General features: G+C 58.2%; 203 protein-coding genes, 4 tRNA genes and 1 pseudogene (2 of these 208 only partly in view). 118 read left to right on the forward strand and 90 right to left on the reverse strand.

The window, feature by feature from the left end; genetic code table 11:
* Positions 1-118: the end of a pyridoxamine 5'-phosphate oxidase family protein gene (locus Z945_RS0111825; RefSeq protein WP_025052319.1), read on the forward strand. It extends 437 nt beyond the left edge of the window; only the last 118 of its 555 coding nucleotides appear in the window; its start codon lies beyond the left edge, outside the window; the stop codon is at positions 116-118.
* 63 nt (positions 119-181) lie between these two features.
* Here Z945_RS0111825 and katG read toward each other — a convergent pair whose 3' ends face one another.
* Positions 182-2,410, reverse strand: coding sequence for a catalase/peroxidase HPI (gene katG / locus Z945_RS0111830; protein ID WP_025052320.1), 2,229 nt, complete (start codon positions 2,408-2,410; stop codon positions 182-184).
* Between the two features lie 95 nt (positions 2,411-2,505).
* Between katG and Z945_RS0111835 the strand changes: the two genes are divergently transcribed.
* Complete coding sequence (locus tag Z945_RS0111835; RefSeq protein ID WP_025052321.1) at positions 2,506-3,420, forward strand: hydrogen peroxide-inducible genes activator; 915 nt, start codon at positions 2,506-2,508, stop codon at positions 3,418-3,420.
* Between the two features lie 78 nt (positions 3,421-3,498).
* The gene (locus tag Z945_RS0111840; protein WP_025052322.1) at positions 3,499-6,084 is read left to right on the forward strand and encodes a methyl-accepting chemotaxis protein; all 2,586 of its coding nucleotides are present in this window, start codon (positions 3,499-3,501) and stop codon (positions 6,082-6,084) included.
* A gap of 36 nt (positions 6,085-6,120) precedes the next feature.
* Here the strand turns inward: Z945_RS0111840 and metG are convergent, their stop codons facing one another.
* The 3 genes from metG to Z945_RS0111855 form a co-directional block, all read right to left on the reverse strand.
* Complete coding sequence (metG, locus tag Z945_RS0111845) at positions 6,121-7,833, reverse strand: methionine--tRNA ligase (protein ID WP_025052323.1); 1,713 nt, start codon at positions 7,831-7,833, stop codon at positions 6,121-6,123.
* A gap of 51 nt (positions 7,834-7,884) precedes the next feature.
* A complete protein-coding gene (locus tag Z945_RS0111850; RefSeq protein WP_025052324.1) occupies positions 7,885-9,048 on the reverse strand; it encodes a serine hydrolase domain-containing protein in 1,164 nt (387 codons plus the stop codon).
* A gap of 66 nt (positions 9,049-9,114) precedes the next feature.
* Positions 9,115-10,356, reverse strand: coding sequence for an MFS transporter (locus tag Z945_RS0111855; protein ID WP_025052325.1), 1,242 nt, complete (start codon positions 10,354-10,356; stop codon positions 9,115-9,117).
* A gap of 181 nt (positions 10,357-10,537) precedes the next feature.
* Between Z945_RS0111855 and Z945_RS0111860 the strand changes: the two genes are divergently transcribed.
* From Z945_RS0111860 to Z945_RS0111875, 4 genes are all read left to right on the forward strand, one after another.
* On the forward strand, positions 10,538-11,581 hold the full coding sequence (locus Z945_RS0111860) for an aldo/keto reductase (protein ID WP_025052326.1): 1,044 nt from the start codon (positions 10,538-10,540) through the stop codon (positions 11,579-11,581).
* A 133-nt stretch (positions 11,582-11,714) separates the two neighbouring features.
* Complete coding sequence (gene bcoG / locus Z945_RS0111865; protein WP_025052327.1) at positions 11,715-12,623, forward strand: 3-dehydrocarnitine:acetyl-CoA trimethylamine transferase BcoG; 909 nt, start codon at positions 11,715-11,717, stop codon at positions 12,621-12,623.
* On the forward strand, positions 12,620-13,171 hold the full coding sequence (locus tag Z945_RS0111870; RefSeq protein ID WP_025052328.1) for a lipocalin/fatty-acid binding family protein: 552 nt from the start codon (positions 12,620-12,622) through the stop codon (positions 13,169-13,171). Before bcoG ends, Z945_RS0111870 begins: the two co-directional genes overlap by 4 nt.
* The gene (locus Z945_RS0111875) at positions 13,168-14,640 is read left to right on the forward strand and encodes a carnitine 3-dehydrogenase (protein WP_025052329.1); all 1,473 of its coding nucleotides are present in this window, start codon (positions 13,168-13,170) and stop codon (positions 14,638-14,640) included. The genes Z945_RS0111870 and Z945_RS0111875 overlap by 4 nt, the downstream gene beginning before the upstream one ends.
* An 80-nt stretch (positions 14,641-14,720) precedes the next feature.
* Here the strand turns inward: Z945_RS0111875 and Z945_RS0111880 are convergent, their stop codons facing one another.
* Positions 14,721-15,581 carry a helix-turn-helix domain-containing protein gene (locus tag Z945_RS0111880; RefSeq protein ID WP_025052330.1) on the reverse strand — a complete coding sequence of 287 codons (861 nt, stop codon included), beginning with the start codon at positions 15,579-15,581 and terminating at the stop codon, positions 14,721-14,723.
* An 84-nt stretch (positions 15,582-15,665) separates the two neighbouring features.
* Between Z945_RS0111880 and Z945_RS0111885 the strand changes: the two genes are divergently transcribed.
* Positions 15,666-16,637, forward strand: coding sequence for a fatty acid desaturase (locus tag Z945_RS0111885; RefSeq protein ID WP_025052331.1), 972 nt, complete (start codon positions 15,666-15,668; stop codon positions 16,635-16,637).
* Between the two features lie 15 nt (positions 16,638-16,652).
* On the forward strand, positions 16,653-17,570 hold the full coding sequence (locus Z945_RS0111890) for a DMT family transporter (protein WP_037971037.1): 918 nt from the start codon (positions 16,653-16,655) through the stop codon (positions 17,568-17,570).
* 379 nt (positions 17,571-17,949) lie between these two features.
* Here Z945_RS0111890 and Z945_RS0111895 read toward each other — a convergent pair whose 3' ends face one another.
* Genes Z945_RS0111895 through Z945_RS0111910 form a run of 4 tightly spaced genes read right to left on the reverse strand, consistent with a single transcriptional unit; the run spans position 17,950 to position 22,102 of the window.
* Positions 17,950-18,942 carry a glycosyltransferase gene (locus Z945_RS0111895; protein ID WP_025052333.1) on the reverse strand — a complete coding sequence of 331 codons (993 nt, stop codon included), beginning with the start codon at positions 18,940-18,942 and terminating at the stop codon, positions 17,950-17,952.
* Positions 18,939-19,919 (reverse strand): glycosyltransferase family 2 protein, encoded by a 981-nt coding sequence (locus tag Z945_RS0111900; protein WP_025052334.1) that lies wholly within the window; start codon positions 19,917-19,919, stop codon positions 18,939-18,941. The genes Z945_RS0111895 and Z945_RS0111900 overlap by 4 nt, the downstream gene beginning before the upstream one ends.
* Positions 19,920-19,940: 21 nt before the next feature.
* Positions 19,941-20,864 carry a glycosyltransferase family 2 protein gene (locus tag Z945_RS0111905; RefSeq protein ID WP_025052335.1) on the reverse strand — a complete coding sequence of 308 codons (924 nt, stop codon included), beginning with the start codon at positions 20,862-20,864 and terminating at the stop codon, positions 19,941-19,943.
* Entirely contained in the window at positions 20,861-22,102 is a 1,242-nt protein-coding gene (locus tag Z945_RS0111910) for an oligosaccharide flippase family protein (RefSeq protein ID WP_025052336.1), read from the reverse strand. Before Z945_RS0111910 ends, Z945_RS0111905 begins: the two co-directional genes overlap by 4 nt.
* Positions 22,103-22,291: 189 nt before the next feature.
* On the opposite strand from Z945_RS0111910, the gene Z945_RS0111915 reads away from it, so the two are divergent.
* Positions 22,292-23,491, forward strand: coding sequence for a polysaccharide biosynthesis/export family protein (locus tag Z945_RS0111915; RefSeq protein ID WP_025052337.1), 1,200 nt, complete (start codon positions 22,292-22,294; stop codon positions 23,489-23,491).
* Here the strand turns inward: Z945_RS0111915 and Z945_RS0111920 are convergent.
* From Z945_RS0111920 to Z945_RS0111935, 4 genes are all read right to left on the reverse strand, one after another.
* Entirely contained in the window at positions 23,481-25,982 is a 2,502-nt protein-coding gene (locus tag Z945_RS0111920; protein WP_152541116.1) for an ATP-binding protein, read from the reverse strand. The genes Z945_RS0111915 and Z945_RS0111920 overlap by 11 nt on opposite strands.
* A 33-nt stretch (positions 25,983-26,015) precedes the next feature.
* Complete coding sequence (locus Z945_RS0111925) at positions 26,016-26,492, reverse strand: putative pterin-binding protein (RefSeq protein WP_025052339.1); 477 nt, start codon at positions 26,490-26,492, stop codon at positions 26,016-26,018.
* Between the two features lie 103 nt (positions 26,493-26,595).
* Positions 26,596-27,483: a UTP--glucose-1-phosphate uridylyltransferase gene (locus tag Z945_RS0111930; protein WP_025052340.1), complete on the reverse strand. Its 888-nt coding sequence runs from the start codon at positions 27,481-27,483 to the stop codon at positions 26,596-26,598.
* 28 nt (positions 27,484-27,511) lie between these two features.
* Positions 27,512-28,891: a WecB/TagA/CpsF family glycosyltransferase gene (locus Z945_RS0111935; protein WP_025052341.1), complete on the reverse strand. Its 1,380-nt coding sequence runs from the start codon at positions 28,889-28,891 to the stop codon at positions 27,512-27,514.
* A gap of 253 nt (positions 28,892-29,144) precedes the next feature.
* Between Z945_RS0111935 and Z945_RS0111940 the strand changes: the two genes are divergently transcribed.
* The 4 genes and pseudogenes from Z945_RS0111940 to Z945_RS20875 form a co-directional block, all read left to right on the forward strand.
* A complete protein-coding gene (locus Z945_RS0111940) occupies positions 29,145-29,759 on the forward strand; it encodes a response regulator (protein ID WP_025052342.1) in 615 nt (204 codons plus the stop codon).
* Between the two features lie 107 nt (positions 29,760-29,866).
* Entirely contained in the window at positions 29,867-31,306 is a 1,440-nt protein-coding gene (locus Z945_RS0111945) for a GumC family protein (RefSeq protein ID WP_025052343.1), read from the forward strand.
* Complete coding sequence (locus Z945_RS0111950) at positions 31,303-32,574, forward strand: capsular biosynthesis protein (protein ID WP_025052344.1); 1,272 nt, start codon at positions 31,303-31,305, stop codon at positions 32,572-32,574. The genes Z945_RS0111945 and Z945_RS0111950 overlap by 4 nt, the downstream gene beginning before the upstream one ends.
* 120 nt (positions 32,575-32,694) lie before the next feature.
* A pseudogene (locus Z945_RS20875) lies at positions 32,695-33,106 on the forward strand (integrase core domain-containing protein); the annotation flags it as partial.
* Positions 33,107-33,187: 81 nt separating this feature from the next.
* On the opposite strand, the gene Z945_RS0111960 reads toward Z945_RS20875, so the two are convergent.
* The 3 genes from Z945_RS0111960 to Z945_RS0111970 form a co-directional block, all read right to left on the reverse strand.
* On the reverse strand, positions 33,188-35,710 hold the full coding sequence (locus Z945_RS0111960) for a cation:proton antiporter (RefSeq protein WP_025052345.1): 2,523 nt from the start codon (positions 35,708-35,710) through the stop codon (positions 33,188-33,190).
* 648 nt (positions 35,711-36,358) lie between these two features.
* Positions 36,359-37,054 (reverse strand): NUDIX hydrolase, encoded by a 696-nt coding sequence (locus Z945_RS0111965; protein WP_025052346.1) that lies wholly within the window; start codon positions 37,052-37,054, stop codon positions 36,359-36,361.
* Positions 37,055-37,093: 39 nt separating this feature from the next.
* Positions 37,094-37,435, reverse strand: a complete 342-nt coding sequence (locus tag Z945_RS0111970) for a DUF983 domain-containing protein (protein ID WP_420911463.1) — start codon at positions 37,433-37,435, stop codon at positions 37,094-37,096.
* 272 nt (positions 37,436-37,707) lie between these two features.
* Here Z945_RS0111970 and Z945_RS0111975 point away from each other — a divergent pair, with 272 nt between their 5' ends.
* The 5 genes from Z945_RS0111975 to Z945_RS0111995 all read left to right on the forward strand — a co-directional run bounded on the left by Z945_RS0111975 (position 37,708) and on the right by Z945_RS0111995 (position 40,431).
* On the forward strand, positions 37,708-38,358 hold the full coding sequence (locus tag Z945_RS0111975; protein WP_025052348.1) for an EF-hand domain-containing protein: 651 nt from the start codon (positions 37,708-37,710) through the stop codon (positions 38,356-38,358).
* Positions 38,359-38,414: 56 nt separating this feature from the next.
* A complete protein-coding gene (locus tag Z945_RS0111980; protein WP_025052349.1) occupies positions 38,415-39,002 on the forward strand; it encodes an RNA polymerase sigma factor in 588 nt (195 codons plus the stop codon).
* Positions 38,986-39,366, forward strand: a complete 381-nt coding sequence (locus Z945_RS0111985; protein WP_025052350.1) for a hypothetical protein — start codon at positions 38,986-38,988, stop codon at positions 39,364-39,366. Before Z945_RS0111980 ends, Z945_RS0111985 begins: the two co-directional genes overlap by 17 nt.
* A gap of 4 nt (positions 39,367-39,370) precedes the next feature.
* Complete coding sequence (locus Z945_RS0111990; RefSeq protein WP_025052351.1) at positions 39,371-39,874, forward strand: periplasmic heavy metal sensor; 504 nt, start codon at positions 39,371-39,373, stop codon at positions 39,872-39,874.
* A 113-nt stretch (positions 39,875-39,987) separates the two neighbouring features.
* Entirely contained in the window at positions 39,988-40,431 is a 444-nt protein-coding gene (locus Z945_RS0111995) for a hypothetical protein (protein ID WP_052862699.1), read from the forward strand.
* Positions 40,432-40,513: 82 nt separating this feature from the next.
* Here the strand turns inward: Z945_RS0111995 and Z945_RS0112000 are convergent, their stop codons facing one another.
* The 3 genes from Z945_RS0112000 to Z945_RS0112010 are packed head-to-tail and all read right to left on the reverse strand — an operon-like array spanning position 40,514 to position 43,058.
* Positions 40,514-41,071, reverse strand: coding sequence for a TadE/TadG family type IV pilus assembly protein (locus tag Z945_RS0112000; RefSeq protein ID WP_025052353.1), 558 nt, complete (start codon positions 41,069-41,071; stop codon positions 40,514-40,516).
* Positions 41,071-41,613: a TadE/TadG family type IV pilus assembly protein gene (locus tag Z945_RS0112005; protein WP_025052354.1), complete on the reverse strand. Its 543-nt coding sequence runs from the start codon at positions 41,611-41,613 to the stop codon at positions 41,071-41,073. Before Z945_RS0112005 ends, Z945_RS0112000 begins: the two co-directional genes overlap by 1 nt.
* Positions 41,610-43,058 carry a Tad domain-containing protein gene (locus Z945_RS0112010; RefSeq protein WP_025052355.1) on the reverse strand — a complete coding sequence of 483 codons (1,449 nt, stop codon included), beginning with the start codon at positions 43,056-43,058 and terminating at the stop codon, positions 41,610-41,612. The genes Z945_RS0112005 and Z945_RS0112010 overlap by 4 nt, the downstream gene beginning before the upstream one ends.
* A gap of 345 nt (positions 43,059-43,403) precedes the next feature.
* Here Z945_RS0112010 and Z945_RS0112015 point away from each other — a divergent pair, with 345 nt between their 5' ends.
* The 11 genes from Z945_RS0112015 (at position 43,404) to Z945_RS0112065 (ending at position 56,010) form a co-directional block, all read left to right on the forward strand.
* Positions 43,404-44,834: a Glu/Leu/Phe/Val family dehydrogenase gene (locus Z945_RS0112015; RefSeq protein WP_025052356.1), complete on the forward strand. Its 1,431-nt coding sequence runs from the start codon at positions 43,404-43,406 to the stop codon at positions 44,832-44,834.
* 153 nt (positions 44,835-44,987) lie between these two features.
* Positions 44,988-46,241, forward strand: coding sequence for a sarcosine oxidase subunit beta family protein (locus Z945_RS0112020; protein WP_025052357.1), 1,254 nt, complete (start codon positions 44,988-44,990; stop codon positions 46,239-46,241).
* 74 nt (positions 46,242-46,315) lie between these two features.
* Complete coding sequence (locus Z945_RS0112025) at positions 46,316-46,597, forward strand: sarcosine oxidase subunit delta (RefSeq protein ID WP_025052358.1); 282 nt, start codon at positions 46,316-46,318, stop codon at positions 46,595-46,597.
* Complete coding sequence (locus tag Z945_RS0112030) at positions 46,594-49,530, forward strand: sarcosine oxidase subunit alpha family protein (protein WP_025052359.1); 2,937 nt, start codon at positions 46,594-46,596, stop codon at positions 49,528-49,530. The genes Z945_RS0112025 and Z945_RS0112030 overlap by 4 nt, the downstream gene beginning before the upstream one ends.
* Positions 49,523-50,065 carry a sarcosine oxidase subunit gamma gene (locus tag Z945_RS0112035; protein WP_025052360.1) on the forward strand — a complete coding sequence of 181 codons (543 nt, stop codon included), beginning with the start codon at positions 49,523-49,525 and terminating at the stop codon, positions 50,063-50,065. Before Z945_RS0112030 ends, Z945_RS0112035 begins: the two co-directional genes overlap by 8 nt.
* A gap of 33 nt (positions 50,066-50,098) precedes the next feature.
* Complete coding sequence (locus Z945_RS0112040) at positions 50,099-50,410, forward strand: hypothetical protein (RefSeq protein ID WP_025052361.1); 312 nt, start codon at positions 50,099-50,101, stop codon at positions 50,408-50,410.
* Between the two features lie 90 nt (positions 50,411-50,500).
* On the forward strand, positions 50,501-52,465 hold the full coding sequence (gene dnaG / locus Z945_RS0112045) for a DNA primase (protein WP_025052362.1): 1,965 nt from the start codon (positions 50,501-50,503) through the stop codon (positions 52,463-52,465).
* Between the two features lie 145 nt (positions 52,466-52,610).
* Positions 52,611-54,596 carry an RNA polymerase sigma factor RpoD gene (rpoD, locus tag Z945_RS0112050; RefSeq protein ID WP_025052363.1) on the forward strand — a complete coding sequence of 662 codons (1,986 nt, stop codon included), beginning with the start codon at positions 52,611-52,613 and terminating at the stop codon, positions 54,594-54,596.
* Between the two features lie 131 nt (positions 54,597-54,727).
* Positions 54,728-55,174 carry a hypothetical protein gene (locus Z945_RS0112055; RefSeq protein ID WP_025052364.1) on the forward strand — a complete coding sequence of 149 codons (447 nt, stop codon included), beginning with the start codon at positions 54,728-54,730 and terminating at the stop codon, positions 55,172-55,174.
* 50 nt (positions 55,175-55,224) lie between these two features.
* Entirely contained in the window at positions 55,225-55,584 is a 360-nt protein-coding gene (locus tag Z945_RS20100) for a hypothetical protein (RefSeq protein WP_152541117.1), read from the forward strand.
* Positions 55,585-55,596: 12 nt separating this feature from the next.
* The gene (locus Z945_RS0112065; RefSeq protein WP_025052366.1) at positions 55,597-56,010 is read left to right on the forward strand and encodes a secondary thiamine-phosphate synthase enzyme YjbQ; all 414 of its coding nucleotides are present in this window, start codon (positions 55,597-55,599) and stop codon (positions 56,008-56,010) included.
* 6 nt (positions 56,011-56,016) lie between these two features.
* Here the strand turns inward: Z945_RS0112065 and Z945_RS0112070 are convergent, their stop codons facing one another.
* Positions 56,017-56,688, reverse strand: coding sequence for an SDR family oxidoreductase (locus Z945_RS0112070; RefSeq protein WP_025052367.1), 672 nt, complete (start codon positions 56,686-56,688; stop codon positions 56,017-56,019).
* Between the two features lie 191 nt (positions 56,689-56,879).
* Here Z945_RS0112070 and nrdR point away from each other — a divergent pair, with 191 nt between their 5' ends.
* On the forward strand, positions 56,880-57,347 hold the full coding sequence (nrdR, locus tag Z945_RS0112075; RefSeq protein ID WP_025052368.1) for a transcriptional regulator NrdR: 468 nt from the start codon (positions 56,880-56,882) through the stop codon (positions 57,345-57,347).
* Positions 57,344-58,435, forward strand: a complete 1,092-nt coding sequence (gene ribD / locus Z945_RS0112080) for a bifunctional diaminohydroxyphosphoribosylaminopyrimidine deaminase/5-amino-6-(5-phosphoribosylamino)uracil reductase RibD (RefSeq protein ID WP_025052369.1) — start codon at positions 57,344-57,346, stop codon at positions 58,433-58,435. Before nrdR ends, ribD begins: the two co-directional genes overlap by 4 nt.
* Here the strand turns inward: ribD and Z945_RS0112085 are convergent.
* From Z945_RS0112085 to Z945_RS0112095, 3 genes are all read right to left on the reverse strand, one after another.
* A complete protein-coding gene (locus tag Z945_RS0112085) occupies positions 58,432-60,468 on the reverse strand; it encodes a capsular polysaccharide biosynthesis protein (RefSeq protein ID WP_025052370.1) in 2,037 nt (678 codons plus the stop codon). The two genes, ribD and Z945_RS0112085, sit on opposite strands and share 4 nt — an antisense overlap.
* Before the next feature lie 5 nt (positions 60,469-60,473).
* Positions 60,474-61,607 (reverse strand): polysaccharide biosynthesis/export family protein, encoded by a 1,134-nt coding sequence (locus Z945_RS0112090; RefSeq protein ID WP_025052371.1) that lies wholly within the window; start codon positions 61,605-61,607, stop codon positions 60,474-60,476.
* A gap of 115 nt (positions 61,608-61,722) precedes the next feature.
* A complete protein-coding gene (locus Z945_RS0112095) occupies positions 61,723-63,015 on the reverse strand; it encodes a capsule biosynthesis protein (RefSeq protein WP_025052372.1) in 1,293 nt (430 codons plus the stop codon).
* 132 nt (positions 63,016-63,147) lie between these two features.
* Here Z945_RS0112095 and Z945_RS0112100 point away from each other — a divergent pair, with 132 nt between their 5' ends.
* The 6 genes from Z945_RS0112100 to Z945_RS0112125 all read left to right on the forward strand — a co-directional run bounded on the left by Z945_RS0112100 (position 63,148) and on the right by Z945_RS0112125 (position 66,918).
* Positions 63,148-63,735, forward strand: coding sequence for a riboflavin synthase (locus tag Z945_RS0112100; protein ID WP_025052373.1), 588 nt, complete (start codon positions 63,148-63,150; stop codon positions 63,733-63,735).
* A complete protein-coding gene (locus Z945_RS0112105) occupies positions 63,732-64,304 on the forward strand; it encodes a hypothetical protein (protein WP_025052374.1) in 573 nt (190 codons plus the stop codon). Before Z945_RS0112100 ends, Z945_RS0112105 begins: the two co-directional genes overlap by 4 nt.
* 104 nt (positions 64,305-64,408) lie before the next feature.
* Positions 64,409-65,530, forward strand: coding sequence for a 3,4-dihydroxy-2-butanone-4-phosphate synthase (ribB, locus tag Z945_RS0112110; protein ID WP_025052375.1), 1,122 nt, complete (start codon positions 64,409-64,411; stop codon positions 65,528-65,530).
* A gap of 3 nt (positions 65,531-65,533) precedes the next feature.
* Positions 65,534-66,085 (forward strand): 6,7-dimethyl-8-ribityllumazine synthase, encoded by a 552-nt coding sequence (locus Z945_RS0112115; RefSeq protein WP_025052376.1) that lies wholly within the window; start codon positions 65,534-65,536, stop codon positions 66,083-66,085.
* Positions 66,082-66,564, forward strand: a complete 483-nt coding sequence (nusB, locus tag Z945_RS0112120; RefSeq protein ID WP_025052377.1) for a transcription antitermination factor NusB — start codon at positions 66,082-66,084, stop codon at positions 66,562-66,564. The genes Z945_RS0112115 and nusB overlap by 4 nt, the downstream gene beginning before the upstream one ends.
* 54 nt (positions 66,565-66,618) lie before the next feature.
* Positions 66,619-66,918 carry a hypothetical protein gene (locus Z945_RS0112125; RefSeq protein ID WP_025052378.1) on the forward strand — a complete coding sequence of 100 codons (300 nt, stop codon included), beginning with the start codon at positions 66,619-66,621 and terminating at the stop codon, positions 66,916-66,918.
* A 227-nt stretch (positions 66,919-67,145) separates the two neighbouring features.
* Here the strand turns inward: Z945_RS0112125 and Z945_RS0112130 are convergent, their stop codons facing one another.
* A complete protein-coding gene (locus Z945_RS0112130) occupies positions 67,146-67,913 on the reverse strand; it encodes a COG3904 family protein (protein ID WP_025052379.1) in 768 nt (255 codons plus the stop codon).
* On the reverse strand, positions 67,910-69,193 hold the full coding sequence (locus Z945_RS0112135) for a hypothetical protein (protein ID WP_025052380.1): 1,284 nt from the start codon (positions 69,191-69,193) through the stop codon (positions 67,910-67,912). Before Z945_RS0112135 ends, Z945_RS0112130 begins: the two co-directional genes overlap by 4 nt.
* A 110-nt stretch (positions 69,194-69,303) precedes the next feature.
* Between Z945_RS0112135 and Z945_RS0112140 the strand changes: the two genes are divergently transcribed.
* Entirely contained in the window at positions 69,304-69,774 is a 471-nt protein-coding gene (locus Z945_RS0112140; RefSeq protein ID WP_025052381.1) for an MmcB family DNA repair protein, read from the forward strand.
* Between the two features lie 7 nt (positions 69,775-69,781).
* Here Z945_RS0112140 and Z945_RS0112145 read toward each other — a convergent pair whose 3' ends face one another.
* On the reverse strand, positions 69,782-69,976 hold the full coding sequence (locus tag Z945_RS0112145) for a DUF6324 family protein (RefSeq protein ID WP_025052382.1): 195 nt from the start codon (positions 69,974-69,976) through the stop codon (positions 69,782-69,784).
* A gap of 80 nt (positions 69,977-70,056) precedes the next feature.
* On the opposite strand from Z945_RS0112145, the gene Z945_RS0112150 reads away from it, so the two are divergent.
* Both Z945_RS0112150 and Z945_RS0112155 read left to right on the forward strand, forming a co-directional pair.
* Positions 70,057-70,539, forward strand: a complete 483-nt coding sequence (locus Z945_RS0112150) for a GNAT family N-acetyltransferase (protein ID WP_025052383.1) — start codon at positions 70,057-70,059, stop codon at positions 70,537-70,539.
* 66 nt (positions 70,540-70,605) lie between these two features.
* A tRNA-His gene (locus Z945_RS0112155) sits at positions 70,606-70,682 on the forward strand.
* Between the two features lie 176 nt (positions 70,683-70,858).
* On the opposite strand, the gene Z945_RS0112160 is transcribed toward Z945_RS0112155, so the two are convergent.
* Positions 70,859-71,143, reverse strand: a complete 285-nt coding sequence (locus tag Z945_RS0112160; protein WP_025052384.1) for a DUF6476 family protein — start codon at positions 71,141-71,143, stop codon at positions 70,859-70,861.
* On the opposite strand from Z945_RS0112160, the gene Z945_RS0112165 reads away from it, so the two are divergent.
* The 4 genes from Z945_RS0112165 (at position 71,142) to Z945_RS0112180 (ending at position 74,689) form a co-directional block, all read left to right on the forward strand.
* A complete protein-coding gene (locus tag Z945_RS0112165) occupies positions 71,142-72,176 on the forward strand; it encodes an RluA family pseudouridine synthase (protein ID WP_025052385.1) in 1,035 nt (344 codons plus the stop codon). The two genes, Z945_RS0112160 and Z945_RS0112165, sit on opposite strands and share 2 nt — an antisense overlap.
* 164 nt (positions 72,177-72,340) lie before the next feature.
* Positions 72,341-73,237: an RNA polymerase sigma factor RpoH gene (gene rpoH / locus Z945_RS0112170; RefSeq protein ID WP_025052386.1), complete on the forward strand. Its 897-nt coding sequence runs from the start codon at positions 72,341-72,343 to the stop codon at positions 73,235-73,237.
* 74 nt (positions 73,238-73,311) lie between these two features.
* Complete coding sequence (locus Z945_RS0112175) at positions 73,312-73,581, forward strand: DksA/TraR family C4-type zinc finger protein (RefSeq protein WP_025052387.1); 270 nt, start codon at positions 73,312-73,314, stop codon at positions 73,579-73,581.
* 79 nt (positions 73,582-73,660) lie between these two features.
* On the forward strand, positions 73,661-74,689 hold the full coding sequence (locus Z945_RS0112180; protein ID WP_025052388.1) for a glycoside hydrolase domain-containing protein: 1,029 nt from the start codon (positions 73,661-73,663) through the stop codon (positions 74,687-74,689).
* On the opposite strand, the gene Z945_RS0112185 is transcribed toward Z945_RS0112180, so the two are convergent.
* The 5 genes from Z945_RS0112185 to Z945_RS0112205 all read right to left on the reverse strand — a co-directional run bounded on the left by Z945_RS0112185 (position 74,686) and on the right by Z945_RS0112205 (position 80,465).
* Positions 74,686-76,506 carry a M3 family oligoendopeptidase gene (locus Z945_RS0112185; RefSeq protein ID WP_025052389.1) on the reverse strand — a complete coding sequence of 607 codons (1,821 nt, stop codon included), beginning with the start codon at positions 76,504-76,506 and terminating at the stop codon, positions 74,686-74,688. The genes Z945_RS0112180 and Z945_RS0112185 overlap by 4 nt on opposite strands.
* Before the next feature lie 62 nt (positions 76,507-76,568).
* Positions 76,569-78,167, reverse strand: coding sequence for an ATP-dependent DNA ligase (locus Z945_RS0112190; protein ID WP_025052390.1), 1,599 nt, complete (start codon positions 78,165-78,167; stop codon positions 76,569-76,571).
* Complete coding sequence (locus tag Z945_RS0112195; RefSeq protein ID WP_025052391.1) at positions 78,164-79,177, reverse strand: ligase-associated DNA damage response exonuclease; 1,014 nt, start codon at positions 79,175-79,177, stop codon at positions 78,164-78,166. The genes Z945_RS0112190 and Z945_RS0112195 overlap by 4 nt, the downstream gene beginning before the upstream one ends.
* 50 nt (positions 79,178-79,227) lie before the next feature.
* Complete coding sequence (locus Z945_RS0112200) at positions 79,228-80,175, reverse strand: alpha/beta fold hydrolase (protein WP_025052392.1); 948 nt, start codon at positions 80,173-80,175, stop codon at positions 79,228-79,230.
* Positions 80,175-80,465, reverse strand: a complete 291-nt coding sequence (locus tag Z945_RS0112205) for an SCP2 sterol-binding domain-containing protein (RefSeq protein ID WP_025052393.1) — start codon at positions 80,463-80,465, stop codon at positions 80,175-80,177. The genes Z945_RS0112200 and Z945_RS0112205 overlap by 1 nt, the downstream gene beginning before the upstream one ends.
* 75 nt (positions 80,466-80,540) lie before the next feature.
* On the opposite strand from Z945_RS0112205, the gene Z945_RS0112210 reads away from it, so the two are divergent.
* The 5 genes from Z945_RS0112210 (at position 80,541) to Z945_RS0112230 (ending at position 85,696) form a co-directional block, all read left to right on the forward strand.
* Positions 80,541-81,098: a tetratricopeptide repeat protein gene (locus Z945_RS0112210; protein ID WP_025052394.1), complete on the forward strand. Its 558-nt coding sequence runs from the start codon at positions 80,541-80,543 to the stop codon at positions 81,096-81,098.
* Between the two features lie 12 nt (positions 81,099-81,110).
* On the forward strand, positions 81,111-84,089 hold the full coding sequence (locus Z945_RS0112215; RefSeq protein WP_025052395.1) for a helicase-related protein: 2,979 nt from the start codon (positions 81,111-81,113) through the stop codon (positions 84,087-84,089).
* On the forward strand, positions 84,090-84,476 hold the full coding sequence (locus tag Z945_RS0112220) for an RNA-binding S4 domain-containing protein (protein WP_025052396.1): 387 nt from the start codon (positions 84,090-84,092) through the stop codon (positions 84,474-84,476).
* Positions 84,477-84,528: 52 nt separating this feature from the next.
* The gene (gene fdxA / locus Z945_RS0112225) at positions 84,529-84,867 is read left to right on the forward strand and encodes a ferredoxin FdxA (RefSeq protein WP_025052397.1); all 339 of its coding nucleotides are present in this window, start codon (positions 84,529-84,531) and stop codon (positions 84,865-84,867) included.
* A gap of 316 nt (positions 84,868-85,183) precedes the next feature.
* The gene (locus Z945_RS0112230; RefSeq protein WP_025052398.1) at positions 85,184-85,696 is read left to right on the forward strand and encodes a CarD family transcriptional regulator; all 513 of its coding nucleotides are present in this window, start codon (positions 85,184-85,186) and stop codon (positions 85,694-85,696) included.
* Between the two features lie 55 nt (positions 85,697-85,751).
* On the opposite strand, the gene cobS is transcribed toward Z945_RS0112230, so the two are convergent.
* A complete protein-coding gene (gene cobS, locus Z945_RS0112235) occupies positions 85,752-86,531 on the reverse strand; it encodes an adenosylcobinamide-GDP ribazoletransferase (protein WP_025052399.1) in 780 nt (259 codons plus the stop codon).
* 80 nt (positions 86,532-86,611) lie between these two features.
* Here cobS and cobT point away from each other — a divergent pair, with 80 nt between their 5' ends.
* Positions 86,612-87,625: a nicotinate-nucleotide--dimethylbenzimidazole phosphoribosyltransferase gene (cobT, locus tag Z945_RS0112240; RefSeq protein WP_025052400.1), complete on the forward strand. Its 1,014-nt coding sequence runs from the start codon at positions 86,612-86,614 to the stop codon at positions 87,623-87,625.
* Between the two features lie 22 nt (positions 87,626-87,647).
* On the opposite strand, the gene Z945_RS0112245 is transcribed toward cobT, so the two are convergent.
* From Z945_RS0112245 to Z945_RS0112260, 4 genes are all read right to left on the reverse strand, one after another.
* Positions 87,648-89,564: a cation:proton antiporter domain-containing protein gene (locus Z945_RS0112245; protein WP_025052401.1), complete on the reverse strand. Its 1,917-nt coding sequence runs from the start codon at positions 89,562-89,564 to the stop codon at positions 87,648-87,650.
* Positions 89,565-89,594: 30 nt separating this feature from the next.
* Positions 89,595-90,050: an Lrp/AsnC family transcriptional regulator gene (locus tag Z945_RS0112250; RefSeq protein ID WP_025052402.1), complete on the reverse strand. Its 456-nt coding sequence runs from the start codon at positions 90,048-90,050 to the stop codon at positions 89,595-89,597.
* Positions 90,051-90,165: 115 nt separating this feature from the next.
* Positions 90,166-92,658: a hypothetical protein gene (locus Z945_RS0112255; protein ID WP_025052403.1), complete on the reverse strand. Its 2,493-nt coding sequence runs from the start codon at positions 92,656-92,658 to the stop codon at positions 90,166-90,168.
* A gap of 155 nt (positions 92,659-92,813) precedes the next feature.
* Positions 92,814-94,103, reverse strand: a complete 1,290-nt coding sequence (locus Z945_RS0112260) for an O-acetylhomoserine aminocarboxypropyltransferase/cysteine synthase family protein (RefSeq protein ID WP_025052404.1) — start codon at positions 94,101-94,103, stop codon at positions 92,814-92,816.
* 272 nt (positions 94,104-94,375) lie between these two features.
* Here Z945_RS0112260 and Z945_RS0112270 point away from each other — a divergent pair, with 272 nt between their 5' ends.
* On the forward strand, positions 94,376-94,963 hold the full coding sequence (locus Z945_RS0112270; RefSeq protein WP_025052405.1) for a hypothetical protein: 588 nt from the start codon (positions 94,376-94,378) through the stop codon (positions 94,961-94,963).
* 7 nt (positions 94,964-94,970) lie between these two features.
* On the opposite strand, the gene Z945_RS0112275 is transcribed toward Z945_RS0112270, so the two are convergent.
* A complete protein-coding gene (locus tag Z945_RS0112275) occupies positions 94,971-95,975 on the reverse strand; it encodes a hypothetical protein (RefSeq protein WP_025052406.1) in 1,005 nt (334 codons plus the stop codon).
* A 358-nt stretch (positions 95,976-96,333) separates the two neighbouring features.
* Here Z945_RS0112275 and Z945_RS0112280 point away from each other — a divergent pair, with 358 nt between their 5' ends.
* Entirely contained in the window at positions 96,334-98,523 is a 2,190-nt protein-coding gene (locus tag Z945_RS0112280; protein WP_025052407.1) for a hypothetical protein, read from the forward strand.
* A gap of 637 nt (positions 98,524-99,160) precedes the next feature.
* Here Z945_RS0112280 and Z945_RS0112285 read toward each other — a convergent pair.
* The 3 genes from Z945_RS0112285 to Z945_RS0112295 all read right to left on the reverse strand — a co-directional run bounded on the left by Z945_RS0112285 (position 99,161) and on the right by Z945_RS0112295 (position 105,637).
* On the reverse strand, positions 99,161-101,929 hold the full coding sequence (locus Z945_RS0112285) for an AAA family ATPase (protein ID WP_161634092.1): 2,769 nt from the start codon (positions 101,927-101,929) through the stop codon (positions 99,161-99,163).
* A 207-nt stretch (positions 101,930-102,136) separates the two neighbouring features.
* Positions 102,137-103,963, reverse strand: coding sequence for a DUF4365 domain-containing protein (locus Z945_RS0112290; RefSeq protein ID WP_081781001.1), 1,827 nt, complete (start codon positions 103,961-103,963; stop codon positions 102,137-102,139).
* A gap of 525 nt (positions 103,964-104,488) precedes the next feature.
* Positions 104,489-105,637: an FAD-dependent monooxygenase gene (locus tag Z945_RS0112295; RefSeq protein WP_161634093.1), complete on the reverse strand. Its 1,149-nt coding sequence runs from the start codon at positions 105,635-105,637 to the stop codon at positions 104,489-104,491.
* Between the two features lie 488 nt (positions 105,638-106,125).
* On the opposite strand from Z945_RS0112295, the gene Z945_RS0112300 reads away from it, so the two are divergent.
* Together Z945_RS0112300 and Z945_RS0112305 are read left to right on the forward strand one after the other, a co-directional pair.
* A complete protein-coding gene (locus tag Z945_RS0112300) occupies positions 106,126-107,130 on the forward strand; it encodes a TAXI family TRAP transporter solute-binding subunit (RefSeq protein ID WP_161634094.1) in 1,005 nt (334 codons plus the stop codon).
* Positions 107,131-107,167: 37 nt separating this feature from the next.
* Complete coding sequence (locus tag Z945_RS0112305) at positions 107,168-109,063, forward strand: TRAP transporter permease (RefSeq protein ID WP_025052412.1); 1,896 nt, start codon at positions 107,168-107,170, stop codon at positions 109,061-109,063.
* A gap of 48 nt (positions 109,064-109,111) precedes the next feature.
* Here Z945_RS0112305 and Z945_RS20105 read toward each other — a convergent pair whose 3' ends face one another.
* Together Z945_RS20105 and Z945_RS20490 are read right to left on the reverse strand one after the other, a co-directional pair.
* Positions 109,112-110,158, reverse strand: coding sequence for an AraC family transcriptional regulator (locus Z945_RS20105; protein ID WP_025052413.1), 1,047 nt, complete (start codon positions 110,156-110,158; stop codon positions 109,112-109,114).
* A 490-nt stretch (positions 110,159-110,648) separates the two neighbouring features.
* Positions 110,649-110,840, reverse strand: coding sequence for a hypothetical protein (locus Z945_RS20490; RefSeq protein ID WP_025052414.1), 192 nt, complete (start codon positions 110,838-110,840; stop codon positions 110,649-110,651).
* Positions 110,841-112,064: 1,224 nt separating this feature from the next.
* On the opposite strand from Z945_RS20490, the gene Z945_RS20110 reads away from it, so the two are divergent.
* The 5 genes from Z945_RS20110 (at position 112,065) to Z945_RS0112345 (ending at position 115,977) form a co-directional block, all read left to right on the forward strand.
* Positions 112,065-112,685 (forward strand): DUF6634 family protein, encoded by a 621-nt coding sequence (locus Z945_RS20110; RefSeq protein ID WP_152541118.1) that lies wholly within the window; start codon positions 112,065-112,067, stop codon positions 112,683-112,685.
* A gap of 30 nt (positions 112,686-112,715) precedes the next feature.
* Entirely contained in the window at positions 112,716-113,519 is an 804-nt protein-coding gene (locus Z945_RS0112330; RefSeq protein ID WP_025052416.1) for a metallophosphoesterase, read from the forward strand.
* Positions 113,516-114,052, forward strand: a complete 537-nt coding sequence (locus Z945_RS0112335) for a 3'-5' exonuclease (RefSeq protein WP_025052417.1) — start codon at positions 113,516-113,518, stop codon at positions 114,050-114,052. The genes Z945_RS0112330 and Z945_RS0112335 overlap by 4 nt, the downstream gene beginning before the upstream one ends.
* 51 nt (positions 114,053-114,103) lie before the next feature.
* On the forward strand, positions 114,104-115,015 hold the full coding sequence (locus Z945_RS0112340; protein ID WP_025052418.1) for a metallophosphoesterase: 912 nt from the start codon (positions 114,104-114,106) through the stop codon (positions 115,013-115,015).
* 242 nt (positions 115,016-115,257) lie between these two features.
* Positions 115,258-115,977, forward strand: coding sequence for a hypothetical protein (locus Z945_RS0112345; protein ID WP_025052419.1), 720 nt, complete (start codon positions 115,258-115,260; stop codon positions 115,975-115,977).
* A 1,069-nt stretch (positions 115,978-117,046) separates the two neighbouring features.
* Here Z945_RS0112345 and Z945_RS0112355 read toward each other — a convergent pair.
* Both Z945_RS0112355 and Z945_RS0112360 read right to left on the reverse strand, forming a co-directional pair.
* On the reverse strand, positions 117,047-118,318 hold the full coding sequence (locus Z945_RS0112355) for a Y-family DNA polymerase (RefSeq protein WP_025052420.1): 1,272 nt from the start codon (positions 118,316-118,318) through the stop codon (positions 117,047-117,049).
* Entirely contained in the window at positions 118,315-118,749 is a 435-nt protein-coding gene (locus Z945_RS0112360) for a LexA family protein (RefSeq protein WP_025052421.1), read from the reverse strand. Before Z945_RS0112360 ends, Z945_RS0112355 begins: the two co-directional genes overlap by 4 nt.
* A gap of 153 nt (positions 118,750-118,902) precedes the next feature.
* Here Z945_RS0112360 and Z945_RS20495 point away from each other — a divergent pair, with 153 nt between their 5' ends.
* Positions 118,903-119,208, forward strand: a complete 306-nt coding sequence (locus tag Z945_RS20495; protein WP_152541119.1) for a hypothetical protein — start codon at positions 118,903-118,905, stop codon at positions 119,206-119,208.
* Here the strand turns inward: Z945_RS20495 and Z945_RS21040 are convergent.
* Positions 119,205-119,651 carry a MarR family transcriptional regulator gene (locus tag Z945_RS21040; RefSeq protein ID WP_025052422.1) on the reverse strand — a complete coding sequence of 149 codons (447 nt, stop codon included), beginning with the start codon at positions 119,649-119,651 and terminating at the stop codon, positions 119,205-119,207. The genes Z945_RS20495 and Z945_RS21040 overlap by 4 nt on opposite strands.
* A gap of 86 nt (positions 119,652-119,737) precedes the next feature.
* Between Z945_RS21040 and Z945_RS0112370 the strand changes: the two genes are divergently transcribed.
* Complete coding sequence (locus tag Z945_RS0112370; RefSeq protein WP_025052423.1) at positions 119,738-120,160, forward strand: ABA4-like family protein; 423 nt, start codon at positions 119,738-119,740, stop codon at positions 120,158-120,160.
* Positions 120,161-120,190: 30 nt separating this feature from the next.
* Positions 120,191-120,712 carry a P-loop nucleotide/nucleoside kinase family protein gene (locus Z945_RS0112375; protein ID WP_025052424.1) on the forward strand — a complete coding sequence of 174 codons (522 nt, stop codon included), beginning with the start codon at positions 120,191-120,193 and terminating at the stop codon, positions 120,710-120,712.
* A gap of 401 nt (positions 120,713-121,113) precedes the next feature.
* Here the strand turns inward: Z945_RS0112375 and Z945_RS0112380 are convergent, their stop codons facing one another.
* Positions 121,114-121,995: a LysR family transcriptional regulator gene (locus Z945_RS0112380; RefSeq protein WP_025052425.1), complete on the reverse strand. Its 882-nt coding sequence runs from the start codon at positions 121,993-121,995 to the stop codon at positions 121,114-121,116.
* Between the two features lie 97 nt (positions 121,996-122,092).
* Here Z945_RS0112380 and Z945_RS0112385 point away from each other — a divergent pair, with 97 nt between their 5' ends.
* From Z945_RS0112385 to Z945_RS0112410, 5 genes are all read left to right on the forward strand, one after another.
* A complete protein-coding gene (locus Z945_RS0112385) occupies positions 122,093-123,073 on the forward strand; it encodes an NAD(P)-dependent alcohol dehydrogenase (protein ID WP_025052426.1) in 981 nt (326 codons plus the stop codon).
* A gap of 49 nt (positions 123,074-123,122) precedes the next feature.
* On the forward strand, positions 123,123-123,479 hold the full coding sequence (locus Z945_RS0112390) for a VOC family protein (protein ID WP_025052427.1): 357 nt from the start codon (positions 123,123-123,125) through the stop codon (positions 123,477-123,479).
* Positions 123,480-123,528: 49 nt separating this feature from the next.
* Positions 123,529-124,329 (forward strand): GNAT family N-acetyltransferase, encoded by an 801-nt coding sequence (locus Z945_RS0112395; RefSeq protein WP_025052428.1) that lies wholly within the window; start codon positions 123,529-123,531, stop codon positions 124,327-124,329.
* Positions 124,330-124,774: 445 nt separating this feature from the next.
* Complete coding sequence (gene trpS / locus Z945_RS0112400) at positions 124,775-125,776, forward strand: tryptophan--tRNA ligase (protein ID WP_025052429.1); 1,002 nt, start codon at positions 124,775-124,777, stop codon at positions 125,774-125,776.
* 536 nt (positions 125,777-126,312) lie between these two features.
* Positions 126,313-127,515 carry an aminopeptidase P family protein gene (locus Z945_RS0112410; protein WP_025052431.1) on the forward strand — a complete coding sequence of 401 codons (1,203 nt, stop codon included), beginning with the start codon at positions 126,313-126,315 and terminating at the stop codon, positions 127,513-127,515.
* A 311-nt stretch (positions 127,516-127,826) separates the two neighbouring features.
* On the opposite strand, the gene Z945_RS0112415 is transcribed toward Z945_RS0112410, so the two are convergent.
* Together Z945_RS0112415 and Z945_RS0112420 are read right to left on the reverse strand one after the other, a co-directional pair.
* Positions 127,827-128,108, reverse strand: a complete 282-nt coding sequence (locus Z945_RS0112415; RefSeq protein WP_025052432.1) for a hypothetical protein — start codon at positions 128,106-128,108, stop codon at positions 127,827-127,829.
* A gap of 219 nt (positions 128,109-128,327) precedes the next feature.
* Positions 128,328-129,047, reverse strand: a complete 720-nt coding sequence (locus Z945_RS0112420) for a hypothetical protein (protein ID WP_025052433.1) — start codon at positions 129,045-129,047, stop codon at positions 128,328-128,330.
* A gap of 426 nt (positions 129,048-129,473) precedes the next feature.
* Between Z945_RS0112420 and Z945_RS20500 the strand changes: the two genes are divergently transcribed.
* Both Z945_RS20500 and Z945_RS0112430 read left to right on the forward strand, forming a co-directional pair.
* Positions 129,474-130,124, forward strand: a complete 651-nt coding sequence (locus tag Z945_RS20500; RefSeq protein ID WP_152541120.1) for a hypothetical protein — start codon at positions 129,474-129,476, stop codon at positions 130,122-130,124.
* On the forward strand, positions 130,121-130,516 hold the full coding sequence (locus Z945_RS0112430) for a tyrosine-type recombinase/integrase (RefSeq protein ID WP_025052435.1): 396 nt from the start codon (positions 130,121-130,123) through the stop codon (positions 130,514-130,516). The genes Z945_RS20500 and Z945_RS0112430 overlap by 4 nt, the downstream gene beginning before the upstream one ends.
* A 100-nt stretch (positions 130,517-130,616) precedes the next feature.
* Here Z945_RS0112430 and Z945_RS20505 read toward each other — a convergent pair.
* Positions 130,617-130,700, reverse strand: a tRNA-Tyr gene (locus tag Z945_RS20505).
* A gap of 110 nt (positions 130,701-130,810) precedes the next feature.
* Here Z945_RS20505 and rlmB point away from each other — a divergent pair.
* From rlmB to Z945_RS0112445, 3 genes are all read left to right on the forward strand, one after another.
* A complete protein-coding gene (rlmB, locus tag Z945_RS0112435; protein ID WP_025052436.1) occupies positions 130,811-131,587 on the forward strand; it encodes a 23S rRNA (guanosine(2251)-2'-O)-methyltransferase RlmB in 777 nt (258 codons plus the stop codon).
* A 10-nt stretch (positions 131,588-131,597) separates the two neighbouring features.
* Positions 131,598-131,909 (forward strand): hypothetical protein, encoded by a 312-nt coding sequence (locus Z945_RS0112440; RefSeq protein ID WP_025052437.1) that lies wholly within the window; start codon positions 131,598-131,600, stop codon positions 131,907-131,909.
* Between the two features lie 217 nt (positions 131,910-132,126).
* Positions 132,127-132,594, forward strand: a complete 468-nt coding sequence (locus Z945_RS0112445) for a CoA-binding protein (protein ID WP_025052438.1) — start codon at positions 132,127-132,129, stop codon at positions 132,592-132,594.
* Between the two features lie 107 nt (positions 132,595-132,701).
* On the opposite strand, the gene Z945_RS0112450 is transcribed toward Z945_RS0112445, so the two are convergent.
* The 3 genes from Z945_RS0112450 to hisA are packed head-to-tail and all read right to left on the reverse strand — an operon-like array spanning position 132,702 to position 134,481.
* Positions 132,702-133,007 (reverse strand): phosphoribosyl-ATP diphosphatase, encoded by a 306-nt coding sequence (locus Z945_RS0112450; RefSeq protein ID WP_025052439.1) that lies wholly within the window; start codon positions 133,005-133,007, stop codon positions 132,702-132,704.
* Positions 133,004-133,765, reverse strand: a complete 762-nt coding sequence (gene hisF, locus Z945_RS0112455) for an imidazole glycerol phosphate synthase subunit HisF (RefSeq protein ID WP_025052440.1) — start codon at positions 133,763-133,765, stop codon at positions 133,004-133,006. The genes Z945_RS0112450 and hisF overlap by 4 nt, the downstream gene beginning before the upstream one ends.
* A complete protein-coding gene (hisA, locus tag Z945_RS0112460; protein WP_025052441.1) occupies positions 133,765-134,481 on the reverse strand; it encodes a 1-(5-phosphoribosyl)-5-[(5-phosphoribosylamino)methylideneamino]imidazole-4-carboxamide isomerase in 717 nt (238 codons plus the stop codon). The genes hisF and hisA overlap by 1 nt, the downstream gene beginning before the upstream one ends.
* Before the next feature lie 130 nt (positions 134,482-134,611).
* On the opposite strand from hisA, the gene Z945_RS0112465 reads away from it, so the two are divergent.
* The 3 genes from Z945_RS0112465 (at position 134,612) to Z945_RS0112475 (ending at position 136,024) form a co-directional block, all read left to right on the forward strand.
* Positions 134,612-135,007, forward strand: coding sequence for a DUF2147 domain-containing protein (locus Z945_RS0112465; RefSeq protein ID WP_025052442.1), 396 nt, complete (start codon positions 134,612-134,614; stop codon positions 135,005-135,007).
* A 78-nt stretch (positions 135,008-135,085) separates the two neighbouring features.
* Positions 135,086-135,502 (forward strand): DUF2147 domain-containing protein, encoded by a 417-nt coding sequence (locus Z945_RS0112470; protein WP_152541121.1) that lies wholly within the window; start codon positions 135,086-135,088, stop codon positions 135,500-135,502.
* Positions 135,503-135,631: 129 nt separating this feature from the next.
* The gene (locus Z945_RS0112475) at positions 135,632-136,024 is read left to right on the forward strand and encodes a DUF2147 domain-containing protein (protein ID WP_037971268.1); all 393 of its coding nucleotides are present in this window, start codon (positions 135,632-135,634) and stop codon (positions 136,022-136,024) included.
* Here the strand turns inward: Z945_RS0112475 and hisH are convergent.
* Positions 136,021-136,659 (reverse strand): imidazole glycerol phosphate synthase subunit HisH, encoded by a 639-nt coding sequence (hisH, locus tag Z945_RS0112480; RefSeq protein ID WP_025052445.1) that lies wholly within the window; start codon positions 136,657-136,659, stop codon positions 136,021-136,023. The two genes, Z945_RS0112475 and hisH, sit on opposite strands and share 4 nt — an antisense overlap.
* Positions 136,660-136,663: 4 nt before the next feature.
* Positions 136,664-137,251, reverse strand: coding sequence for an imidazoleglycerol-phosphate dehydratase HisB (gene hisB, locus Z945_RS0112485; protein ID WP_025052446.1), 588 nt, complete (start codon positions 137,249-137,251; stop codon positions 136,664-136,666).
* A gap of 137 nt (positions 137,252-137,388) precedes the next feature.
* Here hisB and Z945_RS0112490 point away from each other — a divergent pair, with 137 nt between their 5' ends.
* On the forward strand, positions 137,389-137,628 hold the full coding sequence (locus Z945_RS0112490) for an Lrp/AsnC ligand binding domain-containing protein (RefSeq protein WP_025052447.1): 240 nt from the start codon (positions 137,389-137,391) through the stop codon (positions 137,626-137,628).
* Entirely contained in the window at positions 137,628-137,969 is a 342-nt protein-coding gene (locus tag Z945_RS0112495) for a hypothetical protein (protein WP_025052448.1), read from the forward strand. The genes Z945_RS0112490 and Z945_RS0112495 overlap by 1 nt, the downstream gene beginning before the upstream one ends.
* A 48-nt stretch (positions 137,970-138,017) precedes the next feature.
* On the opposite strand, the gene Z945_RS0112500 is transcribed toward Z945_RS0112495, so the two are convergent.
* From Z945_RS0112500 to ctaD, 4 genes are all read right to left on the reverse strand, one after another.
* A complete protein-coding gene (locus Z945_RS0112500; RefSeq protein WP_025052449.1) occupies positions 138,018-138,965 on the reverse strand; it encodes a response regulator in 948 nt (315 codons plus the stop codon).
* 242 nt (positions 138,966-139,207) lie between these two features.
* Positions 139,208-139,282: transfer RNA gene (locus Z945_RS0112505), tRNA-Gly, on the reverse strand.
* Positions 139,283-139,400: 118 nt separating this feature from the next.
* Entirely contained in the window at positions 139,401-139,817 is a 417-nt protein-coding gene (locus tag Z945_RS0112510) for an MAPEG family protein (RefSeq protein WP_338152111.1), read from the reverse strand.
* A 174-nt stretch (positions 139,818-139,991) separates the two neighbouring features.
* On the reverse strand, positions 139,992-141,665 hold the full coding sequence (gene ctaD / locus Z945_RS0112515) for a cytochrome c oxidase subunit I (RefSeq protein WP_025052451.1): 1,674 nt from the start codon (positions 141,663-141,665) through the stop codon (positions 139,992-139,994).
* A 374-nt stretch (positions 141,666-142,039) separates the two neighbouring features.
* Between ctaD and Z945_RS0112520 the strand changes: the two genes are divergently transcribed.
* The gene (locus Z945_RS0112520; protein ID WP_025052452.1) at positions 142,040-143,659 is read left to right on the forward strand and encodes a thiamine pyrophosphate-binding protein; all 1,620 of its coding nucleotides are present in this window, start codon (positions 142,040-142,042) and stop codon (positions 143,657-143,659) included.
* On the opposite strand, the gene lipB is transcribed toward Z945_RS0112520, so the two are convergent.
* From lipB to Z945_RS0112535, 3 genes are all read right to left on the reverse strand, one after another.
* Positions 143,660-144,340 (reverse strand): lipoyl(octanoyl) transferase LipB, encoded by a 681-nt coding sequence (gene lipB / locus Z945_RS0112525; protein WP_025052453.1) that lies wholly within the window; start codon positions 144,338-144,340, stop codon positions 143,660-143,662.
* A gap of 52 nt (positions 144,341-144,392) precedes the next feature.
* Entirely contained in the window at positions 144,393-144,776 is a 384-nt protein-coding gene (locus Z945_RS0112530) for a hypothetical protein (protein WP_025052454.1), read from the reverse strand.
* A gap of 70 nt (positions 144,777-144,846) precedes the next feature.
* Positions 144,847-145,518 carry a DsbA family oxidoreductase gene (locus tag Z945_RS0112535; RefSeq protein WP_025052455.1) on the reverse strand — a complete coding sequence of 224 codons (672 nt, stop codon included), beginning with the start codon at positions 145,516-145,518 and terminating at the stop codon, positions 144,847-144,849.
* A gap of 158 nt (positions 145,519-145,676) precedes the next feature.
* On the opposite strand from Z945_RS0112535, the gene Z945_RS0112540 reads away from it, so the two are divergent.
* The 4 genes from Z945_RS0112540 (at position 145,677) to Z945_RS0112555 (ending at position 153,563) form a co-directional block, all read left to right on the forward strand.
* Positions 145,677-147,038, forward strand: coding sequence for a peptidoglycan-binding domain-containing protein (locus Z945_RS0112540; RefSeq protein ID WP_025052456.1), 1,362 nt, complete (start codon positions 145,677-145,679; stop codon positions 147,036-147,038).
* A gap of 121 nt (positions 147,039-147,159) precedes the next feature.
* Positions 147,160-147,245 (forward strand) — tRNA-Leu (locus Z945_RS0112545).
* Positions 147,246-147,669: 424 nt separating this feature from the next.
* Positions 147,670-149,406, forward strand: coding sequence for an autotransporter assembly complex protein TamA (locus Z945_RS0112550; RefSeq protein WP_241434504.1), 1,737 nt, complete (start codon positions 147,670-147,672; stop codon positions 149,404-149,406).
* Positions 149,406-153,563 carry a translocation/assembly module TamB domain-containing protein gene (locus tag Z945_RS0112555; RefSeq protein WP_152541122.1) on the forward strand — a complete coding sequence of 1,386 codons (4,158 nt, stop codon included), beginning with the start codon at positions 149,406-149,408 and terminating at the stop codon, positions 153,561-153,563. The genes Z945_RS0112550 and Z945_RS0112555 overlap by 1 nt, the downstream gene beginning before the upstream one ends.
* Here Z945_RS0112555 and Z945_RS0112560 read toward each other — a convergent pair.
* Together Z945_RS0112560 and acs are read right to left on the reverse strand one after the other, a co-directional pair.
* A complete protein-coding gene (locus Z945_RS0112560; RefSeq protein ID WP_338152104.1) occupies positions 153,560-154,123 on the reverse strand; it encodes a flavin reductase family protein in 564 nt (187 codons plus the stop codon). The genes Z945_RS0112555 and Z945_RS0112560 overlap by 4 nt on opposite strands.
* Positions 154,124-154,267: 144 nt before the next feature.
* Positions 154,268-156,226, reverse strand: coding sequence for an acetate--CoA ligase (acs, locus tag Z945_RS0112565; RefSeq protein WP_025052460.1), 1,959 nt, complete (start codon positions 156,224-156,226; stop codon positions 154,268-154,270).
* 226 nt (positions 156,227-156,452) lie between these two features.
* On the opposite strand from acs, the gene Z945_RS0112570 reads away from it, so the two are divergent.
* The 4 genes from Z945_RS0112570 to Z945_RS0112585 all read left to right on the forward strand — a co-directional run bounded on the left by Z945_RS0112570 (position 156,453) and on the right by Z945_RS0112585 (position 160,024).
* Entirely contained in the window at positions 156,453-156,797 is a 345-nt protein-coding gene (locus Z945_RS0112570) for a cupin domain-containing protein (RefSeq protein WP_420911460.1), read from the forward strand.
* Positions 156,798-156,884: 87 nt separating this feature from the next.
* Positions 156,885-157,901 (forward strand): C4-dicarboxylate TRAP transporter substrate-binding protein, encoded by a 1,017-nt coding sequence (locus Z945_RS0112575; RefSeq protein WP_025052462.1) that lies wholly within the window; start codon positions 156,885-156,887, stop codon positions 157,899-157,901.
* Positions 157,902-157,995: 94 nt separating this feature from the next.
* Positions 157,996-158,637: a TRAP transporter small permease subunit gene (locus tag Z945_RS0112580; RefSeq protein ID WP_025052463.1), complete on the forward strand. Its 642-nt coding sequence runs from the start codon at positions 157,996-157,998 to the stop codon at positions 158,635-158,637.
* Positions 158,624-160,024: a TRAP transporter large permease gene (locus Z945_RS0112585; protein ID WP_025052464.1), complete on the forward strand. Its 1,401-nt coding sequence runs from the start codon at positions 158,624-158,626 to the stop codon at positions 160,022-160,024. The genes Z945_RS0112580 and Z945_RS0112585 overlap by 14 nt, the downstream gene beginning before the upstream one ends.
* Here the strand turns inward: Z945_RS0112585 and Z945_RS0112590 are convergent.
* Positions 160,010-161,122: an AI-2E family transporter gene (locus Z945_RS0112590; RefSeq protein ID WP_052862702.1), complete on the reverse strand. Its 1,113-nt coding sequence runs from the start codon at positions 161,120-161,122 to the stop codon at positions 160,010-160,012. The two genes, Z945_RS0112585 and Z945_RS0112590, sit on opposite strands and share 15 nt — an antisense overlap.
* Before the next feature lie 192 nt (positions 161,123-161,314).
* Here Z945_RS0112590 and Z945_RS0112595 point away from each other — a divergent pair, with 192 nt between their 5' ends.
* Positions 161,315-162,640 (forward strand): ArgE/DapE family deacylase, encoded by a 1,326-nt coding sequence (locus Z945_RS0112595; protein ID WP_025052466.1) that lies wholly within the window; start codon positions 161,315-161,317, stop codon positions 162,638-162,640.
* On the opposite strand, the gene Z945_RS0112600 is transcribed toward Z945_RS0112595, so the two are convergent.
* Positions 162,627-164,951 carry a penicillin acylase family protein gene (locus Z945_RS0112600; RefSeq protein WP_037971044.1) on the reverse strand — a complete coding sequence of 775 codons (2,325 nt, stop codon included), beginning with the start codon at positions 164,949-164,951 and terminating at the stop codon, positions 162,627-162,629. The genes Z945_RS0112595 and Z945_RS0112600 overlap by 14 nt on opposite strands.
* A 13-nt stretch (positions 164,952-164,964) precedes the next feature.
* Positions 164,965-165,777 carry an IclR family transcriptional regulator gene (locus Z945_RS0112605; protein ID WP_025052468.1) on the reverse strand — a complete coding sequence of 271 codons (813 nt, stop codon included), beginning with the start codon at positions 165,775-165,777 and terminating at the stop codon, positions 164,965-164,967.
* A gap of 161 nt (positions 165,778-165,938) precedes the next feature.
* Here Z945_RS0112605 and Z945_RS0112610 point away from each other — a divergent pair, with 161 nt between their 5' ends.
* From Z945_RS0112610 to Z945_RS0112640, 7 genes are all read left to right on the forward strand, one after another.
* Positions 165,939-167,468, forward strand: a complete 1,530-nt coding sequence (locus tag Z945_RS0112610) for a M81 family metallopeptidase (protein ID WP_025052469.1) — start codon at positions 165,939-165,941, stop codon at positions 167,466-167,468.
* A 97-nt stretch (positions 167,469-167,565) separates the two neighbouring features.
* Positions 167,566-169,185, forward strand: a complete 1,620-nt coding sequence (locus Z945_RS0112615; RefSeq protein ID WP_241434505.1) for an ABC transporter substrate-binding protein — start codon at positions 167,566-167,568, stop codon at positions 169,183-169,185.
* Between the two features lie 98 nt (positions 169,186-169,283).
* Positions 169,284-170,228 (forward strand): ABC transporter permease, encoded by a 945-nt coding sequence (locus Z945_RS0112620; RefSeq protein ID WP_025052471.1) that lies wholly within the window; start codon positions 169,284-169,286, stop codon positions 170,226-170,228.
* A complete protein-coding gene (locus tag Z945_RS0112625) occupies positions 170,225-171,115 on the forward strand; it encodes an ABC transporter permease (RefSeq protein WP_025052472.1) in 891 nt (296 codons plus the stop codon). The genes Z945_RS0112620 and Z945_RS0112625 overlap by 4 nt, the downstream gene beginning before the upstream one ends.
* Complete coding sequence (locus Z945_RS0112630; protein WP_025052473.1) at positions 171,112-172,746, forward strand: ABC transporter ATP-binding protein; 1,635 nt, start codon at positions 171,112-171,114, stop codon at positions 172,744-172,746. The genes Z945_RS0112625 and Z945_RS0112630 overlap by 4 nt, the downstream gene beginning before the upstream one ends.
* A gap of 24 nt (positions 172,747-172,770) precedes the next feature.
* A complete protein-coding gene (locus Z945_RS0112635; RefSeq protein ID WP_025052474.1) occupies positions 172,771-173,934 on the forward strand; it encodes a M20 aminoacylase family protein in 1,164 nt (387 codons plus the stop codon).
* A gap of 12 nt (positions 173,935-173,946) precedes the next feature.
* The gene (locus Z945_RS0112640; protein WP_025052475.1) at positions 173,947-175,080 is read left to right on the forward strand and encodes a M20/M25/M40 family metallo-hydrolase; all 1,134 of its coding nucleotides are present in this window, start codon (positions 173,947-173,949) and stop codon (positions 175,078-175,080) included.
* A gap of 8 nt (positions 175,081-175,088) precedes the next feature.
* On the opposite strand, the gene Z945_RS0112645 is transcribed toward Z945_RS0112640, so the two are convergent.
* Complete coding sequence (locus tag Z945_RS0112645; RefSeq protein ID WP_025052476.1) at positions 175,089-175,745, reverse strand: GntR family transcriptional regulator; 657 nt, start codon at positions 175,743-175,745, stop codon at positions 175,089-175,091.
* Positions 175,746-175,879: 134 nt separating this feature from the next.
* Between Z945_RS0112645 and dctP the strand changes: the two genes are divergently transcribed.
* The 5 genes from dctP (at position 175,880) to Z945_RS0112670 (ending at position 181,571) form a co-directional block, all read left to right on the forward strand.
* Positions 175,880-176,866, forward strand: coding sequence for a TRAP transporter substrate-binding protein DctP (dctP, locus tag Z945_RS0112650; RefSeq protein ID WP_025052477.1), 987 nt, complete (start codon positions 175,880-175,882; stop codon positions 176,864-176,866).
* Between the two features lie 66 nt (positions 176,867-176,932).
* Positions 176,933-177,481: a TRAP transporter small permease gene (locus Z945_RS0112655; RefSeq protein ID WP_025052478.1), complete on the forward strand. Its 549-nt coding sequence runs from the start codon at positions 176,933-176,935 to the stop codon at positions 177,479-177,481.
* A gap of 3 nt (positions 177,482-177,484) precedes the next feature.
* Complete coding sequence (locus tag Z945_RS0112660; protein ID WP_025052479.1) at positions 177,485-178,801, forward strand: TRAP transporter large permease; 1,317 nt, start codon at positions 177,485-177,487, stop codon at positions 178,799-178,801.
* Positions 178,798-180,045 carry a malonyl-CoA decarboxylase gene (locus Z945_RS0112665; protein WP_025052480.1) on the forward strand — a complete coding sequence of 416 codons (1,248 nt, stop codon included), beginning with the start codon at positions 178,798-178,800 and terminating at the stop codon, positions 180,043-180,045. Before Z945_RS0112660 ends, Z945_RS0112665 begins: the two co-directional genes overlap by 4 nt.
* Positions 180,046-180,056: 11 nt before the next feature.
* Positions 180,057-181,571 (forward strand): malonate--CoA ligase, encoded by a 1,515-nt coding sequence (locus Z945_RS0112670; RefSeq protein ID WP_025052481.1) that lies wholly within the window; start codon positions 180,057-180,059, stop codon positions 181,569-181,571.
* A 9-nt stretch (positions 181,572-181,580) separates the two neighbouring features.
* Here the strand turns inward: Z945_RS0112670 and Z945_RS0112675 are convergent, their stop codons facing one another.
* On the reverse strand, positions 181,581-182,339 hold the full coding sequence (locus Z945_RS0112675) for a DeoR/GlpR family DNA-binding transcription regulator (protein ID WP_025052482.1): 759 nt from the start codon (positions 182,337-182,339) through the stop codon (positions 181,581-181,583).
* 235 nt (positions 182,340-182,574) lie between these two features.
* Between Z945_RS0112675 and glpD the strand changes: the two genes are divergently transcribed.
* From glpD to Z945_RS0112720, 9 genes are all read left to right on the forward strand, one after another.
* On the forward strand, positions 182,575-184,191 hold the full coding sequence (gene glpD, locus Z945_RS0112680; RefSeq protein ID WP_052862660.1) for a glycerol-3-phosphate dehydrogenase: 1,617 nt from the start codon (positions 182,575-182,577) through the stop codon (positions 184,189-184,191).
* Between the two features lie 22 nt (positions 184,192-184,213).
* The gene (locus Z945_RS0112685) at positions 184,214-185,302 is read left to right on the forward strand and encodes an ABC transporter ATP-binding protein (protein ID WP_025052484.1); all 1,089 of its coding nucleotides are present in this window, start codon (positions 184,214-184,216) and stop codon (positions 185,300-185,302) included.
* Between the two features lie 9 nt (positions 185,303-185,311).
* Positions 185,312-186,397 carry an ABC transporter ATP-binding protein gene (locus Z945_RS0112690; protein WP_025052485.1) on the forward strand — a complete coding sequence of 362 codons (1,086 nt, stop codon included), beginning with the start codon at positions 185,312-185,314 and terminating at the stop codon, positions 186,395-186,397.
* On the forward strand, positions 186,394-187,266 hold the full coding sequence (locus Z945_RS0112695; RefSeq protein WP_025052486.1) for a carbohydrate ABC transporter permease: 873 nt from the start codon (positions 186,394-186,396) through the stop codon (positions 187,264-187,266). The genes Z945_RS0112690 and Z945_RS0112695 overlap by 4 nt, the downstream gene beginning before the upstream one ends.
* A complete protein-coding gene (locus tag Z945_RS0112700; protein ID WP_025052487.1) occupies positions 187,266-188,102 on the forward strand; it encodes a carbohydrate ABC transporter permease in 837 nt (278 codons plus the stop codon). The genes Z945_RS0112695 and Z945_RS0112700 overlap by 1 nt, the downstream gene beginning before the upstream one ends.
* A 16-nt stretch (positions 188,103-188,118) precedes the next feature.
* The gene (locus Z945_RS0112705; RefSeq protein WP_025052488.1) at positions 188,119-188,391 is read left to right on the forward strand and encodes a DUF2160 domain-containing protein; all 273 of its coding nucleotides are present in this window, start codon (positions 188,119-188,121) and stop codon (positions 188,389-188,391) included.
* Positions 188,392-188,460: 69 nt separating this feature from the next.
* Positions 188,461-190,182, forward strand: coding sequence for an ABC transporter substrate-binding protein (locus Z945_RS0112710; RefSeq protein ID WP_025052489.1), 1,722 nt, complete (start codon positions 188,461-188,463; stop codon positions 190,180-190,182).
* 75 nt (positions 190,183-190,257) lie between these two features.
* Positions 190,258-191,757 carry a glycerol kinase GlpK gene (gene glpK / locus Z945_RS0112715; RefSeq protein ID WP_025052490.1) on the forward strand — a complete coding sequence of 500 codons (1,500 nt, stop codon included), beginning with the start codon at positions 190,258-190,260 and terminating at the stop codon, positions 191,755-191,757.
* A 17-nt stretch (positions 191,758-191,774) separates the two neighbouring features.
* Positions 191,775-192,911 (forward strand): iron-containing alcohol dehydrogenase, encoded by a 1,137-nt coding sequence (locus Z945_RS0112720; protein WP_025052491.1) that lies wholly within the window; start codon positions 191,775-191,777, stop codon positions 192,909-192,911.
* Between the two features lie 7 nt (positions 192,912-192,918).
* On the opposite strand, the gene Z945_RS0112725 is transcribed toward Z945_RS0112720, so the two are convergent.
* Both Z945_RS0112725 and Z945_RS0112730 read right to left on the reverse strand, forming a co-directional pair.
* Complete coding sequence (locus Z945_RS0112725; protein WP_025052492.1) at positions 192,919-193,608, reverse strand: GntR family transcriptional regulator; 690 nt, start codon at positions 193,606-193,608, stop codon at positions 192,919-192,921.
* Positions 193,605-196,517, reverse strand: coding sequence for an FAD-binding and (Fe-S)-binding domain-containing protein (locus Z945_RS0112730; protein WP_025052493.1), 2,913 nt, complete (start codon positions 196,515-196,517; stop codon positions 193,605-193,607). The genes Z945_RS0112725 and Z945_RS0112730 overlap by 4 nt, the downstream gene beginning before the upstream one ends.
* Before the next feature lie 153 nt (positions 196,518-196,670).
* On the opposite strand from Z945_RS0112730, the gene Z945_RS0112735 reads away from it, so the two are divergent.
* The 8 genes from Z945_RS0112735 to Z945_RS0112770 all read left to right on the forward strand — a co-directional run bounded on the left by Z945_RS0112735 (position 196,671) and on the right by Z945_RS0112770 (position 204,748).
* The gene (locus Z945_RS0112735) at positions 196,671-197,828 is read left to right on the forward strand and encodes a pyridoxal-phosphate-dependent aminotransferase family protein (RefSeq protein WP_025052494.1); all 1,158 of its coding nucleotides are present in this window, start codon (positions 196,671-196,673) and stop codon (positions 197,826-197,828) included.
* 70 nt (positions 197,829-197,898) lie between these two features.
* Positions 197,899-198,879: a TRAP transporter substrate-binding protein gene (locus Z945_RS0112740; protein ID WP_025052495.1), complete on the forward strand. Its 981-nt coding sequence runs from the start codon at positions 197,899-197,901 to the stop codon at positions 198,877-198,879.
* Positions 198,880-198,994: 115 nt separating this feature from the next.
* Positions 198,995-199,561 carry a TRAP transporter small permease gene (locus Z945_RS0112745; RefSeq protein WP_025052496.1) on the forward strand — a complete coding sequence of 189 codons (567 nt, stop codon included), beginning with the start codon at positions 198,995-198,997 and terminating at the stop codon, positions 199,559-199,561.
* Positions 199,561-200,841, forward strand: a complete 1,281-nt coding sequence (locus tag Z945_RS0112750; RefSeq protein WP_025052497.1) for a TRAP transporter large permease — start codon at positions 199,561-199,563, stop codon at positions 200,839-200,841. Before Z945_RS0112745 ends, Z945_RS0112750 begins: the two co-directional genes overlap by 1 nt.
* Positions 200,838-201,620, forward strand: coding sequence for an enoyl-CoA hydratase/isomerase family protein (locus Z945_RS0112755; RefSeq protein ID WP_025052498.1), 783 nt, complete (start codon positions 200,838-200,840; stop codon positions 201,618-201,620). The genes Z945_RS0112750 and Z945_RS0112755 overlap by 4 nt, the downstream gene beginning before the upstream one ends.
* Positions 201,617-202,831 (forward strand): CaiB/BaiF CoA transferase family protein, encoded by a 1,215-nt coding sequence (locus Z945_RS0112760; protein ID WP_025052499.1) that lies wholly within the window; start codon positions 201,617-201,619, stop codon positions 202,829-202,831. The genes Z945_RS0112755 and Z945_RS0112760 overlap by 4 nt, the downstream gene beginning before the upstream one ends.
* A 23-nt stretch (positions 202,832-202,854) precedes the next feature.
* Positions 202,855-203,280: a GlcG/HbpS family heme-binding protein gene (locus Z945_RS0112765; protein ID WP_025052500.1), complete on the forward strand. Its 426-nt coding sequence runs from the start codon at positions 202,855-202,857 to the stop codon at positions 203,278-203,280.
* Between the two features lie 70 nt (positions 203,281-203,350).
* Positions 203,351-204,748, forward strand: a complete 1,398-nt coding sequence (locus Z945_RS0112770; RefSeq protein WP_025052501.1) for a M20 family metallopeptidase — start codon at positions 203,351-203,353, stop codon at positions 204,746-204,748.
* On the opposite strand, the gene Z945_RS0112775 is transcribed toward Z945_RS0112770, so the two are convergent.
* The 16 genes from Z945_RS0112775 to Z945_RS0112850 form a co-directional block, all read right to left on the reverse strand.
* Complete coding sequence (locus Z945_RS0112775; RefSeq protein ID WP_025052502.1) at positions 204,745-205,419, reverse strand: DUF1045 domain-containing protein; 675 nt, start codon at positions 205,417-205,419, stop codon at positions 204,745-204,747. The genes Z945_RS0112770 and Z945_RS0112775 overlap by 4 nt on opposite strands.
* A gap of 237 nt (positions 205,420-205,656) precedes the next feature.
* A complete protein-coding gene (gene pcaG / locus Z945_RS0112780; RefSeq protein ID WP_025052503.1) occupies positions 205,657-206,214 on the reverse strand; it encodes a protocatechuate 3,4-dioxygenase subunit alpha in 558 nt (185 codons plus the stop codon).
* Positions 206,211-206,936, reverse strand: a complete 726-nt coding sequence (gene pcaH, locus Z945_RS0112785; RefSeq protein WP_025052504.1) for a protocatechuate 3,4-dioxygenase subunit beta — start codon at positions 206,934-206,936, stop codon at positions 206,211-206,213. The genes pcaG and pcaH overlap by 4 nt, the downstream gene beginning before the upstream one ends.
* A 36-nt stretch (positions 206,937-206,972) precedes the next feature.
* Complete coding sequence (gene pobA, locus Z945_RS0112790; protein ID WP_081781003.1) at positions 206,973-208,157, reverse strand: 4-hydroxybenzoate 3-monooxygenase; 1,185 nt, start codon at positions 208,155-208,157, stop codon at positions 206,973-206,975.
* Between the two features lie 219 nt (positions 208,158-208,376).
* Positions 208,377-209,816 carry an aldehyde dehydrogenase family protein gene (locus Z945_RS0112795; protein WP_025052506.1) on the reverse strand — a complete coding sequence of 480 codons (1,440 nt, stop codon included), beginning with the start codon at positions 209,814-209,816 and terminating at the stop codon, positions 208,377-208,379.
* A gap of 155 nt (positions 209,817-209,971) precedes the next feature.
* Complete coding sequence (gene ccoS, locus Z945_RS0112800) at positions 209,972-210,118, reverse strand: cbb3-type cytochrome oxidase assembly protein CcoS (RefSeq protein WP_025052507.1); 147 nt, start codon at positions 210,116-210,118, stop codon at positions 209,972-209,974.
* Positions 210,115-212,232: a heavy metal translocating P-type ATPase gene (locus Z945_RS0112805; protein ID WP_025052508.1), complete on the reverse strand. Its 2,118-nt coding sequence runs from the start codon at positions 212,230-212,232 to the stop codon at positions 210,115-210,117. Before Z945_RS0112805 ends, ccoS begins: the two co-directional genes overlap by 4 nt.
* On the reverse strand, positions 212,229-212,678 hold the full coding sequence (locus Z945_RS0112810) for a FixH family protein (protein ID WP_025052509.1): 450 nt from the start codon (positions 212,676-212,678) through the stop codon (positions 212,229-212,231). The genes Z945_RS0112805 and Z945_RS0112810 overlap by 4 nt, the downstream gene beginning before the upstream one ends.
* Positions 212,675-214,228 carry a cytochrome c oxidase accessory protein CcoG gene (ccoG, locus tag Z945_RS0112815; protein ID WP_025052510.1) on the reverse strand — a complete coding sequence of 518 codons (1,554 nt, stop codon included), beginning with the start codon at positions 214,226-214,228 and terminating at the stop codon, positions 212,675-212,677. Before ccoG ends, Z945_RS0112810 begins: the two co-directional genes overlap by 4 nt.
* Positions 214,229-214,377: 149 nt before the next feature.
* Positions 214,378-215,241: a cytochrome-c oxidase, cbb3-type subunit III gene (gene ccoP, locus Z945_RS0112820; protein WP_025052511.1), complete on the reverse strand. Its 864-nt coding sequence runs from the start codon at positions 215,239-215,241 to the stop codon at positions 214,378-214,380.
* Positions 215,234-215,464, reverse strand: coding sequence for a CcoQ/FixQ family Cbb3-type cytochrome c oxidase assembly chaperone (locus tag Z945_RS20340; protein ID WP_025052512.1), 231 nt, complete (start codon positions 215,462-215,464; stop codon positions 215,234-215,236). Before Z945_RS20340 ends, ccoP begins: the two co-directional genes overlap by 8 nt.
* A 9-nt stretch (positions 215,465-215,473) precedes the next feature.
* The gene (gene ccoO, locus Z945_RS0112830; protein WP_025052513.1) at positions 215,474-216,304 is read right to left on the reverse strand and encodes a cytochrome-c oxidase, cbb3-type subunit II; all 831 of its coding nucleotides are present in this window, start codon (positions 216,302-216,304) and stop codon (positions 215,474-215,476) included.
* 12 nt (positions 216,305-216,316) lie between these two features.
* Positions 216,317-217,918, reverse strand: a complete 1,602-nt coding sequence (gene ccoN / locus Z945_RS0112835; protein WP_025052514.1) for a cytochrome-c oxidase, cbb3-type subunit I — start codon at positions 217,916-217,918, stop codon at positions 216,317-216,319.
* A gap of 121 nt (positions 217,919-218,039) precedes the next feature.
* Positions 218,040-218,768: a transcriptional regulator FnrL gene (fnrL, locus tag Z945_RS0112840; RefSeq protein WP_025052515.1), complete on the reverse strand. Its 729-nt coding sequence runs from the start codon at positions 218,766-218,768 to the stop codon at positions 218,040-218,042.
* Between the two features lie 169 nt (positions 218,769-218,937).
* Positions 218,938-219,777 carry a universal stress protein gene (locus Z945_RS0112845; RefSeq protein WP_025052516.1) on the reverse strand — a complete coding sequence of 280 codons (840 nt, stop codon included), beginning with the start codon at positions 219,775-219,777 and terminating at the stop codon, positions 218,938-218,940.
* Positions 219,778-219,888: 111 nt separating this feature from the next.
* Positions 219,889-222,324 carry a GcvT family protein gene (locus tag Z945_RS0112850; protein WP_025052517.1) on the reverse strand — a complete coding sequence of 812 codons (2,436 nt, stop codon included), beginning with the start codon at positions 222,322-222,324 and terminating at the stop codon, positions 219,889-219,891.
* A gap of 220 nt (positions 222,325-222,544) precedes the next feature.
* On the opposite strand from Z945_RS0112850, the gene Z945_RS0112855 reads away from it, so the two are divergent.
* Complete coding sequence (locus tag Z945_RS0112855) at positions 222,545-224,773, forward strand: NADP-dependent isocitrate dehydrogenase (protein WP_025052518.1); 2,229 nt, start codon at positions 222,545-222,547, stop codon at positions 224,771-224,773.
* Positions 224,774-225,172: 399 nt separating this feature from the next.
* Here Z945_RS0112855 and Z945_RS19670 read toward each other — a convergent pair whose 3' ends face one another.
* The 3 genes from Z945_RS19670 to Z945_RS0112870 form a co-directional block, all read right to left on the reverse strand.
* Positions 225,173-225,919, reverse strand: a complete 747-nt coding sequence (locus tag Z945_RS19670; protein WP_161634095.1) for a GntR family transcriptional regulator — start codon at positions 225,917-225,919, stop codon at positions 225,173-225,175.
* Positions 225,920-226,027: 108 nt separating this feature from the next.
* The gene (locus Z945_RS0112865) at positions 226,028-229,312 is read right to left on the reverse strand and encodes a carboxyl transferase domain-containing protein (protein ID WP_037971050.1); all 3,285 of its coding nucleotides are present in this window, start codon (positions 229,310-229,312) and stop codon (positions 226,028-226,030) included.
* Position 229,313: 1 nt separating this feature from the next.
* Positions 229,314-230,686 carry the 3' portion of an AMP-binding protein gene (locus tag Z945_RS0112870; protein WP_025052521.1) on the reverse strand. Its footprint extends 343 nt past the window's final position, so the window shows 1,373 of its 1,716 coding nt (coding positions 344-1,716); the start codon falls outside the window, past its right edge — the gene reads right to left on this strand; it ends in the stop codon at positions 229,314-229,316.

Genomic DNA, 230,686 nt, shown 5'->3' on the forward strand with positions numbered 1-230,686 from the left:
TTTTGCCGTGCTGGTATGCCATTTGACGCATATGGATCTAGTGCATTTAGGCGAACGCCATCGCCGTGCGGTCTTCACCAAGGACGACGGATGGCAGGGGAGTTGGGTGGCACCCTGATGAACGGAAAGGGCCCCCCGCAGCTGCGGAGGGCCTCTAACACTTCTTAGTCAGATCGAAGTCTTATGCGGCCAGATCGAAACGGTCCGCGTTCATGACTTTGGTCCATGCCTTGACGAAGTCGGGAACAAACGTGTCGGTTGCATCATCGCTTCCATAAGCTTCGGCTAAAGCACGCAACTGCGAGTTTGAGCCAAAGATCAGATCGGTGCGCGTACCGGTCCGCACAGGCTTGCCGCTCTGACGATCGCGGGCCTCGAAGACTTCTTCACTGTCATCAATTGCATGCCAGGTGACACCCATATCGAGGATGGTCCGGAAGAAATCGTTGCTCAGGGCACCTTCGTTCTCGGTAAAGACGCCATGCTTGCGCCCGCCGTGGTTGGCACCAATGACCCGAAGGCCACCGACCAGAACCGTCATTTCTGGTGCTGTCAACGTCAGCAATTGCGCGCGGTCCACCAGCAGCTTCTCTGTGGGTACGGCAAAGTCGACCGCCAGATAGTTGCGGAAACCGTCTGCTTTCGGCTCCAGCACGTCAAAGCTTTCTGCGTCGGTATCTTCGGCACTTGCGTCCATGCGACCTGGTGCGAAAGGCACCGTTACATCATGGCCACCTGCTTTGGCCGCCTGTTCGACACCGACATTCCCCGCCAGCACGATCAGATCAGCCAAGGATACTTTCTTGCCGCCTGCCGCTGAGCCATTAAATTCTGTCTGCACGCCTTCCAGCGCTTCCAGAACCTTGGCGAGTTTCGCAGGTTCGTTGACCTCCCAATCCTTTTGGGGCGCCAGACGGATGCGCGCGCCATTAGCACCGCCCCGCTTGTCAGAGCCGCGGAAGGTTGATGCTGAGGCCCAAGCCGTCGAAACCATTTCGGAAACAGACAAGCCGGTTGCCGCGATCTTTTCTTTCAATGTGGCGATGTCACCATCGTCGACCAGCGGGTGATCAACCTCTGGGATCGGATCCTGCCAGATCAGATCTTCGGCAGGGACTTCCTTACCCAGATAGCGAACCTTCGGCCCCATGTCGCGGTGCGTCAGCTTGAACCATGCACGGGCGTAAGCATCGGCAAAGATATCCGGGTTGGCGTGAAAGTGCTTGGAAATACGCAGGTATTCCGGGTCTGTGCGCAGCGCGATATCCGCTGTGGTCATCATCGGCTGGTATTTACCTTCTCCTGTCTCGGCGTCGGGCACGGTATTGGCCATCGCATCGCCCTTGGGCTTCCACTGGTTGGCACCGGCGGGGCTTTTCGTCAGTTCCCACTCGTTGTTCAACAGTGTGTCGAAGTATGACATGTCCCACTGGATCGGGGTCGGGGTCCAAGCGCCTTCGATGCCGGATGTTGTCACGTGAACGCCAATGCCGGTTTCGAATTTGTTGGTCCAGCCCATGCCCATCTCTTCGATGGAAGCGCCTTCCGGCTCGGCACCGACAAGCGTCGGATCACCGGCACCATGTGCCTTGCCGAAAGTATGACCGCCAGCAACCAAGGCAACTGTCTCTTCGTCGTTCATCGCCATGCGCGCGAATGTGTCACGAATATCATGCGCCGATCCAACAGGATCAGGGTTGCCATCAGGACCTTCCGGATTGACGTAAATCAGACCCATCTGCACAGCAGCCAGTGGGTTTTCCAGAACACGTTCGCCGGAATAGCGGCTACCGGGCTTGTCGGAGGTGGCCAACCACTCTTCTTCCGTACCCCAATAGATATCTTCTTCCGGCTCCCAAATATCCTTGCGGCCACCGGCAAAACCGAATGTCTCGAAGCCCATCGTTTCCATCGCGACGTTGCCTGTCAGGACAAACAGATCGGCCCATGAAATCTGGCGGCCGTACTTTTGCTTGATGGGCCAAAGCAGGCGGCGCGCTTTGTCGAGGTTGCCGTTATCGGGCCAGGAGTTCAGCGGCGCAAAGCGCTGTGAGCCGGAACCGGACCCGCCACGACCATCGCCGGTGCGATAGGTGCCCGCAGAGTGCCATGCCATCCGCACAAAGAACGGACCGTAGTGACCGTAGTCCGCAGGCCACCAAGGCTGCGAATCCGTCATCAGATCAGCAAGGTCTTTTTTCAGCGCATCCAGATCGAGCTTTTTGAACTCTTCGGCGTAGTTGAATTCTTCACCCATCGGATCGCCCAAGGGCGTATTCTGGTGCAAAATCTTGAGGTTGAGTTGATTGGGCCACCAGTCTTTGTTGCTGCGGGCGTCATGTGTCACATGCTTGGTACTGCCATGCATGACGGGGCATTTGCCACCGTTTTCATAATCGTTGCCGTCCATTGGAGTCTCCCGTTTTTGTGAATTTGGAATCGTTATAACAAGGAAGATCAGTAGTTATAAGTTGGAATATCTGATTGTTGTGATAACCTGAAGTTATGGCAAATTTCACGTTGAAGCAGTTACGCTATTTTGAAGCCTTAGCTCAGCATCGCCACTTTGGCCATGCGGCGGAAGCTTGCGCAATATCGCAACCGGCCCTCTCGGTTCAGATCAAGGAGCTTGAGGAAACGCTTGGGGCCCAATTGGTAGAACGCGCGGCGCGGCAGGTCAGGCTGACGCCCTTCGGTGAAGAGTTGCTGATCCGTGTGCATAGTATTCTGCGGCAGGTGGATGAACTCGGAGAATTTGCGCGTGCTGCACAGGGGCAATTAACGGGGCGCTTCAGGTTGGGAATCATTCCCACGATCGCGCCCTATCTTTTGCCGCAAATCATTGGTGAACTGGGTAAAAGCCACCCACGTCTTGACCTTCACGTGCGCGAAACGCTGACACCGCGTTTAGTGCAAGAACTGGTGCAAGGGCGCCTGGATGCCGCTATCGTGGCCTTGCCGGTAGAGGAAACGGCGCTGGTTGAAACACCGCTTTTTGATGAAACCTTCGTATTGGTGCGACCCGAAGCGGATGCCGCCAAACCCGTCCCGCGCAGCGAAGATCTGCGCGATATGCGCCTGTTGTTGCTGGAGGAAGGGCACTGCTTTCGCGAACAGGCGTTGAATTTCTGCCATGCCCCATCTGCGGTGCCACGCGACGGGCTGGATGGCAGTTCGCTTTCGACACTGGTGCAGATGGTCGGCGCAGGGATCGGCGTGACCCTCATCCCTCAGATGGCAATAGGGGTCGAAACACGCTCCGCCCAGGTAAGTTGCGCAGCCTTTCCACCCCCGCAGCCCGGACGCACCATCGGTATGGTCTGGCGTAAATCCAACCCATTGGCACAGGCATTCGCGGAAATAGCGCAGGTCGTTCGGGAAGCGGGCGAACAGGGCGCAAAGCTGCCGGAGAGCGATTAACGGGCTGGAAAGACATGCGGGTTTAGAAGGCTGATGTCAGACCCCTGCGGGTCACCAGATCAGGCAAAGGAACCCCAGATGCACAGTGACACCGCCCAGACACGCCGCGTTCACCCGCTTCAATCGCTGTTTTTCAAATGTATGCTCATGACTGTGGTTTGCGTGATAACAGTTGTGGCTGTGATCGAATATCAAAGCCTGTCTGCCGCAACGAAAGCTGCCGAGAAAGCGATCAAACTGCGCGGTGCTGAAGTCACGGAACTCCTTGCCATGCAGATGGGGGGATCGATCAAATTCGCGAATATCGAAGCCATTGACCGGACTGTGACCGATGTCATTGATGCGGCAGGTGAAGATGCGAAAGGGGCGATGGTATTCGACAGCGAAGGCAGGATTTTGTTCGAAACTTCTGTCAGACTGCCCGAGGAAACGCGGGCTGATATCCGTGCTCTCATACAACAAAGTCTCGACGCCGGTGAACCTGTCGTTTCTGCGGACGGAATGATCTCCGCAGATGTCAGCAGATATGGCGCAACTGCAACGACGGTTGGTGGTGTGGTCACGGTCTGGACCCCGGAATATGCAGTTGCCACAGCATTCCAGTCGCATATGCAGACATTGCTTTTGGGCCTTGGCGTGCTTGTCTTGGGCCTGATCTCTTCGGGCATTTATTTGCGCATGCGGATGTCACAGCCCTTGGTCCAGTTAGAAGGTGCCATGACAAGTGTTGCCGAAGGCAAATTCGACATCGATATCCCTCATATCAACCGCCGCGATGAGGTTGGCCAGATGGCCCAACGATTGCATGAATTTCGCCTGTCGCTCGATGCAGCCCAAACCGCGCAAATCGAAGCAGGATTCAAAGGCGCAGCATTCGAAGGTTCCTCCGCCGCGATGATGATGGTGAACGAAGGCCTCGAGATCATCTTTGCCAACCCCTCCTGTCAAAAGCTGATCGCAGACCTTGGGCCCGACCTGAAAAACGTTTGGCCCGGTGTTACCGCTGATACACTCACCGGACGCAATCTCGGTGCCATTTCGCGGCTGAAGGCTGTGTTCGAAACCGCTGGGCAGGGCAAGCAAGCATCAGATGCCGGACCGGTCTACCCGCCCGTCGCACTGCGCGTTGGTTCCCGCATGATCCGGATCAAGATCAGCCCTGCCTATAATCAGAGCGGTGCCTTGTTCGGCTACGTTATCGAGTGGGCAGACCGCACAAAATCCGAAAAAGATGCTGCTGTAATCGGTGCCATGAATACCGCGCAGGCCAGTATCGAATTCGGCAAGGATGGCAAAGTGACAGCAGCCAACCAGAATTTCCTCGACATGATTAATGGTCGGTTTGAGGATACGGCTGTCTGTTCCCTGTCCAGAATGTTTGCAAACAACCTCGACAATGATCCGCAGGGCCATGAATTCGCGACACAGGTGTTGGCGGAAGAGATGCGGGAGGGCCGGTTCTCGGCCTACAGCGTTCATGCGGATCGCACGTTTGTTTTACAGGGCAGCTTTGCCGTGACAAAGGACGAAGACGGGGCACCGGATCGCGTTGTCTTTATTGGTACCAACATAACGGATCAGGCTGAAGCGGCGCAGGCTGCCGAAATGGTGCGGCAACGTTCCGCAGAAGAACAGGACCGTGTAGTCGAAGTATTGGGGGCTGCCTTGCGAAAGCTCGCTGATGGCGACCTGCGGACAGACATCACCGACGACCTTCCACATGATTACATTCGGTTACGCACTGACTTTAACGAAACCGTGGGTTCGCTGCGCGATGCAATTTCTGCCGTGATCCACAATTCCGATTCAATTCGCAACGAGACTACGGAAATCACATCAGCGGCTGATGACCTGTCGCGTCGGACTGAAAAACAGGCAGCAACGCTTGAGGAAACGGCGGCTGCCCTTGATGAACTGACAGCCTCTGTGCGTTCCGCTGCGGAAGGTGCCGATGACGCGAGCAAAATGTCTGAGGAGGCACAAAATAATGCCCAGCAGGGTGGTGAAGTGGCCCGCAAGGCAGTCTCGGCGATGGACGGCATTAAAACGTCTTCCCAAGAAATCTCGAAAATTACCAGCGTGATCGACGATATCGCATTCCAAACCAATCTGCTGGCGCTAAATGCCGGCGTGGAGGCTGCGCGCGCAGGAGAGGCCGGCCGAGGATTTGCGGTCGTCGCAACCGAAGTGCGTGCTTTGGCACAACGGTCGTCGGATGCCGCCCGTGAAATCAACCAGTTGATCAACTCCAGTGGCGAACAGGTCCAGCAGGGTGTCGACCTTGTGGACCGTACCGGGGCGGCATTGGATGCAATCGTGACCTCCGTCGCGGAGATATCCAAACGCGTCGGCAATATCGCGGCCTCAGCGCGTGAACAATCCAGCGGTTTGGCCGAAATCAATGCGGCCGTAAACGAGTTGGATCACGTCACCCAGCAAAACGCGGCTATGTTCGAGGAAACAACAGCCGCTAGCCATGCTCTGACCTCGGAAGCAGATTCGCTGGTCAATGCTGTGTCGCGCTTCAAGCTGGATGGTGTGCAAATTACACAGCGTGCGGCAGCACCCCGCCCGGTGCCGCAACCGCGCCCCGCGACCCCTCAAAGCGTGGGCAATGCCGCGCTGAAGGTGCAAGAAGATCTGGACAGCTGGGAAGAGTTCTGAGCCGACAGGCTCAGATTGTTGCAAGAGGGCGCGTGATCAGTCGCGCGTGCCCGCAAACCGCTCTGACCATTCGGCGACATTGTCGTCCGTTATCTTGGCAAAGAGCACATCAGGCACTTCGAAGACATGACCGGGTTCCAGAGTATCCAGCGCGGCGGGCACATCATCGGGCCATGAGGCCTCCGGTGTTTTCATAGCCTCGAGCATGCTGGCGGCTGCGGTCGGAATAAACGGGGCGGACAACCGTGCATAAAGCGGGATCAGGTTCAGCGCCAACCGGACTTGTGCGGCAGCCTTGTCTGGATCGGTCTTGAAGGTGGTCCAGGGGGCTTCGGCTTGCAAATACTCGTTTCCGGCAGCCCAAATCGCCCGTAACTCCTGCGCGGACTTGCGCACTTCGATCGCGTCCATCTGCGCCTCATATCGGGTCACACGCTCGGTAATATCGGCGATCAGCGCCTCTTCTGCGGGGCCATAGGCGCCCGCTTCGGGCACAGCCTCGCCGAACTTGGAACGGCAGAACTTAGTGATGCGGCTGATAAAATTTCCCAGCACATCGGCCAGATCCTTGTTAACGGAGGACTGGAAATTTTCCCATGTGAACTCAGCATCTGATGTCTCGGGCGCGTGCGACAAGAGCCACCAGCGCCAGTAATCAGCCGGTAAGATGTCCAGGGCCTGGTCCATAAATACCCCGCGCCCGCGCGAGGTTGAGAACTGCCCGCCATCATAGGTCAGGTAATTAAACGACTTGATGTAGTCGACCAACTTCCACGGCTCGCCCGACCCCATGATCGTGGCAGGAAAGCTGAGGGTGTGAAACGGCACGTTGTCCTTGCCCATGAACTGGGTATAGCGCACGTCGTCGGCACCTTTGTCCGTGCGCCACCAGCGTTCCCAATCGGTGCCTTTGCCTGCTTCGACCCATTCGGCTCCACAGGCGATATATTCAATTGGCGCGTCGAACCAGACATAGAATACCTTGCCTTCCATGCCCGGCCAATCCGCATCACCGCGTTTCACAGGAACGCCCCAATTCAGGTCACGGGTGATGCCCCTGTCCTGCAATCCATCGCCGTCGTGCAGCCATTTCTTGGCGATCGAGGTGGTCAGCACCGGCCAATCGGTCTTTGTGTTGATCCAGCTGTCCAGCTGGTCTTTCATCTGGCTTTGCCGCAAAAACAGATGTTTCGTGTCACGCATTTCGAGATTGGTGGAGCCTGAGATCGTACTGCGCGGGTCGATTAAATCGACGGGGTCAAGTTGCTTGGTGCAATTGTCACATTGGTCGCCGCGTGCGGAATCGAACCCGCAATTGGGGCAGGTGCCCTCGATATAACGGTCCGGCAAAAACCGGCCGTCCGCGATGGAATAGACCTGTTGCTGGGTCACTTCCTCGATCAGCCCCTGATCGGCCAAGACACCAGCAAAGTGCTGGGTCAGCTTGTGGTTTTGGGGCGAGGAAGAGCGCCCGAAATGATCAAAGGACATCCCGAACCCTTCGGCGATACTGGCCTGCACCCCGTGCATTTCGGCGCAGTACTGATCCACCGGCTTGCCCGCCTTGGCGGCGGCCAGTTCTGCGGGGGTGCCGTGTTCATCGGTGGCGCAGAGGAACAGAACCTCATGCCCACGGGTGCGCAAATAGCGTGCATAGAGGTCCGCCGGAAGCTGGCTGCCCACCAGATTACCGAGATGTTTGATCCCATTGATATAGGGGATGGCGGAGGTGATAAGGTGGCGTGCCATGACTGTTCCTTTGCGCGGGTCTGCCTCACATAGACCGCTTGGTGCGCAGGATCAATTCGTCGCAGGCACCCTTTGCAGATAGGGCGCAATTGCTTTGCGCAAATCGCTGTAGGCTTTCTTGTCCAGATCACCCTGCCAATTCGCAACAAATGTCGCTCCGGTATCACTGGTGACAAAGAGCGCACCGTGCTGGCGGCTGGCTTTCTTGCTTTCCCAAAGTCCGGTGTGGTGGATTAGGTAGCCGCCGGTCCGCTGCGGGGTTTGAAAAACGCCAAGTCCGGACTTACGCCGCTCGTAGTAGGCGAAATCCTCTGGGGTGGCGACCCAATCGCGCTCTGGGGCGTACCAATGCATCACAAAACGGGCATAATCTTCGGAGGAAACAGACCATCCGCCAAACCCGGCGGTGGCCCACATGCGCCCGCCAACAATAGCACCAAGTGCCCCCGCCGGGGCCATCACAAGGGGCTGGCAGGTCTCCTCATATGACTGGCCGGACAATGCGACGATAACCTGACCGAGGATGGCGTAATTGACATTGGAATAGAAGAACTTTCCCTTTTTCGGTAGGTGCGCGGGGTTCGTCAGCGCCTCGCGCGCGATGTTTTGCTGGGTGTAAAGGTTGCGTCCTTCGCCTGCGGTGTCCATGCCCTTCAGGTTTTTGGTAAACCCCGTGGTGTGATTGGCCAAAGCCGCCAGCGTGATGGACCGAACGCCCGCTTGTGGCGGCATGTTCAACCGGGCGAGCACAGAGGCAAGGTCGCCCAATGTGCTGGTCCAGCCATACTCTGTTTCTGCCAGCATTTTATTCAGGCACATCGCCGTGATTGCCTTTGACAGGCTGGCGACAGGGTAGGGTGTATCGGGGCTGCGGCGCAGGTTCGCGCTTTGCAAGATCTGTCCATGTCGGCCAAGGCTCATCGCTCCAGCAGTCAAGTTATATTCAGCCATCCAATTGCGCCAAACCTGTTCCGCCCCGGCAAGGTCGAACTCGAAGGGAGTCTGAGGCAAAGCGGGTACTACGGACTCAGTGACCTCCATGCCACCTGCCGGTTTGCCGACCGAACCCGGCACAAGATCGCTAATCGTTTGCGCGGTTTTATCGGCATCGCTTTGCCCACTCGGTGCGATTTGCATGGTGACTGGACTGCCACGATAGGCGTTTATGGCATAGCCTGCCAACATCAGGCACAACATCAATATATAACTGCGCATCAGGCGACCTCCGCTTGCGCCTTTCGCCTAGTGGAAAAGCGTGCATTTCATGAGGCTGAAAAGCGGCTATTTTTTGGGCGCGGTGTTCTTCTTGTTCCTGTCCGCGCGCAGCAGGCGGCCGATGGTAAAGCTGGTGCGCGGGGCATAGACATAGGGCGTTCGCTCGGTCTTGGTGGCCCGCACGCGCATCCGGCTGAGGCCGAATATTACCAGCGTCGCGTGACCCACCGAGATCATCGCGAACATCGCCGCGGGGCCATAGCTGTCGATCAACACCGAAGCGATATAGGGCGCAAAAATCGCACCGACCGCGAACCAGAACATCAGGGCGGCCGAAAGCTCTACCCGTTCGTCATCACTTGCAAAATCATGCGCATGGGCCGCTGCCACGGAAAAGATCGGAAAGGTTGTCAGCCCGAACAAACCTGCTGCGAACATGATGCCCATGGTGCCTAAACCTGCTGAAAAAGCGGTGACGGTGCAGCTGCCAATCGCGGCGATGGACAACCAGATCAGCACCCAGCGCCGGTCATATTTGTCAGCCATCCAACCGACTGGAAATTGCGCCAAAGCACCACCGAGTACGAAGGCAGAGAGGAACCAGGCGATTTGTCCCGCGCTCAGTCCGACTTCCTGGCCGTAGATCGGACCGGCCATACGAAACGACGCGCTGGATAGGGCAGCGACGACCACACCTGCCGCCGCCAGAGGGGAGCGTGCAAAGGCAAGCGCCGGGCGCAACCGGGGGGAATCAGGCGTCGAGGGTTGTTTGATTGTGGTGAGCGTCAGCGGCAGAATGGCAGCGCAACACCCGATGGCCAGAAGGTTGTAGGAAACATAAGAGGCCGGTGCCAGGATACCCACGATCATCTGTGCGCCCAGGCTGCCTGTCATATCGACAGCGCGGTAGATGCCCATCGCACGGCCACGCGTTGCATTGGTGACCTTCGCCTGTAGCCATGCCTCGATCACCGTGTAGCAGCCTGCAACGCAAAGTCCCGACGCAATGCGCATCGCGGCCCAGGCATAGGCATCCAGCACCAGCATGTGGGCGATAAGCCCGATGGCACCTGTCGCAGTGAATGCCGCGAAAGCGCGGCTGTGGCCGACGCTGCCCATCAGGCGCGGGGCCCACCAGCATCCGATAAAAAACCCAAAGAAATGTGCCGAACCCAGCAGACCCAGTTCCTGTCGTGAAAAACCGAGCTCCGTGCCCGACAATACATCAAGCGGTCCGACCCCGCCCGAGGACAGCTGCAACAGCAGAACCGATAGAAACAGGGCAGCAAAGGAAATGAGCAAGCGCATGTGGACAGATAGGCGCCTTTTGCAATCCATCCCAAGCGGAAAGTCGACAAAGCGGGTCGTTTCCGGGGGCCAACTTAAGAAACTGGTACAAAATTTGCGTTATTCGGGCTTGTAGATGCATCGCGGGGCCGTAGGGTCTGGGGCTGACGCCATCAGACATCGGCAAAGGAAAGATCGCGCTATGAAGACACGCAAATTGGGCGGCAGCCTGTTGGATGTATCGCAGCTTTGCCTTGGGTCGATGACATGGGGCACCCAGAACACTGCCGAGGAAGGGCACGACCAGATTGACCGTGCGCTCGACGCGGGGATCAATTTCATCGACACTGCCGAGATGTATCCGGTCAACCCTGTTTCTGCCGAAACAACGGGCCGGACAGAGCGGATTATCGGGCTTTGGTTGGAACGGGACATGCGCCGGAATGATGTGGTGATCGCCACAAAACACTCTGGGGCAGGGCTGGCTCATGTACGCGAAGGGGCGCCGATCTCTTCCCAGACCATCGCCGAAACGGTCGAAGGGTCGCTACGGCGGTTGAAGACCGATTACATCGACCTCTACCAGTTTCATTGGCCCAATCGGGGCAGTTATATGTTCCGCAAGAACTGGAGCTATGACCCGTCCGGGCAAAACCGTGCCGATACGCTGGCCCATATGGAAGATGCGCTGGGCGCGTTGCAAGCCGAAGTGAAGCGCGGCACAATTCGGTATTTCGGGCTGAGCAACGAAAGCGCGTGGGGCATGACCCAGTGGGCCGAGGCCGCCCGGCGCACCGGCGGGCCGCGCCCGATTTCGGTGCAGAACGAATACTCGTTGATGTGCCGCATGGCCGATACCGACGTGGCCGAGGCCTGTATCAATGAGAGCATTGATATGTTCGCCTTTTCACCGCTGGCCGCCGGATTGCTGACCGGAAAGTATCAGGACGGCAAAGTGCCCGACGGCTCGCGGATGTCGCTGAATGGGGATCTGGGCGGGCGTAAGACCGACCGAGCGTTTGAAGCGGTCGAAGCCTATTTGAAACTGGCAAAGGACCACGGGTTGGAGCCGGTGCAGATGGCTCTGGCCTGGTGCATGCAGCGTCCTTTCATGGGGTCGGTCATCTTTGGTGCGACCACGATGGACCAGTTGGAGTTGGCTTTGGGGGCGGATGCGGTGGACCTGAGCGATGAGGTGCTGACCGCGCTGGACGACATTCACCGCGCACATCCGATGCCGTACTAGCGACCGGAAACTTTCAAAGTTTCCGTCCGTTTTCAAAGAAAGAAAACGAAGCCGGCCCTGTCGCTTTCTGCATGGCCTTTGCCCAGCGCCTGTCGCATGTTCGGTCAGAACGATCGAGTAAGGAGCGCCGCCGATGCCACTTTCAATGAACCGCGAAGTTTTTATCACCTGCGCTGTCACCGGTTCGGGCGGCAGCCAGGACCGCAGCCCCCATGTGCCCCGCTCGCCCCAGCAGATTGCCGACAGCGCGATTGCGGCGGCCAAGGCGGGGGCTGCGGTGGTGCACTGCCATGTGCGCGATCCAGAGACGGGAACGCCCAGCCGGGATTTGGCATATTACCGCGAAGTCACCGACCGTATCCGAGACAGTGAGACGGATGTCGTGCTGAACCTGACGGCAGGCATGGGCGGCGACATCATCTTTGGGGATGTGGAAAAACCTTTCCCCGTCCGCGAAGGCACGGACATGGTGGGCGCAACAGAACGGGTGGCCCATATCGCGGAATGCCTGCCGGAAATCTGCACACTGGATTGTGGCACGATGAATTTTGCCGAAGCCGATTACGTCATGACCAACACGCCCGGCATGCTGACTGCGATGGGCGGGATGATGACCAAGCTAGGCGTGAAGCCCGAGATCGAGGCCTTTGACACCGGGCATTTATGGTATGCAAAACAATTGGTTGCCGATGGCGTGCTGGACAGTCCCGCGCTTGTACAACTGTGCATGGGCGTGCCTTGGGGCGCGCCGGATGACCTGAATACTTTCATGGCGATGGTGAACAACGTGCCTTCTGATTGGACGTTTTCTGGCTTTGGGTTGGGGCGCAACCAGATGGCCTATGTCGCTGCTTCCGTGCTTGCCGGTGGCAACGTGCGCGTGGGGCTGGAGGACAACCTCTGGCTCGAAAAAGGGGTGCTGGCCGAAAATTACCAGCTGGTCGAACGGGCCGTTTCCATCATCGAGAATATAGGGGCAAGGGTTATCGGGCCTGAGGATGTGCGCGCCAAGCTGGGGCTGGAAAAGCGCGCGCCGACGTGAACTGGAGCAATTTCCGTAAACGGGACTTTGAAAGCCACACAAAGAGCACCGGACGTGCTTTGCGCCTGCGCCGTTGGATTGCACCATTGGCGAGCGCGGTGCTGATCGCTGCATGTGCCGCAACAACACCCATGCCGGATGTCCAGATTGGTTTGCGCAATCCGACCGTCCCGCTAGGTGGGACCAGCCGCTTTGATGCGGCGCGGTTTGCGGGAGAGTGGCACACGGTGGCCTGTTCGGGAGTTTGTGCAACGGCAGAACGCTACACGATGGCAACGGATGCCGTCTATCTCCGACAAACCGCCGAGGGGCAGACACCATATTCAATCGCTGCACCCGGCGTGCTGAAGCAGATAGGCGGGACAGACACACTGGTCGTGATGTGGGTCGACGAGGGCTTTCGCACCGCAGCGGTGGGGGACGCGGACGGCGGGTGGGCCGCAATTCTGGACCGACGCCGCGCTCCCGGTGTGGACCGGGTGAAAGCAGCGCGTGAGATATTGGATTTCAACGGCTGGGATATCAGCAAGCTGAGGATGGCGAAATGACGAGAACAGCGGCAATCATTGGCGGTGGCGTGATCGGCGGGGGCTGGGCGGCGCGGTTTGCGCTGAATGGCTGGAATGTCCGGGTGTTCGACCCTGACCCGGAGGCAGAGCGCAAGATTGGCGAGGTGATGGACAATGCCCGCAGGTCTTTGCCGGGACTGACAGATGTGGCCTTGCCCGACGCGGGCCAAATCAGTTTTCACAGCGCCATTCAGGAAGCGGTCGAGGGCACAGAGTGGATACAGGAGAGCGTGCCGGAGCGGCTGGACATCAAGCACAAGACCTTTAGTGCGATCCAGCAGGCCTGCGATCCGGAAGCGGTGATCGGGTCGTCCACCTCCGGGTTCAAACCAAGCGAATTGCAAGAAGGTGCTGCGCGGCCCGGTCAGATCATGGTCGCGCATCCGTTTAACCCGGTCTACCTGCTGCCACTGGTCGAACTGGTGCCGGGGGAAGCCGGTGACGCAACCCTCATCGAGCGCGCCAAGACGACGCTCTCGTCGCTCGGGATGTATCCGTTGCGCCTGAAAAAAGAGATCGACGCCCATGTGGCAGACCGGTTTCTGGAGGCGGTCTGGCGTGAGGCGCTGTGGCTGGTCAAGGACGGCATCGCCACCACCGAAGAGATCGACAACGCGATCCGGTATGGCTTTGGCATCCGCTGGGCGCAGATGGGCCTGTTTGAAACCTACCGCGTGGCAGGCGGCGAAGCGGGGATGAAGCACTTCATGGCGCAGTTCGGGCCTGCGTTGAAATGGCCCTGGACCAAACTGATGGACGTGCCGGAATTCACCGATGATCTGGTCGAGCTGATCGCAAGACAGTCGGACGCGCAATCGGGTGCCTATTCGATCCGCGAACTGGAGCGGATCAGGGACAACAATCTGGTGACCATCATGCGCGGCCTCAAGGCGCAGGATTGGGGCGCGGGCGCGTTGCTGAATGCGCAGGAAAACCTGATGCGGGCGGGGACGCCTTTGGGCGCGCGGGCCGATGATGTGTCTGCTGACGCACCGGTGCTGACCGCACGGCGCACCGTGCCGTTGGACTGGACAGACTACAACGGCCACATGACCGAAAGCCGCTATTTGCAGGCCTTTGCCGATGCGACGGACCGGTTTATGCAGATGATCGGCTGCGATGCGGAATACATCTCGAAGGGCGGAAGCTATTTCACCGCCGAGACCCATATCAGGCATCTGGACGAGGTGCTTGCGGGGGCCGTGATCGAGATTTCGACGCAAGTGATCTTGGGCGAAGGCAAAAAGATGCACCTTTGGCACGAGATGCGCGAGGGCGACCGGCTTTTGGCAACAGGAGAGCACTTTTTGCTGCATGTCTCGCTCGAGACGCGCAAACCTGCGTCGCCGTCACCGCAGATCGAAGCATCGCTGGGCCGGATCGCACAGGGGCATGCCGCCTTGCCAAGGCCAAACGGTTTGGGCCGGGCGATTGGTGGGCCTCGATAGAACCTGAGCCGGTCCTGACCGGAATCAGAGCGGATATTATGTGGGTTCAGCGCCTACTTTGTACCGCGCTGGCAAGGAGCTTACCGGATCAGTGGACGCATATCAGTCAGAACAGAGGCGAAGTCGCGGGCGGTATGTTTGGCCTCACGGATAAGTACATCGAAATCACGGGTAAAGGTCTCGATCCGGCGACGGTCACGGAAGGCCATATAGTGACCGCCGGTGTAAAACACCGCGAGTAGGGGGCCAAAGACGGTGACGGGCGCGGAATAAAGGCGCCGGGCGTCGAATTGATAGAGCCGTAAGCGGGGGTAGAGTTGTTCGGCGAGATCGATAAGCCGATCCGTCTGCGCAAGGCGCGTTGCTACCGGCAGTCCGGTGTAATACCCGGTTCCGCGTATAAAACTCTCGATTTCAAACAAGGGCAGGGCGATTTCATATTCCGAACCTGCTTGCCGCATCCAGTCCAACCGGTCACGGGATGCGCCGATGGCCTGCATTGTCGTGCGTCCCAGATGCGGCCCATATTCCCAAGCCAGCATCTCTTCGGTTTTCAACATATCCGGCAGGGTCGCCGGGACATGCCGGATTTTGTAGCCTGCGGCCTCGCGGTGCCAGGCGAATATCTGTTCGTCGACCAATGCGCGGGGGGCCTGAGAAATGGCAAAACTGTTGGACAACAGATCAGCGGCGGATTCAGGTCGGTCGGACAAGCCAAGCAGCCAATCAGATGAGACGCCCAGCGCATGCGCGCAGGCTGCGACCAGATGGGCCCCCGGCAACCGGGTGCCATCGGTCCCCAGCACTTGAGACAGTGTCGACCGGTCAGTTCTAACAGCGCGCGCCAAGGCACTTTGACTCAGACCCGCTGACTGCAAGGCCTGTGCCAAGCGCTCACGAAAGAGGGCCGCGCGATCATATCTGTCGAGATTTTCCGCCATTTGGTGATTATTATCACAGCATAGGGCGTTTGTTAATCATTATCGGAATGGCGAAGCGCGCAACGGGAAGACAGGATCGGCATCATGTCATTGCCCTACCACTCCCGAGCCTTCTCCGTCTCAATCACATCAAACAACGCGGCACCTGCTGTGTCGTTCTGGGCTCGAACGCGGGACTTGGCCTGGCCCACATTCGGGATGGCGTTGCTCTGTGCAGCCCTATTTTGCTTTACACTGATGGCACCCTTCGGTCCAAACGCACTTCATTGGACGGCGCTTGTTCTTGCGCTGACACTGCATTCTTCGCTCAGTCACGAACTGCTGCACGGACACCCTTTGGGCAAAGGCTGGATCGCGACGCTTGTGGGTATCTTTCAGCCCGGACTTTTTGTGCCTTACCTGCGGTTTCGCGCGCTGCATCTGGCGCATCACCGCGACGCTGACCTGACCGATCCCTATGACGATCCTGAAAGCAACTATCTGGACCCCGCCAAATGGCATCGCCTATGGCGGTGGCAACAATGGGTGCTGCGCTTTAACAACACGCTTTTGGGGCGCATGTTAATCGGACCGGTGATCGGGATCGGCGCATTCGTGTTGTCTGATCTGCGGGCGGTCCGGGCCGGTCAGATCGACGTGCTGCGCGACTGGCTGGCCCATCTGCCCGGCGTGATCCTGACGCTTTGGCTCGTTGACCTGTCCCCGATGGATCTGCCCGCCTATTTAGGAGCATGCTATGCGGCGCTGTCGGTGCTGCGCATCCGTACCTTTCTGGAACACCGCGCACATGAGCGCAGCTCTGCCCGGACCGTGATCATTGAAGATCGTGGACTGCTGGCGCTTTTGTTTCTGAACAACAATTACCATTTGGTGCATCACATGCATCCGCAGGTGGCCTGGTACCGATTACCTGCGATTTATCATGCACGAAAGAGCCGGTTTCAGAACCGCAACCAAGGCTATGTGTACCGTTCCTATGCACAGGTGTTCGCGCAATACTTCCTGCGTGCCAAAGACCCCGTAGCGCATCCGCACTGGCAAGGCAGACGCGATTGAGCCTATAGCGGTGTCATGACCTTTGCACTGCCTGATCTGTGGATCCTCGTAACCCTTGCCGCCGCCGCTTTTCAGACGGTGCGCTTCATGCTGCAAAAACACCTGTCGACCGATACGCTATCGGCGGGTGGCGCGACCTTTGCGCGGTTCCTCTATTCGCTGCCGTTCATCATGGTACTGTTGCTGGCCTATCTGGGTCTGGGGGACGTCTCCTTGCCACAGGTGGGGGCGGGATTCTGGGGCTTCGGCCTTCTAGGCGCAGTATCGCAGATATTGGCAACGGTTTGCGTGGTGCTTTTATTCAAGCAGCGCAACTTCGCCGTGGGGATCACCTTCAAGAAAACCGAAGTGATACAGACAGTACTGGTCGGCTGGCTCTTGCTGGGCGAGGGCGTGTCGGCCTTGGGCTTCGCGGCAATCGCGCTGGGCATCCTCGGGCTTTTGATCTTATCAGGGGCCGAGGGCGCGAAGGGCATCAAACTGTCCGATCTGCGCAACCGTGCGGCCGGCCTGGGGATCGTAAGCGGCGTTCTTTTTGCCTTTTCTGCTGTCAGTTATCGCGGCGCGACGATGGCCGTCAGCACCGAGGACGCGGTGCTGCGGGCGGTGGTGACGCTGGCGGCGGTGGTTACGATGCAGACGGCCCTGATGCTGGTCTGGCTGCGCCTGCGCGAACCCGGAGAGATCGGTGCCGTCTGGTCCGCACGCCGCGTGGCCCTGTGGATCGGACTGACCAGCATGGGCGGATCGCTGTGCTGGTTCATCGCCTTTGCCTTGCAAAACGCAGCCTATGTTAAGGCGCTGGGACAGGTGGAACTGATCCTGTCATTGCTGGCGTCGACCCTGTTTTTCCGCGAGCGGATCACGGGGCGGGAGTTGGTGGGGATGGGCGTGCTGCTGGGGTCGATCTTGATGCTTGTGTTGGTGATTTGAAAAGTCGCTGAAATCATGGTTGGTGTTCGTCGACTTGGTGGATGTGAAGAGAAGGGCGGGAAGGGGACATTCGCTGTCCTTGCAAAGTTAAATGTGGAGCTCGTCGCAGGCGGGTGTTCGTCGACCTGTCATGTTTGCGATAATCTCAGAACGCTGCGAACTAGCAAGGTAGAAAGTTATGTGCACTCATCGACTACATCCGGCAGCACACTAACGCTGCAATCGGGCTCATGTGAGAAGACACTTTGATCGTACTTTCGAAGTTCTGAAATTGCCCAGAGGCGACACAGTCGAACCGAAGCAAACGCTGCTTTGCCATTCACCTGAATATTTCAAGCTTTGGGTTCCGAAAAACCAGTTTTTCCCTATTGCCATTGGGCTATACGCCAACCTCACGCAGCATATACTGCCAGCAATCGCGAAACCGGTTTTCCAGTTGCTGCGTGGTCCGTACGATTGACCCCTCCTTCAACTGACTACCATCCTTTGCCTCCCTCGCGATCAGGGCGCTCAGTTCCTTGATGTTTCCCGTTTCCATCATCACGCCACCATGCTGCGCATGATCGCTAAGACCGTCGACGTCATGACACAGCAACCTGCGACCCGCAGCGAGCGCTTCAACCGCCACGAGACCGTAGGCCTCCCAACGCGAGGGCATGAGCACCACGTCGACATTCGCTATTGCTGTCACAGGGTCAGACTGAAACCCTCGAAAAACGATGCGCCTGTCGTTTCCCGCCAGTGCTTTCAACGCAGGTTCTTCTGCACCTTCACCGATGATGTGCAACTGGATGTCTGGATCAGAACATTGGCGAAAGGCCTTGATGAGGGTATCGAACCCTTTTTGATGATCCAGCCGTCCGATGGCCCCGAACACACGGGCGGGGCCGGTTGGTGCGGGCAAGGCACGGAACGCACTTAGATCGACGCAGGACTGGATCGTGGATAGCTTGTCAGTGTGGACCAAACGGTTGGACACCATCCAGTTTGCCTGACCATTGCTGACGCATACGATCCAGTCAAAAAATGAATAGGCCAGTTTGAGCAAGGTCTTGAATCGGCGATGGCTGGGGACGTTATGCGTCATGAAGCCCTCGGTATAGCTGTGCTCCACGTGGACCAAGGGCGTGCGGGGATGACTGGCGCGCAGGCCGACAAGCGCCGGCAGACTGCGCCACGACACAGCAAGATGCGAAACGATCACATCCGCAGGACCAAGATTGCCCAGGATGGTGCCGCGCTTCACAGATTTGACCTTGTGATCCGCCGTCTGCGCCATAGCGCTGTCAGAGCGTAAAAAATCGAGAACCCGCATGACGCCGCCAGCGGTGGTATCGTCAATCAGGTGTAGGACTTTAGGAAGGTGTTTCATGTCTTGGAACCTGTACGGGCCATCATAACGTCCAGCGCCAATGGACCGGCCAAGCGCAAAACCAACGCGGCAGCAATTGTGGTCAGCGTTTTACGAGGCTCTTCCCAGACGGGCTTCCAGGATTGCGCGAAAGACTGCGCCAACAAATCAACGGCGCGACCTGTGTCTTTGTCACTGATTGCGCGGCGGGCAAGATAGCGCAGTTGGTAAGCACGGGCGGTCTTGGCCGTCCTGGCAAAGAATTCAGGTGCAATCAGCGACAGCTTTGCGACCATCCGCTCCCATGCGGCCAGCTGCAAATCCGTTGCCGCAGACAGGCCGCCCGCGTTAACACGGTACTGGGTCAACTCGCCCTCGATACCCTCGAATGTCCACTCGGTGGTCAAGGCAATGCGCAGCCAGCACTCAATATCTTCGGATTGGCGAAAGGTCTCGTCAAAGTACCAGTCGCGTGTCTGCTCGGATGCAGGACGGTGGGCGATGGCGGCAAAGACAGCCTTGCGGATAACCGGTGCCGATCCGTTACCAATCGGGTTGCGTTTGAAGATATGCGCAGGCGTGATGTTCTTGAGGCGCGGAGTCTGCGCCATACCAAGCGAGGCACCGGTTTCATCAATCAAGGCCGATCCTGAATAGCTGATACCGACATTGGTCGCCGCACGCAGATGCGCCACATGGCGTTCCAGCTTTTCAGGCAACCACAGATCATCCGCATCACAAAATCCGATGTAAAGCCCGCGTGCTGCAGCAATTCCGGTGTTGCGTGCGCCTGCCAGTCCGCGATTGCGCTGCCTGATGACGTTGAAGCCCGGGATGTCAGCGTATTTTTCGAGCACAGCGGCGGTTGTATCGGTCGAACCGTCGTCAACCACGATGATCTCGTAGTCTGTAAACGTCTGGGCCAGCAGGGCATCCAGCGTTTCAGGCAGCGTTTTGGCGACATTGAAGGCAGGGACGACGATGGAAACGAGGGGCATGAGAGCCTCCTTTGTGATGGATTAACGGGAGAAGAGATGTTGGGAGAGGCGTGCAGGAAGGACGGGTGCCAAGAGTGCACCGGCAAGCGTGGCCAGGCCGCGCCGTGGCGCATTGAAGAAACCGGAAGGACTGCGAAGAAAGCCCTGAAGGGCAAAGGTCAGCGGCAACGCGCGCCCCTGACCCAACCGCAAAGCGCGGCGGCTGAGATAGCGTAGGAAGATCGCATCAGAGTGATTGCTGGGCGCATGTCCATATTTCGCAGCAGTCCGGATCGCACATGCCCGACCCTTTTGCATGGCACGCAGATCAGCGGACAGGCCGAAGTGCGATGTGCGGTACCATGTCTGGCATTTATCAATGGCGACCACATGTGAGCCGGTCCCCACCAGACGGATCAGCCATTCAAGGTCTTCGTTGTGCACCATGGTTTCGTCAAATCCGCCGGTGCGTATGTATGCAGTGCGGCGCACCGCGATGTTGGACATTGTGCACACCGGATTTTCACCCAAGAGCATCGGTATGCTTAACGGGGCGGGCGGGACAGACGAAAAGGTCGTGGCCAAGGCAGGATCGTCCTGAAAGAACGCGATCTTGCCGTAGGCGGCGTCGATTTTTGGGTCGGCAAAACAGGTGGCGAGTTCGCTCAGCTTTTCCGGGCCCCAGATGTCGTCAGCGTCACAAAACGCGATGATCTCGCTATTGGAAAAGAGCAACGCACCGCAGTCGCGCGCGCTGCTCGGACCTTTGCCGGTATTGCGGTGCACGCGGATGCGCGGGTCTTGGGCGCTTGCGGCATGCAGCATGTCCAGCGTTGCGTCGGTTGATCCGTCATCAACACAGATGACCTCCCAATCGCTACAGGTCTGGGCCTGTATGCTGTTCAACGTCGCCTGAAGGGTAAGGGCCGCATTGTAGCATGGAATGATAATTGAGAAGTCGGTCATGACTGCACCTGTGGGTAGGAGGGAAAGATATGAGTGTGGAGGGTCGCAAAGGCACCGAGGATCATCAGCCCGCCGGTGACCGCAAGGTAGCCAACAGCCATCGTGAACAGTCCGAAAGGAGCAAGCAAAACAGTGCCGGCAAGGACAGCAAGCGCAAGAGCTGCAGTCATCCACAACTCAATTTGCGGTTTGCCCGCGACGCGCAGCCATCCTGCGGCGGTCGCCCAAAGGGTCGTGGGGATCGTAACAAGGCAAAGGATGGAGACGAGCGGTGCCACGTCTTCCCAGCCATCCCCCAGCAGGACAGGTACATAAAAAGGTGCAAGCACGGATTGCAGGATCACAACAGGCGCAATCAGCGCCAGTCCGACAATCACGCTCTGGCGCATGGCGGCGGCTGGATCGTATGACTGGCTGAGATGCGGGAACAACACGGTGGAGAAAGCGGTGGCGAATGCGTTGGAGAGACTAAGGCCCGCGTTGAACGCCATGAAGTATAGGCCAAGCGCTTGAGGCCCCATTGTCATGCCGACCACGATCTTGTCGCCCTGCAAGCGCAGAACTTTGACCACTTCGATACCCAGAACGGCCCAGCCATAGTCGATGAACGGACGCAATGGCGCGGGTGTGATGCTCGCCTTGGGCGACCACGGATGCAGGGCACGTACCGCAAACAACCAGATCGGCGCGGACAACACGCGCGGCAGAATGAGCGCAACGGCGGAGGGATAGATCAGGACCAGCAGGATCGAGAGCAGATTTGCACCGACCACTTGCGTGCCGCCGATGGCCGCCGTCTGGCGGAGCTTACCTGCCCGCATAGCCAGCGCGACCTGCACCAAACCCGCTGGCATAAAGAGATACTCAAGACCCATCAGCAGGATCAAACCGGACAGCATCGCGCTGCCGCCAGACAGGAACAACCCCCCGGCGATCAACGCCTGAAGCACAAAGAGACCGAGGCACCAGGCCCAGAAGATGCGGCGTGCGGCAGTGCATGTCGCCTCAAGCATATCGTCGCTTGCCGCGATGATCCGCTGGCCCACACCGTTTTCTGTAAGTGCCTTGAGCATATCGCCCGCGGCCATCGCGGATGCTGCGATCCCGATCTGTGTCAGATCAAGTGTGCGGGCTACAGCAATCACCACCAGAAGGCGTGATGCCTTGGTGGCCACTTCTGATGCACCGTAAGCCATCAGGTTAGTGGCGAGAGATTTGCTTGTTTGCGAGATAGGCATCGTTTGCGCTTTCGTTGATTTCAACCAACACTACCGCAGCACAACCTTTGTCGTCCCGCGCGCTACGGGACAGGTCCCTTGCGCAAATGGAACACACCCTATCCATCAGGATAGTGTTCTGACCGCATGCACCGTGGCACGTTGCACTTCATACGCGTAAGGTATGCTCAACCCGTTTCTGGAGGCCTTATGTCTGGCAAACCGACCTTGAGTGGCACCTTCGCAGCCTTGTTGATGACAAGTGCCTGCGCCAGCTTTGATACGCCCGACAATCTTGAGCCTGTGGCGCAAGGGAACGGCTATCAGGCGCAATACCGGGAACCTGACGTGACCCGCGCGAATGCTGACCTGCTAAGGTCAGAAGCTATGAATGCGCAGAAATGTCTGCCCCTTGGGGGCTCTGCTGGCAAAGGCTCCAGCATTGCATCCAGTGTCCTGCGCGGCGAACGGTTGTCGCGCAACGATCTGCTGGATGTGCGCATCGCCGAGGACGAAACCTTCAACGGCAGCTATGTCGTGTCGCGGGACGGGATGCTTAAATTGCCGTTCCTGCCACCGATCCGCGCCCAAGGGCGCAGTACAGATCAGGTTGAAGCGGACATCGCAAGGGCGCTGCTCGCCGACGATTTTTACCAAGTCCCGCCACGCATATCTGTGCGCGCCGCTGATTTCGCCTCTGTCTCGATCGGGGTATCGGGTGCCGTGTTCGAGCCCCACGCCGTCGAAATCGGCGGCGTGCGCGGCGATACCGTCGACAGCCTGCGCCAAGTGGCTTCGGGTGCCTCGACCGAAGGGCGCAATCTGTCTGCCGCCTTGCGTGCGGCAGGTGGTGTGCGCCCCGATGCGGATATCTCAGCGGTCGAAGTGCGTCGCGGGGGCCAGACCTATCGCCTCGACATGCGTGGCGTGTTCGAGGGAAGAAATACCGTCGACATCATGCTGCTGACCGGTGACGAGGTGCGCGTGCCCAGCCGTCGGTGTTTTCAGGATGATCTGATGCGGCCCAGCCCGATCAGCCCGCCGGGTATCAGCCTGTTCCTGTCCAATCTCACGCAGCCTGCACAAAACAATGCTGCCTCCGCCGTTGGACAGACTGTGCGCCAGGTGCCTTATGGCTCGCGCTACATGCAGGCAGTGATCGACGCTAACTGTGTGGGCGGATCACGCTCAACCAGCGCAGATCGCTCCGCGGTGCTGTTTTCACGCAACCCGATGACGGGCGTATCGGTGGTGATTGAGCGTGATATCGAAGACCTGCTGCGCCGTGCGGACCGTGATGATTTTGACCCCTATCTGCTGCCCGGCGATGCAATGGCCTGCTATGACAGTACAGTCACAAACATCGCCGAAATCGGACGGGTGCTGGGCGCGGTTGCCTTTATTCCTTGAGCGGCACTTCGGCTAATGCTTTCTTGCTGCGCTTCCAGATGTCCGGAAGCGTGGCAATTGCGGCCATCACAGCAGCGTCCTCTCCAGCTTTCGCGGAACGTTCGATCAACACCAACGCATCACGGAACGCGGTTGCCCCGAACAGGGCGGCGTTGCCTGCGATCTTATGTGTTTCGGCTGCAATGTCGTTGCGATCCAAACGCGCATCACCTTGAAGCCATTCAATCAGCGTCTCGGCTTCCGCGCTATACCGGGCCAACAACTTCGGATAGTTTTCGGCACCGATAACTTCATATGTTTCCGCGTTATGCGCATGATCGATCAGGACAGGTGTTTCTGCCGGAGTTGTAGCGCCCTCCTTCCCAAGTACCGCCAGAAGATCTGATTTTCTCAGCGGTTTGGTCAAAACGCCGTCCATCCCCTGTGCCAGAAAATCATCACGCTCTGACGGCATCACATTTGCAGTCAGCGCCACGATACGCGCATTGCGGGACGCCCCGTTCCCCTGCCTGATCTGGCGTGTGGCGCTGCGCCCGTCCAGCACAGGCATGCTAATATCCATCAAGATAAGGTCGAACTTATCGACCGCAGCTTTATCGACACCCTGCTGGCCATCATGGGCTTCGCTCACCTCATGCCCGTCGGCTTGCAGCATCTCGCGCACGACAAATCTGTTGATTTCGTTATCTTCGACAACCAGCACGCGCAGCGGGGCCATCACGGCGCGTCGCTCTATAAGATTGCCCGGTTCTGGTGCAGCTTCGGCAGCCTTGGCGGGGATCGCGACGCGAAAGGTACTGCCCACACCAATCTCGCTTGCCACCATAATCTCGCCGCCCAGCATATCAACAAACCGCTTAGCAATGCTAAGCCCCAAACCGGTGCCGCCGACATCGCGGTCATAGGCGGCATTGCCGGTGACAAAGTCATCGAAAATGCGGTCCTGTAGATCCTCCGGTATGCCCGCCCCTGTATCTTCAATTTCAAACGTCATCTCGCCTTTGTGCCAACTGGCGGTGACAGACACCCGGCCGCGTTTGGTGAACTTAACCGCATTCCCGATGAGGTTCATCAGGACATGCTGCAGACGTTCGCAGTCCGATGTGATCCAATGCTGTGCAGGTCCATCCCATCCCCAATCAAGTGTGGTTTCCTGGGTGGAGGCCATGCCGCTTTGGCTATCGATAATGTCTTGCAACAGGTCGGACACGTTCATCGGTTCAAGGTTCACGCTGACCTTACCTGAATCGTAGCGCGTGATGTCCAGCACGTCAGAGACATGGCTGAGCAACAGGCGCCCCGATGTTTCCATATTGCGCATGTAAGTGTCTTGTTTGCCAGACAGCGTGGTGTCCCGCAGCAGGCTAAGGTTGCCCAGCAAGCCATTCAGAGGCGTGCGAATTTCGTGGCTCATGGTAGCCAGAAAATCCGATCTGCTTTTCTCACCTGCAATGGCCTTGTCGCGGGCGTCGACCAGCTCGGCCTCATCGGCTTTTTGCTGGGTGATGTCGCGCAGGAAGGCGATGAAAATATCACCCTCTTCGGTCACGGCCGATTGAATGGCGAGTTCCACAGGGAAGATGGATCCGTCACTGCGCTTGGCTTCAAGCTGCACACGCCCTTTCCCAACTACGCGTTTCTCGCCGCCTTTGCGCATCCGCTCCATGCCGGCTTCGTGTCCGGCACGCATATGGTCAGGCACGATTATTGCCCCCAACTCACGTCCGACCACATCTTCGGCGCGGTGGCCGAATATCTCTTCGGCGGCGGGGCTGAACTCAATGATATGGCCGGCGTCGTCGCTGATGATAACACCGTCGAGCGATGTATTGATCACCGTGTTCATCCGCGCTCCCGTCTGGCGGCGGGCTCGTTCCTGACGGCGCATTTTTTCGTTCATGCGCACGAGATACAGTACCGAGATACCAAGCGCCGCAATCAACACGGCCAGTGCCAGCGCCAGTTCGATCATGGTCAGCGCCACATCCGCGCGTTGCCTGTCCGCGTTCTGCGCAAAAATCTTGAGGCCAGAATTCGACAGTTTGCGCACATCAGGGCGAATGTCTTGCACAAGCGATGCAAGGCGCGGCAGGCTGCCGGTGAGTGCCACATCATCAGCGTCAATGAATGTGGCTGTGGTGTCGAGCCAATCTTGAATGCGTTGCAGCGTCGCAAGAAACTCTTGATCCGCGCGCAGCTCTTCAAACACCTGCGCCTGGGATACCGTGTTGATCCGACTATAGAAAATGTCGAACCGCCGTCGAATGCTCGCAAGATCGGCACCGACCCTGATGCGGCCGGAGAATTCCTGAAACTCCACTTCTGTCTGGGATAAGGACCATTGGACATTATCGGAGCTGGCCGAGCTTAACTCTTCAATCTCGCGGCTGACATTCCATGTCAGAAAGACGATGGCGCACATAACGACAAGACCGGCCAAGACAAGTATTGTCTGGCCGGTTTTTCGACGCATGAATCGGGATTTTGGCACAGTATCTCCTGTGATTTCGGGCCTCCCCACGGGTTACTGAACCAGTTCGATCCTGTCGAGTTGCCAGATGCTGCGCGAATAGATAACTTCGGTGCGGTAGTCTGCATTTGCATCGTAAGGATAGACCACCCAAAGCGGGCCTTTGTCACGCACAGACATTTCTTCGCCGTTCATTGTGATGGCGACAATTGGACCATCTTCGACGGCATCAGTCACGGGAATTTCGACGGTATAATCATTGATCGCGGTTGCCAGCAGCGTCCCGTCCTCAGCCCCAAGCTCCTGTACCAGACGTGCCAGCGGGACACCTTCAAACGTATTGGTGCCTTCGGTCCAGATGGTCGTCGTCTCGATTTTCCTGGTGCCAAGCGCCTCAAGTGCGGCGCGGTCAAAGGCTTGCGTTTCCCCGTTGTGTGTCAAGGTCAAAACTGTGTCGGTTGCTTGGGCGGATGTGCCAAGGCCAAGGGCCAAACCCAATGCGACGATAAAAGTCTGGATACGGCTAAACATAAGGATACTCCTGATAAACTGTTGGGCCACTCATGCCATAAACCGCCGCACACAGCATTGGGGTATCGGGATAGGCACCTATCCTTAAGTATAGGGTTAGATGCTAAGCCACCATTTTCAAATGGTTTTTCCGCGCCTCCATAAACGCCATAAAGTCCGCGCCCAGATCACTACGAGCCATTGCAAAGGCTGCGGTTGCTTGCACAAAACCCTGAACCGAGCCGCAATCGAAACGTTCACCGTCAAATCGGTAGCCGGTGACACCGGCGGTTTGCACATCCGCGTTGATCGCATCGGTCAGTTGCAATTCGCCGCCAGCGCCGGGACCAAGCGCATCCAGGCGCTCAAATATCGACGGCTCAAGAATATAGCGCCCTACGATGGCTTGGGTTGAGGGGGCCACATCGGCGCGTGGTTTCTCGACCAGACCACGCGCTTGCGCAAGTCTGCCCTTTTGCTGGCTCACATCCAGCACACCGTAGGACGAAACGGCAGCGCGCGGCACTTCCATCGTGGCAACCATGTGCCCGCCCTGTGTACGGTGCGCCGCGACCATCTGCGCAAGCGCACCTGTCTCATGCAGGATCACATCATCGGGAAGGAGAACGGCAAACGGGTTATCACCGACCAACCGTTTGGCTTGGCGCACCGCATGTCCCAGACCAAGTGGTTGGGCCTGCCGTAGAATGGTCAATGCGCCTTCGGGCATTCGTGTGGGGGCGAGCGCCTCCAAAGCTTCGGTTTTGCCTTTGGCTTTCAACTGCATCTCGAGTGCGGCAGCAGTGTCAAAGTAATCTTCCAGCGCGCCCTTACCTGCCGCAGTGACAAAGATGAATTCCTCGATCCCGGCCTTGCGGGCTTCGTCCACGGCGTATTGGATCAACGGGCGATCGACGAGCGGCAGCATCTCTTTGGGGATCGACTTGGTTGCAGGGAGAAAGCGGGTGCCCATGCCAGCAACGGGGAAAACGGCTGTGCGGATATGTGTCATGTGTTTAGTTCCTTGAACAAGGTGGGAGTTAATGTGCGCCACGGCCACTCAGGACCGCGCGGAATGTCATGCCGATGAGGATCAGATCGAGAAGAAGGGTGCGGCTGTTCGCATAGGCCAGATCCATCTCGATCATCTGGTCAAAGCCCACGTCAGCGCGTCCCGAGACCTGCCAGACACCAGTGATGCCGGGTTTGACGGACAAGCGCCCGAAGGCATGCTTGGGATAGACGTCCACCTCGGAAGGCAGTGCAGGTCGCGGTCCGACGATCGACATTTGCCCGCGCAGCACGTTCAGAATCTGCGGTAGCTCATCGATCGAGGTTCGGCGGATGAAGCGGCCAACGCGGGTGATGCGGGGGTCAGACTTTGACTTGAAACAGATGCCTTCGCGGTCTGATTGTGCCAGTACATCAGCGCGCAATGATTCTGCGTCGATGACCATTGAACGGAACTTGATCATTGTGAAGGGGCGACCGTTTTTGCCAATGCGGGTTTGGGTGAACAAGGCGGGCCCCTTGCTTTCTGCTTTGATGGCCAAAGCAGTCAGCGCGAGAATTGGTGACAGGAGGACCAGTGCCGCAGTGGATACGGTGATGTCGAGAATACGGTGCGCAACAGATGCGGGCGTCGAGACTGCGGCAGTTTGTTTGGCCGCGCGGGCCAGAAATGTGGTGTTCCCCTGCAAATAGCGTTTGGCCAATCGGCGTGGCTCTTGCGCCAGACGCCAGACCCATTCGCATTTCATCTTGCGGACCACTGACGGCGCGCGCATTACATTGCCTGCAAAGAAGTCGAGCGCTGCGCCTACGCCCATTGTCAGCTCTGCATCCAGATAAGGCGCGTTGCGGTGCAGCCAAAGCTCTTGCATGGGCACCCCCAGTGCGACCAAGACAATGTCTGCGCGGCTGACATTGATGTCGGCGATAATCTCGGCATCGTTCTGCGCCTGGGCAAAACCGTCGCGCGTACCGGCAATCTGCAGGCCCGGGATCTTGTGCAACAGAGCCTCCGCCGCTTTATCTGCCGTGCCCGGGGTGCCGCCGAACAGATAGACAGACTTGCCCAGTTTGGCAGCCTCCTGCAGCAAAGCGGGAATGAAGTCCGTTCCGTTCAGGTTCGCGGTCAAATCCTGGCCGGTCATCTTGGCTGCGAGGGCGACACCAATGCCGTCGGGCAGTAGAAAGTCAGCGCTGTTTACCGCTGCTGCATACTGACGGTCCCGTGCCATCACGTTGAAGCAATGGGCATTCATAAAGTTAACCCGCCGACGACCAGGAGCCAAAAGCGTCGCGATTGTTTCAGCGGTTGTGGCGTCGACCAAAGTCGTGCGCAAGCTTGGCAGATAGGTTTCACGCAACGTGTTCACGGGCGTTATAGGGCCGTCGAAGGTAGGGAAATATGACATGGCAGCAGTCCTGTGTTGATCAGATTTGTTGCCCTAGTGATCAACGAAAACAACTGCTTGGCGCAACGGAGCGGGCGGACAGGTTTGTGGGACGGATGGTTAACGCACCAGTCCCAATGGTGCTGAATGCTGGCACCATCGGCCCGTGACCTATCCTTTTGGAGGGGAGGGGCTAACTCGATTTCCCCATCATTTGCGCCTTTGAACCAACACAATCTGAGGGTAGCATGTGCCAATCTTCAAAGGACATGTTATGAGAGTATTAATAGCTGACGATCACGACCTGCTGCGCGACACGCTTGTGATGTTCCTTGAAGGGGAAGGCCGGATGGAGACCGCCAGCGCGGGCACGTTCGAAGAAGCCTGCAACCTGATTGAGCGTGACGATCCGTTTGACCTGATTCTGCTGGATTACAATATGCCGGGTATGAACGGGCTTGAAGGACTGCGGACAGCCCTTGCGCTGAAAGAAGGACAACGCGTCGCCCTGATCTCTGGCGAAGCGACACGCCAGATTGCCGAAGATGCGCTGGAAGCCGGCGCTGCCGGTTTCGTGCCAAAGTCACTTCCGGCCAAGTCGCTGGTCAATGCAGTCAAGTTCATGGCGATGGGCGAGCAATACGCCCCCATTGATTTCATGACAGCGGTCGAAGAAGAGCCGACCAATGCGCTGGCCGAAAAGCTGACCCCCCGCGAATTGCAGGTTCTCAAAGGATTGACCGAGGGCAAATCGAACAAGGAGATCGCTCGCGATCTTGATATCACGGAACCCACGATCAAACTTCACGTCAAGACTCTCTACCGCAAAGTGGGTGCGGCGAACCGGACCCAAGCGGCCCTGATCGCCCGCGAGGCCGGTCTGTTCTGAGCTATCCGAAAGGATAGGCCCTGCGCCAAATGTGCCGCTCAGGTGGCCCTCTGCCCAAATGATTTGTCCTGCGCGAACAGATAGATCATCGGTAAAGGAGCCAATCGATGATCACACTTACTTTGCCATTCCGCCCCAAAGCACGCCCCGCAAAGGGCGGCGTGGTGCGTCGCGTCGTGATGGGCGGCAAGCTGAGCGATCTCAAGCGTTTGCCGCGCTATGTAGCAACGGGGGTTCTGGGCGCGACCCTGATCTGGGCACCGCTCTTGGGCTATCTCAAGACAGCACCCCTCAGCTACCGCTCGACCACATCGCTGATCATGCCCGGCTCTGGCGCTTCTGCGTCTATGAACGTGAACGGGATTGGCCAAGCCACGTCATATGCAAACTCTGCCTTTGCTAGCAACGCGGTCAGCCCGACCGAGACTTATAAGCGCCTGTTGGGTGCAGACCGTATTGTGGACGCGGCGGCAGCATCGTTGAATATTGAACGAGCCGAACTGGGCCAGCCGCGTGTGCGTTTGGTGGACCAAACCAGCCTGATCCACTTTGAAACCACGGGTCGCACGCCCCAGGATGCACAGGCCCGCGGCGATGCTATTCTTGCCGCATTCTTCACCGAACTGGACGCACTGCGCGCAGACGAGGTCGACACGCGCCAAGACAGCGGTTTGCAAGCCATCTCGGATTATCGCGCCTCTGTCGCCGATACCCGAACGCGGATTGAAGCGTTGAAAAACGCGACCGGACTGCTGTCTGTCGATCAATACGATGTACTGCTGGACCGTCATTTGGCACTGGATGAGGAAATACTGAAACAACGCGCGCACCTCAAAGACCGCGCCGCAGCGACTGCCGCACTCGAAGCACAACTGGGTCTGGATGCTGCTATCGCGGCTGCCACCCTCAAACTTTTTGCAAATAGTGCCTATGTCGCACTGCTCGACGAAACCGCCCGCACCGAAGTCGCTCTGACCGAAGCCAGTGCCCGATATGGCAACCGCCATCCAAAGGTCCAGGCCGCTCAGGCAGCGCGAGACCAAGCTGTGTCCGCTGCGGTGTCACTGGCGCAATCTATCACAGGGCTTGGGCCGGAGGCATTGAACGACTTTGATCTTGCCCCTGACGGAGCGCGGGCCAATCTACTGGCCGAATTGGTGCGCATGCAGGTCGAAGTCTCGGGCGCAACAGAGCAACTTGCCGCACTCGAAGCACAGAAATCAGACGGCCAAGAGGCGCTGAACAGATTTGCCCCCGCCGCCGCCAAAATGCAGGATCTCGAGCGTGACTTTTCGGTAGCTGAAGCCTTGTTCGCCTCCGCCATCGCCCGTGCGCAATCCAGCAAATCCGATGTTTATGCCTCATATCCACTGGTGCAGGTGCTGGAAAACCCCTCCCTCCCTGCCAAGCCTTCATCGCCAAACCGCAAGCTTGCTATTATGGCAGGTGTTGCTGCCACATTGATGCTCCTGATGAGCCTCGCAATGGGTTGGATCCGGATTGCGCTGATCTCTCGCTTGATGAACAAGCCCGGTCGCCCGTCATGATTGCCCAGAACCCGATTGAGCGATTGGTTTACCGCACGCTCGTCCTGACCTGGCCGTTTTATGCCGTGGGTGCGCTCTATATTGTTGGTCCCGTCTTGGCGTGGGTATTGGCCGGGTTGGTTGTCTTGGTTCTTTATCTTGGGCCCGCCGTCCGCGAAGACATGCAGGCAACCGGCAGCATCCCGCCCGTAATCTGGGGCTGGTTGGCTGGCATGTTTGTGATGTTGGTTGCCCTCTGGGTCGGGCATCTGGACTGGGGTTTGGGAACGGGCAAGACAATCAAATCTTCCATCGGCTGGGCAAAGGGCTGGGCGCTTCTGGCACTCTTCCCACTGGCCGGAGCCATCCTGCCGATCCGCCGCGAGACCCTGATCCGCGCGCAATGTGTTGTCGGTCTTTGGACGCTGATCCTCGCGCCGGTCTTGTTGGCCGCGCCCTACATCGGCCTGCCGGAACGTATTTTCACCTCACCTCTCAAGGCTGTTGGTGGCCCGGGGCCCGAGTACTTTTCGGTCTACTTTTTCACATGGGATCCAGCCAGCTGGACGCCAAGATGGCAATTTTACGCACCATGGTCGCCGTTCGCCGCATTGCTTGGGACGATCATGGTCTTGTTCGCGCTGGAAGAGAAGAACATCAAGTGGCGCAGCATCGGGATTGCGGCGGGGGTTGTCATGATCTTTGCATCCAAATCACGCATGGGTTTGGTGGGATTGGTCGCCTGTACCATCGGCCCGCGCCTGTTGCCCCTTATCCTGCGCGGATGGGCGTGGCAGGTTCTGGCCGCTTTTACCGCCTCGATGTCGGTGCTGGGAACCGCGCTGGCTACGACCGCAACTGATGCAGTCTCCGCCTTTAAAGGCGCGCGTGCCGATAGCACCCGCGTGCGCGAAACCCTGCAACGCATCGCGACAGAACGCTGGCAAAATGATGGATATTGGTTTGGCCATGCCACCGTGCAACCGGGTAGCCATGCCGTTGAATACATGCCGATCGGCAGTCATCACACGTGGTACGGTTTGTTGTTTGTCAAAGGCTTGGTTGGTTTTCTGGCGTTTTTGGTGCCGTTTGTCTGGCAGACCGCACTGGCGATGCGGGACGCAGCAATGGGGCCTCGAGGGCGCTTGCCGCTGGGCATCATGATGACCCTCACCTTGCTGTCGTTTGGGGAGAATATCGAGATTGAAGCCTATCTGCTCTGGCCTGCGCTGGTCGTGTTGGGCATTCACGCAAGAGAGCTTGAGAAGCCCACACTATCGACGCGATGACGCGCTAAACTTTTTTTTATGAATGCGGAATGTAGATTGTGGACTGGCCTTTCGAACAAGGCTGTCGCTACATCTTCTTATAGATCCTGTCCCGCTCCCCTGAATAGTCCGTCGATCGGGGGCCGTCGGTCCCGCATTTCAAACTTTAACGACAACTTTTGCCGCGAATATCTGGCCGCCATCGTCGATACGTTTCTGTCTGGCCATCGCGTTGTGTGTGAACTGGATCGGATCGTTGAAACGCGTGGATGCCCCTGCTTGGTTGTCAGCGACAATGGAACCGAACTGACGTCGAATTCGAGCCGGAAACGACAAGATGTGTGACGAATACCTGAATGGTCAACTGTTCGATAGTTTGCCCCTTGCCCGTAACCTGATCGCAGCGTGGCGTATCGACTTCACCCACCACCGCCCACACAAAAGGCTAGCTGGTCTGACGCCAGCGGAATATGCCAAACGATCAGAAGAGGACCAAGAGTGGAACAGGTCAAATGGTAATGCTATTGTTGACAGGCTCTTACGCTGGTTCTGATAGCGATCTTGCCGCAATTGACGCTGTACTGCGCGATTTTGCCGAAAGCCAGATTGCCGAATCAACGATCCCGACCGTTGCTCACAACTCTTGAGGTGACGTTTTCGCATCAGACATGAGGTCGTCTGGATCCACGCCGCGCTCTTTTGCGCTAGCGCGAATGGCTTGCTGTATTGCCGGGCTACGGGCAAGCAAGCGACGGAAACGTCCGGCGTCGAGTACCAGCAGTGTTGAGGGTGCAATCGCGCGGACCTGTGCACGAACTGCTTTCTTTGTCAGAATTGCCATTTGGCCGAACATCTCGCCACCACCACGGCGCCATGTCTGCCCCGCACTTTCCAACTCGACTGCACCCGACGCGATAAAATAGACGCTGTCTGCGGGACCGTCTTTGGCAATGATGACTTCGCCGGAATTGACGTAAACTGTCTTAAGCGCACGCCCCAACTGCTTGAGCGCGGCATCCTCAATCCCGACAAACAATGGAAAGCGCTGCACAAGTTCCAACCGTTGAATAGCAATGTCGAGTGTCGGGCGTTGCTCGGATGCAGCGCGTTGAACATTCAGTCTTTGCATGAGGGATGTATAAACTTCTGCGCCGATCAACCCGTCTTCGCGCATGATGGTGTATTCACGCTCCTCAAGGCGCAGCGCGGTCCGCCGGATGAAACGACGTTCGAGTTTTTCCGCATAACCGGGGTATTGCAGTCGGAGGCCTTCCAATGCGGTCTCCATTGCTTCTACCCGCCGCGCGAGCAGTTCGTGCAGCAAATCGGCCACCCGGCGCCCGTGGATGCGGCGGATGCGGCTGTCGATGAAGGCATCAAGGTCTCGCAGGATCAATCTTTGCGACAACAACATCTCAAAACGGTCTGCGGTCATTCGGGCCAATGGTCCCGACAAACGCAGCCGACGCTGTAGCGCGACGCCGATTTTGAAGCCCCGACCGTAGGACACGCTACGCCGCGCCGCCCGCTGGTAACCGTTGCGCCCGTCCGATCGTGCCCCTTCAATCAGTCGGTCGGCATCCGAGAGGACTTGTTCGGCCATCCGCTGCGAAATTGTGCGTTCACGCATTCTGACGAGGATGGTGTCGCGCTCATGCCCCGCCAAAGCAATCAATCCCAAAGTAATCCTGTCCCGATCAAGGATTTCGGCACCGTCCTCAGCGGCTTGGACCGTTTGATCAAGGCGTTCGCCAAAATTTTTGGCTTCGGAACGGACAATTTCCCGCGTTAATTCGTAATTTTCGGTTGTCTTTTCGACGTCTTCACGCACGGTTTGCAGGGCGACAGCGACCACCTGCCGTGACAATGCTTCGTCTATCGGCGAAAGGCGGTCCAACCCAAGCCGTCTGATAACCGTTCTAAGAGTGGTACCTTGTACGATAAGCGTGAAAAGCGTGAAGCCCGTCGCAAGAATCCCAACGACACGTTTAATCTCGATCGGGACGAGCATGCTTTCGGTGACAGCCAATGCCAGCGCCAGCGTGACAGCACCGCGCAGTCCGCCCCATAGGATAGCCACACGGTAAGGGCGTTCGACTTCCGGTGACAGACGTAGCACCGTTAGCAGGGGCAGTAATCCGAACAAAATCAACGCCCGTGCAAAGACAGCGGCGCAAATAACGACACCGACCAGAACAAAATCTTCGGTTCTCACTTCTTCCAGCAGGCGCGGGATGAGCAAGGCGGCCAGAATAAAAATCAAGGCACCTGCCCAATGTGCCAACAGGACCCAGACCTCGTTCAGGTTTGTCCATGTCTGGGGTGACAAACGCCGCGGGCCCGTCAGGTTCATGGTAAGGCCAGCGGTGACAACTGCAATTACGCCCGATGCGCCGATTATCTGTTCCGCACCGATATAGACGAGATACGGCAGCGCGACCGAAACGGAAATCTGCGCGCGTTCATAATGGACAAAAGACGACATCACCCAGACAGCAAGGCGCGCGGTAAACCAGCCAGCCATTGCACCGCCGCCGATCAGCAACGGGAACTGCCCCAAGGCATCTGTCAACGTCGGGTCCGGCATGCCAAGCATCACAAACCCCATGAACAAACCAAACAGCGCGATTGCTGCGGCATCGTTCAACAGGCTCTCTCCTTCAATGATGCGGGCAAGTCGCTGCGGCGCAGAAATCGAGCGAAAAATTGAGACAACAGCCGAAGGGTCTGTGGTGGAAACGATGGCCCCGATCAAGAGGCAAGCGGCAAGCGGCAAGGTACTGGCCCAAGCCAAGGAGTACCCCACACTCAACGTGGCAACGACGACAGCCACTACTGCAAGCACCAGAATCGGCACCCAGTCGTCCAGCATGCGCCGCAAGTTCATTCCCAGTGTTGCTTGAAACAGTAGCGTCGGCAGGAACACATAGAGGAATACGTTCGACCGGATCGGCAAGCCGAGAATGGCCTCCGCGACCGGGTTCAGTGCGTCCGTCAGGTCAGTGCGCAGGAAAAAGATCGCTCCTGCGCCAATGAGTATCCCAACAAGCGCCAGAATTACGCTGTAAGGCAGCCGCAACCGTGCAGCGAGCGGTTCGGCTACGGCGATCACCAAAAAGAGCGATGAGATAACAGCTGTAATCAGTATGATGTTCATGGGGGCGAAATAGCAGAGTTTCAATCAGGAGAAAATTAGGGTTGGGGAAGAACCCTGAGATGCTTGGCCAATCAACGAGATTTATAACGCGGATAGCCTAGAGAATAGGTAATAATTGAAAAATCAACGCTTAACCGATCCAAAAAGAACCGCAGTGATGGCCCATGGCACAGTTTACAGACCGCAATATCGTCATCATTCGACGCAGCAGTTTATGCCCGACTGCAGATATTCGTACGCCTCATTGAGATTGCAGCGCACAGAAATGGAGTGTCGAACTTGAACGGTGCAAGTCGCCGTTCCTCTAAGCTTTACGAATTGCCGCAATGCTTGCGTCCCGTTTGCTGCTCCAAGCTTCAGCGAACGGGCGGTTGCGAAGATACTGCCAAAATTGCTCAATGGATATTGACTGTGAGAAAATGGTGAAAGCGCAGCGTTATCTGCGCCGCAGATACGCGCGCATGCTGCATCTGCGAAGATGGAGACTCAAACAACTACATCTTCAGCACAGCTGACATTCATCAATCGAGAATGCTGCACGAAGCATGACGGAGCGATTTCGGGAAGCCGCAGTGCGGCACCGGAGGCGGGTCTGAATGCCGGCTCTGGTTCAATGGCGACGTCAGTCCCGCGACCGAAGACACATCCTCACCCCTCCATCGGACGTCCGCGCAGGCGCAAGAACAGGCTCTCTTCGTCGTTGTTCTTGAAATAGGGAACGCTGGCGGGGGGATTGCGGTCGCGTGCGCGGGCTTCGACTTCGGCCATGACAACTTCGGTGATGAAGGGCATGTCAAAGCTGCGGGCTTCGGAGAGGGGCACCCATTGTAGGTGCGAAAGCTCGTCGCAGGCGGCGTCGAAGTCGTCCAGGTCGGTCGCGATGTCATCGGCATCGACCAGAAAGAACCGCGCGTCAAACCGGCGGGGGCGACCGGGGGGCGTAAGGGCGCGGAAGGTGAATTGCAGTGGGGCCGCGTGGGGTACATGGCCTGTGGCGGCAAAAGTTTCCCAGTCCGGCGGCGGGGGCGTATCCCAGGTGCCCTTGCGCCCAAGGATCAGGCCGGTTTCCTCCCAAAGCTCGCGCACGGCGGCCACAGCGATGGCATGGGCCAGCGTGGGGTCCGCGTCTTCGGTCAGGCGCTCGGCGCAGAGATCGGGCAAGGGGGCGGCCAGCGGAATATGCGCGTCGCCAGCATCGACAGCACCGCCCGGAAACACGAATTTGTTCGGCATAAAGACCGCTTTGGCCCCGCGTTGTCCCATAAGAATGCGCGGGCTTTCAAACCGGTCGCGCAGCACGATCACTGTTGCCGCGTTGCGGATCTGGCTTTTGTCGATGGTCATGGTCGCCCTCTTGCTTTGCACTGCGACCAAAGGGCAGGGCTAGCTGTCGCTGCCGAATCCACCCATGCCACGCGCCCATTGAAAGCCGATCATGGCTCCCTTCAGTCTGGGCAGAAGGTAGAGGGAGAGGCCAACACATCCAACCGCAAAAATGGTGAAAAGCGTCAAAGGTTCGGGCCGCCACGTCACAAACACCCAGTGCAACATCGGTGCCATCAGATGCCCGACGATTAAAATAGTCAAATAAGCAGGGCCGTCATCGGCACGATGGTGGTGAAATTCCTGTCGGCACACAGCGCAGTCGTAATTGACCTTCAGATAGCTTTTCAGAAGGGGACCGGACCCGCACCGGGGGCACTTTCCGCGCCATCCACGCAGCATCGCGCCCCAGCGCGGACGTTCGGTTGTTGTCTCGTCTGACTGCAAAGGGTCTGTGACAGATTGCACGTTATCGGGCATATCGCCTCCTAGGTTGCGGCTGATGTGCGCCTTTTGATCCAGAAAATAAAGAGCGCAGGCATCTGTTGCGGCGCGATGTCGCAAAAAAATGCCGCGCATTGTCATTTTTTTCGACGGAACGCCGGGGGGCCGCCGTTTGACAGGTATGTGGCCAGGAAAAACAGGTCACGGATAGAACATACAGGAGAACGACAATGAAAAAGTCCAATGTACAGATTTTGCTGCTGAGCGGATTGATTGCAACCGGCGCTTTTGCCGCTTCTGCCGATACAGGCCGCAACAGTCCCGACCGCGCAGCAATGTTCGGGCAGATCGACACAGATGGCAATGGCGCTTTGACAGCGCAAGAGTTTCAGGCCCATGCGGCAGCCCGCTTTGCGCAGGTTGATGCGGACGGTGACGGATTTCTCAGCGCCGAGGAACTTAAGAGCCAGGGCGGTAAAGGCCGTGGCCGTATGATGGAGCAGATGGACACCAACAAAGATGGTGCGCTGGATGCCGAAGAGCTGGCAGCGGCAGCCGAGGAGCGTGGCGGCAAACGCGCAGCCAAGATGGTAGAGCGCCTCGACACCAACAAGGACGGCACATTGCAAGCTGCCGAACTTGAGGCTGCGCAGGACAAACGCGGCAACAAACGCGTTGAAAAAATGTTGAAGCGTGTCGATGCGAATGGCGATGGCAAGGTCTCTCTTGAGGAGATTTCAGCCAAGCGTGATCCGGCAAAGATGTTTGACCGTCTTGATGCGGATAACGACGGCGCGGTCAGTGCCGATGAATTTGCAAAGGCCCGTGATCATGGCGGCAAACGCCACAAGGGTGGCAAACGCGACGGCGACCGGGGCTAATGGCTCTGGCCGGACCCTCTTGTCAGGGGCGTCCGGCCCGCTTAGCCACTAGGCTTATGTCTGAACCGATCCCCTCTGTGACCGCCGACGGTGAAGCGGCCCTGCTGCAGCGCTATGCAAATGGCGATGCGGCGGCGGCGCGGCTATTGGCGCAAAGCTTGACGCCACGGCTTTATGGTCATGCCATGCGGGTCTTGGGAGACGGGGCCGAGGCGGAAGATGTGACGCAAGAGGCGCTGTTGCGGCTTTGGCGGATCGCGCCGGACTGGCGTGTGGGCGAGGCCAAGGTCACAACCTGGCTTTACCGTGTGGTGGCCAATCTATGCACAGATCGGCTTCGCAAGCGGCGGAGCACGGGCATGGACGATATTGACGAACCCGCCGATCCCGCACCCGGCGTGGAAGCGCGGATGCAGAACGCGGCGCGGTATGATGCGCTGCAGCGGGCGCTGAACGATCTGCCCGACCGGCAGCGGCAAGCGGTGGTCCTGCGCCATATCGACGGGCTGACCAACCCCGAGATCGCAGAGATTTTGAACGCAGGCGTAGAAGCGGTAGAAAGCCTGACCGCGCGGGGCAAACGGGCGCTGAGCCTTGCATTGCAAGAACAGCGCGAGGCATTGGGGTATGAAGATGATGGATAACGGCAAAACCAAAGATACCAGCGCAGAAGCCCGGCTTGATGCGCTTTTCGATCAGGCCCGTGCAACGCCGCCTGCGGTGCCCGTTGCGCTGATGGCGCGGGTTCTTGCGGATGCGGCAGCCTTGCAACCGGCACCTCACGCAATGCGCACAGGCTGGCGCGGTTGGTTTGCAGCCCTTGGCGGCGCACCGGCCCTGAGCGGGCTTGTCTCGGCAAGTTGCCTGGGCTTTTGGTTAGGTTTTGCGCCACCCGACACCCTGCCGGATGTGGCAGGAGAGGTCTGGGGCGTGAACGTGTACGTCGAAGATGATAGCATGGATGGGGTCGAACTGATGGCCTTTGGCTGGGACATCGAGGAAGGATAGAGAGATGGATGCACAAAAGCCAAAGCAACCCATGAGCCGTGTGGTGAAAACCGTGCTGATTTTGTCGCTGGCGCTGAATTTTGTGGTGCTGGGGCTGGCGGCAGGTGCCGCTTGGCGCTTTTCCGGTGAAAACCATGCCGACCGGCGCGGAAGCCCGTCCGTACAGAGCTATGGCGCGCCCTATATCCGGGCGTTGCCGCGAGAGATGCGTCGCGAACTGGGCCGTAGTCTCCGACGTGACGGCGGTTTGCCCGACCGTGCCGTGCGCCGCGCGCAATACGACCAGATGGTGACACTGTTGCGCAGCACCCCCTTTGACGCCGATGCGGTGCGCGATATCCTGGCCGATCAACGCAGCACAGCAGAAGCGTTCCAAGTGCAGGCCCAGAACGGGTGGGTCGCCCTGGTCACAGAGATGTCCCAGACCGAGCGAGCAACTCTTGCAGACAAGCTGCAGGAGCAGTTGGCGCGCATCACAAAGAAGCGTGAAGGCAAGCCCGACCGTTGATCCTGCGCCTTGCTCCCTTCGGTGCCGCGGGGTAGGGACGCGCAGGTCACCAATGGAGCGGATCTGTGGAATTTAAAGACGAGAACGAGGTGCTGGCGACAGTCAGAGCGTCGATGGGTCGGCGGGTACTGGGTTTGGGGTCACTGGCGGTTCTGGGGATCATGCTGATCTACATCGCTCTTACGCGGTCGCCCGCTGCGCATTGGCAGGTATTTTTCATTGCGGTCGGGGTCGGTGCAATCTGGATGGCCGACGTCATGCGTCGTGCCACCGCCAGTACCATCGAGCTGACGCCAGTGGTGTTGCGCGATGCGGATGGCACAGTAATCGCACGGGTCAAAGACATTCAGAGCATGGACCGTGGCTTTTTCGCTTTTAAGCCTTCGAACGGTTTCCTGTTGAAAACCGCAGCCTCTGGCAGCCGTCACTGGCGGCCCGGTCTGTGGTGGCGTTTGGGCCGCCGCATCGGCATCGGCGGCATGACACCGGGATCGCAGACCAAATATATGTCAGAAATTCTGGCCGCGATGATGGCCACCCGCGACAATATTAGCTGATACCGCAAAGCAACCACCCGAACGAAATGGCCCGCACCATTTGGGGTGCGGGCCATTTCGTTCGGGTATCTCACCCGTCGGCTTATTCACATTGCTCCCAGCAGACACGGGGGGCGAAACGCGGGCGGGTAAAGACGAAGTTCTTGATCTCGCGTTGCTCCAGCCCGGTGGCGAAGGGCGGATCGTAACGGCTCCATGTCTCCACCAGCATGATGCGCTCGTTGTCTGGCATGACGGGCAGTTTGTATGACCAGTCGCGCACGTCCTCGTTCGACAACTCCGGCACGGAACCCGCAGTCTTGGACCAGTCGCGGTGGAAGCGGTCGTTCGGTTGGTCATAGACCAATGAAGTCACGCGGAGCGACGACCTGCCCTGACTGCGCGACAGATATTCGTACATCTGCAGTGATCCGGTGATGTAGGCGGCATCAAGCGGCGCCGTCTCTCGAGAGATGGAATCGCCGATCGTATAGGCGGCCTTCTGATGGATGCTGTAATTCCGAAAGGTCTCGAAGATCGAGAAGACCGACAGGAAGGTCCAGAACATCATTGGCATAATGATCATGGCTTCGATGGCGATTGTACCATCCTCGCGCCGGCCAAACCGGGCCAGTGCGGACTTAAAGCGGTTGATGAACATTATCCTGGCTCCTGAACAAAGGCGGCGGTTGAAATCATTTTCGCCTGTCTTGAGTCCTCGCCCTCGATCATTTCCTTGCCCAGACCAGTGGTCGGGAAGATTGGATCAAAGCGAACGCAGGCCCGCAGCATCATCATCTGGTTTTCCTGACCAAGGTTGAAACCGCGTGGCGGGTGAGGGTCGGCCGAGACATCGACGCAATCTGCGGACTGGTTGAACTGGGCGAACGCGCGCGGATCCACTGTGACCATCTCGAGGCGCAGGGTTTCGCTGCAGTTTTCCAGCCAACCCACGTTCAGGCAAATCAGGTCCTTGATGTCGTCATGCTTGTGATCGACGTTCGTGGTCAGTCGGACGTGGCGCACGGCGATGTCGAGGCCCCGGTCCAGATACATCTGGCGCATGGAGTAGATGCCCATTTCGACCGACATCAGGAACGCTCCGAAAAGCAGTGGCACGAAAATACAGAATTCGATCAGTATTGCCGAGCCGTCCTCGCTGCGGCGAAAGAGCCGCAGTCTTTTCTGGATGGACCGTATCATTGTGTGAGCCTCAGCTGGTTAAGTTGACGCGCGATTGACTGGAACGCATCGGTGATTTCGATGCCTTCGACCCGGAAGAAGTGACTGGGTGAAGAGGCGCAGTTGCGCATCACGTTGGCACCGTGGTCAGTTACCTCAAAGCCGATCGACCAGATCACGATTTTCTTGGCTTTTGCGGCGGAACATACGTTTGCGAGCAGATAATCGGCCTGCGACGCGGTGTATTTGGTTGTTCTCCAGAAGTAGTGATCACTCGAGCGGACGTATCTATCCAGGTACCAGTCGAGCGGGTAGTTGCTCCAGTGCAGGCGGTGGTTGTAGTTAGCGTAGACCTGTGGCCCGATGCGGTTTGTATCCACGTTCTGACCATCCGTCATCAGAATGATCGTCTTGAGCGTGTCGGCCGAGCTTGGTTTGTCTACAGGTGGATACGGTGCCGGACGATTGCGGAACACAGCAGGCACACCCGGCAAAACCTGGTTGAATGACTGCCAGGACGGATCCAGCATCGCAACGCCCCACTTCATGCCCAGATGGATGGACGTGTTGGACCGCGGCTGAAACTGGTTGATCTGACCTTTGAGCGCAGCAGCGTTTTGGGAGAAGGATGTGACTTCTTCGTATGGCTCGTTGGGGCAGGTGGGATTGGTGATGTTATCGGATCCGTTGTTGCGTCCGTTCCAGCTCCAACCGGTCTCGAAATGCTGCATATGCTCATATGGAGCGCCAGCATTTCCGAAACGAACCGAGGTGGTGCTGAAGTCCGTATCGGCGAAATCGACGCAGAAGGACCAGTCATGCACCTGGTTCACATTCATCTCGTCCACAATGTCTTCGCCCACGTTGACCTGCGCGGTGTAGGGCACCACAGAGATCGAGATCAGATCACGGTTTTCTGGTGTCAGCACAGCGTCAATGAACTCGCCCGCGGCGTTGCGCAGGTTCTGCATCTTGTTGTTCTCGCGCATTGAGCCCGAAATATCGAGCACCATCGAAATTTCGACTTTCTCGATTTTTTCTTCAGCCGTCGACAGACCGGGCACTGTCAGGGAGTCAACGCCGAGGAAATCCATGAACTGTGTGTTCATGTTCATGTCGGCCTCGACAGTCACCTTGCGGAAGTTGATACCCTGGTCGACGCTCACACTCGACACATAGTCTTCCATGCCGGACTTTGCGAAATAGTCGCGCACCACCGCATCGGGATCCAGTTCCTGGTCAAGGTCGGCAGCGGCAAGCACAGCGCGGTCAGACACCGCCTGAATGCGGGTGCGCTCCATCTCGTGACGCATCATATCGACGCCGATGCCCCCGATCAGAACCATGCAGAAGATCATGAAGCAGGCAAAGATCGTTATGCTGCCGTCTTCCTGTTTCGCAAAGCTGCGAGAAAGCAGAAGCAGGTCTCGGTAATCCAGACGTGTTTTCCGTGTATCTCGTTTCATAGTCATCAACCTTTCCAGCCGGTCCCTTTTTGGAACACCCCAGCATTAGGGTGGGCTTTACCATTGATCCCTTTTGCTCCTTGAACGTGGCGGAAATTGGGCAAATCATTGGCGAATAATGGTATTTTAGGTGCGGTTTGGGCCGCAATGCTGCCACGGAAGGCTGGCTGTTGCGCCTGCGTGGACAGTCACAGACCGTGCAAGCAAATTCTGGATCGTCGTTAATGCGCCCCTGTTAACGATTAATAAAGTGGCAGATTGCAAAAGCCTTTGATAGAGATTCGACAAGGCGACATTATGGCATTCAGCGCACTTCGGTCGCCGCGATCCAAAAGGAGACCTCCGATGCAGCCGTCAAACGAGCCAAGTTTTCGTGACAGCGTGGACATCATGTTCAACCGCGCCGTAGCCCTGATGGACCTGCCGCCGGGCCTCGAGGAAAAAATCAGGGTCTGCAACGCCACCTATACGGTGCGCTTTGGCGTGCGACTGCGCGGCAAGATCCAGACCTTCACAGGCTACCGTTCGGTTCATTCCGAACACATGGAGCCGGTCAAGGGCGGCATCCGGTATTCACTCGGCGTCAATCAGAACGAGGTGGAGGCGCTGGCCGCGCTGATGACCTACAAATGTGCTTTGGTAGAGGCACCCTTTGGCGGGTCCAAAGGCGGGCTTTGCATTGATCCGCGTGATTATGACGACCACGAGCTTGAGCTGATTACCCGCCGCTTTGCCTATGAGCTGATCAAACGCGATATGATTAACCCGGCGCAAAACGTGCCCGCCCCCGACATGGGCACAGGCGAACGCGAGATGGCCTGGATCGCGGACCAATACAAGCGGATGAACACGACGGACATTAACGGTGTTGCCTGTGTGACCGGCAAGCCGACCCACGCCGGCGGCATTCAGGGCAGGACCGAGGCCACAGGCCGGGGTGTGCAATATGCCCTGCATGCGTTCTTCCGCGACGGGATGGGATTGGACAAGGCGGGCCTGAAGGGACCGCTGCGCGACAAACGGGTGATTGTGCAGGGGCTTGGCAACGTGGGCTATCACGCCGCCAAATTCCTGAGCGAAGAAGACGGATGCCGGATTACCGCCATCATCGAACGCGATGGTGCATTGCATGACGAAGGCGGGCTGGATGTCGAGGCTGTCTATCAATGGATCGCCAAGCACGGCACGATCACCGGCTATCCTGATGCAACGCTGGAAGCTGACGGGGCAAGGTTGCTGGAGAACGATTGTGACGTGCTGATCCCGGCAGCGCTGGAAGGGGTGATCAATCTTGGCAACGCCGAGCGCATCAAGGCTCCGCTGGTCATCGAGGCCGCCAATGGCCCGGTTACTGCGGGCGCGGATGAAATCCTGCGCGACAAGGGCACGGTGATCGTGCCTGATATGTATGCCAATGCGGGCGGTGTCACGGTCAGCTATTTCGAATGGGTCAAGAACCTGAGCCACATCCGCTTTGGCAGGATGCAGCGCCGGCAAGAGGAAGCGCGCCATCAACTCATTGTAGACGAGCTTGAAAGACTGAGCGCGGACAGCGGCATCGGCTGGCAGCTTAGTCCGAACTTCAAAGAGAAGTATTTGCGCGGTGCGGGCGAGCTGGAGCTGGTCCGGTCAGGGTTGGACGACACGATGTCGACAGCATATGAATCAATGGCGCAGGTCTGGCACGGGCGCGAGGATGTGCGCGATCTGCGCACGGCTGCCTATCTCGTTTCCATCGACAAGGTGGCGGCCAGCTACCGCGCCAAGGGGCTGTAGCAAAGACGAAAGCCTTCTAAATCATCACCTCTGCGCGGCCTTACGTCGCGCAGGGACCTGTGCGCGCCGCGAAACGCCAATCCCGGACAGATTGCCATTGATACTTATCTTGTTGCCTGCTTGGGTAGCGGGAATAGGATCGGGGGTAACTGGATGCGGTTTTCAGGATGGCGCGTGTTGCGCGAAGGCTTGACCGGCAACAAGGGCTGGGCACCGCATTGGCGTGATCCGGAGCCCAAGGCCGAATATGACGCGGTGATCATCGGTGGCGGCGGGCATGGGCTGTCCACGGCCTACTACCTCGCCAAGAACCACGGCATGACCAATATCGCGGTGTTAGAAAAGGGTTATCTGGGTGGCGGCAACGTGGGGCGCAACACCACCATCGTGCGCGCGAACTATGGCCAGCAGGGCAATTCGGAATTCTATTCGCATTCGCTGAAATTGTGGGAGGGTCTGGAAGAAGATCTGAACTACAACGCGATGCATTCCGCACGCGGGATCATCAACCTGTTTCACTCCGACGGCCAGCGCGACGCCTTTGCGCGACGCGGCAATATGATGATCAACCAGGGCGATGACGCGGAGCTGTTGGACCGCGAAGGCGTGCGGCATTTGCTGCCTTATCTCGATTTCGACAACATCCGATTTCCGGTCTACGGCGGGCTGTTACACCGGCGCGGCGGCACGGCGCGGCATGATGCGGTCGCCTGGGGCTACGCCCGCGGGGCCGACCAGCGCGGCGTGGACCTGATTCAGCAGTGCGAAGTGACGGGTATCAACATCGAGAACGGGGTGGTTAAAGGCGTCCAGACCACACGCGGCGCGATCCGGGCCAAGAAGGTTGGCATCGTGGTTGCGGGGCGTTCCGGTCAGGTGGCGGCGATGGCTGGCATGCGCCTTCCGATCGAAAGTCATGTTTTGCAGGCTTTTGTGACCGAAGGGCTGAAGCCTGTCATCGACCATGTGGTCAGCTTTGGCATGGGTCACTTTTACATCAGCCAGTCCGACAAGGGCGGCTTGGTGTTCGGCGGTGATCTGGATTTCTACGCCTCTTATGCCTCCCGCGGGAACATGCCGATGATGGAGCATGTGATGGAGGCGGGCATGACGCTGATGCCGATGATCGGCAAGGCGAAGGTCTTGCGCAGTTGGGGCGGGATTATGGACATGACCCCCGATGGCAGCCCGATCATCGACAAGACCGACACGGAAGGTTTGTTCATAGATTGCGGCTGGTGCTACGGCGGGTTCAAAGCGGTGCCGGGATCGGGGTTCAGTTTTGCCCATCTGATGGCAACGGGAAACCACCATGCCCCGGCGGCGAAATTCCGTCTGGACCGGTTCCGCACCGGAGCCGGGTTGATGGACGAGGAGGCCACTGGTGCGCAGCATAACCTGCACTAGCGCGGGTTGAGAATGCGGACGGTATACAAGGCCAAAAAGAGAAAGCGGGCTCAAGCCCGATTGGGAGATGTGGCGTGAGAATTGACTGTCCTTTATGTGGGTCACGGGACCGGCGGGAGTTCTATTACCAAGGCGCGGCGGTGATGCTGGCGCGGCCCGGACCCGACGCAGGAGAGGTGGCCTGGGATAACTACCTGCATTTGCGCGACAACCCCGCAGGTGTAACCGAGGAGTTGTGGCAGCACGATGGCGGCTGCGGCAGCTGGTTGGTGGTGACGCGGGACACGGTCAGCCATGTGATCTCGAAAGTGGAGATGGCCGCAGATGTGAAACGCGCCATGCAGGCAGCATCATGAGGGTCGCGAGTAAGGGATTGATCGACCGCAGCAAGCCGGTGCATTTCAGCTTTGATGGCCGAACTTATCGCGGGTTCGCGGGGGATACTGTCGCTTCGGCCCTTCTGGCCAATGGTGTGACGCTGATGGGGCGGTCCTTCAAGTATCATCGTCCCCGCGGCGTCATGACCGCCGGAAGTGAGGAGCCGAATGCGCTGATCACCACGGGAACGGGCGCGCGGCGTGAACCGAATGTCCGCGCCACGGTGCAAGAGATTTACGATGGGCTGGTGACGCGGTCGCAGAATGCCTGGCCCAGCCTTGATGTCGATGTGATGGCGGTGAACGATCTGGCCGCACCATTTCTGGGGGCAGGGTTCTACTACAAAACCTTCATGTGGCCGAAGCGGTTCTGGGAGGCCATCTATGAGCCGGTGATCCGCAAGACAGCAGGGTTGGGCGCACTGAGTGGCGAGAGTAATCCCGATACCTATGAACGCGCCTATGCGTTCTGCGACCTGCTGGTGATCGGCGCGGGGCCAACCGGCCTGATGGCCGCGCTGACAGCGGCGCGGGCGGGGGCGGATGTGATCCTTGTTGACGAGGACAGCGTGATGGGCGGGCGGCTGAATGCCGAAAGCGAAGCTGTGGGCCATCAGTCAGGTGCGCTCTGGGCGGCGGGGATTGTTGCGGAACTTGCGGCGATGGATAACGTGCGCCTGATGCCGCGCACCACGGTAACCGGTGCTTACGATGGTGGTATGTTCGGGGCGCTGGAACGGGTGAACCAGCACACCTCGAAGCGGGGGGGCGGGGCACCGCTTGAAGCTTTCTGGCGGATATCGGCAAAGCATTCGATCCTGGCGGCGGGTGCCCTGGAGCGGCCCGTTGCATTTCAGAACAATGACCGGCCCGGCATTATGACAGCAGGCGCAGTACGCGCGTATCTGAACCGTTGGGGCGTTGCGCCTGGAAGGCGGGTCGCGGTCTTTGGCAACAACGACGACGCGCATCGCACAGCGCGTGATCTGATGGCAGCGGGCGTGCATGTGGTTGCGTTGATCGACAGCCGCGCGGAGGCAGAGATCGAAGGCTTTGACGGACAGGTGATCACCGGCGCTGTGGTCTGCAACACCGGCGGGCGCAAAGCGTTGGAGAGCATCACGGTGCGGTCTGAGGCAGGCGAGGAAGCGCTTCAGGTCGATTGCCTTGCGGTCTCGGGCGGCTGGAATCCGACGGTGCATCTGACGTGTTACATGAACGGGCGGCCCACCTGGCGCGAGGACATTCAGAGCTTTGTTCCGCCGCCGGGTGCGATCCCGAATATGACGGTCGCGGGGGCGTGCAATGGCGTCTTCTCCACTCACGGCTGCTTAAGCGACGGGGTGGATGCGGGCACGGCGGCGCTAAAGGCCCTGGGGAAGAAGGCGGTGGCCGTCGAGGTGCCGGTGGCTGAAGATGCGGATTATGCGCTGGTGCCGCTTTGGGCGGTAGCGGGCAAGGGGCGTGCCTGGCTCGATTTCCAGAACGATGTGTCGGTGAAGGATATCAAACAGGCGGCGGTCGAGAACTTCCGCTCGGTCGAGCATATGAAGCGCTATACCACGCAAGGCATGGCAACCGATCAGGGCAAGAATTCAAACGTGGCGGCACTAGCCATTCTGGCCGATGCGACGGGGCGTGGGATGCCCGAGACCGGAACGACAACTTTCAGGCCCCCCTATTCGCCGGTGGCCATTGCGGCGATGGGCGCGGGTGCACAGGGGCATGGATTTGCGCCCGAGCGGCATACGACATCACACAAGCGTACCGTTGAAAGGGGCGCGCCCATGATCGAGGCCGGGCTGTGGTATCGGCCCAGCTATTTCCCGAAAGCGGGCGAGACGACCTGGCGGCAATCCTGTGACCGCGAGGTGGGATATGTGCGCAAAGCGGTTGGCGTCTGTGATGTTTCCACGCTGGGCAAGATTGATATTCAGGGGCCGGATGCGGGCAAGCTGTTGGACTTTGTCTATACCAATATGTTTTCGACCCTGAAGGTGGGGCGCGTGCGTTATGGTCTGATGCTGCGCGAGGATGGCATGGTGATGGACGATGGCACCACCGCGCGATTGGGAGAGCATCACTTTGTAATGACCACCACCACGGCGGCGGCGGGCAATGTGATGCGGCATTTGGAATTTGTAACGCAGTGTTTGCATCCGGAATGGGCGGTGTCGTTCACATCCGTGACCGAGCAATGGGCGCAGTTTGCCGTCGCAGGGCCAAAGGCGCGGGAGCTGCTGAACGGTTTGCTGGACAAGGAAATCGACAATGACAACTGGCCGTTTATGGCCTGCGGTGATGTGTCGATTGGCGGTGTCGCGGGACGGTTGTTCCGCATCTCTTTCTCTGGTGAACATGCCTATGAGGTGGCGGTGCCTTCACGCTTTGGCGCGGCTTTGTTCGATGAATTGGTCAAACGGGCCGAGGCGCTGGGCGGTGGGCCATATGGGATGGAAGCGCTGAATGTATTGCGTATCGAGAAGGGCTTTATCACCCATGCAGAGATTGAAGGGCGAGCAACCGCATCCGATGTGGGCATGGGGCGGATGATCTCGGTCAAGAAGGACTGTATCGGCAAGGCGATGGCCGCGCGGCCCGGCCTTGTGGATGCAGAGCGACCGCAACTCATCGGGTTGAAGCCCGTTTCCGCAGAAGGCGAGATGACCGCCGGCGCGCATTTGTTCGAGCGCGAGGCAGAGGCGGTGCGGGTGAATGCCAAGGGACATGTGTCCTCGGTCGGGTATTCGCCGGAACTGGGCCGGATGATCGGGCTGGGGTTCTTTGCAGCCGGACCAACGCGAATGGGCGAGGTGGTTCGCCTTGTCGATCACCTGCGCGGCGTTGAAACAGAGGTGGAGATTTGCCATCCCGTGTTTGTCGATCCAGAAGGGGAGCGGGCGCGTGGTTGAGTTGCAAGAGATGAGCCCCTGCGCGGGATTGTTGCCGGTGACGATCGGAACGGTCACGCTGAAAGAAGTGGCACCGGGGCGTATGACCTCATTGTCGCCTTTCGGCGACGCTTCGGAATTTGGTGCGGTCTTGAAGGCGGCACATGGCATGGACTGGCCTGCACCGGGCCGCAGCACGGGTAAAGAGGGCGCGCGTTGCATCTGGTTCGGCCGGGGCGAGGCGCTGTTGGTCGGGCCGGACCCGGATGGAAAGCTAGACAAGCTGGCGGCGGTGGTGGATCAGTCGGATGCCTGGGCTGTGGTCACTCTGGAGGGGGCGGGCGCTGTTGATGTATTGGCGCGGCTGGTGCCGGTGGATCTGCGGGACACGGCGTTCAAGCGCGGCGCGACGGTGCGTACGCAGGTGATGCATATGTCGGCTTCTATCACAAAGGCGGGAACGGAGCAGTTCAGGATCATGGTGTTCCGGTCGATGGCAGGCACTTTGGTGCATGATCTTAAACAGGCTATGGCGGCGGTCGCGTCGCGCGAGTAATATGGCGCGAGCGCTGGTAAAGGAGTGTGTATCATGATGCGGTTGAGTACAGTTTTCGTTTTGGGTCTGGCGGTGCAGGGTGCCCCTGCCATTGCGCAGGCGTCCGCCGAGAAGGTGGAGACTTGCGGGTATCAGGCGGCGGTTGTGTCGGCGATCCAACAGGCGCGGCTGGACCGTGTGCGCGAACGAAAAGTACAGGAACGCGTCTTGGAAAACGCCACATGGCCAGAGAACTTCAATACGGCGATCCCGCTTTTGACGCCGTGGGTCTATGAAATGAAGATGCGCGATGTTCGCGAGCAGGATTTAGCTGCAGCATGGACCGAGCTTTGCTTGCAGCAGTAGCGCTGTTTTGCCCCTGTAGTGTCGGGTATTTCTAAAAGGGTGAAGCTGGGGCGGCTGGACTCTGATTGAGCGGGTCCGATATATGGAACCATGAGCTTGCCACCCGGATTTTTGGACGAATTGCGCACACGGTCGAGCCTGTCTCAGGTTGTGGGCCGTAAGGTCATATGGGACCAGCGCAAGTCCAATCAGGGTAAGGGTGACATGTGGGCACCATGCCCCTTCCACCAGGAAAAATCCGCCAGTTTTCACGTCGATGACCGCAAGGGATTTTATTATTGCTTCGGCTGTCACGCCAAAGGCGATGCTATTTCATTTGTGCGTGAGACAGAAAACGTAGGCTTCATGGAAGCCGTCGAGATTTTGGCGCGGGAGGCCGGGATGACCGTGCCCAAGCAAGATCCGCGTGCGAAGGAGAAAGCGGAAAAACGCACGGAGTTGGCGGATGTGACGGAACTGGCGGTGCGCTGGTTTCGCCTGCAACTCAAGACCGGAGCGGCAACAGAGGCACGGGATTATCTGGCGCGGCGCGGTCTGGATGAAGCGGCATTGGCGCGTTGGGAGATCGGATTTGCGCCTGAAAGCTGGCAGGGGCTTTGGGATGCACTGAAGGGCAAGAATATCGCGGATGAACTGATCCTCGGGGCGGGGTTGGCCAAACCTTCGACCAAGGGGGGCAAGCCATATGACACGTTTCGCGGGCGGATCATCTTTCCCATTCGGGATGCGCGGGGGCGGGCGATTGCCTTTGGCGGACGCGCGATGGACCCCAATGACAATGCCAAATACCTCAATTCGCCCGAAACGGAGTTGTTCGACAAGGGCCGTAGCCTTTACAATGTGAAAGACGCGCGCACGGCGGCGGGCAAGGGGCAGCCTTTGCTGGTGGCCGAAGGCTATATGGATGTGATCGCCTTGCAGCAGGCAGGGTTTGAGGCGGCGGTCGCCCCGCTCGGGACAGCCATTACCGAGAACCAGTTACAGATGCTGTGGCGCATTGACCCCGAGCCGATCATCACGCTGGACGGGGACACGGCCGGGCAGCGTGCCGCCTTGCGGTTGATTGACTTGGCATTGCCTTTGATCGAGGCGGGCAAGTCGCTGCGGTTTGTGATGATGCCTGAAGGGCAGGATCCTGATGATCTGTTGAAATCCGCTGGCAAGGGGGCGTTTCAAAAGTTGATTGAGGGGGCTGTGCCGATGGTACAGTTGTTGTGGCAGCGCGAGACAGAGGGCCGCGTTTTTGACAGTCCCGAGCGTAAGGCCGCGCTCGACAAAGCGCTGCGCGACAAGATCATGCTGATCCGCGATCCGTCGATCCGCAGCCATTACGGCCAGGAAATCAAAGATCTGCGCTGGAAGTTGTTTCGCCCCCAAACCGGCGGGCGTCAGGCGGTGGCACGCGGGCGCGGCACATGGAAGAACGAGCCATCCTACAAGGCCAGCACCACAGCGAAATCATCGGTGCTAGGGGTGGCGGGGGATGCGCAGACCACCGAGCATCTGCGCGAAGCCGTGGTGCTGGCAGCCTTTGCCACATGTCCCGAGATCACCCATGACTTCGAAAGCGGGCTGGAGGCAATGACCTGTGCAGACGCCACGCACCGGCGGTTGCGGGACTTACTGTTGCGCCATGCGCATGAGGGGTCAGATGTGTTGCATGAAAAGATTTCCAGCGCACTGGGGGAAGGAGCCCTTGAAAATCTGCTGGCTCAGCGCCACGTTGCCATCACACCCTGTGTCCGCAACCCCGGCGATATCGAGATGGCAAGCCTGACCGTGGCGGAGGAACTGGCCAAACTGGAAGCGGCACGCGGGTTGGATGCTGAAATCGCAGAAGCAATGGAAGATCTGAGCGGGGTGGCGGATGAAGGCGTGACATGGCGGTTGAGCGAGGCCGCGCGCGCAGCCGATCTGGCGACAAGGTCAGGTCAGGAGGATACGGCAGAATACGATCTGGGCGAAAATGGTGCCCGTATCTCGAAAGACGAACGCAGCGCGTGGGATACGCTGTTGGAAACCATCAAGTTTGACAAGTCGAAGGGCCAAAGCTGATCTGTCGCGGGCTGGGCGTGATCTTTTGGCAGGTACTTTATGAAAAAGCAGGATATCGGGTTTAAGAATCACTGCGAAACCCGCATGATTCGGAAACACCGAATCACATCTACTGATTCGCGCGATGGCGCTGGAGGGACATTGAATGGCCGCTAAAGATACCAACGAAGACGCCAAGAGAGACGAGAACGACAGCGGCCATTCGCTTGATATGAGCCAAGCCGCCGTCAAGAAGATGATCTCGGAAGCCCGCGAAAAGGGCTATATCACGTATGATCAGCTGAACACGGTGCTGCCACCTGATCAGGTTTCCTCGGAACAGATCGAAGACGTGATGTCGATGTTGTCCGAAATGGGCATCAATATCATCGAAGACGAGGAAGCCGAAGAAGAAGAAGCCAAAGGCGGCACCGATCTGGCGACGACCGATAGTGCCAAGGAAGTCGCGCTTTCGTCGGGTACGTCCGAGAAACTGGATCGAACCGATGATCCGGTCCGCATGTACCTGCGCGAAATGGGCAGCGTCGAACTGCTGAGCCGTGAGGGCGAGATCGCCATCGCGAAGCGCATCGAAGCGGGCCGCAACACGATGATCGCGGGGCTTTGTGAAAGCCCGCTGACTTTCCAGGCCATTACAATCTGGCGCGACGAACTTCTGTCCGAAGATATTCTGCTGCGCGATGTGATCGACCTTGAGGCGACCTTTGGCGACCAATTGGGTGAAGACGGGGCAACAGCACCCATTGTGCCCACTGCTGGCGACACCTCCGAGACAAAGACCGAAGAGCCCAAGCAAGAGCTGGACGCAGACGGCAATCCCATCGCCAGCGATGACGATGACGATGAAGACGAACAGGCCAACATGAGTCTTGCTGCGATGGAAGCCGCGCTCAAGCCGCAGGTGTTGGAAGCGCTGGATATCATCGCCGACGATTACGCGATGCTGAGCGAGATGCAGGACAGCCGTATCTCGGCTACGCTGAACGAAGATAATTCGTTCACGAAAAAGCAGGAAAGCAAGTACCAGAAACTGCGGTCGGAAATTGTACTGCTGGTGAATGAACTACACTTGCACAACAACCGGATCGAGGCGTTGATCGACCAGCTTTATGGCATCAACCGTCGCATCATGCAGATTGATTCCGCGATGGTAAAACTGGCGGACCAGGCGCGGATCAACCGCTCCGAATTCGTCGAGGCGTACCGTGGCTATGAGCTTGATCCGAACTGGATGGAGCGGATGGCCGAGAAGTCAGGTCGTGGCTGGCAGATGTTCATCGAACGCTCTTCGGAAAAGGTCGAAGAACTGCGTGCCGATATGGCGCAGGTCGGACAGTATGTCGGTCTGGATATCCCTGAATTCCGCCGTATCGTGCAGCAGGTCCAGAAGGGCGAGAAAGAAGCCCGTCAGGCCAAGAAAGAAATGGTCGAGGCGAACCTGCGTTTGGTGATCTCGATCGCCAAGAAATACACGAACCGTGGTCTGCAATTCCTTGATCTTATTCAAGAGGGTAACATCGGCTTGATGAAGGCGGTGGACAAGTTCGAATACCGCCGCGGTTATAAATTCTCGACCTATGCGACATGGTGGATCAGGCAGGCGATCACCCGGTCGATTGCCGATCAGGCACGCACGATCCGTATTCCTGTGCACATGATCGAAACGATCAACAAGCTGGTCCGCACAGGTCGGCAGATGTTGCACGAGATTGGCCGCGAGCCGACGCCGGAAGAGCTGGCAGAAAAGCTGCAGATGCCGCTTGAGAAAGTGCGCAAGGTGATGAAAATCGCCAAGGAACCGATTTCTCTGGAAACGCCAATCGGCGACGAAGAAGATAGCCAGCTGGGCGACTTCATCGAGGACAAGAATGCCGTGCTGCCTTTGGACAGCGCCATTCAGGAAAACCTCAAGGAGACGACAACACGGGTTCTCGCCTCGCTCACCCCGCGTGAGGAACGCGTGCTGCGTATGCGTTTTGGCATCGGCATGAACACCGATCACACGCTGGAAGAAGTCGGGCAGCAGTTTAGCGTAACGCGCGAACGTATCCGCCAGATCGAAGCCAAGGCTTTGCGCAAGCTTAAGCACCCAAGCCGGTCGCGCAAACTGCGATCGTTCCTTGACCAATGATTGGTCGCTAAGGCAATGAGACTTGGAAGGCGGGCAAATGGCCCGCCTTTTTCATTTCTGACGCAGCCGTGATTTTGACCTGATCCCGGCACGGTCTATCTGAGATACACAGTAAAACTGGAGGCCGGACCATGCGACGTCATTTCACAACACTCCTGACTGCAATTTTAATAACGGGCGCGTTTCATGCAACCGCGCAGGTGCGCAGCTTTGAAGCTGTGAACCATTTGCAGGTCATTCCCATCAGCCAAACGGATTTTGAAGTTATTGAATCGAACGGGCTGGGCGCGCGCGGGATGTGGTGCGCGGCGGCGGATTATCTGGTGAACGGCCCGCTCAACGATACGGATGGTCGGCTTTATGTCAAAACGCCGCGCGGTCCTTCGGTCACAGTAAGCGGGCGCACGGGCGCGGTCTTCACGCTGGACGCGTCAACCTTGCCGGATGGGCCAAAGCGATCCTATTCGGTCAGCGTCAGAACACCTGGGTTGGGCCTGCCGATCCTTCACGCCTTCCAGTTCTGCAAGGATTACACGATTGAAGTCGAAGACATCTTCTTTCGCCGTGGTGACGGCTGATGTTGCGGTCTTTTCTGTGTGCAACCACATGCGCCGCCTTAATGTTGGGAATGGCACAGGCAAGCACGCAAACCGAGGAAGATCTGATAGTGATCAACCGGCTCAACGACACTGACTTTGAAGTGGTCCAGCGGGTGAATTTCGGCGCTGCCGAATTCTGGTGCGGCGCTGCAACCTTTGTGGAGCGACGGTCCGGTTTGCCGGAAACGACAGCCATTTATCTCAAGCGGCCACGCGGGCCGAGCCTCACGTCGCCGGGACGTGATGGCGTTACTTTTTCGCTCAGCAATGATGGTTTGCCCGCCGCGCAGCCGCGCAATACGCTTACTGTGAAGGAGGCCGGTGCGACAGTTAAATCCGCTCATGCCCGCAGGTTTTGCCGGGACGCTTTCACACGCTCGACCAAGTGACCGGAAGAGGCGATGCAAACAACCTTTGAAATCGCCACACGTGGTCAGGGTCTGTATGAATTTACGCATATTGTGGCGGATTGGCTGCCGAAGGGCGACGGTATGCTCACCCTTCTGGTCCGCCATACGTCTGCGTCACTTCTTATACAGGAAAATGCCGACCCAGAGGTCCAAGGTGATCTGACAGCGTTCTTCCACCGTCTCGTACCACCGACCACGGACCCGTCGATGGCGTATCTGACGCACACCTACGAAGGCCCTGACGATATGCCCGCGCACATCAAAGCGGCGATGCTGCCGGTCAGTCTTTCTATTCCTGTGATGAATGGCCAGATGCGTCTGGGCACATGGCAGGGTATCTATCTGTTCGAGCATAGAAATGCGCCGCATACCCGGCAGGTAGCGGCGCATTTCCGGTTCGATTGAAGACTTTTAGCCAACCGGCATCAGATGGATTTCGCGGATCGAGGCATGCGCAGGCGCTTCAAGTGCGTGGAGGACAGCGTTCGCCACATCGTCGGGCTGCAGCTTGTCTGGTTTCGCCTCGTCAAAGAAGGCGGTGTTCACCATGCCGGGCGAGACAACCATACAGCGGCCACCCCATTCGGCCATTTCATCAGCCAGATTGCCGGCAAACCCGTGGATAAACCACTTGGTTGAGCCGTAGATGGAGCCTTTCAAGTGCCGCCGCCCCGCAAGAGAGCCGGTGACCACATACTGGCCGGTGGTTTCGCGCAGGTGGGGCAGGGATGCGTGGGCTGTGTAGAGCGCGCCCATGATGTTCAGGTCGATCATGCCTTTCCAATCTTCGGGATCGCCATCTTCAGTTCCGGATTGCGATGTGCCGCGCCCCGCATTAGCAAAGACTGCGTCGAGCCCGCCAAATTTGTCGACCAGCTTTGCAATGGCGTCCTTCTGCGCATCATAGTCGGTGGCATCGCCGGTCAGCACCATCGCCTGATCGCCGATATCTTCCGCGATCTGGTTCAGCTTGTCTTCACTGCGGGCGAACAGCCCGACGTTCCAACCTGCCTTCGCGGCGGCCTTTGCAGTTGCTTCGCCGATTCCGCTGGATGCGCCGGTGATGAACAACGTCTTGGACATGAAAAAATTCCTTTTATATCTGGGTTCCGTCCCTAACGCGCCAGATAAAGATCAGTTCACGCATTCATTCTGTCCCCCAGATGTTGCGGTACATTTCGCCCCTACCCAACACCCTGCATAGCGCCTATACCTGTGGGGAATTCAGCCGTATGCCCCACAAGAGGGTACAGATTTATAGGAAAGGCGAAGCGATGCGCTGCCCGTTTTGCGGAAATATCGACACTCAGGTCAAGGATTCACGACCCGCAGAGGATCACGTCTCGATCCGGCGGCGGCGGTTTTGTCCTGCCTGCGGCGGACGTTTCACCACCTACGAACGGGTGCAGTTGCGTGATCTGGTGGTGATCAAAACCTCTGGCAAGCGCGAGGATTTTGACCGTGACAAGCTGGAACGCTCGATCCGCATTTCCATGCAGAAACGCCCCATCGATCCAGAGCGCATTGACCAGATGATCAGTGGCATCGTGCGGCGGCTGGAAAGCATGGGCGAGACTGACATAGGCTCCAAACAGATCGGCGAGATCGTGATGGAGGCGTTGGCGCGGATCGACACGGTGGCCTACGTGCGGTTTGCCAGTGTCTACAAAAACTTCCAGGCAGCGGATGATTTCGACAAGTTCGTGCAGGAACTCCGCCCAGATCAACCTTCGGAAGAGTGAGCGACACCCGCTTTATGGCGCTTGCCCTGAGTTTGGGGCGGCGCGGGCAGGGTCGGACCTGGCCCAACCCGGCTGTGGGCTGCGTTATCGTCAGTGGCGGCGTCATAGTCGGCCGGGGCTGGACGCAGGATGGCGGCAGACCCCATGCGGAGCCTCAAGCGCTGGCGCAGGCCGGCGAAGCGGCCAGGGGCGCAACCGTCTATGTGACGCTAGAACCATGCGCGCACCACGGCAAAACCCCGCCCTGCGCTGAGGCATTGATCGATGCGGGCGTGGCTAAAGTGGTCGTGGCGGTATCGGACAGTGATCCCCGCGTTGATGGCCGTGGGTTTGCCATGTTGCGCAGCGCGGGCATCGATGTGGTGGTCGGGTTCGGTGCCAAGGTGGCAGCCCGTGATCATGCCGGTTTCACCCAACGCACTGATCATGGACGCCCCTTTTTAACACTCAAGTTGGCAAGCTCGTTTGACGGGCGCATCGCCACTGGTACGGGTGAAAGCCAGTGGATCACCGGCCCTGATGCACGGCGTATGGTCCACGCCATGCGCAGCCGCCATGACGCGGTGATGGTCGGTGGAGCCACGGCACGCAAGGATAACCCCAGCCTTACGGTGCGCGATATTGGCATTGCTCATCAACCGGCACGGATCGTCGTGTCCCGCAGGCTCGACCTGCCGTTGATGGGCAAACTGGCCCAGACGGCGCAAGAGGTGCCTGTGATCTTGTGCCATGGGCCTGATGCAGAACCGACGCTGATCAAGACCTGGACCGACCTGGGGGCGACATTGCTGCGTTGCAAGACGCGGGGAAGCAAGCTTGATCCTGTTGACGTGATGCAGCAGTTGGGCGGCCACGGTTTGACGCGCGTGTTTTGCGAAGGCGGCGGCGCGCTTGCGGCTTCCTTGATCGAGGCGGATCAGGTGGACGAACTGGTCGGCTTTACCGCTGGTCTGGTGATCGGGGCCGAAGGCCTGCCCGGCATTGGCGCGATGGGTCTGCCCAAACTGGGCGAGGCACCGCGCTTTGATCTGATCTCGACCCGTCAAATCGGGGCGGACATCTTTCATATCTGGACGCGGCGACGCTAACGCCGCCATAGATGTGCTTGCGTTGCCATGAGCCCTTGCAGCTTTGCCAGTAGGCGGTTCGCGGTCCCGGGACGGGGGATATCGCCACGCGCCAACCGCTCTGTGATGACTTCGACAGGACAGGGCAGGCCGGTCTTCGGGTCGCGGTAGCGCGGATAGTCGATCAGCGCCGCATGTACCAAACCTTCGAGCGTCGGTTCTGCCCGGCGGCGTGGCGGGATATCGCCCTTATCGGTCGTCAATCTCCAACCAGCATAGAACGGCGCGCCAAACGTGGTGACTGGCACGCCGCGAAGCAGGGCTTCGAACCCCAGAAGGGAGGTCATGGTCCAGACCTCATCCACATGAGCCAAAAGCGCAATCGGGTCGGCATTGGAGAGTACCATATCGGTTAGCCCGTCCGCCTCCACCGCGCCGCTGCGCAGGCCTGCCTCTACATCAGGGTGCGGCTTATACAGGACAACCGCATCGGGGCGCGCCGAACGGACAGCCTGCAAGAGTGCGCGGTTCGTCGCTATGTCTCCTGCGCCGGTGAGGATAGAGGCATCGTCCTCGACCTGTCCGGGGACAAGGATCCGAGGACCATCCGGCAAAGCGCTCAGATCGGGCAGGGGGGCACTCAGGTTGTATTTGCTCAAGCCGCCTTGGGTCAGGGTTTCAATCAGCCGCGTGGCGCGGGCACGCTGGTCTGGCCGCAAGGTGGCGCGGGCCTCGATCCATTTTTCAATTCGGCTGGGGCGGGAGGGATCATAGTAGATGCCCAGATCGTCACAGACCAGCGACAGGGGCGGGATCAGATCAGCGCCCAACCCCTTGGACCGCAAGAAGCCATCCTCGACGCGGGCAGCATCCGCATGTCCCACCTGCGCCTTGCCGGCCCAGACCATCCAGGGACGGCCCGACTGACGGGCCTTGGCGGGGTCATCCTCGAAAAGCACAGGTTTATAGGTGCCAAAGAACCCTTGCAGCGGGCTGCGCTTCCACATCCGCATGGCCGACGCAGCCCAGCCCGCGTGATCCTCGCGCCATTGGCGTGTCTCGGCGGCCAGCGTGTCGATCGCGGTTTCGAGGGAGCATAAACAATCGCGAAAAGGGTCGTACCATTTGGGGTAGAGGATCATCGTGGCGGCAAACAGCTGGGGACGGGTCAGCACACGCTGACGACGTGGCACAGGAAACTCATCCGCTGTCAGGCCCCAGCCTGCATAGAACGGCTGGCCAAAGACACGCGGCTTGTGGCCCGCAAATATTGCCTCAAATCCCATCTGTGACGACACGGTATAGACCCCGACGGCCCCTTCAAACAGCGTCCAAGGGCTGACGGGCGTGTCCAGCAGGGTAATACGGTCATTGGCATCGGCGTCGGTGAAATAGCCAGCGCGGTAGCCCTGCGCAGTCTCGGGATGCGTCTTGATGATTACCGGGCAGCCGGGGTGCTCTTCCTGCGCAAAGACCAGCATTTCCACGAAACGTGCGCGATCTGCACCCGAAGCCGTGACCGACGCATCGCCACGGGTCTGGTCGATGACCAGAACATAGCCCGGCGGTGGGGCAGGCGTATCGGCGTCGAAACCGGTGTACTTCGTCAGGTGCGCTTCGCTCAGGCGGGCGATGGCACCCCGTGCGCGGTTCAAAAGATCGGTGTTGTCCAGTGGATGGCTGGCAAGCAGCTCTTCCAATTCACTTGGCGTGCTTGGATCGAAATGCACGCCCTTCGCGTCTATAAGCAAACCCAAAGGCGGCGCACCAGCGCGGCCCGGGTGCAGTGAGCGCAGAAAAGCGTCTTCGACCCGGACCAGCGGCGCGTCAAATTTCGCAGCCACAGCAAGACCGCGATGGGCGGTGGGTGAATTGCCCCAGATCGCAATGTGATCGCCATCCTTGGGCAATCCGATGTGCAGAGAGTTGCCCGCAAGCTGCAGGATGCGCCGCACGCGGCGTTGGGTCAGAAACCCGCCATTATAGACGAAAAGCCGCCGGTCCTGTACGGGACCGGCGGCGGGGGTGTCATAGATTTCAGGCCCGAGGCCCATGTGCGTCAGCCGCCCGAAAGCGTTGTCAGCCCGGCGGCCGAAGAGGCGGTGCCTGTGATCGCGGAAATCACCTTGTTCCACTGGGTGAACGGCGCTTCGGTGACATAGAGTGTATCGCCATCGCGGATCACGAAGTCACGCGCCATGAACATGCCGTTGGGCTGTGTCAGATCCAGCACATAGACCATGCGCTGTGCACCTTGCAGATCGCTGCGGCCCAGTACCTGCGCTGCGACCTCCTCCGGCTCGTTGCGGAAGACAAAAACGCCTGTCGGGTCCGCGGTCGCCGCGTTCAGGCCGCCGACCTGTGCGATCCCCTCAAGCGCGGAAAGGGTTTGCGATTCAAATGGCACCTGTGCCTGCCCGCCGGTTGCACCCAAGGCGGTGAAGGAACGTGTGTCTTCCTCGACCAAAATGCGGTCATTGGCGCGCAGGGCGATATCAAGCTGCGGGTGGTCATAAAGATCCTGTAGCCAGATCTTGCCGCGTTGGTTTCCACGAATGACGGTGATCTGCGCGATCTCTGGCGTGATGGTCACGCCGCCTGCCTGCGCCAGCATCGTACCAAGCGTGCGGGTCGGACGCTCGATCGCGTAAACTCCCTGCGCCCCGACAGAGCCAATCAGCGACACGGTCGATCCGTCCCCCGCGGCACGGCGCACTTCAACCTGCGGGTCAGGCGTTTGTTCGCCCAAGCGGTTGGTGATGATGCGGCGGATGGCGTCAGGCGTATTGCCCGCGGCTTTGATCCGGCCCGCGTAGGGAATAAAGATAAAGCCAGCACCGTCTACCTGCACTTCTTCAAGCACAGTGGCGGGGGCGCCTTCGACACCCAAAAGCGGATCGTCGACGTTTTCATAAACAGTGATGCCCAGAACATCGCCTGCGCGGATCGTATCAGACCCGAGTTGTGCGGCGTTTTTGAAAGCATTCGAGAAACCAAGCGCTGGTACCACGGCTGTGGCGCGGGTCACGCGGTCGTTGACCGAAACCACAAAAGCGTCGCCTTCCTTCTGCACAGAGCCTGCAAAGATTTGCCGTTTGTTCGGGCCGACCTGCGGCAGACCACATGATGATACCACGGCCAAGGCCGCAATGGTTGCGATGGGACGCGCCCACCGTGAATATACGGATTTCACTGCCCGGTCTCCTCGACCTATTCAACTCTGCCTCAAAATTCGCCGATTTTTCGACGTTATTTCCGTCAGCGTAGCGCAGGAGGTTTTGAAAATCCAGTGTCGTGAGATGCTTAGATCAGGTGACAACGCGCAACTGTTGCCGTGGGGCCGCGGTGCCCGATTGCAGCGCATCATAGGGATCTTCGCCGGAAAGCATCATATCGACCACCTGCCGTAGCAGCTGACGCCGCCCGCGTGCGGAATAAAAGCCGCCCGGAATCTGTGAGGTTTCAAGCAGATAGCGGCGATAGTCTTTATAAGCCTTGTTGTCCGGACGGGAAGCGCCGGCAAAGAACTCGGCCAAAGGCTGGTCGGACACGAACTCGGGCTTGGCATAGACCGCGCGGCCAAAGACTTTGAGCGGAATGCCGCGCCAGAGCACCTGTTGCCCGGCGGTCGAATTCACCGTCACGGCAGACCGCGCATCATTCAAAAGCTGCGCCAGCTTGCCGCCGCGTACATAGTGGACGCGGGATGCGACCCCCATTTCACGCGCCAGGCGCTTGAGCTCCCGGCGCACGGGCACGCGGCCATCTTCCAGCGGATGGGCTTTGACAACAAGGTGGTGGTGTTTCGGCGCACCTTCGGCAAAGCCCGCGATCACCTGTTCAAGGAAATCGGACACTGTGTTGAATGGCGAATGCATTTGAAACGAGCTGTCATGCTCCAACTGCAAGAGGGCGAGATGATAGGGAAAGCCGCCCAGACGGATGCGTAGAGTCGAAATCAAACGGTCCGCCGACAGGACCGGCATCAGCAGCAGGCGTTTGACGTAAAGCGCGAATTCCTTGGTCACCGGCAGGCTGCGGTGCGGGCGGAAGTTGCGATAATCGCCATTCCGGAACATCACAAACCAATGGTAAAGGGCACCATAGAAGATGTGCTGGCGCATGTCGCCCCAATGGCCCGGGGGCAAGGGTGCTTCCATATCCGATTGCGCAAGCGCGGTCTGCATTTGCGGGATGGTCATCTCCATCAGCCGCGAATTGCCGTTCGAACCTCCGCGCTCGTAGGTGACCCAATAGGGCCGCATGTAGCCTTCTTCGAACACATGCACGGTGATGCCGCGCCTTTTGGCCTCGGCTACGGCTTGGGCGTGAATGGGGCGTGTGTCGCCATATAGAACGATGTCGGTGACGTTCTTTTCCTTGATCATCGCAGTGAAGGTGATCGCCCAGTCGGCGGCTGTTCCTCGATAGGGAATATAGCTGCGCGGATGAAACCAGAACGCTCGATCGCCCGCATTAAAGCCCACGCGCCAGACTTCGGCCCCCGCCAGACGGAGCATCTTGCCCAGTCGGTGAAAGAACGGTCCATGCGGGCCCTGCAAAAACAGAAAAACCCGCCTTTTTGTGGCGTTCGCGTGCATCATCTTCCTTGCTATGCCGAAGGATGGTCTAGTTGAACCTTATAATGGCGGCGAAAATATGGCGGCTACGGTGCTTGTCTTGGCCCTGCGCTGCCGCTACCTCAGGGATATCACAGCGCAGAGGGGTCAGATATGTTTACCGGGATCATCACAGATGTGGGAAAAATTGCCGCGCTGACTCAAGAAGGCGATTTGCGTGCGCGGATCACCACGGGCTATGACACGGCCCGCATCGACATGGGGGCGTCGATTGCCAGTGATGGCGTCTGCCTGACTGTGGTCGGCCTGGGGCCGGATTGGTACGAGGTGCAAATTTCGGCCGAAACGGTCGAGAAAACCAATGTATCGAACTGGACGGTCGGCAAACGGCTGAACCTTGAGCGGGCGCTGAAGGTGGGTGACGAGTTGGGCGGACATATCGTTTCGGGCCATGTCGATGGCGTGGCCGAGGTGGTCGCTATGACCGATGAGGGGGACAGCACGCGCGTGACGCTCAGGGCACCCAAAGATCTGGCGCGGTTCATCGCACCAAAGGGGTCAGTCGCGCTGAACGGGACTTCGCTGACGGTGAATGCGGTGGATGACTGCGACTTCGGTATCAACTTCATCCCCCATACCAAAGAGGTCACCACCTGGGGCGACACCGCCGTCGGCGACCGCATAAATCTGGAGATTGACACGCTGGCCCGCTATGTCGCCCGTCTGGCGGAAATGTCATGAAGGTCGGTATCGGCCATAACCAGGGCCCGACGATGGAACGGGGCGGCAAATACCGCGCCTTCCAGTGGCAAAAGGCCCGAGATGCGGCGATGCCAAAGGCGATCCCGTTGATGGTGGTCAAGATGCATGTGGCCCGTGCGCGCGCGTTGGGGGTTGATTATCCGACCTATGCCGCGGTGCGCAAAGCGACCGGGCGGGACATTATGGGGCTGCTATTTTCATCTAATGCGCTGCGCGTCGTGCGGGCCGAAGCACCCTATATTCCGGTGCCGCGGCAAGAGATCGTCAGTGCCGTATCGGGTGCGCGCAAACTGGCGCTGGTCCATGCGCCGCTGAATGCGGACATGGTGCATCTGGCCAATCCCGTGCTGGACGCCACCGCCGCCGCCCCGAAATTTACCGACAGTTGGAGTGCGATGCGCGATCATCTGGGCGGTTTTGTCAATGCCCAGAAACTGAACCGTGATCAGGTTTTGATCATCGGAGACACCGCAGTGGAACGCGACTGGAGCACCGCTGCACAGGCGGCGGGCTATCTTGAAGCGGCGGCCTATTTCGCCAGGAACTGAAGGGGAGTTGGTCGCAGCTCCTGTAGCTTACAGCTGTGGCTGCACTGCTGGTCAAGCCCCCCTGCTTGGGCTATGTGATGCCAAGCCAAAGACGAGGACGCACCATGAACTTTGAAACACCCGGACCCGTGGAAGAGGGACTTGCACAGTCCATCTCACCAATCGCCGATATTATCGAAGACGCGCGGCAGGGCCGGATGTTCATTTTGGTGGATCATGAAGACCGCGAGAACGAAGGGGATTTTGTTATTCCCGCGCAATTTGCCGACGCGGCAGCGATCAATTTCATGGCCACCCACGGGCGGGGGCTGATCTGCCTGCCGATGACATCGGACCGGATCAAGGCGTTGGACCTGCCAATGATGGCGGTTAACAATTCCTCGCGCCACGAGACTGCTTTCACCGTCAGCATCGAGGCGCGCGAAGGCGTAAGCACCGGGATTTCAGCGGGCGACCGTGCGCTGACCGTGGCAACCGCAATCGACGAGAGCAACACCGCCGCTGATATTGCCACGCCGGGGCATGTCTTTCCCCTGCGCGCGCGCGATGGCGGTGTGCTGGTCCGCGCAGGCCATACCGAAGCTGCGGTCGACATCAGCCGTCTGGCGGGGCTGCATCCGTCCGGCGTGATCTGCGAGATTATGAAGGAAGACGGCACGATGGCCCGTCTGCCCGATCTGATCGAAGTCGCAAAGGCACATGATTTGAAAATCGGGACGATCAGCGATCTGATTGCCTATCGCAATAAGCATGACAATTTGCTGACCCTGCGCGACAGTCGCGAGGTTACCTCGGCCTATGGTGGCGACTGGCAGATGAAGGTGTTCAGCGATCAGATCACCGGCACAGACCATGTCGTGCTGTCCAAAGGCGACATTACCAGCGATGCGCCGGTTCTGGTGCGCACCCATGCGATCAATGCGCTGGAAGATGTGCTGGGACTGGGGCCGAGCCCTGCTGATGAATTGCCCCGCGCGATGCAGATCATCGCCGATGAGGGGCGCGGCGCTGTGGTATTGTTCCGTGATCCTTATCCGCGCTTGCGGCTGGACGACGAGGACGAGGGGCCGCGTACGGTCAAGAATACCGGGCTGGGCGCGCAAATCCTGTCGACAATGGGACTGAGCAAGTTGATCCTGCTGACCGACAACCCCGAAACACGTTATCTGGGCCTTGATGCCTATCACATTGAAATCGTGGGCACCCGCCCGATCACGGAAGGCTAGAGCATGGCATCCTCAGCAGAACATACCGTCCTTGCGCGCCCCGAGTTTGATAAGCCTGTGAAGGTCCTGATTGTGGTGTCGCCCTACTACAGCGCCATCGCCGCAGGTCTGCGGGCCGGAGCCGAGGCAGAACTGAAGGCGGCAGGGGCTGATTTCGACGTTGTTGAAATGCCCGGCGCATTGGAAATTCCAACGGCGATCAGTATCAGCGACCGGCGGAACAACTACGATGGCTATGTGGCGCTGGGCTGTGTCATCCGGGGTGAGACCACACACTACGAGACAGTCTGCAATGACAGCAGCCGCGCCTTATCCATGCTGGGATTGCAGGGGCTGTGCATCGGCAATGGTATCCTGACGGTCGAGACGATGGCTCAGGCCGAGGTGCGCGCCGATCCGGAGGGGCAGAACAAGGGGGGCGGCGCAGCGGCAGCGGCCTTGCATCTGATTGCTCACGCCCGTAAGGGAGCGCAAACCAACAAAGGCATCGGCTTCAAGCCACGCGGCGAAGACACGCTGATGGCGGGCGATGCAGACGGAAATACAACAGCATGACCACCCCTGCGCCCGGTCTGTCGGGCAACCAGAAACGCAAAATGAAGTCCGCTTCCCGGCTTTACGCCGTGCAGGCGTTGTTCCAGATGGAGCATTCCTCGCAAACCGTGGAGCGCGTGCGCAACGAGTTCATCGAACACCGCTTTGGTGCCACACTGGACGGGGATGAATTGCAGGACGGGGATATTGATCACTTCGCCTATGTCCTTGAGACTGCTGTGAATTACCAAGCGCCGATTGACCAGATGACCGATCGTGCATTGGTGGCAAAATGGCCGATTGCACGTATCGACCCGACCATCCGCGCCCTGTTCCGCGCCGCAGGGGCCGAATTGCGCGACACTGGCACGCCACCCAAGGTGGTGATCAGCGAATACGTCGATATTGCACGCGCCTTCTTTCCTGACGGAAAAGAGCCGAGTTTTACCAACGCAGTTCTGGACCACATGGCCCGCGAGGCGCGGCCTGAGGCGTTTTAACGCGTTTGGACAAACCATCCTTTAGCGCTATCTTTGATGCGAAGGGATAATGACATGCCAAACGTTTTTCGGTTCTACATCAAACATTGCGTGATTGGTTTCACGGTAGCTGCAGGATTCGTAGGTCTGTTGCTTTGGTTTAACGTCGCAAATCTCTGGCACCTGATTTCGACATCCGACATCGGCCTGATGGCTCTGGCTGTATTTTGGGTCCTGAACGGCATCGTGTTTGCGGGTGTTCAGACTGGCGTGGCAGTGATGCTGATGGCCGAAGACGAAGATCACGGACCGAAGGGCGGCACGCCCGTTCGCGCTGTTCCCGTGCGGGTCATTGCAACGCCGCGCAAAAGCTGATTTCCAATGTGGGGTAAGGTGTGACGGGACCACCACTGCCGGTCAGTTTTATTATTCCCGAGGACCTGTATATACAGGTGGGCGCCAGATAAACGAACCAGGGCTCGAACAGAGCCAGCTCCCTCGGATTTGCTTAAGGCCACTGGAATGTAACGTCTCACGAACAGGCCAGAACCCGTCACTCTTCATAGGTAGGGCGATGCTATGGTCCCGACAAGGGGCAAGGCTCAACTCTCGGGCAGATCGGCAATAAATCCGTAGGCGCGCAATTCTGCTGGCACCAAAACGTAGATTTCATCCGGTGGTGTCACCAGCGCGTGCCGCATGACCAGCGGATCGATGCCCATGGTATCGAGGTATTCCATTACTTCGCCCTGGCCGCGCTGGATATCCTCCACAGCGACGAAGGCAGGCAGCAAAGTGCTTTCCCCAAAGTAGTGTTGATGCACACCAACCGATGCAGTGTCAGGTATGTCCCGCGCTGTTCCCGCGGCTAAAACGTAAGGGCAGGCGGAATAGCATATGTCGCCATCCCGCATCGCAGTTTCGAACCCGCTGTCGCGGAGGAAAGCGCCCAACTCCAACGCGTCGCGCACGGAACCGCCGGGAGAATTTAGGATGACCCGTTCCGGTGGGGTGGAAAGCGCGGCGATGTCTTTGGCCAAACGCACCCCGTCACCTGCGGCGATAGAGCCTTCAAGGAGCACAGTGCCACCAGCTTCGATCACTGTCAGAACCAGCCGATCGGGTAGGGGAGTGTTTGGCATCGGCTGACCGGGCGCGGGCGCGCGATCAGGCCGGTAGCGGCGGGTTTGGTCCCCAGGGCGGATCGGTTCGGTCAGCGCGGGCGCACGCGGCCCGAAACCGGGAAGGCGCAATCCGTCACGCAAATCGCCGTAGAAAAGCAAGCCGCCGAGCGCCAGCTGAAAAACCAGAATGCCCATCAGCACGCGGGCGACCGGGCTGCGGGTTTTGGGATGCGCGGTATCGCTCATGAGGATTTCAGGGTGGTAACCTGCGCTTTCGGTTCCTTCGCCTCCGGCGTCTCTTTGAGGCTGTCGCCTCGCATCGACAGGTCAACGTCACGCAGGGCATCGACGGCGGCGCGAAGTTCGGCAAGCGTCAGCGTATCGGCGAGATCGGCATCTTCGCGGCCGGACCTAATCGCGGTCTGGGTGATGGCTAGGATAAAGACGAGCACCGCAGGGAGCAAATCAATTGCGATGGCGCCGGCCCAGGATGGAATGAAATTACCCGCATAGAGGATCACAGCATCGGCGCTGGAGATAGGTGTGTATGTGGTCTCGGTCGGCTGGGACATCGCCATGACCGCTTGAGCGGCGCGTTCGAGTGTGTTGGCACGTTGGGCCAGAACATCCAGCACGGATGTGATGGTCGCGGTCTGTGCTCCCCGATTTTCGGCGGTACTTGCATCGAGTTCCGGCAAGACAACGGAGGCTGCGAGGTCTTGGGCCGCGCGTTCGACCAAGGCGGCGACGGAGAGTTGGCGCAGCTGTGTGATCAATCCCGCCAGCCGCACGGAGTTTTCCGAAAACTCGACCGAGCGCACTTCGACCGGGCCTTGTTCAACGGTCAGGGCTCGCATGCGGCTGAGGATCTGGTTGCCCTCGGCAAAGGATTGTTCGACCAGCGGCGTCTGGCTCGCGATTTGGGTTTCAAGACCGCTGAGTTCGGCCGCTTTCTGCCGCAGCACGCGAAAGACAGCCCCACGACCGGCCAGTCCGGACAAGTCGCCTGTGGCTTCCTGTTCGCTCAGGTCTTCAAAGCTTTGCCGCACGCGGGCGACATCGCGCTCCAACCCCTGTGCCGAGATTGCAATCTCATGGGCGCGTTCCAGAGACGTTTGATAGTCTTGCACAGTGCTCGCCAGATGTTGTTCAACGGCCGCCGATCCGGCCAATGCTGCCGCGTTCAGCCAGCTGGACATGGCGATGATCGCCAGCGATCCCAGCCCCATTGCGCCCAACAACCCGGTTCGTGCCCTTGCGCCGCGTACCGCCGGAAAAAGACGCAGCATATAGGACCAGAAAACAAAGATCCCCACCGAGACAGCCACCGAATAGGCGATAGCCGCAAAGGCCGACATCGCGCCGGTGTTGTCCAGCAAGGAGGAGACGCCAAGATAGGTATAGATACCCGAGGCCGTTGCCAGTACGCCGAGTGCTGTGCCAGTAAAAGTGTCGAGCCAGCCCAGATGACCTTCTAGTTCCTGCGCATAGCGCACGCCGCGTGTGTTATTGGTCGTATCAGACATGCGATTTCCCCGCGTCACCCCGTTCGCATTAAAATAGGTGTTCGACCTGGAAATACCATTCCATTGCAAAAAAGCTTGCACATGTTCACGAAATGTTCATGTATTTACGGATGTCTACACCTGCTTTCCAACCCAGTGTTCCGCTCTTGCAACCCGGCCAGCTTTTGGCACGCGGAGTCGCCCGGCATCTGGTCAGCCACGGCTTTGCTTGTGTGGAGGAACTGGTCCCGACGCGCGGGCTGCGTGTTGATGTGATGGCATTAGGGCCGAAAGGCGAGATCTGGGTGATTGAGTGTAAATCATCCCGTGCCGACTTTACGTCCGATTCCAAATGGCAGGGCTATCTGGAATGGGCGGACCGGTTTTTCTGGGCAGTTGATTCGGATTTCCCGACAGAGCTGTTGCCCGATGACACGGGTCTGATCATCGCGGATGCCTATGGGGGCGAAATACTGCGTATGGGTCCAGAGGATAAATTGGCACCGGCCCGGCGCAAGCTGATGGTTCAGAAATTCGGCGTCACGGCGGCGCGGCGTCTGCATATGCTGCGCGATCCCGACATGTGGCCGCAGCGCGACTAGAACTTGTTCAGCGGTTTTTACGGGCCCCGGCGACACGATTTGCCGCGGCGGTAATTTCTTCTGCGATCTCAAAAGCTTCTTCAGGAGTGAAGTCCATCGGGATCTCGAACCCGTTACCCTCGACGAACAATCGCACCATGCCCGCGTCGGTCGGGCCGATTTGCAGGTTCGCCTCAATATCGCGTTCGTCGTTGATACCCATGCTATCCGTCCTTGATTTTGGAGCATAGCGCTATCGCGGAAGGGATTGAAAAGCAAGCAAGTCTGGACATAGGCTATGACATGACCGCGCCGGAAATATTGAAATTCAGGGCCGCTGATCGCGATTGGCTGGTCGCAGAGCATCGCGATCAATATGCGCAGGCTGAAGGTTTTGATGCCAGTTTCGGCATCCTTGTTGGCTCGATCCTCGATGATTTCCTGACCGATCACGATCCGCTGCGCGAAGCGGGCTGGATTGCATGGCAAGATGGCCAGCGGCTTGGTTCGATCTTTTGTGTGGCGGTGAATGACGAGGCCGCCAAATTGCGCCTGTTTTTACTGACGCCGTTGGCAAGGGGCACGGGGTTGGCACGGCGGATGCTGGACGGGTGCATGGGTTTTGCCCGAGAGGCCGGATATCGCCGGATGACACTTTGGACACATGAATCACACCGCGCAGCTGGCGCGCTTTACGTCAAAACCGGCTGGACGCTGGTTTCATCAAAGCCCGTCACCTCCTTTGGTCAGGACTTGATTGAACAACATTGGGAAATCACACTGTAGAAGGCGAAATTCACCTGTCCTTTGGTCTTGCAATCTTTGGCACCGGCGGCTAAATCGCTCTCGTGTGCCGCCTTAGCTCAGTTGGTTAGAGCACTGGTTTGTGGAACCAGGGGTCCCCCGTTCAAGCCGGGGAGGCGGTACCACTTCCAAAATATTTGAAAATTTTTGGAAGGGTCGAATAAGAACTCTTGCCTAAGCAAAAGCGCGGTTCGACATTCTTTGTTCTCTTGCTCCTTTCTACACGGGCTGTCCAATTGGGGCTCTGCCCCGTCGATCAAGATCGACTCCCCGCGGGATATAAGGCCAAAAAGAGAAAGGGTCAGTCGATCTGGATGGTTTGCTGCAATGCACCGGTAAGGCGGTTGTAGATCAGGATTTGATCGGTTGAGGTAACGATCGCATACCAATCAGCGCCTTGGGTGAAAGCCTGCGCTTTGGCCCCGTCCGGTAGAGTGATTTGATCGGGCAGAGCAGGGGCGTCGCGGTTCAAGCGCGTGACAAGCAGGGCAATCACCACTAGAACCCCGCAAATCATCACGGCGGTCAGCACCGTCACCAACCGCCGCAGAAACCGCAGGTTTGCAGGCTCAATCGGATCATCCATGTCAGTCCACCGCACCATTACATTTTCATTTGGCGAAACCCCGCCTCCCCGTCTTGATAAGGCGCTGGCGCGTGATGTGCCAGAGGAGGCGAACCTGTCGCGGACGCGGCTGGCGAAGTTGATTGAACAGGGGGCGGTGCGGATTGCAGGGCAGGTGGTCCGCGACCCCAGGGCGGTGGTGTGCGAGGGCCAGGTGGTTGAGGTCGAGGTCGAAGAGGCCGAGGAAAGCCATATCCGGCCCGAGGATATACCGTTGGATGTGGTGTTTGAAGATGATGACCTGGTGGTTGTGAACAAGCCTGCGGGTATGGTGGTGCACCCCGCACCGGGCACGCCTTCGGGGACATTGGTCAATGCTTTGATGGCCCATTGTGGTGATGATCTGTCGGGTGTGGGCGGGATGAAACGTCCCGGTATTGTGCACCGGATCGACAAGGATACCAGTGGCTTGCTGGTGGTTGCGAAGTCGGATGCGGCCCATCACGGGCTCGCCAAGCAATTCGAGAAACACACGGTTGAGCGGTATTACAAGGCGCTGGTCTATGGCGTGCCGGATGCCAACGACCCCCGCTTGCGCGGGATCAAGGGAGCGTCCTTCGAGCCGGGCAATATTCTCAAGATGACCACGCAATTGGCGCGTCACCGTACCGATCGACAGCGTCAGGCCGTCCTGTTTACCGGCGGACGGCATGCGGTGACGCGGGCGCGTACGGTCGAGAGTTTTGGCACGCCACCGGTGCTGGCCTTGATGGAATGCTGGCTTGAAACCGGCCGGACCCATCAGATCAGGGTGCATATGGCGCATGCCGGGCATTCACTTGTAGGTGATCCAACGTACGGAGGACGGCGCAAACTGCCAAAAGCAGCCATGCCGGAGATCGCCGCAGAGGCGGTGCGGACGTTCAGCCGGCAGGCACTGCATGCGGCAGTTTTGGGATTCGATCATCCGGTAAGTGGTGAAATCGTGCGGTTTGAGGCACCTTTGCCACCTGATATGGCGGAATTGTTGGATAAAGTGCGTCTCGCGAGCTGATGTTTTGCTCAGAACCGGGCGCGCTGCCATCAGCTTAAGCCGATCTTCACAATTCTTCCTTTAGGATGAACAAAACCGGCACCCCAAGTCTTGTATCACTAACAACGGAACACCATATGAATGTTAAGCCCGTAAACATGGGGCATTCAGGGAAAGGTAGAACCATGGCCAATTATGCAAATTTGCCGGCACCGACGCCGGAAGGTGGTCTAAACCGCTACATGCAGGAGATCCGCAAGTTTCCCCTGCTGGAGCCTGAAGAGGAATATATGCTCGCCAAAGCCTGGGTTGAGCAGGAAGATACAGAAGCGGCGCACAAGATGGTGACGTCGCACCTGCGCCTGGCTGCAAAAATCGCGATGGGCTATCGCGGCTATGGCTTGCCGCAGGCCGAGGTTATCTCGGAGGCGAATGTGGGCCTTATGCAGGCGGTCAAACGCTTTGATCCGGAAAAAGGGTTCCGATTGGCGACCTATGCGATGTGGTGGATCAGAGCGTCCATTCAGGAGTACATCCTGCGGTCATGGTCGCTGGTCAAGCTGGGGACGACCTCGGGGCAGAAGAAACTGTTCTTCAATCTGCGTAAGGCCAAGAACAAGATTGGCGCGTTGGAGGAAGGCGATCTGCGGCCCGAGAATGTCGCAACCATTGCCACACAGCTTGGCGTGACCGAGGCCGAAGTTGTCTCCATGAACCGGCGCATGTCGGGGGGTGATGCATCGCTGAATGCGCAGGTCGGGTCCGAAGGCGAAGGCACGATGCAGTGGCAGGACTGGCTTGAGGATGAAGACGCCGATCAGGCCGGTGACTATGCCGAACGGGACGAGTTGGAAACGCGGCGCGAGATGCTGGCGGAAGCGATGGATGTGCTGAATGACCGTGAGAAGGATATTTTGACACAGCGGCGTTTGTCGGACGAGACGATCACACTTGAAGACCTGAGCAGCAAGTATGACGTGAGTCGGGAACGGATCCGTCAGATCGAAGTACGCGCTTTTGAAAAGCTGCAAAAGCGGATGCGTGATCTGGCCAAGGAAAAGGGGATGTTGGCGACAGCCTGATCCCCCGTCACTTGACGAAAACGAAACCCTGCCCATGTCTTTGGGTAGGGTTTTTTTAATGGAAGGGACGAAGAATGGCAGGCGGTTGGGCTAAAGATGGCGCGGTGTCGGAGCAGATCGAAGCCTCCATCAACGATGAGTTGGCGCGGTTAAAGGCGCGTAAGGCCCCGGTAGGCGAAAGCCGGACACATTGCGCCGAATGTGAAGAACCGATCCCGGAAGCCCGCCGCATGGCCCTTCCGGGCGTGAAACTTTGCATCGAATGTGTGCGCGAACGGGATGCGCGGTTTGAGGCGCGTGGCGGGATCAATCGCCGGGGGTCAAAGGACAGCCAGTTGAAATAGCGACGAACGCGGGTTTTCATGCTAGGCTGAGGGCAATCTGTTAATCACAGCCTCCTCTCTCAGTCAGAGGTATTTCACCATGACGACCCGTACCTTATTGCTTGCCTTTGTTTTCGCCGCCTACTCAACACCCCTTGTCGCCGGCCCCGCTTGCCAAGCGCATCCCGGTTTCACCGCCATAGATGCATCGCACCCGATTACCGAGCTCACGGACAGGGGGGGCGTGCCGGGGCTGGTGGCACTGCGGCAAATGGGCGTTGATACGATCATCCGCTACTACGACAACGTCGCCGAAACGCTGCCCTGCAAGACGCTCGTACCCGAGGAGACGCGCGCTATTCTCGACGCGGGTTTCAGCGTTTTGGCGGTATTCCAGCACAACAACGACAATCCTGTTACTTTCGTCACGCCGGGCCGTGCGACGCTGGATGCGCAGAGGGCCCTCGAACTGGCGCTTGCCAACGGGCAGCCAAGTGGGTCGGCAATCTATTTCGGTGTCGACGGTGTGGATGGGGCACTGGAATCCGCCAACTATGAATATGCCAAAAGTGCGGGTGGACCGATTTCAGCCAGCCGCGCGGCAACCTTGAAAACAGGCATGGGGGCAGGTGCCTACCGCAAGCACAAGGATTTTTACGAGGTCTATCTGGAGGAAGGTACGGCGCTTTTTGGCGGCACATTGGGCAAGCACGGCCCGGCTGATATACTGCCGCATATCGAGAGCTATTTCCGCGAACTGAAAGTTGTCTTTGATCGTTTCGGCGATCAGACGGGCCTGCGTTTCAAGCTGGGCGCTTACGGCGGCGGGCTGGTTTGCGAACATCTGATGGGACAGGGGCTTGCCGATTATTGCTGGCTGTCCCAATCCAAAGGGCTGGCAGGCTACGCGCGTTTCGAGGCCTCAAAAAACTGGGTGATGCGGCAGGAACTAACGACTGTTTGCAAGGGCTGGAAGTTTCGCACAGGTGGCGATTTTCAGTTTGATTTTAATACCGTGAACCCGCGCACGCCGGACTTTGGTCAATGGAACACGCAAACCGACTACGCCATCCCTTTCAGCAGACCGCTGAAACGGGATGGCGTTGGTTGTTACGCATGGAGCGATTAGTCCTCCATCGCTTCCAATTCGTCGATGAAGCCCGAGATCATCGACAGACCCTTACCCCAGAACGCCGGATCGCTGGCATCTAGGCCGAAGGGAGCCAACAATTCCTTGTGGTACTTTGATCCACCGGCTTTCAGCATGTCGAAGTATTTCTCTTCGAAGCCTTCCTCGCCTTCGGCGTAGACTGCATAAAGCGCGTTTACCAGGCCGTCGCCAAAGGCATAGGCATAGACATAAAAGGGCGAGTGGACGAAATGCGGGATGTAGGCCCAGAAGGTCTCGTATCCGTCCATGAACTCGAAGGCTGGCCCAAGCGATTCTGCCTGCACCGACATCCAAAGCGCGTTGATATCATCGGGGGTCAACTCGCCCCCGCGCCGCGCCGCGTGCAGCTTGCATTCAAAATCGTAGAAGGCGATCTGGCGTACGACTGTATTGATCATATCCTCGACCTTACCCGCCAGCAGCACCTTGCGTTCGCTGTCTGACTTGGCGTTGTCGAGCATTTTGCGGAAGGTGAGCATCTCGCCGAAAACACTCGCGGTTTCGGCCAGTGTGAGCGGGGTGGAAGAAAGCATTTCGCCTTGTTCGGCCGCCAGGACTTGATGCACACCGTGGCCCAACTCGTGTGCCAGTGTCATGACATCACGGGGTTTTCCGAGATAGTTCAGCATCACATAGGGGTGCACATCGGTGACTGTGGGATGGGCAAAAGCTCCCGGTGCCTTTCCCGGTTTAACAGCCGCGTCAATCCAGCCCTTGTTGAAAAACGGCTTGGCCAGATCGCCCATGCGGGGATCGAACGCGGTATAGGCGTCCATAACCATCTTTTCTGCGGTCGGCCAATCTACGGTGCGGGGGTCTTCCATTGGCAAGGGCGCGTTGCGGTCCCACACCTGCATTACGTCGAGGCCCAGCCATTTGCGTTTCAACTCGTAATAGCGGTGCGACAGCTTCGGGTATGCTTTGACCACTGCGTCACGCAGCGCTTCAACCACCTCTGGCTCCACTTGGTTGCTCAGGTGGCGGCCCGTCTGTGCCGTTTCCATCCCGCGCCAGCGGTCAATGATCTCTTTTTCCTTGGCTTGGGTGTTGTGGATGCGGGCGAAGGTCTTGATGTTGCTGCCAAAGACATCTGCCAGTTCGCGCGCGCCCGCCTCGCGGTTGGCGCGATCGGGGTCTGTCAGCAGGTTCAGCGTGCCTTCGATGCCAAGCGTCTCGCCGTTGACGTCGAATTGCAGGCCCGCAATCGTCTCATCAAACATCCGCTCCCAAGCATCCCCGACGACCCCCAGATCATGCATGAATTTCTCCAGCTCGTCAGAGAGCTGATAGGGCTTCATTAAGCGGATGCGATCGAAAATCGGCTTGTAGCGGGCCAGATCGTTGTTCTGGTCCAAGAGCTTGCCCAGATGATCGTCCGGCAGTTTGTTCAGCTCAAGCGTGAAGAAGACCAACGGCGTGGTGAAGTTGGTGATCTTTTCCTGCATGTCGGACATAAACTTGGCGCGACCCGCGTCTGTGGTCAGTTGGTAATACCGCAGACCGGCAAAAGACATGATGCGCCCGGCAATCTGGTTAATGCGCTCATTTCGCAGCACACAATCCAGTAATCCTTTGGCGTCCAAATCCGCGAGCTTGCCTTCATAATCGGTGGCAAAGCTGGCGCAGGCCTCTTCCAACCAGTCCAGATCACGTTTGAGTTCTGGCGCATCTTCGCTGGTGTACAGATCGCTCAGATCCCATTCCGGCAGATCGCCAAGGTTTTTGCTGCCGCCACCGGCATTGGCATCACGGACGGGGAAGGGAAGCTGGAACATGGGTTATCCTTAATTCTGTTTCGCAATACCTAAGCGCGGCGGCGGGCGGGAACAACCTCCCGCTAGCCGTAGATGCGCAGCATTTCGTTCAGATCATCAAGGGTATTCGCTTCTGCCAGCGGTTTATCCTGTCGCCAGCGCTTCATTCGGGGAAAGCGCAGGGCCACGCCGGATTTATGCCGCGTGGAGGCTTGTATGCCCTCAAAGGCAATTTCAAACACGTGATGCGGCGTGACCTGACGCACGGGGCCAAAACGCTGCAGCGTGTTTTTCTTGACCCAGGCAGTGATCTTGCGGAATTCGGCGTCCGTGAGGCCGGAATAGGCCTTGGTGAAAGGGACCAGATCGTCGCCGTTGCGTACTGCAAACGTGAAATCCGTAAAGAGGTTCGCGCGGCGGCCAGAGCCGGATTGCGCATAAATCATCACCGCATCAATCGTCAGCGGATCAAGCTTCCATTTCCACCAATCACCCTTTTTGCGTCCCGAAAGATAGGGGCTGTCCGCGCGTTTCAGCATAAGCCCTTCGGCATTTTCCTCACGGGCGGTGGCACGCAACGTCGCCAGATCGTCCCATGTGCTGAACTTGAGTTGGGGCGAGAGCTTGACTGGCGCATCAACCGGTAGGTCCGCACAGGCCGCTTCCAGCAAGGCGCGGCGCTCTGCGAACGGCATATCGCGTATGTCCTGACCCTCCCATTCCAACAAATCGTAGGCATGAAGCACTACGGGGGATTCTGTCAGCAGCTTCTTCGGGACTGTCTTGCGCCCGATCCGGGCTTGCAGCGCGTTGAAAGATGCAGGTTGCGCAGCGTCAGGCAACCAGACCAGCAATTCGCCGTCCAGCACCGTGCCTGATGGCAGGTGGTCGATAGCCCGGGCCAGTTCGGGAAAACGGTCGGTCATCAACTCTTCGCCGCGCGACCAAACGAAATAGCTGCCATCGCGCAGAATGAGTTGCCCGCGAATGCCATCCCACTTCCACTCCGCCCGCCAATCTTCAGGCGTATCAAGGTTTTCAGGCCCATCCTCCAACGCGTAGGCGAGGTAAAAGGGGTAGGGGCGTGACGCATCGGCGCTCGCGTCTTCAGCCTCGATCAGGCTGTGCCAAGTGTCGGTATCGGGGTGCCAATTGCCCATCAACCGGTGTGCCATTTCCGGTTCTGGCTTAGCCGTCGATTTCGCCAGCGCCCGCGTCATCAGTTTTTGGCTGATGCCAACCCGAAAGCCTCCGGTGATCAGCTTGTTAAAGACGAAGCGCTCGGTCCCGCCCAAGCGCCGCCAGGCATCCAACACAAAGGCTTTGCGCTCGGGTTCGTCCACATCAGCAAGACCGCGCAGATCAGCGATCCACTGGGACAGAGAGCGGTTGTCGCTAGTGGTATTGGGTGGCAACACCAGCGCAATGGTTTCAGCCAAATCGCCGACGATGGCATAGCTGTCTTCAAACAGCCAAAGCGGTACATCCGCGACTTCCGCCGCCCATTCCCGCAGGCGCGTGGTGGTTACGGCGCGTTTCGGACGACGGCCCGAAAACAGCGCCACGGTCCAGAGTTTGTCAGCGTCTTCCGCTTCGCTGAAATATGCGGCAAGTGCGGCAACTTTTACTGTTGTTTTAGTGCTTTGGTCGATGGCGTTAAACAAGGTTGCAAAGCGCTTCATGCCTCTTCCCCCTGGTCCAGCGTTTCGCCTTCGAACTGGGTCGGCACCACCTGCGCCTGCCAACCGTTGTCGTTCAGGTATCGCGTGAAGATGTCCGTGTAACCATGTGTTACATATATATTTTCTGCCTCGGTCAGCTTGATTGCTTCCAGCAGTCCTGACCAATCCGCATGATCCGAGATAATAAACCCACGGTCACCCGCCCGCCGCCGGCGGATGCCGCGTACGGCCATCCAGCCAGAGGCAAAGCCGGTCTCTTGCGGGCCGAATTTTCGCGCCCAGGCGCTGCTAAGGGCAGAAGGTGGCGCGATGACGATCGCACCGGGGTATTCCTTGGGCTTTATGTCGGCATCCGCCAGCACCGTGTCGGGCAGAGCGATCCCCTGTTCGCGCATGACCCGGTTGGTATTCTCGACCGCTGTGTGGGTCAGAATGGGACCGATGTCGGGATCAAGCATCGTGATTAGACGTTGCGCTTTGCCAAGAGAATAGGCCCCCAGAAAAGCCGTCTTGCCCGCCGCTTTGCAAGCAGCCCACCATCCGTTGATCTGTGCCGCAATCGTTGCTTGGTCTTCCCAGCGGAACACCGGCAAGCCAAACGTGCTTTCGGTAATGAAATGGTGACAGCGGACCGGCTCGAAAGCTTCTGAAAGCCCGTCGTCGACGACTTTATAATCGCCCGATGCGACCCAAATCTCACCGTCCACTTCCACCCTGATCTGCGCCGATCCCGGCACATGGCCCGCAGGATGATACGACACCTTTGCGCCGCCGATCTGCCGCACCTCACCATAAGCAATGCCGTCGGCGGTAATCTCGCCCAGACGGTGCCGCATCACGGGCAGAGCAGCGTGGGTCGCAAGGTAGCGCCCCATCCCCCAGCGCGAGTGGTCTGCATGCCCATGGGTGATCAGCGCCCGGTCAACGGGCCGCCAGGGGTCGATGTAGAAATCACCAGCCGGACAGTAGATCCCGTTTTCGGTGAAGGTGAGTACAGGTGTGCGTGTCATCAGCTAAATCTAAGCCGCTGTCGCGGTTTGCAAAGGCTGATGAGGCAAACTCAGGTGGTCGGGGTGCCGAGAAACAGTTTTTCCATTGCATCCAGCACGGGACCGCGCATGTGCTCGGGTTCCATTAGAACCTCATGTTCGCCGCCCTCTACCGGAACGAGCCGGCCAGCGGGCCAGTTCTCCATCCGCGCGTGGACCGGGGGCAGTGCGACGATGCGTTCGTTGGTGCCGAGAAAGGTAATAGCTGGCAGGTTCGGTGCCGCCCGTTGTGCCAGGTGCCGCGTTTCCAACAGCGCCTCGCGCAGCCAGACAAAGCTGGGTCCACCCAACGCCAGTTCCGGGTGCGCGGCCAATTGATCGCGCATCATATCGTACATCTGCGCGTCGGTCGTCAGCATATTATCCTCGAACGGAGCAGCCTGGACATAGGGAACAAGGCTGGTGCCGGGTGGCAACCCGTGCCCCTTGCCCAGTCGCGGCATCATGTTCGACAGAAATGTTGCAAATGGGCGCAAATGCGGTTTGACATAGATGCCCCACATCGGTCCGGTAAAGGCTGCGGCCTGAACCGACAGCCCCTCCATCACAGCGCGCAAACCGATGCAGCCACCCATCGAATGCGCCAGCAGAAAGTAAGGGCGCGGCAGGCCAAGCGCCCGCGCGGCCCGCATCATTGCAGCGACATCCTTTTGATAGTCGCCGAAGGTATCCACATGACCCACCAACGGATCATCCAGCATACGGTCGGCAAGCCCCTGTCCGCGCCAGTCTATGGCCAAAGTGGCCAGGCCGCGCTGGGCAAGCTCTCTTGCCGTTATCCCGTACTTCTCGATGTATTCAGTGCGGCCCGGAAACAGCAGCACGGTGCCTTTCGCGGCAGTCAAAGGCCAATGCCCGACCCTGATCCTTTTGCCGTCAGAAGTGACGACCCAATGCGCTTCGCCGCCGTCGGGGCCGGGAAGCACATCGGTGAAAAAGGGGGCCGGGCTCAGGTCCATCAGGCGAGGACAGCTGCCAGCTTCATCGCCATGCCCATGTCGCCATCGACCTTCAATTTTCCGGTCATGAAGGCAGATGTCGGATTGGTTTCGCCGTCGAGGATTTCCTTGAAGGTATCTGCATCCGCGCTCAGCGTCACATCCGCAGGATCGTCCGCCGCACGCGCGCCTGCGCTGTCGATCATCACAGCGCCTTCGCCCTCAATATCAAACTTTGCCGTCCCGTCAAAATCGGCACCGGCCAGTTTTTCATTCAGTGCGGCAACCGCTTCGTTCACAATATCGCTCATCTTACGCCCTTTTTGGCAAAATGGCTCCGGTCACGTCTGGATTTGTGGCGGCAGCCTGTTACATTCAGTCTTGTTATGCGCATCTTACCCGTCAACCTCAAACGTCACCTCGCGGCAATTGTGCTGCCAGTGTTGCTGTGCGGCCCTGCTCTGGCGGCCCCGGCACCTGCGGAACTGTTTGAAAAGCTGCAGTCGTCCACCGCGCAAGAGGCACCTCGGGTGGTAAAGGAGATTGAGCTGGAATGGTCGAGATCAGGATCCGCCGCGATGGATCTGCTGCTGCGGCGGGGCCGGGATGCGATGCAGGATGGCAATTTCGGCTTGGCGATTGAGCATTTGACCGCCTTGACCGACCACGCGCCGCGTTTTGCCGAAGGGTATCACGCACGGGCAAAGGCTTATTTTCGCGCCAATCTCTATGGCCCCGCTCTGGATGATCTTGAAACCACACTGGCGCTGGACCCGACGCATTTCGATGCGATCTTCGGCCTTGCTGTCTTGTTTCAGGAATTCGGCGACCTTCGCAAAGCGGCTTCGCTTTACCGTGAGGTGCTTGCGCTTCATCCCAACCATGAAAATGCATCGAAGGCGCTGACCCGCCTGCGGCGCGACGGCATTGGCCGCGAAATCTGATCGGGGACTACAGTGTCAGACCAGCGCAGGGTTGTGGCCGTTTTAGGCCCGACCAATACGGGTAAAACCACTTATGCAATAGACCGAATGCTGGCGCACCGCACCGGCGTCATCGGCCTGCCGCTGCGCTTGTTGGCGCGAGAGGTCTATGACCGCATTGTCGCGTTGCGCGGCCCATCAGTTGTGGCGCTGGTCACCGGCGAAGAACGCATTGTGCCGCCGCGCACGCAATATTGGGTGTGCACGGTAGAGGCGATGCCCGAAGGTATGGGTGCCGATTTCGTTGCCATTGATGAAATTCAATTGTGCTGTGATCCGGAACGCGGGCATGTATTCACCGACCGTTTGCTCAGGTCGCGGGGCCTACACGAGACCAATTTTCTAGGCTCGGACACAATGCGCGGGACCATCGCAGCCCTGGTGCCGGGGGTGGAATTCGTTCGGCGCGAGCGGATGTCGGAGTTGATCTATTCTGGTCAGAAAAAGATAAGCCGGATGCGCCCTCGGAGTGCCATTGTAGGGTTTTCGGTTGAAAATGTATATGCCATCGCAGAACTGATCCGTCGCCAGAAGGGGGGTGCTGCGGTCGTTATGGGGGCGCTGTCGCCGCGTACGCGCAACGCCCAGGTCGATATGTACCAGAATGGCGAGGTCGACTATCTGGTAGCCACGGATGCCATCGGCATGGGCCTGAACCTTGACGTTGATCACGTTGCTTTTTCGGCGCTGGCCAAGTTTGACGGACGGCGCATGCGTCCCCTGGCACCTAATGAGCTAGCGCAGATTGCGGGGCGTGCGGGACGCGGCTTTAAAAGCGGGACGTTTGGCACCACCGGCGATGCGCCCGGACTGGATGACGGGGTGGCGCGGGCCATCATGGACCACAGCTTCACCCCCCAGAACAAGGTGAACTGGCGCAATCACGCACTGCAATTCGGCTCGATCGACCGGTTGATTGCCACGTTGGAAGAAAAGCCCGACGACGAGAGACTTGTCCGCGCGCGTGAAGCAGATGACCTGCGGGCGCTCAAAGCACTTGGGCAGGTTGATGAGGTCTTTGCGCGCTGCACCAATGGTCCATCGGTCAAGTTGCTGTGGGATGTTTGCCGCATTCCAGACTTTCGCGGCATCAGCCATGCTGAACATGCCAGTCTTTTGGAAAGCATTTTTATCGACCTGCACCAGCGCGGCACGATCCCCGACGATTGGCTTGCGCGACAAATTAAACGCATTGATCGAACCGATGGCGATATTGATGCGTTGTCCAAGCGATTGGCGTTTATCCGCACCTGGACCTATGTCGCACAGCGCAAAGGGTGGACGAAGGACGAAAGCCATTGGCGCGGGGCGACCCGTGTCGTAGAAGACAGACTGTCAGACGCCTTGCACGAACGTCTGACCCAAAGATTTGTAGACCGGCGCACATCCGTGCTTTTGCGCCGGCTAGGACAGAAGGAAGCTATGGTGGCCGAAGTAAACGAGACCGGTGAGGTCACAGTAGAAGGCGAATATGTAGGCAAGCTGGACGGGTTCCGGTTCCGCGCTGACAAGGGTGCGAGCGGTGCCGAAGACAAGACCATCAAGTCCGCCGCCATGCAGGCGCTTGCCCCGCAATTCCACCTGCGGGCCGATCGTTTTTACAACGCGCCCGATACAGAGATTGATTTTACCGAGCAGGGGGGCCTCATGTGGGGGTCTGCTGCGGTCGGCAAGCTGGTTGCGGGCAGCGATGCATTGAAGCCGCAGGTTCAGGTGTTTGTCGACGATGTGGCAGGTGCCGAGGTGGCGCAGAAGGTCGAACGCCGGTTGCAGCACTTCATCGACCGCAAGGTCGCAGCCCTGTTCGAACCTCTGATCGCACTCTCTAAAGATGAAGCACTGACTGGTCTGGCCCGTGGCTTTGCCTTTCAACTGGTCGAGAACCTTGGCGTTTTGCCCCGCGCTGCGGTGGCCGATGACGTGAAAGCGTTGGATCAGGATGCACGCGGCGCATTGCGCAAGCATGGCATCCGTTTTGGACAATTCACCATTTTCATGCCGCTTCTGTTGAAGCCCGCGCCGACGCGCCTGCGTCTTGTTCTGTGGTCGCTAACAAAAGGGCTGTCCGAATTCCCCGAATCGCCACCACCCGGATTGGTCACCATTCCGGTCGAAGCCGGTGCACCCGAAGGTGCTGATACAATGGCCGGCTACCGCAACGCTGGCACACGGGCCATCCGCATCGACATGCTGGAGCGTCTGGCTGACATGCTTCGCGCGGAAGATTCGCGCGGCGGGTTTGAAGCTAAGGCTGATATGCTCTCGATCACCGGGATGACCTTGGACCAGTTTGCCGATCTGATGGGCGGTCTGGGCTATAAGGCCGAAAAGGGCGAGCGGACGAAGGTAAAGGCCGTAGACGCCGTGACACCCAAAGACGGCAGCCACAAGATGATGGATGCGTCAGCCGACACCACTGTCCCCGAGGCGACCGGAGCCGAGGCTGCAGCAGACGACGCTCCCGATAAGCCCGTGATGGACGTCGCAGCAGAGCAACCTGCGGGCGGCATCATCGAGACACCGGAAACGCCGTCCCCTGACGATATCGCGCCGGAAGTTGGCGCGATGCCGGACGATGGCATTGCACCCGTCGTGTCCGAAACGGCTGAAACGCCGGAAGTTGCGGATCACATCCCCGATTCTGTGGCCGAGGAAACGCCAGTGGGCACTGCGCCAGATGCGGCGGTCGCGGGTGCGGAGATGGAAACGTTCTATATCTTCACATGGGGGCGCGCCCCACGTGGAAATAGCGGTCCGCGCCGTGACAGTGGCGATAAGCCTCGCGGGAAAGGTAAGGGCAAACCGCCTGCCAAAGGTCGCAAAGGTGCGCCGCGTAGTGACGGCGGTAACAAGTCGCAAAACTTTTCGGCCCGCCCGCCAAAGAAGGAAAAGGCGATCGACCCGGACAATCCATTTGCCGCCGCCCTCATGGGCCTCAAGGACAGCAAATAATTGGCAGAACCAATTGAAAAATTGCGCGTGGACAAATGGTTGTGGCACGCGCGGTTTTTCAAGACACGCTCGATTGCCGCCGCACGGGTCAAAGCTGGCGGTCTGCGGATAAACGGAACACTGACGCAGAAAACCTCGAGCACTGTCAGCCCTGCGGATGTGCTGACATTCGAACAGGGCGATCATATTCGCGTGATCCAGATCGATGCACTCGGCGAAAGGCGCGGCCCCGCACCCGAAGCACAGACCCTTTATACAGATCTGTCCCCGCCAGAGCGCAAACCGAAGGACATACAGTCTCATAATCCCGGTTTTGACGGAAAAGGGCGCCCCAGTAAGAAGGATCGCCGCACCCTTGATCTTTCTAAGGCCCGCCACCTTGAATGATCCTGCCCCCTGATTTAGGCACGGCGCATCCCAACCTGACAGAGACCCACCCATGACCTACATCGTCAACGACAGCTGCATTGCTTGCAAGTACACCGACTGCGTCGAGGTATGTCCGGTGGACTGCTTCTATGAGGGCGAGAACATGCTGGTCATCCATCCCGATGAATGCATCGACTGTGGTGTGTGCGAGCCGGAATGTCCCGCAGATGCGATCCGTCCGGACACAGAGCCGGACATGGACAAATGGGTAGAGTTCAATCGCAAGTACTCAGAGCTTTGGCCGGTGATCATCACCAAGAAAGATCCGCTGCCCGAAGCAGAAGAGCGCGACGGCGAAGCCGGCAAGCTTGAGAAGTACTTTTCCGAAGCACCGGGCGAGGGTGGCTGATTCGAAAACAGTGCCGTCACTCACCGGCGCAATGCGTGCACAGGTCCATAAATTATTGGGTAATGACGGCCATTGACCGCCCGGCGGGCCGTTCTTCCGTCAACCCGCATTTTGTGTTATACTCATAAATATGATATCGAAAATGGTCTGTCTAAGACGTGTACCCACACAACCCAGCTGCCGCTGGTTGATCTGACACTTTCATTGAAACGCACGCCAATCCGCGCCCTGCGGTCCCGTTGGTTTGCGTTTTTACGTGTCTGCACAATTGGACCGGTCCCCCCGGCGGGCATGCCCGCGCTATAGGAGCCACTACATGAGTAAGTCGAAAAAGCTAGATTTCCGCCCCAACGAATTTGTCGTCTATCCCGCGCATGGCGTGGGCCAGATTGTATCAGTCGAGGAGCAGGAAGTCGCTGGCATCACGCTGGAGCTGTTTGTGATTTCCTTCGAGAAAGACAAGATGACCCTGCGCGTTCCGACGCACAAGGCGACCGAGATCGGGATGCGTGCGCTGTCCAGCCCCGATGTCATCAGCCATGCGATGAAGACTCTCAAGGGCAAGGCCAAGGTTAAGCGCGCCATGTGGTCCCGTCGGGCGCAGGAATATGAGCAAAAGATCAACTCTGGTGATCTGATCGCCATTGCCGAGGTCGTGCGCGACCTGCACCGCACCGACGACCAGCGTGAGCAGAGCTATTCCGAGCGTCAGCTTTATGAAGCGGCACTCGAACGGCTGACCCGCGAGGTCGCGGCTGTTGGTGGTGGCGACGAGGGCGCGGCATCCAAGCAAATCGGTGACGTGCTGGAAAGCCGCATCGCGGCTTGATCTGCTGCACGGAATGAATTGGAAGCGCCGTCCCCGAGGGGGCGGTGTTTTGCATTTAGCCGAGGGCGGACACGCAGAGCAGCAGCAAGGAAATCTCTGTGAGCTGCTGCGTCGCGCCAAGAACATCACCGGTTTGCCCGCCGATTTTTGCCTTTGCGACTGCAGCGGAGCCAAGCACCGCCGCCAGTGTGATCACCACGCTCGCCACCGGCAGGGCGAAGAGCAGCGCGACGAGGGCCAATCCCGCGGCCCCACCAACGGCACCTAAAGGCGGGCACCCTGTTTGACGGGACAAGCCGCCCGACCGCGCATGCGGCAAAGCATACATAACCGCCACCATCGCGGCGCGTGAAACGACAGCTGCCCCAAGCAGCGCAGGCAAAGCCAGCCCTGCACCCAACAGGACTGCCAGGGCGATGCCTCGCAATCCCAAGGACATCAGCAATGCAATCACCCCATAGGTGCCAATCTGGCTATCTTTCATGATCTCCAGTCGTCGGGCCTTGTCCAAGCCGCCCCAAAAGCCGTCCGCACAGTCGGCCAATCCGTCTTCATGCATCGCGCCGGTGACCAAAGCGCTTGCCACCAAGGCCAAAAGCGCAGCGATTGTAGGTGGTAGGCCCAGCTTGATAGCTACTGCACCAATGCCTGCCATGATGCCACCGATGAATATGCCGACCAGGGGATAGGCCCATGCCGCATAGGCCGCAGGGCGCGGATCGTCGGTTTTGAACTGTACGAAGGGCAAAGGCAGCCGCGTCAGCAAGGCAAAGGCCATGCCCACATCGTGAAGTCGTGGACGAAAGGCGGGCAGGGCGATGTCGTTTCCGGTCATTTTGTGCCTCTCCTCCCCTTCCTGTGTCCGGTCGCAGTGGGTAGACAGAAGCCAGCACACCAGTCAGACCGAGCATGCCGATGACCCAAGATTTTGCAACCCTATCCGAATTCCGCGCATTGCTTGCCGCGCAGCCCGGTGCTGACGCGGGTCTACGGACCGCCGCGTCAGAGCACAACATGCAGTTGACCAAACCGCCCGGTGCCCTGGGCCGGCTTGAGCATCTTGCCCTGTGGTATCGCAGCTGGCGAGGCGGTGAGAATGTCGAAATATCAGCCCCGCAAGTGATCGTCTTTGCGGGCAATCACGGCGTTGCCGCGCGTGGGGTTTCGGCTTTTCCGCCGGAAGTAACGGCGCAGATGGTAATGAATTTCCAGCACGGCGGGGCCGCGATCAACCAGATTGCACGCACCAATGGCGCACGACTTGATGTGGTGGCGCTTGATCTGGATCGCCCCACGCAGGATTTTACACAAGGCCCCGCGATGAGCGAAGAGGAACTGGTCACGGCACTTGGCACCGGCTGGCAGGCTGTCGCACCGGATACCGATTTGCTGGTCGTAGGCGAGATGGGGATCGCCAATACCACCGCCGCCGCCGCGATCGTCTGTGCATTGCTGGGTGGTGCGGCGGAAGAGTGGACCGGGCGCGGGACAGGCGTTGATGACTCGGGTCTGACGCTGAAGACCAATGTCGTTGCCGAAGGGGTTGCGTTGCACAGTGATCAGGGCGACGGGCTCGAGGTGCTGCGGCGCTTGGGCGGTCGCGAGCTGGCGGCGATGGCAGGGGCGATTGCGCGGGCGCGTTCGCTGCGCATTCCGGTGATCCTTGACGGGTTCATCTGCTGCGCAGCCGCGCTCACTTTGGCAAAGACTGCCGAAGGAGCGTTGGATCACACCGTGGCAGGACACCAAAGCGCCGAGGGCGCACACGGCCCGCTGCTTAAAGCGTTGAACAAGGAACCGTTGTTGCAGCTTGGGCTGCGGTTGGGCGAAGCCTCGGGCGGGGCGCTTGCCGTTGGCGTATTGAAGGCGGCGATGGCCTGTCACTCAGGCATGGCGACCTTTGCCCAAGCGGGCGTCAGCGACGCTTGAAAACACAAAAGTGCAGGCCGCCTCAGGCCCGCTTCTTTTCGTCTTCGTCCCCGCGGTTCAGGAACGCCGTTTCAAGGTCTTTCTGCAATTCCTTTGCGCGTGCCACATAGGCCTTGTTCTCGGACGGGGCCACATCAGGGCGCCAGAGTGAAGCCAGTTCGCGGACCGACATGCGGTCATGCGCATAGAATATCCGTTCCGCCTCATGCGCCTCGTATTCAGATAGACCCATGTTCTCCAGCACATAGCGGCCTGCGCGCAATGAGCCGTCGAACATTTCGCGCACGATGTCATTCGCGCCGGCCTGGTACTGGCGGTAAACATCCGTTCGGTCATGCGCGCGCGTTACGATGTGCAGATCAGGACGTTCCTTGCGCGCATAGGCGATTAATGCCAGCGCCGCCTTCGGATCATCCAGCGTTACAACCAGCACTCGCGCGTCTTTCAGCCCTGCTTTGCGCAGTATATCGGGCCGGGTGGGATCGCCTAAAAATGCTTTGAACCCAAAGCGGCGCATCACCGCAATGGTTTCAGGATTGTGATCCAGCACCACGGTTTGAAAGCCACTGGCCTGGACCAGACGGTTGACGATCTGCCCGAACCGACCAATGCCTGCGATGATGACCGGACCTTCTTCGTCAATTTCATCGGGGATGAGCGGGCCGCCGGTCTCCTCCATCCGTTTACTGATCTGGTCATAAAGGATGAAAAGTAGGGGGGTGATCAGCATGGACAAGGCGATCACTAGCAACAGCGTTTCTGCCACGGTGTCCGGCATGACCCCTGTGGTGACCGAAAAGCTGACGAGGACAAAGCCGAATTCGCCTGCCTGCGCCAGTGCCAGCGCAAAGAGCCATTTGTCGCGCCCCCGTAGCCTAAAGATGTGGCCCAGAGCGAAAAGGATCAGTCCTTTGACGAGGATGACCAACAGCGCCATTCCGAAGATGACAGCGGTATCCCCAAAGAGCAGCTCGAAATTGATGCCTGCCCCGACGGTGATGAAGAACAGTCCCAGCAGCAGTCCTTTGAAGGGTTCAAGGTCGGTCTCTAACTCGTGCCGGAACTCTGAGCTGGCCAGCACGACACCCGCCAGAAAGGCACCAAGCGCAGGCGACAGCCCTACCAGCATCATCAGAAAAGAGATGCCGACAATGATCAACAGCGCCAGTGCGGTGTACATTTCACGAAGGTTGGCGGAATGGATAAAGCGGAACACAGGGCGGGTAAAGAAAACGCCCACTATGATGATTGACGCAATGGCCCCGAGTGTGACCAGCGTGATACCCCAGCTGGGCAGGCTTTGAATGAAATCAAAAGCGGCATCAACAGCAGCGGGGCCATGATGCCCTTCGCCGGTGGCATGAGCGTCGTCCAGTTTTTCGGGATCCAGTGTGATGGAACCGTCCGGCATCATCCCCATTACAGTTGATATCGCCAGCAACGGCAGAAAGGCGAGGATCGGGATCACCGCAATGTCCTGAGTTAACAACACGGAAAAGACAGAGCGCCCCCCGGTTGTCTGCATCAAGTTCTTCTCGGACAGGGTTTGCAGCACGATCGCAGTTGAGGAAAGCGCCAGTGTCAGACCGATGGCAAGGGCCACATTCCACGGCTGGCTGTAAACCATTGCGATCCCCATCAAGGCGGCCGCTGACAGGACAACTTGCAAACCGCCCAGTCCCAGCAACCGGTGGCGCATGTCCCACAACGCGCGGGGTTCAAGTTCCAGACCGATCAGAAAGAGCATCATCACAACGCCGAATTCGGCGAAGTGCTGTAAATCCTTGGTCTCGGACCCGACCAGACCAAGGACGGGACCAATCAGGATGCCCGCCGCCAGATAGCCCAGCACCGACCCAAGGCCCAACCGCGACGCGATGGGTACGGCAATCACCGCCGCTGCCAGATAGATCGTCGCTTGGAACAGGAAACCTTCCATGTCGGTCCTCTCAAATGCGCTGCGGCGCGTTCAGGTGGGCAAAGGCCCGTCACGTTTCAACTGGTCCATCACGATCTGACTGTGGACTCGCGACACTGCAGGATGAGACAGCAAAACATCGTGAATCAGCCGGTTCAGGCTGGGTAGATCTTCACAGTAAACCCTCAGGAGATAGTCTGCATCCCCGGTCATCGTCCACGCGCTCACGATTTCGGCACGGGTCGCCAAAAGCTGGGCAAAACTGCGCGATTGTTCGGGGCCGTGGCTGACCAGATGGACTTGCACGAAACCCTGAACATTGAGGCCGAGTTTCAATGGATCAAGGCGCGCGGTATAGCTTTCGATGTACCCATCCGCTTCAAGCCGCTGACGCCGCCGCCCTGCTTGTGACGGAGATAGATGCAATCGTTCGCCTAACTCCTGTGCGGTCAAATGGGCATTTTTTTGAAGCGCCGCCAGCAGGCGGTAGTCGGTTTGGTCGAGCATGATGCGTTACTTCCGCGTAGATTAAGCGACATATGCGGCAAGTTGGCAAGAAAGGCTAGAATGCAGACATAAATTCATGCATTTGAGCAGGCTGTCGCTTGATCGCTCAGGGGCGTCACCGAGGCATCTTGAGCACCAAGTTTCGCCCGCGTTTGGTATAGCGCAACTCGCCCTCGCCAATAGCCGAGACGCGGCCGCCGTCGATCTTGTCACCCACAACGACTTTGCGGTAGCGGCCATTGCTCAGACGCACCAGTGCACGGCGGTTTGACGGTTTGCCGTAGACTCCGATCAGGTTCACTTTGCGCAAGTTGATGGCGTTCTTGACCGTTGCTTGCCGCGCCACCGAGGTCTTGGATGGGATTTTTGGTGCAACAACGCGTGGCGCGACGGATGCGACGCGCACTTCTTGCTGCGGGGCGGCCCGCCGGGCGCGTTGCACGATACGCGCAAAGTTGCGTGGGCGCAGGTCAGGCCGGATGGAAGCGCGGACTGCGTATTTCGTGGCCCCGGCTGTGGGGTCGGGCGGCGTGAGAGCAAGTGCGACAGCGCCGTCGGTCACAATCGGCTCGGGGTCAGCGGCTGGCGGCGCGGCGGCCGCTTCAGCCTGTTGCTGAATAGATTTCGGACGCAAGGATGGACGGTAGGCTGCAAGCTCGGTCCGTGTCAGCCCGTCCAGATTGGCCCGCTCTGACTGTTCTGCCAGATCGGATGGACGTGGCTGCGGACGCAGCGCCGCAAGGGCCGTGCGCAGCACGTTGTCCTCCGGGACAGACTCAAACCGTGTCGGGACAACCGGCGGCACCAGCGGGGGGCGTCCCAGATACACGGTAAATCCATCCGGGCTCAGCGCGCCCTGCGCGGTGGGAATGACCAAACCCTGCGGGTTTAAGGCAAACTGGGTTCCAGCCGCTGCAGGCGACGATACAGTGGCAAGAACCAGATCGCTGTCAAAGCTGCTGGATAAGGGAAGTGCCACCGCATCGGTGGTCGTGCTCACGGGGTCGATGCTGGTGAGATAAAGCTCGTCCAGCCCGATCAGCGCGGCTGGTTCACCCGGCACATCGGGAGCCTGCGGCCAGATGCCCGTCGCGGCATAGCTTGCTTCGACATCGGCTGGTTCAAGCGGGGCGTCCGTACCGGGTTGCGTGAGATCCTGAAGCGCGTCCAGCACGGCGCTGTCTTCTTCGGTCAGGCTGGGGTCGAGGGCTGCAAGCTCGACCGGGTCCGCGATTGGGGCTGACGTGGCCGTGTCGGGAGCGACGGGAAGTTCCGAAGTTACGGTTGCGGTTTCGGGCGCGCTACGATCTTTGAACAGCCGCGACAGGCTGATGCCGTCATCCAGAAACACCGATGCCCAAGCTGCGACACCTGCTAGAAAAACCAAAAGCGCTGCGGTCAGGATTAGCCCCAGAAAGCGGGGTTTGCCGCCAACCTGCGATTTGCGTGCGCCGAAGATGGTCATGCGCTCGCGTTCGCTACCGGTTTCTTCGGTCATATCAGTGCTGGCGGGCAGGTGTGCCGTTGCGGCGGGCTTTGCCTTGCGGCGACTTAGGAACCCCGTAGTTGGCGGTGCATCTGTAACCGGGGCGACAATCGGGGCGGCGGGCGCGGCAGGTGGAGGTACGACAGCCGGGCTTGCCTCCGCGTCGATCTCGATCCGAGGGGCTGCGACCGAAACTTTCGGTGGATCGGGCAGGGGAGCGGGGGCGGAGGGCGTCTTCTGATCCCGTTTGACCCCGTCCAGTTGCGGCGCGGTAGGTTTATCGGGGGCACGACGACTGGCAAACCCGAGGTTTGCCGATGCGGCCTTGGGTTCTGCTACGGCACCCGCTGAAGAAGTAGCGGTTGGCGGCTCCGGAGCAGGGGGCGCTTTGATAGGTGTCTCTTCGCTTTCGGGACTTTCGTCCTCAGCTTCTGTGGCAGATGGCTCTTCGGTCGCACTGACGACAGCCTCTTCCACGGTCTCATTCGTCGGCTCGGGCGCTTTGGTTTCCGGCTCAGGCGCGGAAGCGTTTTCGGCCTCAGGCTCCGACACGACAGGGCCAGCGGGGGCTTTGACGTCGCCAACCACGACGACCGCGATGCCATCCGGTTCCACGGTCTCGCCCGGTTCGAGCAAGCTAGCGGCACCACTGGCGACGCCAAAAAACGGCTCCCCCAGATAGGATTGCGCACCGGGGATCGCGGCGAAACTGACGGGGTGGAAACGGTGTTCAGCGGCAAAGGCTTCGGCCTCGGCCAAGGTTTCGCGGGCCACGGCGGCGATATGGGTGACGTCGCCCTCGGCACTGATGTCAAAGGCCAGATCATCGACCGCATAGGGTGTGGCCCCGTCCAAAGCGGCGGTCGCAGCAGCACGTCGCGCGCTGTCATCCATCCCCGGTGTGTCGATGCTCAGATATTTGATCTGTTCATTCGGCAGCAAAACCTTGCTGCGCAGGCCGCCGGATTCCAGTGCCGTTGCCGTCCGGCGCAAGACCGCGAGTTCCGCGCTCATGTCCGCCGCATTCAGCGCCACATCGCCGACCACGCGCCATCCCCCAGCCGCCCGGTGCAACAGGCGAATGCCGTCGAAGGAAAGGGACAGGGCAAAACTCGGTTTCATCGCTACCACTTTGACACAAATATAGGGTGCCGCAAACATAGACACCAATTGGTTAAAGAATAACGGCTGGGACCGGACATGAAAAGGCCTGCGGCAGGTGGTTTCCTGCCGCAGGCCAGATGAGCGTCAATCAGCCCATGTGACATAGATTGATATCAGGCGGTGGCCTGCGCGAGTGCTTGATCCAGATCTGCAATCAGATCGTCGGCATTCTCGGTCCCGATGGAAATACGCACGACATTTGGCCCGGCTCCAGCGGCTTCCTGCTGCTCCGGTGACAACTGGCGGTGGGTGGTCGAAGCCGAGTGGATAACCAAAGAGCGCGTATCGCCGAGGTTGGCCACATGGCTGAAGATCTCCAACCCGTTAACCAGTTTGACGCAAGCCTCATAACCGCCCTTCACGCTGATGGTGAACAAGGCACCTGCGCCTTTAGGGCAGACCGTTTTCGTCCGTTCATAATAGGGTGAAGATTCCAGACCGGCATAGGTGACCTTTTCAATGCGGTCGTCCTGCTCTAACCAATTCGCGATTTTCACGGCGTTTTCGACATGCCGTTCCATCCGCAGTGACAGTGTCTCGGTGCCCATCAGCGTGTAATGCGCAGCCTGTGGGTTCATCGTCATGCCTAGATCGCGCAGCCCGATGGCAATGCCGTGAAAGGTAAACGCCAGATTGCCAAAGGTCTCGTGAAACTTCAGACCGTGATAGGCAGGCTCCGGCTGGCTCAGTGAGGGGAATTTGTCGGTCGCGGACCAGTCGAAGTTCCCTGAATCCACGATACAGCCGCCGGTGACGGTGCCGTTACCGGTGAGGTATTTCGTGGTGGAATGAACGACCAGCGTCGCACCATGTTCGATGGGGCGGCACAGAAACGGGGTTGCTGTAGTGTTGTCGATGATCAGGGGCACCTGCGCGGCATCGGCGATATCGGCAATGGCACGCACATCCATGATATAGCCGCCGGGGTTCGCGATGGCTTCACCAAAGACGGCGCGGGTGTTGTCATCAATGGCGTCTTTCACCGCATCCAGATCGTCGAAGTCGACGAATTTACATTCCCAGCCGAAGCGTTTGATCGTGTGGCTGAACTGCGTGACCGTGCCGCCATAAAGGCGCGTCGAGGCGACGATGTTCTTGCCCGGACCCATCAGCGGGAACAGCGCCATGATCTGTGCCGCGTGCCCCGAGGAACAACAGACTGCGCCGACGCCGCCTTCCAGTGTGGCGATGCGCTCTTGCAAAACCGCCACTGTCGGGTTGGTCAGGCGTGAATAGATGAAACCGACTTCTTGCAGGTTAAAGAGCGCCGCAGCATGGTCCGCATCGCGAAAAACATAGGCGGTGGTCTGGTAGATCGGCGTCTGGCGCGCGCCCGTCGCAGGGTCGGGCCGGGCCCCTGCGTGAATTTGCAACGTGTCAAAGCCGTAAGATGTATCGGTCATGCTGTTCCTCCTTGATAGCCCGTCTAGCGGGGTTGGGGCAGGGTTTATGCCATGGCCGCTGGGCAGACAAGGGAGCGCAGTGACTGGGGGACAGAGGTTTATCCGGCGACCTTTGACCAAGACGGGTGTTTTTTCGAGGAGGCAGGCAGGCAGAACATCCGTCTGCCATCTTGGATCAGAAGCCACATTGCCTGAACATACATAACAAGTATGTTGACGACAGCTGCCATTCAGCATACATGACAAGTATGTTTTGAGCAGGAGATGTCAAAATGGGTAAAATAGAAAAAATCAAAGCGCCCGAAAGCGAAGCCGCCACCAAGCGGATGGCGAGAAAAGCACGGCGCATGGAGGCCATCGCCAAAGCCTCGACCGTGACATTTACATTGGAGCCAGCAGTGCAGCGCTTTATGAGTGCGCAGGCCAAGGCCGCTGATATGAACATGACGCATTATATGCAGATGCTGGTGGAAACCCACGTCATCGCCACCGCGGATCAGAATGATCCGCTGGCCGTGCGTTTGGCCGCCAAACGCTTTGTCATCAATCACGCCGTCACTTTGGCGGGTGAAATGGACGCGGCTGGCAAATTCGAAGAAGACTTTATCCTGAAGGTCGTGCAAGAGGCGCAGACCTCGGCCGAGTTTACGGAGCAATACGCGCTGGCGTTAGGCGGTAAGGAAGCCGAAGGCACACGCGCTGCAAAGCGCGCCGCCGTGTCGCTGAACCAACAAATCGGCCGCGTGATCAAGAAAGCCGCCGGTGCACGCAGCAAACGCAATGAGCGGGGAAGGATCGCCCGTGCTACCGTGCAGGATGCGATCATCTCGACCTACACCTTGTTGGAAAAACCCAGCTGAAACCGGGTTAGCGGATCCAGAAACCGTTCTTTTTAATCTGATTGCGGATCATCTGTTCCTTGCGGGGCAGGTGATCCTGATCAAACAGCGCCCGCACCTTGTGGCCGCGCCCCTGATAGACAGTCCGTTTAATCGCATTCGACCCCTTTAACACTTTCTTAAGCTTATTAGGGGCTGCGATCTTCTCCAGCACGTCGATCACCCGTTCGCTCTCGCGCGCGTAGAGCAGGGGCAGGAAGCGGTAATGGCAACTGACCTCACCGTCCAGATAGCCCGGTGCCAGCGCATCACGCCCGCCCCCCAACGCGTGGATGACAAGCGGTAGGGCGACCTGATCAAGCCACGGGTCAAAACTCTGGGCGCAAAGCTCGACGGGCGGGCTATCGCGGATCGCCAGCGCGTATTCGAGAAACTTCGCCCCGAACAGACGCGGGCAGCGGTAATAGAAAAAGCCAGCGTTAAAGTAGAGATAGCGGCGCCAGTATTCATCTGGCTCGCTGAGGTCGAGACTGCTTTCGAAATCCAGCCCGAACTTGTCATAAAGCGATTTCCAAAGCGCGGTATATCCCGGACCATAGAGTTGAGGCTCTGGCCACGTCCCTTCGCGGCGCAGCGATGCGCTGGGCCGGTCAAAGTCGAAGGGCACCTTAGTGATATCGCCCGTAATTAGTGTATCCGTGTCAAAAAACACGAAAGGCTCGCCCTTGGGCAAAACCTTGAGCATCTCGATTTTGTTGCCGTAGGGATAGGTCTCACCGAAGTAGGTGTTGGTAAAGGGAATGATCTCGGCCCCGAAATCAACGAGGGCGGCGCGGATGTCGGCGTCTTTGATGCTGGGATCGTTTTTCCAGCGCACGCCCGCCTGGGGTTCCGCGACAATCAGCCGTCCTTTAAAACCGGGGCTGCAGTGTCGCAAGGAAGCGGCAAACAGCAGGGCCTCATATGCAAGCCTGCCATGTTGGCCGACGATAACAATGTTGAAGGTTTGCGGGACCGTTGCCTTGCCTGCCATGAGTATACTGCGCCTGTGTTTTTTCCCACCATACCCCGATTGTGGCCTTCGCAAAAGAATGCATTTCCGATCAGATCAAAAGGAGTCTCGCTGAAGCGCGAGGCGCTTTCTTCGCCGGATCGCGTTCAGCTTCACGACCAAACGAACGATTCGCAGCCGCCGCGCAACGCGCTGACCCTGCATATTCCACAGTAACGCGGCGCACCGTTTATTGCCGCCAAGGCCGAAACAATTCCCGTCACCAATCCCGACAAAACGGCGCCAATGGTGCGCAAATATGGCCAATTTGTGGTTTTGCGTGACTTGGAACAGGCGCTGCGGCTACCGAAACCTATTATTCAATTTGTCAGGAGCTGTTATGACAACCGCATCATCATCCGCAAAAGTCCCCGTCACCGTTACGTTGGGATGTGACCCGCAAGTCAACGTCATCCTGACGGAAACGCCCACCGGTGCGATCTTTGTTTCTATCGAACCTGCGGACCCGTCGCAGCCCATCGGTGACATCGACGGCATCTTTTTCAACCTTTCGGATGATAGCACGCTGGATGCGATCAACTTTTTCCCCGACGCGAATGGCGGTTCAATCTTCTCTCCTGTAACCGGTATCCAGGCGGCAGTGAATGATGTGGACACCCTGGCCAATGGCGCTCAAGTCGCGGACGGCTACGACATCGGCGTGCAATTCGGCACCGTTGACGATTCGACCGAAGGCACAGTACCGCAGGCAAACTTCACGATTTTCTCGGACAACGGACCCCTGCTGCTGGAAGATCTAGATCTCGACAGCCTTGCCACGGTCGTGAACTCCGATGATGGCAATGGCCTGGTGCTGACCACGGGCGACGCACCCGGTGATGCACCTGTGCTGGTATCCAAGGAGATCCTGTTCGAAGACTTTGACGATTTGCACTCGGTTACCGATTCCGACGCTGTGGAAAGCAACACCGGCTGGACAACCGCCTGGGACAAGCTGGTCACCAACGGCCACTACGATGGCACCGTGACGTTCGAGGAATTCGCAACCGAGGGCCCCGTCACGCTGACGATGGACCTGACGACGCATAACACCCATGTTTTTGAAAATTCCGGTCACAACGCCGACAGCCTCCGCGTGGAAGTGAACATCGACGGTCAAGGCTGGGTTTTGCTGGACGAATATCAGGTCAACGACCACGGCAATGCGATCGTCGGCTCTGAAACCGGCCAGTCCTTCAACGCGAATGGTGCAACAGTTAGCTACTCTGGTGGTATCCTTGATACCGCTCAGGACAGCGCGCAGTTCCGCGTCGTGTCAGACATCTCGGCCAACGACGAAGTGATCAAGATCGACAACCTGTCGATGACTGGCACCGAAGCTCAGGCAAGCGGCGGCACCACGACGCAAATCGTCGTCCAGGAAGCCTTGGCAGATGACTTTGATGACCTGCACCGCGTCTCGGATGCGGATAGCGTAGAAAGCAACACAGGCTGGACAACGGCCTGGGACAAGCTGGTCACGAACGGTCATTACGACGGCACAGTGACCTTTAATGAAGTCGCGACCGACGGCCCCGTCACGCTGACGATGGACCTGACGACGCATAACACCCATGTTTTTGAAAACTCCGGCTGGTCCGAAGACAGCCTGCGCGTTGAAGTGAACATCGACGGACAGGGCTGGGTCTTGCTTGACGAATATCAGGTGAATGACCACGGCAATGCCATTGTGGGCTCTGAAACTGGCCAGTCATTCGATGCGCATGGTGCAACGGTCAGCTACTCCGGCGGCATCCTTGATACCGCGCAGGACAGCGCACAATTCCGGGTCGTTTCGGATATTTCGGCCAACGATGAAGTGATCAAGATCGACAACCTGTCCGTGACAGTCTCTGACGAGGTTGTTGTGGAGGGCGGCGAAGTCTGCGTGCCCGAAACTGTGCTGAGCGAAGACTTCGAAGACATCCACACGCCCGAAGAGAGTGACGCAATCGCTAGCTCTGACAACTGGGCGGTTGATACCCATTATGGTGATCTGAATACGGACGGCCACCGCGATGGCACGCTGGAATTGGAAACCATTGAATCGTCCGGTCCGACCACAATCAGCTTTGACGCTGCGGCCGGCTGCATCAAGAATTTCGAAAACTCAGGCTCCAACGAAGACAGCCTGCGCCTTGAAGTGAAGATGAACGACGACAACTGGGTGTTGCTGGACGAATTCCGCGTGAACGATCACGGCACCGAAATGGTCGGGTCAGAAACCGGCCAGACCTTCGACAGCAGTTATTCCACACTGTCTTATTCCGGCGGCGTCTTGGATGAGGCGGACGGCGACGTCACGTTCCGCTTTGTCTCTGACATCTCGGCGACAGACGAAGACATCTACATCGACAACATCGAAGTCACAGCCTGCGATGCCCCTGCGGACACCGGCGATGACTGTGACGCGCAATACGACGTCGGCTATGTCGCGGGTGTGCCGATCCTCAAGCCGATCGACGAAGATCAGCTCAAGGACATGGATGCTGCCGAGGAAGATCTGCTAGAAGAAGATATGATGGTCTAGGTTCCGACCTGATCCATGATCCGGCCGCCGTCCTTCACTGGGCGGCGGCCTTTTTTTATTGGCGGAAGCGACCTGAGTTTGCTTAGGCGTCAACGTCTTGACCCTGGAAGAGCAGGGGTGTCAGCCGCACTGGGCCCAATAATCTGAATGTTGGGAAAAGTGGTGGGCGACCCTGGAATCGAACCAGGCGTGCGTCTCCGCGAGGGAGTTACAGTCCCTATGAAGTCTATGTATTTCAATAGGATATTTGTGTTTGGTCCCAAGCATTCTGCATAGATACGGAATACAGTTGGGACCAGCATTTTTTTGAGCGTACATAATGCGGCGCGGGGGTAAATAGCGACACGAATGGCGGATTGCGGACATTCGCTGCGTCAGCGAAAGTTCTCGGCCAGACTGGCAAAAGCGGCCCTTCAAGCCCTGGACGACCGAAGCCCGTATGCTATCTGCGCACCAAGGTCGGCTGTGCGCAGATAGCAACCTTTGCAAAGTCGTGGTCAGCGGGCTGCTTTGATGGGGAGAACGGCCCAGAGCTGCCTTTCAAGTCCCCACTGCACCCTGCAATGTAGCTTCCACGATGTTCTGTGTGGATGCAGGGAGCACTAAGCATCGGCGTTTGGCGGTGGAAGAAGCGTTTCTATTGTCGTTGGGATAGTGACTTATAGTAAGTTCTGGCCGCTCCCGGCGTAGGTTCGAAGGTGAAGCAATGACAATAGTCATCGATCGCCTGCATCACGCCGAGCAGGGATGGGCCGGAGAATGCCACTGTCTGGCCAGTGCCCCAATGGCTTAGGAAGTTTCCAACGATCGTCACCATGTTGGCGTTAAGACCCGCTTCCTGGGCCGCGTCGAGTTCGAGGCAATTGGCGGCCTTGTGCAGCTTGACGGCCGCCTCAATGGCTTTGAGGAATTCGCTCGACAATTGCTTGTCGTCGTTGAAGGCGATGTCCACCGGCACCGGGATCTTTAGTTTACTGATGAGATCGCTCAGTCGATATTCTAAATACTGCCGCACGCCTTCCTTGGCCGAGTCGACCTGACCGGCTTGAAGCATCGAAATGGTGCGATCGCGCACCTTGTTGACCGCTCCGGCCTGCGGAAGTACTGCAACCTGAGGTGCCCCCTCAAGGCGCTGGTGCCACCACGTTCCCGATCCGCTGTGCTTGTTGAATAGCTTTTCGAGCATTGTGTCATGGCTCAGCAGGATCACCTGCGGTCCTGTCGCGTTTCCAGGCCTCGCGAAGGTGGTTCTAATGAGTTCAACAAGAAAATGCTGGTGCCCAGCGTCGAAGCTGGAAGTTACATCATCGAGAACTACGAATTTCGGCAGTCCGCCGTAAAGAGATGCGGCCGCCAAATAGAGCGAGATCGCGAAAGCGTTGCGGAAGCTCTCGGAGAGAAGCGCCTGTGGTGAGACGTTGGTTAGCCCGTGAAATTGGGTAAGGCTGATGCGCAGATCCTCGCCATTTGCCTTCTTAGAAACGGCTGGCTCGACGCCGTGAAACGCCATCTTCCTAAAATAGTCCTTGAAGACAGGTTCGACGGCAGCAAGGCGAGCCTTGCTCATACCTGCTTCCGCTGTCGCGAAAGTCTTGGAGGCAGCAATGAGAAACTCACGAACTCGATCGACACAGTCGACTCTTGCGGCTTCTTTCGCAATCACATTCTGGGATATCTCGAGCTTATTCCAGCTATCCTGCAAGCGCCGCGCGGTCTCCACTTTCGTGGTCACTTCGACTGACGACGGCGGCAATTCTGTTTCGAGGTGGGCCTGCTCCGCTGCCAACTGGGCATCTATCTCGCAAGCTTTTGTGCGCAGCGCCGCAAGATGCTCCGCCAACGCCTCTGCTTCCGTTTTGGTGATTGACCCGGCGGCGGCTTGGGTATGCAGAGCGGCGAGCAGACGTTTTTCGGCGTTGGGCTCCATCGCGGATTCGAGTTGAAGAAGCTCAGTCCACCCGGACTCGCTCCATTCCGTCGCCAGCGCCCTAGCCGCCATATCCAAGGCCTCGAACTCGGAGAGCTTGGAGGCGATGTGGTCCTGCAGGCTGTGAGTTCCCGCCCCATCGCAAAGCGGGCAAAGATGAGGATCCTCCCACGGTTCTGTTTCCATGACCTTCGAGCCTGCCTGATAAAGCTGCAGCATCAGATCGCCGGCAGTCCTTGCCAGCGTGTCCTCCCGCTGGGCGGCAACTGTGGTAAGCTGCGCGGCCCGCTCCGCAGTTGGTGCCTCATGATTAACTTTAGCGAGATCGCCACGCTCTCGGATGCAGGCGCCAAGGCGCTCGCGTTTCGACCCACCCTCGGAATCCTTGATCGCCTCGATGCAAGCGTCAATGTCGATAGCTGCGAACGACTTTCGTTCACAAACAGGTTTCAGCGGCGCGATCTGGGCCAGTGCATCTTGGCACTTCTCTTTTGCAGCCGTTGCATGCAACTCCCCTAGGGGCATGCCAACTAGAACCTCGTAGTCCTTGGCAATTGCTGCTGATAGTTCACCGGCGGTCCGCTCTTCGCGCGTCTTGATTTGTGCATGGGCGGCAACGCTGAAGTGATTGTTGAACGCGCGCGTGTTCGCCAGACCCGCGAGGGCTTGGCGAAGGGCGCTGTATGCCGATAGCCCCAGCAACCCGGAAAATGTACGCCCGCGATCGAGTGGCGCCGCATCGATGAACTTTTGAAATGTCGGTCCATCGAGGAATACGAACTCGCGATTGAGCGCAGTCAGAAGTACGCTGGCGTCCCAAGGTGCGGTGGCTGCAACCGAGCGAAGACCTTGCCTGTTCCGGCTGACGGTGATCACGCATTTCTCTCCGCCTGGTTCGGCGACGAGCCGGAGCTTTATCGTGGACTGACCGGTCGAGTGAAATCGGTTCTGGTAGTAGTCTTCATCCCGCTCGGCGGCGGGGAGTTCATCCAGCCAAGGTAGCTTTCCGGTAATCGCGTAACGCACGGCGTCGTAGACGGATGTCTTTCCTACGCCGTTCACCGCGGAGATACTACTGACCTTGGCGGGCTTCAGCTTGAGCTCAAGGGGTTGCCCCTCATTGTTCACGCCTCTGAAGCCCTCGATCGAAACGCCTTCAAGTAACCAGCCGGTCACTGGCGGCAAGGGCGCGGCCAATGGCTGGGCGGTAGCCTCGTTGGCAAGTACTGCTTCGGCCTCTACCTCGCTTGCGTCTCTGTCCTCATTGGGCGGCGCAGCACAAATCTCGAACAACCGATCCCAGAATTCACCCGCCTTGTACGTTCCCCCAAGAAGCGCCGACATTTGCTGTCGCATATCCGCTCCCAGTGCGGAGTCCATCTGGTCGATATAGTTACCGAACACGGATAGATTGTCGTCGAGACTTGCATTCTCGTCGAATGCTAAAGCCGCCGCATGTACAACCATTTTATACGCCACCCGTTTTTGCCCTTTTCAACCATGACGTGGGTCGTCCGCGGGCGCAAGTGTCTCAGGTTTAATCGGGGTAGTGACGCGATGATAACTACGCCTTCGTCAGAAGTCCCCAGGATTGTTTGATCCCAAGGTTTGATGGTGCGATCTTTTCTATGGAATGGAAGGAAACCATATGGGACAATTTCCCAAGACGCCGAGGCAAGGCAGAATTCATGAGGGATCAATTGGCTGAAAAGTATCGAAATGGTTACTCATTATAATTCGTGTCCTCAAACCGCGTTCGAAGCGTGCAGGTCGCATCTCCATGTACGCAGCTGCAAGCTGGTCAAAGTTCCCTATTACCTCTTCCGGTAGTTCAGATTTCGTGAGATTTTGGCGAAAAAGTGCATAAACCTCAAAGCCACATCTCCATATGGCTGCCGAGAATGTCGCGTTGAGCAAATTTGAGTTACCAGTCCTACATGCAAAGCTCATAGCGTCTGCCCATAGCGCTTCATCATTATCTATTCGAAAAGCTTCCATCAAAGCAGGTGCAAGCGCAAATTCGAAGGCTTCCTCCTCAATCGCTTGGTCCAAAACGCTAAGCCAAACATTTCTCTTACTTAGTAGAGCAACCTTTCCATCCAAGTTCCGGTCGAAGAACTCAGCTGCCCATTCAGTAAGCCAAACCTTAAGACTTGCTTCGGCTCCGTTTAGCGGGTCAGGCGCACTATCGGCGAGAGCTTGGTAGTACTTTGAAGCAACTTCAAAGTGACCCGAGTAAAGTAAGGCATCCCCAACGCAAATTGAATGTTGAGGATTGGGATCAAGGCCATGTGCGCCGATGTAAAGAATAGCTGACATCTTGAATTTTCCAGAAAAATACAGACAGGAAGCCAGCTCGGCTAGGAAATAAGACTTATGCAGATATGACGGGCTTAGTTTTCTTGCTGAGTTATAGTGGCGTATCGCAGCCTTGTAGTCCCCCCACTGCAGTTGATGGTTGGCCAGCGAATAATGCAAAGAAGATGTCGATAAATCGTCATACGCTTCATGGGCTGAGATAGCTTCGCCATAAAAGCGTTCGATTGCGTCTTTCCTTTCGCCCAATTCAAGTTTGCTCGAAAGGAGTGAATCGATGTACATTATGAACGCGAGGTCTTGTCTAGAATGGATACTGTTTCTGCTTGCAAGATCCGCAGCAATATCAGGTTTATCTATGGCAAGGCATGCAACTCTTGAAGCGATTTCACGGGCGTTGATCGTGTAGTTTTGCTTGTGAATTATGTTGATAAATTCGTTCGCCTGACGAAAGAACTCATAGCCACCTGCCATTTGAGCAAGAGTGTACGCCAAACGCGATAATATCTCATCCGCCGTAAATTCTTCAAGTTTCCAGCCAATACTAGCGATTACATCGATTTTCGCTAACAAAACACCTTCAGAGACTGTCAGCGTAACCGGTAAGCAAATGTCTGGATCAGCTGAATTCAGAACATAATTACTCAAATTTTGAAGCTTAGAAGCCGCCAGTCTAAGCTCAAAGCCTGTATCTCCTGCGACATCGTTCAAATCTATCGTTATGCCGATGGGCGTTTGTCTCGTATCGCTGCGGATGGTTCTCAACACTCTCCCCGAGGTCGGAATCGCCTTTCCAGAATCTGAGGTCCAGAGATCAGAGGCAGAAAATTTGACGGTTACAGTTTGTGTTTCTGGCTCACCTATTTGGGCAAATACATTGGTGAGCCACATGAAATAGAATTCATCTGTTGCATCACAGTAGCGGACCAGCATCGACGGGGTATCTAGGGTTGAAAGGTAGTTGAGGCGATCAACTTTCATGCTGACAGATTGTTTAGCGTTGATATCGTCGGTTGCCTTAAGCTGGGCAAAGAACATCAGCCCAGTGCTACTTCCATCATCATTAAAAATCTCTATCTCCAAATCAACACCGTAGTCTTTGTCTTTTACGCGGCATACCCAAGTTGCGGGCAAACAGGCCTGAAACTTATTAATTGAGATATCTTCAAGTTGATGACTTCTGCTACGAATGGGCAACTTTTGATCCTAACACTGGTGTCGTTTTAGTAATGCTCATGGAGAGTTTTTCTCCATTCTGCTTTAACTGGTCAAGGAATTCCCAAAAAATCGATGCCCAAGGTCCGCTATGCGGGTTGCGATCGCAGCATTGGGAATATGAGGTGAACGGCAGCAATGGGCCGTTCGTGTCGATCGACATAAGGGGCGGAAACCGGTCATTCGCTGCGCCGTTCTCAAACGTCTGGTTTGAAGGCCTAGGCTTGAGGCCGCGTGGTATCCAAGCGGTCTAAGCCTTTGGAATGCCTTTACCTCGGGAAAGCCGTTTCTAAAAGGCTATTCTGAATGGCGCGTTGGGGCCGCCGAAGACATGATACTCTGATCTCCACTCGGCAAGTTCGAGAAAATACCGCCGGCAAAAGGTTTTGGGTAAAGTTTGAAGAACGCCCTTTCTCCTGCTCAGTCTCGGACGGTTTGAGATCAACGACCAGCACACACAATACTGGCCTCTGATTTTAGCAAGCCACTCATTCGATCAGCTGTTATTCACACTGCCACAGTCACGGGGTCGTAGGCCAGCAAACCTCTGTCGATCGCCGGCTTCTGAACCTTTTTAGGGGTCTGTAGCGATTGCCCTTCTTGGCGCGACAGCAGTTGAACACCGTTCCCACGTTCTTTGCGAGCGGCTTCGTATCGCGCAAGTGCTTCTAATGGATCGGATGACGCCTCAAAGGCGCGCCCCACTAACAAAGCATCCTCGAGCGCAAGGCACGCCCCCTGCCCAAGAAATGGTGTCATGGGATGTGCTGCATCGCCAAGCATCGAAACACGTCCAGAGGTCCAAGTGTCGAGCGGTTCACGATCCCGCAACCCCCACTTGAACAGATTGCCTTCGGGGATTTTTGTAATCAGTTCTTTAAGGTGCGGCGCAAAATCAGAATATGCGGCGTAGAATTCATCGTTCTGCGCGGGAATAGCCCAGCCTTCTTCCTGCCAAGTGTCTGACTGACCGCAGCCAATCAAATTCATGATGCTACCGCCGCGCAAAGGATAGTGCATCAAATAGCGTTTCGGGCCGGGGTGCATTGCGTATTCAACGTCCAGAACTTTCTGGGGCACTAACTCGGATGGAATGAGCGCACGGAATGCGACCTGACCATTAAAGGACGTGGCTTCGCCGGGGAACAACTGTGAGCGGATGGCCGAGGCATTGCCGTCAGCTCCGATTAGAATATCGCCGCGATCAACCGCCCCATTCTGGAACCTGACTTCCACACCTGTGTCGTCTTGCTCAAGCTCTATAAACTGATGGCCGGCATGCAACGCTTCCGGATCATTGGCTTTGACAGCCTCCATCAGCAATCTATGCAAATCAGCGCGATGCACCTGCAACGTCTTCATGCCGTATTTCTCGAAGATATCGCTGTTTGACACGACGCGGTAGGCTTCACCCGTGTCGTATTTGCAGGTCTTCATTGCATCGACGCAGCTTGAGATCTCAGCCAGTTTTTCGTCTACGCCAAGGTTGTGCAGCGCTTTTCGGGCGTTTGCGGTAATGATAACGCCTGCACCGATGTCACGAATTTCTGCTGCGCGTTCGTACAGCGCCACTTTAAAGCCGCGTCTTTGCAGCGCCAATCCTGCTGCGAGACCGCCAATTCCGGCGCCAACGATGATGATGCGAATGTCTTTCATAAGTGTGTCCTCCCGATCCGTTTGCACCATCTGAACAAACTGTCCGGGGTCCTGCTTTGCTCAGACTGCAATGCCTGCGTTCACACCGCAGTAATGAAGATAGCGGGGACGTATGTTTGAACATTCTGGTAAAACGCAACGGGTTAACGAACAAAATGCCTTATTTACAGGTGGTTATACTGCGGTTCGGCGATGTGGCGTCGCTCGGCTCAGACGGCCCGACTGTATTATGACAACTGCAAAGTTATGCTGTGTGCGGCAAGTTTTAGCGTTCTCAGCAAAGCCGCCGCCACATCTCCATGACTAAACTATACATCTGTGCAGTGATTTGCAGTTCCGATGCCGCTGTCTGGTATGGCCAGAGGCATATTCGGCTAAACTCCACGAAGAGAGTTTGCAATCCACTGCGCTTGTGCACACTCGACCTACTTGTGCACAGTATTAAACGCGCGGCCCTGTGTTGCAGGGCTGCACTTGGGAGGAACAAAATGAACAAACTACAGTCTTTTGCATGCGCTCTACTCGTAGCGGCAGCGCCCCAGTTTGCCAGTGCTCAAGCCACTCAATTCACAATTGGCACTAATCCGGTTGGCACCGCTTTTAATGCCGTTGGTGTTGCGCTCGCCGGTGCGGTCACCAAGCATGCAGGCGTGCGCACAACGGCCCAACCGTACACAGGAAGCGCGGTTATGGGCCCCTTGGTCAACGCGGGAGAGTTGACCATCGGCATGACTACCACCTTTGGCTCTGGCCGCGATCTGCGCGGCGTCGATAACGGGGTACCGATGCAGAACCTGCGTGTTCTGGCAAGAATGTGGACGTTACCGTATGGTTATATGGTAAAGAAAAATACGGGTTTCACGACCATAGCGGACCTGAAGGGCAAGAAAGTTGTCGTCGATATTCGCGGCAACACTGCTTTAGCGGCCACCAACGCAGCGCTGCTTGAAACGGCTGGCCTCGCAGTAGAAGACGTGACTGCAGTTGATGTGGCATCCCTTCCGCAAGGCGTCTCGGCTGTTGAGGACGGCTCGGTCGATGCAACATCGGTGGCCTTGCCAATTGCTGTGGTCAAGCAAGCCAACGCGACCATTCCCGGCGGCATCCAGTTTTTGGACATAACCGGCCCGAACGCCACCCAAGATTACCTCAGTGAGATCGCGCCAGGGCTGACGCTGATAAAAATTCCAGGCGGTGCGATGGCGGGCGTAGATACCGATATTACGACCATGGGCCTTGAGGTGGCGGTCTATACATCCACCGCATTGTCGGATGAGGATGCCGGGAAAATTCTGGGCGCGATTGAGGCCGAGTGGACAGAGTTGCAAGCGCAGTTCGGGTTCTTTCGTCGTAAACAGCCATCGGATTTTGTGCATGCCGCTTCGATGGCCCAGCCCTATCATGAAGGTGCCATCGCCTACTACAAAAGTAAGGGGTACTGGACTGATGAGGCTCAGGCCAAGCAGGACATGTTAATCTCCGAATTGCAGTAGTCGGGAAGAGGACGCTGACGTGGGCACGTGGACTGTAATGTATCGCAATACCCTCTTGGGATTGCCGCTTGTTCTTGGGGCGCTGTGGATCTTTGATGTTCCGCTCCTGCTGGGTATCGCGATCCTGTCGCCATCGTATCTGGCGGTCATTGTTGGGCTGGGAATTGCATCCGCATTTCTGGCCCACCCCTTCCGGGCGCAACCGGGCTTCTTGGAGATTGCCGTGGGCTTGCTTGCCATGGCTGCCTGGTTCTATTGCGCGATTAATATCGATGCCTGGCTCTACACGCCGCACATTCGCGGACCTGAAAAGCTCGTTCCAGCGCTGATTGGCATTGCACTTTTATGCGAGGCGCTGCGGCGCGTTGCAGGAATGGGAATTGCCTCGCTGATTGCCATCATGTTTGCCTATGGCGTCTTTAGTCAATATGCACCCGGGGTGCTGCGCGGCACCAGCGTTCCTTTCGATCGCTACGCCATCTATTTGTATTCAGACACCAGTGGCATCCTTGGTTTTGTCATGGAAGTCGTTGCAGGCATGGTGATGGCATTCGTCATCCTGGGACAGTTCATGAAACAGTGTGGCACCACACATTTTTTCAATGACCTGAGTATGTCATTGTTCGGCAGGCAGACTGGCGGAGCCGCAAAAGTGGCCGTTGTAGGAAGCTCGTTGATGGGGATGATCAACAGTTCAACGGTTGGCAATATCCTGTCTACTGGCGTGATCACCATACCGCTGATGAAACGCTCGGGGTTCAGACCGCATGTGGCTGCGGGAGTTGAAGCGGTGGCGTCCAACGGCAGCCAGCTGGCGCCGCCTGTCATGGGGGCCACCGCCTTTCTGATCGCTGAATTTCTCGAGATTCCCTATACCGAAGTGGCACTCGCCGCGCTTATTCCTGCTCTGTTGTACTACCTCATTCTCTTTGCGCAGGTCGATTTTTACGCGCGCGCAACCAAGGTCGAAACACTTCAGATCGAAGGCACTCCAACCTTTGGAAACGTCATGAAAAGGGGATGGCTTTTCTTATTTCCTATCGCCGTTTTACTTATTTTGCTTTTCTACTTCAGGCACAACCCGGCTGAGAGTGCGCTGATTGCTGCGGTCTCAAACATCGTCCCGCTGGTGATTCTGAGGAGCGAGCTGGTTAATTTCAAACTGGTCTCGGACTTCTTTATTGAAGCAGGCCGATCAATGTTGCCCTTGATCCTGATCGGTGCCGCATCCGGCATCGTGATCGGCGTCATGAACCTGACCGGGCTCGGGTTCAATATCACCATGGTTTTGGGTCAGGTGGGAGAGACATATGGGTTGTTCCCTGTGCTTCTGATCACCGCATTCTTGTGTATCCTTCTTGGCATGGGGATGCCCACGGCGGCGGTGTATGTGATCGTTGCTGTGTTGCTGACGCCGATTTTGATAAAGATCGGCGTCACGCCCATCGCCGCACATATGTTTGTCCTCTACTTCGGCTTAGCCTCCATGCTCACACCGCCTGTCGCGATCGCATCCTACGTCGCGGCGGGCATCGCAAAAACCTCTATGTGGAAAGCGGGCATGGCTGGTCTGACGCTCGGATCATCGTCGTTCCTGTTGCCGTTTCTCTTTGCCTATAACCCGGCGCTTTTGATGCAAGGAAGCTGGACAGAGATCCTCATCTCGTTCTGTTTGGCGGGATTGTCGGGAATGCTACTCGCTTATGCGATGTGCTTTTTAGGATTATTAAAAGGACGCGGGTTGCTGCATGGGCCAATCCCATTCGCCTTAAGCCTCTGCGTTGCGGTATCGTCTTTGTGGATTCAAGACTACCTTTTGGGTGTGGGGGCAGTTGCAGCCGTTGGACTCGGGTATCTGGTCTGGCTGGTCCGCGGCATCAGTGGCACCGCAGCTTTGAAGGGGGTGCAGGCAACCGCAGACCCCACCACGTAACTGCCAGACCGCCAGCCGCAACTGATCGCAGGCATCTTCAAGTTGCTGTCAGGCCTGTCGCAAAGTCTCTGAAGGGCTTTCCCTGAACCGAATGCGATAGTCCCGCGAAAACTGGCTCATATTGGTATAGCCGGCTTTCATGGCGGCTTCGGTCACACTGTTTGCCCCATGGCGATAGCCCTTGCTTAACTCGGCACGCGCAATATCAAGGCGCACAGATTTCAAGTAAAGCATGGGTGTGGAGGCGCGATATGTTTTGAAGCCGTTGTAGATGGAGCGCGCACTCACGCCGCTTATCTCAACCAGGTCCTGCATGCTGATAGGTTCATGCGCACATTGCTGGATATACTGCTCAACGCGACGGACATAGTAAGGGGCCAGGGTCGATGCACTTTGTCGTATCCGACCGGTGCTATAAGAGTTGGGAATGGTGTTGAGAAGCATCAGAAGCAATGTGCGTTCTGCAAGGCGTGACACCTGCCCTGTCAAACTTGGCACCTCTTCGCTCAGGTCCTGACAAATCGTGAGGATATAGTTCCATAGGGTCGGCACCGTCCCGACATCCATGACTTGCAAGTTGCCGAAATCCAACGGCTCATCGGACTGCGCGCCCATTTCGCTGATGGCGACTTGTTCCAACGCGCGCCTACTGAGCCAGATGGTCAACATTTGAGTGGAACCGGACCATCGTTTGCTGCAGGGCGCAGTTGCTTCGATGAGCACCATTTGGCCAGGGGTTGCGCTGATGTTAGATTGGCCCAGTTTGAACTCGGCGGTGCCGCGGAAAACGAGATGCAAAAAAACCGTGTCCGCATCCAGCTCGCTCCGGATATCATAGCCCGTTTGCGTGTCCAAACGAATAAGCTTGAATAGGATCTTGTCTAATCTGGCAGACCGCATGTCGTAGTAGTGAAAGCCTGTGGCCTGCCGCATTGAAAAATTAAACAACCCTTCAGTATTTTCTTCAATATAGCGTTTGGCATGGGAGTAATTGGCGGTCGCAAACTTTGGCTCGGGGGACAGCAGTGTGCCCTGTGGTGAGAAGTCTTCCTCACGGCTCAAGACGCGGTATTGATCGGCGCGTGCGGTGGTCATTGTCGTCTCCAAACATGCCCTTTTTATCTCTACGACTGGTTCACCAAGTTGGATAGGCGCGCAGCACAGTCACGCTACCAAAGCAGATGTCGCTTTGGTGCAGAATGGCATGAGCTTGAGAGCGTTACAATCCAACCGACGTTTAAGAGAGGTTGATCAGCCAAGCTATTGGGTCTCCCAGATTTGGAACCAAACCATGCTTTGTGAACTAAAGACGCCTGTTCGGTATCTTGTCAGATATCACCCAGGAAGACATGCTGCAATATCTATGGCGAAACTGACATGCTGCAGGAAAGGGGGTCTTCATGCTTCCTACTGATAGTAGAGCTCAGAATTCTCAGCGGTGGAGCAATGACAGGCAGGCCGAGCCAAAGCGTATATTTCAACGAAAAGGCACCCGATGCTCTTCGGCCTGTCAGATTTGTTAATCGCTGTGGCCGCGCAGGAAAATTGCCCTCTAAAAGCGATTTCATTGCTATGTGTCCTGAAGCTACCACGTCGCATTGCGTTCCGCACAAAGAATTATGAAACGACCAAGTAGACGTTCTCTGCGCAAGCGGAAATAATGAAAACAGCCGTTAGCTGACAAGGTAGTAAAGTTGGCTTTCTTGAAGTCACCGCGCAGCAGTTCTGCGATGGACCAGGTGAAAGACGCGTTGTTGTTGATGGTATCCTGGCTCAAAGCAGGTCTCCTGAAATATAGATGCGCAATCCACTGTTACCATCAACGTAGGCATAAGTCTTAGGATTAGAATCTCTCAGCTGAACAAAATTGTGGATTATCTCAAGTCAAACCAGCGGTGAGGGACCGTTTGATGTGAATTACATCGAGATTGCGAAAGTCCTCAGGGTTTTACTGCCACCGCATCGCAATAATTATTCATAAAACAAAAAATGGTCCTGTAACAGTCTGATCCATTGTTTCTATTGTGTAAAACCGAAGCTCAGACGCAGAATGGATTGGCTGTAACAGGAAAGTTGTTTTGAAACAATGAGTTATGAAAATGTTACGATGTTACGCCCATATGAGTGTCTCTATGTGCGTGTGGATGTATGTGTACATGCATGTGTGTGTGGGTACATATATATATTACTATGATTTCTGTAACATATACATATATATAGAAATATTTATTTTATATCAGACACTTAGAGGTGTTACTTAAGGTGTAACATTTTGCTCTGCTGTAACAGGCGTTCAAAGGCCTCAATGCGGGTCTGCGGAGGTATCGTAACCCTTTGATTGGATGTAATAAAATAGAAGCTCTTGCTTTTATATTTTGCCAAATTCAAAGGCGAATTCTCGTTACAGCAGCGTCAACTTGCTCAGAGCAATCTCCCGAATTGGGGCTTTTGAACTGGTTCTGTCATCCGGTCTGGTCTCACTCGGCACCGGTATTTTGAGTAGGCGATCGGTGAATATTCGCAATTAACAGCGATTTCTGTTGGACGCTGTAACAAAAAGACTTCGAAATTTCTGGCAATTGATCGGTTTTTCGCAGCGCAAATTTTTTCAAGCGGATACCTTTCTACGCCTAATTGAGCGATTTTCGGGTCAAAATTCTCTTGTTCATTTACTTTTTCGCATACGAGCTTGTCACTCAAATGCTGGGCAGGCCGGTCCATTGCATTCTGATTACAAGGAGTTTTTATGCTTTCCCCTTGGTCTCGGTTGGATTTCAATATGATTTTTCGCACTTACGGAGAAGTCATTAAGCTGCAGGAGAGTTTTATTTTTCACAATAAAAACAGAATCCTAGTCGTTGACTCTTTGATTTATGCTGTCCATTCAATGGGTGGAAGCGAGCGAGGTGCCCTTTGATTAACAACAAGCTGAATGTCCCAAACGGCTCGGAATACCCTTTATTTATTCGCTGCCATGTCGTTTTATTCTGGGAGTGCTGACATGGATCCGAATGCAGATGGTCTACGAGTAATTCACGCTCTGCGGCGGGCAGAACCGCCGGCTTTTACCAAAGAAAAAGGTAAATTGTATGTCATAGCAGACACGATCCCATTGGAGGCTCTCGAAGCCACCGAATCTTTGTTTCCGGCAGTCAAATACATCAAAATAGATGGGGTCTGGTGTCTGCCAGCAGATTGCTGGAATTTTTTCAGGACGCAGCTGATGTCGACGCTCGGTACTCGAATGACGAACCGATCTCTGCGTTTCAGTATGCTCGGACCAACTTCTGGTGAACTGAAAGATGCGCCACTCTTGCAGCCGTGGGCAGCAATCCGCGATCCGCAATTTGGTGGAGCTATTCTGCTGGGCATACAATCAGGTCATCCGACACTGAGAAGTCGTCTTATTAATACCTCTCGCCTTTGCGGCATTGCCGCAGATCAGTCTTGGGCGCGTACGGCGTCACGCTGGTACCGAGTGCAAAATCTATTGAGGCAAGAGGATCTTGTCGACCGGCTCGGCCATCAGGTCGCCGGGCTCGAGCATCTGACGCTTGATGCTTGGGAAATTAGGGCCTTCGTCGAACGCGATCAGATTGATGCGGGTGTTCGAAATGTCTGACCAGATTTTTTTAGATCGTCGGGAGCATTGATGAAGTTACTTGTACTTGGGGATATCCACTGCGACCTGCACTTCGCAAATGCTGTAGATCCGTTCAAAAATGTTTCAGACGCGCAACTTCGAGCCATCATGCACTGTGTGCTGGCCGGTGACGTAAGCAACAAAGGGCATAAAAAGTGGAAAGAATGTCTCCGATGGATTACCGCTCGGCTGCCTAAGGCTCACTTCTTCGTAATGCCGGGAAACCATGATTATTACAATGGCTGCATTGATCAAGAAGACAAGCTGCGCGATGTCGCGGCTGCACATGGTGCGGCATTTATTCAGAAATCCGAGCTGGTTTTTGGCCGGCACCGCATTCTGTGCTGCACTTTGTGGACCGATTTCGAGGTCTACGGCGATCGAACAGACAACATGCGACACGCTGCAACCTACATGAATGATTACAACTTCATCAGGATCGCCAGAAAGAGCTGCAAAAAGCTCGTGCCAGTTGAGACAGCGCAAATTCACCTCGATCATCGTCGCTGGTTGGAAGAAAGGCTGTCGACATCCTTTGACGGGGAGACGACGGTCATCACGCACCATGCGCCGCATGTAATGGCGCTGAAGGGCAGAGCAGGTACTGGTCCGTGCTATGCCTTTGATCTGGAGGCGATGATCATCAAGTACAAGCCCGAACGGTGGCTGTACGGCCATACACATCACCGGATTACATTCACTGTGGGCCAGACATCGCTGACCAATGTCTCTGTCGGTTACCGCGGGGAGCATGACCCGATTAACGATCTCGCATGGTTTGCATTTGACATGGATGGAGGAGATGCACCGTGACGAACAAGCTATACACTAAGGTCGCGTTTCTTGATTTTGAGGCAAGCAGTCTTGATAAAGATAGCTGGCCGGTAGAGATCGGGCTCAGCTGGGTCGATCAAAATTTGGACGTTCAGACTTTTGAAAGCCTGATCCGTCCCGCACCAGAATGGCCCGAAGATGCATGGTCCCCGGCGAGTGCTGCAATACACAACATCGCGCGTCGTGATTTGGACAACGCACCGGACATTATAACTGTCGTAAATGCGTTTTTACATGCACTGAAAGGGCGTATCGCGCTGTCAGACGCCGTCTCGTTCGAGCGTCACTGGCTTGACCAGCTGTTCGGCGCTGCGGGGGTCTCCGATCATGTCTCAATCCACGATTTCGATGCGGCAACGCTGGGAGCGTTCCCGCCAAATGTCCTCGATCACGTCTATGAGCGTCTCGACCGTACCCAGGCACCGCACCGGGCAGGGCCTGACAGTGCGCGGATGGCAAAGGCATGGATAGCGGGCCTAAGGATGGAACGACACGCGTCAGGGTCCCGTTGATATGATCCCTTTTACTCGACCTGATATCCCATATGAACGGGTTGATTGAACATGCCCTCCGACCTGCTGTTTTACAAATCCTATCGTCTGCCGTGGCGTGAGCTTCCTAGCAGTATTCCAGATGATACCGAGGCATTTGTGATCGGCGATGTGCATGGGCAAGCTGACTTACTGGCGCAGGTCCTCAAGGAGATAAAGGAAGTACCGCGTGAGGCGCAAACCCGTCATCTCGTTTTTCTGGGCGATCTGATCGACCGCGGCCCGTCATCCATTGAAGCCGTCAATCTGGCTATGAGGGCAGGGGAGCTCGCAGGAGCGGATAACTTGCACGTTTTACCAGGCAATCACGATGTGGCGCTCTATTTCGGCCTGTCGTCGGAGAGTGTACTATCATTCTGGGTAGGCGGTGGAGGAAAAACCGTCCTTTCTGAAATCGGTGTGTCTGAACAGACCCATACCTTAGCCGAGATCACCGGCAAGCTACTCCAAGCTTTTCATCCCGAATATCTCAGATGGATCGGGGAGAGGCCGAGCCATTTGAGATTGGGTGATCTGATTTTCGTCCACGCAGGTGTCCATCCAGATGGTGACATCGACGAGTTTCTGGCTCAGGACCACTTCTTTCTCGGCGTAGATGACCACTGGGCCACTATGAGGTACCCGTTTCTGTCGCATCAAGGTGGCTGGAATAGCCGCGATCCAGACCCGGATCGTCGCGACCGTAGACCGACAGTTATCGTCCATGGCCATACGCCTGCTCTGCGAACGGATCTGGTCAGTAATGAGGATCTGGAAATTTGCGATGGGATCGAGATTTACCGGACGATTGCACTCGACATTGGCGCGGCCTATAGGCGTCAGCTGGCCTATGGGCGTTTTCTGAATCAGGGTGGAGTAGCCCAGGTTCAGATCCACGCTGTAGCTGGATTTGATCCTTTAGATGAAGGGGATCTTAGGCATTAGCCTTGGTCTTTAGGGCACATTCCTCAAAATCGCTTCGATTGCGCTGAATTGTAGTCTGGGGCTGACGACAAAGCTTTTGCAAAAATTTGTGCAGAGGAGGAAGAGTATTTTAAACAATCTACATGGAATTTATATAACAAGGCTGAAAAAAAGGGGATCGTCCTTTTGCCCTGAAAATTGGAGTTTCCTGCAAGCCTGAGAAACGAGCGCGCGCTAAAAATCAAAAATCTTTTGATTTTGCTGTGCCATATGGAAAGCCGGAGGTCGCCTACGGTGCTAAGGCTACAGTTCAATCGCTGGAGACTGAACTGAAAAACCGGCTAAAGATGTATCGTGTTAAGACCGATGTGGGGGCCACAGAAATTTTTCCGCTCGAATTCTGGGACAAAATTGTTTGGGCAATCAGGCACTGCTTGATATCACCAGAAGACACCAATGTTCTTGTTTGGCGGGCAGCAAATGACGTTATGGACCTTTCGGATGCACCTGAGGTTGTTCTGTTCAAATTAGATACCCACAGATCGGAGCGTAATCCTGACCCATGTATTACTCAACAAATCAATCTCATACTTAAACGGCGGTTTGAAAAATTTAACTTCTCATGCCCAACCTTGGACCAAGGTCATGCGAAAAATGTTGTCGTGAAAGATACGCCTGAATACGTGACCGTCACTTATCGCATCGACTTTTCGATCGATCCAGATTCTGATTCGGAAGCTCCTTCCTGGCGAAAGTGCAGATTTACTGTTATGCGATTTATCCCCACGTGGAAGCTTGGAATTGAGAAGGCTCGATCTGCGGATCTAAGGTTGCCTGGGTTCGATCGCTTTTCTGCCAAGTTCACAGAAACACTATCAAAGCGAACTGGGTTTCAGGAAAGGTCGGTTACAGCATTTTCTGGTCGTCGTTTGGATAAAGAGTTGGAAGCTGAGCTTTTGGAGGCAGAATTCGTTGATGATTAAACGAACCTGCCGATTTTTGGTTCCATTACAATCAGTGCTTGGCCTGAGCGTGCCCAATATCGGTCACCTTGCGGAACCAACATCAGCATTATGAAACACTGCGTTTTCCGATCGCCAAACTGCAGACTCTGGCTCTCGGGGGATTATCAAAAGCGATCGGGCTACTTCAATGGTATTGCAAGTTTCACCAAATGATGTCGCTGAAGGCGACGACGACACCAAAGGTATAGGTAATGGCCTGACGAAAGATCAAAAGCCATGATAGCCCACCATCCATGTGAATTTGATGCGAGCAGAGGTACCAATAATGCGGCCTCCCCTGATCTTGTACCAATCGGCTTTGCCGTACTAAGGGGGCGATGCTGATCTGACACATTTTTTGCTTTCGCAATCTAATAGCGACCTCAATGATCTCAAAGGCCCATACAGGGTCAAAGTCGTATTTCGAGTTGGATCCGGGCTCGGGTGGCGAAGGGACCTTCTAAGGCCGCTACATGCGCAAAATGGGAGATTGCTAAGCGAAATGCCACTTGATTACGGTTTCATGTACAAGACCGAGTGAGAAGGCAGGAATGCATGATGCACGATTGCCGTGTTACAAACCCTAAAATGTAAGTGAAACCAGGTAAGGGTTTGAAAAGTATAGAGATAAGTCATCTTTTTTTGATTGCAGGGAGATTTGTGGCAGAAATTATTAAACATTATTAGTAACTTAGTTCATTTTTCGTGTAACGTTACAGGTGGCTATATGAATGCAGGTGTGCGCGTGCGTGCGTGTGTTCGTGTAATACTCTATTTATATCTATCTGTAACATCTAACATATATTTATATAACCTATTGATATTATTTAAAATAAAGGTGTCGCGGGCATTGTTACGCATAGTAACGAGCTCTCGCCTTTGATTTTGCTTGATAAAAGTAATCACTTCAAAGATCCGCACGCCGTTTTTAGGAGGTTTTCTGTGTTTTTGCCACGATGATCGTTCGCATAAAACGTACTGGGCAGTGTATCTGCTTTACCTTCGCGGTCGTCCTCGCGGGAACTGTCGCCATAGCTTTAGTTGAAACCTACCTGACAACTGGCAGATCAGAGATCCTGGTCGTGTATCGCGGACTACGATGATCGGCCCGCAGCTGCCACGAGCGCTTCATCCCTTCGCTCGCAAGCACCATCGTTTTCTTGCCGAACCGGTCATTCACCTGATCGAGGGCTGACATGAGAGCGGCGGATCTTGGCCGAGCTATATCAAACAGCGTTCGTGGTCGATCCTCGAACCTTACCAGATCATCGAGCAGTACGCCGGCCGTCGTAAAACCGAATGTCCCAACTTGTCCTTTCGGCCAGGCTGCCTGCGCGCACCGCCGGGCTGCATTCACCAGATCGAAGGTATCCGCAGACATCGGCATCAACCGTGTTGATCGAGACCCGGAGTATTGTGGCCTGTCCTGCCGGTGGCGGTTTGTATGGTAGAAGACCGTCAGCGTTACGGCTACCAACCCATGTCGGCGCAGCTTTTCCGCAGCGCGTGTCGCATGTGCGGTAATTGCTTGAAACAGCGTATCGAAGTCTGTCATCGGAGTGCCTGCAGAGCGGGTAACGGCCATCCCTTTGCGCTGAGGCTCGACCTCATCGAAGGAGAGGCATGCCTCCCCCTGTAGCTCTAACACAGTCCGTTCAAGCACCACGGTACCAACGGAGCGGGCCTGACGAAGTGGCATGTCCCGCAGATCTGCAGCTGTGTGGATACCGACAGCGGCAAGCTTCTTTTTCGGCTGGCGCCCGACGCCCCAGATGTCCCCAACCGGAACCATCGGCAGGATAAAGTTCGCCAGGGTTTCATCCATCATGTCCAGAACACCTGCAAAGATCGGGTTCTTCTTCGCCACATCGTTCGCGCATTTCGCCAGCGTTTTGGACGAAGCAATGCCGACCCGCACAGGGACACCGATACGTTGCAGCACCTCGGAACGCATGGCGCGGGCATGGGCGGTACGATCTTTGAAACCTGCAAAATCAAGAAAGCACTCGTCGATCGAGTAGATCTCAATGTTCGGAGTGAAGTCTTCGTAGACTTCCACAATGCGCCGGGAAATATCGCCGTAGAGTGTGTAGTTTGAGCTGAAGACCCGGATGCCATGGGCCTCCACCTTGTCCCGGATCAGATGCAGGGGCTCTCCCATTTTGATACCGAGCGCCTTCGCCTCGTCGCTGCGCGCGACAGCGCACCCGTCATTGTTCGACAGTACGATAACAGGAACGTTTTTAAGGGTGGGGTCAAAGATCCGTTCTGCAGATACGTAGAAATTCGCGCTGTCACTGATCGCAATAGGTCGTTTCACGCCAGATCATACCGCCGCACGACGCCTGCGATCACGCCCCAGATTTCACTGTCTTCGGTAAGCTCGATGTCAGGAAACTTCTCCCTGCTGTTCGCCGGAGCCAGATAATACCGATCCGAGCGTTTACGCAGGATCTTTGCCGTCACGGCACCCTCGACCACAGCAAGGACCGCGCGCCCGAGGCGCTTCTTACCAGAGCGATCTACCGCGATGATGTCGCCGTTCCGGATGCCTACGTCCCACAGACAGTCGCCCTCCACGCGCCACCAAAAGGTCGAGGCAGGGTGCCTTACGACCCAGCCGATCGGGTCGATTTCATCCTCGAGGTCGTCCCCGGCGGGAGACGGGAAGCCCGCGCTGACGGAAACGGTCACGAGCTTCAGAGGAGTACCCTCAGCCGCGACGGGTTGTTCGATGAGCTGTACTGGCATAGAGGTTCCTCTGTGTTCATGTTTTGTTCTAATTTGGGTATGTGCCCCCTGACTGTCGAGAATGATCCTTCTTCAAAGATAGATTACGTCGTGCAGTCTCGGCAGCATCGTTATCGAGATTCTTAACTTTATGTCAGAGATAGAGGCTGATGAATGTCAAACCCGCTCGCACGCGGCTTTGATCGCTTGATGGTATTTAAGTCAGCAGGACGAAAGCCGACCTTGGTCCATCATGCAGCTAATGTCTCTTTCGAGCCCAACCCAGTCATTGTGATTTTATGCTGCGCGCGCAGCAAGAAAAATGCCGGACGAGCGAAAGAACCTTCACTGCGGCGCAGCGAGGCAAGCGGTCATTTATGCAGAGCGCGGCATATATTGGAGCGCGAATGTACAGATGCGGACAAAGTGCGCATTCGCTGCGACTGCGCCGATGACTGCATACAAAAAATCGACTTCTAAGTCAGATTTCCAGGGGCATCTGCGATCAAGCGATGAAGCAGGCCGGAAAGCTGCTCCAAATCTCCCTCGGTCCAGCGGTCACGAAAAACATAGCCTGCCTGTTTTGTGAATGTGACACGCGCCTCGTGAACTTTCTCCAACCCAGATTCGGTCAGGACTACAAATGCCAACCTTGCGTCCCTTTCGTCCGTTTGTCGCGCTACCACCCCGATTTTCTCTAAGGGGGCGGCCATACGCGTTACCGTCGACGCGCTCACGTGCATCCGCTTTGCAAGTTCGACACGGGACAGGCGATGTAGAGGTGCCTGTTCCAAGTGCATGAGGAGAAAAACCTCGTTCACCGATAGACCGTGGACCGAAGCGAAATCGCCCGAAAGTCGTGCTTTGATCTGATCCGCTGATTGCAGAAGGCGAAGAGTATTTGTCAGGCATAAATCATTCATGTGGATATTATATGCATATTGCTTGCGTATGCAAGCACATTGCAATACTGATGCGCGAATTATCTTAACTAACTAAGGGTGACGTCATGGACCTTGAAGTTTTGTTCTCTATTGCTGGCTTACTTGCGATGGCAGGCTGGCTTGTTTTGCTTGCATCGCCGCTCATTCCACATTGGTCTGACCTGATTGCTGGTTATCTCATTCCGACCTTGCTCTCACTGGGCTATGTCACTCTCGTCCTCTTTTTTCCATCAAATGGCGGGGGCGCATTTGGCAGTCTCGCCGAAGTTATCGACCTGTTCGCGAACCCGAATGCGATGATGGCAGGGTGGGTGCATTATCTGGCGTTTGACTTATTGATCGGGGCCTGGATGTGTAGAACGTCAAGGCGCGATGGCCTGAGCTTCTGGCTTGTCGCACCCTGCCTTCCAGTCACGTTCCTTTTCGGTCCAGCAGGTTTCCTTGCCTTTTCAATCGTTCGCATCTTTACGCCGAAAAAAGCGACCTAAACTGATTTACACTAAAGAAAGATTCTCCCAATGCATGACGATGACACACAACACATTCACCTGATTTGCGGCTCAACCGGCGCGGGCAAAACGACATATGCCCGCGCGTTGGCCAACAGCAACGGAGGTGTCGTATTCTCGATCGATGAATGGATGGTATCCTTGTTTGGGGAGGATGCACCGGACGCTTTGGACCCCGCATGGATTTTCCCACGCGTCCATCGTTGCGAGGCGCAAATGTGGGCAATGGCGTTGCAGCTTGGCAAGTTGGGTGTTCCGTCGATCCTGGACTTTGGGTTTCAGCGGCAAGAACACCGTCAGAAGTATGCCAGACTCGCGAAACAAGCCCAGTTTACGGCAAAGCTGCACGTCCTGAATGTCGATGCTTCAGAGCGGTGGAAACGTATTGAGGTGCGCAATAAGAACCAAGGTGAGAGCTTTCATATGGAAATCACACGCGGCATGTTTGACTATATCGAAACGACTTGGGAACTGCCCAGCGATGATGAGGTGGCCTCGATGTCGCTGACAGATTTGCCGCACGATCCATGAACGGTGGGTCTGGGCGGGAACGTCGTTCGCTGCACCGCGCACCGGCTGAAAAGACGCGGGACAAAGTGTGAATTCGCTGCGCTTGCGCCTTTGGCTGTTTTTGCGCGGCTTGAGGACCTCCAATTTGCGTTGCACACAAACTGCACACCGCCAGCAGTTGCGCATTTGATCCAGCGAAGCAATGTGCCGTTTCCTCAGGTAGGCCGACTTGCGCCAAATTGGGTTTGATTCGACGGCATATTCACAGAGTGGATGGGCCTGACACTGCACCATCCCAATTCCGAGACTCTAAGTTCATTTCATTCTGGGGCGCCACATGGATTTTTGTCCACAAGGTCGCAACCAAAGCCACCGGAAGCTCGAGCGTCGGGACGACATAGGCATCTCAGCCCCAGAAGCTTTTATCCGATGAAATCCGCTCGCCGTTCCAGCAGGCTCTCGTAGAGGAAATCTACAAAGAGCCGAACCCGCCGCACCCGGCGTAGGTCGCCATGCATTAGCACCCAGGTCGAGCGGCTCTGGTCGAGCTCGGTTCCCGGCACCCGCTGCAACTCGGGAAATACGCTTTGTACCCAAGCTGCCAGAAAGGTCATCCCCGCCCCGGCGCGGGCAAGATGCATGTGCATTGCAGGATCCAGGATGGCATGGCGTACCGCCGCGCGCGGAAACGGTGAGGTGGCGATCATAGCCTGCATTTCCGGCACCTCGCCGTAGCCGAGCCAGGTCAGACCCTCGCCGCGTGGTCCGGCTTCGTGCAGATGCCTGTCGATGTAGCTGCGCGATGCGAAGACTCCGATCGACAGCGGAAACAACTTGCGCCCCACAGCATCGCCGGTGAGGTCGCGCACGTGGCGGATTGAGACGTCGGTCTCAAGTTTTTCGATCGAATCGATGCCGTAGGACAGGTTCATGTCGATGTGGATGTCGGGATAAAGCGACAGGAACTCGCCCATAACAGGCGCCAGCAGGAAATGCGCGGTCATCGGGTCGGCCGAAAGTCGGATGCGCCCAGCCGCCTCGCTGTCTAGCCCGCGAACAGCGTTGAAGCCCTGGCGCAAGGACGCTTCGGCCTCGAGTGCCTGCGGCAGCAGCTTGCGGCCCGCCGCCGACAGTTCCAGCCCGCCCGCACTGCGCCGGAACAGCTGCACACCCAGCTGGGCCTCGAGTCCCTCGACCTGTCGGCGCACGGTCGCGTGGGTGCCGTCCAGCTGTTCGGCAGCCCCGCGCAGCGATCCCGCCCGCGCAACGGCCAGAAAGGCCGGAAGAGATTTCCAATCCACCATGCGGACCGATTATGAACCACAGCGGTGCATAAATTGCAATACTTGGATGGAATTCGGTCCGGTAGAGACAGGGCAACCGAACCGAAAGGAGGCCACCATGACCGCAACACTCTCTGCATGGAGCATCAATCATTATGGCACCCCCGAGGTGCTGAACCCGGTGACCCGGCCCATGCCGACACCCGGTTCCACCGAGATCCTGATCCGTATCCGCGCTTCGGCCGTGACGCGCGCCGACGGCATGATGCGGGCCGGGCAGCCACGCTTTGCGCGCCTATTCCTCGGCCTGCGTCGCCCGCGTCAAAACCTGTCGGGTACCGGGCTATCGGGCGAGGTGATCGCCGTGGGTGACCATGTTAGCCGGTTTGCCGTGGGCGACGTGGTCTTCGGTGAGGCGGGCCTGAAGTTCGGGGCCAATGCCAGCCACATCTGCCTCGATCAGTCCGGCGTGTTGATGAAGAAGCCCGCGGCACTTTCGCATGAAGACGCCGCCGTGATGTGCGATGGGCCGCTGACCTCGCTGAACTTCTTGCGCGAGGTGGCAGAACTGCGTGCGGGGCAGAAGGTCCTGATCCTCGGCGCCTCGGGCAGCCTGGGCAGCGCGGCGGTGCAGATCGCCGCGGCGATGGGCGCCGAGGTCACCGGCACCTGCAGCGCCCGCAACGCCGACATGGTGGCCACACTTGGGGCCGGCCGGGTCATCGACTACAGCCGCGAAGATTTCACCCGACAAGTTGAGCGGTATGACGTGATCTACGATACGATCGGCGTCTCGTCCTTCGCCGAGGCCAAGGGCAGCCTGACCCGCTCCGGCCGCTACGTCTGCCCGGTGCTGGGCCTCGGTCTGCTGGGCGCGGTGTTGCGATCCGCGATTGCGGGCACGCGCAAGGCGCGCTTCTCGGCTACCGGCCTGCTCAAGCCGGACGTGCTGCGCCTGATGCTCGCCACCCTCACCCGGATGGTCGAGGACGGCAAGCTGGTGCCCGTCATCGACCGGATCTACCCTTTGGCCGACCTGATCGAGGCGCACCGCCATATGGAGACGGGTCACAAACGCGGCAATGTCGTCGTAGTGTAAGTGCGCGGCACCCAGTCAGCTGAAACCCAGTTCAATCAGAGAGACCCACATGAAAATGAATTACTTCGTCGTCGGAACGAACGACATGCGCGCATCTAAGGCCTTCTACGACAGACTTTTCGCCGGCGCGGGCCTTCAGACCATGCAGCCGTCGGACCGCATGACCTACTGGCTCGGCGAGGACTTTGCCTTCGCAATCGCGAAACCCTTCAATGAGGCGCCGGCAACCAACGGGAATGGCACGATGGTTGGCTTTTCGGTCGGAGCAAAGGAAGACGTTGAAAGGATGCACGGCTTGGCTCTAAAATTGGGCGGCACCTGCGAGGGCGCACCGGGTCAGCGCGGGCCGAAATTCTCGGCCTATGTGAGGGACCTTGATGGCAACAAGCTTTGTTTGTCTGACTAGGATCGGGACTTTTCGACAGGCCCATCCGTAGATTTAGGAAAACACGAAGATGACACGCATTGTTTCCTTTTCAGAATCCGGCGTTGATCTGGGTGCTCTGCATTGCGCCATGCTTGCCGCGTTTTCTGACTATATCGTTCCGTTGCAACCAGATGCGGACACGTTCAAGGCGGCGCTGAGCTCGAGAGGTTTTGACCCCGCGGCGTCCTTCGTCGCCGTCGACGATGGTGAAGTCGTCGGGTTTTGGAACGTGGCGACGCGGAACACCAAACGGTATCTGATAGGCAGCGGAACCCGGATTGGCCACAGAGGCCGGGCATTGGCGTCTCGTCTGGGCATGGCGGCGATACGTGCGGCAAAGAATGCCGGAAGCGAGAGCTTTTGGCTTGAGGTCATCGAGGGAAACGAAGGCGCTGAGCGTCTCTATCGGAAGTTGGGTTTTGAGGTGACCAGAAAGCTCGACTGTTATCGGCTTGATCATCCATTTCCCGATCCGTCCGCTTGCGAACGGACGGATTTCGGGACCGTTGCCAATGCCATTCAGACGAATTCGACTTGGAAGCCGACCTGGCAGAACGCTACGGAAACCATCTCCGGCTCACCGCTGACGTCCTTCCTGCATGAAAAAGGCGGCGCAATCGTCGGCGCAAGCGGTCTCGTGCATCAGATAGCCGCCAGCGACCCCTCGGCCTTGGCGGACCTCCTCGCTGCGGCAGCGACAGTCGGCTCGCTGACATTGGTCAATGTTGAGTCCGCCGACCGTGTCTTGTGTTCTCTCCTACAGGAGCTCGGGGCTGATCGTTTCATCGTTCAGTATGAAATGCGCCTGTCATTGCCAAACCTGTCCTAGCGGTCGGGAATGGGCCAGCTGACGGAAGATGGCTCTGCGCCGCGACCGCAACCAACACCCAAAGTGGACTGAGCGCGAAAAAGGTCGCGGTCAGCAACCCGCGGGTGTGTCGCGTTAATTGGCCCGTGACTTCGCAGGTCAACCAGGCATGTGTGGTTAAGGCCTGCTCCGTGCCTTGAACGAAGGTGGGCGGGCCCGAACCGAAGCGTCCTCACCGCGCTGCCGCGTGCCCACTTCGAGCTCTTTCTACCATTTGATTGACAAGGGATCTCGCCGAGGATAGGCGATATTCTATGGAAAACACTTCGATCATCGCAATGACTTGGTGGCTGGCCTCCTGACAGGGTGGCTGGATGACCAAACGTATTCCGAGGCCGCCGCATGGGCGGCCTTTTGTTTTCCGAGCTTCCCGATGCGCCGCCTCTTGTTTCTTGGGAAGATGCAAATGAACAGACCAACTATTCTGACAGGTGACCGCACCACGGGGCCACTTCACATCGGGCACTATGCAGGCTCGCTTGCAAACCGCCTGCGCTATCAGGACAGCCACGAACAATTTCTGTTGCTGGCGGATACACAGGCTTTAACCGACAACGCTCATGATCTGGAGAAAGTGCGGCGCAGTGTGATCGAGGTCGCGCTGGATTATCTGGCCGTGGGCATTGATCCCGGTCGCACGACCATCTGTCTGCAATCGCATCTTCCGGCGCTAGCAGAGTTGTCGCAGCTCTACCTGAACTATGTCACGGTCGCTCGGCTGGAACGGAACCCGACGATCAAGGACGAAATCCGTGCGCGCGGGTTCGGGCGCGATATTCCCGCCGGGTTTCTGTGCTATCCGGCGGCACAGGCGGCGGACATCACAGCCTTCAAGGCGACCGTCGTGCCTGTTGGCGAAGATCAGGCTCCGTTGATTGAGCAAACAAACGAGATCGTGCGGCGCATCAATGCAACCGCAGGCCGCGCCGTGTTGCCTGAGGCTCGGGCGATCATCCCCAAGGCAGGCCGGTTGCCCGGAATCGACGGAAAGGCCAAGATGTCGAAATCCGGTGGCAACGCCATCGCGCTGTCTTCGTCGTCTGAAGAGATCAGACGTGCTGTCAGAGCGATGTACACCGATCCGAACCACCTGCGCGTCGAAGACCCAGGGTGCATCGAGGGCAATGTCGTCTTCACCTATCTCGACGCCTTCGATCAGGACCAGGACGGGCTTGCCAAGCTCAAGGCACAGTATAAAAGAGGCGGGATTGGCGATGGCAAGATCAAGGCGCGTCTGGAAGCCATCCTTCAGGAGCTCATTGCCCCAATTCGCGAGTGTAGGGCACAATTCTCCGCGGACCGCGGATACATAATTGACGTGATCAAAGAAGGCACGGAACGGGCGCGAGAGCGCACCGAGGCGACAAAGCGCGATGTGGTGAGTGCCATGGGGCTGTTCCAATTTTAGGTGAGCAGAGGTGGGAGATCCAGATGAAGGTCTGTTTCGTCCCGTCTCTCTAGTCTGATCAGTTTGCAGCGAAAATACGGTCTAAGTACGGACAAATCGGATACCTGCGATTGACCGGTCTGGAGACATCAACCGTGCTGCAACACGCGTGCTTCTGCGCATGCAAGATAATTCTGCGAAAGCAATAGCCGCAGCTGCATAAGTCCGCTCTGTCCGCATAGCAGTCATTGGACCCAAGTAAATGCTGCACTCCATCGTCAACATCCGCTTTGAGAAAGCTGCGTCGCGGAGAACGTCTCCTTCGAGCCCAAAGTCTCGAATGCTGCGCTCTGCTTGGATGACAGCTTTCAGAAAATACTTGCTTTCGATTGTCGTTCTCGACGACATAGCCTCATGGGTCGTCGATGGCGTCGCCAGCATTCATATGCGAACCCTATACCCCTTCCTGAACGCCGGGATTTTTCTTTGCTGCAGTGCAGTCGAGGGAGGTCGCCTTCTTCGGTGCGTGCTGCGGCATGATGACGAAGGAGCCAGCAATGGATCGTCCAAAATTTTATCGTTTCCATCAGGGTGAAAAGACCCTTCCCTTTGAACCTCAGGAGTATGAAGACCGTCTGTCGCGCCTTCGGACAGACATGGCGGCCAATGGCATTGAAGCCTGCGTTTTCACCTCGATGCATAACGTCGCCTACTTTTCTGGGTTTCTGTACTGTGCGTTTGGGCGTCCCTACGCATTAGTGGTAACTCAAACAGAAGATGTGACCATCAGCGCTGGTATCGACGCAGCTCAACCTTGGCGGCGCAGTCGTGGTGATAACATCACCTATACGGATTGGCAGCGTGACAATTATCGGCGTGCAGTTCTATCGGTCACTGGTACCGGTAAAACTATCGGTTATGAGGCCGATCATCTTACTTTCGCTCAACATGTTCTAATGGACGGCTTCCTATCGCCCAAGGCCATGGTGGATGTGGCCCCGATCACAATGCGCCAAAGGATGCACAAATCTCCCGCTGAAATTGCTTTGATCCGATCCTGTGCGCAAGTGGCCGATGTCGGTGGGTATGCTGTAAAGGACGCAATCAAAGCTGGCATCCGGGAGATCGATGTGGCGATGGCAGGTCGCGACGCGATGGAGATAGAGATCGCAAAGCGCTTCCCAGACGCTGAGTACCGCGACACATGGGTCTGGTTCCAATCTGGAATCAACACGGACGGCGCGCACAATCCGGTCACCGCACGTACCCTACAACGAGGCGATATCCTAAGCCTTAATACGTTTCCAATGATCAGTGCCTACTACACGGCACTTGAGCGCACCCTGTTCGTGGAAACGGTAGATCCTGCAAGCCTCACAATTTGGCAAGCCAATGTGGCAGCCCACGAATACGGCATGAGCCTATTGGAACCGGGTGCGAGCTGCGCAGATGTGACCGAGCAGATAAACACTTTCTTCGAGGAACGCGACTTGCTGCGATACCGGACTTTTGGGTACGGTCATTCCTTTGGTGTGCTGTCTCACTATTATGGACGCGAGGCAGGCTTAGAGCTACGCGAAGACATCGACACGGTGCTTGAGCCGGGCATGGTCATCTCAATGGAGCCTATGTTGACGGTTCCAGAAGGAACAGTTGGGGCGGGCGGTTATCGCGAACATGACATTCTGGTGATCACCGAAGATGGTAACGAGAATATTACAGGTTATCCGTATGGACCCGTGTTCAATGTAGTCTCGTAATATAGGGCAAAGCCGACCTTAGCATAGTTGCAGTAGAGGTCGGCTTTCTCTGCATTTCGGATCATGGGGCGATACGCAGCAGAGGTCAGCTCACCGTCGTCGCAACCCTATCACCGCGAAAATTTCATGCCGGATGACCACCGAGACTAAAACAAGGCCGATATTTCCCGTGATACGATGCTGATTCACCTTGCAGATGCGGCACCCCAAGTTTCTGTGAGCGCTTTATCACCCCTCCTGATTTCGAAGAGGCCAGCGGTAGTGATGGCGACACGCATTTCTGCACGTTCTAACCGGACAACCCGCGATCTTCAGTCGCTGCCTTTTCGCAACTTCCCACGCCATGCAAAAGATTGAATGTTTAGTCGCGTCAGGTCAGTCTCGCCTGCGATGATCCTGTCGCAAAGCGCCACAGCCCGCAGCGCTTGATCCTTTGTCAGATGTTTGTAAGCGGGGCGTGCGATATGGTCGTACCATGTGCCCCCACAGACTGTGTCCAGAACGATCCGTTGGAAGCAATGGTCATTCTGGACTGGCCAGTGTTGGTGCGATGTCCGTGCAAGCTGGGGCATGGTTTCTTTTGTCAACGTCATGTAGCGTGACACATACTCTGCGGTGCGCATGTGCTGTTCTGTCATTTTGATACCCCTGCTGCTTACCGTCGAAACTCGGCTACAGATAAAGGGAAGAAGCATCGATTGCGCCGTCCATCTCAGTGTCTATAGGGCATATTACACGACAGCTTCCGGGTTATCTGAGCTTTGAGCGCATAGAATTTGGGTGCCACCGAAGTCCAACCAGATTTAGTCTTCTCATGATCTGCTATTTGACATGCGAAAATCTTTCAATTCGTCCTTAACGATAGATAACTCATGTTCAACTTCTGCCAACAGCCGCTTTGTCTCTGATAGCTCTTCTTCAAGCATTTCGATATTCGCGTCTTTTACTGATAGTCCTGTTTCGAGGGACATGACGTACTGCTGCAGCTCTAACAGGATGCTTCGAGCGTGGTTTTTCTGCGCTCCTTCAGGTCTATTTTGCAGATCGTCAGCTTTCTTCCGTTGCTCCCATGCCGCGTGCATGGCGTTTTTTTTCTCGGGGTGCCGCTGTACAAAATTGTCGTATCTCTTCTTGATATCTGCGGCAGTGGCCGGATTTGTAGGGTTTAGACAAGCGGCAAGTGCTTCTGAGCCTTCAGCACTGTCAAGCTGGTAAAGCCTCTCGGCAATTTCGATCGAAGAAATTTTCGCATAGGACGCATATTTCTCGGGGATACGATCTGCTTCCATGCTGGATTTTAGAAAGCTATAAGCTCTGCGGACTTTGTGTAAATGACCTGCCGAGACCTTATGGCCGAGGATGGTCAGTTTCTCTCGGACTACGTTTATCCATTGCTCACCGTCGGATGATGTGCGTCCAGATTTCTCCAAAGAGGTGAGAACCCGTCCGACGGTGCGCCAGTCAGTGGCTGTTTCGGGTGTCAGCTCATTCAGGAGCTTCTCGGTCGAAGGTAATTTTTTGACATATTCCATGATGGTCTATCATAAAGTATCATAACGTAACCTCAAGTGCCTTCGACAATATTGCATCATGATACCAATATGATAGTGGATCACGTATAAGTATCATGGCAAGATGAAGGAGAGGTAGCGGATCATTTTACGAGGACGTTTCACGCGCGACCCGTAGCCAGACGCTTCTCTGCTTTGTGATAAGTACGATTGAGGATGTGAGAAGATCAATGAGAAAGGGAATGAGAACGCAGTTTCAGCCTTTAGCAGTTACAGACAGAAATGCTGCAGCAATGCTCGATATGTGAGTTCGAGATTTTTGGAAGTCGGTGTTGTGTGGCGCGTTACCAAACCAACGGTTATCGGGGGACACGAGCTTTGGATTGTCACAGATCTTGTAGCGATCCTCTCTGGAAGCGCAGCTATCCCACAGGAGGTCTTTACGGTATGACAAGACCTCCAAAACCCAAGATTTCCAAACCCCATTTGAAGTGGGTTTGGAAAGGCAAACGTGGGTGGCGTCCATACCACAGAGTTACCTTGCGTGAAGGCGGGACCCTGAAGGAGCGAGCTATTCAGCTGGAGTGGAAGGGCGACCCACAGGAGCTTGATCGCCTGTACTGGGCATGTGAAGCTGGCCGACATTCTAATCAGATCGTAAGAAGTCGATACACATGGCGCGAATGCATCGAAGCATGGCGATCAGACAAGCAGTTTCAAAGTAAGCTCGCTTCGAGCACAAAGAAATCATACCGTCCGCCGATGGAGTCCATTCTTGAAAATAATGGCACGAAAAGTCTGAAATCTATCAGTCGGCAAGACCTGCGTGCTGCCCATCAATCGCTCGCGGACACTCCCAAAAAAACAGACCGTCTGCTCCAGACAGTATCACTTCTCTGGAATTTCGCAGCTTTGGAACTTGATTGGCCATTGGGCGAGAATCCAGCGAAGGGCATCAAGCACTTCGGGAAACAGCGTGAGTTCGAACCATGGCCCGAATGGATGGTGGCGGCGCTGGATGAAGCGCCATTTCGAGTGAAGGTTCTGGCAAATCTCATCTTGGGAACAGGGCAAGGCCAGGGGCGGCTGTCGCGATGAGGCGCGATCAGTTTAAAGGTGAATGGATGACTGTCAGAGACGAGAAAGGCAAACAGGAGCTCGAGGTTTACTGTCCGCAGGCGCTCCGCCGGTTCGTCGAAGACCTGCCGATTGAAGGGCAGCACCTGCTTTCGAAAAACCTGACAGAACCGATGACCTATCATGCGATTGAAAAGGGCTTCAGCGCGTGGCGTCTATCTCTGGGTCGTGACGCAAAAAAGTTCAGCCTTCACGGCCTTCGAAAGCTATCTATTATTCGGCTGGCTGAAGCAGGTGCAAGTGATGCAGAAATCCAAGCGGTTACTGGTCAAAGTGCAGAGATGGTCGCTTACTACCGTAAGAAAGCGAGCCGTAGAATGCTTTCGAAATCTGGACAGGAGAGAAGAGAATAGAACACGTACAGAACGGAAGTTGGGACCAGACATTGGGACCAAGGGGCAAATCCCAAAAACGAAAGGACTGCCATAACCCCGTAAGTGTTTGAAAGATAAGTGGTGGGCGACCCTGGAATCGAACCAGGCGTGCGTCTCCGCGAGGGAGTTACAGTCCCCTGCCACACCTTGCGGCCTGTCGCCCACTTACGTCTGCGCATTGCGCCTGACGTGTGGGCGTGATTACAAGCGGCCCTAAGGGGCGTCAAGGCAAAAACCGATGGTTTTGTGCAGACTAGAGAGAGGCTGGAAAAGATGAAGAAACCAAAGTGGGTTGTTCAGAAAGAACAAGACAAAAAGACCGAAGCCAACCTGACGGTCTGGCTCTTTGGTTTGCATGCTGTGCGCGATGCCTTGATGAACCCCAATCGCGAAAAGCTCAAACTGATGGCGACCCCCAATGCGGCCGCTAAACTGGAAGAGGCGATTGCCTTTGCAGGCATCACACCGCAGATTGAAGATCCCCGCAAATTCCGTCCGCCGCTTGACCCGGGATCGGTGCATCAAGGCGCTGTGCTTGAGGTAAAGCCGCTGAACTGGGGGCGGCTAGAGGAGGTGTGCATCGGTGATGCGGCACCGCGGGTGATGCTGCTGGACCGGGTGACGGACCCCCACAACGTGGGCGCGATCTTGCGCTCTGCGGAAGTGCTGGGCGCATCCGCGGTGATCGGGACACGCCATCATTCGGCACCTGAAACAGGGGCTTTGGCCAAGACTGCGTCCGGCGCGCTGGAACGGCAACCCTATTTGCGGGTGCGTAATCTGGCGGATGCCATCCGCGCTTTGCAGAACATGGGCTATCTGGTGCTGGGACTGGACGGCGATGCAGAACAGTCGATTGAGGCTGCGGTCGAGGGCAAACGTGACCGGCCCGTTGCTTTGGTTCTGGGCGCAGAGGGGCCGGGCCTCCGCGAGAAAACACGCGAGACTGTGGATGCTTTGGTGCGGATTGCCGCATCCGGGCAATTTGGTTCGCTCAACGTCTCAAATGCTGCGGCCATCGCCTTATATGCTGTGGGACGCAGAACATAAGGCAGGTTTCATGGGCTACCCAACGAAGATCGCGACCTGCTGCCATTGTGGTAGCCGGACGGCACTCACGCTCGCATCCGGGCGGCATGAACTAAGCTGCGCAAGCTGTGGCGCACCCCTGCGCGATCTCAAGATGCTGCCAAAAGCCCCCGAAGCGCGGCCGTCAGCCATCAGCCACCAACCGCCTCTGCGCCAGTTTCCACAACAAGCCAAACCGAAGAAGGTCGGAAAGAACAAGCCGCGCAAGATGAAGAAACGCAAAGGCTGGTTGCGAGATTTGTCGGAAGAGTTGTTTGATCTGGTTGAAGATATATTTGACTAAGGGCTGTGGGCAGGTTTTTGCCGAGCGCCTTAACCTATCGTTCACGTCCCCGCGATACCCCTTTTACAGGCCGGGTTGGATTCTTAAGTATTTCCCAAGGCAGACGGGTCTGGAACGCCCCTCTGCTGCCTAACTGTCCCTCGTTCCACACTTCCGCGCCTTGAGGTTTTTCCTCGAGGCGCTTTTTTTCGGTCTGCGGTTGGGCTAGGGCTGCGGGATGGAATATTCGGATAAAATCCTGCGCGACGTTCTGACCCGCGCAAAACGGGTTGCGGTGGTCGGTGTCTCGACCAATCCGGTGCGGGCGAGCTATTTCGTGGCGCGGTATCTGGGGCTGCGCGGGTTTGATGTCGTACCGGTCAACCCGGCCTATGTGGGTCAGGCGTTGTTCGGGCGCAAAGTGGTTGCAAGTTTGAGCGATGTTGATGGTGGGGTCGATATGGTGGATATCTTCCGCCGCTCTGAAGCCGTGCCCGAAATCGTCGAAGAAGCGTTGTCTGTATTTCCGGACCTGCAAACGATCTGGATGCAAATCGGGGTGGAGCATGCGGAGGCGGCGCAAACCGCGGAGGCAGAGGGTGTTACGGTGATCCAGAACCGCTGTCCCAAGATCGAATATCAGCGGTTGTTTGGCGAGCTGCGCAAAGGCGGATTTGCCACCGGGGTGATTTCGAGCAAGCTGTGACCCAAAGGCGCGGGCAAGCCCGCACGACTTTCTTCAGGGGCTCTGCCCCGTCGATCAAAGATCGACTCCCCGCGGGATATAAGGGCCAAAAAGAGAAAGGCGGGGGATCAGCGGCCCGCTTTTTCCGCAATGCCGGATTGGGTTTGGCGGCGGGCAAGTTCATTGAGCACATCCGTCAGGGGAACATCACGGGCGGCGAGCATCACCATGAGGTGATAAAGCACATCGGCGGCTTCAGATGTCAGGGCTGCCTTGTCGTCTTTGACCGCTTCGATGATGGCCTCGATCGCTTCTTCGCCGAATTTTTCGGCGCATTTTTCGGGGCCTTTGGCAAGGAGTTGCGCGGTCCAGCTGCTGGACGGATCGGCGGATTTGCGGGCGAGGATGGTGGCGTAGAGATCGTCGAGCGTCATGTCAGCCTCATCGGGATGCCGGCGGCGGCCATGTGGTGCTTGGCCTGTGAAATGGTGAATTCGCCGAAGTGAAAGATGGAGGCGGCCAGCACCGCCGATGCGCCGCCTTTGGTCACGCCTTCGACCAGATGATCCAGCGTGCCGACGCCGCCAGAGGCGATCACAGGCACGCCAACCGCATCCGAGATGGCGCGGGTGAGGGGCAGGTTGAAGCCCTGTTTCGTGCCGTCGCGGTCCATGGAGGTCAGCAGGATTTCTCCGGCTCCCTTTGCGGTCACGGTTTTTGCAAATTCAACAGCGTCGATGCCGGTTGGTTTGCGGCCCCCGTGGGTAAAGATTTCCCATTTACCGGGGGAGACGGTTTTGGCGTCGATTGCGCAGACGATGCACTGGCTGCCGAACTGGTCAGCGGCGGTGGCGATGACATCGGGGTCTGCCACGGCGGCGGAGTTGAAGCTGACCTTGTCAGCGCCTGCCAGCAGCAGCGCCCGCACATCGGCGGCGGTGCGCACGCCGCCGCCCACGGTCAGCGGGATATAGCAGTGCTCGGCCGTGCGGCGCACCAGATCGAACATCGTGCCGCGGTTTTCGTGCGTTGCGTGGATGTCCAGAAAGCACAGCTCATCGGCACCTGCCGCATCATAGGCGATGGCGGCATCCACCGGATCGCCCGCATCGCGCAGGCCGACGAAATTCACGCCCTTGACCACACGGCCATCGGCCACGTCGAGACAGGGGATGATACGGGTCTTGAGCATCAGGCGAGCGCCTTGAGGGCGGCGGCCAGATCAATCGCACCGTCGTAGAGTGCACGGCCAGAGATTGCGCCTTCGATCACGCCGCTCGCTTTGAGCGCCTTAAGATCCGCCAGTGAGGATACGCCGCCGGAAGCGATGACAGGAATGGAAACCGCCCGCGCAAGCGCTGCTGTCGCATCAATGTTGGGACCGCCCATGGCCCCGTCGCGCAGGATGTCGGTATAGATGATCGCCGCGACCCCGGCATCTTCGAATGATTTTGCAAGGTCGGTGACCATCACATCGGTTTCCTCGGCCCAGCCCTTGGTGGCGACCTTTCCGTTGCGGGCGTCGATGCCCACTGCGACCTGACCGGGGAAGGCGCGGGCGGCCTCACGCACCAGATCAGGGTTTTCCACCGCAACGGTGCCAAGGATGACACGAGCGAGGCCGCGCTCTAGCCAGCGTTCGATTGTTGCCATGTCGCGGATGCCGCCGCCTAGTTGGGCGGGTACCTTACAGGCCTTCAGGATCGCCTCGACCGGTGCGGCATTGACGGGCTCACCTGCGAATGCGCCATTCAGATCGACCAGATGCAACCAGGCACAGCCTGCTTCGACAAAGCTGCGCGCTTGGGCTGCGGGGTCGTCATTGAACACGGTGGATTGGTCCATGTCGCCGTGCACAAGGCGTACGGCTTGGCCGTCTTTCAGGTCGATAGCGGGATAGAGGATCATGGCGCAGCCTTTGGTATTGCGATGGGCGTGGTTTTGCATGAGGCGAGGGGATTTGCAACGCGACCCAAGGTTAGTCTTGCCAGAAAGGACGCCACCGGACCAAGGTAGCTGCAAAACAGGGAGGATAGTGATGAAAACTTTGATGACAGCAGCGGGACTTTGCGTGGCACTGGCGGGGGCGGCTTGGGCCGCTGATCCTATTGTGGGCACCTGGCAAACAATCAAGGACGACAACGGCAATTCGGGCCAGATCGAGATCAGGGAATGTGGTGCGGCGATCTGCGGGACCTTGGTGCGTTCGTTTGATGCCAATGGCAAAACGTTCAAATCCGACAGTCAGGGCCGCACGCTGATCTGGGACATGAAGAACGAGGGCGGTGGCAAATACGGCGGGGGCAAGGTTTTCTCTCCCGATCGGGACAAAACCTATAACGGCCAACTTGTGCTGTCCGGCAATGCGCTGGATGTCAAAGGCTGCGTGCTGGGGATTTGTCGCAGTGGTGGTAAGTGGGCCCGGGTCAAATAAGGCCGAACGCCCTCAAGCCTTGATCCAGCTGCGCGGCTTTCCTAGAGTATTCATTATGGAATGCCGAGGGGTGGCACCATGTATCAGGTGAGCTTTAGACGGCCAATGATTGCGCTGGCGCTGGTGGGCTTTGCCACTGGCGCAGCGGCACAGGAGGGAGGCAGGATCGACCCTCCGCGCGGGCTTTGGGAGACCGAGCCTGACGGCATCGGCGTTGTGTTTCATGTACGCACGCGCGGCTGCGGGAGTGCGCTTTGTGCCCGCGTTGAACGGGTCAAGAACCGCGCAGGTCTTGATGCGCCGTCAGATGCGGTCGGCGAAAGATTGTTGTCACGGCTAAGGCCGCAACCGGATGGTAGTTTTCTCGGCGAATATCGGGACGGATATGGCGCGGTTTTTCCACAAAGTCGCGCCACAGTTGTGGGTCGTGAAATGCGGTTGAGGGCCTGTGAGGGCGGCCAATGCAAAGATGTGCTGTGGCGGCGGATCAGATAGGGGTGTTCGAGCTTAAAACAGCATTTGACGTAGCGCCTGACCAGGCGTAAAGAAAACGCTGCACCCGCTGAACTGCCGGTGGTCGACAACGCGTTGGGTGTGCTTGTATCGCTTTGGGGAGTGGTGCAGATGAAACTTTGCAAGTTTCTGTTTTCTATTGTTTTCTCGACGATGGCCGCGGCACCGCTTCGGGCCGATCTGGCGGTCGGTTTATGGCAATCGCAGCCGGATGCGACGGGATTGGTCGTCCATGTGCGCACCAAGAATTGCGGGTCGGCGATCTGTGGCCGGATAGAGCGGGCCAAGGATCTGCGCGGCTATGACACGCCATCAAGTGTTGTCGGGCGGCGTATGATCATGGGCATGCTCGCGCAGGAGGACGGCAGCTATGCCGGTCAGATCTGGGAACCGCAGCGCAATAAACTGCTGACGGCGCGGATGCAGGTGCAGGGCAACGTCATGCGTCTGCGAAACTGCGACGAGAGCGCCTGTCAGGATATTGTGTGGCAGCGGTTGCGTTAGGGCGTCCAGCTTAGGAAGTTGGCGATCAGGCGCAAGCCGGTGGTCTGGCTTTTCTCGGGGTGAAACTGCATGCCCAGCATCGTGTCACGCCCGATGATCGCCGTGACGTCGCCTGCATAATCCACATGTGCCAGCCGCTGGGCCGCATCAGTGACGGCCATATGATAGGAGTGCACGAAATAGGCGTGATCGCCGGTCTTTAGATCGGCAAAGACCGGGTGCGGATGATCAATAACCAGATCGTTCCAGCCCATGTGCGGGACCTTGAGTGCAGGATCGGCTGGCGTGATCCGCGTGACCTCTCCCGCGATCCAGCCCAGGCCGGGGGTGTCGGTGTATTCACGTCCCATGCTGGCCATCAGCTGCATGCCCACGCAGATGCCAAGGAACGGCCGGCCCTTGACCTCGACCGCCTCGACCATCGCGTCATAGATGCCGCTCGCGCCTTTCAGCGCCTCCATACAGGCGGGAAAGGCACCATCGCCCGGCAGCACAATTCTGTCTGCGCGGGCCACTACATCGGCATCGGCGGTAACTATAACCTCGCCTGCATCAACCTCGCGCGCCATGCGTTCAAACGCCTTGTGCGCCGAGTGGAGGTTGCCGGAATCGTAGTCGATGATTGCCGTCAGCATGAGCTTACAATGCGCCCTTGGTCGAGGGGATCGCATCCGCTTTGCGCGGGTCGACCTCGACCGCATCGCGCAGGGCGCGGGCCACGGATTTGAACGCGGCTTCGGCAATGTGGTGGCTGTTCAACCCATGCAGCATATCGACATGCAGCGTGATGCCGCCATGGGTGCTGAGCGCTTGAAAGAACTCGCGCACCAGTTCAGTGTCGAAGCCGCCGATCTTGGACGTTGGCAGATCGACATTCCAGATCAGGAAAGGCCGCGCGGACAGATCCAGTGCACAGCGTACCAGCGCGTCGTCCATCGGCAAAAGGCATGAGCCGTACCGCCGGATGCCGCGTTTGTCGCCCAGGGCTTTTGTGAGCGCCTGACCCAGCGTGATACCCACATCTTCAACCGTGTGGTGATCATCAATATGCAGATCACCTTTGGCACGGATGGTCATGTCGATCAGCGAATGCCGGGCCAGCTGGTCCAGCATGTGATCGAAAAAGCCGACCCCGGTCTGGTTGTCATAGCTGCCGGTGCCATCAAGATTGATCTCGACGCTCACTTCCGTTTCGGCGGTGCTGCGGGTCAGGGTCGTCTGGCGCATGGGGTGTCTCCGGCGGGCTGATTTGTCGCTGTTATAGCAGTCACGGATGGAAGGCCAAGCGCGTTCACCCCCAGATCACCCATTGCGGGGGAAGGGGGCTTGTGCAACCCTTTGGGGGTCCAACCAATGAGGCTCCCATGACAACCTGCGTGTTCATCCAGATCAGGTGCAAACCCGGCACAACCTACCGCGTTGCCGAAGATATCGCTTTGCGCGAAATCCATTCAGAGCTTTATTCGACGTCCGGTGATTTCGATCTGCTGATGAAGCTTTATGTCCCCAAGGGTGAAGACGTCGGTGTCTATATCAACGACCATCTGTTGGATATCGAAGGCATTGAGCGCTCGCTGACCACGATGACTTTCAAAGTCTTTTGATGCGGGCTTTGGCCTTTGCCTTGCTTTGTGGGTGGGCCGCGTTTGCCGGTCCGGCACAGGCACAGAAAATCTATGAAGGGTCGGAAGCCGCAGCATTGCGCTGTGCCAATACGCTGGCCTTGACGGCCGTCGCCTTGGCCCGCGCCGAGTTGATCCCTCAAAACGAAAAAGAGGTGATGCTGGGCATTACGATCCTGATGCTGGAGCGGCATGTCTCCGGCACGCGGTCACAGAAGAAAAGAGCGCTTGAGTTGATGCGCGACCGGCGCAGTGTGGACGACACCATCGCGGATTACCGCCGCAACGCGACGCAGTGTTTGCGACAGTTTCCGATCAACTAGGCAACCCTTTCGTCGACTGACACCAGCAGGGGGCAGAGGGCACGCAATTCAGGCGACGTCGGAGCCTTTGCTCCGACTGCGGCTGAGGGCGCGTTCGCGTGTGCGGTCGAAGGTTCTGTTCACCCTTTGGAAGCGGCTGGCACTTGGTGTAACCGGGTTCCCCACGCTCACGTCGATCCGCCTCTCAGTCCCATCCGCGTTCAGCAAATGCTGTGCGTTAAGAGCGGCTTGGATCTGATGTTCCACAAGCGGCCATTCGAGCGCCTCGGACCCCGGCAGGATACAGATGAACATGCCGTTCCCCTCGTAGGCCATCAGCAATCTGGGGCGGCCCACCGCCGTATTTATCGCTTCTCCGACGCCTTTCACTATCTGTGATAGTTCAGCCGTGGTGCACTTGGCAAAAATGTCGCTGATCTGGCTCAGGTGAACAGCAAAGATTGTGCTGCGATCGACCTTGCGCCGCGACAGTTGTGCTAAATAGTTCCCAAGGGCGAAGGGATGGATCAGGTTGGCCAATTCAGCGATACGCAGCGGCTCTGCAATGTCGATCGCGTGCTGTCCTGCAACTTGTTCCTCCGGGCGCTCGGTGGGCTCCACCGTCGAAAGGGGTGAGGCCTTTTCCACCATGCGTTCCGCGACACGCACCCGTGCTACGATCTCTTTTACATCAAAGGGCTTTGTCACGTAGTCATCAGCCCCGGCGGCAAAGGCATTCTCGACGGTTGTTATGTCGGTGACAGAGGTCAGCATCAGAATCGGCTTGTGCCGGTGGCGGGGCATCTGGCGGACCGCCTTGCACAGATCGATCCCGGACATGCCAGGCATCGTAATATCGAGGATCAAACCATCCACTTCGAAGTCAGGATCCTCAAGCATTGCCAATCCGGCGATACCAGACGGGGCAACCGATATGTCTGGCAGATCGGCTTGTGCGAAGATCGTTTGGAGCAGGTCCAGAATCAGGGGGTCGTCGTCAACAGCGAGCAGTCTCATTGCGTACCTTTCCTTTACAACCCGGCAACCAGAAGGCGTGTAACCGGAGATTGTATTCTTTAAATCTCTACAATCAGGCAGGTTTGTGGCGAATTTTAGAAGATTCTGAAACGCGGGGCCGGTGGCGTATAGGACTTCGGCCGCTGTCCGCCGATGACATAAGCATCAGGACGCCGAAACGAAAAAGACCGCCCCGAAGAGCGGTCTTTTCAAATTCCTGCCGGGGTTTGGCAGGACCAAATTGGAGCGGGCGAGGCGATTCGAACGCCCGACCCTAACCTTGGCAAGGTTATGCTCTACCCCTGAGCTACGCCCGCATCCTTTGGTGTGAGCGAAATACCCATCCTGACCGCCCCGTGCAAGAGGGAAATCCGCGGTTTGTACGATTTTCTTTTCTTTATTTCGACGGGCTGTGTCCGCTGACCAAAAGCGCTGTCAAATTAGCCCATGCAGGATGAGACCAAGGGCGCTGAACGTGATGCCCATGAGGGTCAAAACCATGCCGATCTGGCGCAATCCTATCTTTTGTGGCGTTGCTGAAAAGCCGATGGCGTGCAGGATACGCCCCGTGACAAAGGCGATGCCGAGCGTATGGACAGCCACCCCGGGCGCACCGGAGAGTTCAGCAAGCAACATCAAGATTATCGCGACCGGCGCATATTCGGCGCAATTGGCTTGGGCGCGCATGCGTTTCAACAGGGCTTTGTCGCCAGAATCACCCAGGGAGATGAGATTCGCACGGCGATAGAGGATGACCCGCCAGGACAGCACAACAAAGATAAGCGCCAACAGGCCTGCGTAGAGGGGTGTAAGGAGGGGGATCATCGGTTTGGACCTTTGGCAGGGGATCATATAGTCAAACCGTAGCGCAGGCGCGTTGTAGTGGCCAAGAGGCAGTTTGGTAATGAAAGTGCTCCATCTCATCAGGGGCCAAGCCGCGACCTTCGACAACGACCTTCGTGAGTATACATAAAAAAAGGCCCCAACCGCCGTTGGAGCCTTATGTTTTCAGATGTCAGTCTGACCTCAGTGGCCGGGCTGTTTGTCCCACAACTCCTGCTTGGGCAGGGTCTCGAAGGTATGCTCCGGGGGAGGGGAAGGAAGTGTCCACTCCAGCGTGTCAGCATATTCGTTCCATGGGTTGTTCTGTGTCACCCGTGCGCCGCGCATCAGGCTGTAGGCCATGACACCGAAGAAGAACAGGAAGGACGCAAAACTCAGGAACGCACCCCAGCTGGAGACGTAGTTCCAGTAGGCAAAGGCTTCAGGGTAGTCGATGTAACGACGTGGCATGCCCTGACGGCCCAAGAAGTGCTGTGGGAAGAAGGTCAGGTTCGCACCGATGAACATCGCCCAGAAGTGCAGTTTACCGGCCCACTCGGGGTACATCTTGCCCGTCATCTTGGGGAAGTAGAAGTAGATACCCGCAAAGATCGCGAAGACGGCACCAAGGCTCATCACATAGTGGAAGTGTGCCACAACGTAGTATGTGTCGTGATAGTAGCGGTCGACTGCAGCCTGTGACAACACGATGCCTGTCACGCCACCTACGGTGAACAGGAACAGGAAGCCGAAGGCCCAGAGCATCGGTGTTTTGAACTCAACCGAGCCGCCCCACATGGTTGCGATCCATGAGAAGACTTTCACCCCTGTCGGTACCGCAATCACCATCGTCGCCAGCATAAAGTAGGCTTGCTGGTTCAGGGTCATACCCACGGTGTACATGTGGTGCGCCCAGACGACGAAGCCCAAAGCACCAATCGCGATGATCGCCCAGACCATTGGCAGGTAGCCAAAGATCGGTTTGCGAGAGAAGGTAGCAATTACGTGGCTGATGATGCCGAAACCGGGCAGAATGATGATGTAAACTTCGGGGTGACCAAAGAACCACAGGATGTGCTGGTACAGCACCGGGTCACCGCCGCCTGCCGGATCAAAGAACGCAAATCCGAAGTTACGGTCCATCAAGAGCATGGTAATCGCACCGGCGAGGACCGGCAGGGACAGCAGGATCAGCCAGCTTGTGACAAAGATCGACCAAGAGAACAGCGGCACTTTGAACAGGGTCATGCCGGGGGCACGCATGTTCAGGAAGGTCGTGATCATGTTGATCGCACCAAGGATAGAGGACGCACCGGAGACGTGAACCGCGAAGATCGCGAGGTCCATCGACATGCCGCCTTCTTTGACGGAAAGCGGTGGATACAGAACCCAACCGACACCGGAACCGGCCTGACCATTGCCGCCGGGGGCGAGAACGGAACAAACGGCAAGTGTTGTACCGGCCACATAAAGCCAGAACGACAGGTTGTTCATCCGAGGGAACGCCATATCCGGCGCACCGATCTGCAACGGCATGAAATAGTTGCCGAAACCGCCGAAGAGGGCCGGAATAACAACAAAGAACATCATGAGAATGCCGTGACCGGTGATCAGAACATTCCAAAGGTGCCCGTTGGGCGTACAGACGGCGGAAGAATCGGCGATGAAACGCGCGCCTTCCATACACATGTACTGAACGCCGGGGTTCATCAGCTCCAACCGCATGTAAACGGTGAAAGCAACGGATACGAAACCCGCGAGCGCTGAGACGATCAGGTACAGAATACCGATGTCTTTGTGGTTTGTGGACATAAACCAGCGCGTGAAGAACCCGCGCTCGTCGTGATGGTCGTGCCCGTGAATGGCTGCGTCTGCCATGCGGTGCCTCCTCGATATTAACTGCATATACACCGCGCCTGTTGGCAAAACGCGATGCGAAGTGGTTTTGGTTCTAATCCGATGGACCGTCAGGGGCAATGGGCGGTGTGTCGCAGGTCAGATATAATTGCTGAGGGTTTGTACTTCTTTAATGGCGACTGAAGCGGGCGTGCCTGGTTTGGTAGTGACGGGCTATCGACACCTTCGATGAATCGCGTTCTGCATCGAATCCACAGAACAAAAGCCATGCGCGATATGCGCATGAAATTGTAAAATTTACGACATTCCCCGCATCAGGATCCTGTAGCAGCGGCGAACTCGCGCATATTTTGCAGCAGCACCTTGGTATCTTCGCGGGAACAACGGAGAATCCCATGCCTCAATCACACGTTTACCAAAACATCGCACGCGCTGTAGCTGCCCACAAAGTCGACACCATGTTCGGCCTGATGGGCGATGCGAACCTCTTTATGGTCGATAGTTTCGTACGTGAGTGCGACGGACGCTTTGTGCCTGCCGCCTATGAAGGAGGCGGCGTGCTCATGGCGATGGCCTTTGCACACGTCACCGGTAAGGTCGGGGTAGCCACGGTGACCCACGGTCCTGCGGTCACAAACTGCATTACCGCCCTGACAGAAGGGGTGCGCGGGCACCTGCCTGTGGTTCTGCTTGCTGGCGACACGCCGCAGGACAACCCGCGTCACTTACAAAGTATCGACCAGCGCGAATTGGTCAAGACCACGGGCGCAGGCTTCGAACAGCTTCGCTCACCCGCAACGGTCGCAATGGATGTCGCCCGCGCATTCTACCGCGCTCAGGTGGAAAGACGGCCCATCGTGTTGAACATGCCCGCCGATTTCATGTGGCAGGAAGCAGATTTTGATCCGAAGGTTCTGAATGTCTTTACCGATCCCGGCGATGTGGCTGAAGGCGACACATTGGATCAGGCCATCGGTATGATCGCTTCTGCGCGGCGGCCGCTGATCCTTGCCGGCAGCGGTGCGATCAATGCACGCGACGAAATCATCGCGCTGGCCGACCGGTTGGAAGCACCACTGGCAACCACGTTGATGGCAAAGGGCTTGTTTAACGATCACCCCTATAACATTGATATTTTTGGCACTTTGTCGACACCTGCTGCGTACGATCTGATGGGGCAGGCCGATTGCATCATCTGTTTCGGCACGGGGCTGCATGACTTTACCACGGACCGGGGCAAGTTGATGAAGGACAAGCGGATCGTCCAGATTGATACGGAGCCCACGGCAATCGGCGGCACATTGCATCCTGATGCGGCATTGATCGCCGACGCGGGCCATACGGCCAAAACGATTCTCTATTGGCTGGACGAGGCTGAAATCGCAGGCAGCGGCTTTACCCGTGACCTTGATATCGACGTGCTGACGGCTCATCCGGTCGGCCCTAAAACGACGTCGGAAGGCTGCATCAACTACGTCGAGGCGCTTCAGTTCATGGAAGAGGCCCTGCCGAAAGATCGCGTGCTGGCCACGGATGGGGGCCGCTTTATGACAGAGGTTTGGTGCCGTATGTCAGTGCCAGACCCGCGGCATTTTGTGGCGACAGTCGGTTTCGGCTCCATTGGTTTGGGCCTGCAGGAAGCTATCGGCGCGGGGGTGGCCTATCCGGACAAGCCCGTCGTGCTGTTTTCCGGCGACGGCGGGTTCATGATGGGGGGCATCAACGAATTCAACACGGCTGTGCGCCTGGGCCTTGATCTGATCGTGGTGATCGCGAATGATTCTGCCTATGGGGCCGAACATATCCAGTTTCTGGATCGCAAAATGGACCCGAGCCTGTCCGAATTCCATTGGCCGAGCTTTGCCGCTGTCGGCACAGCCTTGGGTGGCACGGGGATCGAGGTCCGCTCGATGGATGAGCTGAAAGCAGCGATGGATCAGGTGCAGACCCGCAAGGGGCCGATGTTGATCGAACTCAAACTGGACCCGAACGACGTGCCACGCATGCGGGCGTGATTACAGCGGCTGTACCGCGTAGGGTGTGACATCGCTGCCGAAGGTCTGAACGAACTGCTCGCGCAGCGCCAGATCGAGATCGTCCATCGTGACCGGCAGTCCCAGATCGACCAGAGATGTCACCCCGTGGTCGCTGATGCCGCAGGGCACGATGCCGCCAAAGTGGCTTAGATCAGGTTCCACATTGATGCTGATGCCGTGAAAGCTGATCCATTTGCGCAACCGGATGCCGATGGCGGCGATTTTGTCCTCGGCGGGGCTGCCATCAGGCTGCGGCGGCTTTTCGGGCCGCTGCACCCAGACCCCCACGCGGCCGTCACGCAGTTCGCCACGCAGGTTGAATTGATCGAGCGTCGCAATCACCCAAGCCTCCAGATCACGCACAAAACACCGCACGTCACGGCCACGCTTGGCCACATCCAATAGAACATAAGCGACCCGCTGCCCCGGTCCGTGATAGGTATATTGCCCACCGCGTTTGGTATCATAAACGGGGAAACGGTCCGCATCTGTCAGGTCCACCGCCCGCGCCGAGGTGCCAGCGGTATAAAGCGGCGGATGTTCTACGAGCCAGATGCATTCGGGCGCGTCACCAGCGGCAATCGCGGCCACCCGCGCCTCCATCCAGGCTTCGGCTGTGCGGTAATCCGTCAGCCCGTCTGTTGTGATCCAATCCACCATACAGGCGATGTAGCGGCCCTATGATCCAGCAGCAAGGTCTGGTGCGTCCCTCTCAACCCACGGTGAAAACACTTTGCGGCGGCAGGTTGCGCGGCACACCGCGACAATAGCCGGGCAATTCGATCCGGTAGCGCAGCCAGCGTCGCGCGATTATACGTCTGCGCGACACACAAACCTTGGCACCCTTCTGGATAGGGATCAACCGGTCCCCGGTTTGCAAGACCCGTAGCCGTTCGGGTGTTTCAAATAGCACCATCCGGTGCGACGCATCCCGACCCGCCATTGTGTCCACGTCCAACACCTCTGCCCAGCGGTACTCCACGCTGAGCAGGAGGCCATGGAGCGCAATTGTTAAAGCGACAAACATGCCCACCGCCGCCAGGCTTTGGACCCGGCGGGGCGCATCTGATCGTGTCTTTGCGGTGCTGCCCTGCATGATCGCCCCTTCTTTCGGGCGCTACCCTGCAGGATCACTTAGGCGATATAAAGACGGTATTCGGAGGCGTTCAGGCGGCTTCGAGTTCTTCCATCACCTTGGTCAGCATCTGCACATAAGCGTCGACCCCTTGCGCACCGGTCACCAGATACCTTCCGCCAAAGACCATCGATGGTACACCCGATATGCCCCGCGAGGTCCAGAATTGTTCGTGCGCACGCGTTTCTTCTGCGCGGCTCTGACTGTCTAGAAGGCCGCGGGCCTCCGTTGCATCAAGACCCGTTGCATCTGCGATATCCACCAGCACGTCATAATCCGAAACATCCCGTCCTTGGGTGAAATGTGCATCGAACAGCGCCATTTTGAGAGGATGCTGCAATCCTTGCTCCTGCGCCCGACCCAAGAGCTGATGTGCGGCAAAGCTGTTCACGATCTTGCTGTCTGCGGTGAAGTTGAAGTCAAAGCCAAGTTCTTTGCCAACCTGCACAAGATGGGCGCGGTTCTGATTCGATTGCTCGGCGGTGCTGCCGTATTTCTCCATGATATGCTCGCGCACATTCTGCCCCTCTGGCGGCATCTCCGGGTTCAGCTCGAAGGGATGCCAGCGGATGAAGGCACCAAGTTTGAGCGTTGCAAGCGCCTGTTCCAGCTGCTTGTAGCCCACGATGCACCACGGGCACATGATGTCCGAGACGATGTCGATTTGCAGGGCAGGGGCCTCGATGGGCTGCGTCGAAGACATGGCGGATCCTTTCGTGTGTCAGGTGCTCTATGTCGTCCTTTGACACGTCTGTTACAACCTTGGCTGCAAAAAAGACCAAGGATTCATTTTGGCGCGCATAATTCATGTGCTAGCGTTTTCGCCAATATAATGAATCACTTTTTGCCGGAGACCCTAAAATGCATTTCAAATCCATCACCGGTGCCGTTCTGGGCGCCTCGCTAATCATCATTCCCGTCGAACGCGCCCAAGCGGACGCGGGCGATTTCATCGCCGGTGCCATCATCGGCGGTATCGTCGGGGCCAATGCGAAGAAACAGAAGCGCACCTATAAAAAGAGGGTATACAAGAAGAAGACGTACCGCCCGCGCATTCCAGCCACGCAGGAAGGCCGCAATATTCAGGCATCGCTGAACTACTTCGGCTTCAATGCAGGTAGCGTTGATGGCCAGTTGGGCCAAAAGACCCGCAACGCGGTTTCCCAGTATCAGGCCTATCTCGGCTATCCCGTGACAGGCCAACTTTCTGCGTTTGAACAGAACCTGCTGACCTCCAGCTATAACCGTGCGCAGGCGGGCGGTTATGCCGTTCAGCAGCAGGTCGCCGCGACCCCGGACGGCACGCGCGGTCTGCTGAAAACATATCGAGCCGAGATGGCAGGCCAGTCGCCTGCAGGCAATGCGGCACCCCAAACCACCATCGTGGTCGCGCCTCAGCCCGCACCGATGCCTGTGGCACCTCAGCCCGCGCCGGGTACAACCACCGTTGCCGCTGCTACAGCACCGCTCGGCGGGGCAGCTGCTTTGGCGACAGCCGTGGCACCCGCAGCCGGCTTGCCCAGCTTTATGGGCGCAGGCTCTCAAGCCTCGCTTGCTTCCCATTGCAATACGGTATCACTGATCACCAATACCAATGGCGGTTTCACCACACTGGCCAGCATGGCCGACCCCAATGTCGCGCTCAACGAACAGTTCTGCCTTGCGCGCACCTATGCGATTGCCAAGTCCGAAGAGCTGGTCGGCCAGATCCAGGGCTTCACCCCCGATCAGATCGCCGCGCAATGCGAAGGTTTCGGCCCCGCGATGAAAGACTTTGTGTCCTCGCTCTCGCTGAAATCCCGTGATGCGGTGGTGGCTGATGTGTCCTCCTTCATCCTGACCACGGGCATGTCCCCCGCCCAACTGGGCGGCACGGCGCGGATCTGCCTCGGCGTGGGGTACCGCACCGATAATATGGACGTGGCGGTCGGCTCTGCCCTGCTGCTCTATACAATGGGCGAAGGTGTTTATGGCGAGCTGATGGGCCATCACCTGGGTCAGGGCTTTGGCACCGCGAAACGTGCCGACATGGCGCAGGATTGGTATGCAGCTGGCCTCACAGCTGTCGATACCGGGGCGGCGGCGGTCTTTGTGCCGGGTCAGCCCGAACGGACCGAACTCATTCGTGCCGCGACCCAGCGTACCGCTGGTGCGCCCGCGGGCCTGCCCAAGCCGCAAGCCGCCTCCGTAGGGGGACTGCCGACCTTTTCGGTCACAGAATAACGCGATTTTAACGCAATCCTAGACCAAGCCCCGGTGCCCAAGCGCACCGGGGTTTTTTGTTGCAGTTTTCCTCTTCACAAGCACGAATTTCCCCGCTACACCGCGCAAACCAACATGGCTTGCGGTCGTGGCGGAATGGTAGACGCGCAGCGTTGAGGTCGCTGTGGGGTAACACCCGTGAGAGTTCGAGTCTCTCCGACCGCACCACTGGTTCTTGCGCAGCAAGGTGCCGGAACTCCCTTATTCCTTATGTGATAAGTCGCTCACAGAGAGTGACGCTCAGCAGCGTCCTGCTTTGCCTTCTGTTCTGTAATTGCACTGACGACACCGAGGCTTTTGCGCCCTGATGCGCATGATCTGTCTTCGGTTTCCCGCGGGCATGACTTGGTCACCATGCCAGCCGCACCATCACGTTTCCGCTCAGATTAAACCTGTGTTTGCGCTTCATAGTGACTTTACTGTACACCGAGCTAACTGAGTTAATCAGACCCAATCGACAGGAAAGATCGCGAAAAATCGTGGCATCTGGTCGCAACGGAAGGGTAGCGGTGTGCGAGTGATGGCAGAGCAGGGGCTTTTGCGTTGGATTTCAGCTGGGGCGGTTACCGCTGCCTTATGCTGGCCCGTTATTATGAACGCGGCAGAGGTTACTCTGACAGGCGTTTCAGAAGATAGCGATCTTTATGGCACGCTGTCTGGCGGTTCCCTGCTGATAGAACAGACCAGCCTTGAAGAAACCCCGTCGACGCAAGAAGTCGTCGCGGCCGCGCAAGCGGATTACGGGCGGCTGCTGGCTGTGCTTTATGACCAGGGATACTTTGGTCCGGTCATCAAGATTACATTGGACGGTATTGACGCGGCGGCCATCCCGCCGGTGCAGCCTCCGAACGCAATTGATCGCGCGGTCATTACCGTTGATACCGGTCCTCTGTTCCGCTTCGGCACTGCGCAGATCGCCCCTGTCGCACCGGATACTGAACTGCCCGAAGAATTCGCCACGGGCCAGACTGCAAGTCTGAGCGTGCTCAAAGATGCGGTGTCCAGCGGGATCGACGGTTGGCGGGCGCAGGGTCATGCCAAGGCGGATTTGGAAAGCCAACAGCTGACGGCGCGGCATCAGGATCGCACGATCAATGCAGAATTGCGGCTGGCACCGGGGCCGCGTTTGCGGTTCGGACCTTTGCAGGTCACCGGCAACAGCGCCGTCAGAACAGACCGTATTCTGGACATTGCTGGCCTGCCCACAGGCGAAATATTCGATCCGCGTGAATTGCGGTTGGCCGCCACTAGGTTGCGCCGCACAGGGGCGTTCAGCTCAGTGGCATTGCTAGAGCCCGACAGGATCGGCCCAAACCAGACGCTTGATATCACCGCGCAATTGACCGAAGCCAAGCCGCGCCGCTTTGGCTTTGGTGCGGAACTTGGATCGCTCGAAGGGCTTACGCTCAGTGCATTCTGGCTGCACCGCAATCTGCTGGGCGGGGCAGAACGTCTGCGGATTGAAGGCGAGATCAAAGGCATCGGCGGCAATTCAGGCGGAGAAGACTACCGACTTTCGGGTCGTTTTGAACGCCCCGCGACCTTTAATGAAGACACCGATTTCTATGCCCTTGCGCAGATCGAACAACTGGATGAGGTAAACTATTTCTCTCGCCAGCTTGACCTTGAGGCCGGGATCGAAAGGATCGCCAATGAAAACCGCACCTACACATTGGGTCTGGGGTTGCGCACGGCCGAGACACGGGATGCCTTTGGCGAGAACCGTTATACCCTGCTGACACTGCCGCTTAGCGCGCAGTTTGATTATCGCGACAACCGGCTTGATGCTAAAAACGGCTATTATCTGAACGCCAGTCTCACGCCTTTCCTGGCCGTGAGCGGGTCGGACAATGGCCTGCGTACCTATGTGGATGCACGGGCGTACCGCACCTTTGGTGAAGCCCGTCCCGTGACCTTTGCGCTGCGCGGGCAATTGGGGTCTGTGTACGGCCCGGACCTCAGCGAGGCTCCTGCGGACTATCTTTTCTACTCGGGCGGTGGTGGCACGGTGCGGGGCCAACCGTACCAGACACTTGGCGTGGATCTGAGCAACGATCAGACCGTTGGCGGACGCAGCTTTGTGGCGGTATCGGCAGAGGCGCGGATCATGGTCACCCAGAGCATTGGCGTGGTCGGCTTTGTCGATGGGGGGTATGTCGGGTCAGAGGAATTCTATGACGGGTCCGGCGTCTGGCATTCTGGCGCAGGGATCGGGGTTCGGTATGATACCGGCATCGGCCCTATTCGTGTTGACCTTGCAGTGCCGACATCCGGTCCCGAAACCGACGAGAACTTTCAAGTCTACATCGGCATAGGGCAATCGTTTTGATGGGTTTACTGAAATCAGCCTTCGCAGCCTTGGCGCTTGTATTTTGCTCCTGTCTGGCAGCAGTCGCGCAAGAGAGCGAAGACAAAGGGTTTTTGACCCGCACGATCCAGGACGCGCTTAGCGGCGCAGGCCGGACGGTCAGCATTGACGGCTTTGCAGGCGCGCTCAGCTCGGCAGCACGGTTTGACCGGATGACGATAGCCGATGGCGAAGGTGTCTGGCTGACGCTTGAAGATGTGGTGCTGGACTGGAACCGCAGCGCCCTGTTGCGGGGACGGCTGGAGGTCGAAAGTCTGACTGCGCAGAAGCTTGATCTCCCGCGACTTCCCATCTCCGAAGGCGACCCGCTCCCCGATGCTGAGGCGACCCCCTTTAGTCTGCCTGATCTGCCTGTCTCTATCGAGATCACCGAGCTTGGCATCGAAGAGATCAACCTTGGCGCACCCTTGCTAGGCGAGTCGGCCCAACTGACCGTGGCGGCGTCTGCGGTACTGAATGGCGAGCAAGCGGATATCGACCTGACCGCCAGCCGCACCGACAGTAAACAGGGCGAGTTCATCCTGCGTGCAAATTTCGAGCGCAGCGATAGCTTGCTGGACGTGATGCTGCAATTAACTGAAGGCACCGAGGGACTAGTCTCGCAGCTGCTCAACATCCCGGACCGGCCATCGGTGGCGCTCTCGGTCGAGGGCAGTGGACCTATTGATGATTTCACGGCGGACATTGCTTTGGATACTGACGGCCAGCCCCGTCTTGCCGGACAGGTGATTCTCGGCACCCAGGACGCCCGCAGTGGGGGGGATACGCCCGACCGCCGTGTTCAGGCCGACATAGGCGGCGATATCACGGCCCTTCTTGCCCCCCGCTTTCGCGAGTTCTTCGGTGAAGATGTGCAGCTAAAGGCAGACGCCCTGCTGCAAAGCTCCGGCGCGGTGGACGTGAGCGCTTTTTCTCTGAATGCGCAGGCCGCCAATATCGAAGGCAGCGTAGCGTTGAATGCTGGCAAATGGCCGACCTTGATCGATATTACCGGACGCATTGCCAATCCCGATGGCACCACCATTCTGCTGCCGGTCGGTGGTGAGGGGACCCAGGTGGAGGCGGTTGATCTGCGTGTGGATTACGATGCGTCGAGTAGCGACGCAATCGAGGCATTGTTTGATATTGCTGGTCTTTCGATGAGCGCTGGTGAAATTGAGCGTACCCAATTGAGCTTGGACGGCACATTGACTGGCGGCGAGAATGAGCCGGGAAAATTCAACGGCGACGTGGCCTTTGATCTTGCCGGGCTTGCCTTGCGCGATGCGGCTTTGGCCGAGGCCGCGGGCAATCAGATCACGGGCCGCACAACCCTTGCCTATATCACCGATCAGCCATTCCGGTTGAGCAATCTGGACCTGAGCGGCACGGACTTTGGCTTGACCGGCAACGCAGTGGTCGACGGGATCGAAACCGGTTTGCAAACCCAGCTTGATGCACAATTGCGAGCCACCGACATCAGCCGGTTCTCGGCTCTTGCGGGGCGCGAGTTGGACGGCCAGACCGAATTGGCGCTCGAGGGCAGTATCGCCTTGCTGGCGGGGCAGTTCGATCTGGTGCTGAACGGGACGACACAGGATCTGGCGCTGGGCATCGAACAGGCGGATGCGGTTCTGGCAGGACGCACCGAATTGAGCCTTGCCGCCCGCCGCGACGAAACAGGGACTTTCCTCCGCGATCTGGCGGTGGAGAATGCAGCGCTTAGCCTGACGGGGGAGGCTGCATTGCGCACCGATGACAGTCAGGCGCAGGCCGACTTCCGGCTGAACGATATCGGCCTTGTGATGCCACAGTACAGCGGCCCCGTCACGGTGTCTGCTACCGCAACTCAGGACGCGCGCGGTTGGAGCGTTGATGCCAGGACCGACGGCCCCTATGAGGCTGCGCTGACCGCACAGGGGTTGGTGACCGGCCCGAATGCGGTTTTACGGTTCAGTGCAAATATTCCGGACGCCAAACCTTTTGCCGAGCAAATCGAAGGTCCCGTCACCGCCAATGGTACTCTGCGCAAGACCGAGGACGGTTGGCGTCTGGATACGGGGGCGACCGGCCCCTACGATGTGCAGGCGGCGATTGAAGGGCTTGTCACACCTGCCATCGACGTGAGCTTTAATCTCTCAATGCCCGATGTGCAGCCGCTTGTGCCACAGGTCAGCGGGCCGCTTCAGGCGCAGGGACAGTTGCGTCAGACCGATCAGGGCTTTGTGGTGGATACAACCGCAACCGGTCCTTACGGATTGCGTGCCGCAGTTGACGGATTGGCCACCGGCCCCGACATGCAGCTCAATTTCGATTTGTCCCTACCAAATGTCAGCCCCCTTGCACCGGGCATCAACGGGGCCTTGTCGGCCAGCGGCGATATCCGTCAGACCCCCGAGGGCATCATGGTAAATACCACCGCCGATGGTCCCTATGGCGCCAAGGCTGCTGTGTCAGGATTGGCCACAGGGCCCGACATGCGTCTGTCTTTTGATGTTTCTGTTCCCAATGTCAGCCCCTTGGCACCCGGCATCTCTGGCCCGCTTTCGGCCAATGGTATTGTACGGCAGACCTCAGATGGCATCATGCTTGAGACAACGGCGAGCGGCCCCTACAGCGCCCGCGCCGCAGTCGAAGGTCTGGTGACCGGACCGCAGGCCAATGTGACATTTACGGCCGATATGCCCAACATCGGGGCGCTGGTCGACAATATCAGTGGCCCCCTCAGCATCGCAGGGTCGGCCCGACGTCAGGGCAGCGGATTTCAGGTCAGTACCGATGTTGACGGCCCGTCGGGCACACGCGCGCAGGTGTCAGGCACGATTGACCCCGGCGGGCAATTGAACCTCGATGTCGATGGGTCGGCCCCTTTAGGTCTGGCCCGACCATTTCTGGAACCCCGTGATCTACAGGGGCAGGCCCAGTTCGATCTGGCCATCAACGGTCCGGCGGCACTCTCGTCGGTCAGTGGCACGATCAGCACGGCAAACGCGACATTCAGCGCCCCGAACCTGCGGCTGGCGCTGGAAGGGATCAATGCTGATATTCGTCTGGTCAACAGCCGGGCACAAATCGACGTAACAGGCCGCGCCACCAACGGCGGGCAATTGCGTGTTGGTGGCACAGTCGGGCTGGGCGGCGGATTGCCTGCGGATCTGACGATTGGTCTTGATAATCTGGTTCTGATCGACCCCAAGCTTTACCGCACATCTGTCAGTGGCGCCTTGCGCCTGGCCGGGCCGCTCAGCGGTGGGGCCAGTATCAGCGGGCAAGTCGATGTCGGTGAAACCGATGTTACTGTCCCGTCGACCGGGCTGACCAGCATCGGAGATATTCCACCGATCAACCATATCGGTGCCACACGTCCTGTGATCGCCACGCGGCGCAAAGCCGGGATCGACAGTGCTGCGGCGGGGGATGATCCGACGAGCGATGGCTCCGGTGGCTTTGGCCTGAACATCGCGGTCAACGCACCCAATCGTATTTTTGTGCGGGGACGCGGGCTTGATACTGAACTGGGCGGGGCTTTGCGACTGACAGGCACGACAAACCGCATCATCTCTACCGGGCGGTTCGATCTTATTCGCGGTCGGCTTGATATTCTGGGCCAGCGCTTTGATCTGCGCGAAGGGTCGATCCAGTTTCAAGGCGATCTGGTGCCCTATATCCGCTTTGTCTCGGCTACCTCCACCGACACGGGCGAAGTGCGCGTGGTCGTCGAAGGCCGTGCCGATTCTCCCACCGTAAGCTTCGAAGCAACACCTGACGCGCCGCAGGATGAAGTTCTCGCGCAACTTCTGTTCGGGCGCGATCTGACCGAAATATCGGCCCTTCAGGCGCTGCAACTGGCCAATGCGGTGGCGACACTCGCCGGACGTGGAGGCACGGGGGTGATTTCGAACTTGCGGGAAAACTTCGGGCTGGACGATCTGGATGTGACGACCACCGACAGCGGGGCCACGGCGGTACGGGCGGGCAAGTACATCTCTGAAAACGTCTACAGCGATGTGACCGCCGCATCAGATGGGGAGGCGGAAATCTCGCTAAACATCGATATCACGCCAAACCTGACCGGTCGGGCAACCCTTGGGTCAGACGGCAACAGCGGTATTGGGATTTTCTTCGAGAAGGACTACTAAGGGCCTGCGGCTTTGGCGGTGAAGACGCCAAAACGGCCCTTGTCGAACAGCAGCCCCGCACCGTCGCCCGGCCGCTCGGCGGCATGGGTGACTTCACCCAATATAATCGAGTGATCGCCGGCGGGATGAACAGCATCCAACTTGCAATGGAAGGCGGCAAGGCACCCTTCGAGTTGCGGGGCACCGCCCGGTCCGGCGGTCCAGTCGAAGGACGTAAAGTCATGGCCCTGGCTTGCGAAATGCAAAGCCATTGCTTCCTGATCCTGTCCCAGCACATGGATGCAGTAGGTTTGCGTTGTAGCAAATACATCGTGCCGTTTCGAGCGCAATGCTGCGGACCACAGGACCAGCGGCGGATCAAGCGAGACTGAAGAGAATGAATTTGCGGTCATGCCCATCGGGCCAGCGTCGGTTTGCGTGGTGATGACCGTCACGCCCGTGCCGAACCGCCCGAAAGCGGAGCGCAAAGCCGCCGCATCACCGGGCGCGAAAAAGCTCAAGTCATTGTCCATCGGAGCCTGCGTTGCCACGCCCGGATTCATTTGTCCATAGAGCCCCATGTCGCGGCCTTTCGATAGAGCAAAGCGCTGCTCGGCCATAGGCCCACAGGCAAATGCAGTTTCGGATCAGACCAGTATATAGGGCGCGATCCCGACAGGATCAGGTCGGGATCGCGGCAAATTTTTGCGGTGGCGCTCCGTGCGTTACTTTTTGTTCATGCGGTTTTCGATCAGATCGTCCACCACCGCAGGTTCCGCCAGCGTTGAGGTATCGCCCAAGGCACCGAAATCGTCCTCGGCAATCTTGCGCAGGATGCGGCGCATGATCTTGCCCGAACGGGTCTTGGGTAGGCCAGGGGCCCACTGGATAAGGTCGGGCGATGCAATGGGCCCGATCTCTGTGCGCACCCAGCCCCGCAATTCGGCCCGCAACTCTTCCGTTGGCTCTTCGCCGCCCATCAAGGTCACATAGCAATAGATGCCCTGACCCTTGATATCGTGGGGATAGCCGACGACTGCGGCTTCGGCGACCTTGGCATGTGCAACCAGTGCGCTTTCGACTTCGGCGGTGCCCATCCGGTGGCCCGAAACATTGATCACGTCATCGACGCGACCGGTGATCCAGTAGTCGCCATCCGCATCGCGCTTGCAGCCGTCGCCGGTAAAGTAATAGCCCGGATAATCCGCAAAGTAGGTTTTCTCGAACCGCTCATGATCACCCCAGACCGACCGCATCTGACCCGGCCAGCTGTCGGCAATGCACAGCACGCCTTCCGCCGGATTGCCTTTAAGCTCTTCGGCCGTGGTTGGTTCAAGAACGACAGGTTTGATACCGAAGAACGGCTTCATCGCAGAGCCGGGTTTCATCGCATGTGCACCGGGCAGGGGGGTCATCAGGTGGCCGCCGGTTTCGGTCTGCCACCAGGTATCCACAATCGGACAACGCCCGCCGCCGACGACTTCGTTGTACCAGTTCCAAGCCTCCGGGTTAATTGGCTCACCCACGGTGCCCAGCACCTTGAGGCTGGACAGATCGCACTTGGTGACGAAATCCTTGCCCTTGCCCATCAACGCGCGCAGAGCGGTCGGGGCCGTATAGAACTGGTTCACCTTATGCTTTTCGCAAACCTGCCAGAAACGGCTGGCGTCGGGATACGTTGGCACGCCTTCGAACATCAGCGTCGTGGCCCCGTTCGCCAGCGGACCGTAGACAATATAGCTGTGGCCGGTGACCCAGCCCACATCGGCGGTACACCAATAGATGTCGCCATCGTGGTAGTCGAAGGTGACCTCATGCGTCATCGCCGCATAGACCAGATAGCCCCCGGTGGTGTGGACGACACCTTTCGGCATCCCGGTGGAGCCCGAAGTGTATAGAATGAACAGCGGATCTTCGGCGTTCATCGCTTCGGGGGCGCAGGTGTCTGCAGCCTCTGCGGCAAGCGCATGATAATCGTAATCACGCCCGTCGGCCCAAGTCGTTTGGCCGCCGGTCCGCTTGACCACCAGACATTTGACGGTGTCCTTGCAGTGCAAGAGCGCCTGATCCGCGTTGGTCTTGAGTGCTGTGTTGCGGCCACCACGGGGAGCCTGATCTGCCGTGATGAGCACCTTGGCGTCGGATCCGTTGATCCGTGCAGACAGGGCATCCGGTGAAAAGCCCGCAAACACGATGGAGTGGATCGCACCGATACGCGCGCAGGCGAGCATGGCATAGGCCGCCTCGGGGATCATCGGCAGGTAGAGGATGACGCGGTCACCTTTGCCCACGCCCATGTCGCGCAGAACATTGGCCATCTTGCAGGTATTTGTGTGCAGCTCGCGGTAGCTGATGTGCAGCGCCTCTTCATCAGGGTTATCAGGCTCCCAGATGATCGCGGTCTGGTCGCCGCGCGTTTCAAGGTGGCGGTCAATGCAGTTCGCGGCGACGTTCAACTCACCATCGGCGAACCAGTTGATGTGCACATTGCCGAGCGTAAAATCGACATCCTTGACCTGGGTGAAGGGTTTCATCCAGTCGACACGGCCTGCCTGTTCGCGCCAGAACGCATCTGGATCGGCAATAGAGGCGGCATACATCTCGTCGTACCGCGTGGCATCAACATGGGCACCCGAGGCCATCTCTTTGCTTGGCGGATAGGTTGTGGCTGCTGTATCGGACATATGTAGTTCCCCCCTTGAATGGTTTTGCTGGGCTCTGCCGGAATGGCCCGGTCGCGCCGCAATCATTGCGAGGGATCATAACGGGCTGTGGACGGAAAGAAATAAGCAACTGGCGTGGCGCGGTTCGCTTGTAAATGATTTTCCGGCCTGCGGGTAAAGTTGTAAATTTTTTGGCGGAGAGGAAGGCCAGTGGTTTTGGCGTATCGGTCTGACCAAGAATGCCGCTATGATTGCCCAAAGCGCTGGAGTGAGCCGCGCGGCTCATATGACAATGGAGAGTCCGATCCCCCGACCTCAGGTCACTGCCACAGTTCAGATCGACGATGCGCGCGTTCGCGTCACCTGTTTTGATTTCCCGATCGGAGCCGAGACCGGATGGCACGAGCACGGGCTGGACTATGTGATCACCACCCTGACGGACTGTACCATGATGCTGGAAGGACCGGACGGAGCCACAAGCGAAGTCATGATCGAGGCCGGGACCACCTACCGCCGTGACAGCGGTGTCCGGCACAATGTGATCAATGCGGGCCAGGCGCCGATGTCATTCGTCGAGATCGAGTTGAAATAGCACTTGGGTGTTGGCAGGGGGGCCTCTGCGCGTTAGCTTCTGACCCAAGCGCACTGAGGAAGGTGCGCATCAATGGGAGAGACACCAATGACCAAGTTTTTGAGCGGCGCAGCCGTCTGCGCCATTTCGTTTGCCTTCGTTTCCGAAGCCGCAGCAACCGAATGGAATGTATCCGTCTGGGGCAAGCGCCGGGCCTTTACAGAACACGTTGAAAAGCTGGCCGAACTGGTCAGCGAAAAGACGAACGGCGAATTCACCATGAACGTCAGCTATGGCGGCCTGTCCAAGAACCGCGAGAACCTCGATGGTATCTCCATCGGTGCTTTTGAAATGGCCCAGTTCTGTGCGGGCTACCATGCCGACAAGAACCGCGTTGTGACCGTTCTGGAACTGCCATTCCTGGGTGTCGAGAACCTGGAGCAGGAACGCGCCGTCTCAAATGCAGTCTACGCGCACCCTGCTGCAGCCGAGGAAATGGCACAGTGGAATGCCAAGCTGCTGATGACCTCGCCGATGCCGCAGTACAACATCGTTGGGACGGGCGAACCACGCACCACGCTTGAGGATATGAAAGGCATGCGCGTCCGCGCAACCGGCGGTCTGGGCAAGGCGTTTGAAGCGGTTGGAGCTGTGCCCACATCCGTGACCGCGACAGAAGCCTATCAGGCAATGGAATCAGGTGTCGTGGATACGGTGGCCTTTGCCCAGCATGCGCATCTGTCCTTTGGTACGATCAATCAGGCCGATTGGTGGACCGCAAACCTGAACCCCGGCACCGTCAACTGCCCGGTCGTGGTGAACATTGATGCCTACGAATCCCTGTCGGATGCAGAGCGCGAGGCACTGGACAGTTCAGTTGAGGAATCGCTCGACCATTATCTGGCCAACTATGGCGAGTTGCTGAAACGTTGGGATGCGGTTCTGGAAGAAAAAGGTGTCGAAAAGGTCGAAATCGCCCCCGAAGTGCTGGAAGAGTTCCGCGCAACGGCTGCGGCACCGGCACGCGACGCCTGGATCGCAGACATGGAAGCGCAGGGCCTGCCCGGTCAGGAGCTTTATGATCTGGTGGTCAAGACTTTGGCGGATGCCAAAGCTGGCAACTAAGCCTGCGACGTGACTGGCGGGGGTAACTCCGTCCTACGGTGGGTATTGCCGTAGGGCGGGGTTGTCCCCGCCCCCCCTAACAAAGGACATCGCCATGGCAGGCTCGGCCGCAGTGTTGGAAGATTCCAGCCTCCTCAGCAAACTTGACCGTATACTGCTACCGATCGAGCGCTTTTGTGCGTTGCTCTCGGGGTTGGCTATTTTTTCACTGATGTTTCTGGCGGCCTATTCGGTGACGTCACGCAAGTTTTTCGGCGCGCCGATGATGGGCTATGTCGATTACATCGAAGCCGCGATGCCGATCATTGCGATCATGGGTGTCTCCTATGTCCAACGCGACGGCACGCATATCCGCATGGATATGTTGGTCTCTGCCCTCAAGGGCCGGACGCTTTGGTTCTTTGAGCTGATATCCGTGTTGATGATCCTGATTTTGATCGTGGCGCTCACCTATGGCGCATGGGAGCATTTTGATCGCTCTTTCGATTGCGCGCGGCTCCTGTGCAGCCGTGACAGTTCCATTGACGTCGGCATCCCGATCTGGCCAAGCAAGCTTGTGGTGCCGGTGGCTTTTGCTGTGCTGGTCTTGAGGTTGCTCTTGCAAGCATGGGGCTATGGGCGTGCGCTGATATTGGGGCTGGAAAACCCCGTTGCTGTACCGCTGAACCTAACCATCGCCGAACAGGCGATGATCGAGGCCAAAGCGCTGGAAGGGCTGACCGATGGAACCGATTGAAATTGGCCTATGGGTCTCGGGCGGGATGCTGGTGTTTGTCGTCCTTGGCATGCGCGTGGCCTTTGCTGCTGCGATGGCGGGGTTCGTCGGGCTGGTCTGGCTGCGCTGGAACGGCTTTGACTATGACCCCGACCGCTTTTGGAAAGCCGTTGAAATCAGCGTCAAGATTGCAGGCCTGACGCCGCATTCGAAAGTGTCGGCTCAGGTCTTGTCTCTGATCCCTGTGTTTATCATGATCGGCTATCTGGCCTACTACGCCAAACTGACGACCGCACTGTTCGAGGCCTGTAAACGCTGGTTTGCCTGGGTGCCGGGTGGCCTTGCTGTCTCTACCGTCTTTGCGACCGCGGGCTTTGCGGCAGTTTCGGGCGCATCGGTGGCCACGGCGGCGGTCTTTGCCCGCATCGCGATCCCCGAGATGCTCAAGATCGGGTACAACAAACAATTCGCGGCAGGAGTTGTCGCCGCTGGCGGGACGTTGGCCTCGCTCATCCCGCCATCCGCAATCCTTGTCATCTATGCGATCATCGTGGAACAGGATGTGGGCAAGCTCTTGCTTGCAGGCTTCATCCCGGGTGTGTTTTCGGCCATCGTTTACGCCAGCATGATCATTGGCATCGCGATGATGTGGAAAAACGTCGGCCCGCCTGTCACGGGCTTCACCTGGCGCGAGCGCTTTGAATCCCTGCCACCTGCATCGCCCATCGTTTTGGTCGTCGTTGTCATCATCTTCTTTGTCTACAATCCTTTCGGGGACGCATGGGGCACACCCACCGAAGGCGGTGCGGTAGGTGCGTTCATTGTCTTCCTGATGGCGCTCTACCGCGGCATGCGCTGGGGCCAATTGAAAGAGGCGCTGCTGGACACAGCCAAGCTGACGGTGATGATCTTTACCATTATCTGGGGTGTGCTGATCTATGTGCGCTTTCTGGGGTTTGCCGAATTGCCCGCTGCTTTTGCAGACTGGATCACCTCGCTTGAGATGGCGCCGATCCTTATCCTGATCTGTATTTTGCTGGCCTATGCTGTGCTCGGCATGTTCATGGACGCCATCGGAATGTTGCTGCTGACGCTGCCGGTCGTTTATCCGGCGGTCATGGCTCTCAACGGTGGCGAAACCGTGGCGGCGGCTGATTCCGCCTTTGGTATGTCAGGTCAGATGTGCGCGATCTGGTTCGGTATTTTGGTCGTCAAAATGGCAGAGTTCTGCCTGATCACGCCGCCCATCGGTCTCAACTGTTTCGTCGTTGCAGGCGTGCGGGACGATCTGACCGTGCAAGATGTATTCAAAGGGGTGACACCGTTCTTCATCGCCGACGCGGTGACCATCGCCCTTTTGGTGGCCTTCCCGGGTATCGTCCTGTGGTTGCCGTCACTCGCCGGTTAGGGCGGCATCGGTCTTTTTGTCCGAAAAGCTTTCTTCTTCCAGTTCGGGCGACCCGTCGTCGCCCGACAAGAAGTTTGCAACAATGTGCAGCGGCTCGAAGTTCTCGCAGATCACCTTGAAGACCACCAGAAACGGTACAGCGACAAGCGCCCCGGGAATGCCCCATAGCCAGCCCCAGAAAACCACGGTCAAGAACACGGCGACTGTGTTCATTGCCAACCGCCGCCCGACGAGCCAGGGTGTCAAAATCTGACCCTCGATCGCAGTAAGTATCTGATAGCCAAGCGGCGCAAGCAGCGCGTAGCCCAGACTATCAAAATGAACGATCGCAAAGGCCGCGACCAATGCGCTGCCGATGAAACCCCCAATATAGGGCAGGAAGTTCAACAATGCCGCGGCAATGCCCCAAACATAGGCATTGGGCAGGCCCAGTGACGCGAGATAGAGCCAGAGGCAGACGCCAAGTCCGGTGTTGATCAATGAAATCGTCAGCAAGTAGCGCGAAACCTGCCGCTCGATGCTGTAGACGGTCGAAAGGGCGCGTTTCTTGCCTGCGAGTGTCGGGAAAGACTGCACAATCTTTTTGTAGAACAATGACCCCGAGGACAGGACGAAGAGGGCCAAAACCAACGTCACTGCAATCGTCGCCCCGATCCGCGAAGCCGTATCAAAGGCCGAATCCAGCAGGCCGGGCTGTTTGACCACAACCTCCGGCGTTCCCTCGCCGCCTGTGCCGATCTTTTCGACTTCTTCCGTGGCAGAGCGCATCTCCTCCACCGCATCGGACATGGTGCTCAGCTTGGTGCGGATCTCGTATCCCATGCGCGGCAGCTCGTCGCTCCATGCAGCGATCGTGCCTGCCGATCCGGCGATGACCGCGAGGATCAGCAAGCCGGTGGCGCTGACGAGGATAAAGGCAGAAACCCCGTGTGGCACCCCGACACGGTACAACCCTCGAGACACCGGGCTTAATGTAAGCGCGACCAGAAAGCCCAGCAGAACCGGCAGAATCAGATCCCGGGCGAAATAGGCGGTCGCGAAAAGGGACAGGATGACAAGAACGCGGAGGGATCGTTGGATTGAGGCAGTGTGTTCCACAGGAACCCTTTCGGCAAATCTCTGACCGAACACAACGAATGGCATCACGAAAGGTTCAATTCATTTTGAACACATGCAGGTATTTCGTGCGAAGCAGTCGAATTTCGCAGGGTCGGACAGAGGAGCAAGGGCCACCCGATTGACGCACGGCCGGGACAGGCGCAGGATGACGCTCCAAGCTGGAGGATTTGAATGGAACCGCTACCCACGACCGATGCCGCGCCGCTCAGCGATGATATGATCGCGCAGATCACCCAAGCCGTTGATGCGGGGTTTGATGCGCAAACCGCTTTTCTGGCCGACTTCGTCCGCATCCCAAGCCTTCGGTTCGAAGAAGGCCCGGCGCAGGATTTCATGGCCGATGCCCTGCGAAAGCGGGGCTACTCGGTCGACGACTGGACGATTCACCTCAGCGATCTGGAACCACTGCCGGGGTTCGGCCCGATCATGGGGGATTTCTCACGGGCGCGATCGGTTGTGGGCACGCACCAGCCGCAGTCGGTGAAAGGGCGTTCGCTGATCCTGCAGGGCCACCTGGATGTGGTGCCTGCCGGCCCGACCGATATGTGGGAGACCCATCCCTTCGATCCGGTGATCCGCGATGGCTGGATGCACGGGCGCGGGGCAGGGGATATGAAATCGGGCACGGTTGCTGCGCTGTTTGCGCTTGATGCCTTGGCAGCGGCTGGATTGGAACCCGCCGCACGGGTGCATTTCCAATCGGTGATCGAGGAGGAAAGCACCGGCCTTGGTGCGCTCTCCACCCTCCAGCGCGGCTATCGCGCCGATGTCGCCGTCCTGCCGGAGCCGTCAGATTTCTACATCAACCGTGCCCAGATCGGTGTGCTGTGGTTCCGGCTGGCGGTGCGCGGGCGGCCCGTACATGTCGCCGTCGCAGGGGATGGATCGAATGCGATCATGGCCAGCATGGATGTCATCAAAGCCTTGCAGGGACTTGAGGCCAAGTGGAACGAACGCGCGGCTGCGGACCCGGTCTATGGCGACGTGCCGCATCCGCTCAACTTCAACGCAGGCAAGATCAAGGGCGGTGATTGGGCCTCAAGCGTGCCGGCGTGGTGCGATGTGGATTGCCGTATGGGCGTTCTGCCAGGTCAGGATCTTGAAGCCGCCAAGGCCGAGATTGCCGCCTGTGTCGCTGATGCTTCACGCGACCATCCGTTTCTGTCCAACAACCCGCCCGAGGTGATCTGGAATGGGTTTCAGGCCGAAGGTTATGTTTTGGGTGAAGACGCGGACCCGGCGCTGGACGTGATGCGCAGCGCGTACCAATCGGTCTTTGGCGCAGAGGAAGCCTTGCAGGAAAGCAAGATGACCGCGCTGACCGACACGCGGTTTTACGGCCTATATTACGGCATCCCCTCGTTCTGCATCGGGCCACGGGCGCAGAACATCCACGGCTTTGACGAACGCGTGGAACTGGAATCGGTGCGCCAGCTGACCAAACTGCTGGCGCTTTTCATTGCGGAATGGTGCGGGGTCAATCCTAGGCAGGGGTAAGCGTGATCACCCGCTGTGTCACCGCATCCACCGCCGCGCGGCTGTAGGCCATTTGCACATACTCGCCGCGCGCCCATAGCGGGGCCAGATCGTCGTAATGGGCATCCCCCGGCAGGCCCGATTGCCCCGGCGCATTGATCCAGACGGAATTGTCCCATTCGCCCACATCGACAACCATGCGCACAGATGCACCCACGCTGACGCGGTAGCTGCTTGCGTCGTAATGAGCCAGCATGACGGAGGTGGTGTCGCCGCCCTTGTCCAGCGGCCCCACGTCAAAACCGTCCGTGACCGATGTCACGGCATGTGCAAACCAGCCCTTATGCAGATCGCCCCAACGCCAAGTGGCCGGATCACTGCCAAAGCGTGTGCAAGCATCGTCCCATGCGGCAGAAAGCGTTTCCAGCAGGAAGGTATCCCGTGCAGCCGGGTCGCTTAGCCCGGCACGCTCTGACAGTGCCGGATGCTCACCCTCCAGCAAACGCGTCACCATCGGGATATCCCCCGGTGCCAAATATTTGCGGAGCTCCGCATCAGGGGCCACACGCTCCAGCAAAGCAGGCCGCAGATGCGAGGACAGCCACATCTCAAACAGCAGCGCGGCCGCAGAACCCGCGTCCGCCCGTCCATCCCAGCCCGCGAACAGATCTCGGATGGCGGGGGGCAGATCTTCCGGCAAAAGCACCAGCAACCGCGGCGCAAAAGGCGAGGCGCTGTCGGTTTGTAACGCACAGCTGCCTGCTACGTCACGAGCATCGCCTGCACCAATCACCTCGGCTATCCGGTCGGCACGGCCATCCTCGTACCATTCAAAGCCCACTGGAATGGCTGCATGGTCCCAGTCCTCCGGCATGTTCATCTCGTTGGCGGAATGCACAAACCCGCGATCCGGATTTTCAATGGCGGGTAAATCGGCGGCAGTCAGGTACCCGTCCCATTCAAAGCGGCCATCCCCTGACACGGGGGCCAGACCGCGCCAGCCATTGCGGCGCGGCACATAGGCCGCCGCCTGCCAGCACAGGTCACCCGCCATATCGGCATAGACAAGGTTCACCGACGGTGCGCCCCATGTGGTCACAGCGGCGCGAAAGTCCTGCATCGTTTCGGTGCGCATTGCTTTGAGCGACGCCATATAGGGGGCCGTGCCGGGATCGGTGAAAACGGTGCGGATTGCCACTGCGAGGTTTTGGTCGGTGTCCTGCCAAACCACCGGACCGTGGCGGGTGAAATGCAAGGCGAGGGTCTGGTCCGGCGCACCCTTAACGGCGAAGACCTCATCGACCTGCATTATGGCTTCGGAACCGTCGCCATAGCGGTAGCGCCCATTGTCGTCCGGCAGCGTGTCGTAGACCAGTACGTCTTCTTGGTCCGCGCAAAAGATCGTCAGGCTGAAGGACGCGGTGCCGTTGTGCCCTGCCATGATGCCTGGGGATGTGGGCTCGCCCGCGCCGATCAGATCCATGCCCGGCGCGCTCAGGTGCACCATATAGCGCAGCGAAGGGGCCGCATGCGCGCGGTGCGGATCGCTGGCCATGATCGCGCGGCCCGTCTCTGTGTGGCTGGCTGCAATCGCCCAGTTGTTCGACCCCTCCATTGAAGGTGCCGCACGGTGCACAGTTTTGGCCGCATCAACCTCGGACCAAAGTGCCGCGTCTTCTAACGGTGCGGCCAGACGCGCTTGAGAAAAACTCACTGGCGCAGTGGCCAGCGCGTAGACGGCCAAAGCATCATCGGGCAGGGGCGCGGGATGCATTGTTTCCCATTCGCTTTCGGGCACCGGTGGTGACAATGTTTCTCGCAGCAGATCGACCTCTGAATCCGCCAAACGGTGCACAATCGACCGCGCCAACTCGGACTCGCCGTTGCGCGACAGACAATGTGTGCGGATGCGCACCACGTCTTCAGCCTGCCACTTTGCAGGCTGCGTCCCAAGCGCCGTGAACTCGGGCGGCAGTGGCAGGTTGCCCGCGCTGACCTGACCAATGGCGGCGTTGATCCCTGCGGCGAAGGCTGTGCAGATGTCCTGGGCATCCGCGCCATAAGCTGCCCATTCCGCCGCCATATCCCCGCGATACAGAAAAAATCGCGCGGCACGGTCCTGCATCAGATAGCCGGGGCCGAAGTCTGCCGCCAAAAGCCCCAGACCGCGCTTGCGCCACAGATCCATTTGCCAAAGACGGTCACGCGCCGCGTTGAACCCTTGCAGGAAAAACGCATCCTGTGTGGTCTCGGCGCGGATATGGGCCATGCCCCAGTGATCAATGGCGATGGTGGCAGGGGCGCTGAGGCCGTTGAGGGCAAAACTGTCCATGTAAATACTTCCTTCAATATTGACTGATGGCGCGGGCGGCTTCCTGGCCCAGGGGGACAACGCGCTGTGCGTAATCCGCATCGGACCATTCTGACAATGATCCGGCGATATGTATGGCGGCAATCGGGTTTCCATGCGTATCCATCACCGGAAAACCGGCTGCAATCTCTCCCGATAGGATCTGGTTACAGGCAATGGCGTAGCCCGCTTGCCGAGCCTTTTGGACCTCTGCCATCAAGGCGGTTGGATCGGTTATGGTTTCAGGCGTAAAGGGGCGTTTGTCTGACCGCGCCAGAATATCCGCCACTTGGGGGTCCGGCAGCTTTGACAGGATCGCCCAACCGCCCGAGCTACAGAAGGTCGGCACCGAATGGCCGACGAGCGTGGTATAGAACATCTGCCGTTTGGTTTGCAGGCGCACGGCGTAAAGCACACGCAGATCATCAAAGAGCGACAGGTCGACCCGTTCGCGCGTGGCCTTGCGCAGCTCTTGCAGCACCGGCGTGGCGCGGCGCACCAGTGGATCAAGCCGCAGCGTATCAAGTGTGTGGTCCAGCAGGCGAATGCCGGGCAGGAAGCCGTGCCCGCCTGCGTCGCGCTGAACATAACCCAAGGTGCGCAACGTGTGCACCATGCGCTGGGCTGCACTCCGGTCGATGCCAGCCGTCTTTGCCACCTCGGATAGCGACATCGGCCCATCTGCGTGGTGAAAACTGGACAAGACCGTCATCGCGCGCTCCACTGATTGCACGAAAAGCGGATCGGCCCGCTGGGCGTCCGACAGATCGCGAAGGCCTGATTCAGCACGTGTCCGGTTTCTGGACATCTTGTCTCCCCTCAACGCACCCATTGACCTGAGGGCAGCTTGGCTTCTACGATTAGAGTACGATGCAAGCATATTGCAATGCAATACACTGCAATCGGAAATGAGACGTCGACCACCGGGTGTTCACACCGGATGCAGTTGATCTCGAGAAGGGGAAATGAATGCCACATCGCGTTGCGGTTGCCGGATTTCTACATGAAACAAACACCTTCGCGCCGACCAAGGCGCAGTTGGCTGACTTTGTTCAGGGCGGCGGCTACATGCCAATTTCACGCGGCGCAGAGGTGTTGTCGCGCGGCAAGGGGATCAACCTTGGCATTGGTGGCGCGGTGATCCACGGCGAATCGGCAGGATGGGAGATGGTGCCGATTCTCTGGGCCGGGGCCATTCCGTCGGCGCATGTTTCCCAAAATGCCTACGAAAGCATCACGGACGAGATCCTGGAGGGCATAAAAGCGGCGTTGCCTCTGGATGGCGTATTCATTGATCTGCATGGCGCGATGGTGGCCGAGCATGAAGACGACGGCGAAGGCGCGCTGCTGATGCGGTTGCGCGATATCGTCGGACCGGACGTGCCGATTGCTGCAGCGCTCGATCTGCATGGCAACATCACCCAAACCATGGTGGATGCAGCGGATGTTCTGGTGGGGTTCCGCACCTATCCGCATGTAGACATGGCCGAGACAGGCCGTCGCGCCGCTGTGCAACTCGACCATCTGATGGCGCGGGGCATACCCTTTGCCAAGGCATTTCGGCGGCTGCCTTTCCTCGTCCCGATTGCGTGGCAAAGCACCCGAGAATTTCCAGCCAAAGACCTCTATGATCTGGTGGCGGCCACAGAAACCGGGGCGGTCTCTTCGACGTCATTTTTCTTTGGCTTCCCGGCTGCCGATTTTCCGGGCTGCGGCCCCACGGTCATCTGCTACGGAGAGACACAGGCAGACACGGATGCGGCCGCCGACAGGATCGAAGCTGCCGTGCTGGCCGCTGAACCGGATCTGGCGGGCAAGACGTTTGACCCGGATGCTGGTGTGGTTGAGGCGATGCGGATCGCGGGCACTGCAACGCGACCGGTTGTGATTGCTGATACACAAGACAATCCGGGAGCCGGTGGCGATTCAAACACCACCGGCATGCTGCGGGCGCTGGTACGCAACAACGCCCAAGCCGCCGCGCTCGGCAACATGGTGGACCCGAAAGCCGCTGAGGCGGCGCACGCCGCAGGGCAGGGCGCAGAGATCGACATCGCGCTGGGCGGGTTTTCCAATATTGCGCTCGACAGCCCGTTCGAGGGGCGCTTCACCGTTGAAACGCTCAGCGACGGCAAGCTGATCGCATCGGGGCCATTCTATGGAGGTGCGCCGCTTGATCTGGGCCCATCGGCCTGTTTGCGCATTGGCGATGTGCGTATCGTCGTGACAAGCAACAAGGCGCAGATGGCAGATCAGGAAATGTACCGCTTTGTCGGAATCGAACCGACGAAACAGAAGATACTGGTGAACAAAAGCTCGGTGCATTTCCGTGCGGATTTCGACCCGATCGCCGAAGTGATCCTGACCTGTACCGCCCCCGGTCCGATGCCTGTCAGCCCGGCCAGCCTGCCATTCCGTAATTTGGCACCCGGTATGCGGATGGAACCGATGGGCCGTGTCTTCGACCCGGAGGAGGTCCGTGAAATTGAATTATCCTGATGCTTGCACAGCTGGCTTTCAGGCCCCCAGATAACAAGACCGCGCCGCAAAAGGGTCACCAAACCCGGCGTTTCGATAACCAACCAAGGGAGTTACTATGAAACATACCACATTCGAGAAAACCAAGGCACGCGGGATGGGCAAAATGCTGCGCACATCCGTGTTAAGCGCCACGGTTGCGAGCCTTGCCCTGATGGCGGGGCCCAGCTTTGCCCAAACGCTCACAGCAGTGAAACACTCGGCGCTGAGGGTGCTCGACCCGATCATGACCACCGCCTACATGAGCCGTAACCACGGCTACATGATCTTTGACACGCTTTATGCATTGGACAGCGATCTGGTGCCCCAGCCACAGATGGTCGACAGCCACACGGTGTCCGATGACGGGCTGACCTATACCTTCACTCTACGTGACGGTCTGGCGTTCCATGATGGTGCACCAGTGACGGGTGAAGACATTGCCGCCTCCATCGCGCGTTGGGGTGAGCGGGACGGCATGGGGCAAGTCCTGATGTCCTTCGTTGAAAGCATGACACAAGGGGCTTCGGCCAACGAGTTCGTCATAAATCTCAAAGAACCGTACGGCCTGGTGATCGACAGCCTTGCGAAACCATCCTCAAACGTGCCGTTCATCATGCCCAAACGGCTTGCCGAAACGCCCTCGACCGAGCCAATCCCCGAGCAGATCGGCTCTGGCCCCTTCACATGGGTGGCAGAGGAATTCCAGCCGGGTGTGAAAGCGGTCTATGCCAAATTCGAGGATTATGTCCCGCGTTCAGAACCCCCAAGCTGGGCTTCCGGTGGTAAGGTCGTTAATGTGGAACGTGTCGAATGGGTGGTGATGCCTGACGACCAAACCGCGCTGAACGCGTTGCAAGCCGGCGAGATCGACTATTGGGAAAGCCCGCCGTCCGATCTGTTGCCCATTCTTGATGCCAATCCCGATGTAACGGTCAAGAACCTGAACGCGCTGGGCATGCAGACCATCATGCGTCCAAACACGCTGAACGCACCGATGGATGATGTCCGCATCCGCCAAGCGGCCATTGCGTCGGTCAAGCAAAAAGACGTGCTTGATGCCTTGGTCGGTAATCCGGAGCTTTACGCGCTCTGTGGGGCGATGTTCGTCTGTAACACGCCGCTTGCATCCGATGTCGGGTCCGAAACCCTGACCGAGGGCAACGGGATGGAAAAGGCCAAGGCGCTGCTTGAGGAAGCTGGCTATGATGGCACGCCCATCGTGATCATGCATCCCACAGACGTGGGCACGCTGCGCACCCAGCCGGTGGTTGTGGCGCAGGCCATGCGCGACGCGGGCTTCACCGTCGATCTGCAAGCGATGGATTGGCAGACGCTGGTCGGCAAACGCGCAAGCCAGGCGGCCATCGCTGACGGCGGCTGGCACATGTTCATGACCAACTGGGTCGGCGCTGATGTGTTCAACCCGCTGGTGAACAACATGGTCAATGGCAAAGGTCCGGAAGGCGGCTGGTTCGGCTGGCCTGATGTGCCAAAGCTTGAAGAGCTGCGGATGTCCTATGCCACGGAGACCGATCTGGAAAAGCAGAAAGAATACGCTGCTGAAATCCAGAAGGTCGCCTATGAAGAGGGCGTCTATGCGCCCATCGGCCAGTATTTCGTGCCGACCGCTTGGTCCAACGAGCTTGAAGGCGTGCTGGACGCACCGGCACCTTTGTTCTGGAACATCTCCAAGTAAGCTGACTGTTCCGGCCCCGCGCATCGTGCGAGGGCCGGAGCTTTTCTCTGTAAATCACGACATGGCGCAAAGGCGCGTCCTTCCGAGGGGTTCGGTACATGTACGGCTACATTCTACAACGCGTCCTCGCCGCGATCCCGGTGATGGGCTTCGTTGCACTCTTTGTTTTTCTCCTTTTGCGTCTGACGCCGGGCGATCCAGCGGCGATCCTGGCGGGCGATACCGCAACGCCCGAGCAATTGGCGGCGATCCGCGACTCGCTGGGTCTGAACGATCCGCTGCTGGTGCAGTTTTTCAGCTGGATCACCGATCTGCTGCGCGGCGACTTCGGCACCTCGATCCTGTCAGGCAAACCCGTGATCGAGCTGATCGCCGACCGGATGGAGCCGACAATTTCATTGGCTCTGACCACGATCATCCTGTCGGTGATCATCGCGGTTCCCTTGGGTGTCATCGCCGCATGGAAGCAAGGCACATTGATCGACCGCTTTGTAATGCTGCTGTCCGTGCTGGGATTTTCGGTCCCGGTCTTTGTGATCGGCTATCTGATGATCTCACTCTTCTCGATGCAGTTGGGCTGGTTCCCGGTGCAAGGCTTCCGCCCGATTGGCGAAGGGCTGGGAGACTTCTTTCATCGCATCGCACTGCCGACCTTCACGCTGACGTTGCTATATATTGCGCTGATCGCGCGGATCACGCGTACCTCGATGCTTGAGATTTTGGGCGATGATTATGTTCGCACGGCGCGGGCCAAGGGATTGCCCGAAAGCCGGGTGCTGATGCGCCATGCGCTGCGCAATTGCTCGGTGCCGATTATCACCGTCATCGGGATTGGCTTTGCACTGATCATCTCGGGCGTTGTGGTCACGGAATCGGTGTTCAACCTGCCCGGACTGGGGCGTTTGACGGTCGATGCGGTGCTAAGCCGCGACTATCCCGTTATTCAGGCCGTCATCCTTCTAGCCTCTCTGATCTATGTCGTCATCAACCTGCTGATCGACATCGCTTATGTGCTTCTTGATCCAAGGATCCGTTATTCATGACCGACCAGATGACCTCCGTCGCGCCCCCTGACCGGATCTCGCCGCTTACGAAAGTCCGCGAGATCGTGACTTCCAGTCCGCTGGTCCTTATCGCCGCGATCATCCTTGTGATCATCGTGCTGTCCGCGCTCTTTGCGCCTTGGGTCGTGCCCCATGATCCCGTGCGCCTGACGCCTTCGGTCCGCCTCAAGCCGCCAAGCGAGGAATTCTGGCTGGGCACCGATGCCTATGGCCGCGATCTGTTTTCCCGCATCATTTACGGGGGTCGCATATCATTGGTGGTAGGCGTCGCGGCGGCAGTCTTTGCTGTGATCTTTGGCCTGCTGCTGGGCCTGCTGGCAGGCTACATTCGCTGGATTGACGCGGTGCTGATGCGGATGGTCGATGGCTTGATGGCCATTCCCAGCATCCTGCTGGCCATCGCGATTGTCTCGCTTTGGGGGGCAAGCCTCTGGACCGTGCTGGTCGCAATCACCATTCCCGAAGTGCCGCGCGTGGTACGGTTGGTCCGCTCGCTGGTGCTCTCCGCGCGCGAGGAACCCTATGTCGAAGCGGCGATTGCTGCGGGGTCGTCCACCGCGCTGATCATGCGCCGTCATCTGGTGCCAAATACCATCGCACCACTGATCATCCAGGGCACATACATCTGTGCCTCTGCCATCCTGACCGAAGCGATCCTGTCGTTCCTCGGCGCAGGCATCAATCCTGAAACACCCAGCTGGGGCAACATCATGGCCGAAGGGCGTATCTATTTCCAAATCAATCCCGGCATCGTGCTGTGGCCCGGTCTCGTGGTCTCGGTTGCGATCCTGTCTATCAACCTGTTGGGGGACGCGGTGCGTGACGCGCTAGATCCGCGCATGGCCAAGCGGGGGATCGAGAGATGAGCGATACACTTCTGGACATTCGCAACCTGCGCATCGCCCTGAATGGCGAGAACGACAAACAGGTGGTTAAAGGCCTGAACCTGTCGATTGAGCCGGGCCAGACCATGTGTCTGGTGGGCGAAAGCGGGTCGGGCAAATCGCTGAGCGCTTTGGCGACGATGGGCCTGTTGCCGCCCGTGCTTACGCCGCTGTCGGGATCGTCGATCAAATTGAAGGGGGAGGAACTGCTCACAGCAAGTCCTAACCGTTTGCGCGAGTTGCGCGCCACATCCATGTCGATGATCTTTCAGGAGCCGATGACGGCCCTTAATCCTGTGGCCCGCGTGGGGCAACAGATCGAGGAAGTGCTCGAGTTCCATTCGGACCTGTCTGCATCTGACCGGCGCAAGCGCGTGATCGAGATGATGGAGCAGGTGCATCTGCCCGACGTCGATAAGATGTACCGCAGCTTTCCGCACCAGCTATCGGGCGGACAGCGCCAGCGCATCATGATCGCAATGGCGCTGGTCATGCGGCCGCAACTGCTGATCGCGGACGAGCCGACCACGGCGCTGGACGTGACCACACAGGCGCAGATCCTAAGCCTCATTCGCGAGCTGCGCGAAGAGCAGGGGGCGGCGGTGCTCTTTATCACGCACGACATGGGGGTCGTGTCAGAGATCGCCGATGATGTGACGGTACTAAAGCTGGGTGAGGTGATGGAGAGCCAACCGGTGGAGACCCTGCTGCGCCGGCCCCAGACCGATTATACACGCGACCTGTTGCAATCGGTGCCAAGCCAGGTGCCGCGCATGGCGCGTGATGGTGTGTCGACCGATGTGGTGCTGGCCACGGATGATCTGTGCAAGACCTATGGCGGCGGCGGCTTGTTCAGCAAGTCCCGCGAGGTGAAGGCCGCACGGGATGTAAGCATCAAGCTGATGAAGGGCCGCACACTTGGCATCGTGGGCGAAAGCGGGTCGGGCAAGTCGACCGTCGCCCGCTGCATCATGCGGCTGATTGATCCCACCTCAGGCGCGATCATGGTCGGCGGCAAGGACATCGCCACGATGAGTCAGAAGGAACTGAAGCCCCAGCGCAAGAACATCCAGATCGTGTTTCAGGATCCCATGCGTTCGCTGAACCCGCGCATCGAGGTGGGGCAATCCATCATCGAGGGACCACTGAACTTTGGTGTGCCCCGATCGCAGGCGATGGACCGCGCGCGCGAATTACTGGAACTGGTGGGCCTGCCTGCCAGCGCGGTGGACCGCTTTCCGCATCAATTCTCTGGCGGCCAACGCCAGCGGATTGCTATTGCACGCGCTCTTGCCATGGACCCCGATGTGCTGGTCGCGGATGAGGCTGTCTCGGCGCTTGATGTTTCGGTACAGGCACAGGTACTGGACTTGCTCGCAGAGCTTCAGGAACGACTTGGCCTTGGCATCCTGTTCATCACCCACGACCTTGGAGTCGCCGCGCAAATCTGCGACGAGGTGCTGGTGATGCAGCATGGGCGTGTCGTAGAATACGGTCCAGCCGGTCAGGTGCTGGGCGCACCGCAACAAGATTATACCAAGGCGCTGATCTCGGCGGCCCCGGGGCGGCATTGGGACTTCGCCAATTTCCGGCCCTTCGCCGAAGCCCCCTGACATATCATTCAAAGGAGACCCGACATGGGCATTCTACCGATCATCGACCAAAGTACTGCCGAGCTGACAGAGATATTCAAAGACCTGCACGCGCATCCTGAAATCGGATTTCAGGAGAAACGTACCTCGGCCATCGTGGCAGACAAGCTGCGCGAATATGGCGTGGACGAAGTGCACGTAGGCATCGGCCAGACCGGCGTTGTCGGCATCATCAAGGGCAATCGCGAGGGCAACCGCACCGTGGGGGTGCGCGCGGATATGGACGCGCTGCCGATCTACGAGGAAACCAATCTCGCGTATGCATCCACCAACCCCGGCGTGATGCATGCCTGTGGCCATGACAGCCACACAACGATGCTGCTGGGGGCGGCGAAACATCTGGCCTCCACCCGTGATTTCGCAGGCACGGCCGTGATGATTTTTCAGCCTGCCGAAGAAGGCTTGGGCGGTGCACGCGATATGCTCAAGGACGGGCTCTTTGACCGCTTTCCCTGTGACGAGATTTACGGGATGCACAATTCACCCAATGGCGAGCCGGGCACCGTGGGCATCTGCAAAGGGGCCGCGATGGCAGGGGCATCGTTTTTCGACATTACCGTGCAGGGCAAGGGCAGCCACGCCGCGATGCCGCACCAGTCCAAAGACCCTTTGGTGATTGCGTCCGCGCTGGTGGGGAGCCTGCAAACCATTCTTTCGCGTAACCTGCCGCCCTTGGACACCTGCGTTCTGTCAGTGACGCAGCTTCATGCCGGAGCAGCCTATAATGTGGTGCCGGACACGGCGACGCTGGCCGGCACGATCCGTTATTTCAAGGACGAGGTCTGCCAGATGGCCGAGACCCGGATGCGCGAGCTTTGCGCCGGGTTCGCCACTGCTTACGGTGTGCAGATCAACATTGACATCCGCAATGTCTTTGATGTTCTGATGAACGACGCCGACCTGTCGGATGCCTATATGGAAGCCGCCGCCGACGTTGTCGGCAAGGAGAACATTTCCGGCAAAGATCAACCGGCAACGGGCTCCGAAGACTTTGCCGACATGCTGAAGGTCATTCCAGGTGCCTATTGCCGCATCGGCCACTCCGGCACGACGGGCCTGCACAACCCCAGCTTCTTTCTCGACCCCGATGTGCTACCGGTGGGCGCGTCTATCATGGCGCGGATCGTTGAACGCCGTTTAACCGCATAAGGAAATAGACCCATGAACCCGCTGCACCTTCCTTTTGATGATGATGAAATGCTGGCAGGGCTGCGCCCTTGGATCGAATGCGAAAGCCCGACCCATGACGCCGCCGCCGTGGACCGGATGATGGACCTCGCGGCCTATGACCTGTCGCAGATCGGTATGGTCGAGCGGATACCCGGGCGCATGGGGTTCGGTGGCTGTGTGCGCGTCAAGATCCCGCATCCGGATCATGGCAAGGTTCCGGGCATCCTGATCGCGGGGCATATGGACACCGTGCATCCCATCGGCACGATTGACGTGCTGCCGTTCAAACGCGAGGGCGACATTTGCTATGGGCCCGGCATCATGGACATGAAGGGGGGCAATTATCTGAGTGTCGAGGCGATCCGCCAGTTGATCCGTGCAGGTCTGCAAACGCCACTGCCGGTGACGGTGCTGTTCACACCTGATGAGGAGGTCGGCACCCCCTCGACCCGCGAGCTGATCGAGGCGGAGGCGGCCAAGAATGCCTACGTTCTGGTGCCCGAACCTGGACATGAAGATGGCGGCGTGACCATCGGACGTTACGCGATTGCGCGGTTCAACCTGCGCACGGTGGGTCAGCCCAGCCATGCAGGCGCACGGCTGTCCGACGGCAAATCCGCCATCGCTGCGATGGCCCGCAAGATCATCGAGATCGAGGATATGACAGGCCCCGACTGCACCTTCAGCGTCGGGGTGATCCACGCGGGGCAATGGGTGAATTGTGTGTCGTCCTTTTGCGATGCCGAGGCGTTGAGCATGGCCAAGAAACAAGAAGACCTTGACGATGGCATTGACCGGATGATGGCGCTGCAAGGCGAGGCTGGGGGTGTAGCGTTTGAGGTCAAACGCGGTGTGACGCGCCCTGTCTGGCAACCCGATCAGCCCGGTACGATGAAGATATTCGAGATCGCCAAAGGACTGGCAAAGGAAATCGGATTCGAGATGAAGGGCCGCAGCCAAGGCGGCGGATCGGACGGCAATTTCACCGGCGCGATGGGTATCCCCACACTCGATTCGCTGGGCGTGCGGGGGCAGGGGCTTCATACGCTTAAGGAGTATATCCAGGTGGACAGCCTGTCAGAGCGGGGGCGCCTTATGGCTGGACTGCTGATGAACCTGACCTGATCGGCGCTTTATTCAGCGGCATTGCGCACGGCGGCCATCAGGTCCTGAAACTTGCCGCCCTGTTGCGCCACATGGGTCCGCAATGCTTCGGCGGCGGCAAGCGGCTCACCAGCGACAAGAGCGGCAACAATTGCCTCGTGTTCGGCCATGGATTGCTTCATCCGTCCCCGTAGCCGCAATTGCTGCCGACGAAAGGGCTTGAGGCGGTCATGTAAACGCGCGGCTTCCTGTTCCAGAAAACGGTTGCCGGAGTGGCGGTAGATAATGCGGTGAAACCCTTCGTTTTCAGTGTAGTAGCGATCAACATCGCCAGCATCTATCGCCGCCTGGCATTCAACATTGGCAACGTGCAAATCATCTAATGCAGCATCGGAAATTCGCGCGGCGGCCAACCTGCCGCAAGAGGCTTCCAGCTCCGCCATCAGCTCGAACATCTCCAACAAATCAGCCGCGCCGGGCTGGCGCACGAAGGCGCCACGGCGGGGAATAAGCTCTATTAACCCGGTCAGCGCCAGGCGTTGCAATGCTTCACGCAGCGGTGTGCGGGATACGCCAAAATGCGCTGCCAAACGCACTTCGTCCAGACGGTCGCCGTCGGCAAAGCTGCCATTAAAGATAAGCTCTTCCAGCTTGGCCGAGATATTATCTGCGCGTCTTTGTACCATGCGACTAGTTTAGCCGGCGCCCTTCGATATTCAAGAATAACATTCTTGTATACAAAGCCCTTGACCCTAGGAACACTCAGCCCCTAGGTTTAAGCGATTCCCCGTCAAGCGGGAAAAAGTTCTGGGAGGAAATAATGAATACACTTTTGAAAAGCGCCGTTGCAGCTTTGGCCTTGGTCGCTGCGGGCAGCATTGCCGGTGCCACCGAGCTGCGTCTGTCGCACCAGTGGTCAAACAACGATATCCGTCACAAGGTCGCGCAGATCGTGGCCGATGGCGTTGCCGAGGCCGATGTTGATCTTGAGATTAAGATTTTCGGCTCCAAGTCGCTGTTCAAGCCCCGCGAGCAGTACAAGCCGCTGAGCCGGGGACAGCTTGATATGACCGTTCTGCCGCTGAGCTATGCGGGCGGACAGCAGCCGGCCTTCAACCTCACCCTGATGCCCGGTTTGGTGAAAAACCACGACCACGCGGCCCGTCTAAACGAGTCTCCCTTCATGGAAGCACTAGAGGCCAAGATGGCCGAAGATGATGTGATGGTGCTGGTACACGGTTATCTGGCTGGCGGTTTCGCGGGCAAAGATAAGTGCATCACCAAGCCAGCGGATGTCGAAGGTCTGCAAACCCGTGCTGCGGGCAAGTCATTCGAGCAGATGCTCGCTGGGGCCGGGGCGTCCATCGCATCGATGGCCTCTTCCGAGATCTACAACGCCATGCAAACCGGCGTTCTGAGTGCGGCCAACACGTCGTCTTCGTCTTTCGTGTCCTACCGGATTTACGAGCAGGTCAGCTGCTATACGCCAGCAGGCGACGTGGCGCTGTGGTTCATGTATCAGCCGCTGTTGATGAACAAGAGCACCTTTGAAGGTCTGACCGAAGACCAGCAGGCAGCCTTGCTTGCCGCATCCGAAAAGGCACAGGCCTACTACCTTGAGGAAGCCAAGAAAGAAGACGCGGCTTCGGCCAAAGTGTTCGCGGATGCTGGTGTCGAGATCGCAGAGATGTCGCAGGCCGACTTCGAGGCATGGCGTGCCTTGGCGCAGGAAACATCCTATGCCAAGTTCGTCGAAGAAGTGCCGGACGGGCAGGAGCTCTTGGACATGGCTCTGTCCGTCGAGTGATCGAGACCGGGGCGGCCTTGGGCTGCCCCGACCCACACATCCAGACACCTTCCATCGGAGAGATTTATGTCAGGTCAACTGAGCACGGGTGCGCTTGCGCGGACGGGCGATAACCTTTTCCTGCGCGGGGTTGCGGCCCTATCGACACTGGCGGGCTGGTGTTCGGCGGGGATGATCGTGGCGGCGGTGGCTATTACCTGCCAGATGATCTTTGTCCGCTTTGTACTGAACGGCTCGACCGTGTGGCAAACCGAAGCGGTGATTTACCTTGTCATCGCGGCCACGCTGATCGGACTGCCCTATGTGCAGCGGTTACGTGGCCATGTGAATGTCGATCTGATTCCCCTCGCGCTGGGGGCAAAAGCGCGGTTTTATATGTTTCTGCTTACCTCGGCCCTGTCTATCGGGATCATCGCGCTGATGCTGTGGTACGGTTATGAATACTGGCACTTTGCCTGGGATCGCGGCTGGCGGTCTGATACGATCTGGGGCGTGCGGCTGTGGATCCCCTATCTGTCACTGCCCGTTGGCTTTGCTCTTTTGCTCCTGCAACTGATTGCCGATCTGGTGGCGGTGCTGCTGGGCTATGACAATCCTTTCGGATTGGAGGACTGAGCGATGGATCCTCTCGTACTCGGTGGCCTTGTCGGCCTTGTGACCATCATGGTCTTGTTCTCTGGCGTGTCGGTGGCAATGGGCCTGCTGATCGTTTCGGCCGGTTTTCTGATCATTTTTGATGGCATGCGCTCGCTGGAATTGATGCCGGAAATCTTGTTCGGCAAGCTCGATAATTTCGCACTACTGTCGATTCCGATGTTCATCATCATGGGATCGTCGATCGCGTCAACGCGGGCAGGGGCGGACCTGTATGAAGCGCTGGAACGCTGGCTGACCCGCGTGCCGGGCGGTTTGGTCATATCCAACCTCGGTGCCTGTGCGCTGTTCGCGGCCATGTCTGGCTCCAGCCCGGCGACATGTGCGGCCATTGGCAAAATGGGCATCCCCGAAATGCGCAAGCGCGGCTATCCGGATGGTGTCGCAGCAGGCTCTATCGCAGCCGGCGGTACATTGGGCATCCTCATCCCGCCCTCGGTCACCATGATCGTCTACGGTATCGCCACCGAGACCTCGATCGGGCGGTTGTTCTTGGCGGGGGTGATCCCCGGCTTGCTGCTGGTAGGATTGTTCATGGCCTGGTCGATGTACGCGACTTGGCGCTCTGGCAACACAGAGCTGTTGTCGTCGGGCAGTTATAGCTGGGCCGAACGGTTTGAAATCCTGCCGCGTGTCCTGCCCTTCCTCGCGATCATTGTCGGTGTGCTTTACGCCATGTACGGCGGCATCGCGACCCCGTCAGAAACGGCGGCGGTGGGTGCGCTTTTGTGTCTGGTCATCGCCATGGTGATCTACAAGCTTTGGAACCCGCGTGATCTGTGGGTCGTGCTGCGCGACAGTACCAAAGAAAGCGTGATGATCCTGTTCATCATCGCCGCAGCGGGCGTGTTTTCCTATATGCTGTCCTCGCTCTACATCACCCAGTCCATCGCCGAATGGATCGGCACGCTGGATGTGAACCGCTGGGTGCTGATGGGCGCGGTGAATGTGTTCCTGATCATCGCGGGATTCTTCTTGCCGCCCGTTGCGGTGATCCTGATGGCGGCACCCATCCTGCTGCCCATCATTCTGACCGCCGGCTTCGATCCGATCTGGTTTGCCGTGGTGCTGACGATCAATATGGAAATCGGGCTGATCTCTCCGCCTGTGGGATTGAACCTCTATGTTATCAACGGCATCGCGCCGGACATATCGCTGCGTACAATCCTGATAGGGTCACTGCCTTTCGTGGGCTGTATGTTGTTGGCCATCGTCCTGCTGTGCATGTTTCCGGGGTTGGCCACATGGCTGCCTGACGCGGTGATGGGGGCGGCATTATGACCTTGCTGGCCGATCTGCTCTCTACCGTATTCGAGCGGCGCTATCGCCAACCTGCCAAGGGGACCAAGGATGAACGCCCCGCAGCCGAGTTGGTACAAGCACTGGTGCGGGCGACCAGCGAAACCTCTGGTCTGGCGCTTGCGGCCGATATTCTGGCTGACTTTGCGACGATGGATGATGACGCCAAACTGGCGTTCTTCCAGGATATCTCGACCGAGTTGAACATTGATCCCGAAGCGGTGCGCAGTACGCTCGATGATTATGAGCGCACGCCATCCAAGGCCAGCTACCGCGCGTTCATGGCCGCAGCAGAGCCGCGCCGGCAGGAGTTGATCCGTCGCCTGAACGCGGTACCGGGTGCCACAGGAGCACTGGTGCGGATGCGGGCCGATCTGCTGCGGCTGGGGCGGGGCATTCCCGCGCTTGAGGCGCTTGATCTGGACTTCCGTCACCTTTTCGCGTCGTGGTTCAACCGGGGTTTTCTGGTGCTGAGGCCGATCAGTTGGGAAAGTCCCGCGCATATTCTGGACAAAATCATCGCCTATGAGGCGGTCCATGCGATTGACAGCTGGGACGACCTGCGCCGCCGACTGCAACCCAAAGACCGGCGCTGCTTTGCCTTTTTTCACCCCTCAATGCCGGATGAACCGCTCATCTTTGTCGAAGTGGCGCTGGTGCAGGGCGTGCCCGGATCCATTCAGGCGCTACTGGCCGAAGATCGGCTGTCAATGCCGGTGGATCAGGTCGATACGGCGGTCTTCTATTCAATCTCCAACTGTCAGGCGGGGCTGGCGAGCATTTCCTTTGGCAACTCGCTGATCAAACAGGTAGCAAATGATCTGGCCGCCGAATTGCCGGGGCTGAAGACCTTTGTCACCCTCTCGCCCATCCCCGGTCTGACCGGCTGGTTGCGCGACAAGGGGCTTGAGTGGGACACCACCGATCCCGACAGCATGCGCAGGTTGGCAGCGCATTATCTGCTGGAAGGAAAGACGTCGAAAGGGGCGCCCTATGATCCGGTTGCACGGTTTCATCTGGGCAATGGCGCGTTGGTCCACAAGGTTCATTCGGATGCCGATACCTCGGACAAGGGACGCAGCCAATCGGGCGGGACGATGGTCAATTATCTTTACGATCTCGAGCAGGTTGCGCAAAACCATGAGACATTCGTAACCAAAGGTCAGATTGTAGCCTCTGCCGAGGTCACCACATTAGCCGAGGCTGCACTGCGGTCAAAGACATAGAAAGACACCCCATGGCAAATCCGCTTTATGACACATTGTTCGGTGCCCACGCCGGTGCGACGACCCCTTTTTTGCACCTGCCGGATGGCAGCGTCTGGACCCATCAGGACTTTCTTGAGACGACCGCACGCTTTGCCCACGCGATCACTGATCTTGGCCTAAAACCCGGTGACAGGGTCGCCGCCCAGATCGAAAAATCTCCGCAGGCGCTGGCTCTATATGCCGCTTGTGCGCAGGCGGGGCTTGTGTTTTTGCCGCTCAACACTGGCTACACCGTGGACGAGCTGACCTATTTCATCGACAACAGTGGGGCAGCACTGGTGGTCTGTGACCTTGCCAAGAAAGAGGGCCTGACACCTGTTGCAACAAACCTGAATGCACAGATTGAAACGCTGGGCGCGGACGGGCAGGGCAGCTTGCCTGACATGGCCGCAAAAGCATCTGGCAGCTTTGACACCGTGCCGCGCAGCGCAGACGATCTGGCGGCGTTTCTGTATACATCAGGCACCACCGGGCGCTCTAAAGGTGCGATGCTGACGCAAGCGAACCTGCTGTCCAACGCGGAAACACTGGTTGAGGAGTGGCGTTTCACCGAAGACGATGTGCTGCTGCACGCCCTGCCGATCTTCCACACCCACGGGTTGTTCGTGGCGACCAATACGGTGCTGGCCGCCGGGGGCAGCATGATCTTCCTGCCCAAGTTCGACGCCGATCAGGTCATCGATTGGCTACCGAAAGCGACCAGCATGATGGGGGTGCCGACCTTCTACACGCGTCTGCTGGATGATGCCCGCTTCACTCAAGATCTCGCCGCGCATATGCGGCTTTTTATCTCCGGTTCCGCCCCGTTGCTGGCTGAAACCCATGTGCAGTTCGAAGGGCGCACCGGCCACCGTATTCTGGAACGCTACGGGATGACGGAAACCAATATGAACACTTCCAACCCCTATGAGGGAGAGCGGCGTGCAGGTACCGTGGGGTTCCCGCTGCCGGGGGTTGAGCTGAAAATCACCGATCCGGCGGATGGCCATACGCTGGCGGATGGTGAGGTCGGCCAGATTGAGGTTCGCGGTGCCAACGTGTTCAAGGGCTATTGGCAGATGCCGGAAAAGACCGCAGCCGAGTTGCGCGAAGACGGGTTCTTCATCACGGGCGATCTGGGCAAGGTCGATGAGGATGGCTACGTCCACATTGTCGGGCGCAACAAGGATCTGATCATCTCTGGTGGCTATAACATCTATCCAAAAGAGATCGAACTGGTGCTGGACGAACAACCCGGCGTGCTGGAAAGCGCGGTGATCGGCGTGCCGCATCCCGACTTTGGTGAAACGGTTGTCGGTGTGCTGGTGCCCGCTGCCGGACAGACCCCAGACACCGACGCGATCATGGAGGCGGTGAAAGCGTCGCTGGCGCGGTTCAAACACCCCCGTAAATTGGTGGTACTGGATGCCTTGCCACGCAACACCATGGGCAAGGTGCAGAAGAATATTCTGCGTGATCAATATGGCGGGATGTTTGCGGAGTAGCGCTAGCCGTTAAACAGCGACGATCTGCGTACCCCAGGCCCCGCAGGCCTGGGTCAGCTTTGGCGGCAACGGACCATCGGTAAACAGCGTCCCAACATCTTGCAAACTGCAGATCGTCAGCGGGGCCTTGCGCTGGAATTTCAGATGATCCGCCGCGACCATCACCTTGCGCGAGCGTTGGATCGCGGTGCGACTGACGAGCACTTCCTGCCCGTCGAAATCCAGCAAATCTCCGTCTTCGTCGATCGCGGAACAGCCCAACACTGACACGTCGAATTTGAACTGTTTGACCATTTCCGCCGTCAGCCCGCCCACCATGCCACCATCCGAACGGCGCAACACGCCGCCCGTCAGGATGATCTCGCAGCTGTGATTGGCCGCCAGCGTATTGGCGATGTTGATGTTGTTGGTCACCACCAGAAGGTTCTCGTGATCCAGCAACTCGCGGGCCACGGCTTCTGTCGTCGTGCCGATGTTCATAAACACTGACGCACCGGGGGGGATCGCCTGCGCGCAGGCCTCCGCTATCGCTTTCTTGCCGTCTTCGTTCAAGCGTCGGCGCTCTTCGTAAACAATATTTACCACGCCTGATGGCACAACCGCGCCACCATGCACGCGGTCCAGCCGTCCGGTATCGGCCAGTTCAGACAAGTCGCGACGGATCGTTTGGACCGTCACGTCGAACGCCTCTGCCAACCCGTCCACGGTCACTTTGCCCTCTTTGCGGGCAAGTTCCAAAATCTCTTTCTGTCTGAAATTCGAGACCATTGTCTCTCCGTCTTCATTTGTCTGACCACAATCACCGCAGCGCGGCCCGCGTCAAGTCTCACGGGTGTTCGGTTTCGTGCTTCTTTGATCCAATAAGAATAGATTAATGTAGATTTCCCCGTATAGTAGTATGTGGATCAAAAGCGAACATAAACGAACATTCGCGCTTGATGAATGATAGGCTGTCGTGCTTAGTGTCGAAACGCTCGAGCGAGGAGGCTGGGGTGGATGATGAATGCGGGGGGCTTCATTGGATCAGCCAACAGATCACGACATCGTCGATCTCTTCGTCATTGGTGGCGGGATCAACGGCTGTGGCATCGCCCGTGATGCGGCGGGACGTGGCCTGAGCGTTGAACTGGCCGAGATGAACGATCTGGCATCCGCGACCTCATCTGCCTCCACTAAGCTTTTCCACGGCGGCCTGCGGTATCTTGAGTATTGGGAAGTCCGGCTGGTCCGCGAAGCGCTGATCGAGCGTGAAACGCTGTTAAAGGCCATGCCGCATATCTCGTGGCCCATGCGGTTTGTACTGCCCTACCACCCTGACATGCGGTTCGAAGGCGACACGCCTACGTCCAAGTTGCTGAACGTGGTGATGCCGTGGATGAAGGGCCGCCGCCCGGCCTGGCTGATCCGGTTGGGCCTTTTCATGTACGACAATCTGGGCGGGCGGCAGATTTTGAAGGGCACGACTGCGGTCTCCTTGCGCGGTACGGTCGAGGGTGCGCCGCTGCAGGAACGCTTTGAGAAAGCGTATGAATATTCGGATTGCTGGATCGAAGACAGCCGTCTGGTGGTGCTGAATGCCCGTGATGCGCAGGCCCGTGGTGCAAAGATCAACGTCCGCACGCGCGTTGCTGCCGCCGAACAGGTGGACGGGTTGTGGCGCGTCACACTCGAAGATCAAACGACTGGCCAGACGCGCAGTGTCACCGCACGGATGCTTGTGAATGCGGGCGGGCCTTGGGTCGAAAACGTCATTCGCAACACGGTGCGCATCAATTCCAGCGAGGGCGTGCGCTTGGTCCGCGGCAGCCATATCGTGACACGCAAGCTTTATGATCACGACAAATGCTACTTCTTTCAGGGCGAGGATGGGCGCATCATTTTCACCATCCCCTATGAGGGCGATTTTACCCTGATCGGGACCACGGATGCCGAACATACGGATGTGACAGAGACACCCGTCTGCACGCCCGAGGAACGTGACTACCTGCTGGATTTTGCTTCCAAGTACCTTAAGGTGCCGGTGACAGTGGATGATGTGGTCTGGACCTATTCAGGTGTACGTCCGCTTTATGACGATGGCGCAAGTTCGGCCACGGCAGCTACACGCGATTATGTGTTGAAGGTAGATCAGTCCGCCGGGGCACCGATGCTGAATGTCTTTGGCGGCAAGATCACGACCTACCGCAAGCTGGCGGAATCGGCGTTAGAAAAAATTGTGCCGTTCTTCGAGGGGGCGTTGACCCCGTGGACCGCTGGCGTGGCCCTTCCGGGTGGTGATTTTGCGGTGGACGGCGTGGCCGCGCTGCAGGCACGGCTCGAAAAGGCCTATCCGTTTCTGTCGCCCCATTGGGCCGCACGGCTGGTCAAAGCCTACGGCACCGAGAGTTTTGATGTTTTGGACGACGCTAAAAAAGCGGATGATTTGGGGCAGGATTTCGGGGCTACGCTGACCGAACGCGAAGTGCTCTGGCTGGTGGACCGGGAATTTGCGCGCAGCGCTCAGGACATTATTTGGCGGCGGTCCAAGCTGGGGCTGCGCCTGACATCCGAGCAGATCAAAACGCTTGATGATTGGCTGGCAGACGGGCCAGCAGCCATCGCAAAGAAAAGCGCGGTCTAGGGCCGTGACGGGGGAGAGAAATATGTCACTTGTGCTGGAGGGGGTCACCAAGGTCGTGAACGGCCAGACCCATATCCAACCAACCGATCTTGAGCTGTCCTCGGGCACGATGAACGTGCTGTTGGGCCCAACGCAGGCGGGCAAGACATCGCTGATGCGCATCATGGCGGGGCTGGATGTGCCCAACGAAGGTCGCGTGATCTGGGGCGGCAAAGATGTCACCGGAATGCGTGTGCAGGACCGGGGCGTAGCGATGGTCTATCAGCAGTTCATTAACTACCCCTCGATGACCGTTTACGAGAATATCGCCAGCCCGATGCGTCTGCTGGGCAAGTCCAAAGCCGAGATTGATACGGCGGTGCGCAAGGCTGCCGATCTGATGCAGTTGACGCCCATGCTGGACCGTAAACCCCTTGAGCTATCGGGCGGACAGCAACAGCGCTGCGCGCTGGCGCGGGCCTTGGTGAAAGATGCGGGGTTGGTGTTGCTGGACGAGCCTTTGGCGAACCTCGACTACAAGCTGCGCGAAGAATTGCGTGCTGAAATCCCTAAAATTTTCGAGGAGGCAGGCTCGATCTTTGTCTATGCGACCACGGAACCCGAAGAGGCGCTTTTGCTGGGCGGCAACACCGCGACCATGTGGGAAGGGCGGGTGACCCAATTCGGCCCGACGCCGACCGTCTACCGCCAGCCGGTCGATGCGACCACGGCGCGGGTATTCTCGGACCCGCCAATGAATTTTCTGACCATCACCAAGACAGGCAGCACGCTGGCCTTCGGGGAAGGGCAGACAGCACCGGCCATCGCGGCCTTTGACGGGCTGGAGGACGGTGTCTATCTCGCTGGCTTCCGCCCCAACCATCTGGAACTGTCGCAGCACACGGGCGACGCACTTGAATTCACCGGCCCACTGGGCGTGACCGAGATTACCGGGTCCGAGACCTTTGTACATCTCGACCATCACGGTGAAAGCTGGGTCGGTCTGGTACATGGCGTTAAAAACCTGACCATCGGAGAGACGCTGAAGGTCTATCTGGACCCGCGCCACATTTACATTTTCGACCAAAACGGCACATCCGTCGCGGCCGCATCCTATGCAAAGGCGGCCTGAGGGGGGGATATGGCAAAGATCACACTCGATAATCTGGCACATTCCTATCTGCCCAACCCCAAGGGCGAGGATGATTTTGCGCTTAAGGAACTGAACCACGATTGGGTCGATGGCGAAGCCTATGCGCTGCTCGGGGCATCGGGCTGTGGCAAATCCACCTTGCTCAACATCATCTCGGGCCTGCTGCATCCCAGCCAGGGTCGCATCCTCTTTGACGACAAGGACGTGACACACGCGCCCACGACCGAACGCAACATCGCCCAGGTTTTTCAGTTTCCGGTGGTCTACGACACGATGACCGTGCGCGATAATCTGGCCTTTCCGCTGCGCAATCGCGGGGCGGATGCGGCTTACGTCGCGCAGCGCGTGCAGCAGATTGCGGCGATGATCGGTATGGAAGACATGCTGAACCGCAAGGCGCGCGGGCTGGCGGCGGATGCCAAACAAAAGATCTCGCTGGGGCGGGGTATGGTGCGCGAAGACGTCAACGCGCTGCTTTTCGACGAGCCACTGACGGTGATCGACCCGCATATGAAGTGGGAATTGCGCACCCAGCTTAAATCTCTGCACCACGAATTCGGACACACGATGATCTATGTCACCCATGACCAGACCGAGGCGCTGACCTTTGCCGACAAGGTTGCGGTAATGTTTGATGGCCGCGTGGTGCAGATGGGCACGCCGCAGGAATTGTTCGAGCGGCCCGAGCATACCTTCGTGGGCTACTTCATCGGCTCGCCCGGCATGAATGTGCTGAACGCTGAAGTGACCGGTGACCGGGCTATGATTGCAGGTACGCAAGTTGCGCTTGGCCGTGATTTTGGTGCGCCCACGGGCAAGGTCGAATTGGGCGTGCGCCCTGAGTTCACCCGTCTGACCAGTGAGGACACAGGGTTGCCCGTGACGATCAAACGGATCGAGGATGTGGGCCGCCACAAGATCGTCCGCGCCGATTTTGAAGGAACCCCTCTCAACGTGATCGTCGAGGAGGGCCGCGAGATCTCGCCCGACATGACCCGCATCACCTTCGATCCGGCGGGCGTGAACATCTATGCCGACAGCTGGCGCGTCGCACCAAAAGGAGACGCCGCATGAACAAGACCGTTAATCAAAAGGCCTGGTTTCTGATCCTCCCCGTGCTGGTACTGGTGGCATTCTCCGCCGTGATCCCATTGATGACCGTGGTGAATTATTCGGTACAAGACACCTTCGGCAACAACCAGTTCTTCTGGGCAGGGCTTGAGTGGTTCGAGGAAATGCTGGATTCCGAGCGGATGTGGGATGCGCTGGGCCGCCAGCTTGCCTTCTCTGCCATCATTTTGGCCATCGAGATTCCGCTGGGGATATTTGTAGCGCTCAACATGCCGAAATCGGGCTTCTGGGCGTCGCTTTGTCTGGTGCTGATGTCACTTCCGCTGCTGATCCCGTGGAACGTGGTGGGCACCATCTGGCAGATTTTTGGCCGCGTGGATATCGGCCTGCTGGGCCACACGCTGGCGGCGATGGGGATCGACTATAACTATACCCAGAACATCTATGCCGCGTGGATCACCGTTATTGTGATGGATGTCTGGCACTGGACTTCGCTGGTGGCACTGCTTGCCTATGCCGGTTTGCAGTCTATCCCCGACGCCTATTACCAAGCCGCCAAAATTGATCAGGCCAGCCGTTGGAAAGTCTTCCGTTTCATCGAGTTGCCCAAGATCATGGGTGTGCTGATGATCGCCATTCTGCTGCGCTTCATGGACAGTTTTATGATCTATACCGAGCCGTTCGTTGTCACCGGCGGCGGTCCGGGCAATGCGACAACCTTCTTGTCGATTGATCTGGTTAAAATGGCGCTGGGGCAGTTTGACCTTGGCCCTGCGGCGGCGTTCTCGATCATGTATTATCTCGTGATCCTACTGATTTCATACGTCTTTTACACCGTGATGACGAACCTTGATAAGCGGGAGGGCTACTGATGGCCGACACCATTGCAACCCTGCGCCGCAGCCGTCGGATCAAGGGCAGTGCTGTTGTCATGGGGCTTTATCTGCTGTTCCTGCTGCTGCCGATCTATTGGCTGCTGATGATGAGCCTCAAGACCAACAGCGAGATCCTGAACAGCTTTACCCTATGGCCGCGCGACCTGACCTTTGACAACTACCGCACCATCCTGACCGATGCTTCGTGGTACACGGGATACCTGAATTCGATGGCCTATGTGGTGATGAACATGGTCATCTCCTTGGCTGTCGCACTGCCTGCGGCCTATGCTTTCAGCCGGTACTCGTTTCTAGGCGACAAGCATCTGTTTTTCTGGCTGTTGACCAACCGGATGGCCCCGCCTGCGGTTTTCGCGCTGCCGTTTTTCCAGCTGTATTCAAGCGTCGGATTGTTTGACACCCACATCGCTGTGGCGCTGGCGCACTGCCTGTTCAACGTGCCGCTGGCGGTCTGGATCCTCGAAGGTTTCATGCGCGGCGTGCCAAAGGAAATCGACGAGACGGCCTATATCGACGGCTATTCCTTCCCGCGCTTTTTCGTGCAGATTTTCACGCCGCTGGTGGCCTCCGGTATCGGTGTGACGGCGTTTTTTCTCTTCATGTTCTCATGGGTGGAACTGCTGCTCAGCCGCACACTGACCAGCGTTAATGCCAAGCCCATCGCCGCCACAATGACACGCACCGTAGGTGCAGCAGGCATCGACTGGGGCGTGCTGGCCGCCGCCGGTGTGCTGACAATCGTACCGGGTGCTTTGGTCATCTACTTCGTGCGCAACTACATCGCCAAGGGCTTTGCCCTGGGCCGCGTCTAACTGGGAGGGGACCACTATGGACTGGATGGCATGGACATGGCCGACCGCCGCTTTCTTCGGGATCATCGCGGCCACGCTGATCACCTTCACGGTGCTGGCGATCAAATACCCCGAGGTGCCCCGCCATGGGGTGCTCGGGATCGAAACGACGCGGGGTGATCGGTTGTTCATCACGCTGCTGGGCTCTGCCTTTATCAATCTGGCATGGCTTGGACTGCTCAGCGCGCCGCAATGGGGTGCGTTGGTCGTCTGTTTTTTCTACGCGCTGGCGGTGTTCCGCTGGGTTTAGAAAAGACCAACTGGGCACCGGGCAAGCAAGGCCCGTCGGCCTGAACGTTCTAATTAGGGAGGAACAAAAATGAACTTGCGACTTAGAGGGACAACGGCGATTGCGCTGGCGACATGTATGTTCGCCGGACCCGTCTTTGCCGATATGGAGGCTGCGAAAGCTTTCCTCGACAGTGAAATCGGCGATATGTCGACGCTGTCACGCGCCGACCAGGAAGCGGAGCTGCAATTCTTTATCGATGCGGCCAAGCCTTTCGAGGGGATGTCGATTAACGTGGTGTCCGAAACCATTGTGACCCATGAGTACGAGGCCAATGTACTGGCCCCGGCCTTTACCGCGATCACGGGTATCAATGTCACCCATGATCTGATCGGCGAAGGTGATGTGGTCGAGAAGCTGCAAACGCAGATGCAGTCGGGCGAAAACATCTATGACGCCTATATCAACGACTCCGATTTGATCGGGACGCACTGGCGCTATCAGCAGGCGCGCAACCTGACGGATTGGATGTCGGGCGAGGGCGCGGCAGTGACCAACCCCAACCTTGATTTGGAAGATTTCATCGGTCTGTCGTTCACCACAGGCCCAGATGGCAAAGTCTATCAGCTGCCCGACCAGCAGTTCGCGAACCTTTATTGGTTCCGCTACGACTGGTTCAACGACGAGCAGAACAAGGCGGATTTCAAAGAGAAATACGGCTATGATCTTGGCGTGCCGGTCAACTGGACAGCCTATGAGGACATCGCTGAATTCTTCACCGGACGCGACCTGAGTCGTATGGGCGTCGAAGGCGAAGTCTATGGCAACATGGACTACGGTAAAAAAGACCCATCATTGGGCTGGCGTTATACCGATGCGTGGCTTTCGATGGCTGGCGTGGGTGACGTAGGCGAGCCAAATGGCCTGCCTGTCGACGAATGGGGCATCCGGGTGAACGACAATTCACAGCCCGTTGGCTCCTGTGTGTCACGCGGTGGTGCAACCAATGGTCCGGCGGCTGTCTACGCGGTCACCAAGGCCATCGAATGGCTGCAAAAGTATTCGCCCCCCGCAGCGGCTGGCATGACGTTCTCTGAAGCCGGACCAATTCCGGCGCAAGGCAATGTCGCGCAGCAGATGTTCTGGTACACGGTCTTTACCGCCGCATCGGTAGAACCTGATCTGCCTGTGATGAACGAGGACGGCACGCCCAAATGGCGAATGGCCCCATCCCCGCATGGTGCTTATTGGACCGAAGGCACCAAGATCGGCTATCAGGATGCCGGTTCCTGGACACTGATGAAATCCACACCGGTGGACCGCGCACAGGCTGCATGGCTTTATGCGCAGTTCGTGACCTCCAAGACTGTGGACGTCAAGAAGAGCCACATCGGTCTGACCTTCATCCGCGAGAGCACGATCCAGCACGAAAGCTTTACCGAGCGTGCGCCCAAACTGGGCGGTCTGGTCGAATTCTACCGTTCGCCCGCGCGTGTTCAATGGTCCCCAACCGGGACAAACGTGCCGGATTATCCAAAGCTGGCGCAACTGTGGTGGCAGAACATCGGCGATGCGATGTCGGGTGCCAAGACCCCGCAAAAAGCACTTGATCAGCTCTGCGCCGATCAGGAGCGTGTGCTGGAGCGTCTCGAGCGCGCTGGCGTACAGGGTGATCTGGGTCCGGTCATGAACGAAGAGCGTGACGCGGAATACTGGCTCTCGCAGCCCGGAGCGCCCAAGGCGAAACTGGCGGACGAGAATGAAACGCCAGTCACGATTGCTTATGACGAGCTGATCAAATCCTGGCAGTAAATGCTTTGACCGGGGCCGGTTCGTCCGGCCCCGATCTTTTGTCCACGTCGCTTACTCAGTCATCGAGGGCCACCCATGACCCCACCCGTCTCTCATGTCCTTGCTATCGACCAAGGCACCACATCTTCCCGCGCCATTATCTTTGACGCCGAGATGAAACCTGTTGCCACCGCACAGGAAGAATTCCCTCAACATTTTCCCCAGTCCGGCTGGGTTGAACATGCCCCCACTGATCTATGGGACACGACCCTGCGCACCTGCCGCGAGGCCATGCGCCGCGCCGGGCTGACCGCAGACCAGATTGCCGCCATCGGCATCACCAACCAGCGCGAAACCGTGGTGGTTTGGGACCGCCAGACCGGCGAGCCGATCTACAACGCCATCGTCTGGCAGGACCGCCGCACCGCAGATACGTGCCGCACTCTGCGTGATGCCGGCCACGAGCCGATGATCACAGAGCGGACCGGGTTGCTGCTTGATCCCTACTTCTCGGCCACAAAACTCAAATGGATTCTGGATCATACTGATGGGGCCCGCACGAAAGCTCAGAAGGGCGATCTGCTGTGCGGAACAATCGACTGCTTCCTCATCTGGAAGCTGACGGGCGGGAAGGTGCATGCCACCGATGCCACAAATGCGGCCCGCACGATGCTCTATGACATCCGCAAAGGAAGGTGGAGCCAGACGATCTGTGATCTGCTTGATATTCCTGCCGCGATGTTGCCGCAAGTCCGCGATTGCGCCGATGATTTCGGCAACACTGATCCGGAGCTACTAGGCGGCCCGATCGCCATCCACGGTGTCGCAGGCGATCAGCAAGCCGCAACGGTAGGGCAGGCTTGTTTTGAGCCCGGGATGATGAAATCGACCTATGGCACCGGCTGCTTTGCGCTGCTGAACACCGGCACAACGCCGGTGGCCTCCCAAAACCGTTTGCTTACCACGATTGCCTATCAGTTGAACGGCACGCCGACCTATGCGCTTGAAGGGTCGATCTTTGTTGCCGGAGCGGTGGTGCAATGGCTGCGCGATGGGTTGCAGATCATCGGCAAGGCCGCGGAAACACAAGAGCTGGCCCGCGCGGCCGATCCCGAGCAAGAGGTCATTCTTGTGCCCGCCTTTGTTGGCCTGGGCGCGCCCTATTGGAACCCTGATTGTCGCGGCGCGGTCTTTGGCCTGACCCGCGCAAGTGGCCCTGCGGAGATGGCGAAAGCCGCGCTTGAAAGTGTAGGGTTGCAAACCCGTGATCTGCTAGAGGCCATGGCCGCAGATTGGCAAAGCGACGATGTCACACCGACCCTGCGGGTCGATGGCGGCATGGTTGAGAACGATTGGGCCATGCAGTTTCTGTCCGACATTATCGGTGCACCTGTCGACCGACCCGTATTGCACGAAACGACCGCACTGGGCGTGGCGTGGCTCGCAGGGATGCATGCGGGTGTCTACCCCGATCAGGCTGGTTTTGCCGCCGGATGGGCGCAAGAGAAACAGTTCACACCCGCGTTGGACGCGGATCTCAGAGCCGCGAAATACGCCCGTTGGCAAAAGGCCATCGCTGCAACGCTCAGCCTGTGATGGCGGGGGCCGAACAAATGTTTTCTTTCACGAGCCCGCAGGTGTTGCATTTCGGGCGCGGGCAGAGCCGCCAGACGGTCGGGCTTGCCGCGTCCTTTGGTGCGCAGGTTTTGCTGGTGCATGGGGCCACGCCCGCCCGCGCCGACTGGTTGATCAAGGAGTGCGCAACGGCGGGTTTGATGGTGAAGACCATCGGGTGCGCAACGGAGCCGGACCTGCCGCAGATCGAAGGGGCTTTGGCCGCACTCAAAGGTTTCAGCCCGAATGTTGTCGTCGCTTTGGGGGGCGGGTCGGTTCTCGACTTTGGCAAAGCGCTTTCTGCGTTAATCCCTTGCGATAGTGCGCCGATTGAATACCTTGAAGGGGTCGGTGGGAGTAGGGCGCTGGATCACGCGCCAATCCCGATGATTGCCTTGCCAACAACGGCAGGAACTGGTGCGGAAGTCACCAAGAACGCGGTGATCGCGGTGCCGGAACATGGCGTCAAAGTCAGCCTGCGCGACCCCCGCATGGTGCCCGCAATTGCCATCGTCGACCCCGATCTGATGCAAGGCGCACCCCGCCGGGTGGCTCTGGCCGCTGCAATTGATGCGATCACCCAAGTCATCGAGCCCTATCTATGCACCAAGGCCAATCCGATGACCGATGCGCTGTGCCGCGCGGCCATACCCGCAGGTCTCGATCACCTTAGGGCGTTGGTCGAACAGGATACGGCAGAGGCTTGGGACAAAATGGCGTGGGTCAGCACCTGTGGCGGGCTGGCCCTGGCCAACGCAGGATTGGGCGCGGTACACGGCTTTGCCGGGGTGATCGGCGGCAAGACCCAAGCACCGCATGGCGAGGTCTGCGGCGCATTGCTGCCGGCAGTCTTGCAGGCGCACGCACGCATGGCCGAACCAAACACCGAGGTCGCGCGTCGGCTCGCGTGGGTCCTCGCACAGATCGACAGCAATTTCGGAGGGGAAGGGCAGGGCGTCGAAGGGTTGCGCCGTTGGTCGCAGGAACAGGGACTGCGTGGATTATCGGCCATGGGCATGTCAGCTGGAGATCATGCAGCGGTGGCAGAGGCCAGTGCAGGAGCGTCCTCGATGAAAGCCAACCCGTTCAAGCTGAGCCAACCAGAGCTGATCGCCATTCTGGAAGCGGCGGCCTGAGCGGCAGCTATTCAGCCGCTTCTTGCTCCTGGGCCTGCAACCAACGCACCACCGACTGACGCTTGGCCTCCATATGCTCCAAAAGGGTCTGTGCCAGATTTTCGCCGTCCCGGGCCAACAGGTATTGAAGGATACGCTCGTGCTCCTGCACGGCGTCATACCACCGCCCTTCAGTCATATTCGCTAGATACCGAGCCCGCTGCATCCGCAATGATAGCGCCTGGCAGGACGCCGTCAGCGTATCGTTGCGCGCGGCCATCAGGATGGCACGGTGGATTTTCTGGTTGATGCTGAAATAGGCATCCAGATCGCGCCGTTCATAGCTGGCAATCATCTGGGCGTGCAGGTCGCTGACCTCGTCCAGTTCGGCGGGGGTGATGCTTTCACACGCCAGTTTGCCCGACAGGGCTTCAAGCGCGCCGAGCACGGGGAAGACTTCCTCCACCTCGCTGATCGTCACGATCGTGACCCAGGCACCGCGATTGGGTTCCAGCCGGATCAGCCCGTCAGAGGCCAGAACCTTGAGCGCCTCGCGCATCGGCGTGCGAGACACGCCAAACCGGTCGCAAAGTTCCTTTTCGGGGACTTTGCTGCCGGGCACCAATTCGCCGCCGATGATCAGGGGCTGCAGTCGGTCCACCAGTTCCAGATGCAGGGATTTGCGCTGGATCGGCGAAGGGCCTGTATCGCTCATCATTTGACTTTCTTACCCGGTGCCAGTGCCAGTTCAAGCAACCTTGCCACATGGATCGGCTTGCGACCAGTCGTGTCGGAAACCTGATGCCGACAAGATGTCCCATCGGCCACGATGAGCGTATCGGCATCGGCCTTCCGCACTGCCGGTGCCAGATCAAGCTCCGCCATTCTCAAAGAGGCTTCATGGGTGTCATTGCCATACCCGAATGCACCCGCCATGCCACAGCAACTTGTCTCGACCACCTCAATCTCCGTATTAGGCAGGCGCGCAAGGGTTTGTTCGATGCTCGACATCACACCCATCGCCTTTTGGTGACAATGGCCATGCAGCAGCACCTTTGGGGCAGGCGATTTGAGCGGCAGTTTGAACTCGGGGTTTTCCGCCTGATCGGCGATGTATTCTTCTAGCATGCGGGCGTGTTTTGCCAGCAGCGCAGTCTCCGCGCCGGGCAGAAGCGACGGGATTTCATCGCGCAGGGTCAGCAGGCAACTGGGTTCCAGCCCCACGATCGGAAATCCCTTTTGCGCATAGGGGAGCAACGCATCGACCAGCCGCTGCGCCTCGACCTTGGCCTCATCCACCAGTCCGGCGGACAGGAAGGTGCGCCCGCAACACAGGGGCCGTTCGCCTTTGGGGGCAGCGGCGATATGCACGGGGACCTCGGCAGCCTCCATCACCTTGAGCGTGGCACGCAGGTTCTCAGGCTCGAAATAGCGGTTGAAGCAATCGGCAAAGACCACAGCCTGAGGTGCACTTGTGACGGCGGCTTCGGTGTTTTTGAAGGGCTTCGCACTCCATACCGGTAGATCGCGCGTGGCAGTAAATCCGGTGAGCTTTTCGGTCAGCCTGGCCACGAAGGGCAGGCGATTGCGAAGATTGGCTAGAAACGCGAACCGCGATGCCAGCGGCGCGTAACGGGGCAGGTAGCCGACCAAGCGGTCATGCAGGCTGATCCCGTGTTTTGCGGCGCGCGCGGCCTGCACTTCGATCTTCATCTTGGCCATGTCCACGCCGGTTGGACATTCGCGCTTACAACCCTTGCATGACACGCAGAGCTTCATCGTTTCGGCCATCGCGTCAGAGGTCAGCGCGTTCGGCCCCAGTTGGCCGGTGATCGCCAGCCGCAGAGAATTGGCGCGGCCACGGGTCAGGTCCTTTTCCTTGCGGGTCACGCGGAAAGAGGGGCACATCACGCCGCCTTTGAGCTTGCGGCAAGCTCCGTTGTTGTTGCACATCTCGACAGCGCCTTGGAAACCGCCACCACTGCCGGTCCAGTCGGACCAGTCGAGCTTGGTGTCAAAGGCAGGTGCATTGTAGTCGGGACCGTAGCGAAAGAGTGTCCGGTCATCCATCTTGGGCGGATCCACGATCTTACCGGGGTTGAACAGACTTTTGGGATCGAACCGATGCTTCACCTCTTGGAAACTGGCAACCATGCGCGGGCCGAACATCTTTTCGTGAAACTCGGACCTGACAATCCCGTCGCCATGCTCGCCCGAATGCGATCCTTTGTAGCGCTTGACCAGATCAAAGCATTCTTCGGCAATCGCCCGCATGGTTTTGACGTCTTTATCCAGTTTCATGTTCAACACGGGTCGCACATGCAGACAGCCCACCGAGGCATGGGCGTACCATGTGCCTTTGGTGCCGTGTTTTTCAAAGATCGAGGTCAGACCATCGGTGTAGGCCGCCAGATCGGGCAGCTCAACGGCGCAATCCTCGACGAACGAGACAGGTTTGCCGTCGTCCTTCATCGACATCATGATGTTCAGGCCGGAACTGCGCAGATCGGCGATACGGGTCTGTAGGGCAGGGTCCGTCACATGGGTGACACCGCCCCATTTTTCACCGGTGCCTTTCCACGAAAAGCCCAGATCGCCCATCATCTCGTCCAGTTCTTTCAGCTTGGCGGCGTGGCGCCCGGGGTCTTCTTCGGCAAATTCAACCAGCAGCAGGGCGGCCGGATCACCCGTGACGAATTCCTCAATGGTCTGGCGGAACATCGGGATGTCGCGGGCTAGTGCGATCATCGTGGAATCCACCAGCTCGACCCCCTGGGGGTCCAGCTTTACCAGATGCTGTGCCGCATCCATCGCTGAGTGGAAGGTCGGGAAGTGGCACACGCCCACGACTTTTTGCGAGATGATCGGCCAGAGTTTCAGCTCAATCGCGGTGGAATAGGCAAGTGTGCCTTCGGAGCCGACCAGCAGATGCGCCAGATTGTTCGGCGTATCCTTGGGCACAAGCGCGTCGATGTTATAGCCACCCACGCGGCGCATCACCTTGGGGAAACGGGCGTCGATCTCTTCGGCTTCGCGCGCACCCAGCGCCAGCAAATCATCGCGTAGAGCGGCATAGGCGGGGGTCAGCGTATTGCCGACAGGGCCAAAGTGATGCTGGCTTCCGTCCGCAAGAATAGCATCAATCGACAGAACATTGTCGCGCATAGTGCCATAGCGCAGCGATTTGCCGCCGCAGGAATTATTGCCGGTCATACCGCCGATGGTGGCGCGGGAGGCGGTCGAGACATCCACCGGAAACCACACACCATAGGGTTTCAGCGCACGGTTCAATTCGTCCAAAACAATGCCGGGGCGCACCACGCAGCGCATGTTTTCGATGTCCAGCTCAAGGATGTCGTTGAAGTATTGCGTGTTATCCAGGACCAGCGCATCGTTCACCGTCTGGCCACATTGCGAAGTGCCCCCCCCCCGCGCCAGAATCGGCACCCCTTGCTGGCCTGCAACCTCGATCGCAGCACGAATGTCGTCTTCCGATTTCGGCGACAGCACACCTTGAGGCATCATCTGGTAGAGCGACGCATCGGTCGCATAGCGTCCACGTGAGAAGCTGTCGAACAGAAGGTCGCCGCTTACTCGGGTTTGCAAAATGTCGGCAAGCTGGGTCATGGGAGCACCGGAAGTTTGAGAACGGGAAATTTTATATTTGCGGTTGACTTAATTATGAATTCAAAATTACCGTGCAGCAACCGAAAAGCAATGAGATCCGGCGCTGCCGTCCGGATCATCGATTTAAAATACTAGGTCTGGGGCGGAGAAATCATGAGAAAAGCCGGTCGTCATTTTTTACAGATTCCGGGGCCAAGCGCCGTACCGGACCGAATCCTGAGCGCAATTGGTCAGCAGACCATTGATCATCGTGGACCGGACTTTGCCAAAGTCGGAATGCGTGCGCTTGATGGGATGAAGTCGATCTTCAACACCAAAGAGCAGGTCTTTATCTACCCGTCTTCCGGCACTGGTGCATGGGAAGCAGCGCTGGTGAACACCTTGTCACCCGGTGACCGCGTGTTGATGTTTGAAACGGGTCACTTCGCAACGCTATGGAAGAAACTGGCGGAAAAACTGGGCCTCAAGGCCGAGTTCATCGAAGGCGACTGGCGCGGCGGGGCGGATCCCGACCAGATCGAAGCCTATCTGGCCGAAGATAAAAACCACGAGATCAAAGCGGTCTGCGTTGTTCATAACGAGACATCGACCGGTTCCGTATCGCCCATCGCGGCTGTGCGTCAGGCGATTGATAACGCAAACCATCCCGCCTTGTTCATGGTCGACACCATTTCCGGCCTCGCATCGCTCGAGTACCAGCACGATGCGTGGGGCGTGGATGTCACCGTATCCGGCTCGCAAAAAGGCCTGATGCTGCCGCCCGGACTGTCGTTCAATGCGGCCAGCGCCAAGGCAATGGCAGCGAACAAGACCGCCACTTTGCAGCGGTCTTACTGGGACTGGGCCGAAATGGTCGGACCAAACAAGACCGGCTATTTCCCCTATACGCCCGCCACGAACCTTCTCTATGGTTTGAACGAAGCTGTGGACATGCTGCATGAAGAGGGGATGGAGAACGTCTTTGCCCGTCATGCCCGCCACGGTAAGGCGGCGCGTGCGGCGGTGCGGGCATGGGGCCTTGAAGTGCTTTGTGCAGCACAAGGTCAGGAAAGCGGCGTGCTGACGGCAGTTAAAATGCCGGAAGGTCACAGCGCTGATGCGTTCCGCGCCTCAACCCTTGAGCATTATGATATTTCACTGGGCAACGGGTTGTCCAAAGTCGCAGACAAAGTGTTCCGCATCGGACATCTGGGCGATTTCAACGACCTGATGCTGGTGGGCACTTTGGCCGGTGTGGAAATGGGCCTGAAAAAAGCAAACGTGCCGCACAACATAGGTGGGGTGCAGGCCGCGATGGAATTGCTATCATAAGACCAACGCCCCCGAAGTGGGGCGATTCAAAAAACCGAAAAACCAACATAGTCTCTGGGAGGAGATCCTCATGAAAGTAATCGCAAAACTACTCGCCGCAACAACGGCGCTGGGCATGGCCACTGCCGCTTCAGCTGCCGATATGACAATGAAATTCGGCCACGTAGGCGCGCCCGGCTCGCTGTTCGAGGCGACGGCAAATAACTTTGCCGAATGTGTGAACGGTGCGATGCCGGAGAAGGTCGAAGTGCAGACGTTCGGTTCGTCGCAATTGGGCAAGGACAAGGAGCTGCTGCAAAAGATCAAGCTGGGTCAGGTTGATTTCGCGCTGCCATCCTCGGTCATGTCATCGGTCGACGATTCATTCGGCATCTTCGAGATGCCCTATATCATCACAGACCGCGATCATATGCGCCGCGTGCAGGGCGAGATGATGGACACGTTCCAGAACGCAGCCAACGAGAACGGTTATCACATCGTCGGTCTGGCCGAGAACGGTTTCCGCAACATCACCAACAATGTGCGCCCGATCAATCTGCCTTCCGATCTTGAGGGTGTGAAACTGCGTACGCCGAACGGCGTCTGGCGCTTGAAGATGTTCCAGGAGTACGGTGCCAACCCGACGCCGATGGCGTTCTCGGACGTCTTTACCGCGCTGCAAACCGGCGTCATTGACGGACAGGAAAACCCCTATGCCCAGATCGCATCGGCCAAGTTTCAGGAAGTGCAGAAGTATCTGTCGGTCACCGGTCACGTCTACACACCAGCCTATATCCTGACCTCGAAAAAGAAGTTCGACGGGCTGCCAGAAGACGTGCAGGCGGGTCTGACCGATTGCGCCAGCAAAACGCAGGACTTCACGTATGAAAAGGCCGCAGAGCTTGAAGCGAGCCTTTTGAAAGTGATCGAAGATGCAGGTGTCGAGGTGAACACGGCCGACAAGGCAGCGTTCATTGAGGCCTCCAAGCCGATCTACAAGCAGTTTGCCGATGAGGTCGAAGGCGGCCAGGAAATGATCGACACTGTGCTTGGCCTCGGCAACGCAGGTTAATCAAAGCGGCGGGGCGGCATCAAGTTATTTGCTGCCCCGCCTGTTCATTAGAATTCAACGCTGATCCCACCTGCATCCGCAGCAGCGGATCGGCGTCACCCAACAGGGCCACCTCATGGAAAACGCTGCCTATCCCACGCTCTCGCGCATCAACCGCGCGCTCAGCAGGGTTCTTGAATGGATCACGATCAGCTTGATGATCATGCTAACGCTGATTGTTGCCATGGCCGTCATAGCACGGCTGATGGGGCAAAGTTTTTCGTGGTACGATGAAGTTGCAGCAATCATGCTGGCGTGGATTACCTATTACGGGTCTGCATTGGCAGCCTTGCACCGGCGCCACATCGGCTTTGATACTGTTCTCCTGGCGATGCCCCTCAACCTGCGCGTGGCGGCACTTTTGGTGGGGGAGCTGATTGTCCTTGTTTTCTTTTTCCTCATGGCCCGCGCCGGTTTGCAGGTTCTGGATGTGCTTGCCGGGGATACGCTGATCTCGTTGACATGGGTGCCGATCCAGCTGACCCAATCCGTGATCCCCATTGGTGCGATCCTGTTCATGCTGTGCCAGATGCTCAGTCTGCCCGCGTACCTCAAAATCACCGCCGCCGGCATCTCGCTGGAGCATGCGGAGATCGAGGAAGAAGTCGAAACCGAACTTGAGAAGAACAAGGATCGCGTCTGATGTTGATGGCCGGAATTTTTATCGCGATGCTGATGATGATCTGCATCAACATACCCATCGCGGTGGCACTTGCCATGTGTGGTGTGCTGGGTTTGCTGGTCACCGAAGGGACGGACAGCCTCGTGACCATCGCGCTGGATATGTACGACGGATCAACGAAATTCTCGCTGATCGCCATTCCGATGTTCGTGCTGGCAGGGGCCATCATGAACGCAGGCGGCATTACTGACCGGCTCATCAACTTCGTCTCCGCGATCATCGGCTTCATCCGCGGCGGCCTTGCAATGGTCAACATTGGTGTGTCTTTGTTCTTTGCCGAAATCTCCGGCTCTGCGGTGGCGGATGTGGCCGCAATGGGCTCGATCCTGATCCCGCAAATGAAAAAGCGCGGCTATTCCAAAGAGTTCTCTGCGGCGGTCACCTCCTCCTCGGCCTCGCTTGCCATCATCATCCCGCCGTCGATCCCGATGATCCTCTATGCCGCCTCGGCCAATACGTCAGTCGAGCAGTTGTTCGTTGCGGGTGTCGTGCCCGGATTGCTGGGGGCAGGGGGGCTGATGACGGTCGCCTACCTCTTCGCCAAACGCTATAACTTCCCGACCGAAGCGGCCTTTCAACTGTCCCGCCTGCGCGAGACATTCATGGATGCGCTGCCCGCCTTTACCCTGCCGGTGATCATCTTGGGAGGCATCTTTGGCGGCTATGTCACCGCGACCGAAGCGGCGGGCCTTGCGGTTATCGCATCACTTGCGGTGTCGGCCTGGTACGGCAATCTGGATCTGGGCCATCTGCGCCGCGCCATGCTGGACGGCGGCATCCAGACCGCGGTTGTCATGCTTCTGGTGGCGGCATCGGTGCTGATGGGCGGCTTCCTGACCCGCGCCCAAATCCCGCAGCAGCTGGCCGAAGGGATCCTGTCGATCACCACCCAGCAATGGGCGATCCTGATGATCCTGAACGTGTTCTTTCTGATCATCGGTTTCTTTTTGCACTCGGCCGCGGCGATCATTCTGGTCATTCCCATCGTGATCCCCCTGATCACGGCGGCGGGGATCGATCCGGTCCACTTCGGCCTCGTGGTCACACTGAACCTGGCGATTGGCCAACAAACCCCGCCTGTGGCCTCGGTCCTGATCACCGCCTGTTCGGTGGCCCGCGCCAACATCTGGGAGGTTTCAAAAGTCAACATCTGGTTCGTCGGCGTGCTGCTGGCCGTACTGATGCTGTGCACCTATGTGCCGTCCGTGCCGATGTTCCTAGTGGAGTATTTTTACCGATGAATGACGCGCCCGAAATCACTGACGAGGTCCGCGATGGTATCATGTGGATCACGTTCCAACGCCCGCGGGCGCGTAACGCGCTGACCTTCGGCATGTACGAACGGTTGGCCGAACTGTGTCAAACCATGCCGACCGACGGCAGCGTCCGCGCTGTTGTTCTCTCCGGTGCAGGGGGCAAAGCCTTTGCCGCTGGCACCGACATGACCCAGTTCCGCGCCTTTGACAAACCGCAAGATGCGTTGGACTACGAGGCGCAGATTGACGCTGTTCTGGAGGCGGTCGAGCGCTGTCCGGTGCCTACGATCGCGGCCGTCAACGGTGCCTGCACCGGCGGGGGCGGCTCCATTGCGGCGGCTTGTGATATTCGCATCGCGTCCAGCAGCCTTAAGTTCGGCTTTCCGATCGGACGTACGCTTGGCAATTGCCTGGCGGCGGGCAATCTTGCCCGCCTGACCGAACTGGTGGGCGCAGGACGCGTCCGGGAGTTGGTCTTCACTGCCCGTCTGATCCAGGCCGAAGAGGCGCTGAACATCGGGCTGGTAACCGAGGTACTCGACGATGAGACGGCGCTGATGACCCGTGCCGAGGAACTCGCCCAACACGTAGGCTCCATGGCACCGCTGACCCTGCGCGCCACAAAGGAAGCCATGCGCCGCAACCGCGCAGCAGCAAAGGTCGAGGACGATGATCTGATTATCTCTTGCTACATGAGCGATGATTTCAAACAGGGGATGGAAGCCTTTCTGGCGAAGCGAAAACCGGTATGGACAGGCAAGTGAACAGCAAAACCGGCCCCCTTGCGGGCATGCGGGTGATCGAGATCGCCCATATCATGGCAGGCCCCGTTTGCGGATTGATGTTGGCCGATATGGGCGCCGATGTGATCAAGGTGGAAAAGCCGACCGGCGACGACAGCCGCCGCTTCACCCCGCCCGAGATAGGCGGAGAGGCCGCCGCCTATATGATGATGAACCGCAACAAACGCGGCATTGCACTGAACCTGAAAGACCCGGACGCTGTGGAGATCCTGCGCAAGATGCTGGCCGACGCAGACGTGGTGATCGAGAATTACCGCAAAGGCACGATGGAGAAGCTGGGGCTGGGCTACGACGATTTGGCCAAGGCGAACCCGCGCTTGATCTACTGTGAAATCTCCGGCTTTGGCCGTACGGGACCGTATGCTGAGCGCGGGGGCTTTGATCTGATCGCGCAGGGCATGTCGGGCCTGATGTCGATCACGGGCGAGGGCGCGGGCCGCCCGCCGGTCAAGGTCGCCGCTCCCATATCGGATATCAACGCAGGTATCCTTGCTGCAATGGGCATCTCGGCCGCCTACGCAAACATGCTACAAACGGGGCGGGGTCAAAAGGTGGATACCTCGCTTTTTGAGGCCGCGATCACGCAGACCTATTGGCAGTCCGCGATCGCCTTTGCCACCGGGCAAAAGCCGGAACCGCTTGGTTCAGCCCATCCCCTGAATGCGCCCTATCAGGCGTTCGAAACATCCGATGGCTGGATCAATGTCGGAGCCGCGAACCAAAGCAACTGGCTGCGTTTTCTCGATGTGATCGAAGCCCCTGAGCTGGACGCCGATCCGCGTTTTGCCTCCAATGCGGCGCGCATTCAAAATCTGCCCGCACTGGTCGAAATTCTGAACAGCTACATCCGACAGGACACCACGGAAAACTGGTTGGCGCGAATGGAGGCGGCGCAGCTGCCCGCAGGGCCGGTGAATGACATCCTGCAAATGCACGCCGACCCGCAGGCGCAACATCGCGAGATGATCCTTGAGGTCGATCACGAGACAGCAGGCCCGGTCAAGACCATCGGCCATCCGGTCAAGTTCAGTCGCACGCCGGCGCAAGTCACCCAGGCAGCACCCCGTTTGGGCCAGCACAGCCGCACCGTTCTAGCTGAATTCGGCTATGAGACGACACAGATTGAAAACTGGATCACCAGCGGTGCCGTCGTTGCGGCTGACGCGGTATAACTTCACACATACAGGACGCCCTCATGACCCTTACTCTGCAACAGGCGCAAAGCCTGATCAGCGACTGCATTAACTGGCGCAAGGCCAATGACCTCAAACCACTGACCGTCGCGGTTCTGGACAGTGGCGGCTATCTCATGGCGCTTGCCCGCGAGGATGGGACCAGCAATCTGCGCCCGCAGATCGCTCAGGGCAAAGCTGCCGGGGCCATCGCGATGGGGCTTGGCTCCCGTGCGCTTTATGAACGCGCCAAGGTAGAGCCCTTCTTTATTCAGGCCATGAACGGATTGGCAGACGGATCTTTAGTGCCGGTCGCTGGTGGTGTCTTGATCAAACAGGACGGCGTCATCATCGGGGCAGTGGGCATCACCGGCGACACTTCCGACCGCGATGAAGCCTGTGCCATCGCCGCCATCGAGAATGCCGGTTTCACAGCGGATGGTGGCTGAGCATCTGGCCGTTCGCCCGTGGCTGACTTAGGGTGGTGTCGAACCTCTCTATCCAAGGAACACCGCTCACATGACCCGCGCACAGGCAATTGAACAGGCCGCAGCCCTCGTTGATACGGGACGTTTGCAAGACATGTTGGCCGATTGGGTCAGCTATCTCAGCGAAAGCCAGAACCCCGAGGCGCAGGCTGAGTTGTGGCGATACCTGAGCGATGCGATCCAGCCCCGGCTGGAGGCCATAGGCTTTGAATGCACCCTGCATGAAAACCCTGCGGAGCCTGAGACAGGTGGCCCGTTCCTGCTTGGCAGCCGCATCGAAGACCCTGACCTGCCGACAATCCTGACCTATGGCCACGGTGATGTGATCTGGGGGCAGGCGGATCAATGGCGCGAGGGGCTTACGCCTTTCACCCTGACAAGCGAGGGCGAGCGGCTTTATGGCCGGGGGGCTGCTGACAACAAGGTGCAGCACCTGATCAACATCTGCGCGCTTGAGACAGTGCTGAAGCAGCGCGGCTCGCTTGGGTTCAACGTCAAGATCGTCCTGGAGATGAGCGAAGAAATCGGCTCTCCCGGTTTGGCGCAGATGATGGATCTCTACCGCGATACGCTGGCCGCCGATGTTCTGATTGCATCCGACGGACCCCGGCTGAACCCGGATGTGCCGACCATGTTCATGGGCTCGCGTGGTGGAGTCAGCTTTGATCTGGTCTGCGATCTGCGCACAGGGGCGCATCATTCGGGCAACTGGGGCGGGCTGCTGGCCGATCCGGCGATCCTGCTGGCGCAAGCGCTGGCTTGCATTACCGATAAACGCGGGCAGATCCTTGTGCCGGAATGGCGCCCCGACAGCCTGACACCCGACATTCGCACCGCCCTTGCCAAACTGCCCGCGATTGTGGGCGATGCTGTCACGGTCGAGGAAAACTGGGGCGAGGAAAGCCTGACGCCGGTCGAACGCGCCTATGGCTGGAACAGCTTTGCGGTGCTGGCGATGACATCCGGCGTGCCGGATGCGCCGGTGAATGCAATATCGGGCAGCGCCCGCGCACGCTGCCAACTGCGTTTCGTGGTGGGCACGGATATGAACGACATCCTGCCCGCCCTACGCCGCCATCTGGACGCCCATGGTTTTGAAACGATTGAGGTAGTGCCAGTAGATAAAGGCATTTTTGCCGCCACCCGCCTCAGCCCAGATCACCCCTGGGTGCGCTATGTCGAGGCGTCCCTGAAAGACACCACCGGGCAGGCGCCGCATGTCCTGCCCAATCTGGCCGGGTCCCTGCCTAACGACTGTTTTGCGGATGTATTAGGCCTGCCGACGATCTGGGTGCCGCACAGTTATCTCGGCTGCAACCAACATGCGCCGGATGAGCATGTCTTGCTGCCCGTGTGTCGCGATGCCTTGCGGGTGATGACAGGGTTGTTCTGGGATATCGGTGTGTCCGCACCGGATGTCGCGCGCTAGCCTCTCAAGGCAAAGCGCTTGATCTGGTGGAACATCCCTGCCTCGTCCTCGCCCATGAGGGTGATCGCCTCCACGGCATAATCGTGCTCCAGCAAGGGCAGCAGCCGCGGCTCTAAGGCGTCTAAAACGCCATCGGCGGCGGCTCCGGCAATTCGGCCGCTCAAGGTGATGTGAAAGTGAAAGTCATCAAAGACAAACGGATAGCCCCAGTCGAGCATCTGTTGATCCTGCCGCGCTGACAGGCGGGCGCGACGGCGGCGGGTGATGTCTTCGGCAGTAAGCGGTGCGCGTAAGAGGTTGAACGCTTGCACCAACTCCGCCGCCAGATTGCTGAGGGCCGCGCTTTGCGTGACGGGCCGCAGGGCCAGAAACCCGTGATCATGGCGCAGCGCCAGCTTGCCGATGGGCGCGGGGGCATGGCAGGCCGCAAAGGCTTCTGCGCTTTGTTCAATCTGGGTCAGATCTGTCGTCGGGGCAGGCCGGAACGGCGCCACGAGCGTTGCATGACAGCCGTACTTGCGTGGCCGCGCTGTCACCGCAGCCACATCTATATCCGGAACCTCCGGATGCGCCACAAAGGCACCGGTTGCACTGTCCCATCCCAGCCATGCAGCACCAAAGGATGCCAAGGGGCCGATGGGCGTGTAAAAGACAGCATACCGTTTGAACATTCACCCTCCCGTGCAGGTCATTTCTGCCAGCTCTATGTCACAAAGCCATGACAAAACAGACAATTTGCGACAGCGCCAGTCAGATGTGGAACGCGAGGGTCAGGCTGTGCTGTGTCGGCCCCGGCCGCCAATATTGCGACAAGCTTGAATGAAATGCGATCTGGCACCAATGCTTATCAGTAATCACCCTTATCTGCGGATTGGAATTGCATCAGGTGCTTGTTTGCCGTCACCGGATCAGACGTCAAAGAAGACAGTCTCCTGCGCGCCCTGCAAATATATATCGTGGCGATAGCTGCCATCCCCGCCTTGGGCAATCAGTGTCGCCTGCCTGTCGCCTGCCACCGCTAGCACCGGATCGCTACTGTTGTCCTCATCCGCGAAGTAAATGCGCGTGGTCAGGCCAAGGTTGATCCCCCGCGCTGTGATCCAGGCCAGCAGATGCGGGGCCTGTCCTGCCGTAGCACCGGGTTTCAATGTCTCGAACACCAGTTCTCCGCTATGGGCATCCGTAGGCTGGCGGCCCCAGTGGCTGAACCCTTCGGTAGGACCATAAGTGCCATCAGGTCCTGCTTGCCAAATCTCGACCATCGCGTCTTTCAGCGGTACGCCGTCACCATCGATGACATGACAGGTCAGCGTAATGCGGCTGCCGTTGGGATCGCCGGTGATCATCTTCGCGCCCAGATCATTGCCGCCATACATGCCTTGCAAACCCGCAAAGGTCGGCACGCAGCCGATATGCACATAAGGTCCCGCGGTCTGGGATGGAGATTCCTTGAAGTCGGCCATCATGTCCCCTCCATTTGATTCTCGAATATCGTCGCACCGCGCCCGCGCAGCACAATGTCAAAGCGGTAGGCGCGGATGTCCATCGGCACGGTGTTGTCCATATCAAGCCGCGCAACGAGGCGGTCAATGGCTGTGTCGCTGGGGATGCACTGCACGATGGGACACAGCGCAATATGCGGATCGCCCTCGAAATACATCTGGGTGATCAGCCGCTGGGCGAACCCGTCACCAAAGACCGAAAAGTGGATATGCGCAGGCCGCCAGTCATTGCCGCCGTTGGGCCAGGGGTAGGGGCCGGGCTGGATCGTACGGAAGGAATAGCTGCCGTCCTCGCCCGAAATACACCGCCCGCAGCCGCCGAAGTTGGGATCAAGCGGCGCGGCGTAGCCGTCCTTCTTGTGACGGTACCGCCCGCCTGCATTGGCCTGCCAGACCTCGATCAGCTTGCCCGAGACGGGGCGACCGTCTTCATCCAGCAGCTTGCCATGCACGATGATGCGCGGGCCAATCGCCGCCTCTCCGGCCTGAGCGTAATTCACGATCAGATCGTCATCATCCGGACCCAGCATACCATGGCCAAAGGTCGGACCGGTCATCTCCGTCACCGTGGGGTCATAGTGCAGACGTGTGTGGTTGGGCGAACGCAGCAGCGACGAGCGATAGTCAGGGGCCAGCGGTTTGGGGTGCCAGTCAAGGTCACGCGGCGCAATGATGTGATCAGCCATAAGCGGGCTCCTGTGTTGGTGGCGTCGTGTTGCCCGTCATTCCAGCGGCAATCCGACATAGTTTTCGGCAAGGGAGCGGGCCGCCGCCTCGGATGTTGTCAGATAATCGAACTCGGCCCGCTGCATGCGTTTTTCAAACGGTGAGTTTTCGGGGAATTGATGCATCAAGGTCGACAGCTGCCACGAGAACCGCTCGACCTTCCAGACCCGTTTCAGCACCGTTTCGGAATAGGTGTCGATGTGATGGTCGTTGCCCTTGGTGTAATGTTCGATTAGTGCGCGCGAGAGGATGCGTACGTCGGCAGCGGCAAGGTTCAGCCCTTTGGCCCCGGTGGGCGGCACAATATGCGCGGCATCGCCCGCCAGAAACAGATTGCCGTGGCGCATTGGCTCGGCCACGAACGACCGCAGCGGCGCGATGGATTTCTCGAACGACGGGCCGGTTTGCAGGTGGGCTGCGGCATCCGGACCAAGGCGCAACGCCAGTTCCTCCCAGAACCGGTCGTCAGACCAGTTGTCGATGCTGTCATCCAGATCGCATTGTACATAATAGCGGCTGCGCCTCTCGGACCGCATGGAGGCCAGCGCGAACCCGCGCGCGTGATTGGCATAGATCAGCTCGTGGCTGACCGGGGGACGTTCGACCATGACGCCCAACCAGCCAAAAGGATAAACCCGCTCGAATGTCTTCAGCACATCCGCTGGAATGGATTGGCGCGACACCCCGTGATAGCCGTCACATCCCGCGATATAATCGCAGCTGACGGTGATCTCTGCGCCGTCATGGGTAAAGCTGACCGAAGGCCGGTCAGCGGTCAAATCCTGCGGCCTGACACTGTCAGCGTTGAAGTAAAAGACTTGGCCCTCTGCATGGCGTTTGTCGAACAGGTCCTTGGTGACTTCGGTCTGGCCATAGACGGTCACCGTCTTGCCGGTCAGAGCCTCGATGTCGATGCGGTGACGATCCCCGTCGAAGGCCAATTCGAACCCGCTATGGGGCAACCCCTCACGGTGCAACCGATCAGCCACGCCGGCCTCTTCCAAGGCGGTCACCGTGCCTTGCTCCAAGACACCCGCACGGATGCGGCCCTCGATATAGGCGCGGTCCTTGCGGTCGATCACCACGGTGTCGATGCCCGCGTTGGCCAGAAGCTGCGAAAGCAACAACCCGCTGGGCCCCGCGCCGATAATGCAGACCTGTGTCTCGATGGTATGACTCATTTCGGTCTCCTGGGTCTGCGCATGGTCAGAAAATGATTATGCTCCATACCTTCTTAGCGTCTGCTTGGGCGGCACGAAAGAGCGGAGACTGCAGCGCTGCCACTTTTCTACCGGCGACAAAGCGGAGGAATCTGAAAACCCTCAAGCAAAAGGGGCTACCGCAGAAATCATCTGCGGTAGCCCCGATAGCATCTTGGTCAGATGCAGTCAGCAAAGGCGCTACGCGACGGGCCAGCCGCCAACGGCTTTCACTTCGACAAATTCATCCAGACCCCATTCGCCGCCTTCGCGGCCATTGCCCGATTGCTTCATCCCGCCAAAAGGCGCACCGGCACCGCGGCCCTTGCCGTTGATGTCGACCATGCCAGAGCGCAGGGCGCGCGCAACGCGGCGCGCGCGTTCGTCGTCGCCCGTCTGAATATAGTTGGTCAGGCCGTAGTCGGTGTCATTGGCAATCGCGATGGCCTCTTCCTCGCTGTCGAAAGGCATCATCGACAGCACGGGGCCAAAGATTTCCTCGCGCATCACGGTCATGTCGTTGGTGCAATCGGCAAAGACCGTGGGGCGCACGAAAAAGCCCCGGTTCAAGCCATCGGGCCGCCCGGTGCCACCTGCAACCAGCTTGGCCCCTTCGTCGATGCCCTTCTGGATCAGGTCCTGCACTTTGTTGAACTGCACCTCTGAGACCAGCGGCCCGATGTGACGGCCTTCCTCGGATGCGGCATTCACGCTTGTGGCCTCAGCGGCTTCGCGGGCCTGTTCGACCGCCTCGTCATAGCGCGAGCGTTCGACCAGCATCCGCGTCGGTGCGTTGCACGACTGGCCGGTGTTGTTGAAGCACCGGATGATGCCCTGCTTGACCGCCTTGGGATCAGCATCGGCAAAGACCAGATTGGCACCCTTTCCGCCCAGCTCAAGGCTGACGCGCTTGATGGTTTCCGCCGCTGCGATGGTGATGGCACGGCCCGCGCGGGTCGACCCGGTAAAGCTGACCATGTCCACGTCCTTATGCGCCGACAACTGGCTGCCGACGCCCGGTCCGTCACCGTTCAGCATGTTGTAGACACCCGCAGGCACGCCCGCCTCATGCATGATCTCGGTGAACAGGATCGCCGACAGCGGCGATTGTTCGGAGGGTTTCAGCACCATGGTGCAGCCCGTGGCCAGCGCCGGCAGCACCTTGAGGGTGATCTGGTTCATCGGCCAGTTCCAGGGCGTGATCAACGCGCAGACACCGATGGGTTCCTTGATGATGCGTGTATCTTCGTCGCCGGGGCGCAGCGCCGTCTCGAACTCGAAATCTTTCAGCGCGTCGATGAACGCCTTGATGTGATAAGAACCGGTGCCCGACTGCTGTGTCTTGGACATCGCAATGGGTGCGCCCATTTCGGTGCTGATCAGGCTGCCCATTTCGTCCGAGCGGCGAATGTAGACGTCGAGGATGGACTGCATCAGCTCGAGCCGTTCCGCTTTGGACGATTGCTGCCATGTGCCGAACGCGGCCTTAGCGGCGGCCACGGCGGCATCTGTATCAGCCTGTCCGCCGAGCGAGATTGTTGCGGCGGTTTCTTCGGTTGATGGATCAATGACTGCAAAATCCTTGCCCGCCTGTGGGGCGACCCATTTGCCGTCGATGTAGAAGTTGCCAGCGTTTTCCATGTGTTCAGCCTTTGATTATGATGGTTCCGCATCAGCCGGGCAGCACCCGGCAGATACCTGTCTGCCAACTGTCTATGCCCAATCGCCCGAGGCGGAAAGGGGGCTTTGTTCAGTTAGCCGGAACGTCATCTCGCAGGGCCGGACACAGGCTGCGTTCAATCCCGCGGATCGTCCAGCAGGATACGCGCGGCATTGCCTTGATCGTCGTCATATTGATCGCTGCGCAAGGTCCAGATAAAGGCGGCAAGGCCCGCACCTCCGAGGATTAGGGAAACAGGGATCAAAATGACAAGGACGTTCATTTCACAAACCTCATACGTTGGGCATTGGCCAAAACGGTGATGGAAGAGATGCTCATCGCGAGCGCTGCGGCAAGGGGTGTGGCGAACCCCGCCAGCGCAACCGGCACCGCGATGAAGTTATAGGCCGCCGCGATGGCAAAGTTCTGCTGCGAGAGAGCCCGCGTAAAGCGCGCCACGCGCAGCACAAGCGGCAGATCTGCAAAACTGGTGCGTAGCACGACAACGTCGGCGGCGTTGCGGGCGGCATCCAGTGCGGTTGAAGGGGCGATGGATGCATGTGCGGTGGCCAGTGCCGCCGTGTCGTTCAGCCCGTCACCAATCATCAGCACGCGGTGGCCTTGATCCTTCAACATTTCCAGCCGCGTCAGTTTTTCTTCGGGGCGAGCGTTTGCGGTCATGGGCAAGTCCAAGCGCGCGGCAATGGCGCGGGCAGGGGACGTGTCATCCCCGGTCAGCATTTCGCATGGCAAACCGATAGCTTCCAGCGCTTCGGCGATACCGGGGCGCAGGTTTTCGTGTTTTTGCAGGACAGTCGCGGGGGCATCGCCAATTTTAAGCCCCAGGTCGACCGCATCGTCACCGAGCCAAGCACCACGGCCCAGCGCCACGAGCTGACTTTGCCAAAGCGCCTCGATGCCATTGCCCGCCTGTTCTTTCAGGACGGTCAGGTCTGCGGGTTTCACGCCTTCAAGAGCAGCGAGCAACGCCTGTGACCAGACATGTGCCGATCCCTGTGCCAGCGCCGCCGCGATGGATTTCTCTTCTGCGGACAAACGGCTTACGTCAACGCCTGCGGGCAGCGTCAGCGTGCCGGTCTTGTCCAGCACGATATGATCCACCTCGGCCAACCGCTCCAGCGCGGTGGCGTGTTTTACCAGAAAGCCGTTGGAGTAAAGCTTGCTGATTGCAGCTGTACTGACCGCTGGTACGGCAAGGCCAAGCGCACAGGGGCAGGTGATGATCAGCACCGCGATGGCGATATTCAGTGCATGCCGCGTGTCGCCCGTGGCAAAGAACCAGGCGACAAAGGCAGCGAAGGCCAGCAGATGTACGGCGGGCGCATAAATTTGCGCGGCCCGGTCGGCCAAACCAGTATAGCGGTTGCGCCCGTTTTCTGCCAGTTCCACCATCGCTGCCATGCGTCGCAGGCTGGTATCGCTGCCGTTCACGGCCGCGCGCAGGGTGACGGGGGCTGCCAGATTGACCTCGCCTGCCTGCACGTTGGCACCTTCGGCCAGCTTGGCCGCACGGCTTTCGCCGGTGACAAGCGAGCGGTCCAGCAGTGCGGACGCGCTGGTTAGCGTGCCATCAACCGGTATCCGTGCGCCGGTGGGCACAAGGATCAGATCGCCGGCGGTAATTTCCTGCACCGGCATTTTCCGGCTCTGTCCGTCGATCAGCACTTGTGCGGTATGGACCTCGAGCGCGGTCAATTCCTTGGCGGCAGATCGCGCCGCACTTCGGGTCTGGTGGTCAAGGTAGCGACCGATCAGCAGGAAAAACGTCAACGACAGCGCGGCGTCGAAATAGGCGTGCTGCCCGCCATTCAATGTCTCGAACAGAGACATGCCTGCGGCCAGAATGATGGCCAGCGAGATCGGCACATCCATATTCAGCCGCCCCACCTTCAAGGCACTAAGCGCGTTCAGAAAGAACGGCTGCCCGGCGTAGCCGACCGTCGGCAGGGCAATCATCGCAGAGATGAGATGGAACAAATCGCGTGTGGCGTCCTGAGCGCCGGACCAGACGGCCACGGACAACAACATGACGTTCATCATCGCGAAGCCTGCGACGGCCAGCCGGATCAGCAAGGCCCGTCCGGTGGTGTCCTGGGCGCTGGCAAGGGCGGCCAGATCCAAGGGATAAGCCTCGAATCCCAGCCCCTCAAGCGCGGCAAGGGCGCGGTCGGCATCAACAGGTCCCGCAATCGACACCCGTTTCAGGGACAGGTTGACGCGCACCGAAGTTACTCCGCGCAGGCTTTCCAGCCCGCGCTCGATCTTGCCGATACAAGCGGCGCAATGCACACCGGGCAGCGAGAATTGCAGCGCAGGCCCGGCGGCGACTTCTTGCGCCATTGGCATGGCCACACACGCAGGGCAGGCAGTGGTCATGATGCGGCCCTGAGGATGATGCGACGCTGAAACAACGTGCCATCGGCCGAACGCGCCTTCAGGCGCAGATTCCAGTTGCCTTTCTGCACATCGACAGGGGCGCGGAATACCAATCCGTCATGGACAAACTCAGGGGTCTGATCGGCTGCAACCATTGTGGCGCGGCCAAAGGTGGCCTCGATGATCTGCGGCACCACGGCGCGGCCCCCCTTGAGGATGCTCAGCACCAACTCGCCCTTTTCGATCCGGGCCGTGACATCCCAGTTCAGCGCATCCTGCGCCTTACGGTCCGCGTCAAAGCTTTGGCTGGCGACATAGGAGTTCTTGACCTCCAGCCCCGGAAAGCTGCGCACGGCATTGAAGGCCAGTGTCAAATTGACGGTGATGATGATGCCAAAGGCAAAGGCGAAAACGCCGAAAACGTGCCATCCTTTAATCTCGGTCATTCGCTTTCCTTTCCATTAAATGTGGTGGTGCGGCTGGCGCGGTCACCGGTCCCTTTGTCTTCGACCCATATGCGCAGATCGGTATTGGCGCGGGTCGCCGCGGGGTCTTGCGGACGCGCGGTGACGTAGACCCGTTGCAAGGTCGTGCTGTCGGCAGGCACGTTGACATCCAGCGTGCCGTCCGCCCCCTGCACCTCGATGCGCAAAAGATCATCGCTGCTGAGGCTCAGATGAAACACGCGGTCCTCGCCCAGCTTGTTGCGCAGTCGCACGTCATAGATATTACGGATAGAGCCGTCTGATTGCATCACATAGGTCGGGTTGCGCACCGCGCTGACAGTCAGTTCGATGTCGCTGCGGATGAACAGGGCATAGACCAGACCCGCACCAAGTGCGGCCCACAGTGCCGTATAAAGCAAAGTGCGGGGCCGGAAGATGTGCCGCCAGATGGACTTTGGCACTCCGCCCGCCCGTTCTGCAGCCTCGTCCGACAGTGCCATATAATCGATCAGGCCTCGCGGTTTGCCGATCTTGTCCATGACATCATCGCAGGCGTCGATGCAGAGGGCACAGGTAATGCATTCCATCTGCTGGCCGTCACGGATGTCGATCCCCATGGGGCAGACGTTGACGCAGGCCATGCAGTCGATGCAATCGCCATGCTCGTTGATCTCGGCGGTCAGTTTTGGCGCACCGCCAACCTGCAGCGGCATGCTTGGGTAGGGCGTCGCCTTGTAGCGGACCTGTTGTCCTTCACCCGCGGCCTGCGCTTCACGCTCTGCCTTTTCGGCGGCAGCACGGTCGCGCTTGCGCACATTGCCCTTGCCCCGCGGTTCGCCGCGCCATTCGCGGTAGGCGACTGTGATGGTATCGGGGTCCATCATCGCCGCCTGAATACGCGGCCAGGGGCACATGTAGATACAGACCTGCTCGCGCATGAACCCGCCAAAGACAAAGGTTGTCAGCGTCAGCACTGCAATGGTGATATAGGCCACAGGATGCGCGGTGAGCCGAACCAGATCAGCGGCCAGCGCCGGAGCATCGGTGAAATAGAACACCCAAGCTCCGCCTGTTGCCAATGAGATGGTTAGCCAGACCACCCATTTGGAGACCCGAAGCCGCCATTTGTGAAAGTCCCATTTTGCCCGGTGCAGTCGGACCCGCGCGTTGCGGTCGCCTTCGATCCAACGCTCGACAAGAATAAACAGATCGGTCCAGACGGTCTGCGGGCAGGTATAGCCGCACCAGACCCGCCCGAGGGCAGAGGTAAAGAGAAACAACCCCAACCCCGCCATAATCAGCAGACCGGCGACGAAGTAGAATTCGTGTGGCCAGATCTCGATCCAGAAAAAATAGAAACGCCGGTTTGCCAGATCGACCAGCACCGCCTGATCCGGCAGGTTGGGACCCCGGTCCCAACGGATCCACGGGGTGAGGTAGTAGATCGCCAGCGTAACGCCCATGATCCACCATTTCAAACGGCGGAACGCGCCGGATACGCGGCGTGGGAAAATAGGCTCTCGGGGAGCATAGAGGGGAGCTTGGGTCATTTCAAAAGTCCTGTTCGCAGAATCTTTCTAGGATGGGGGCAGGGGTCTTGCCTTGATCTGAGTCAAACAAGACCCCCGGAACGGCTTAATGTGCGAACAGGGCCGCTCCGGGGGATGCCGGGGCCGGAAGTCCGGCCCCATGCCTGTGTCTACTCGCCTCCTCCAAGGCTGTGGACATAGATCGCAACTGCGCGGACGTCTTCTTCGCTCAGGCGCTGACCCCAAGCCGGCATAACGCCATAACGTGCGTAGGTAACGGTTTCAGTCAGAGTCTCGCGATCACCGCCATAAAGCCAGACCGCGTCAGCCAGGTTGGGCGCGCCCATCTCACGGTTGCCAAGACCCGCATCGCCATGACAAGCCGCGCAATTGTCTGCAAAAAGCGGTGCGCCTTCGGCTGCCAGGGCTGCGTCATGTTCCGCAGAACTCAGACCGACGACATATTCAACCACGGCACCGATCTCGGCTTCAGAGAACATCTCGCCATAAGCAGGCATTTCCGAATAGCGGGCATCGAAGTCCGTCTCGTTGCGGATGCCGTGGCGGATACTATAGGCAATCGCTTCCTGGTCGCCGCCCCAGAGCCAGTCATTGTCCAGCAGGTTGGGATAGCCCTTGGCCCCGGCGGCACCCTGTCCGTGGCACTGGCTGCACTGAGCGCGGAAGACCGAACCGCCACGGGCCACCGCATAGCGGTGCAGATCGTCCTGCGGGCTGATTTCGGTCATCTCGGCCGCAACCAGTTCGGCCACCAGACCGGCATTCTTGGCCTCGTGCGCGGTGATATCTGCACTGACTTCGGCGCGGGTCGAATACCCTAGCAGACCGCTGGTCGCCCCTGAAATCATTGGCCAGGCCGGGTAGGCGATCGTATAACCGATAGCCCAGACAATGGTGGCGTAAAGCGTCCAGAGCCACCAGCGGGGCAGGGGGTTGTTCAGCTCTTCGATGCCGTCCCAGACGTGGCCTGTGGTTTCAACGCCGGTTTCTTCATCTACCTGTTTATCAGTCATCGGTCGGACCTTTCTTCAGATCGGGCGCAGGACGGCGGGTGCCGGATGGATCCGTGCTGACCGTACGGGGCGTTTCGTTGCGGAACGGTATCATGCTTGCGTCCTCGCGGGACTGGCGCAGGCCGGGCCAGAAGGCCCAGACCCCAGCACCGATAAAGAAGGCGAACATGGCAAGCAGAACCCAGCTGTCGGCCAATTCGCGCAGGAAGGAATAGGTATCCATCGGTGCCTCCTATCGGCTTGCGTCGGGGGTGAAGGTGGAGAAATCGACCATGGTGCCCAGCACCTGTAGATAGGCGATCAATGCATCCATCTCGGTCAGTTCCGGTTGGCCATCGAAATTGCCCACAACCGCGCCGGGATAGCGTTCTTGCAGCGCGTCCCAATCGCCGTCTGGATCAGCCTGAGCACGGAAATCGGCAGGCGCCGCCGTGATCTGGTCATCCGTGTAGGGCACACCGACGAAACGGTGCGTTTCCAGCAGGTCCGTGATGTGGGTGTTCTCGATCTTTGTGTCGGCCAGGAACGCATATTTCGGCATGATGCTTTCGGGCACAACCGATTGCGGGTCTTTCAGGTGATCCACATGCCATGCATCCGAATAGCGCCCGCCGACCCGTGCCAGGTCAGGCCCGGTGCGTTTGGAGCCCCATTGAAACGGATGGTCATACATCGATTCTGCAGCCAGCGAATAATGGCCGTAACGTTCGACTTCGTCACGCATCGGGCGGATCATCTGGCTATGACAGACATAGCAGCCTTCGCGGACATAGACATCACGCCCGGTCAGCTCAAGCGGGCTGTAGGGGCGCACGCCTTCGACCTCTTCGATGGTATTTTCCAACCAGAACAGCGGTGCAATTTCGACAATGCCGCCGATGGTCACCACCAGGAGCGAAGCAATCAACAGCAAGGTCGGGCTGCGCTCCAGAATGGCGTGTTTGTCGATCAACTTGGTCTGGTGGGGCAGTTCGTTCGGTATCTCGTCCGGAAAATCCGACAAGGTGCTGACTTTTGGATCGTCAGCGGATGACGGATGAGGGATCTTTTCGTTCGGTGCCATGTGTCCGTCTCCTTATTCTGCAGGTGTTGCGGCGGGCAGGGCAGCATGTGCCGGCTCTGCGCCCCGAATGGTTTTCCACATGTTCCAGCACATGATCAGCGCACCTGACAGGAACATCACGCCGCCCAGTCCACGCACCACATACATCGGGAATTTTGCGGAAACGGTGTCGGCAAAGCTGTTGACGAGGAACCCCTGGTCATCGACCTCGCGCCACATCAGACCTTCCATGATGCCGGTCACCCACATGGATGCCGCATAAAGAACGATGCCGATTGTCGCGAGCCAGAAGTGCCAGTTGATCGCGGCCATCGAATACATCTGCTTGCGGCCCCAAAGCTTTGGCGTGAGGAAGTAAAGGCAGGCAAAGGTAATCATACCGTTCCAGCCCAAGGCACCTGAATGAACGTGTCCGATGGTCCAGTCGGTATAATGCGACAGCGAGTTCACCGCGCGGATCGACATCATCGGTCCCTCGAAGGTGGACATGCCGTAGAAGCCAAGGCTGAGGACAAACATCCGCAGGATCGGATCGGTGCGCAACTTGTCCCAGGCGCCTTGCAGCGTCATCAGACCGTTGATCATACCTCCCCATGAGGGCATCCAGAGCACGATAGAGAACACCATGCCAAGGGTCGCGGCCCAATCAGGCAGGGCGGTGTAGTGCAGATGGTGAGGACCAGCCCAGATATACAGGAAGATCAGCGCCCAGAAGTGGATGATCGACAGCTTGTAGCTATAGACCGGGCGGCCAGCCTGCTTGGGCACGAAGTAGTACATCATGCCCAGAAAGCCTGCGGTCAGGAAGAAGCCCACGGCGTTGTGGCCGTACCACCATTGCGTCATGGCGTCCTGAACGCCCGAGAATACTTGCACGGACTTGCTGCCCCAAATGCTGACCGGGATCGACAGGTTGTTGACCAGATGCAACATCGCGACGGTGACGATGAACGCCAGATAGAACCAGTTGGCGACATAGATATGGCGCTCTTTGCGCACCATGATGGTGCCCATAAAGACCACCAGATAGGTGACCCAGACAATGGTCAGCCAGATGTCGACGTACCATTCGGGCTCTGCATACTCTTTGGACTGTGTCGCACCCAGCAAATAGCCAGTAGCGGCCAAGACGATGAACAACTGGTAGCCCCAGAAAACGAACCAATGCGCGTTACCGCCCCAAAGCCGTGCAGCGCTGGTGCGTTGAACAACATAAAAGGACGTCGCGATCAACGCGTTGCCGCCAAACGCAAAAATCACCGCAGAGGTGTGCAGGGGACGTAGCCGACCAAAGTTCGTGAAGGGCTGACCCCAATCGAAGTTCAACTCCGGGAAAGCCAGCTGAAACGCAATGAACGTGCCGACCAGAAAGCCGGCAATGCCCCAGAAAGCAGTCGCGATCACGCCTGCGCGGATCACCCCATCGGCATATCGCGAGGTATCGGCCAGCGGCTTGGGCTCATCCGTATGGCGCAGAACCCACAAGAACATCCCGCCCGAGATAATCATGATCAGCGCGGCATGCACCTGATAGGCCAGATCATGGGCCCAGCTTGATGCAATGGCCGACATCAGTGTGATGAGGCCTAAAATTATAAGTTTGACGTAGTCCATATGCGTCCCCTTGGTTTCGGACGAGCAGCCAAAGGCGCTCCTGTTCGCAAGGGGGGTATGGAATGTGCCGGGATTGCGATCCTTGATCTACATCAAGGATCCGCGAAAAAGTGCTTTGGTGTTAGCTAATGAATTCCGCATCATCACCGGTCGCAGCGTGCAGCCCGGCAAGGTCCAGCACCTCAAACTGACGGCGGTCACTAAAGGCGATCACGCCTTCTTTTTTCAGGCCATTGAACTGGCGGCTGACGGTTTCCAGTGTCAGGCCAAGGTAGTCGGCAATCTGTTCGCGTGTCATCGGCATGCTAAGCGGATGAAGTTTGCCGTCGATATGGCGGACCTGCGTGCGTCTTACCAACATCTGCACGAAGGTCGCGATCTTTTCGCGCGCGGTCTTGCGCCCCAAAAGCAACATCCAGTCCCGCGCAGCATCCAGTTCGTCCAGTGCCAGCTCCATCAAGCGCTGGGCAACATGGGGCGTGTTCTGGATCAGCTGCTCAAAGGGTTTGCGCTCAAAGCAGCACAGGGTAACTTCGGTCGTCGCGGTCACATCGAATTCGATCTGCTGGCGTCCGGGCCGCCCGATAAAGTCTGACGGCAGCAGCAGACCCACCATCTGGGTCCGGCCGTCTTCGAGCGTTTTGGACAAGGACGCAACGCCCTGCACAACCGACCCCACAAAAGCCAACTCATCACCCCGCCATAGGATTGTTTCCCCCGCGGCAAAGGTTTTGTAGGACTTCATATGCTCCAGCAACGTCAGTTCGTCGTCGTCGCAATGCGCGCAGACGGCGCGGTGACGGATCGGACATTGGCCGCATTTCACGGCCGCTTTGAGCGGGAAGTTCATGGGCTGTTCTAGAATCCGGGTGTTCGCTAACACCTTTAAACACTGCCCAGCCCCGAATTTCCAGAGCTCCCTAATCTTCCACGACGTTTTGATGCTGCATTCCCACGGCCAAGCCAGCGCCTGCCGAAGCTTCCGGCAGACGCGAGAGGTCTTCACAGCGACCGGCCCGCTACTTGCTGAAGAGCACCGGAAGCTTTTGATCGCGCAACAGCGCGTAGGTTGTTGCCCCGATAACAAAATCGTACGCTTTGGAGTGGCCGAAGGCCCCCGTCACAATCAGGTCAGCGCCTTTTTCAAGGGCGGTCGCAGTCAGGACGTCCGCAATGCTTTCGCCCAGCGGATCACGATACTCCAGCGTTGATTTCAACCCATGGCGCGAGAACATCTCGACCATATCCACCGCATCTGAATCCCTGAATGCATCCTGCCGCCCCGCGCCGACCCGCAGCACGGTCAAGGCAGCGTTATCTGCCGCAATATCCAGCATGTCATGCGCTGCGCGTGCCGCTTCGCGCGTATCGCTCCAGCCCAGCAGGATGTTGTTGCCAATCTCCGGACCATCATAAGAGGGGGGCACGACAATCACCGGGCGCCCGCCTTCGCGGATCACTTGCGCTTGAGCATGGCGCTGGTCGAAACGGTCGGTGTTACGGTCCTCATGAGCCATGATCACCAAATCGGCGGAACGTGCGCTTTCGACCATGCGTTCGGTCGCGGATTGTGCTTCGGCTTTGATCATTCTGAATTCGCTGACGAATTCCTCGGCTTGCGTGTGGGCGTTGAAGATCTTTTTGATCTCCTCGGATTCCTCACGCTGGCTTTCGTTGAACGACGCATAGGCGGGTTCCGGGATGTGCATCGCGATGCTGGGATAGACCACCAGCGCCTCGATCGTGTGCAACCCGATCAGATGTGCACCATGCTTGCGCGCCAGTGGCACTGCAAATTTCATCAGCGTTTCGGCGTGGTCGGGGGTCGTGAGACAAACAAGGAGTGTCTTGGGAGCCATTGGAAACGTCCTTTCCTGCTGTTTACAGAGTATGGCGTCAGCCTACAGCAAAAGGGCGGATCGGGAATTGATCTGGATCAATCCCCGAAGACCAATCGTTAGCGCCCCGCGTTAGGCCCGCATCCGGGCGAAGGAGGGATCATAGGGAGAAGGCGCAATCACTGTGGCATCAACTAAATCACCATACATATCAATCTGATGTGGTGTGCCGACCCCAGACAGCGCGGGGTCCACCAAAGCATAGGCCAGGTTGATCCCGAGCCTGTGACCCCAATCGGCAGAGGTGACTGTGCCCACCACGGACCCATCGCGCATCAGCGATGCGCCGGGATGCGCGGGGGCATGCGTGGCTTCGACCTGCAAGGTGACCAGCTGTTTTGTAGGGCCGGCGGCCTGCCGTTTGGCTAGCGCGTCCTTGCCGATAAAATCACCCTTTTCCATCTTCACGAACCTGTCCAACCCCGTCTCGAACGGATCGAATTCGGTGATCAGATCGGCCTTCCAATGCAGGAACCCTTTTTCCATCCGCATCGATTCGACCGCACGCGCCCCGAACAACCGCAGGTCATGCGCCTTGCCTGCGTCCCGAAGCGCAAGATAGGCGGCATAAAGCGACGCATTGGGGACGTGGATCTCATAGGCCAGTTCACCCGAAAAGCTGACGCCCATCACGATGGCAGGGGCAAAGCCGACGAAACATCCGCGCACCGAAAGCCAGGGAAAGGCGTCTTTGGACCAGTCACCGCGCGCACAGGCTGACAGCACATCGCGTGCCTTTGGCCCGGCCAGCACCAGAATGGTGTGATCGTTGGTCAGGCTGCGCAATTGGACGTCCTCGCTCGGGTCCAGATGGGCCGTCAGCCAATCCATGTCATGCGCTTCGGACGCGGCGGCGGAGCCGTACCAAACCCGCGCAGGTCCGCGATCAGAAGCGGGTAGATTGGCCACCGTTGCCTCACCTTTGATATAGCCGTGATGGTTCAGCAGATAACCCAACCCCACGCGGCCTTCGCGCTTGGTCACCGTGCCGCAGATCATACGGTCCAGAAAAGCATGCCGGTCCGCGCCGGTGATCTCGATCCGGTTAAAGCCGTTGACCTCGGCCAGTCCGACGTGTTCGGCGATATGGCGCACTTCAGCGCCCACCACATCAAAGGCTTCGTCGAAATCAAAGGTCAAGCTGGGATGAAAATCAGGCGAAGGCTTCATGTAATCGACGCGTTCCCAGCCGTTCACCACCGTGAATTCGGCACCCTCGGCGGCCATGACAGGGGTCAGCGGCGTGGTCTTGGCATTGCGCCCGGCGGGGCGATGTTCGTGCGGGAAATGAAAGCGGAATTCGTTTTGATAATCCTCGATCGCCTTGAGCGCGGTCAGTTCCACATTGGTATGTCCGGCAAAGCGGCGTGGGTCGATGACCCATGTGTCATACTGCGCCTCGCCGTGCACGATCTGTTGGGCCAGCAGCCAGCCATGCCCGCCGCCTTCACCCAGACCCGCCCGCAACCCGATGATGCAAAAGGCGTTGCGTTTGCCGGGGATGGGGCCGACCAAGGGCGCGCCGTCGATGGTATAAGTGATCGGGCCGTTGACCACCCGCTTGATCCCGACCTCCGTCAGCGCGGGCATCCGCTCGAACGCGCCTTCCAGCACATCCATCACCCGATCTAGATCATCTGGGCAGAGGTCGTTGGAAAAGCCGCGGCTGATCCCGTCCATGCCCCATGTGCGGCAGTCCTGTTCATAAAACCCCACCAGCAGACCATTCTTTTCCTGCCGAGAATAATAATCGCTGATCGGACAGCGCAGCAGGGGCATTCGGTGGCCCGCCTCAGCAATGGCGGGGATGTCTTCGGTCACGAAATACTGATGCTCCATTGAGGCGACAGGGTGATGCACCCCCATCATCGCGCCCACTTCGTTCACGCGGTAGCCGCCCGCGTTGACCACGATATCAGCGTCGATGCTGCCTTGGGTCGTCTCAACGGTCCAGGTGTCGTCGCTGTGCTGGGTCAATCCGGTGACAGCGGTGTTGCGATAGACTTCCGCGCCTGCCTTGCGTGCATGAAAAGCCAGCGCCTGACATAATTGTGCGGGATCAATGTCTCCGTCCTCGCCGTCCCACAGCCCACCCAGCAGATTGTCAGTCGAGATCAGCGGGTGCCGCCGTGCGCATTCTTGCGCGTCGATCACCTCGTATTCCACGCCCATGCCCCGAGCCATCGACGCGAAATGGCGGTAGCCCTGCATTTGTTCGGGCGTATTTGCCAGCCGGATGCCGCCATCGCCGTGGTGATAGCCCACCGGATACTCGGGATCGTCGCGCAGCTTTTTGTAGAGCGCAATGGAATGGGATTTCAGACCGACCATCGTCTGCGTCATGCCGAAATTCGTGACCTGTGCGGCCGAATGCCATGTGGTGCCCGATGTCAGCTCGTCCCGTTCGATCAGAACCACATCGCTCCAGCCCTCTTGCGTCAGGTGATAGAGCGTCGAGCAGCCTGCGATACCACCCCCGATGACAGCGACTTTGGTTCTGGTCTTCATAGCAGCCTCCCTAAGTGTGCCATATCTGTTTGGCGGTCAAAGACGGGTCAGGCAATAGACAAGGTGGAATATAGACGCGCGAGCACAGGCCCATGGTATGCCGCCTGTGCAGGATGCGAGCAGACCGCCGCGCGGCTCGGCCAATATCTGCGATTGCAAAGTGGACTCTTGCGGCGCGAAAGGGTAGGCCGCAGCCAGGTAATTAGAGGTAAGAAATCACATGGCCAACAGCGCGTCCCCCGATATCATTTACACCAAAGTAGACGAGGCACCGCAGCTTGCGTCTGCCTCCTTGCTGCCGATCCTGCACACCTTTGCGACAGCGGCGGGTATCACGATTGGCACCAAGGATATCTCGCTTGCCGGACGGATCATCGCAGCCTTCCCCGAAGGTTTGACCGAGGCACAGCGCCAGCCCGATGATCTGGCGGAACTGGGCGAACTGGTGAAACAACCCGACGCCAACGTGATCAAACTGCCCAATGTGTCTGCTTCCGTGCCACAGCTGGTTGCGGCAATCACCGAATTGCAGGGGCAGGGCTATAACCTGCCGGACTATCCCGAAGAACCCGCCACCGATGCTGAAAAAGACATCCGCGCTCGCTATGACGCGATCAAAGGCTCGGCGGTGAACCCTGTCTTGCGCGAAGGCAACTCCGACCGCCGCGCGGCAGTTGCAGTGAAGAAATATGCGATGGCGAACCCCCATTCCATGGGGGACTGGTCCGCTGACAGCAAAACACGCGTGTCCACCATGTCTGCGGGAGATTTCCGCAGCAATGAAACCTCTGTCACCCTGACCGAGGCGCAGGCTGGTGCCGCACGGATCGAACACACTGCCAGCGATGGCACTGTAACAGTGCTGAAAGACAGCGTCAGCTTTCCGGCAGGCACTGTGGTCGATGGGACCTATATGTCCGCCCAAGCGCTGCAGGACTTTCTGGCCGAGCAGATCAAGGAAACCAAAGCCGAAGGGACGCTGTTCTCGCTGCACCTCAAGGCCACGATGATGAAGGTCTCTGACCCGATCCTGTTCGGTCACGCGGTCCGCACTTTCCTCAAGCCGGTCTTCGACAAATACGCCACCGAGTTTGACGCGGCAGGCATCGATCCCAATTCCGGCCTTGGCACGATGTTTGAAACGCTGGAAACAATGCCCAACGGCGCTGAAATCCGCGCGGAGATTGACGCGCTGATGGCAGAACGCCCGCCGCTTTACATGGTCGATTCCGACAAAGGCATCACCAACCTGCATGTACCGTCCGATGTGATCATTGACGCCTCCATGCCTGCGCTGATCCGCGCGGGCGGCAAAGGCTGGGGGCCTGATGGCAAAGAGAGCGACGCCAACTGCGTCATTCCCGACAGCTCTTATGCGTCCGTTTATGACGAGACGATCAAGTATTTCAAAGAGACCGGCGCGCTTGACCCGACCACATCCGGTACGGTCCAGAACGTCGGCCTGATGGCGCAGAAGGCCGAGGAATACGGCTCTCACCCGACCACTTTCGAAATCCCGGCTGATGGCACAGTGACGATGATCGCGGCCAATGGCGATGTTTTGCACAGCCACACCGTTGAAGCAGGCGACATCTGGCGCTCGGCCTCGACCCGCAACGCGCCCATCGAAAACTGGGTGCAGCTGGCTATTGAACGGCAGAAGGCCGAAGGCTGTCAGGCGATTTTTTGGCTGGACGAGACACGCGCCCACGATATGGAATTGATCAAGCTGATCAAGCCGTTGCTGGACAAGGCGGGCGTTGCGGACAAGTTCCAGATTATGGCACCACAAGAGGCCACGCGCGTGTCGCTCGAAACGATCCGCCGGGGCGAAAACACCATTGCCATCACCGGCAACGTGCTGCGCGACTATCTGACCGACCTGTTCCCGATCCTCGAACTGGGCACATCGGCCAAGATGCTGTCGATCGTCAAACTTATGAACGGTGGCGGTCTGTTCGAAACCGGAGCCGGTGGCTCTGCGCCGAAACACGTGCAGCAACTGGTCGAACAAAACCACCTGCGCTGGGATTCACTGGGTGAATTCTGTGCCTTGGGCGAAAGTTTCAAGTACTTCGGTATGGTGAACGACAACGCCAAGGCCACCGTGATGGGCAAGGCTGTCGATGCAGCGACCCAGGGCATCCTGGACGCGAACAAATCGCCGGGTCGGAAGGTTGGCCAGCCCGACAACCGCGACAGCCATTACTTCTTTGCGCTCTACTGGGCGCAGGCGCTGGCGGCACAGACCGAAGACAAGGAACTCGCCGACCACTTCGCTCCCATCGCTGAGGCTTTGGCAGCCGATCAGGACGCGATCCTGCGCGAGCTGCACGAGGGCCGTGGAAACGCAGTGGATCTGGGTGGCTACTATCACACGGATGATAGCAAAACATCAGCGGTCATGGCACCCTCCGAGACCCTGAACGGCATTCTGGGTACAAACTGATCTGACCAAGCAGCGCCTTGCCTCTATAACAGGGGGGCTAGGTGCTGCTGACACTTGTCTGGGTTCTTCCTTTTCTCGTCGTCGAATAGGGGGCGGGCCACCTTTTTCAGCGTTCAGGGTTGATTTTATGAGGGGCTAGAGCATCGAAGCCTCTGGCTCGGTTCAGTGTTCGATCCCGCGCCTTGGTTTTGTTGTCAAAGGCGGCGGTTCTCGAATACAATGATTGTTTGATTGCCAACCGGTTACGCTAAAATGCGCTGCCACGGTTCCGCTTCTATGCAGACAACTTGGATCCGGTGAGTGCTGTCCGCAGCCGCACCTCTTATCCTCGCAAATGTAGTCTGCTGATCAACAAGAGATGGCGAATGCGAAGGCGAAAGACACCGGCACCCTGAAAGTTCAACGAATTCCAGACGGTCGTTGCACTTCAAGATTCTGGAGGACACGATCACGAACGTCGTCAAGACACTTCCGCATCTGTTCTTCAGCCGCCGAGACATTACCGGCACCGATTTCACGTACGATGCTTTCTATCTGGTGATAGGTTGCCACCCGTTCTTCGGGTGTGATGCCGATTTGCGGTACTTTCCAGATCGTGGTCCAGAACGTATTTTCGTTCAATTCACCCCAAATATCCAAAAGCAAAGAGTTTCCGCTTCCGACAATCGTTGCAAAGACAAATCGAGTGACCTGAAAAGAGAAGGCGAGAGGTTCGGTCGTCGGGTCCTTTGCTATTTCAGCAATCTGGGCCACGCGTCTCTCCAGGCGTTTGAATGCCTCCGTCTCCTGCCTTTCGCAGTCTCTGCTTGCCATCGACGCGGCGGCCATCGCTGCAAGCGCATTCCGGACGTTGAAGAGATCCGAGATCGTATGAAGGTTGACCTCGCGAACAAAGGCACCCCGGCGCGGTATGATCTCTATCAGGCGACGCTTTTCCAATATTCTTAAAGCTTCGCGCACGGGTCCGCGGCTGACGCCACATATTTCAGCCAGCCGTTCTTCGCCCAGCCTTTCACCCGCTGCGATACGGCCTTCAACGATCAACAATCCGCAATGGTCCGCGACCTGTTCTGCCGTGGTTAAAGGGCGGACAGACTGAATATGTTCAGGCAACTGAGAAGGATCTGACTGCATCTTTTCGTTCATCACTTCGTGCCGGAGCATAATTGCTCGTTTCTGTTATAGGCAAGCGAGCCATTATATATCCCGTTTGTCAGGCCGTTAGAAAGTCCATCCACCCTAATTAAAGCGCAATCACCAAGTATCAATAAATCCCCGTGATGTGGCCCGGGCGGGCACGGGTGCAGCATTACGTGCATTGGCGATCCAACGGCGCGTTTCGGCGGGGTCGATGACGGCATCAATCTCTGTCGCGGAGGCATATTTCACCGCCTTGCCGTCATCATAGAATTTGTTCAGAAGTTCTTCGAACAACGCTTGCTTGGCCGCCGGGTCGGTTTCGGCGTCGAGTTCTTTTCTGAACCCCAAACGCACGGCACCTTCAAGACCCATGCCGCCGAATTCTCCCGTTGGCCAAGAGGCGGTGACGGCCGGCGCGTGGAAACTACCGCCCATCATGGCCATGGCCCCCAGTCCGTAGCCTTTGCGCATGACAATGCCGTAGATCGGCACGCTCAGCGCGGCACCTGTGACAAACATGCGCGAGACATGACGGACCAGTCCGGTCTTTTCGGCTTCGGGTCCGACCATGAAACCAGGTGTGTCACATAGCGAGATCAGCGGCAGACGGTGCGCTTCGCAGAGCTGCATAAAGCGGGACGCCTTGTCTGCGGCAGTGGCATCCACCGCGCCGCCGAGATGCTTGGGATTGTTTGCAATAACGCCGTAGGGCTTTCCTTCAATCCGGATCAGCGCCGTCACCATGCCGGGTCCCCAGCCGCTGCGCAGCTCCATCACGCTGCCTTCATCCGCCAGACCGGCCAGAACCTCGCGCACGTCATAAACGCGCAGCCGGTTCTCCGGTACGGCCCGCCGCAGATGCCGCGGGTCGGGGGCGGTCCAATCCTTGAGAGGGCCTTGGAAGTAGGACAAATACTGTCGTGCAACTGCGCAGGCGTCCTCTTCGTTTTCCACGCGAATATCGACGACGCCGTTGGCGCTCTGCACATCAATCGGGCCTATTTCTTCAGGGCTATAAACGCCCAGCCCGCCGCCTTCGATCATAGCGGGACCGGCCATGCCGATATTGCTGTTCTCGGTAGCGATGATCACATCACAGACCCCCAACAAGGCGGCATTGCCCGCAAAACAGCGGCCCGCTGCCACGCCGACAACCGGGACGCGTCCTGATAGGCGCGCCAGCGACCCGAAACTTGCACAATCAAGCCCTGCGATATTTGCGCGGTCGCTATCTCCCGGTCGGCCACCGCCGCCTTCTGCGAAGATCACCAAGGGCAGGTCATGCGCACCTGCCAGCTCAAAAATCCGGTCAAGTTTGCGGTGGTGACGCTGGCCTTGGGTGCCCGCAAGAACGGTATAGTCCCCCAGTGCAAAGGCGCAGCGTGCGGCATCCTCGCCGAACAGGGCGCTGTTTAAACGGCCTGTACCAGTCAGGATGCCGTCGCCTGTGGTATTGGCCTCCAGATCCTCGCGGGTGCGGCGGCTACTCTGGGCAGCGATGGCAAGCTCGCCGTATTCGTTAAAGCTGTCGGCATCGACCAGACTGTCGAGGTTCTCGCGCGCGGTGCGCTGTCCGCGGTCATGGCGTTTCTTGACTGCAGCAGGTCGGGCGGCATCGCGGCCTTTGGCCTGACGGTCAAACAGCTCTTGAAGATCGGGGCGGATGTAGTCGGGGTCGATCTCCTCATCCTGCGCGGCGACGACAGCTATGTTATCGCCCTCGCGGATGGACATCAGCGGCATTGCTTCCTGAACCGTGTCTCCGACAGCGACAAGAAGTGCGCCCACTGTTCCTGAAAAAGGCGCGGCGATGACGTGTTCCATTTTCATGGCCTCCAGCACTGCCAATGTTTGTCCTTCTGCGACATCATCACGGGGCGCCACTTCAAAGGATACCACAGTTGCCTGCATGGGGGCGGCGATGGCCGTTTCGCCCTCGGGCAGTTCTGTTGCACTTTGCGCTTGCTGTGCGGCTGCCGCTGTATCGTTGCCGTAAAGGGCAGGGTGCATTCCCGCCGCTGCTTCGCCTAGTGCCGCTGCCTGGGTATCCATAAAGCGGGTGGAAACGCTATAGTCCTGCATATCGGGATGGGTCAGCAGTGCGCGTAACCAGGGTATATTCGTCTCCAGCCCGGAGATTCGGAACTCCGACAAAGCGCGGGCGGATTTGGCAAGAGCGGATGGAAAATCGGCGGCATGGCTGATGACCTTGACCAGCAGTGAATCGTAAGCGGCCGATGTGGTGTAGCCGGCGTAGGCGAAACCGTCCACGCGCAGGCCCGGACCGGCGGGAGGGTCATAGGCTGTAAGCGTTCCGCCGGAAGGCCGCACAGCGCCTTTTGCATCGACACGTTCCATGTTCACACGAGTTTGGATCGCGGTGCCGCGCGGTGTAGCAGACAGATCGAGATCGTCCAGTGACGCACCACCTGCGATCCGCAACTGCAAAGCCACAAGGTCCAGGTCGAATACCTCTTCGGTGATCGTATGCTCTACCTGAATGCGCGGGTTAGCCTCGATAAAGAAAATCTCGCCGCTGTCCTGATCCAGCAGGAACTCGAATGTACCAAGGCTGCGGTAGTTGCCATCGCGCGCGAGCTTTTCGGCGTAGCCGTGCAGGGCGCTGCGCTGCGCGTCAGACAGGTTCGGCGCGGGGGAGATTTCGATCAGCTTCTGATGGCGACGCTGGAGCGTACAATCCCGCTCGCCCAGCGTCATCACCTGACCGGTGCCGTCGCCGATGATCTGCACTTCGATGTGACGCGCACGCGGGATAAACCGTTCGACATAGACTGAAGGGTCACCAAAGGCGGCACCCGCTTCACGACCTGCCGCAGCCACAGCTTCGGCAGTGGCGTTGCGGCTTTCTACCACGCGCATACCGCGCCCGCCGCCACCCGACACCGCTTTGACGATCATTGCAGCGCCCTGCGGCAAGGTCTCGAAAAAGGCTGCTGCCCCTTCGGTATCCACAGGTCCGGACGTGCCGGGCAAGGTCGGTACATCTGTCCGTTCGGCGAGGGCGCGCGCCGACAGCTTGTCGCCATACAGTTCCAACGACTGCGGTGTCGGGCCGACAAAGACCAGACCTGCCTCGTTTACTGCGCGCGCAAAGTCCGCGTTCTCGCTCAGAAAACCATATCCGGGATGGACGGCATCACAGCCTGCCTCGCGCGCGGCGCGGATTACCGCGTCGATATCAAGATAGGCCGCCGCGCCGCGCCCGGGCAGGGTGGCCAGACTGTCGGCCCGCAGGGCGTGAAGCGAAGCCAGATCATCCTCCGGCGCAATTGCGCAGGTCTCGATACCCGCTTCGGTGGCGGTACGGGCGATGCGCAGCGCGATTTCACCGCGGTTCGCGATTAACAGTTTCTGGATTTTGGGCTGGGAATGAGCCATGTTAGTTACTTTCATTTTCGACCCAATCGGCCAGTTCAGCTTTGCGCACCTTGCCGGTGGCGGTCATTGGCAGGGAGTCCACCAAACGGATTTCGGGGAGTTTGTACTTTGATATACGCTCGGCGAGCCAATCGGTCAGCGCTTGCGCGCTTAGGTCCGGATCGGCGGGCTGGACAAAGGCAACGGGGATCTGGCCAGAGCGCGCGTCGGCGCGGCCAACCACACCTGATCCCTGAACGCCCGGATGCTTGCCCAGCGTCGCTTCGATCTCCGCGGGAAAGACGGACATGCCGCGCACCTTGAGCATCTCTTTGCGGCGGCCCAGATAGTGTAGATAACCCATTTCATCCAGCACACCGATGTCGCCGGTATACAGAAACCCGTCCCTGATCGCTTCGGCAGTTGCCCCGGGCTTGCCCCAATAGGATTTTAACATGCCCGGACTTCTCATGGTGATTTCACCTTCGGACCCGGGGGGCAGGATCTGGCCGGTTTCGAAATCGCGGATTACGAATTCATTCTCAGGCAGTGGTAATCCAACAAAAACCGGCTGCTGTTTGAGATCAAAATCATCGTCCTGCATATCGGTTGTGAAGGTGTTGGAGGTATGGGTTTCGGTCATGCCCCAGGACGCTTCTGCAAGAATAGTCCCTGTGAGCGCGTTCCACCGTGCGCGAATGTCCGGATCGAGCTTCTTCACAAAGCTGACCACACGGACCCGCGTAAGCGAGGAGAGGTCAAAGTCCTTGAAGTCGGGACGGTTCATGAGCTCGATCGCGCCATCGACGATCATGCCGAAAACGGTGACGCGGTACGCCTCTATGGCCTGCAAGACCGACAGCGGATCCCAGCGTGTCAGCAGAACCAACGGCTCGCCTGTCATCAGCGGGAAGATCAGTGCCATATTTTCCCCGGCGATCCAGAATTCAGGGAAAAACGTCAGGCTGACGCCTTCTTCGCGGTCGGAGGTGACGGCCCAATTCGCAGCCCCCGTGAACACCATGTCGCGTTGGGTATGCACACAGCCTTTCGGCATGCCGGTGGTCCCGCCGGTGTAGTTGAGCGCCGCAGGGCTATCGAGATCCCCGAGCGAGATTTCGGCATCCGGCATCTGCGATAGCGCCGCCAGAAAATCTGTTGTGCCCGATGGCTTCTTTGCAGGGGCCATCACGCTGTCCGGGCAGTGGATGGTAGGGTTTTCGGGTATGAGAGCGGCGAGCGGCGTCGACAGAATTTCTCGAAGCGCGGTGTCGCCCTTTGCGGTTTCAACGATTGGCACGAGCGCGTCGATGGTAACGATCAGCGTCGCGTCAGTGTCGTTGAGTACATATTCCACCTCTGTCGCGGTAGAGAGCGGTGAGATAGGGACGTGGA

The sequence above is a fragment of the Sulfitobacter noctilucae genome (assembly GCF_000622365.1).
GTDB classification, from domain to species: Bacteria; Pseudomonadota; Alphaproteobacteria; order Rhodobacterales; family Rhodobacteraceae; genus Sulfitobacter; species Sulfitobacter noctilucae.

What these genes read in the sequence shown, in the direction of transcription:
- katG (WP_025052320.1), bottom strand. Translation starts at nt 2,410, where the DNA reads ATGGACGGCAACGATTATGAAAACGGTGGCAAATGCCCCGTCATGCAT.
- Z945_RS0111835 (WP_025052321.1), top strand. Translation starts at nt 2,506, where the DNA reads ATGGCAAATTTCACGTTGAAGCAGTTACGCTATTTTGAAGCCTTAGCT.
- Z945_RS0111840 (WP_025052322.1), top strand. Translation starts at nt 3,499, where the DNA reads ATGCACAGTGACACCGCCCAGACACGCCGCGTTCACCCGCTTCAATCG.
- metG (WP_025052323.1), bottom strand. Translation starts at nt 7,833, where the DNA reads ATGGCACGCCACCTTATCACCTCCGCCATCCCCTATATCAATGGGATC.
- Z945_RS0111850 (WP_025052324.1), bottom strand. Translation starts at nt 9,048, where the DNA reads ATGCGCAGTTATATATTGATGTTGTGCCTGATGTTGGCAGGCTATGCC.
- Z945_RS0111855 (WP_025052325.1), bottom strand. Translation starts at nt 10,356, where the DNA reads ATGCGCTTGCTCATTTCCTTTGCTGCCCTGTTTCTATCGGTTCTGCTG.
- Z945_RS0111860 (WP_025052326.1), top strand. Translation starts at nt 10,538, where the DNA reads ATGAAGACACGCAAATTGGGCGGCAGCCTGTTGGATGTATCGCAGCTT.
- bcoG (WP_025052327.1), top strand. Translation starts at nt 11,715, where the DNA reads ATGCCACTTTCAATGAACCGCGAAGTTTTTATCACCTGCGCTGTCACC.
- Z945_RS0111875 (WP_025052329.1), top strand. Translation starts at nt 13,168, where the DNA reads ATGACGAGAACAGCGGCAATCATTGGCGGTGGCGTGATCGGCGGGGGC.
- Z945_RS0111880 (WP_025052330.1), bottom strand. Translation starts at nt 15,581, where the DNA reads ATGGCGGAAAATCTCGACAGATATGATCGCGCGGCCCTCTTTCGTGAG.
- Z945_RS0111885 (WP_025052331.1), top strand. Translation starts at nt 15,666, where the DNA reads ATGTCATTGCCCTACCACTCCCGAGCCTTCTCCGTCTCAATCACATCA.
- Z945_RS0111890 (WP_037971037.1), top strand. Translation starts at nt 16,653, where the DNA reads ATGACCTTTGCACTGCCTGATCTGTGGATCCTCGTAACCCTTGCCGCC.
- Z945_RS0111895 (WP_025052333.1), bottom strand. Translation starts at nt 18,942, where the DNA reads ATGAAACACCTTCCTAAAGTCCTACACCTGATTGACGATACCACCGCT.
- Z945_RS0111900 (WP_025052334.1), bottom strand. Translation starts at nt 19,919, where the DNA reads ATGCCCCTCGTTTCCATCGTCGTCCCTGCCTTCAATGTCGCCAAAACG.
- Z945_RS0111905 (WP_025052335.1), bottom strand. Translation starts at nt 20,864, where the DNA reads ATGACCGACTTCTCAATTATCATTCCATGCTACAATGCGGCCCTTACC.
- Z945_RS0111910 (WP_025052336.1), bottom strand. Translation starts at nt 22,102, where the DNA reads ATGCCTATCTCGCAAACAAGCAAATCTCTCGCCACTAACCTGATGGCT.
- Z945_RS0111915 (WP_025052337.1), top strand. Translation starts at nt 22,292, where the DNA reads ATGTCTGGCAAACCGACCTTGAGTGGCACCTTCGCAGCCTTGTTGATG.
- Z945_RS0111925 (WP_025052339.1), bottom strand. Translation starts at nt 26,492, where the DNA reads ATGTTTAGCCGTATCCAGACTTTTATCGTCGCATTGGGTTTGGCCCTT.
- Z945_RS0111930 (WP_025052340.1), bottom strand. Translation starts at nt 27,483, where the DNA reads ATGACACATATCCGCACAGCCGTTTTCCCCGTTGCTGGCATGGGCACC.
- Z945_RS0111935 (WP_025052341.1), bottom strand. Translation starts at nt 28,891, where the DNA reads ATGTCATATTTCCCTACCTTCGACGGCCCTATAACGCCCGTGAACACG.
- Z945_RS0111940 (WP_025052342.1), top strand. Translation starts at nt 29,145, where the DNA reads ATGAGAGTATTAATAGCTGACGATCACGACCTGCTGCGCGACACGCTT.
- Z945_RS0111945 (WP_025052343.1), top strand. Translation starts at nt 29,867, where the DNA reads ATGATCACACTTACTTTGCCATTCCGCCCCAAAGCACGCCCCGCAAAG.
- Z945_RS0111950 (WP_025052344.1), top strand. Translation starts at nt 31,303, where the DNA reads ATGATTGCCCAGAACCCGATTGAGCGATTGGTTTACCGCACGCTCGTC.
- Z945_RS0111960 (WP_025052345.1), bottom strand. Translation starts at nt 35,710, where the DNA reads ATGAACATCATACTGATTACAGCTGTTATCTCATCGCTCTTTTTGGTG.
- Z945_RS0111965 (WP_025052346.1), bottom strand. Translation starts at nt 37,054, where the DNA reads ATGACCATCGACAAAAGCCAGATCCGCAACGCGGCAACAGTGATCGTG.
- Z945_RS0111970 (WP_420911463.1), bottom strand. Translation starts at nt 37,435, where the DNA reads ATGCTGCGTGGATGGCGCGGAAAGTGCCCCCGGTGCGGGTCCGGTCCC.
- Z945_RS0111975 (WP_025052348.1), top strand. Translation starts at nt 37,708, where the DNA reads ATGAAAAAGTCCAATGTACAGATTTTGCTGCTGAGCGGATTGATTGCA.
- Z945_RS0111980 (WP_025052349.1), top strand. Translation starts at nt 38,415, where the DNA reads ATGTCTGAACCGATCCCCTCTGTGACCGCCGACGGTGAAGCGGCCCTG.
- Z945_RS0111985 (WP_025052350.1), top strand. Translation starts at nt 38,986, where the DNA reads ATGAAGATGATGGATAACGGCAAAACCAAAGATACCAGCGCAGAAGCC.
- Z945_RS0111990 (WP_025052351.1), top strand. Translation starts at nt 39,371, where the DNA reads ATGGATGCACAAAAGCCAAAGCAACCCATGAGCCGTGTGGTGAAAACC.
- Z945_RS0111995 (WP_052862699.1), top strand. Translation starts at nt 39,988, where the DNA reads ATGGGTCGGCGGGTACTGGGTTTGGGGTCACTGGCGGTTCTGGGGATC.
- Z945_RS0112000 (WP_025052353.1), bottom strand. Translation starts at nt 41,071, where the DNA reads ATGTTCATCAACCGCTTTAAGTCCGCACTGGCCCGGTTTGGCCGGCGC.
- Z945_RS0112005 (WP_025052354.1), bottom strand. Translation starts at nt 41,613, where the DNA reads ATGATACGGTCCATCCAGAAAAGACTGCGGCTCTTTCGCCGCAGCGAG.
- Z945_RS0112010 (WP_025052355.1), bottom strand. Translation starts at nt 43,058, where the DNA reads ATGAAACGAGATACACGGAAAACACGTCTGGATTACCGAGACCTGCTT.
- Z945_RS0112015 (WP_025052356.1), top strand. Translation starts at nt 43,404, where the DNA reads ATGCAGCCGTCAAACGAGCCAAGTTTTCGTGACAGCGTGGACATCATG.
- Z945_RS0112020 (WP_025052357.1), top strand. Translation starts at nt 44,988, where the DNA reads ATGCGGTTTTCAGGATGGCGCGTGTTGCGCGAAGGCTTGACCGGCAAC.
- Z945_RS0112030 (WP_025052359.1), top strand. Translation starts at nt 46,594, where the DNA reads ATGAGGGTCGCGAGTAAGGGATTGATCGACCGCAGCAAGCCGGTGCAT.
- Z945_RS0112040 (WP_025052361.1), top strand. Translation starts at nt 50,099, where the DNA reads ATGATGCGGTTGAGTACAGTTTTCGTTTTGGGTCTGGCGGTGCAGGGT.
- dnaG (WP_025052362.1), top strand. Translation starts at nt 50,501, where the DNA reads ATGAGCTTGCCACCCGGATTTTTGGACGAATTGCGCACACGGTCGAGC.
- rpoD (WP_025052363.1), top strand. Translation starts at nt 52,611, where the DNA reads ATGGCCGCTAAAGATACCAACGAAGACGCCAAGAGAGACGAGAACGAC.
- Z945_RS0112055 (WP_025052364.1), top strand. Translation starts at nt 54,728, where the DNA reads ATGCGACGTCATTTCACAACACTCCTGACTGCAATTTTAATAACGGGC.
- Z945_RS20100 (WP_152541117.1), top strand. Translation starts at nt 55,225, where the DNA reads ATGGCACAGGCAAGCACGCAAACCGAGGAAGATCTGATAGTGATCAAC.
- Z945_RS0112065 (WP_025052366.1), top strand. Translation starts at nt 55,597, where the DNA reads ATGCAAACAACCTTTGAAATCGCCACACGTGGTCAGGGTCTGTATGAA.
- Z945_RS0112070 (WP_025052367.1), bottom strand. Translation starts at nt 56,688, where the DNA reads ATGTCCAAGACGTTGTTCATCACCGGCGCATCCAGCGGAATCGGCGAA.
- nrdR (WP_025052368.1), top strand. Translation starts at nt 56,880, where the DNA reads ATGCGCTGCCCGTTTTGCGGAAATATCGACACTCAGGTCAAGGATTCA.
- Z945_RS0112085 (WP_025052370.1), bottom strand. Translation starts at nt 60,468, where the DNA reads ATGGGCCTCGGGCCTGAAATCTATGACACCCCCGCCGCCGGTCCCGTA.
- Z945_RS0112095 (WP_025052372.1), bottom strand. Translation starts at nt 63,015, where the DNA reads ATGCACGCGAACGCCACAAAAAGGCGGGTTTTTCTGTTTTTGCAGGGC.
- Z945_RS0112100 (WP_025052373.1), top strand. Translation starts at nt 63,148, where the DNA reads ATGTTTACCGGGATCATCACAGATGTGGGAAAAATTGCCGCGCTGACT.
- Z945_RS0112105 (WP_025052374.1), top strand. Translation starts at nt 63,732, where the DNA reads ATGAAGGTCGGTATCGGCCATAACCAGGGCCCGACGATGGAACGGGGC.
- ribB (WP_025052375.1), top strand. Translation starts at nt 64,409, where the DNA reads ATGAACTTTGAAACACCCGGACCCGTGGAAGAGGGACTTGCACAGTCC.
- Z945_RS0112115 (WP_025052376.1), top strand. Translation starts at nt 65,534, where the DNA reads ATGGCATCCTCAGCAGAACATACCGTCCTTGCGCGCCCCGAGTTTGAT.
- nusB (WP_025052377.1), top strand. Translation starts at nt 66,082, where the DNA reads ATGACCACCCCTGCGCCCGGTCTGTCGGGCAACCAGAAACGCAAAATG.
- Z945_RS0112125 (WP_025052378.1), top strand. Translation starts at nt 66,619, where the DNA reads ATGCCAAACGTTTTTCGGTTCTACATCAAACATTGCGTGATTGGTTTC.
- Z945_RS0112130 (WP_025052379.1), bottom strand. Translation starts at nt 67,913, where the DNA reads ATGAGCGATACCGCGCATCCCAAAACCCGCAGCCCGGTCGCCCGCGTG.
- Z945_RS0112135 (WP_025052380.1), bottom strand. Translation starts at nt 69,193, where the DNA reads ATGTCTGATACGACCAATAACACACGCGGCGTGCGCTATGCGCAGGAA.
- Z945_RS0112140 (WP_025052381.1), top strand. Translation starts at nt 69,304, where the DNA reads ATGTCTACACCTGCTTTCCAACCCAGTGTTCCGCTCTTGCAACCCGGC.
- Z945_RS0112145 (WP_025052382.1), bottom strand. Translation starts at nt 69,976, where the DNA reads ATGGGTATCAACGACGAACGCGATATTGAGGCGAACCTGCAAATCGGC.
- Z945_RS0112150 (WP_025052383.1), top strand. Translation starts at nt 70,057, where the DNA reads ATGACCGCGCCGGAAATATTGAAATTCAGGGCCGCTGATCGCGATTGG.
- Z945_RS0112165 (WP_025052385.1), top strand. Translation starts at nt 71,142, where the DNA reads ATGTCAGTCCACCGCACCATTACATTTTCATTTGGCGAAACCCCGCCT.
- Z945_RS0112160 (WP_025052384.1), bottom strand. Translation starts at nt 71,143, where the DNA reads ATGGATGATCCGATTGAGCCTGCAAACCTGCGGTTTCTGCGGCGGTTG.
- rpoH (WP_025052386.1), top strand. Translation starts at nt 72,341, where the DNA reads ATGGCCAATTATGCAAATTTGCCGGCACCGACGCCGGAAGGTGGTCTA.
- Z945_RS0112175 (WP_025052387.1), top strand. Translation starts at nt 73,312, where the DNA reads ATGGCAGGCGGTTGGGCTAAAGATGGCGCGGTGTCGGAGCAGATCGAA.
- Z945_RS0112180 (WP_025052388.1), top strand. Translation starts at nt 73,661, where the DNA reads ATGACGACCCGTACCTTATTGCTTGCCTTTGTTTTCGCCGCCTACTCA.
- Z945_RS0112185 (WP_025052389.1), bottom strand. Translation starts at nt 76,506, where the DNA reads ATGTTCCAGCTTCCCTTCCCCGTCCGTGATGCCAATGCCGGTGGCGGC.
- Z945_RS0112190 (WP_025052390.1), bottom strand. Translation starts at nt 78,167, where the DNA reads ATGAAGCGCTTTGCAACCTTGTTTAACGCCATCGACCAAAGCACTAAA.
- Z945_RS0112195 (WP_025052391.1), bottom strand. Translation starts at nt 79,177, where the DNA reads ATGACACGCACACCTGTACTCACCTTCACCGAAAACGGGATCTACTGT.
- Z945_RS0112200 (WP_025052392.1), bottom strand. Translation starts at nt 80,175, where the DNA reads ATGGACCTGAGCCCGGCCCCCTTTTTCACCGATGTGCTTCCCGGCCCC.
- Z945_RS0112205 (WP_025052393.1), bottom strand. Translation starts at nt 80,465, where the DNA reads ATGAGCGATATTGTGAACGAAGCGGTTGCCGCACTGAATGAAAAACTG.
- Z945_RS0112210 (WP_025052394.1), top strand. Translation starts at nt 80,541, where the DNA reads ATGCGCATCTTACCCGTCAACCTCAAACGTCACCTCGCGGCAATTGTG.
- fdxA (WP_025052397.1), top strand. Translation starts at nt 84,529, where the DNA reads ATGACCTACATCGTCAACGACAGCTGCATTGCTTGCAAGTACACCGAC.
- Z945_RS0112230 (WP_025052398.1), top strand. Translation starts at nt 85,184, where the DNA reads ATGAGTAAGTCGAAAAAGCTAGATTTCCGCCCCAACGAATTTGTCGTC.
- cobS (WP_025052399.1), bottom strand. Translation starts at nt 86,531, where the DNA reads ATGACCGGAAACGACATCGCCCTGCCCGCCTTTCGTCCACGACTTCAC.
- cobT (WP_025052400.1), top strand. Translation starts at nt 86,612, where the DNA reads ATGACCCAAGATTTTGCAACCCTATCCGAATTCCGCGCATTGCTTGCC.
- Z945_RS0112245 (WP_025052401.1), bottom strand. Translation starts at nt 89,564, where the DNA reads ATGGAAGGTTTCCTGTTCCAAGCGACGATCTATCTGGCAGCGGCGGTG.
- Z945_RS0112250 (WP_025052402.1), bottom strand. Translation starts at nt 90,050, where the DNA reads ATGCTCGACCAAACCGACTACCGCCTGCTGGCGGCGCTTCAAAAAAAT.
- Z945_RS0112255 (WP_025052403.1), bottom strand. Translation starts at nt 92,658, where the DNA reads ATGAAACCGAGTTTTGCCCTGTCCCTTTCCTTCGACGGCATTCGCCTG.
- Z945_RS0112260 (WP_025052404.1), bottom strand. Translation starts at nt 94,103, where the DNA reads ATGACCGATACATCTTACGGCTTTGACACGTTGCAAATTCACGCAGGG.
- Z945_RS0112270 (WP_025052405.1), top strand. Translation starts at nt 94,376, where the DNA reads ATGGGTAAAATAGAAAAAATCAAAGCGCCCGAAAGCGAAGCCGCCACC.
- Z945_RS0112275 (WP_025052406.1), bottom strand. Translation starts at nt 95,975, where the DNA reads ATGGCAGGCAAGGCAACGGTCCCGCAAACCTTCAACATTGTTATCGTC.
- Z945_RS0112280 (WP_025052407.1), top strand. Translation starts at nt 96,334, where the DNA reads ATGACAACCGCATCATCATCCGCAAAAGTCCCCGTCACCGTTACGTTG.
- Z945_RS0112295 (WP_161634093.1), bottom strand. Translation starts at nt 105,637, where the DNA reads ATGAAAGACATTCGCATCATCATCGTTGGCGCCGGAATTGGCGGTCTC.
- Z945_RS0112300 (WP_161634094.1), top strand. Translation starts at nt 106,126, where the DNA reads ATGAACAAACTACAGTCTTTTGCATGCGCTCTACTCGTAGCGGCAGCG.
- Z945_RS0112305 (WP_025052412.1), top strand. Translation starts at nt 107,168, where the DNA reads ATGTATCGCAATACCCTCTTGGGATTGCCGCTTGTTCTTGGGGCGCTG.
- Z945_RS20105 (WP_025052413.1), bottom strand. Translation starts at nt 110,158, where the DNA reads ATGACCACCGCACGCGCCGATCAATACCGCGTCTTGAGCCGTGAGGAA.
- Z945_RS20110 (WP_152541118.1), top strand. Translation starts at nt 112,065, where the DNA reads ATGGATCCGAATGCAGATGGTCTACGAGTAATTCACGCTCTGCGGCGG.
- Z945_RS0112330 (WP_025052416.1), top strand. Translation starts at nt 112,716, where the DNA reads ATGAAGTTACTTGTACTTGGGGATATCCACTGCGACCTGCACTTCGCA.
- Z945_RS0112340 (WP_025052418.1), top strand. Translation starts at nt 114,104, where the DNA reads ATGCCCTCCGACCTGCTGTTTTACAAATCCTATCGTCTGCCGTGGCGT.
- Z945_RS0112360 (WP_025052421.1), bottom strand. Translation starts at nt 118,749, where the DNA reads ATGCCAGTACAGCTCATCGAACAACCCGTCGCGGCTGAGGGTACTCCT.
- Z945_RS20495 (WP_152541119.1), top strand. Translation starts at nt 118,903, where the DNA reads ATGTCAAACCCGCTCGCACGCGGCTTTGATCGCTTGATGGTATTTAAG.
- Z945_RS21040 (WP_025052422.1), bottom strand. Translation starts at nt 119,651, where the DNA reads ATGAATGATTTATGCCTGACAAATACTCTTCGCCTTCTGCAATCAGCG.
- Z945_RS0112370 (WP_025052423.1), top strand. Translation starts at nt 119,738, where the DNA reads ATGGACCTTGAAGTTTTGTTCTCTATTGCTGGCTTACTTGCGATGGCA.
- Z945_RS0112375 (WP_025052424.1), top strand. Translation starts at nt 120,191, where the DNA reads ATGCATGACGATGACACACAACACATTCACCTGATTTGCGGCTCAACC.
- Z945_RS0112380 (WP_025052425.1), bottom strand. Translation starts at nt 121,995, where the DNA reads ATGGTGGATTGGAAATCTCTTCCGGCCTTTCTGGCCGTTGCGCGGGCG.
- Z945_RS0112385 (WP_025052426.1), top strand. Translation starts at nt 122,093, where the DNA reads ATGACCGCAACACTCTCTGCATGGAGCATCAATCATTATGGCACCCCC.
- Z945_RS0112390 (WP_025052427.1), top strand. Translation starts at nt 123,123, where the DNA reads ATGAAAATGAATTACTTCGTCGTCGGAACGAACGACATGCGCGCATCT.
- Z945_RS0112395 (WP_025052428.1), top strand. Translation starts at nt 123,529, where the DNA reads ATGACACGCATTGTTTCCTTTTCAGAATCCGGCGTTGATCTGGGTGCT.
- trpS (WP_025052429.1), top strand. Translation starts at nt 124,775, where the DNA reads ATGAACAGACCAACTATTCTGACAGGTGACCGCACCACGGGGCCACTT.
- Z945_RS0112410 (WP_025052431.1), top strand. Translation starts at nt 126,313, where the DNA reads ATGGATCGTCCAAAATTTTATCGTTTCCATCAGGGTGAAAAGACCCTT.
- Z945_RS0112415 (WP_025052432.1), bottom strand. Translation starts at nt 128,108, where the DNA reads ATGACGTTGACAAAAGAAACCATGCCCCAGCTTGCACGGACATCGCAC.
- Z945_RS0112420 (WP_025052433.1), bottom strand. Translation starts at nt 129,047, where the DNA reads ATGGAATATGTCAAAAAATTACCTTCGACCGAGAAGCTCCTGAATGAG.
- Z945_RS20500 (WP_152541120.1), top strand. Translation starts at nt 129,474, where the DNA reads ATGACAAGACCTCCAAAACCCAAGATTTCCAAACCCCATTTGAAGTGG.
- Z945_RS0112430 (WP_025052435.1), top strand. Translation starts at nt 130,121, where the DNA reads ATGAGGCGCGATCAGTTTAAAGGTGAATGGATGACTGTCAGAGACGAG.
- rlmB (WP_025052436.1), top strand. Translation starts at nt 130,811, where the DNA reads ATGAAGAAACCAAAGTGGGTTGTTCAGAAAGAACAAGACAAAAAGACC.
- Z945_RS0112440 (WP_025052437.1), top strand. Translation starts at nt 131,598, where the DNA reads ATGGGCTACCCAACGAAGATCGCGACCTGCTGCCATTGTGGTAGCCGG.
- Z945_RS0112445 (WP_025052438.1), top strand. Translation starts at nt 132,127, where the DNA reads ATGGAATATTCGGATAAAATCCTGCGCGACGTTCTGACCCGCGCAAAA.
- Z945_RS0112450 (WP_025052439.1), bottom strand. Translation starts at nt 133,007, where the DNA reads ATGACGCTCGACGATCTCTACGCCACCATCCTCGCCCGCAAATCCGCC.
- hisF (WP_025052440.1), bottom strand. Translation starts at nt 133,765, where the DNA reads ATGCTCAAGACCCGTATCATCCCCTGTCTCGACGTGGCCGATGGCCGT.
- hisA (WP_025052441.1), bottom strand. Translation starts at nt 134,481, where the DNA reads ATGATCCTCTATCCCGCTATCGACCTGAAAGACGGCCAAGCCGTACGC.
- Z945_RS0112465 (WP_025052442.1), top strand. Translation starts at nt 134,612, where the DNA reads ATGAAAACTTTGATGACAGCAGCGGGACTTTGCGTGGCACTGGCGGGG.
- Z945_RS0112470 (WP_152541121.1), top strand. Translation starts at nt 135,086, where the DNA reads ATGTATCAGGTGAGCTTTAGACGGCCAATGATTGCGCTGGCGCTGGTG.
- Z945_RS0112475 (WP_037971268.1), top strand. Translation starts at nt 135,632, where the DNA reads ATGAAACTTTGCAAGTTTCTGTTTTCTATTGTTTTCTCGACGATGGCC.
- hisH (WP_025052445.1), bottom strand. Translation starts at nt 136,659, where the DNA reads ATGCTGACGGCAATCATCGACTACGATTCCGGCAACCTCCACTCGGCG.
- hisB (WP_025052446.1), bottom strand. Translation starts at nt 137,251, where the DNA reads ATGCGCCAGACGACCCTGACCCGCAGCACCGCCGAAACGGAAGTGAGC.
- Z945_RS0112490 (WP_025052447.1), top strand. Translation starts at nt 137,389, where the DNA reads ATGACAACCTGCGTGTTCATCCAGATCAGGTGCAAACCCGGCACAACC.
- Z945_RS0112495 (WP_025052448.1), top strand. Translation starts at nt 137,628, where the DNA reads ATGCGGGCTTTGGCCTTTGCCTTGCTTTGTGGGTGGGCCGCGTTTGCC.
- Z945_RS0112500 (WP_025052449.1), bottom strand. Translation starts at nt 138,965, where the DNA reads ATGAGACTGCTCGCTGTTGACGACGACCCCCTGATTCTGGACCTGCTC.
- Z945_RS0112510 (WP_338152111.1), bottom strand. Translation starts at nt 139,817, where the DNA reads ATGATCCCCTGCCAAAGGTCCAAACCGATGATCCCCCTCCTTACACCC.
- ctaD (WP_025052451.1), bottom strand. Translation starts at nt 141,665, where the DNA reads ATGGCAGACGCAGCCATTCACGGGCACGACCATCACGACGAGCGCGGG.
- Z945_RS0112520 (WP_025052452.1), top strand. Translation starts at nt 142,040, where the DNA reads ATGCCTCAATCACACGTTTACCAAAACATCGCACGCGCTGTAGCTGCC.
- lipB (WP_025052453.1), bottom strand. Translation starts at nt 144,340, where the DNA reads ATGGTGGATTGGATCACAACAGACGGGCTGACGGATTACCGCACAGCC.
- Z945_RS0112530 (WP_025052454.1), bottom strand. Translation starts at nt 144,776, where the DNA reads ATGCAGGGCAGCACCGCAAAGACACGATCAGATGCGCCCCGCCGGGTC.
- Z945_RS0112535 (WP_025052455.1), bottom strand. Translation starts at nt 145,518, where the DNA reads ATGTCTTCGACGCAGCCCATCGAGGCCCCTGCCCTGCAAATCGACATC.
- Z945_RS0112540 (WP_025052456.1), top strand. Translation starts at nt 145,677, where the DNA reads ATGCATTTCAAATCCATCACCGGTGCCGTTCTGGGCGCCTCGCTAATC.
- Z945_RS0112550 (WP_241434504.1), top strand. Translation starts at nt 147,670, where the DNA reads ATGAACGCGGCAGAGGTTACTCTGACAGGCGTTTCAGAAGATAGCGAT.
- Z945_RS0112555 (WP_152541122.1), top strand. Translation starts at nt 149,406, where the DNA reads ATGGGTTTACTGAAATCAGCCTTCGCAGCCTTGGCGCTTGTATTTTGC.
- Z945_RS0112560 (WP_338152104.1), bottom strand. Translation starts at nt 154,123, where the DNA reads ATGGGGCTCTATGGACAAATGAATCCGGGCGTGGCAACGCAGGCTCCG.
- acs (WP_025052460.1), bottom strand. Translation starts at nt 156,226, where the DNA reads ATGTCCGATACAGCAGCCACAACCTATCCGCCAAGCAAAGAGATGGCC.
- Z945_RS0112570 (WP_420911460.1), top strand. Translation starts at nt 156,453, where the DNA reads ATGATTGCCCAAAGCGCTGGAGTGAGCCGCGCGGCTCATATGACAATG.
- Z945_RS0112575 (WP_025052462.1), top strand. Translation starts at nt 156,885, where the DNA reads ATGACCAAGTTTTTGAGCGGCGCAGCCGTCTGCGCCATTTCGTTTGCC.
- Z945_RS0112580 (WP_025052463.1), top strand. Translation starts at nt 157,996, where the DNA reads ATGGCAGGCTCGGCCGCAGTGTTGGAAGATTCCAGCCTCCTCAGCAAA.
- Z945_RS0112585 (WP_025052464.1), top strand. Translation starts at nt 158,624, where the DNA reads ATGGAACCGATTGAAATTGGCCTATGGGTCTCGGGCGGGATGCTGGTG.
- Z945_RS0112595 (WP_025052466.1), top strand. Translation starts at nt 161,315, where the DNA reads ATGGAACCGCTACCCACGACCGATGCCGCGCCGCTCAGCGATGATATG.
- Z945_RS0112600 (WP_037971044.1), bottom strand. Translation starts at nt 164,951, where the DNA reads ATGGACAGTTTTGCCCTCAACGGCCTCAGCGCCCCTGCCACCATCGCC.
- Z945_RS0112605 (WP_025052468.1), bottom strand. Translation starts at nt 165,777, where the DNA reads ATGTCCAGAAACCGGACACGTGCTGAATCAGGCCTTCGCGATCTGTCG.
- Z945_RS0112610 (WP_025052469.1), top strand. Translation starts at nt 165,939, where the DNA reads ATGCCACATCGCGTTGCGGTTGCCGGATTTCTACATGAAACAAACACC.
- Z945_RS0112615 (WP_241434505.1), top strand. Translation starts at nt 167,566, where the DNA reads ATGAAACATACCACATTCGAGAAAACCAAGGCACGCGGGATGGGCAAA.
- Z945_RS0112620 (WP_025052471.1), top strand. Translation starts at nt 169,284, where the DNA reads ATGTACGGCTACATTCTACAACGCGTCCTCGCCGCGATCCCGGTGATG.
- Z945_RS0112625 (WP_025052472.1), top strand. Translation starts at nt 170,225, where the DNA reads ATGACCGACCAGATGACCTCCGTCGCGCCCCCTGACCGGATCTCGCCG.
- Z945_RS0112630 (WP_025052473.1), top strand. Translation starts at nt 171,112, where the DNA reads ATGAGCGATACACTTCTGGACATTCGCAACCTGCGCATCGCCCTGAAT.
- Z945_RS0112635 (WP_025052474.1), top strand. Translation starts at nt 172,771, where the DNA reads ATGGGCATTCTACCGATCATCGACCAAAGTACTGCCGAGCTGACAGAG.
- Z945_RS0112640 (WP_025052475.1), top strand. Translation starts at nt 173,947, where the DNA reads ATGAACCCGCTGCACCTTCCTTTTGATGATGATGAAATGCTGGCAGGG.
- Z945_RS0112645 (WP_025052476.1), bottom strand. Translation starts at nt 175,745, where the DNA reads ATGGTACAAAGACGCGCAGATAATATCTCGGCCAAGCTGGAAGAGCTT.
- dctP (WP_025052477.1), top strand. Translation starts at nt 175,880, where the DNA reads ATGAATACACTTTTGAAAAGCGCCGTTGCAGCTTTGGCCTTGGTCGCT.
- Z945_RS0112655 (WP_025052478.1), top strand. Translation starts at nt 176,933, where the DNA reads ATGTCAGGTCAACTGAGCACGGGTGCGCTTGCGCGGACGGGCGATAAC.
- Z945_RS0112660 (WP_025052479.1), top strand. Translation starts at nt 177,485, where the DNA reads ATGGATCCTCTCGTACTCGGTGGCCTTGTCGGCCTTGTGACCATCATG.
- Z945_RS0112665 (WP_025052480.1), top strand. Translation starts at nt 178,798, where the DNA reads ATGACCTTGCTGGCCGATCTGCTCTCTACCGTATTCGAGCGGCGCTAT.
- Z945_RS0112670 (WP_025052481.1), top strand. Translation starts at nt 180,057, where the DNA reads ATGGCAAATCCGCTTTATGACACATTGTTCGGTGCCCACGCCGGTGCG.
- Z945_RS0112675 (WP_025052482.1), bottom strand. Translation starts at nt 182,339, where the DNA reads ATGGTCTCGAATTTCAGACAGAAAGAGATTTTGGAACTTGCCCGCAAA.
- glpD (WP_052862660.1), top strand. Translation starts at nt 182,575, where the DNA reads ATGCGGGGGGCTTCATTGGATCAGCCAACAGATCACGACATCGTCGAT.
- Z945_RS0112685 (WP_025052484.1), top strand. Translation starts at nt 184,214, where the DNA reads ATGTCACTTGTGCTGGAGGGGGTCACCAAGGTCGTGAACGGCCAGACC.
- Z945_RS0112690 (WP_025052485.1), top strand. Translation starts at nt 185,312, where the DNA reads ATGGCAAAGATCACACTCGATAATCTGGCACATTCCTATCTGCCCAAC.
- Z945_RS0112695 (WP_025052486.1), top strand. Translation starts at nt 186,394, where the DNA reads ATGAACAAGACCGTTAATCAAAAGGCCTGGTTTCTGATCCTCCCCGTG.
- Z945_RS0112700 (WP_025052487.1), top strand. Translation starts at nt 187,266, where the DNA reads ATGGCCGACACCATTGCAACCCTGCGCCGCAGCCGTCGGATCAAGGGC.
- Z945_RS0112705 (WP_025052488.1), top strand. Translation starts at nt 188,119, where the DNA reads ATGGACTGGATGGCATGGACATGGCCGACCGCCGCTTTCTTCGGGATC.
- Z945_RS0112710 (WP_025052489.1), top strand. Translation starts at nt 188,461, where the DNA reads ATGAACTTGCGACTTAGAGGGACAACGGCGATTGCGCTGGCGACATGT.
- glpK (WP_025052490.1), top strand. Translation starts at nt 190,258, where the DNA reads ATGACCCCACCCGTCTCTCATGTCCTTGCTATCGACCAAGGCACCACA.
- Z945_RS0112720 (WP_025052491.1), top strand. Translation starts at nt 191,775, where the DNA reads ATGTTTTCTTTCACGAGCCCGCAGGTGTTGCATTTCGGGCGCGGGCAG.
- Z945_RS0112725 (WP_025052492.1), bottom strand. Translation starts at nt 193,608, where the DNA reads ATGATGAGCGATACAGGCCCTTCGCCGATCCAGCGCAAATCCCTGCAT.
- Z945_RS0112730 (WP_025052493.1), bottom strand. Translation starts at nt 196,517, where the DNA reads ATGACCCAGCTTGCCGACATTTTGCAAACCCGAGTAAGCGGCGACCTT.
- Z945_RS0112735 (WP_025052494.1), top strand. Translation starts at nt 196,671, where the DNA reads ATGAGAAAAGCCGGTCGTCATTTTTTACAGATTCCGGGGCCAAGCGCC.
- Z945_RS0112740 (WP_025052495.1), top strand. Translation starts at nt 197,899, where the DNA reads ATGAAAGTAATCGCAAAACTACTCGCCGCAACAACGGCGCTGGGCATG.
- Z945_RS0112745 (WP_025052496.1), top strand. Translation starts at nt 198,995, where the DNA reads ATGGAAAACGCTGCCTATCCCACGCTCTCGCGCATCAACCGCGCGCTC.
- Z945_RS0112750 (WP_025052497.1), top strand. Translation starts at nt 199,561, where the DNA reads ATGTTGATGGCCGGAATTTTTATCGCGATGCTGATGATGATCTGCATC.
- Z945_RS0112755 (WP_025052498.1), top strand. Translation starts at nt 200,838, where the DNA reads ATGAATGACGCGCCCGAAATCACTGACGAGGTCCGCGATGGTATCATG.
- Z945_RS0112765 (WP_025052500.1), top strand. Translation starts at nt 202,855, where the DNA reads ATGACCCTTACTCTGCAACAGGCGCAAAGCCTGATCAGCGACTGCATT.
- Z945_RS0112770 (WP_025052501.1), top strand. Translation starts at nt 203,351, where the DNA reads ATGACCCGCGCACAGGCAATTGAACAGGCCGCAGCCCTCGTTGATACG.
- Z945_RS0112775 (WP_025052502.1), bottom strand. Translation starts at nt 205,419, where the DNA reads ATGTTCAAACGGTATGCTGTCTTTTACACGCCCATCGGCCCCTTGGCA.
- pcaG (WP_025052503.1), bottom strand. Translation starts at nt 206,214, where the DNA reads ATGATGGCCGACTTCAAGGAATCTCCATCCCAGACCGCGGGACCTTAT.
- pcaH (WP_025052504.1), bottom strand. Translation starts at nt 206,936, where the DNA reads ATGGCTGATCACATCATTGCGCCGCGTGACCTTGACTGGCACCCCAAA.
- pobA (WP_081781003.1), bottom strand. Translation starts at nt 208,157, where the DNA reads ATGAGTCATACCATCGAGACACAGGTCTGCATTATCGGCGCGGGGCCC.
- Z945_RS0112795 (WP_025052506.1), bottom strand. Translation starts at nt 209,816, where the DNA reads ATGGAAAACGCTGGCAACTTCTACATCGACGGCAAATGGGTCGCCCCA.
- ccoS (WP_025052507.1), bottom strand. Translation starts at nt 210,118, where the DNA reads ATGAACGTCCTTGTCATTTTGATCCCTGTTTCCCTAATCCTCGGAGGT.
- Z945_RS0112805 (WP_025052508.1), bottom strand. Translation starts at nt 212,232, where the DNA reads ATGACCACTGCCTGCCCTGCGTGTGTGGCCATGCCAATGGCGCAAGAA.
- Z945_RS0112810 (WP_025052509.1), bottom strand. Translation starts at nt 212,678, where the DNA reads ATGACCGAGATTAAAGGATGGCACGTTTTCGGCGTTTTCGCCTTTGCC.
- ccoG (WP_025052510.1), bottom strand. Translation starts at nt 214,228, where the DNA reads ATGACCCAAGCTCCCCTCTATGCTCCCCGAGAGCCTATTTTCCCACGC.
- ccoP (WP_025052511.1), bottom strand. Translation starts at nt 215,241, where the DNA reads ATGACTGATAAACAGGTAGATGAAGAAACCGGCGTTGAAACCACAGGC.
- Z945_RS20340 (WP_025052512.1), bottom strand. Translation starts at nt 215,464, where the DNA reads ATGGATACCTATTCCTTCCTGCGCGAATTGGCCGACAGCTGGGTTCTG.
- ccoO (WP_025052513.1), bottom strand. Translation starts at nt 216,304, where the DNA reads ATGGCACCGAACGAAAAGATCCCTCATCCGTCATCCGCTGACGATCCA.
- ccoN (WP_025052514.1), bottom strand. Translation starts at nt 217,918, where the DNA reads ATGGACTACGTCAAACTTATAATTTTAGGCCTCATCACACTGATGTCG.
- fnrL (WP_025052515.1), bottom strand. Translation starts at nt 218,768, where the DNA reads ATGAACTTCCCGCTCAAAGCGGCCGTGAAATGCGGCCAATGTCCGATC.
- Z945_RS0112845 (WP_025052516.1), bottom strand. Translation starts at nt 219,777, where the DNA reads ATGGCTCCCAAGACACTCCTTGTTTGTCTCACGACCCCCGACCACGCC.
- Z945_RS0112850 (WP_025052517.1), bottom strand. Translation starts at nt 222,324, where the DNA reads ATGAAGACCAGAACCAAAGTCGCTGTCATCGGGGGTGGTATCGCAGGC.
- Z945_RS0112855 (WP_025052518.1), top strand. Translation starts at nt 222,545, where the DNA reads ATGGCCAACAGCGCGTCCCCCGATATCATTTACACCAAAGTAGACGAG.
- Z945_RS19670 (WP_161634095.1), bottom strand. Translation starts at nt 225,919, where the DNA reads ATGAACGAAAAGATGCAGTCAGATCCTTCTCAGTTGCCTGAACATATT.
- Z945_RS0112865 (WP_037971050.1), bottom strand. Translation starts at nt 229,312, where the DNA reads ATGGCTCATTCCCAGCCCAAAATCCAGAAACTGTTAATCGCGAACCGC.